This is a genomic window from Polyangiaceae bacterium, from assembly GCA_016715885.1.
Classification (GTDB): domain Bacteria; phylum Myxococcota_A; class Polyangia; order Polyangiales; family Polyangiaceae; genus Polyangium.
This window is the reverse complement of sequence record JADJXL010000001.1, coordinates 115,343-346,028: the sequence shown is the minus strand read 5'-3', so window position 1 is coordinate 346,028 and position 230,686 is coordinate 115,343. Positions and strand designations below refer to the sequence as shown.

The 230,686-nt window shown below is 60.7% G+C and carries 201 protein-coding genes, 2 tRNA genes and 4 pseudogenes (2 of these 207 cut by a window edge); 101 read left to right on the top strand and 106 right to left on the bottom strand.

The features are described 5' to 3' along the window. From galE to IPM54_01555, 3 genes are all read left to right on the top strand, one after another. Nucleotides 1-163 carry the final stretch of a UDP-glucose 4-epimerase GalE gene (gene galE, locus IPM54_01565; protein MBK9258506.1) on the top strand. Its footprint begins 842 nt before the window's first position, so the window shows 163 of its 1,005 coding nt (coding positions 843-1,005); its start codon lies off the left edge, out of view; the stop codon is at nucleotides 161-163. Between the two features lie 256 nt (nucleotides 164-419). Then, nucleotides 420-3,173, top strand: coding sequence for a PAS domain S-box protein (locus tag IPM54_01560; protein MBK9258505.1), 2,754 nt, complete (start codon nucleotides 420-422; stop codon nucleotides 3,171-3,173). A gap of 179 nt (nucleotides 3,174-3,352) precedes the next feature. Further along, nucleotides 3,353-5,842, top strand: a complete 2,490-nt coding sequence (locus tag IPM54_01555) for a PAS domain S-box protein (protein MBK9258504.1) — start codon at nucleotides 3,353-3,355, stop codon at nucleotides 5,840-5,842. 18 nt (nucleotides 5,843-5,860) lie between these two features. Here the strand turns inward: IPM54_01555 and IPM54_01550 are convergent, their stop codons facing one another. The 4 genes from IPM54_01550 to IPM54_01535 all read right to left on the bottom strand — a co-directional run bounded on the left by IPM54_01550 (nucleotide 5,861) and on the right by IPM54_01535 (nucleotide 9,819). After that, nucleotides 5,861-6,451: a hypothetical protein gene (locus IPM54_01550; protein MBK9258503.1), complete on the bottom strand. Its 591-nt coding sequence runs from the start codon at nucleotides 6,449-6,451 to the stop codon at nucleotides 5,861-5,863. Further along, nucleotides 6,448-7,824, bottom strand: a complete 1,377-nt coding sequence (locus IPM54_01545; protein MBK9258502.1) for a hypothetical protein — start codon at nucleotides 7,822-7,824, stop codon at nucleotides 6,448-6,450. The genes IPM54_01550 and IPM54_01545 overlap by 4 nt, the downstream gene beginning before the upstream one ends. A gap of 90 nt (nucleotides 7,825-7,914) precedes the next feature. Continuing rightward, the gene (locus tag IPM54_01540) at nucleotides 7,915-8,631 is read right to left on the bottom strand and encodes a hypothetical protein (protein MBK9258501.1); all 717 of its coding nucleotides are present in this window, start codon (nucleotides 8,629-8,631) and stop codon (nucleotides 7,915-7,917) included. Nucleotides 8,632-8,724: 93 nt separating this feature from the next. Continuing rightward, nucleotides 8,725-9,819, bottom strand: a complete 1,095-nt coding sequence (locus tag IPM54_01535; GenBank protein MBK9258500.1) for a PQQ-dependent sugar dehydrogenase — start codon at nucleotides 9,817-9,819, stop codon at nucleotides 8,725-8,727. Nucleotides 9,820-10,290: 471 nt separating this feature from the next. Between IPM54_01535 and IPM54_01530 the strand changes: the two genes are divergently transcribed. Together IPM54_01530 and IPM54_01525 are read left to right on the top strand one after the other, a co-directional pair. Then, nucleotides 10,291-11,703: a M20/M25/M40 family metallo-hydrolase gene (locus IPM54_01530; GenBank protein MBK9258499.1), complete on the top strand. Its 1,413-nt coding sequence runs from the start codon at nucleotides 10,291-10,293 to the stop codon at nucleotides 11,701-11,703. A gap of 227 nt (nucleotides 11,704-11,930) precedes the next feature. Then, nucleotides 11,931-12,905, top strand: a complete 975-nt coding sequence (locus IPM54_01525) for an STAS domain-containing protein (protein ID MBK9258498.1) — start codon at nucleotides 11,931-11,933, stop codon at nucleotides 12,903-12,905. Between the two features lie 10 nt (nucleotides 12,906-12,915). Here IPM54_01525 and IPM54_01520 read toward each other — a convergent pair whose 3' ends face one another. Next, on the bottom strand, nucleotides 12,916-13,893 hold the full coding sequence (locus IPM54_01520; protein MBK9258497.1) for a hypothetical protein: 978 nt from the start codon (nucleotides 13,891-13,893) through the stop codon (nucleotides 12,916-12,918). A gap of 54 nt (nucleotides 13,894-13,947) precedes the next feature. Between IPM54_01520 and IPM54_01515 the strand changes: the two genes are divergently transcribed. Together IPM54_01515 and IPM54_01510 are read left to right on the top strand one after the other, a co-directional pair. Continuing rightward, complete coding sequence (locus tag IPM54_01515) at nucleotides 13,948-15,003, top strand: DHH family phosphoesterase (protein MBK9258496.1); 1,056 nt, start codon at nucleotides 13,948-13,950, stop codon at nucleotides 15,001-15,003. 110 nt (nucleotides 15,004-15,113) lie between these two features. Then, nucleotides 15,114-15,695, top strand: coding sequence for a hypothetical protein (locus IPM54_01510; protein ID MBK9258495.1), 582 nt, complete (start codon nucleotides 15,114-15,116; stop codon nucleotides 15,693-15,695). 178 nt (nucleotides 15,696-15,873) lie between these two features. Here the strand turns inward: IPM54_01510 and IPM54_01505 are convergent, their stop codons facing one another. Further along, nucleotides 15,874-18,804, bottom strand: coding sequence for a PAS domain S-box protein (locus IPM54_01505; protein ID MBK9258494.1), 2,931 nt, complete (start codon nucleotides 18,802-18,804; stop codon nucleotides 15,874-15,876). Between the two features lie 320 nt (nucleotides 18,805-19,124). On the opposite strand from IPM54_01505, the gene IPM54_01500 reads away from it, so the two are divergent. Further along, nucleotides 19,125-19,340 (top strand): hypothetical protein, encoded by a 216-nt coding sequence (locus IPM54_01500; protein ID MBK9258493.1) that lies wholly within the window; start codon nucleotides 19,125-19,127, stop codon nucleotides 19,338-19,340. Nucleotides 19,341-20,580: 1,240 nt separating this feature from the next. Here IPM54_01500 and IPM54_01495 read toward each other — a convergent pair. Next, the gene (locus IPM54_01495; GenBank protein ID MBK9258492.1) at nucleotides 20,581-20,823 is read right to left on the bottom strand and encodes a hypothetical protein; all 243 of its coding nucleotides are present in this window, start codon (nucleotides 20,821-20,823) and stop codon (nucleotides 20,581-20,583) included. Between IPM54_01495 and IPM54_01490 the strand changes: the two genes are divergently transcribed. From IPM54_01490 to IPM54_01480, 3 genes are read left to right on the top strand one after another with little or no spacing between them, the layout of a single operon-like run. Continuing rightward, the gene (locus tag IPM54_01490) at nucleotides 20,822-22,924 is read left to right on the top strand and encodes a hypothetical protein (GenBank protein MBK9258491.1); all 2,103 of its coding nucleotides are present in this window, start codon (nucleotides 20,822-20,824) and stop codon (nucleotides 22,922-22,924) included. The genes IPM54_01495 and IPM54_01490 overlap by 2 nt on opposite strands. 47 nt (nucleotides 22,925-22,971) lie before the next feature. Then, nucleotides 22,972-23,463, top strand: a complete 492-nt coding sequence (locus IPM54_01485; GenBank protein MBK9258490.1) for a DUF488 domain-containing protein — start codon at nucleotides 22,972-22,974, stop codon at nucleotides 23,461-23,463. Beyond that, complete coding sequence (locus IPM54_01480; GenBank protein MBK9258489.1) at nucleotides 23,429-24,316, top strand: SUMF1/EgtB/PvdO family nonheme iron enzyme; 888 nt, start codon at nucleotides 23,429-23,431, stop codon at nucleotides 24,314-24,316. Before IPM54_01485 ends, IPM54_01480 begins: the two co-directional genes overlap by 35 nt. 4 nt (nucleotides 24,317-24,320) lie before the next feature. Here the strand turns inward: IPM54_01480 and IPM54_01475 are convergent, their stop codons facing one another. Next, complete coding sequence (locus IPM54_01475) at nucleotides 24,321-25,313, bottom strand: hypothetical protein (GenBank protein ID MBK9258488.1); 993 nt, start codon at nucleotides 25,311-25,313, stop codon at nucleotides 24,321-24,323. Nucleotides 25,314-26,370: 1,057 nt separating this feature from the next. On the opposite strand from IPM54_01475, the gene IPM54_01470 reads away from it, so the two are divergent. Further along, nucleotides 26,371-27,918, top strand: a complete 1,548-nt coding sequence (locus IPM54_01470; protein MBK9258487.1) for a peptidoglycan DD-metalloendopeptidase family protein — start codon at nucleotides 26,371-26,373, stop codon at nucleotides 27,916-27,918. 52 nt (nucleotides 27,919-27,970) lie between these two features. Here the strand turns inward: IPM54_01470 and IPM54_01465 are convergent, their stop codons facing one another. The 8 genes from IPM54_01465 to IPM54_01430 form a co-directional block, all read right to left on the bottom strand. Then, nucleotides 27,971-28,795, bottom strand: coding sequence for a TIGR02452 family protein (locus tag IPM54_01465; GenBank protein ID MBK9258486.1), 825 nt, complete (start codon nucleotides 28,793-28,795; stop codon nucleotides 27,971-27,973). Nucleotides 28,796-29,285: 490 nt separating this feature from the next. Next, nucleotides 29,286-29,756, bottom strand: coding sequence for a MarR family transcriptional regulator (locus tag IPM54_01460; protein ID MBK9258485.1), 471 nt, complete (start codon nucleotides 29,754-29,756; stop codon nucleotides 29,286-29,288). Continuing rightward, complete coding sequence (gene otsB / locus IPM54_01455) at nucleotides 29,753-30,511, bottom strand: trehalose-phosphatase (GenBank protein ID MBK9258484.1); 759 nt, start codon at nucleotides 30,509-30,511, stop codon at nucleotides 29,753-29,755. Before otsB ends, IPM54_01460 begins: the two co-directional genes overlap by 4 nt. Before the next feature lie 75 nt (nucleotides 30,512-30,586). Further along, nucleotides 30,587-33,727 (bottom strand): efflux RND transporter permease subunit, encoded by a 3,141-nt coding sequence (locus tag IPM54_01450; GenBank protein MBK9258483.1) that lies wholly within the window; start codon nucleotides 33,725-33,727, stop codon nucleotides 30,587-30,589. 4 nt (nucleotides 33,728-33,731) lie between these two features. Then, nucleotides 33,732-34,976, bottom strand: a complete 1,245-nt coding sequence (locus tag IPM54_01445) for an efflux RND transporter periplasmic adaptor subunit (protein ID MBK9258482.1) — start codon at nucleotides 34,974-34,976, stop codon at nucleotides 33,732-33,734. Further along, nucleotides 34,973-36,223 carry a TolC family protein gene (locus tag IPM54_01440; GenBank protein MBK9258481.1) on the bottom strand — a complete coding sequence of 417 codons (1,251 nt, stop codon included), beginning with the start codon at nucleotides 36,221-36,223 and terminating at the stop codon, nucleotides 34,973-34,975. The genes IPM54_01445 and IPM54_01440 overlap by 4 nt, the downstream gene beginning before the upstream one ends. Nucleotides 36,224-36,672: 449 nt before the next feature. Next, nucleotides 36,673-37,422, bottom strand: coding sequence for a YsnF/AvaK domain-containing protein (locus IPM54_01435; GenBank protein MBK9258480.1), 750 nt, complete (start codon nucleotides 37,420-37,422; stop codon nucleotides 36,673-36,675). A gap of 126 nt (nucleotides 37,423-37,548) precedes the next feature. Next, nucleotides 37,549-39,261: an HAD family hydrolase gene (locus tag IPM54_01430; GenBank protein MBK9258479.1), complete on the bottom strand. Its 1,713-nt coding sequence runs from the start codon at nucleotides 39,259-39,261 to the stop codon at nucleotides 37,549-37,551. Nucleotides 39,262-39,502: 241 nt separating this feature from the next. On the opposite strand from IPM54_01430, the gene IPM54_01425 reads away from it, so the two are divergent. After that, on the top strand, nucleotides 39,503-41,758 hold the full coding sequence (locus tag IPM54_01425; GenBank protein MBK9258478.1) for an NADP-dependent malic enzyme: 2,256 nt from the start codon (nucleotides 39,503-39,505) through the stop codon (nucleotides 41,756-41,758). 22 nt (nucleotides 41,759-41,780) lie between these two features. Here IPM54_01425 and IPM54_01420 read toward each other — a convergent pair whose 3' ends face one another. The 6 genes from IPM54_01420 to IPM54_01395 form a co-directional block, all read right to left on the bottom strand. Further along, nucleotides 41,781-43,571 (bottom strand): AAA family ATPase, encoded by a 1,791-nt coding sequence (locus IPM54_01420; GenBank protein ID MBK9258477.1) that lies wholly within the window; start codon nucleotides 43,569-43,571, stop codon nucleotides 41,781-41,783. A 417-nt stretch (nucleotides 43,572-43,988) separates the two neighbouring features. Beyond that, the gene (locus IPM54_01415) at nucleotides 43,989-44,306 is read right to left on the bottom strand and encodes a hypothetical protein (GenBank protein ID MBK9258476.1); all 318 of its coding nucleotides are present in this window, start codon (nucleotides 44,304-44,306) and stop codon (nucleotides 43,989-43,991) included. Nucleotides 44,307-44,384: 78 nt separating this feature from the next. Beyond that, the gene (locus IPM54_01410) at nucleotides 44,385-44,684 is read right to left on the bottom strand and encodes a redoxin domain-containing protein (protein MBK9258475.1); all 300 of its coding nucleotides are present in this window, start codon (nucleotides 44,682-44,684) and stop codon (nucleotides 44,385-44,387) included. A 39-nt stretch (nucleotides 44,685-44,723) separates the two neighbouring features. After that, a complete protein-coding gene (locus IPM54_01405) occupies nucleotides 44,724-45,152 on the bottom strand; it encodes a redoxin domain-containing protein (protein ID MBK9258474.1) in 429 nt (142 codons plus the stop codon). A gap of 105 nt (nucleotides 45,153-45,257) precedes the next feature. Further along, a complete protein-coding gene (locus IPM54_01400; protein MBK9258473.1) occupies nucleotides 45,258-47,003 on the bottom strand; it encodes a M56 family metallopeptidase in 1,746 nt (581 codons plus the stop codon). Then, on the bottom strand, nucleotides 47,000-47,380 hold the full coding sequence (locus IPM54_01395) for a BlaI/MecI/CopY family transcriptional regulator (GenBank protein MBK9258472.1): 381 nt from the start codon (nucleotides 47,378-47,380) through the stop codon (nucleotides 47,000-47,002). The genes IPM54_01400 and IPM54_01395 overlap by 4 nt, the downstream gene beginning before the upstream one ends. Before the next feature lie 210 nt (nucleotides 47,381-47,590). On the opposite strand from IPM54_01395, the gene IPM54_01390 reads away from it, so the two are divergent. Continuing rightward, on the top strand, nucleotides 47,591-48,187 hold the full coding sequence (locus IPM54_01390; protein MBK9258471.1) for a type 1 glutamine amidotransferase: 597 nt from the start codon (nucleotides 47,591-47,593) through the stop codon (nucleotides 48,185-48,187). Between the two features lie 104 nt (nucleotides 48,188-48,291). Here the strand turns inward: IPM54_01390 and IPM54_01385 are convergent, their stop codons facing one another. The 4 genes from IPM54_01385 to IPM54_01370 all read right to left on the bottom strand — a co-directional run bounded on the left by IPM54_01385 (nucleotide 48,292) and on the right by IPM54_01370 (nucleotide 51,083). Further along, nucleotides 48,292-48,717 (bottom strand): type II toxin-antitoxin system VapC family toxin, encoded by a 426-nt coding sequence (locus tag IPM54_01385; GenBank protein ID MBK9258470.1) that lies wholly within the window; start codon nucleotides 48,715-48,717, stop codon nucleotides 48,292-48,294. Continuing rightward, nucleotides 48,714-48,953, bottom strand: coding sequence for a hypothetical protein (locus IPM54_01380; GenBank protein MBK9258469.1), 240 nt, complete (start codon nucleotides 48,951-48,953; stop codon nucleotides 48,714-48,716). Before IPM54_01380 ends, IPM54_01385 begins: the two co-directional genes overlap by 4 nt. 85 nt (nucleotides 48,954-49,038) lie before the next feature. Further along, nucleotides 49,039-50,262 (bottom strand): NADH:flavin oxidoreductase, encoded by a 1,224-nt coding sequence (locus tag IPM54_01375; GenBank protein ID MBK9258468.1) that lies wholly within the window; start codon nucleotides 50,260-50,262, stop codon nucleotides 49,039-49,041. Beyond that, a complete protein-coding gene (locus IPM54_01370) occupies nucleotides 50,259-51,083 on the bottom strand; it encodes an SDR family NAD(P)-dependent oxidoreductase (GenBank protein ID MBK9258467.1) in 825 nt (274 codons plus the stop codon). Before IPM54_01370 ends, IPM54_01375 begins: the two co-directional genes overlap by 4 nt. Nucleotides 51,084-51,209: 126 nt before the next feature. On the opposite strand from IPM54_01370, the gene IPM54_01365 reads away from it, so the two are divergent. Both IPM54_01365 and IPM54_01360 read left to right on the top strand, forming a co-directional pair. Beyond that, a complete protein-coding gene (locus IPM54_01365; protein ID MBK9258466.1) occupies nucleotides 51,210-51,698 on the top strand; it encodes a YbhB/YbcL family Raf kinase inhibitor-like protein in 489 nt (162 codons plus the stop codon). Between the two features lie 44 nt (nucleotides 51,699-51,742). Further along, the gene (locus IPM54_01360; protein MBK9258465.1) at nucleotides 51,743-52,288 is read left to right on the top strand and encodes a hypothetical protein; all 546 of its coding nucleotides are present in this window, start codon (nucleotides 51,743-51,745) and stop codon (nucleotides 52,286-52,288) included. 7 nt (nucleotides 52,289-52,295) lie between these two features. Here the strand turns inward: IPM54_01360 and IPM54_01355 are convergent, their stop codons facing one another. The 3 genes from IPM54_01355 to IPM54_01345 all read right to left on the bottom strand — a co-directional run bounded on the left by IPM54_01355 (nucleotide 52,296) and on the right by IPM54_01345 (nucleotide 56,634). Next, nucleotides 52,296-54,932 (bottom strand): TonB-dependent receptor, encoded by a 2,637-nt coding sequence (locus IPM54_01355; GenBank protein ID MBK9258464.1) that lies wholly within the window; start codon nucleotides 54,930-54,932, stop codon nucleotides 52,296-52,298. A 152-nt stretch (nucleotides 54,933-55,084) separates the two neighbouring features. Continuing rightward, the gene (locus IPM54_01350; GenBank protein ID MBK9258463.1) at nucleotides 55,085-55,579 is read right to left on the bottom strand and encodes a hypothetical protein; all 495 of its coding nucleotides are present in this window, start codon (nucleotides 55,577-55,579) and stop codon (nucleotides 55,085-55,087) included. A 161-nt stretch (nucleotides 55,580-55,740) separates the two neighbouring features. Further along, the gene (locus IPM54_01345; GenBank protein ID MBK9258462.1) at nucleotides 55,741-56,634 is read right to left on the bottom strand and encodes a hypothetical protein; all 894 of its coding nucleotides are present in this window, start codon (nucleotides 56,632-56,634) and stop codon (nucleotides 55,741-55,743) included. Between the two features lie 632 nt (nucleotides 56,635-57,266). On the opposite strand from IPM54_01345, the gene IPM54_01340 reads away from it, so the two are divergent. Continuing rightward, on the top strand, nucleotides 57,267-58,238 hold the full coding sequence (locus IPM54_01340) for an ATP-binding protein (protein ID MBK9258461.1): 972 nt from the start codon (nucleotides 57,267-57,269) through the stop codon (nucleotides 58,236-58,238). Then, nucleotides 58,235-59,110, top strand: coding sequence for a hypothetical protein (locus tag IPM54_01335; protein ID MBK9258460.1), 876 nt, complete (start codon nucleotides 58,235-58,237; stop codon nucleotides 59,108-59,110). The genes IPM54_01340 and IPM54_01335 overlap by 4 nt, the downstream gene beginning before the upstream one ends. Nucleotides 59,111-59,222: 112 nt before the next feature. On the opposite strand, the gene IPM54_01330 is transcribed toward IPM54_01335, so the two are convergent. From IPM54_01330 to IPM54_01315, 4 genes are all read right to left on the bottom strand, one after another. After that, nucleotides 59,223-60,764, bottom strand: coding sequence for a response regulator (locus tag IPM54_01330; protein MBK9258459.1), 1,542 nt, complete (start codon nucleotides 60,762-60,764; stop codon nucleotides 59,223-59,225). A 142-nt stretch (nucleotides 60,765-60,906) separates the two neighbouring features. Beyond that, entirely contained in the window at nucleotides 60,907-61,752 is an 846-nt protein-coding gene (locus IPM54_01325; GenBank protein ID MBK9258458.1) for a protein-glutamate O-methyltransferase CheR, read from the bottom strand. Further along, entirely contained in the window at nucleotides 61,737-64,814 is a 3,078-nt protein-coding gene (locus IPM54_01320; protein ID MBK9258457.1) for a response regulator, read from the bottom strand. The genes IPM54_01325 and IPM54_01320 overlap by 16 nt, the downstream gene beginning before the upstream one ends. A 177-nt stretch (nucleotides 64,815-64,991) precedes the next feature. Further along, nucleotides 64,992-67,298: a GAF domain-containing protein gene (locus tag IPM54_01315; protein MBK9258456.1), complete on the bottom strand. Its 2,307-nt coding sequence runs from the start codon at nucleotides 67,296-67,298 to the stop codon at nucleotides 64,992-64,994. Between the two features lie 285 nt (nucleotides 67,299-67,583). On the opposite strand from IPM54_01315, the gene IPM54_01310 reads away from it, so the two are divergent. Then, nucleotides 67,584-68,105 (top strand): hypothetical protein, encoded by a 522-nt coding sequence (locus IPM54_01310; protein ID MBK9258455.1) that lies wholly within the window; start codon nucleotides 67,584-67,586, stop codon nucleotides 68,103-68,105. Between the two features lie 34 nt (nucleotides 68,106-68,139). On the opposite strand, the gene IPM54_01305 is transcribed toward IPM54_01310, so the two are convergent. Together IPM54_01305 and IPM54_01300 are read right to left on the bottom strand one after the other, a co-directional pair. Continuing rightward, complete coding sequence (locus IPM54_01305) at nucleotides 68,140-68,592, bottom strand: hypothetical protein (protein ID MBK9258454.1); 453 nt, start codon at nucleotides 68,590-68,592, stop codon at nucleotides 68,140-68,142. Between the two features lie 30 nt (nucleotides 68,593-68,622). Next, nucleotides 68,623-69,003, bottom strand: coding sequence for a hypothetical protein (locus IPM54_01300; protein MBK9258453.1), 381 nt, complete (start codon nucleotides 69,001-69,003; stop codon nucleotides 68,623-68,625). A 64-nt stretch (nucleotides 69,004-69,067) separates the two neighbouring features. Here IPM54_01300 and IPM54_01295 point away from each other — a divergent pair, with 64 nt between their 5' ends. Genes IPM54_01295 through IPM54_01280 form a run of 4 tightly spaced genes read left to right on the top strand, consistent with a single transcriptional unit; the run spans nucleotide 69,068 to nucleotide 71,417 of the window. Next, nucleotides 69,068-70,273, top strand: coding sequence for an AHH domain-containing protein (locus IPM54_01295; GenBank protein ID MBK9258452.1), 1,206 nt, complete (start codon nucleotides 69,068-69,070; stop codon nucleotides 70,271-70,273). Further along, complete coding sequence (locus IPM54_01290; protein ID MBK9258451.1) at nucleotides 70,270-70,818, top strand: hypothetical protein; 549 nt, start codon at nucleotides 70,270-70,272, stop codon at nucleotides 70,816-70,818. The genes IPM54_01295 and IPM54_01290 overlap by 4 nt, the downstream gene beginning before the upstream one ends. Further along, the gene (locus IPM54_01285) at nucleotides 70,803-70,934 is read left to right on the top strand and encodes an HNH endonuclease (GenBank protein MBK9258450.1); all 132 of its coding nucleotides are present in this window, start codon (nucleotides 70,803-70,805) and stop codon (nucleotides 70,932-70,934) included. The genes IPM54_01290 and IPM54_01285 overlap by 16 nt, the downstream gene beginning before the upstream one ends. Nucleotides 70,935-70,946: 12 nt before the next feature. Continuing rightward, on the top strand, nucleotides 70,947-71,417 hold the full coding sequence (locus IPM54_01280; protein ID MBK9258449.1) for an SMI1/KNR4 family protein: 471 nt from the start codon (nucleotides 70,947-70,949) through the stop codon (nucleotides 71,415-71,417). A 200-nt stretch (nucleotides 71,418-71,617) separates the two neighbouring features. Here the strand turns inward: IPM54_01280 and IPM54_01275 are convergent, their stop codons facing one another. Beyond that, nucleotides 71,618-76,495, bottom strand: a complete 4,878-nt coding sequence (locus tag IPM54_01275; protein ID MBK9258448.1) for a hypothetical protein — start codon at nucleotides 76,493-76,495, stop codon at nucleotides 71,618-71,620. On the opposite strand from IPM54_01275, the gene IPM54_01270 reads away from it, so the two are divergent. The 4 genes from IPM54_01270 to IPM54_01255 all read left to right on the top strand — a co-directional run bounded on the left by IPM54_01270 (nucleotide 76,464) and on the right by IPM54_01255 (nucleotide 80,904). After that, nucleotides 76,464-77,669 carry an AHH domain-containing protein gene (locus tag IPM54_01270; GenBank protein ID MBK9258447.1) on the top strand — a complete coding sequence of 402 codons (1,206 nt, stop codon included), beginning with the start codon at nucleotides 76,464-76,466 and terminating at the stop codon, nucleotides 77,667-77,669. The two genes, IPM54_01275 and IPM54_01270, sit on opposite strands and share 32 nt — an antisense overlap. Further along, nucleotides 77,666-78,211 carry a hypothetical protein gene (locus tag IPM54_01265; GenBank protein ID MBK9258446.1) on the top strand — a complete coding sequence of 182 codons (546 nt, stop codon included), beginning with the start codon at nucleotides 77,666-77,668 and terminating at the stop codon, nucleotides 78,209-78,211. Before IPM54_01270 ends, IPM54_01265 begins: the two co-directional genes overlap by 4 nt. A gap of 120 nt (nucleotides 78,212-78,331) precedes the next feature. Continuing rightward, nucleotides 78,332-78,931, top strand: coding sequence for a hypothetical protein (locus IPM54_01260; protein ID MBK9258445.1), 600 nt, complete (start codon nucleotides 78,332-78,334; stop codon nucleotides 78,929-78,931). A gap of 143 nt (nucleotides 78,932-79,074) precedes the next feature. Then, complete coding sequence (locus IPM54_01255) at nucleotides 79,075-80,904, top strand: hypothetical protein (GenBank protein ID MBK9258444.1); 1,830 nt, start codon at nucleotides 79,075-79,077, stop codon at nucleotides 80,902-80,904. Between the two features lie 256 nt (nucleotides 80,905-81,160). On the opposite strand, the gene IPM54_01250 is transcribed toward IPM54_01255, so the two are convergent. Beyond that, on the bottom strand, nucleotides 81,161-81,931 hold the full coding sequence (locus IPM54_01250) for a hypothetical protein (GenBank protein ID MBK9258443.1): 771 nt from the start codon (nucleotides 81,929-81,931) through the stop codon (nucleotides 81,161-81,163). Nucleotides 81,932-81,958: 27 nt separating this feature from the next. Beyond that, on the bottom strand, nucleotides 81,959-82,855 hold the full coding sequence (locus IPM54_01245) for a hypothetical protein (GenBank protein MBK9258442.1): 897 nt from the start codon (nucleotides 82,853-82,855) through the stop codon (nucleotides 81,959-81,961). A gap of 335 nt (nucleotides 82,856-83,190) precedes the next feature. Between IPM54_01245 and IPM54_01240 the strand changes: the two genes are divergently transcribed. The 3 genes from IPM54_01240 (at nucleotide 83,191) to IPM54_01230 (ending at nucleotide 87,210) form a co-directional block, all read left to right on the top strand. Beyond that, nucleotides 83,191-84,474 (top strand): hypothetical protein, encoded by a 1,284-nt coding sequence (locus IPM54_01240; GenBank protein MBK9258441.1) that lies wholly within the window; start codon nucleotides 83,191-83,193, stop codon nucleotides 84,472-84,474. 115 nt (nucleotides 84,475-84,589) lie between these two features. Further along, on the top strand, nucleotides 84,590-85,801 hold the full coding sequence (locus IPM54_01235) for a hypothetical protein (GenBank protein ID MBK9258440.1): 1,212 nt from the start codon (nucleotides 84,590-84,592) through the stop codon (nucleotides 85,799-85,801). Nucleotides 85,802-86,148: 347 nt separating this feature from the next. Continuing rightward, the gene (locus IPM54_01230) at nucleotides 86,149-87,210 is read left to right on the top strand and encodes a mechanosensitive ion channel (protein ID MBK9258439.1); all 1,062 of its coding nucleotides are present in this window, start codon (nucleotides 86,149-86,151) and stop codon (nucleotides 87,208-87,210) included. A gap of 236 nt (nucleotides 87,211-87,446) precedes the next feature. Here the strand turns inward: IPM54_01230 and IPM54_01225 are convergent, their stop codons facing one another. From IPM54_01225 to IPM54_01215, 3 genes are all read right to left on the bottom strand, one after another. Next, nucleotides 87,447-87,959, bottom strand: coding sequence for a hypothetical protein (locus tag IPM54_01225; protein MBK9258438.1), 513 nt, complete (start codon nucleotides 87,957-87,959; stop codon nucleotides 87,447-87,449). Continuing rightward, nucleotides 87,956-88,186, bottom strand: a complete 231-nt coding sequence (locus IPM54_01220) for a hypothetical protein (protein ID MBK9258437.1) — start codon at nucleotides 88,184-88,186, stop codon at nucleotides 87,956-87,958. Before IPM54_01220 ends, IPM54_01225 begins: the two co-directional genes overlap by 4 nt. Before the next feature lie 208 nt (nucleotides 88,187-88,394). Further along, nucleotides 88,395-88,820, bottom strand: coding sequence for a hypothetical protein (locus tag IPM54_01215; protein ID MBK9258436.1), 426 nt, complete (start codon nucleotides 88,818-88,820; stop codon nucleotides 88,395-88,397). Between the two features lie 316 nt (nucleotides 88,821-89,136). On the opposite strand from IPM54_01215, the gene IPM54_01210 reads away from it, so the two are divergent. The 3 genes and pseudogenes from IPM54_01210 to IPM54_01200 all read left to right on the top strand — a co-directional run bounded on the left by IPM54_01210 (nucleotide 89,137) and on the right by IPM54_01200 (nucleotide 90,954). After that, nucleotides 89,137-89,430 (top strand): hypothetical protein, encoded by a 294-nt coding sequence (locus IPM54_01210; GenBank protein ID MBK9258435.1) that lies wholly within the window; start codon nucleotides 89,137-89,139, stop codon nucleotides 89,428-89,430. 82 nt (nucleotides 89,431-89,512) lie between these two features. Further along, complete coding sequence (locus tag IPM54_01205; protein ID MBK9258434.1) at nucleotides 89,513-89,908, top strand: hypothetical protein; 396 nt, start codon at nucleotides 89,513-89,515, stop codon at nucleotides 89,906-89,908. Nucleotides 89,909-90,000: 92 nt separating this feature from the next. Next, nucleotides 90,001-90,954 (top strand): annotated as a pseudogene (locus IPM54_01200) (pirin family protein). Nucleotides 90,955-91,001: 47 nt separating this feature from the next. Here IPM54_01200 and IPM54_01195 read toward each other — a convergent pair. The 5 genes from IPM54_01195 to IPM54_01175 all read right to left on the bottom strand — a co-directional run bounded on the left by IPM54_01195 (nucleotide 91,002) and on the right by IPM54_01175 (nucleotide 93,932). Beyond that, nucleotides 91,002-91,151 carry a hypothetical protein gene (locus tag IPM54_01195; GenBank protein MBK9258433.1) on the bottom strand — a complete coding sequence of 50 codons (150 nt, stop codon included), beginning with the start codon at nucleotides 91,149-91,151 and terminating at the stop codon, nucleotides 91,002-91,004. Beyond that, nucleotides 91,148-91,489, bottom strand: coding sequence for a hypothetical protein (locus tag IPM54_01190; GenBank protein MBK9258432.1), 342 nt, complete (start codon nucleotides 91,487-91,489; stop codon nucleotides 91,148-91,150). Before IPM54_01190 ends, IPM54_01195 begins: the two co-directional genes overlap by 4 nt. A 206-nt stretch (nucleotides 91,490-91,695) precedes the next feature. After that, a complete protein-coding gene (locus IPM54_01185; GenBank protein ID MBK9258431.1) occupies nucleotides 91,696-92,670 on the bottom strand; it encodes a radical SAM protein in 975 nt (324 codons plus the stop codon). Nucleotides 92,671-92,681: 11 nt separating this feature from the next. Then, nucleotides 92,682-93,290 (bottom strand): hypothetical protein, encoded by a 609-nt coding sequence (locus tag IPM54_01180; GenBank protein MBK9258430.1) that lies wholly within the window; start codon nucleotides 93,288-93,290, stop codon nucleotides 92,682-92,684. 12 nt (nucleotides 93,291-93,302) lie between these two features. Then, entirely contained in the window at nucleotides 93,303-93,932 is a 630-nt protein-coding gene (locus IPM54_01175) for a sugar transferase (GenBank protein ID MBK9258429.1), read from the bottom strand. A 1,088-nt stretch (nucleotides 93,933-95,020) separates the two neighbouring features. Between IPM54_01175 and IPM54_01170 the strand changes: the two genes are divergently transcribed. Then, a complete protein-coding gene (locus tag IPM54_01170; protein ID MBK9258428.1) occupies nucleotides 95,021-95,920 on the top strand; it encodes a hypothetical protein in 900 nt (299 codons plus the stop codon). 96 nt (nucleotides 95,921-96,016) lie between these two features. On the opposite strand, the gene IPM54_01165 is transcribed toward IPM54_01170, so the two are convergent. From IPM54_01165 to IPM54_01145, 5 genes are all read right to left on the bottom strand, one after another. Next, the gene (locus tag IPM54_01165) at nucleotides 96,017-96,307 is read right to left on the bottom strand and encodes a helix-turn-helix transcriptional regulator (protein ID MBK9258427.1); all 291 of its coding nucleotides are present in this window, start codon (nucleotides 96,305-96,307) and stop codon (nucleotides 96,017-96,019) included. Nucleotides 96,308-96,314: 7 nt separating this feature from the next. Then, nucleotides 96,315-96,827: a VanZ family protein gene (locus IPM54_01160; protein ID MBK9258426.1), complete on the bottom strand. Its 513-nt coding sequence runs from the start codon at nucleotides 96,825-96,827 to the stop codon at nucleotides 96,315-96,317. A gap of 147 nt (nucleotides 96,828-96,974) precedes the next feature. Next, nucleotides 96,975-97,451, bottom strand: coding sequence for a hypothetical protein (locus IPM54_01155; GenBank protein ID MBK9258425.1), 477 nt, complete (start codon nucleotides 97,449-97,451; stop codon nucleotides 96,975-96,977). 416 nt (nucleotides 97,452-97,867) lie between these two features. After that, a tRNA-Thr gene (locus tag IPM54_01150) sits at nucleotides 97,868-97,942 on the bottom strand. Nucleotides 97,943-98,004: 62 nt separating this feature from the next. Beyond that, nucleotides 98,005-98,724 (bottom strand): TSUP family transporter, encoded by a 720-nt coding sequence (locus IPM54_01145; protein ID MBK9258424.1) that lies wholly within the window; start codon nucleotides 98,722-98,724, stop codon nucleotides 98,005-98,007. A gap of 148 nt (nucleotides 98,725-98,872) precedes the next feature. Here IPM54_01145 and IPM54_01140 point away from each other — a divergent pair, with 148 nt between their 5' ends. Further along, nucleotides 98,873-99,241, top strand: a complete 369-nt coding sequence (locus IPM54_01140; GenBank protein MBK9258423.1) for a hypothetical protein — start codon at nucleotides 98,873-98,875, stop codon at nucleotides 99,239-99,241. Nucleotides 99,242-99,259: 18 nt separating this feature from the next. Here IPM54_01140 and IPM54_01135 read toward each other — a convergent pair whose 3' ends face one another. Continuing rightward, nucleotides 99,260-99,670 (bottom strand): CBS domain-containing protein, encoded by a 411-nt coding sequence (locus IPM54_01135; GenBank protein MBK9258422.1) that lies wholly within the window; start codon nucleotides 99,668-99,670, stop codon nucleotides 99,260-99,262. 250 nt (nucleotides 99,671-99,920) lie between these two features. On the opposite strand from IPM54_01135, the gene IPM54_01130 reads away from it, so the two are divergent. From IPM54_01130 to IPM54_01100, 7 genes are all read left to right on the top strand, one after another. Continuing rightward, nucleotides 99,921-100,961: a radical SAM protein gene (locus tag IPM54_01130; protein ID MBK9258421.1), complete on the top strand. Its 1,041-nt coding sequence runs from the start codon at nucleotides 99,921-99,923 to the stop codon at nucleotides 100,959-100,961. Nucleotides 100,962-100,976: 15 nt separating this feature from the next. After that, nucleotides 100,977-101,834, top strand: coding sequence for a HAMP domain-containing histidine kinase (locus tag IPM54_01125; protein ID MBK9258420.1), 858 nt, complete (start codon nucleotides 100,977-100,979; stop codon nucleotides 101,832-101,834). A gap of 557 nt (nucleotides 101,835-102,391) precedes the next feature. Then, a complete protein-coding gene (locus IPM54_01120; GenBank protein MBK9258419.1) occupies nucleotides 102,392-104,065 on the top strand; it encodes a protein kinase in 1,674 nt (557 codons plus the stop codon). A gap of 34 nt (nucleotides 104,066-104,099) precedes the next feature. Beyond that, nucleotides 104,100-105,038: a hypothetical protein gene (locus IPM54_01115; GenBank protein MBK9258418.1), complete on the top strand. Its 939-nt coding sequence runs from the start codon at nucleotides 104,100-104,102 to the stop codon at nucleotides 105,036-105,038. A 12-nt stretch (nucleotides 105,039-105,050) separates the two neighbouring features. After that, on the top strand, nucleotides 105,051-106,172 hold the full coding sequence (locus IPM54_01110; protein ID MBK9258417.1) for an acyl-CoA dehydrogenase family protein: 1,122 nt from the start codon (nucleotides 105,051-105,053) through the stop codon (nucleotides 106,170-106,172). After that, nucleotides 106,169-106,921, top strand: a complete 753-nt coding sequence (locus tag IPM54_01105; GenBank protein ID MBK9258416.1) for an AgmX/PglI C-terminal domain-containing protein — start codon at nucleotides 106,169-106,171, stop codon at nucleotides 106,919-106,921. Before IPM54_01110 ends, IPM54_01105 begins: the two co-directional genes overlap by 4 nt. Nucleotides 106,922-106,986: 65 nt before the next feature. Next, complete coding sequence (locus tag IPM54_01100) at nucleotides 106,987-107,148, top strand: hypothetical protein (protein MBK9258415.1); 162 nt, start codon at nucleotides 106,987-106,989, stop codon at nucleotides 107,146-107,148. 5 nt (nucleotides 107,149-107,153) lie between these two features. On the opposite strand, the gene IPM54_01095 is transcribed toward IPM54_01100, so the two are convergent. Continuing rightward, complete coding sequence (locus IPM54_01095) at nucleotides 107,154-108,290, bottom strand: acyl-CoA dehydrogenase family protein (protein MBK9258414.1); 1,137 nt, start codon at nucleotides 108,288-108,290, stop codon at nucleotides 107,154-107,156. A gap of 7 nt (nucleotides 108,291-108,297) precedes the next feature. Next, a complete protein-coding gene (locus IPM54_01090) occupies nucleotides 108,298-109,764 on the bottom strand; it encodes a hypothetical protein (protein MBK9258413.1) in 1,467 nt (488 codons plus the stop codon). 150 nt (nucleotides 109,765-109,914) lie between these two features. On the opposite strand from IPM54_01090, the gene IPM54_01085 reads away from it, so the two are divergent. Further along, complete coding sequence (locus tag IPM54_01085; GenBank protein ID MBK9258412.1) at nucleotides 109,915-111,543, top strand: L,D-transpeptidase; 1,629 nt, start codon at nucleotides 109,915-109,917, stop codon at nucleotides 111,541-111,543. Nucleotides 111,544-111,558: 15 nt separating this feature from the next. Here IPM54_01085 and IPM54_01080 read toward each other — a convergent pair whose 3' ends face one another. From IPM54_01080 to IPM54_01065, 4 genes are all read right to left on the bottom strand, one after another. Then, nucleotides 111,559-112,707: a hypothetical protein gene (locus IPM54_01080; GenBank protein ID MBK9258411.1), complete on the bottom strand. Its 1,149-nt coding sequence runs from the start codon at nucleotides 112,705-112,707 to the stop codon at nucleotides 111,559-111,561. Nucleotides 112,708-112,800: 93 nt separating this feature from the next. Beyond that, nucleotides 112,801-114,549, bottom strand: a complete 1,749-nt coding sequence (locus tag IPM54_01075; GenBank protein ID MBK9258410.1) for an amidohydrolase family protein — start codon at nucleotides 114,547-114,549, stop codon at nucleotides 112,801-112,803. A 75-nt stretch (nucleotides 114,550-114,624) separates the two neighbouring features. Next, nucleotides 114,625-115,158, bottom strand: coding sequence for a hypothetical protein (locus tag IPM54_01070; GenBank protein MBK9258409.1), 534 nt, complete (start codon nucleotides 115,156-115,158; stop codon nucleotides 114,625-114,627). Then, nucleotides 115,155-115,913 (bottom strand): hypothetical protein, encoded by a 759-nt coding sequence (locus IPM54_01065; GenBank protein MBK9258408.1) that lies wholly within the window; start codon nucleotides 115,911-115,913, stop codon nucleotides 115,155-115,157. Before IPM54_01065 ends, IPM54_01070 begins: the two co-directional genes overlap by 4 nt. Nucleotides 115,914-115,983: 70 nt before the next feature. On the opposite strand from IPM54_01065, the gene IPM54_01060 reads away from it, so the two are divergent. Then, nucleotides 115,984-116,835: a DUF1295 domain-containing protein gene (locus IPM54_01060; GenBank protein ID MBK9258407.1), complete on the top strand. Its 852-nt coding sequence runs from the start codon at nucleotides 115,984-115,986 to the stop codon at nucleotides 116,833-116,835. A gap of 40 nt (nucleotides 116,836-116,875) precedes the next feature. Beyond that, the gene (locus tag IPM54_01055; GenBank protein ID MBK9258406.1) at nucleotides 116,876-117,826 is read left to right on the top strand and encodes an FHA domain-containing protein; all 951 of its coding nucleotides are present in this window, start codon (nucleotides 116,876-116,878) and stop codon (nucleotides 117,824-117,826) included. A 76-nt stretch (nucleotides 117,827-117,902) separates the two neighbouring features. Here the strand turns inward: IPM54_01055 and IPM54_01050 are convergent, their stop codons facing one another. From IPM54_01050 to IPM54_01040, 3 genes are all read right to left on the bottom strand, one after another. Further along, nucleotides 117,903-119,603: an RNA-directed DNA polymerase gene (locus IPM54_01050; GenBank protein ID MBK9258405.1), complete on the bottom strand. Its 1,701-nt coding sequence runs from the start codon at nucleotides 119,601-119,603 to the stop codon at nucleotides 117,903-117,905. Nucleotides 119,604-119,959: 356 nt separating this feature from the next. After that, a complete protein-coding gene (locus IPM54_01045) occupies nucleotides 119,960-122,071 on the bottom strand; it encodes an SWIM zinc finger family protein (protein ID MBK9258404.1) in 2,112 nt (703 codons plus the stop codon). Continuing rightward, the gene (locus IPM54_01040) at nucleotides 122,068-123,780 is read right to left on the bottom strand and encodes a hypothetical protein (GenBank protein MBK9258403.1); all 1,713 of its coding nucleotides are present in this window, start codon (nucleotides 123,778-123,780) and stop codon (nucleotides 122,068-122,070) included. Before IPM54_01040 ends, IPM54_01045 begins: the two co-directional genes overlap by 4 nt. A gap of 203 nt (nucleotides 123,781-123,983) precedes the next feature. Here IPM54_01040 and IPM54_01035 point away from each other — a divergent pair, with 203 nt between their 5' ends. The 3 genes from IPM54_01035 to IPM54_01025 all read left to right on the top strand — a co-directional run bounded on the left by IPM54_01035 (nucleotide 123,984) and on the right by IPM54_01025 (nucleotide 127,361). Continuing rightward, entirely contained in the window at nucleotides 123,984-125,345 is a 1,362-nt protein-coding gene (locus IPM54_01035; GenBank protein MBK9258402.1) for a hypothetical protein, read from the top strand. A gap of 119 nt (nucleotides 125,346-125,464) precedes the next feature. Next, complete coding sequence (locus tag IPM54_01030; GenBank protein ID MBK9258401.1) at nucleotides 125,465-126,046, top strand: TIGR00730 family Rossman fold protein; 582 nt, start codon at nucleotides 125,465-125,467, stop codon at nucleotides 126,044-126,046. Between the two features lie 31 nt (nucleotides 126,047-126,077). Beyond that, nucleotides 126,078-127,361 carry an AarF/ABC1/UbiB kinase family protein gene (locus IPM54_01025; GenBank protein MBK9258400.1) on the top strand — a complete coding sequence of 428 codons (1,284 nt, stop codon included), beginning with the start codon at nucleotides 126,078-126,080 and terminating at the stop codon, nucleotides 127,359-127,361. A 30-nt stretch (nucleotides 127,362-127,391) separates the two neighbouring features. Here the strand turns inward: IPM54_01025 and IPM54_01020 are convergent, their stop codons facing one another. Continuing rightward, on the bottom strand, nucleotides 127,392-127,676 hold the full coding sequence (locus IPM54_01020; protein MBK9258399.1) for a hypothetical protein: 285 nt from the start codon (nucleotides 127,674-127,676) through the stop codon (nucleotides 127,392-127,394). A gap of 214 nt (nucleotides 127,677-127,890) precedes the next feature. Continuing rightward, on the bottom strand, nucleotides 127,891-128,091 hold the full coding sequence (locus tag IPM54_01015) for a hypothetical protein (protein MBK9258398.1): 201 nt from the start codon (nucleotides 128,089-128,091) through the stop codon (nucleotides 127,891-127,893). Between the two features lie 10 nt (nucleotides 128,092-128,101). Between IPM54_01015 and IPM54_01010 the strand changes: the two genes are divergently transcribed. Both IPM54_01010 and IPM54_01005 read left to right on the top strand, forming a co-directional pair. After that, nucleotides 128,102-128,458, top strand: a complete 357-nt coding sequence (locus tag IPM54_01010; protein MBK9258397.1) for a hypothetical protein — start codon at nucleotides 128,102-128,104, stop codon at nucleotides 128,456-128,458. 12 nt (nucleotides 128,459-128,470) lie between these two features. Then, nucleotides 128,471-129,781: a radical SAM protein gene (locus IPM54_01005; GenBank protein MBK9258396.1), complete on the top strand. Its 1,311-nt coding sequence runs from the start codon at nucleotides 128,471-128,473 to the stop codon at nucleotides 129,779-129,781. Nucleotides 129,782-129,783: 2 nt separating this feature from the next. On the opposite strand, the gene IPM54_01000 is transcribed toward IPM54_01005, so the two are convergent. Continuing rightward, the gene (locus tag IPM54_01000; protein ID MBK9258395.1) at nucleotides 129,784-130,569 is read right to left on the bottom strand and encodes a CPBP family intramembrane metalloprotease; all 786 of its coding nucleotides are present in this window, start codon (nucleotides 130,567-130,569) and stop codon (nucleotides 129,784-129,786) included. Beyond that, on the bottom strand, nucleotides 130,566-131,837 hold the full coding sequence (locus IPM54_00995; protein ID MBK9258394.1) for an alpha/beta fold hydrolase: 1,272 nt from the start codon (nucleotides 131,835-131,837) through the stop codon (nucleotides 130,566-130,568). Before IPM54_00995 ends, IPM54_01000 begins: the two co-directional genes overlap by 4 nt. A gap of 10 nt (nucleotides 131,838-131,847) precedes the next feature. On the opposite strand from IPM54_00995, the gene IPM54_00990 reads away from it, so the two are divergent. From IPM54_00990 to IPM54_00975, 4 genes are all read left to right on the top strand, one after another. After that, nucleotides 131,848-132,804 (top strand): D-2-hydroxyacid dehydrogenase, encoded by a 957-nt coding sequence (locus tag IPM54_00990; protein ID MBK9258393.1) that lies wholly within the window; start codon nucleotides 131,848-131,850, stop codon nucleotides 132,802-132,804. 212 nt (nucleotides 132,805-133,016) lie between these two features. Further along, a complete protein-coding gene (locus IPM54_00985) occupies nucleotides 133,017-133,880 on the top strand; it encodes a hypothetical protein (protein ID MBK9258392.1) in 864 nt (287 codons plus the stop codon). Between the two features lie 130 nt (nucleotides 133,881-134,010). Beyond that, the gene (locus IPM54_00980) at nucleotides 134,011-135,858 is read left to right on the top strand and encodes a VWA domain-containing protein (GenBank protein ID MBK9258391.1); all 1,848 of its coding nucleotides are present in this window, start codon (nucleotides 134,011-134,013) and stop codon (nucleotides 135,856-135,858) included. A 30-nt stretch (nucleotides 135,859-135,888) separates the two neighbouring features. Continuing rightward, a complete protein-coding gene (locus IPM54_00975; protein MBK9258390.1) occupies nucleotides 135,889-136,734 on the top strand; it encodes a hypothetical protein in 846 nt (281 codons plus the stop codon). A gap of 9 nt (nucleotides 136,735-136,743) precedes the next feature. Here the strand turns inward: IPM54_00975 and IPM54_00970 are convergent, their stop codons facing one another. Beyond that, on the bottom strand, nucleotides 136,744-137,946 hold the full coding sequence (locus IPM54_00970) for a pyridoxal phosphate-dependent aminotransferase (GenBank protein MBK9258389.1): 1,203 nt from the start codon (nucleotides 137,944-137,946) through the stop codon (nucleotides 136,744-136,746). Between the two features lie 185 nt (nucleotides 137,947-138,131). On the opposite strand from IPM54_00970, the gene IPM54_00965 reads away from it, so the two are divergent. After that, nucleotides 138,132-139,541 (top strand): ATP-binding protein, encoded by a 1,410-nt coding sequence (locus tag IPM54_00965; protein MBK9258388.1) that lies wholly within the window; start codon nucleotides 138,132-138,134, stop codon nucleotides 139,539-139,541. Between the two features lie 21 nt (nucleotides 139,542-139,562). Here IPM54_00965 and IPM54_00960 read toward each other — a convergent pair whose 3' ends face one another. Genes IPM54_00960 through IPM54_00950 form a run of 3 tightly spaced genes read right to left on the bottom strand, consistent with a single transcriptional unit; the run spans nucleotide 139,563 to nucleotide 142,543 of the window. Further along, nucleotides 139,563-140,951: an ABC transporter permease gene (locus IPM54_00960; GenBank protein ID MBK9258387.1), complete on the bottom strand. Its 1,389-nt coding sequence runs from the start codon at nucleotides 140,949-140,951 to the stop codon at nucleotides 139,563-139,565. Next, a complete protein-coding gene (locus IPM54_00955; GenBank protein ID MBK9258386.1) occupies nucleotides 140,948-141,646 on the bottom strand; it encodes an ABC transporter ATP-binding protein in 699 nt (232 codons plus the stop codon). Before IPM54_00955 ends, IPM54_00960 begins: the two co-directional genes overlap by 4 nt. Before the next feature lie 6 nt (nucleotides 141,647-141,652). Beyond that, nucleotides 141,653-142,543 carry a ferritin-like domain-containing protein gene (locus tag IPM54_00950; GenBank protein ID MBK9258385.1) on the bottom strand — a complete coding sequence of 297 codons (891 nt, stop codon included), beginning with the start codon at nucleotides 142,541-142,543 and terminating at the stop codon, nucleotides 141,653-141,655. 275 nt (nucleotides 142,544-142,818) lie between these two features. Here IPM54_00950 and IPM54_00945 point away from each other — a divergent pair, with 275 nt between their 5' ends. Next, nucleotides 142,819-144,201, top strand: a complete 1,383-nt coding sequence (locus IPM54_00945) for an HAD-IG family 5'-nucleotidase (protein ID MBK9258384.1) — start codon at nucleotides 142,819-142,821, stop codon at nucleotides 144,199-144,201. 4 nt (nucleotides 144,202-144,205) lie between these two features. Here IPM54_00945 and IPM54_00940 read toward each other — a convergent pair whose 3' ends face one another. After that, nucleotides 144,206-144,961 (bottom strand): SUMF1/EgtB/PvdO family nonheme iron enzyme, encoded by a 756-nt coding sequence (locus IPM54_00940; protein MBK9258383.1) that lies wholly within the window; start codon nucleotides 144,959-144,961, stop codon nucleotides 144,206-144,208. A gap of 145 nt (nucleotides 144,962-145,106) precedes the next feature. On the opposite strand from IPM54_00940, the gene IPM54_00935 reads away from it, so the two are divergent. The 3 genes from IPM54_00935 to IPM54_00925 all read left to right on the top strand — a co-directional run bounded on the left by IPM54_00935 (nucleotide 145,107) and on the right by IPM54_00925 (nucleotide 148,762). Beyond that, nucleotides 145,107-146,720 (top strand): ABC transporter substrate-binding protein, encoded by a 1,614-nt coding sequence (locus IPM54_00935; protein MBK9258382.1) that lies wholly within the window; start codon nucleotides 145,107-145,109, stop codon nucleotides 146,718-146,720. A 119-nt stretch (nucleotides 146,721-146,839) separates the two neighbouring features. After that, complete coding sequence (locus IPM54_00930) at nucleotides 146,840-147,385, top strand: hypothetical protein (GenBank protein ID MBK9258381.1); 546 nt, start codon at nucleotides 146,840-146,842, stop codon at nucleotides 147,383-147,385. Between the two features lie 93 nt (nucleotides 147,386-147,478). Then, nucleotides 147,479-148,762 carry a GAF domain-containing protein gene (locus tag IPM54_00925; protein ID MBK9258380.1) on the top strand — a complete coding sequence of 428 codons (1,284 nt, stop codon included), beginning with the start codon at nucleotides 147,479-147,481 and terminating at the stop codon, nucleotides 148,760-148,762. A gap of 9 nt (nucleotides 148,763-148,771) precedes the next feature. Here the strand turns inward: IPM54_00925 and IPM54_00920 are convergent, their stop codons facing one another. The 5 genes from IPM54_00920 to IPM54_00900 all read right to left on the bottom strand — a co-directional run bounded on the left by IPM54_00920 (nucleotide 148,772) and on the right by IPM54_00900 (nucleotide 152,940). Then, on the bottom strand, nucleotides 148,772-149,524 hold the full coding sequence (locus tag IPM54_00920) for a hypothetical protein (protein MBK9258379.1): 753 nt from the start codon (nucleotides 149,522-149,524) through the stop codon (nucleotides 148,772-148,774). A gap of 70 nt (nucleotides 149,525-149,594) precedes the next feature. Beyond that, a complete protein-coding gene (gene ubiG / locus IPM54_00915; GenBank protein MBK9258378.1) occupies nucleotides 149,595-150,344 on the bottom strand; it encodes a 3-demethylubiquinone-9 3-O-methyltransferase in 750 nt (249 codons plus the stop codon). Then, nucleotides 150,310-150,606, bottom strand: a complete 297-nt coding sequence (locus tag IPM54_00910) for a hypothetical protein (protein ID MBK9258377.1) — start codon at nucleotides 150,604-150,606, stop codon at nucleotides 150,310-150,312. The genes ubiG and IPM54_00910 overlap by 35 nt, the downstream gene beginning before the upstream one ends. A 170-nt stretch (nucleotides 150,607-150,776) precedes the next feature. Beyond that, on the bottom strand, nucleotides 150,777-151,895 hold the full coding sequence (locus IPM54_00905; protein ID MBK9258376.1) for a hypothetical protein: 1,119 nt from the start codon (nucleotides 151,893-151,895) through the stop codon (nucleotides 150,777-150,779). Between the two features lie 118 nt (nucleotides 151,896-152,013). Then, on the bottom strand, nucleotides 152,014-152,940 hold the full coding sequence (locus IPM54_00900) for a class II glutamine amidotransferase (protein ID MBK9258375.1): 927 nt from the start codon (nucleotides 152,938-152,940) through the stop codon (nucleotides 152,014-152,016). 200 nt (nucleotides 152,941-153,140) lie between these two features. Between IPM54_00900 and IPM54_00895 the strand changes: the two genes are divergently transcribed. Beyond that, complete coding sequence (locus tag IPM54_00895; protein MBK9258374.1) at nucleotides 153,141-154,697, top strand: hypothetical protein; 1,557 nt, start codon at nucleotides 153,141-153,143, stop codon at nucleotides 154,695-154,697. A 35-nt stretch (nucleotides 154,698-154,732) separates the two neighbouring features. Here IPM54_00895 and IPM54_00890 read toward each other — a convergent pair whose 3' ends face one another. Continuing rightward, nucleotides 154,733-155,572: a prolipoprotein diacylglyceryl transferase gene (locus tag IPM54_00890; GenBank protein MBK9258373.1), complete on the bottom strand. Its 840-nt coding sequence runs from the start codon at nucleotides 155,570-155,572 to the stop codon at nucleotides 154,733-154,735. Between the two features lie 129 nt (nucleotides 155,573-155,701). Here IPM54_00890 and IPM54_00885 point away from each other — a divergent pair, with 129 nt between their 5' ends. From IPM54_00885 to IPM54_00875, 3 genes are all read left to right on the top strand, one after another. Then, nucleotides 155,702-155,998 carry a hypothetical protein gene (locus IPM54_00885; GenBank protein MBK9258372.1) on the top strand — a complete coding sequence of 99 codons (297 nt, stop codon included), beginning with the start codon at nucleotides 155,702-155,704 and terminating at the stop codon, nucleotides 155,996-155,998. Then, entirely contained in the window at nucleotides 155,995-156,780 is a 786-nt protein-coding gene (locus IPM54_00880) for a ferritin-like domain-containing protein (GenBank protein MBK9258371.1), read from the top strand. Before IPM54_00885 ends, IPM54_00880 begins: the two co-directional genes overlap by 4 nt. Before the next feature lie 255 nt (nucleotides 156,781-157,035). Continuing rightward, nucleotides 157,036-157,866, top strand: coding sequence for a hypothetical protein (locus IPM54_00875; protein ID MBK9258370.1), 831 nt, complete (start codon nucleotides 157,036-157,038; stop codon nucleotides 157,864-157,866). Nucleotides 157,867-157,994: 128 nt separating this feature from the next. Here IPM54_00875 and IPM54_00870 read toward each other — a convergent pair whose 3' ends face one another. The 10 genes from IPM54_00870 to IPM54_00825 form a co-directional block, all read right to left on the bottom strand. Next, complete coding sequence (locus IPM54_00870) at nucleotides 157,995-159,566, bottom strand: AAA family ATPase (protein MBK9258369.1); 1,572 nt, start codon at nucleotides 159,564-159,566, stop codon at nucleotides 157,995-157,997. A 429-nt stretch (nucleotides 159,567-159,995) separates the two neighbouring features. Next, nucleotides 159,996-161,090, bottom strand: coding sequence for a hypothetical protein (locus IPM54_00865; GenBank protein ID MBK9258368.1), 1,095 nt, complete (start codon nucleotides 161,088-161,090; stop codon nucleotides 159,996-159,998). A 326-nt stretch (nucleotides 161,091-161,416) separates the two neighbouring features. After that, entirely contained in the window at nucleotides 161,417-162,133 is a 717-nt protein-coding gene (locus IPM54_00860; protein ID MBK9258367.1) for a hypothetical protein, read from the bottom strand. 1 nt (nucleotide 162,134) lies between these two features. Then, complete coding sequence (locus IPM54_00855) at nucleotides 162,135-163,463, bottom strand: hypothetical protein (GenBank protein ID MBK9258366.1); 1,329 nt, start codon at nucleotides 163,461-163,463, stop codon at nucleotides 162,135-162,137. A gap of 295 nt (nucleotides 163,464-163,758) precedes the next feature. After that, nucleotides 163,759-166,878 carry a hypothetical protein gene (locus IPM54_00850; protein ID MBK9258365.1) on the bottom strand — a complete coding sequence of 1,040 codons (3,120 nt, stop codon included), beginning with the start codon at nucleotides 166,876-166,878 and terminating at the stop codon, nucleotides 163,759-163,761. Nucleotides 166,879-167,165: 287 nt separating this feature from the next. Next, complete coding sequence (locus tag IPM54_00845; GenBank protein MBK9258364.1) at nucleotides 167,166-168,134, bottom strand: PD-(D/E)XK nuclease domain-containing protein; 969 nt, start codon at nucleotides 168,132-168,134, stop codon at nucleotides 167,166-167,168. Nucleotides 168,135-168,287: 153 nt separating this feature from the next. Further along, the gene (locus tag IPM54_00840) at nucleotides 168,288-168,800 is read right to left on the bottom strand and encodes a hypothetical protein (protein MBK9258363.1); all 513 of its coding nucleotides are present in this window, start codon (nucleotides 168,798-168,800) and stop codon (nucleotides 168,288-168,290) included. Nucleotides 168,801-168,834: 34 nt separating this feature from the next. Then, nucleotides 168,835-169,779: an ABC transporter permease gene (locus tag IPM54_00835; protein MBK9258362.1), complete on the bottom strand. Its 945-nt coding sequence runs from the start codon at nucleotides 169,777-169,779 to the stop codon at nucleotides 168,835-168,837. After that, nucleotides 169,776-170,621 carry an ABC transporter permease gene (locus IPM54_00830; GenBank protein MBK9258361.1) on the bottom strand — a complete coding sequence of 282 codons (846 nt, stop codon included), beginning with the start codon at nucleotides 170,619-170,621 and terminating at the stop codon, nucleotides 169,776-169,778. Before IPM54_00830 ends, IPM54_00835 begins: the two co-directional genes overlap by 4 nt. Before the next feature lie 178 nt (nucleotides 170,622-170,799). Then, nucleotides 170,800-172,215: a serine/threonine protein kinase gene (locus IPM54_00825; GenBank protein MBK9258360.1), complete on the bottom strand. Its 1,416-nt coding sequence runs from the start codon at nucleotides 172,213-172,215 to the stop codon at nucleotides 170,800-170,802. An 88-nt stretch (nucleotides 172,216-172,303) separates the two neighbouring features. On the opposite strand from IPM54_00825, the gene IPM54_00820 reads away from it, so the two are divergent. Next, a complete protein-coding gene (locus IPM54_00820) occupies nucleotides 172,304-176,164 on the top strand; it encodes a protein kinase (protein ID MBK9258359.1) in 3,861 nt (1,286 codons plus the stop codon). 31 nt (nucleotides 176,165-176,195) lie between these two features. Here the strand turns inward: IPM54_00820 and IPM54_00815 are convergent, their stop codons facing one another. Continuing rightward, nucleotides 176,196-177,173 carry a hypothetical protein gene (locus tag IPM54_00815; GenBank protein ID MBK9258358.1) on the bottom strand — a complete coding sequence of 326 codons (978 nt, stop codon included), beginning with the start codon at nucleotides 177,171-177,173 and terminating at the stop codon, nucleotides 176,196-176,198. Between the two features lie 193 nt (nucleotides 177,174-177,366). Here IPM54_00815 and IPM54_00810 point away from each other — a divergent pair, with 193 nt between their 5' ends. The 10 genes and pseudogenes from IPM54_00810 (at nucleotide 177,367) to IPM54_00765 (ending at nucleotide 186,048) form a co-directional block, all read left to right on the top strand. Continuing rightward, the gene (locus IPM54_00810) at nucleotides 177,367-177,597 is read left to right on the top strand and encodes a PT domain-containing protein (protein MBK9258357.1); all 231 of its coding nucleotides are present in this window, start codon (nucleotides 177,367-177,369) and stop codon (nucleotides 177,595-177,597) included. A 380-nt stretch (nucleotides 177,598-177,977) separates the two neighbouring features. Further along, nucleotides 177,978-178,463: a hypothetical protein gene (locus IPM54_00805; protein MBK9258356.1), complete on the top strand. Its 486-nt coding sequence runs from the start codon at nucleotides 177,978-177,980 to the stop codon at nucleotides 178,461-178,463. A gap of 163 nt (nucleotides 178,464-178,626) precedes the next feature. Further along, nucleotides 178,627-179,829 carry a tRNA pseudouridine(13) synthase TruD gene (locus IPM54_00800; GenBank protein ID MBK9258355.1) on the top strand — a complete coding sequence of 401 codons (1,203 nt, stop codon included), beginning with the start codon at nucleotides 178,627-178,629 and terminating at the stop codon, nucleotides 179,827-179,829. Nucleotides 179,830-179,845: 16 nt separating this feature from the next. Then, complete coding sequence (locus tag IPM54_00795) at nucleotides 179,846-180,661, top strand: MotA/TolQ/ExbB proton channel family protein (protein ID MBK9258354.1); 816 nt, start codon at nucleotides 179,846-179,848, stop codon at nucleotides 180,659-180,661. Further along, nucleotides 180,661-181,110: a biopolymer transporter ExbD gene (locus IPM54_00790; GenBank protein MBK9258353.1), complete on the top strand. Its 450-nt coding sequence runs from the start codon at nucleotides 180,661-180,663 to the stop codon at nucleotides 181,108-181,110. Before IPM54_00795 ends, IPM54_00790 begins: the two co-directional genes overlap by 1 nt. 107 nt (nucleotides 181,111-181,217) lie before the next feature. After that, nucleotides 181,218-182,042 (top strand): energy transducer TonB, encoded by an 825-nt coding sequence (locus IPM54_00785; GenBank protein MBK9258352.1) that lies wholly within the window; start codon nucleotides 181,218-181,220, stop codon nucleotides 182,040-182,042. A gap of 94 nt (nucleotides 182,043-182,136) precedes the next feature. Further along, a pseudogene (locus IPM54_00780) lies at nucleotides 182,137-182,606 on the top strand (cyclic nucleotide-binding domain-containing protein). Nucleotides 182,607-182,692: 86 nt separating this feature from the next. Next, nucleotides 182,693-183,412 carry a hypothetical protein gene (locus IPM54_00775; GenBank protein MBK9258351.1) on the top strand — a complete coding sequence of 240 codons (720 nt, stop codon included), beginning with the start codon at nucleotides 182,693-182,695 and terminating at the stop codon, nucleotides 183,410-183,412. A gap of 126 nt (nucleotides 183,413-183,538) precedes the next feature. Then, complete coding sequence (locus IPM54_00770; GenBank protein MBK9258350.1) at nucleotides 183,539-184,981, top strand: amidophosphoribosyltransferase; 1,443 nt, start codon at nucleotides 183,539-183,541, stop codon at nucleotides 184,979-184,981. Between the two features lie 114 nt (nucleotides 184,982-185,095). Beyond that, nucleotides 185,096-186,048: pseudogene (locus IPM54_00765) on the top strand (hydroxymethylglutaryl-CoA lyase). A 129-nt stretch (nucleotides 186,049-186,177) separates the two neighbouring features. On the opposite strand, the gene IPM54_00760 reads toward IPM54_00765, so the two are convergent. The 7 genes from IPM54_00760 to IPM54_00730 form a co-directional block, all read right to left on the bottom strand. Then, nucleotides 186,178-186,837, bottom strand: a complete 660-nt coding sequence (locus tag IPM54_00760; protein ID MBK9258349.1) for a HipA domain-containing protein — start codon at nucleotides 186,835-186,837, stop codon at nucleotides 186,178-186,180. Continuing rightward, nucleotides 186,809-187,351, bottom strand: coding sequence for a HipA N-terminal domain-containing protein (locus IPM54_00755; GenBank protein MBK9258348.1), 543 nt, complete (start codon nucleotides 187,349-187,351; stop codon nucleotides 186,809-186,811). The genes IPM54_00760 and IPM54_00755 overlap by 29 nt, the downstream gene beginning before the upstream one ends. Nucleotides 187,352-187,367: 16 nt before the next feature. Further along, on the bottom strand, nucleotides 187,368-188,996 hold the full coding sequence (locus tag IPM54_00750; protein MBK9258347.1) for a DUF262 domain-containing protein: 1,629 nt from the start codon (nucleotides 188,994-188,996) through the stop codon (nucleotides 187,368-187,370). Nucleotides 188,997-189,065: 69 nt separating this feature from the next. Then, a complete protein-coding gene (locus tag IPM54_00745; GenBank protein ID MBK9258346.1) occupies nucleotides 189,066-189,680 on the bottom strand; it encodes a hypothetical protein in 615 nt (204 codons plus the stop codon). 91 nt (nucleotides 189,681-189,771) lie between these two features. Further along, complete coding sequence (locus IPM54_00740) at nucleotides 189,772-190,692, bottom strand: hypothetical protein (protein ID MBK9258345.1); 921 nt, start codon at nucleotides 190,690-190,692, stop codon at nucleotides 189,772-189,774. Beyond that, nucleotides 190,692-191,180, bottom strand: coding sequence for a hypothetical protein (locus tag IPM54_00735; protein ID MBK9258344.1), 489 nt, complete (start codon nucleotides 191,178-191,180; stop codon nucleotides 190,692-190,694). The genes IPM54_00740 and IPM54_00735 overlap by 1 nt, the downstream gene beginning before the upstream one ends. Nucleotides 191,181-191,289: 109 nt before the next feature. Continuing rightward, nucleotides 191,290-192,051: a peptidylprolyl isomerase gene (locus IPM54_00730; protein MBK9258343.1), complete on the bottom strand. Its 762-nt coding sequence runs from the start codon at nucleotides 192,049-192,051 to the stop codon at nucleotides 191,290-191,292. Nucleotides 192,052-192,221: 170 nt separating this feature from the next. Between IPM54_00730 and IPM54_00725 the strand changes: the two genes are divergently transcribed. Beyond that, nucleotides 192,222-192,902, top strand: coding sequence for a DUF192 domain-containing protein (locus tag IPM54_00725; protein ID MBK9258342.1), 681 nt, complete (start codon nucleotides 192,222-192,224; stop codon nucleotides 192,900-192,902). On the opposite strand, the gene IPM54_00720 is transcribed toward IPM54_00725, so the two are convergent. Continuing rightward, the gene (locus tag IPM54_00720; GenBank protein ID MBK9258341.1) at nucleotides 192,866-193,342 is read right to left on the bottom strand and encodes a hypothetical protein; all 477 of its coding nucleotides are present in this window, start codon (nucleotides 193,340-193,342) and stop codon (nucleotides 192,866-192,868) included. The two genes, IPM54_00725 and IPM54_00720, sit on opposite strands and share 37 nt — an antisense overlap. 275 nt (nucleotides 193,343-193,617) lie before the next feature. Here IPM54_00720 and IPM54_00715 point away from each other — a divergent pair, with 275 nt between their 5' ends. From IPM54_00715 to IPM54_00705, 3 genes are all read left to right on the top strand, one after another. Then, nucleotides 193,618-193,992, top strand: coding sequence for a hypothetical protein (locus tag IPM54_00715; protein ID MBK9258340.1), 375 nt, complete (start codon nucleotides 193,618-193,620; stop codon nucleotides 193,990-193,992). Between the two features lie 67 nt (nucleotides 193,993-194,059). Next, nucleotides 194,060-195,001, top strand: a complete 942-nt coding sequence (locus IPM54_00710; protein MBK9258339.1) for a 1-acyl-sn-glycerol-3-phosphate acyltransferase — start codon at nucleotides 194,060-194,062, stop codon at nucleotides 194,999-195,001. Nucleotides 195,002-195,067: 66 nt separating this feature from the next. Next, on the top strand, nucleotides 195,068-195,235 hold the full coding sequence (locus tag IPM54_00705) for a hypothetical protein (protein MBK9258338.1): 168 nt from the start codon (nucleotides 195,068-195,070) through the stop codon (nucleotides 195,233-195,235). A gap of 126 nt (nucleotides 195,236-195,361) precedes the next feature. Here the strand turns inward: IPM54_00705 and IPM54_00700 are convergent, their stop codons facing one another. Next, entirely contained in the window at nucleotides 195,362-195,787 is a 426-nt protein-coding gene (locus IPM54_00700) for a hypothetical protein (GenBank protein ID MBK9258337.1), read from the bottom strand. 635 nt (nucleotides 195,788-196,422) lie between these two features. Here IPM54_00700 and IPM54_00695 point away from each other — a divergent pair. The 12 genes from IPM54_00695 to IPM54_00640 all read left to right on the top strand — a co-directional run bounded on the left by IPM54_00695 (nucleotide 196,423) and on the right by IPM54_00640 (nucleotide 207,234). Then, complete coding sequence (locus tag IPM54_00695; GenBank protein MBK9258336.1) at nucleotides 196,423-196,656, top strand: hypothetical protein; 234 nt, start codon at nucleotides 196,423-196,425, stop codon at nucleotides 196,654-196,656. A gap of 219 nt (nucleotides 196,657-196,875) precedes the next feature. Further along, on the top strand, nucleotides 196,876-197,805 hold the full coding sequence (locus IPM54_00690; protein ID MBK9258335.1) for a hypothetical protein: 930 nt from the start codon (nucleotides 196,876-196,878) through the stop codon (nucleotides 197,803-197,805). A gap of 8 nt (nucleotides 197,806-197,813) precedes the next feature. Next, nucleotides 197,814-198,500 carry an ankyrin repeat domain-containing protein gene (locus tag IPM54_00685; GenBank protein ID MBK9258334.1) on the top strand — a complete coding sequence of 229 codons (687 nt, stop codon included), beginning with the start codon at nucleotides 197,814-197,816 and terminating at the stop codon, nucleotides 198,498-198,500. Nucleotides 198,501-198,689: 189 nt separating this feature from the next. Next, the gene (locus tag IPM54_00680) at nucleotides 198,690-199,298 is read left to right on the top strand and encodes a hypothetical protein (GenBank protein MBK9258333.1); all 609 of its coding nucleotides are present in this window, start codon (nucleotides 198,690-198,692) and stop codon (nucleotides 199,296-199,298) included. A 43-nt stretch (nucleotides 199,299-199,341) separates the two neighbouring features. Then, a complete protein-coding gene (locus IPM54_00675) occupies nucleotides 199,342-199,584 on the top strand; it encodes a hypothetical protein (GenBank protein ID MBK9258332.1) in 243 nt (80 codons plus the stop codon). A gap of 275 nt (nucleotides 199,585-199,859) precedes the next feature. Further along, complete coding sequence (locus tag IPM54_00670) at nucleotides 199,860-200,930, top strand: hypothetical protein (protein ID MBK9258331.1); 1,071 nt, start codon at nucleotides 199,860-199,862, stop codon at nucleotides 200,928-200,930. Between the two features lie 8 nt (nucleotides 200,931-200,938). Beyond that, entirely contained in the window at nucleotides 200,939-202,036 is a 1,098-nt protein-coding gene (locus IPM54_00665; GenBank protein ID MBK9258330.1) for a hypothetical protein, read from the top strand. 174 nt (nucleotides 202,037-202,210) lie between these two features. Further along, complete coding sequence (locus tag IPM54_00660) at nucleotides 202,211-202,789, top strand: sigma-70 family RNA polymerase sigma factor (GenBank protein MBK9258329.1); 579 nt, start codon at nucleotides 202,211-202,213, stop codon at nucleotides 202,787-202,789. Between the two features lie 516 nt (nucleotides 202,790-203,305). After that, complete coding sequence (locus IPM54_00655) at nucleotides 203,306-204,229, top strand: hypothetical protein (protein MBK9258328.1); 924 nt, start codon at nucleotides 203,306-203,308, stop codon at nucleotides 204,227-204,229. Nucleotides 204,230-204,237: 8 nt separating this feature from the next. Then, nucleotides 204,238-204,912 (top strand): ankyrin repeat domain-containing protein, encoded by a 675-nt coding sequence (locus IPM54_00650; GenBank protein ID MBK9258327.1) that lies wholly within the window; start codon nucleotides 204,238-204,240, stop codon nucleotides 204,910-204,912. Nucleotides 204,913-205,209: 297 nt separating this feature from the next. Continuing rightward, on the top strand, nucleotides 205,210-205,923 hold the full coding sequence (locus IPM54_00645) for a hypothetical protein (GenBank protein ID MBK9258326.1): 714 nt from the start codon (nucleotides 205,210-205,212) through the stop codon (nucleotides 205,921-205,923). 240 nt (nucleotides 205,924-206,163) lie between these two features. After that, nucleotides 206,164-207,234 (top strand): hypothetical protein, encoded by a 1,071-nt coding sequence (locus tag IPM54_00640; GenBank protein ID MBK9258325.1) that lies wholly within the window; start codon nucleotides 206,164-206,166, stop codon nucleotides 207,232-207,234. Between the two features lie 102 nt (nucleotides 207,235-207,336). Here IPM54_00640 and IPM54_00635 read toward each other — a convergent pair whose 3' ends face one another. Further along, nucleotides 207,337-207,846, bottom strand: a complete 510-nt coding sequence (locus IPM54_00635) for a hypothetical protein (protein MBK9258324.1) — start codon at nucleotides 207,844-207,846, stop codon at nucleotides 207,337-207,339. Nucleotides 207,847-207,864: 18 nt separating this feature from the next. Between IPM54_00635 and IPM54_00630 the strand changes: the two genes are divergently transcribed. The 6 genes and pseudogenes from IPM54_00630 (at nucleotide 207,865) to IPM54_00605 (ending at nucleotide 212,965) form a co-directional block, all read left to right on the top strand. After that, nucleotides 207,865-208,392, top strand: coding sequence for a hypothetical protein (locus tag IPM54_00630; protein ID MBK9258323.1), 528 nt, complete (start codon nucleotides 207,865-207,867; stop codon nucleotides 208,390-208,392). A 46-nt stretch (nucleotides 208,393-208,438) separates the two neighbouring features. Further along, nucleotides 208,439-209,491: a sigma-70 family RNA polymerase sigma factor gene (locus tag IPM54_00625; GenBank protein MBK9258322.1), complete on the top strand. Its 1,053-nt coding sequence runs from the start codon at nucleotides 208,439-208,441 to the stop codon at nucleotides 209,489-209,491. Between the two features lie 291 nt (nucleotides 209,492-209,782). Further along, complete coding sequence (locus IPM54_00620) at nucleotides 209,783-210,433, top strand: hypothetical protein (protein ID MBK9258321.1); 651 nt, start codon at nucleotides 209,783-209,785, stop codon at nucleotides 210,431-210,433. 13 nt (nucleotides 210,434-210,446) lie between these two features. Further along, nucleotides 210,447-210,680: a helix-turn-helix transcriptional regulator gene (locus tag IPM54_00615; protein MBK9258320.1), complete on the top strand. Its 234-nt coding sequence runs from the start codon at nucleotides 210,447-210,449 to the stop codon at nucleotides 210,678-210,680. Nucleotides 210,681-211,148: 468 nt separating this feature from the next. Beyond that, nucleotides 211,149-211,325 (top strand): Rdx family protein, encoded by a 177-nt coding sequence (locus IPM54_00610; GenBank protein ID MBK9258319.1) that lies wholly within the window; start codon nucleotides 211,149-211,151, stop codon nucleotides 211,323-211,325. 58 nt (nucleotides 211,326-211,383) lie between these two features. Then, nucleotides 211,384-212,965 (top strand): annotated as a pseudogene (locus IPM54_00605) (hypothetical protein). Between the two features lie 12 nt (nucleotides 212,966-212,977). Here IPM54_00605 and IPM54_00600 read toward each other — a convergent pair. Continuing rightward, complete coding sequence (locus IPM54_00600) at nucleotides 212,978-213,967, bottom strand: NAD-dependent epimerase/dehydratase family protein (GenBank protein ID MBK9258318.1); 990 nt, start codon at nucleotides 213,965-213,967, stop codon at nucleotides 212,978-212,980. Between the two features lie 141 nt (nucleotides 213,968-214,108). Between IPM54_00600 and IPM54_00595 the strand changes: the two genes are divergently transcribed. Then, nucleotides 214,109-215,041: an acyltransferase family protein gene (locus IPM54_00595; protein ID MBK9258317.1), complete on the top strand. Its 933-nt coding sequence runs from the start codon at nucleotides 214,109-214,111 to the stop codon at nucleotides 215,039-215,041. Between the two features lie 22 nt (nucleotides 215,042-215,063). Here the strand turns inward: IPM54_00595 and IPM54_00590 are convergent, their stop codons facing one another. From IPM54_00590 to IPM54_00575, 4 genes are read right to left on the bottom strand one after another with little or no spacing between them, the layout of a single operon-like run. Continuing rightward, complete coding sequence (locus IPM54_00590; GenBank protein ID MBK9258316.1) at nucleotides 215,064-220,136, bottom strand: hypothetical protein; 5,073 nt, start codon at nucleotides 220,134-220,136, stop codon at nucleotides 215,064-215,066. A 48-nt stretch (nucleotides 220,137-220,184) separates the two neighbouring features. Then, nucleotides 220,185-221,201: a serine/threonine protein kinase gene (locus IPM54_00585; protein ID MBK9258315.1), complete on the bottom strand. Its 1,017-nt coding sequence runs from the start codon at nucleotides 221,199-221,201 to the stop codon at nucleotides 220,185-220,187. A gap of 34 nt (nucleotides 221,202-221,235) precedes the next feature. Next, nucleotides 221,236-221,511, bottom strand: coding sequence for a hypothetical protein (locus IPM54_00580; GenBank protein MBK9258314.1), 276 nt, complete (start codon nucleotides 221,509-221,511; stop codon nucleotides 221,236-221,238). 56 nt (nucleotides 221,512-221,567) lie between these two features. Next, entirely contained in the window at nucleotides 221,568-222,470 is a 903-nt protein-coding gene (locus tag IPM54_00575; GenBank protein MBK9258313.1) for a DUF4190 domain-containing protein, read from the bottom strand. A 163-nt stretch (nucleotides 222,471-222,633) separates the two neighbouring features. Between IPM54_00575 and IPM54_00570 the strand changes: the two genes are divergently transcribed. Next, complete coding sequence (locus IPM54_00570; protein ID MBK9258312.1) at nucleotides 222,634-223,818, top strand: hypothetical protein; 1,185 nt, start codon at nucleotides 222,634-222,636, stop codon at nucleotides 223,816-223,818. A gap of 34 nt (nucleotides 223,819-223,852) precedes the next feature. On the opposite strand, the gene IPM54_00565 is transcribed toward IPM54_00570, so the two are convergent. The 3 genes from IPM54_00565 to IPM54_00555 form a co-directional block, all read right to left on the bottom strand. Further along, nucleotides 223,853-225,190, bottom strand: coding sequence for a hypothetical protein (locus IPM54_00565; protein ID MBK9258311.1), 1,338 nt, complete (start codon nucleotides 225,188-225,190; stop codon nucleotides 223,853-223,855). Between the two features lie 168 nt (nucleotides 225,191-225,358). After that, nucleotides 225,359-225,445 (bottom strand) — tRNA-Leu (locus tag IPM54_00560). A gap of 204 nt (nucleotides 225,446-225,649) precedes the next feature. Further along, complete coding sequence (locus IPM54_00555) at nucleotides 225,650-225,856, bottom strand: hypothetical protein (GenBank protein MBK9258310.1); 207 nt, start codon at nucleotides 225,854-225,856, stop codon at nucleotides 225,650-225,652. A 171-nt stretch (nucleotides 225,857-226,027) separates the two neighbouring features. Between IPM54_00555 and IPM54_00550 the strand changes: the two genes are divergently transcribed. The 3 genes from IPM54_00550 to IPM54_00540 all read left to right on the top strand — a co-directional run bounded on the left by IPM54_00550 (nucleotide 226,028) and on the right by IPM54_00540 (nucleotide 230,070). Next, a complete protein-coding gene (locus tag IPM54_00550) occupies nucleotides 226,028-226,864 on the top strand; it encodes a hypothetical protein (GenBank protein MBK9258309.1) in 837 nt (278 codons plus the stop codon). Between the two features lie 58 nt (nucleotides 226,865-226,922). After that, nucleotides 226,923-227,612: a hypothetical protein gene (locus IPM54_00545; protein MBK9258308.1), complete on the top strand. Its 690-nt coding sequence runs from the start codon at nucleotides 226,923-226,925 to the stop codon at nucleotides 227,610-227,612. Nucleotides 227,613-227,688: 76 nt separating this feature from the next. Continuing rightward, nucleotides 227,689-230,070: an MMPL family transporter gene (locus IPM54_00540; GenBank protein MBK9258307.1), complete on the top strand. Its 2,382-nt coding sequence runs from the start codon at nucleotides 227,689-227,691 to the stop codon at nucleotides 230,068-230,070. A gap of 61 nt (nucleotides 230,071-230,131) precedes the next feature. Here the strand turns inward: IPM54_00540 and IPM54_00535 are convergent, their stop codons facing one another. Beyond that, a protein-coding gene (locus IPM54_00535) for a HAMP domain-containing histidine kinase (GenBank protein MBK9258306.1) crosses the window boundary here: on the bottom strand, nucleotides 230,132-230,686 show its final stretch. It continues 717 nt past the right edge of the window; the window shows 555 of its 1,272 coding nt (coding positions 718-1,272); the start codon falls outside the window, past its right edge; its stop codon occupies nucleotides 230,132-230,134.

Sequence of the window (230,686 nt, the reverse complement as noted above, 5' to 3'; positions counted from 1 at the left end):
TCCGGGCGATCCGGCGGTGCTCGTCGCAAGCTCGGAACGTATTGCTCGCGAGCTCGGGTTTCGCCCGCAATATTCGGATTTGCGTGAAATCGTGGCGTCCGCATGGCAGTGGCTGCGCCGACATCGAGCAGGTCCAGGCCACGTCATCGAAGCCGCCGAGTAAAAATTATCACAATTTTGTGCCGTGTCGGACGATAGGCAGATACGTCCACACTGTTTTTTTGCCATAAACCGTGCAAGAAAAACTGTTGGCTCCGATACGTTCACTTGTGGTCCCATGCTACCGGCCTAGACACTCATCTGGCTCAGCATGTTCTGGCGCTTCTGGTGCCAAGGATAAGTGCAAACGATTTTTCTTGAAAACTTGTACTGCAGCTAGGTATCGTGCAGTCCGGGTAGAATCACGTCAAGGGGACTGCATGAGCTTGGCCAGCAGTGGAGACTGGTTAGCTACGCTGGCAGCACGACTTGCTTGCGACAGCGACACCGATCAGGCCGACGCTTACGCAACGGCACCAGAGCTCGTTGTCAATGCCCTTGGTGGGGGTGCCGCACTCGTGTACTCCCTCGACGATACTGGATGGGTGCTCACCCTCACATCTCAGTACGGTGCACCTTCCGAGCTGCTCGAGCGCATCAGTTCCGTCCCCATTGATTCGGCCAACCTCGCCGCCGTGGTAGCTCGGACGCGGAGGGTTCAGGATGTCGACGGAGCGGCCGAGGACGCGCCGCCCGATGCGCGTGCCGGCCTGGAGCTTGGCTGCGGGCGCTGGGCGATTGCGATTCCATTCGTCTCGGACCATCGGATCGTTGGCGTACTGGTATGCTTTTCTGCCTGGCCCGAAGGCGACCGAGAACGATTGCAGTCCTTGCTGCTAGCGCTCGCCGCCGTGCTCGCAAAAACGCTGGCGCGAGCTCGCCCGACGGAAGCGAATACGTCGACAGCTCGTTCGAGCGTATTCCGAGGCGCGCAAGATGCCATTTTCATTGCCGACGACGACGGTCGCATCGTCGATGTCAATCCGTACGCATGCGAGCTGTTCCGAGCGTCGAAGGACGAGCTATTGTATTGGACGGTATTCGATTTGGCGCTACTTGACATGAAGCCGACGCTCGAGGAGCGATGGCCACATTTTCTCGTAGAAGGCGCGTCCCGGGGCCGAGGGCCATTTCGGCGGGCGGACGGCAGCTCTTTCATGGGCGAATTCGCGGCGCAGGCCCATTTCGTACCCCATAGGCACATGTCCATCGTCCGCGACATCAGCGCGCAAGCAGAGCTCGAACAACGACTCCGACTCAGTGAAACGCGATCGTCTCGCGTCGAGCGAGCAGGCCACATTGGCACGTGGGATTGGACGGTCGATACCGATGATGTTTATTGGTCGGACGAGCTATTTCGACTGTTCGGGCGCGAACCGACGAAGGAGAAGCTGACGTATGCAGACGTCTTGTCGCGGATACAGCCCGATGACCGCGCAGCCATCATTCATGTCATCGACGGAGCGCTTCGCGGGGTCGCCCCTTTTTCGGTCGATTACCGCGTCATTCGCCCCGACGGCCAGGAGCGGACGTTGCACGCCGAGTGCGATGTCAGCCGCGACGAATACGGACGCGTGACGCACGTCTTCGGCGTGGTGCAGGACGTCACCGACAAACGCGCCGCAGAGCGTGCGCTGCAAAAGAGTGAATTGCTCTTCAGGCAGGTCCTGGAGACATTGCCCGTCGGCGTATGGGTTTCCGACGAACATGGCCAGCTCATCATGGGCAATTCCGCAGGAAAACACATTTGGGGCGGCGTGGCGCTCGTGGGTATCGATCGATTCGGCGAAGTCAAGGCATGGTGGGCCGATACCGGCAAGCGAATCCAAATCGATGAATGGGCTCTGACCCGGGCCATACGCAAGGGCGAAACCGTGCTGAACGATTGCCTCGAAATTGAGACATTCGACGGCGAACGCAAATTCGTCTTGAACTCGGCAGCACCCGTGCTCGACCCCGACGGCCGGATCCTCGGCGCTTTTGCCATCAATGAAGACGTGACCACACGCCGAAAGCTGGAACGAGAGCGAGAGCGGCTCGTCGAAGCATTGTCGACGGAGCAACGATGGCTTCAAAGCATCTTCGAGCGATCGCCCGTCGGCATCGTATTCTGCCGGCAAACAAAGGACGAAAAACCCAAGCTCATCGCCAATCATCGCGCGGAGGAATTGCTGAGATTGGATTTTTCGGCGCCCGACGCTCTCGATGTCCTACGACAACGCATGCGTCATCCCGACGGATCGGCATTGCCGGAAAGCGAGCTTTCGCTGGAACGTACGCTACGTGGCGAAACCGTCATCGGTCGAGAATTGCTCATTCACCGGCCCCCGGAGCGAGATCTTTACATTTTGGTCAATGCATCGCCCATCTGCAGCGACAGTGGGCAGTTTGTCGGGGCCATGCTGACCTACGAGGACGTCACTTCGCTCAAACAGCTCGAACGATTGCGCCAAGAATGGACGAGCATCGTCGCCCATGATTTGCGGCAACCGGTCGCAACCATTGCAACCGTGGCAAGCTTGCTCCAGCGATCGTCGAACGATCCCAAGGTCGTCACGCGTGCCGAGCGCATCATCCAAAGCGTGAAACGGCTCGACCGAATGATCGGCGACTTGACGGACGTGTCACAAATGGAGGCCCATCGGATCGAGCTTCTGCCCGTGCCCACGGACATTGCGGCACTGCTTCGGCGCGTGACCGAAGCAAGCGAGCACCACGAACGCATGACGCTGCTCATCCGCGGCGACATTCCGCGGCTGTCCGTGGATCCGCAACGCATGGAACAGATCATCGAAAACCTACTTTCCAATGCGATCAAATATGGCACTCCAGGAACGCCAATTGAAATCACCCTGGAACGCGGCGAAAGCGAAATCCTCATTTCGGTGCGCAATGAAGGCCTGGGAATCGCCCCCGAAGAGCTGCCCACGTTGTTCGAGCGCTTTCAGCGTGGGCACGCGCATGGTGGCCCCATCAAAGGCCTCGGACTTGGACTCTACATCGTACGCGGGCTCGTTGAGGCGCATGGCGGACACATCGACGTGTACAGCACCCCTGGAGAAACGACTACATTTCGATTCACTTTGCCAATGTTGCCCACCGGTGGCGAGCCGACGACATCATCATCCGGCTGACCATCGAGTGCCTCGCATTGCACACAATCCGTTTTTCCCGACTACCGGCGGCCGTTTTTCGTAAAACTTAATTTTATAATTTTGTCGTAATTACCGATTTACACGAAGACCTCGACGGCCATCGAGTTTGCGCATATACCTGTGACCTGCGCTCCGCTGTAGGTCCATGAATGCTCCGAATGCTCACGACTCGTGACGACCGATTGGTTGCAGAAAACGCTGACTTGCGCCGCCGTTTGGCAGAGGCCGAGGCGACGATCGCGGTTCGTGTTCGGCAGCAACAAGCACTTGCCAACATCGGCATGAGCGCGATCCACGAACAGGATCTTCAGACGCTCTTCGACAAGGCTGTGGAGACGCTCGCCAATACGCTCGACGTGCCCCTGTGCAAGGTCCTCGAACTGCTGCCTGGCGACACGAATGTGCTGCTTCGAGCGGGCGTGGGATGGCGTGATGGCCTCCTGGGCGAAGCGACGGTGAGTACTGGGCTGGATTCCCAAGCAGGCTACACATTGTGGGTCGGCGAACCCGTCATCGTCGAAGACTTGCGCACGGAGACGCGGTTTTCGGGGCCGCCGCTTTTGCGCGATCATGGCGTCGTGAGCGGGCTCAGTTGCATCATCGCGGGCTCGAAAACGCGAGCGTGGGGAGTGCTCGGTGCGCACTCGACGTCCCTTCGGCATTTCACGCAAGACGACGTCGCGTTCGTGCAAGGCGTGGCCAACGTGCTCGCAGCAGCCATTCAGCGTCATCAGGGGACGGAGCAACTACGCATCAGCGAGGCTCGTTTTTCCGGGTTGATTCATTCTGCCATGGATGCCGTGATCGCGGTGAACGACGAGCAGCGCATCGAGCTCTTCAATCCGGCGGCCGAGCAGATGTTCGGGTATTCCGTGTGCGAAGCCATTGGCATGCCGCTCTCGCGGCTCATTCCGGAACGTTTTCGGGCGGCGCATCACGAGCACGTCAAACGTTTCAATCGCACAGGGCAAACCCCTCGCAGGATGAGCGCGCTCGGCGAATTGAGTGCACTGCGCAAAAATGGCGAGGAGTTTCCCATCGAAGCATCCATTGCGCGCAGCGAGGTCGCGGGGCAAAAGTTATCGACGGTCGTTTTGCGCGACATCAGCGAGAGAAAAGCTGCGGAAGAGAAATTGCGGGCCAGTGAGAATTTTTATCGTCAAACGCTCGAATCGATCCCCGGCATGACGTTCACCAATACACCCGATGGAATTTGTGATTATGTCGGCGAACAATGGGTCGAATTCTCCGGCGTACCGGCCTCCGAACTGCTCGGGAGCGGCTGGGCGAACATTCTCCACCCCGACGACCGCGAGCGCGTTGTGTCGACATGGCGCGCTGCTGTCGAAACGTTCGACGACGACTATGACGCGGAATACCGAGTCCGGAGGCGAGACGGCGAGTACGAGTGGTTCAAGTTGCGGGCACGTGCCATTCGTGATGAATCTGGACGGATCGCGCGCTGGTTTGGCACGGGTATCAGCATCAATAACCTCAAGAAAGCCGAAGAAGCTCTAAAAGAAGCCGATCAGCGCAAAGATGAATTTTTGGCCATGCTCTCGCACGAGCTCCGCAATCCGCTCGCGCCCATTCTCAATGCTGTTCAAATTCTCCGGTTGCTCGGGCCCAAAGAGCCGAAACTCGAGCGAGCGCGTGACATGATTGAACGGCAGGTGAATCACCTGTCCCGTCTCGTGGACGACTTGCTCGACGTATCGCGCGTTTCGCGAGGCAAGATCAAGCTCCAAAAGACACGCCTCGACCTGGCCGACGTCATACGGCAAGCCGTGGAAACGAGCCGGCCGCTGATCGACGCCCGGCACCACGAGCTGCGCGTGACATTGCCCGGAAAACCCATTTGCGTGGAAGCCGACTTGACTCGACTGGCGCAAGTGGTGAGCAATTTGCTGAACAACGCCGCCAAGTACACCGACGATGGGGGCATCATCGAATTGGCGGCCGAGCAGCATGGAGAGTTCAAGCGCGGGGAGGCTATCATTCGCGTGCGTGACAATGGTCGAGGAATTGAATCCAAAGCACTCGGGAAGCTGTTCGATATGTTCTACCAAGTGGATCGCAATCTAGACCGGTCGGAGGGTGGATTGGGCATTGGTTTGTCGCTCGTGCGGAGCCTCGTCGACATGCACGGCGGTCGCGTCGAAGCTCACAGCGATGGGCGTGGCAAAGGAAGCGAATTCGTCGTGCGACTCCCCGAATTGTGCGACGATTCCCCAAGCGAGGATGCGGACGACGAAGGCGGCAAGGTAAAACCACAGGGTGGGCTGCGGATTCTCGTCGTGGATGACAACTCCGATTCTGCGGAGACCATGGCCATGCTCCTCGAAATCGACGGCCATGAGCTGTTCGTGGCCCACGACGGCAAAAAAGCCGTCGAGGTGGCCTTGGCAGAGCGGCCCGCGGTGGTCTTGCTCGATATCGGTTTGCCCTATCTCAATGGCTACCAAGCCTGCCGCGCCATGCGCGAGGGTGGATTGACGGACGCGCTCGTCGTGGCAATGACCGGATATGGTCAAGACGACGACCGGCGCATGTCGGAAGAAGCCGGCTTTGACGCGCACTTGGTCAAACCCGTGGAGCTTCCGACGGTCCGGGAGCTATTGGCTCACCGGACTCTGCGCACCAAATAAAGTTTGCATCGCAATGGCTCAAAGGGGCGCAAAACGCGCCCACATGACCGGCTCGAATGCAAAGAGCTCGTCCACGTGGTCGCCAACCATGAAAGTGGCAGCGAGCGGCGTGACGCCCAGCGATACGTAGCGCGAAAGCAGAAAACCCACGCCCCATCGAGCCTGCGCGACGAAGGCATTTCGCGATGCGAAAAAGGGCAAATCGAAGGATACGCGCGAATAGGAAAATGTAGCGGACACATCCATTTCAATATACCTGTTCAAGCCGAAAACGATGCGCCCCTGCGCGCCTGCCCCCGCGTGCGTGGAATCGAACGTGCGGACGAATCGACCCTCGGCACCAACCTCGTATCGAAAGCGACGATCGAAGGGCACCCGGTACATCGCCTCCAATCCAAAACTTGCACCATTGGAGATTTCCCACCGCCCCGGCACGAAAAAACCTCCCACCGAAACTCCCAAGCCCAAACGGCGCTTGTTGTATTCGACTTGCTGATCCTCTTTCAACGAGGACCACGGATCCGCAGGCTTTGCTTGAGCAAATGCAACATTTGCTACAAACAGACAAGCACAAGAGAGAAGGGGCACGAGCACGATCGAAGTCTTCACGGCCGCCTCCTCGCACGCAAAAAGAGATACGCCACGGGGGCGAAGAGCCATAATGCCGTGCCCATCGGCGCGGGCAGCGGAGACTTTCCACGGCGCGGGCGCATGCTGCATTGGCTTGCGTGAATCGCCGCGGGCCTCAGGGGCAATGCTGCGCCGACCTCCGCTTTTCGCACCGAATTTTGGGAGAGAGCATCGCAAATCTCGACACACGCTTCGCAAGCGTTGGCAGCCGTTTCGCAATCGCTCGCGCATTCCTGGCAATCGTTGCCCTTGTTGTCGCAATATCTGCAATCATTGCACGCATCGTCGCAGTCCGTCGAGCTGCCCGTGGCGACCTGCGGCTCTCCTTTCTGCAAACAACTATCGATGATCGAAATGCATTCGTCGTTCGTCGCAAAAAGCACGGCATCGTCGCGCGTGCGTACGGGCATGGCCGCGCACGGCGGATAGGCCGATTCGACGCATTCCTTCACGGCGTCCAAACTCAAAAGAGCAATGATGCAAATGGCCGAAGCGTGCGACGTATCGAGGTTGACCCAGCCGCATTCCGCATTGGCATCGCCGAATGATTGATCCGTCGGCACGTGCGAGCACGACGACGTGAAACCGCATTGACACGTGTTTCGAACTTGGGAAGCACAGCTATTCAAATCATCCGGAATGGCATACGGACTGAAATCCACAGAGAGCGGTTTTGACGGCGGCGCTGGGCTCATGTCGCCGGGAACTGCTGGCAATGGCACGACGACGCTTTCGTCTTCGAGCGCCGAGAGCGCGACGAGCCATGATTCGTTCACGTACACTTTGTCGTCCCACGCGATTGCACCCACGGGCAAGCCGCTCATTCGCACGATGCTCTTTGCCTGCGTGCGCGATACGAGCCCTCGTAAGGTTTTTCCCGCCCGACCTCGGATCGCCGCCTCTTCGAATGGCGCTGCCACGGCATTCGCCTTGCCGCGCACATCGAGCGGTCCGGCAAACGCGACATCGGCTTCCGACGGCGCACGCGCATCGAGCTGTGCATGGCCGTCGTTCGTCGACAATTCGCCGAGAATCAGCGCGTCTTCGCCTTCGGCTTCGCGCAGCGCATCTGCTGCTGCAATGAGGTTATCGAAGGTGGGGACATCCGGCAGCTTGAATGCGACCGGTTCCGCGTCCACACGCTCGGCCTCTTCCATCCGCACCGCAAGCGTTCGCCGCGAATCTTCGGGCAGGGTCGCCATCACCTCGGGCGACGCCTGCAGCGCGTCACGGAGCGGCAAAACGTCGTAAGGAGGCAACGACTCCTCGCCGCAGCCCGAGAGGATTCCAAGCAGCATGACGGCCGAAAGCGCTACGTTCTGCTTTTTGCGAGAAATGAACGAAAACACCATGCTGCGCCCGCCCTTTGCACGTGCGTGACCGACGTGTCGCCGGACCATGCAAAGCATACCACGTGCGGCCGGGCGACCGCAACAGCGTCATCAATCCGGGGTCGCGAGCAAAAGCCGCAACAAGAGGTGCACGTTCGAGACGACGAACGTAAAGCGCTCGGGGCCTCGCAAGCCGGTGATCCTCGCGAGCAAAAGGCGCGTTGGCAAATACGCCAGAGCCCACACGAAGAGCGCCATCCCGGCAAAACCGCGCCCCTCGAGACGCCCGAGCATCAAGAAGACCTCGACGCCGGCAAGATACGCGGCGTACACGACGGCCATGACCGCGGTTTGACGAGCAATCCACTCGGCCGCGCGATCCATCCAAAACGCGCGTTTGAATAGCCCCAGAATGACCGTCGCGATGACCGGTACGACGTGCACCACGATGCATCCACCGATCAACCACCCGGGCACGCGCGCGCGCTGCGCAAAAACCAGCGTCGGCACGAGCCACCCGAGCAAGTAAAACAAGATGAAGATGGTATCCGATGCCTTTTGGACGAAGCCCGGCCGTTCGGTGAAGAAGCCGAGTTTGTCCGAACGAATGAGGCCCGTGAGCATCGCGGCTGGGACCATCACCATGTGGAGCACGCCGAGGGCGAACGCCGATTCATTGCGATAGCCGGTCACCAAATCGAAGACCGGGTCGATGCCCAGCACGAGCAGCACCAGCGTCAAGAGCACATCCGCCGCGACACCAAGCCAGGGCGCCGCTTTTCGAGGCTCCGGCGCGTCTCGTTGCGTTTCGAGGGCGTGCGTCGACATGCGCCACGTATACAACCGCGAGCGGCGCGACAAGTCAATCCGTCTGCATGGGAGGTCCCGCGCGTCCCGAAGAATTCGGGCTGCGACCGGGCATCATTCAGGATCGATTCGGTACACCCTACCGTTGTTCGAGCTATCCGTGATGATGTAAAGCTCGCCGCTCGTGTCCTCACCAAACGACGTAATGCCGCCAGGGAGGGACGGGCTGTCGAGATCCGCCGATATCTCTCCCTCTTTGATGATGGTCCCCTTGTCCCATGCCAGCGTGTACACGCGTTTGGTGCAAAAGTCCCCATAAAGATAGGTCCCGACGAGCCCAGGGATTTTCGTGCCACGATAAACGTAGCCCCCGGTTATCGAGCAATCATCCATCGGCGCGCCATTCTTGTGATTGTATTCAGTCACCGGCAACGTCATCCCCGACATGTCGCAGCCCTGCGCCGGCTCGAAACAGTGCTTGCCCTCCATGATGTCCCAGCCGTAGTTCTTGTTCCCATCGGAAGGCGCCTCGATGTTGACTTCCTCCCATTGATTCTGCCCGACATCCGCGATGTAAAGATGATTCGTGCAGCGATCGAAGCTGAAGCGCCACGGATTGCGCAGTCCCCAATCCCACACGTATTGATCGCCGTCGGTGATGTTGCCCGCGGGCGCTTGAGGGTGCTTGTCGACGTCAATGCGAAGGATCTTGCCGAGCTGACTATTTTTGTTTTCAGCGTTGTCGAATGGATCGCCACCGCCACCACCATCCCCCGTGCCAATGTAAAGGTACCCGTCGGACCCGAAGGCGAGCATGCCGCCATTGTGGTTGGTATGGTCCGGATGCGGAACGGTGAGCAGCACCTTGGCTGAACCCGGGTCTGCGACGTCCGGCGTGCCCATGCCGCGCGTATACTCGGCAATCTCGATGGCCCCGTCGGGTTCACGCGTGTAATAAATGTAAAATCGTCCGTTGGCCACGTATTGCGGGTGAAACGCGAGCCCCAAAAGGCCTCGTTCGTTCGCTCCTGCTTCGACCACGCCCGCCGCATCCAAAAATGGCTCGGCAACCAGCGCCCCATCTTTGACGATACGAATTCGACCTGGCTTTTCGAGCACGTAAAGCCGCGTCGTATCCTCGGGTGCCCCCGTGACGAACGTCGGTCGCGCAAGGCCATTCACAACCTCGGTCAGCTTCATCGCCGGCAAATCCGCTGACGTGCCAGGTGCACACGCCATCGGCATGCCGCCACCGCCCGCAGTTCCTCCACCAGCGCCTCCCATACCGCCACCACCGCTGGAGCTCGAACTGCTCGCGCCCCCCTCGCCTCCACCACTGCTGCTCGACGCCGAAGACGAAGACGACGTCCCCGTGGTTGGATCCGAGCTGCACCCTTGCCCAACGACCAGAGCACCGGAAAAACCGGCAATACCAAGGAAAGCCCAACGAATTTTCGAAGTGAACACGTTCATGCACCCATCGTACGCCAAAGACATACGACTGTCCATGGGGCGCATTGCAGACGCAATCTTCATCGCGTGTCCTTTTAATTTGTATATTTTCGCACCATACGCGGGCGGCGTGAACTACGAAAGGTTTGTCATTCTTGAATATCCTCGTGGTGTTCGTCGATAAAATGGGTCGCGGCCCCCGGTCCACTTGGGCTAGGGTGCCGCCTCATGAGAAGCCCTCTCGTCGCGCCACGCAAACGCTCGCCTCTCGCTGCGCTGCTCGCTTGGCCTACGCTGCTGGTCGTTGCCTGCGCTTGCGCATGCGCGCCTCGACACGTCATACCGAATGATGCGGCCAAAGCGCCCGCGATTGCTCTGCAAACGGAGCCCGACGCGGAGAGCGCTACGCCACGACCGCTCAGCGCCGCAGAAACCAAAATCGTATCGTACATCGACGAGCACAACGACGAAGCGATCGCGCTGCTCGAACGGGTCGTGAACATCAATAGCGGTACGTTGAGCTTCGATGGGGTGCGCAAGGTCGGGGAAGTTTTCGCAGAAGAATTTCGTGCAATCGGTTTCGAAACGCGATGGATCCCAATGGACACGGTGAATCGAGCCGGGCATCTCTTCGCCGAACGCAAAGGAACGGCCGGCAAGCGCGTGCTGCTCATCGGGCACCTCGATACGGTGTTCGAGAAGGACAATCCATTTCAACGTTTCGAGCGAATCTCGAAGGACGCGGCGAAGGGCCCTGGGGCGCTCGACATGAAAGGCGGCGACATTGCCATTCTATACGCACTCAAAGCGCTCGGAGCCGCCGGGGTGCTCGATGGAACGCAAATCATCGTGGCTTTCACGGGCGACGAAGAAAGCGCGGGCGATCCGGTCGAGTTGGCGCGTAGGGATCTGGTGGAAGCTGCGCGGCGCAGCGACGCGGCGCTCGAATTCGAGCAAGGCGTTGGCGGCCCGAACAGCGCCACCGTCGCGCGCCGCGGGAGCACGTCGTGGAAACTGCAAGTGCGAGGCAAACCCGGGCACTCGTCGGTCATTTTTTCCAACGACGCGGGCGCCGGAGCCATTTACGAGGCGTCGCGCATCCTGCACACGTTTTATGACGAGCTTCGAGGCGAAAAGTATCTCACGTTCAACGCCGGCCTCATCGTGGGCGGCAACATCGCCGACGAACAGCGCGGGCAAGCGGCTGCATCGGGCAAGTCCAACATCATTGCACAAACGGCATCGGTCACCGGTGATTTGCGCACGCTGACCATGGAGCAGCTCGAGCGGACCAAGGAGCGCATGCGCGCGATTGTCAAGAAAAACTTGCCGCAAACTTCGGCGGAAATCGTATTCGAGGACGGTTACCCTCCCATGGCGCCGACCGAAGGCAACTTCGCGCTGCTCCGCGAGCTTCAGGGCGTGAGCCGCGACCTTGGCTTTGGCCCGGTCGACGTCATCGATCCTGGCAAACGCGGCGCCGCCGACGTATCGTTCGTCGCGCCATTCGTGGCCTCGCTTGCAGGCCTGGGCCCCTCGGGCGACGGCTCGCATGCGCCCGGAGAAACCGTGGACCTCACGTCCCTGCCGCTGGTCACCAAACGCGCCGCGCTTCTGATCCATCGATTGACGCGGCCGTGATGCCCCTCGGTTCGGAACGTGTTCCAGATTTCTGTGGATACGCCTGCAAATTCTAGTAGACACAGGGCCAACCCAAATGTTACGTCTCGGACGGAAGCTCTAGTAGCAGTGAGGCCTTGATGAACCCGAAGATTCATGTCGCCGGACTCGATATCGAGTGGCGAGAGGATGAAGGACTTTGTTTGTGGGCTGGTGCGCCGGTGATGACGGCGTGGATCGAAAGCACGATGGCGGGGTTTTTGTCAACGGTACAGCGGATGGTGGGAACCGAACGCTTTCAGCTCGGGATGCAGCAAGGTGGTCGGGATAGCATCGATGGCGATTGGGGCGTGATATCATCGGCGCCGACGTTCGAGGAGGGATTCGTTGCGCTTTCGAAGATAGCGGCGGCGGCGGGTTGGGGCCGCTGGGAGCTGGTTTCGGTGGACAAGGACGCGCAGGAGGCGCGCGTGCGAGTCTACAACAACTGGGAATCGATTGCGCAACGCGCGCTCGGTGTCACCTGGGGTGCGCCGTTCGTCGCGGGAAAATTGGCAGCGTATTTCCAGCGTCATTTCGGTGTAAAGGCTTGCTGGGCGGAGCAAACGGCGTATTTTACCAAGGGTGATCCGTGTGATGAATTCGTCGTTCGGCCTTCGCCGACCACGGTCGAGGATCGGATCGGCGAACTGTTTCATTCGGAGAACGCAACGAAAACGGACCTCGCCGTGGCGCTCGAACGGGTGCGTCGTGAAGTCGAGGAGCGGGCCAAAGCGGAGCAGGAGCTTCGCGAGAAACTCGAATTGATCGCAAAGCAAGACGAGGCGATCAAGGCGCTGTCGACGCCCATCATCGAAGTATGGGAAGGCGTGCTGACGCTGCCGCTCTTCGGTGTGATGGACAGCCAGCGAGCCGCGGAGACGATGGAGCGGCTGCTTGATAGCATTACGCAAAAAGGCGCGACGCACGCGATCATCGATCTGACGGGTGTGGAAGTCGTCGACACGTCGACGGCGGATCACATTGGCAGACTGGTGAGAGCCGCGGCGCTCATCGGGGCGGAATGCATCATTACGGGGATTCGTCCTGCCGTGGCGCAAACGATGGTTCAAATTGGTATTGATTTGTCGCAAATCGTGACATTGTCGACGCTTCGCGAAGCGCTTCGGCATTGCATGCGCGCGGCGAGTGCAGCGCCGGCGACGACGTCGAAACGGCGATAACGACCAGCCATCAGGCCCGAGCTTCTCGCAATCGACGCCCCGACTTCGGCAATGCCCGAAACGGCTCGTTTGCAATGCCCAAACTCGGAACGAGCTCGATCATCCTCCGCCACTTTTGCGCCGAAAGCTCGAGGAGGGCTCGAGAAATGGCGAGATCCTTTCGTTTGGCTTCCACGACGACCACGACTTCGCGACCTTCCGAAGCGGCTTCGATTTCTTCTAGAAATTCGAGCAGCCCGGCGCCCGTCACCCATTCGGCGTGTGCACCTCGCGGTTTCCCGATTTCTTGCTCGCTGTAATGAAATTCCGGCATTCGATCGCTCGGCCACGTGCAAATCGCTTCACGAAGCTCGACTTCGTAAGGCGCACTTCGTGCATTCGCCTGCCAATGCAATTTGTCGAATACGATGGGAATGTTACCGCCCGTGGCTTCGAGCAAATCGACGACGGTCCAGCTTTTTTCGTCGTTCTCCAGCGCCACGAGCTGCCGCGCCGCCGGCGTGAGCCGCTCGATGTTGTGGGCGAGCCTATTTCCCGCAGCCGGTCGGTCGCCGAATACGCCTCCGCCGTGAATGGTAATCGACCCGCGCGCTCCAATCGAATGCATCACCCAACCCGCGTCATCCATGACTTTCAAGGAATTGTCGACGACGGCTTCATGGGGGCTCGACAAAACGACGAATTGGCTCGGGTGGTTGGATACGTGCATGCCCGAACGTTTGACGATGCGTCGCAACGGCCCCAAGTCGGGGACGATGTTGCGTGCATCTGCGGCAATGTCGAGCAGCGGAAAGATGTCGCTCGACAGGCGGTAGGCCAAGAGCCCGTGCGCCGCGGAATAATCGATGCTCCGGCGAGCATACTCGGCATTGTATTCGTAAATCGGTGGCAAATCGACCAAGCCCTTCTGGTAGCGACCGAGCTGCGCAGCGCGCATGGAGGGGTCGGGCATTCCCAGGGTCAGACAGGCATATCCGAGGCGAATCATCGCCTCAACGTATGTCGGCTCGGACGTGGCGAAAGCGCTGATTACAATTCGGACATGCGAATTTGGGAACAAGCGACAGAGCGAGCTTTGGTGTCGTTACGTGCCGCATTGTCCGAAGGAGCGCCCATTGCGGTGGTTTATCACGCCGATGCCGATGGAACGTCCTCGGCAGCGTTGGCCATGGCGGCCATCGAAAAGCATGGCGGACAAACCTTGCCGCTGACGCCGCGAAAAGGTGAAAATGTGCATGATCCGGCTTTCAGCGCCACCATTGACGAGTCGGGCGCGGGCCTCGTCGTGGTGCTCGACACGGGTTCGCGACGTGGCCGGCTTTTTCGCATTCCAACGATTGTCGTGGATCACCATCGCATCGACACGGACGACGCGCCCGACGTGGAAGCATTCGTGAGCACGTTTGGCCGGGAGCCGCTCATTTCGACGAGCGCGCTCGCTTGGGAGCTCTTTTCGTCGTTCGCGGACATTCGAGAGAGGGCGTGGCTCGGGGCCATTGGTTTGATTGGAGATTTGGGTGACAAGGCAAAAACGCATCCCTTGGTGCAGGACGCTGCGGCTATTCATAAAATGACGCATCTTCGGGACGCAGTGTCGCTCGTCAATGCAGCGGGGCGGTCGAGCACGCACGAGGCAGACGTAGCGCTACGGGCGCTCGTCGAAGCTCGAGGGCCCATCGATATCGTGCGAGGCAATGGCAATGCGGCGAGCAGGCTGCACGAGCTGAAGCAGGAGGTCGCGGAAGCCACGAAACGCGCCATACGGAAGGCTCCACGAATCGTGGGACGGTGGGCCATCATTGAATTTGCCGAGCCGTGTCGTATTCATGGCAGCGTCGCGAGTGCTTGGACGCGCAAGCTGCACGACCGCATCGTGCTCGCAGGCAATCGTGGTTATGTGCCTGGACGCGTGCACTTTTCGGTGCGCTCGCACGAGCCGCTCGATCTGCGCGCCGAGCTGCGAGCGCTTCTGCCGGATGCGGGCCCGGATTTTGCGTCGGGGCACGATCGAGCGACCGGTGGAATCGTGGATGTGGACGTATTCGATGAACTATTGCGCCGCATCGAATCGCGGGCAATGATTGCATCGGCGGCGTAGGCTGCAAATCCCGTACAATTTTCGCCAGGCCATCGACATCCGCGCGTGCCCATCGACCGAGCCATGCTATCCGTCGGCGGCGTCGAGAGAACGTGCGAGGAGGGTATTCGATGCGGCTACGGTTTTCCCGAATTTCGTGGATGCAGGGGCTTGCGGTGACGGCGATCGTGCTTGCGCAGGCGAGCATTGCGGCGGCACTTCCGACTCCTGGCGAAAAAGCAGTGCGCGCTCGGGTGACGGATCCCGATGGCCGAGTGCTCGATTTGCGGTTTCCCCACGAAAAACCGATTCTGATATTGTACGAGGGCAAAACTTCGGAAAAACAGAATCAAGTCCTCAAGGACGAGCTCGAACGGTTGTCTCGGCAGGAAAAGGAATCCCGCAAGGCGATTCGATTTGCAGCCGTCGCCGACGTGGCCAAATACGATTATTGGCCCGTCCGGGGGCTTGCCGAACGCACGATACGTCAAAGAGCCGCCGAAACAGGGTCCGCCATCTATTGCGATTGGGATGGAAGGTTTCGATCTGCATTCGGGATCGATGCGACGAGGAGCACCGTACTTTTCATTGGTGCCGACGGGCGCGTGCAATTCGCAGCGGAGGGTCCGCTTCGAGCCGACGCGCGCGAGCGACTCATTGAAATGCTACGCGAAGCAGCAGGATCCACGAAGCTCGCGAACAACAAAGGTTGATGCGCACGGCTTGGTGAGAGGAAAAAATCGGGGGGGTATGGGGGGGCCCGAGCCTCGCCGTGCTTTTGCGCCAGCAAAAGCACCGGGAGGCGAGCCTCGGGCCCCCCATCGTAAACAAGACTCTCGCGAGCGCGCGTCCCACGCGCGCGAAGCGAGCGTGCCAAGTCCTGCCCTGGTTTCAATACGGCAACGTAAAGTAAAACGTCGTACCCACGCCGGCCTTGGTCTCGACCCATATGCGGCCTCCATGAGCGTCGACGATGCCCTTGGCAATGAAGAGCCCGAGTCCCGTGCCCTTGCGTGCGCTCTGCTCACTCGTCCAATAAGGTTCGAAGATGTGAGCCAATTGTTCGGGGGCAACGCCGGGTCCCTGATCGGTGACGGCAAACAAGACTTCCTTCGCGCTCGCTTCCCCGTCGGCGCTGACGGTAATCGTGCTGCCCGGGCTACTGAATTTAATGGCATTCCCGAGCAAATTCGATAGTACCTGCAGAACCCGCTCGCGATCACACGACACCTGCGTCGAGCGAGGCACGTTGACCGTTCCGTTCAAATGAATGGTGCGTTCCGCAGCGATCGATTGATGCATTTCCACGGCTTCGAGCACCATCGTATCGACCGCGTGCATGTCCCGCTCGAGCGAAAGTTTGCCAACTTGAATGCTCGCCATATCGAGCAGGTCGCCGATCAATCGAGCCATCCGTGACGCGGATCTTTGAATGATTTCCACGCGCTGGCGTGCGCGCGCATCGTTTTGCAGCAAATTCATGAGGAGCGTGGTATTCAAGCTGATGACGTTCAGCGGGTTTCTGAGGTCGTGGGATACGATCGCGAGCACATTTTCCCGCGTACGCACCGCCTGTTGCGCCTGCTCCAACGCTTGCTCGACTTGCTTCCTGGCTCGTTTGGCATCGGTAACGTCTGCGCAAACAGACAGAGTGCCCACGATCTTTCCATGAGCGTCACGTCTTGGGGCTGCCCATAGGCTCAATTCAATGCGACTACCATCACGCCGCAAGCGCGTCACTTCCATCGTCACTGGCTCACCAGCGTGCAGGAGCGTTGCCATGTTGTTTTGAAATTGGCGCGCATATTCCTCTGGAATCGTGGGAGTTGGCCTACCGAGCACATCTTCTTCCGTCCACCCGAACAGGCGCTCGGCGGCCGGATTCCAAAGTTGAACGTTGCCCTTTTCATCCATTGCAATGATGGCAAGTGGCGAGCCTGAAATGAGGGTCTGCAATCTCTCCGTCGTCACGCGCAGGTTGTCGATGAGCTCTTCACGTTGCGCGGCCACGACCTGCAATTGCTCCTCGATGCGCTTGCGGTCCGTGATGTCGATGTTCATCCCGATCCATTCGCGCGTGGTGCCGTCGATATCGGTGACGGGTGCGCCGCGCACGAGCATCCAACGGTATTCGCCCGTGCGTGCGCGAACTCGATATTCCGTTTCGTAGATGACATTCTTCGCATGGGCTCGGTCCCAGGCTTCCATCGTGCGCGCTCGATCCTCGGGATGAACGGCGTCGAGCCAACCCCGACCGCAGTATTGCTCGTCGGATTGCCCCGTGAACGCCTGCCAAGTCGGCGATGGCTCCTCCACGAGACCCTCGGCATTGACGGTCCATACCGCAGAAGACGACGCCGTCACCAGGGATCGGAAACGCTCTTCACTGCGGCGTAGCGACTGCTCCATGTCGCTTCGCGCAATGGCCTGTGCAATCAAGTTTGCCGTGGATTGAAGGGAATGGACGTCATCGGCTGAAAAACTTCGCCGACTGCGCGTATACGCGGCAAGAACCCCATGAGGCGTGCTGCCCTGCCCACGTGCATAAATGATGACACTCATGCCACTTTTCGATTCGTGCTCCGTGTGAAAAGCAGGCACGCTGAATCGAGATTCCGTGTGCAAATCCTCAACGACGACCGGTTCGCCCGTGACGAGCGTGTATCCGCATTGCGAGCTCTTCCCTGCGTCGATCGTAACGCGCCCAACCATACCCGCGTTCCATCCGACCCCGGCGCGCAATTGCAGTGTTTTGCCACCAGGTAAAACCTCGAAAAGACCAACCATGTCCGCTGCAAGCGTCTTTGCAACGAGCTCGAGGGCGTGATTCGTGAGCTGCTCGGCGTCGCCCACTTCCAGCGCGGCAATTCCGAGTTGTGCGATGGCCTCTTGGCGCCGCGCGCGCGTCTCTGCAGCTTCGCGTAGCAGGTGGTGGAAAATGGCGACCGTCGCGCGGTTCACCATTGCGGTAAAAAGACGCTTGTCGTGAGGCGAAAACTCGTGTGCCGTACGAGCCCCCATGATGGCCACGCCGACGACATCCGAACGGTCGACCAGGGGAACGGCATAAAGAACCTGTACCCCCAATTTTCCCGCAATCGGATCCTGCTCGAGCAATTCCGAAGAACCCGTACCCACGAAGAGCGGACTTCGCTCGATCGCCACGGTTCCCGCCAGCGTTTCTTGTAATGCCAACGATAGCCCCACGATGCCGTCCTGCCGAGCCCCCACGGAGGCTCGCACGCGCAAGCAATTTTCTTCTTTGATGAGAATGGCCGCCGCATCGATGACGGGCGTGGTTTCGACGAGTAGATGTAGAAGTCGCCAAAGAAAGTCATCGAGGTCTTTGCTCTCGAATGCCGCCGTCGAGACCCGATCGAGCGCCTGCAAGGCTTGATCGCGCGCTTGCACGTAGCGCTGCACGGATTGGCCAACGGCCTTGTCGATCGCGCGGTTGAGCACGCGTAGCACAGGTAGCTCTTCAGGGGCGGCGGGCTCCTTTTCCCACAGCCGCAAGACGCACTCGCGCAAAACGCCATACTCCGCAACGACCTCGCTCAGGTCGAAGCCCTCGCCAAGACGATGAAGCGCATGCTCCTCGGCACTCTCTGTTGGCATCACCGGGGGCTTGCCCTGCGCAATCGCATCCGCCATGTCGGCGATACGCACGAGCAGGTCCGGGATGTCATCCAAGAGCGCGGGGCGATCGAGCTTCTGCGCGGGCGGCAGCGCACGCACGGCATGTTCCCAGTCGCTCAAAATGGCCGCTTGCCGTTCGCGAATGAAAGCGGAAAGCTGTCGAGATCGTTTCAGCGTGCTCATTCCCTCAGCCGTGGAAGAAGTGGGTACGTTACATATGGATCAGAAGAGCCACCTCGCAACGGCCATAAACCATGCGCCGTACTGACCCATCAGCGGCCCCGGCAGCCGATTTCATCCGCAACGCGTCTCGCGAGGTCATCTGCCAGCTCCGGAAGGCGTTGCAGGGGCTAGCGCGTAGGCGCAGCACTTATCCAAACGGATAACCTCTTTCGCCGGTCATCGAACACTGGTAGAGCATTTCCACCTTCGAGTCGTCGTGGCACACCCATTGCCATCCTTGCGTCATCACACAGCCCAAAGCCTTCAACCAGGAACTTCCCATGCCTGACCTTCGCATCGGCCACTCTTCCACCGACAAACTCGACTTCACCTTCGAGCGCATCGAGGATTCGCTCCGGATCTTCCTCGTCAACGCCGACGAATCAGGCTCGATGGGGGGCCGCACCGATCAAAATGTCAAGGCCTTCGAGGCCGTCGCAAGTGTGCTCGGACGACGATCCGAACGTTGGCTCCTTCACGGGTCCTGGATCCGATAGCTTCGGGAGGTTTCTATCGAGAATCGCAGGTGAGCGGCCTCGGCGACCGGAGTGCGTTCATCGAAAAAGGCGGGACCGCCCAGGCGCTTTCGGATGCAGCCAGGTCATTCAAGAAGCGCGCGTATGCCTTGCCAAGCACCAAGCGCGCGGGTCGACCAATCCTGGTCGCACGCATTGTTCCTCGCTCGCCTCGGCACCCTGCTGAATACGAAAACATCGACGCGAGCTCATCGTGCTCAATTCGTCCGACGGCGGATTTGATGGCGGTGCCAACAGCCCAGGGCCAACGATCGACATCAGCCCATGCGGAGCCTCAATGCGCGCTGCCGCTGTGCTCGCCGCAAACGTGCTCGATGGGCCCATTCGGAAGGCAGCCCTCCGTAGGAGTGGTGACGTTCTTCAAGGGCGGCCCCGAAGGATCGACAATCGCTGCTCTTTTTGCGCTCATGGGTTCGCCCGGTGTGGTGGTCGTCGCGGGCGATGATCGTTATTGTGCTGCGGATAACACCCCTCCAGCAGACCGTGACGCCCGGCGTCTGTGCGGTGACCGTGGAAGTCGAATGCGCGCGAAATGCGCCTTGGATGATGGCATCCCGAGGCAGCAAAGGCGCTGCCGAAAAAGCTGACCATAATCGCGTGGAACCTTCATGCTGCCGGCAGGCGCGTCAATTTCTTTGGTAGTGAGACCTTTGCCGCAACGTCACGGATCGGTCACGAGGGCAAGCCGTCTGGGCCCTGATGCGCGAAGACTTGCGAAGAGCCCGAAACTGGTGCAAACCTCGCGTGAAGCATTGAAGACCCTGACCGTGCCGCCGAAGGGATGCCGGCACGCGGCATGCTCGTTCGCGATGCCGTCGGGGGCCGCATCGTGGTTCGTCTTGGCATTCCGCGGATCGAGCACCCGCGCGCGCAATTGGCGATGTCATCGAGCAAGAGGGGTTTTCGCTGACTCGAGTCGATCGAGTCGTATCAATGACTCCGAACAATGCGCGCCACATGCTGAAGGGCGAATTCGCAACCGTCTTCTGCGAAAGATGGGATCCCCTTCGCTGGAAGGGCGCGAAAAAGATTACGGTTTTTCCCAGGGCACTGCCTGGAACCATTCGGTCTTGCGTTTGCAGCCAGATCGAAGAATGAAAGCGCAGCTCGGGCTGACCCAGGCCTTCCTTCGCAAGCCATGGCGAACCTTTCGAAGCGCATCCGTAAGGCGCAAGAAGCCACAGAAGAAGCCGTGATGGCGTCACGCCACCCCGTACGGCCGATCCTCCCATAGCTCCAGCATCTCCCCGCCCCACCACACCGACACGACCCACGTCCCGACGTAGATGGCCCTCACGGTGCGCCCGTCGGGCAAGACGACTTCGAAGGATTCGTCATAGGGGTTGACGTGAGGGGCAGCACGCGTTTGATGCCGTCGAGGCCGACCGAAGCGACTTGGTACGAGCGGCAACATCATGGCGGGCGGGCAAAACGTGGATCGCATGCCCATCGATCCCGGCCCCATGCTTTCGCTCTCCGCGGTACGCGAGCTCATGTGGGGCGAGCTTGGTCAAATGGCGTCGCCGTATTACTCGGCGGGATCCTGGTACAACGCGGCCATCCCCGTCCACCTCGGCCCGGCGTCCAATGAATCCATCCGGGACCTCGAACGCGCCATTGGCTGGCTTTGCACCGGCACCACCGCATTCGGGCCGCAGATGGCCGAAGCCATTCCCGCAACGCTCGCCGTGCTGCTCGGCGATCCGCAAGGCCTTGCGGGACGCGACGCCCGCGATCGCGATGCCCAGGTGCAAGCGCTCCTTCGGACGAGCGCCCTTTTGCCGAAGTATCGGTCGTACCCGTACGTCGCGGGGACGGCGGTGTTCGACGAAAGCAGCCCGAAGGAGCCCGTCACGGCGGTGTGGGCTCGAAGCGTCGAGCAAGCCGCGGGCGTCGCGTGTTTGCAGAACATGGGGTGCATCACGTCGCTCTTTGCGCGTGCGGTCGCGGCGGATCACGTCGCGCCCGAGTTCGTCGCCGAGGACCTTTTTGCATGGGCGTGCCGAAACATTGCGCGCGGCGTGCTTGGCAGCTCCGGCACGGATGGTCGCGGCGGCGTGGAAGGCGTCCGTCGCCTCGCCGCATTGATGTACCATCTCGTCGAGCTCGACGGCTTCCCGCTTGATGCCGCGGCCGCACACGATGCGCCCGTGGATGCCCCCGTGCTCGAATCGGACGGCCAGCTCGATGCGCAAGCGCTCGCGTGGGTCCTCGGACCGCTCGCCGGACGCATGCAAATGCGCGCACCCGTGCCGATCGCGCGGTTCACCGATCAGCTCAACCAGGAGCTGACCAAGGTGCCGCCGCACGAGGTGATTGCTGTGCTGGACGAGCTTCCCGGCGTGTTTGCGCGCGTCGACACGCTCGAACGGTCGCAGAGCGTGACTCCGGGTACGTCTCAAAAAGTGCCTGGCACCTTTTCGGGATCGCAAGATGTTGGCGTTGACACGTCTGAAAAAGAGGTTGGCACCTTGTCGGGGTCGCCGCGACCGCAGTACACGGCCCGTACGCACGTCGGTTTCGACGACATTGCGGCGCTCGAAGCGTTGAAACCGCAGCGATTCTACACGCTCGCTCCGACGCTCGCGAGCCCGCTTGCGGCGATTCGGCGCATGACCAAGGCTGGCGAGACCTCGTGGATCGCCCCTGCCGATGCGGCGCTTCCCGCGTCGTCACCGAACCCCAGCGCTCTTGCGTGGCTCGAGGCGCACACGGCGCTTTATCCCGTGCGAGCATGGCTGCGCCTTGCCGACGCGGGCATGGTTGGCCAGAAGGCGCTCGCGGCGCTCCGAGAAAGCTCCACGACGCCGACGATCCCGGCGCTGCCTCGCGTGCTACCGCGTCTCGCGTCCATGCTCGGCGGCATGGACAAAGTGATGACATTGCTTCGTCGGTCCTTTGCGTTTGTCGTGGCCAATGCGAATGGCTATGCGGACAATCAATGGGCAACCTCGAAGTTCCGCACGGCCGATGCGGAAGCCATCGACGCGGTGCTTGGCGCGGTGCCTGCGCCCGCGCCGTCGCCGCGCTCGTACACGGCCGCTGACAAGCTCGACATGAGCATCACGGGTGACTGGCCCAAGCTCGATGACATGGGTTACCTCCCCAAGAGCCGCGCCATTGATGGCCGTGGTCAACCCATTTTGAAGCCGGTGCAGCTCGGGCGCGAGGACCTCCAAGGTAACGATCGTCAGGTATGCGAGCGTGCGTGTGCGGCCATGATTGCCGAGCTCGTCGCCAAGGGTGACTTCGTCATTGGCGGTCTTCATCGGTGCAGTCGCCGCGTTTTGGGCGAGTATCCGGTCGACCTGCGAGCATTGCAGGTGGACGAGCGTTACCGAGTCATCGTCGAGGAGCTCGTGCCCATCGCGGCTGGTCGCGTGCGTGGAGATGCGCAGCACCCCAGGTTTTTCCCGGACATCGCGCGCACCCTGCTGCAGCTCGTGCACCTGGGCGGCGACACCCGCCGATTCCGCGGTGAAGAGCCTGAATCGATGCTCGTGGCGGAGGCAGCCGAGGTTCGCGCACGCGGCCCGGCCGCGTAGGCCCCAAAGGGGTTGGCACCTTTTCCCAAAAGCGCCACGACCTCCCCATGCCCCACGCGAAACCCACAGCAACCGTACGCATCAAACGCGCATACGATGCCCCCGAAGCCGCCGATGGCTACCGCGTCCTCGTGGATCGCCTCTGGCCGCGCGGCGTGCGCAAGGACGACCTCGCCATTGACGACTGGTTGAAAGACGTAGCCCCCAGCGACCAGCTCCGCCGATGGTTCGGTCACGACCCCGACCGATGGGACGAGTTCGTTGCCCGCTATGGCGACGAGCTTTGCCAAGAGCCTGCGGCGGGCCTCGTGAACGACATCGCCCAGCGCGCAAAGAGCGGTCCGGTCACGCTCGTGTACGGCGCCAAGGACGAGCTTCACAACCAGGCCGTCGTGCTCCGAGACATCATCAACCAGCGGCTGCAACCCGTCCGCGAGCGAACGTCGCGTTTGCCCGATATTTCCTCACATAGAACGCCTCGATCGCGATACACTCGGTCAACTCATGGCCGCCCCCGACAGCGTCCCGGCGACACATAAGCCCTACCGGCTCGGGTGCACCATTGCGCTGGTGCTCGGCTTGCTCGGCGCCGGCTGCAAAGATGCCGAACGTCAGCCAACGAAAAGCGCGCCCTCCGCGGCGCCCTCGCCCTCCGTCGATGCGCCCACGAAGCCCGCTGCAGCTTCGTCATGCCCTGACGAAATGGCCCCCGTTGCAAACTACTGCGTCGACAAGTACGAAGCGCATCTCGTCCGAGCCGATGCGCCGGACGTCGTGCTCCCTCATTTCGAAACCCCAAAACCCAACGTGAAAATCATGGCCCGCTCGCGCGCGGGAATCACCCCCCAGGGATACGTCAATCGCGCCGACGCAGCGCGCGCGTGCAAGGCTGCCCAAAAACGTCTTTGCTCGGCCAAAGAATGGTACACCGCCTGCATCGGCAGCAGCAAGACTCGATATCCCTACGGCGAAACGGAAATCCCCAATCAATGCAATACCGGCAAGAAGCATTTGATGCAGCACTTGTTCGGCGTCGGCGTCCCGTACACGTACCTCAACCATTACAACAGCCCGCGATTGCACAAGCAGCCCGGGTTTCTAGCAACATCCGGCGAATACGCGACCTGCGTCAACGATTACGGCATTTACGACATGGTCGGCAACCTCCATGAATGGGTCGCCGACGACGTCTCCATGCGCCTGCTCGATGAAGTACCCCTCGAACACGGCCCCAAATTGCTCGGCGCCGACGGCAGTGGAGTCTTCATGGGCGGCTATTTCAGCTCCCAAGGCGAACATGGCAAAGGTTGCACCTATGCGACCGCAACCCACGCGCCCGATTATCACGATTATTCCACAGGGTTTCGCTGCTGCTCGAACATCCCCGAATGAGCGCTCAGCGACATCCCTCGGCATGCTTCCAGTCGAACGTCTCTTCGCGCACTTCCACGCGCTTTTTGCGATCCCCCGCCATCACCAGCTCCATCGTCCTTTCGCGCCGCGCGCGATGCGGCAGGAGCGTCGCCGGTTCTGTCACCACCTCCACCTTGTTCACGATACTCACGTGATCGACTTGCACGTCCGTTGGCATGTCGGACCCTGCGTCTTGCAAAATCGATCGCATCAGCGCCAAAACCCCCGTGCTCGCCGAATTACCCGCCATCGTCGAGCTCAGCGATACGCGATAAAACCCCGGTGTTCCCTTCACCGGACCGTGATTTTCGTACCTGAGGCGCACTGGAATCTCTACCCCGCCAACGTCCATCACGTCGTCGCCTTCGCGTGACGCGGACGCAGCCAGTTCCAGCCCTGTCCATGCACCCACCCAACCATTCCAATAGTCGCCGCTTTTTGCCTGCACCATTTGCAAGATCCTCGGCGAACGCATCATCGTCGCGAGTTTTGCCTTTTTTTGCTTATCCATTCCTTTGCCCATGTGCGCGACCACTCTATCCACCAGTGCCTCCAACCCACGCACGCGAACGTAGTCACCTTCGGGCGAAACCACCATCGTCGGCATCATGGTCGTGAGCGCCAAAGCCGGCGCAAGCTCGGCTTGCATCTTCGGCGTCGTCAAATCCTGCCCGTCCATCTCCAGGAACTCGAAGTCGCCGAGGTCCACGTCGATGTTTCCTTCGGGCCCCGGCTTCGCACTCAACATGTAACGAAGCCGCACAGTGTGCCCCTTCTTCGTCTCGACCTGTTCCACCGGCACGCGGCAAGGCATCTTCCACGCGAACACGAACGAAATGGGTCCCTTGGCGACGTTGTCATCGGACGCCGCAGCGGATTTGTCCGCGGGCGTATCGGGTGACGAACTGCTTGCCGCCGAACCTCCGCATGAAGCGACGAGAAGAGGGAGAACGAAGACGGCGAGGAGCTTTTGCATCGCGGGCACTATGCCAAACCTCGCGGGGCCGCGCGCGGCCCGGCGCCCGGGGCCGCGCGGGGGGGGCGGGGTGGCCCGGGGGGGGGGGCGTTTCCCCCCCGGGGGGGGGGCCCGTGCGCCCCCCCGGGGCGGGGCCGCGGGGCCCCCCGCCCGGGGGCCCCGGGGGCCCCCCCCGCCCGGGGGGGGGCCGGCCCCCGCGGGCGGGGGGCCCCCGGGGCGGCCCCGGGGCCGCCCCCCCGGCCGCGCCCCGCCCGGCCCCCCGGGCCCCCCCGCGCCCCCGCCCCCGGGCGGGCGGCCCGGCCCGGCGGGGGCCCGCCCGCGCCGCGCCCCCCCTGCCCCCCCGCGCCCCCGGGCCCCCCCCCGCCGGGGCGGCCCCGGGGCGGGGGGCGGGGGCCCCGGCCCCCCCGCCCGCGCCCCCGCCCGCGGCGGCCCCCCGCCGCCCCCCCCCCCCGCCCCCCCCCCCCCGCCCCCCCCCCCCCCCCCCCCCCCCCCCCCGGCCGCCGCCCCCCCCGCCGCCCCCCCACCCCCGCGCCCCCCGGGGGCGGCGCGGGGCCGCCCCCCCCCCCCCCCCCCCCCCCCCCCCCCCCCCCCCCCCCCCCCCCCCCCCCCGCCCCCCTCCCCCCCCCCCCCCCCCCCCCCCCCCCCCCGCCCCCCCCCCCCCCCCCCCCCCCAAAACCCCCCCCCCCCCCCCCCCCCCCAAAATCCCCCCCCCCCCCCCCCCCCCCCCCCCCCCCCGCGGGGGGCCGGCGCCCCGCCCGCCCCCGCCCCGCCGGGGGGCCCCGGGCCCGGGGGGCGGGGGGCGCCCCCGGCCCCACCCCCCCCCCCCCCGCCCCCCCCCCCCCCCCCGCCCCCCCCCCCCCCCCCCCCCCCCCCCCCCGGCTCCCGTGCGAAATGAAAAGGCTTCGCGCGGCTGACCGCTGCTCGTCCCCCCTCGTCGCGATAATCGCCCGCTCGGCTTCTCCTTGACAAGACTTCCACGCGTCCTCGGCAACGCATTTTCTCCGTTGACCCCCCGCAGGAACGCCGTAGCGTGGCGGAAAACCGAGGAGGTTTTCATATGCTTCGATTCTACATCGCCAATGGTTCGAGCGGCTCCCGCAAAAAACGAAGCGCCGGTTTCGCCAGCATCTGGGCTCGGCTCGTCATGGCCATCATGGTACTCTTCGTCTCCACCACCGCGGACGCGCTCACCACGCCCATCGCCGGAGCCGTTGCATTCCCGCCCGGCGTCAAGCTGTATCTGCCCTTCCCCGCAGGCAGCCATATCCGACTGCTTTCGGCATACAGCCCATCCGGCGGGTCCAGCCTCCATGCCGATACGAATGCATGCTGCAAAGCCAACGATTATTATGCGCTCGATCTGATTTACGACGACAAGCCCAATGCCGGCAAAGGCGAACCCGTCTCGGCCCCCCTCGCAGGCAAGGTCGTACGCGCCGGTTGGGCAACGGCAGGATGGGCCAACTACGGCTTGCGCGTCATCCTGCAACACGACCTCGGCGATGGACACGTTTATCATAGCCTCTATGCGCACCTCGATTCCATCGACGTGGCCATCGTCGACGGCGCGACGGTCACGCAAGGGCAAATGCTCGGACGGCTCGGGCAATCATGCCAAGGTACGCTTTCGTGCGGGAGTTTTTCCACGCCGCACCTGCATTGGGTCATTCACCGCGACAGCATGGTCGGCGGCAGCGGCACCGGCGGCTCGTACGGTGGCAATGCCGTCGTGCCAGAACCGCTCGATGGCGCAGAAAACCTTGCCAAGAACCAAGTCATTACGTCGACGAACGCCGGCCAAGTCGTCTGCGGCGATGGGTTCTGCACCGGCAACGAGACGAATGCATCCTGCCCGCAAGATTGTCCCGTTTGCGAAAACGTTCCGCCCATGGGTCGCACCATCGACGATACTGATTTGTGCGCAGCCAAAGCCGGCAACCCGCAATACTGGTACGCCGGCAATGGTGGCCATGACGGCTCGCATATCTGGACGCACGCGGTCGATGCCGCGATGCCCGACAATTACGTCATTTGGAAAGCGACCTTCGACGAAGCCGGCGAATACGACGTCGACGTCTATGTGGAGCCTGGTTCCGCAGGAAGCAAACAAGCCAAATACTTCGTCACGCACGCGGGGACGACCACTGAAAAAGTCGTCGACCAAAGCGCATCGGACGGGTGGGTGCCCTTGGGAACCTTCGCGTTCGCTCAGGGAGGCAGTCAAAGCGTGAGATTGAACGATAACACGGGCGAGGCATTTTCATTGAAGCGCGCGCTCGTCTTCGATGCCGTCCGGTTCACTCGCATCGGCGGCGGCAATGCATCGAGCAGCAGCAGCGGCGCTGGCGGCGAAGGCGGCGCAAGCGGCAGCGGTGGCGCGGCAGGCGAAGGCGGCGCAACAGGCAGCGGCGGCTCGAACGGCAGCAGCGGCAACTCCGGCGGCTCGGCAGGCGAAGGCGGCAGCGCGCAGGATCCCGGTTCCACCGACAATGGCGGAAGCTGCAATTGCCGATTCGCCGGGCAACAGAATGACGGCACGACGCCCATGGCAGCATTCATCGGCGCAGCAATCGCAAGCGCCGTGGCGAGGAGAAAGCGCCGGTAGCTTTTCGACCTCGCGCATCCATTCACGTCGCACATCGACGACATGGATCGCGCTACCCAAAGTGTCGCCGAAACGCCACCAAGTTGTCCCCACTCCTGCCGCCATCCGGAATCGCAAAAACCACCTTGTCGAAGCATCCGGCAAACCGAGGCGACGTCAGCCATGGCGCCACGGTGCTCGCTGCGACGTTCGGATCATTCCGGAAAGCCCCGCAGCCCCAAGCTCCCAGCAGCACCGTGCGATGCCCTCGCGCCGCAGCGACCAAAAGCACGTTCCTCCACCGACGCTCGAACGTCTCGCGCAATTTCGATGCACCCTCCTTGTCCTTTTGTTGCATCAGCGCGCCTGCATTCGGTGCCGGAGCCGTCATGACCGACGCGACGAAGGGCTCATCCAGCCATTCCGCCTTGGCGCTCGTCCGAAAGAACGGTACATCGCGCGAATAAATCATGCAATCGGTGTACAGCGCGGACCGCTCGGCCCTATTCGTTTCGTAATATTCGGGCTTCGTCAAGAGCACGTGATAAAGTCCGCTGCACCGACAGACCTCCTCTTCTTGAGCTCGCGCGCCGCCCAAAAATCCACCGCCCGGGTTCTTCGCCGACGCAAAATTCAAAAGCACGACACCGCCAGGCTCTTTCGCGAGCGTTCGAGCGGCGTCCTGCGTCGTTGCATCCACGACATCGACGCGCGGAGCATTGCCCGTCCCAGCTTTGGCCACGAACAAAGCTTCCAGATCTGCGGGCCGAAAGAGCTCCGTTCCCGCTGCGGCCGCTGCCTGCAGCGCGCGAATGTCGACCCACTTGCCGGCGGACGTCGTGTATCCCCCCTGCGCGATGACGTCGAGGATCTGTTGTGCACTATGATGAACGCTCATGATGCGGCCGATTCAAGCGTGACGCGGCGTTTCGCACAAGCAAATACGGTCGGAGATGTGCACGCGCATGCCGGAAAATGGATCCCTGCATGCAGAAACGTGCACGGAAGGCAGTTGGAAACGATTTCGGCATGCAGAAACGTGCACGGAAGGCTGTTGGAGACGATCCCGTCATGCAGAAACGTGCACCGAAGGCCGTTGGAAACGATCCTGTCATGCAGAAACGGTCGCGGAAGACTGTTGGTGACGATTTCGGCATGCAGAAACGTGCACGGAAGGCTGTTGGAGACGATTTCGGCATGCAGAAACGGTCGCGGAGGGCTGTTGGAAACGATTTCGGCATGCAGAAACGGTCGCGGAAGACTGTTGGAAACGATTTCGGCATGCGGGGATGGATAAAAACGCTCGCTCGTGACGATCGCAGCGCGACGGGCGTGTGAAGTATTACGATTTTGTCGAAGCACAGGGTGCAGGCATCAGCCTCGAGCACTCACGCCACCTCCCCCTCCTCCGCCAATAACTCCGCCAATCGATCGAGCACCCGGCGCGTCACCGCAATGTCGTGCGGATCCTCCGTCGCAAGCAATCGATCGACCGTGTGCTCGATGGTCTCCGCCATGGGCTTGTCCAAAGCACGACCCGCCGCGGTCAATCCCAAGATGACCCGACGCTTGTCTCGATGATCCTGCCTGCGATCGAGCAACCCCTTGCGCTCGAGCCTGCCAAGCGACGTGGAAACGGTGCCCGGATCAAGGTGCAACATCGACGCAAGCTGGCCCGACGTCATCCCCGGATACTTGCCCACACAGCGAAGAATGAGCCGCTGCTGCGCCGTGACCCCAAGCGTCGCTTCCATACGCATGGATGCTTTTTCGAGCGCATGGTTGAGACGCCAGACGCCTTGGAGAAAATCGAGCGCCGGAGGCAAAGGAAGCCGTTCGACCTTTTTTTCGTGTGTCACGCCGTTCGCCCCCGCGCTCGCAGCTCGACCAGCTTCTCCAAGAGCAAATCCATCTCCTGTTGATCACGCAAATACCAAGGCGCGGCCGATTTGCGCGAATTGCCCACGCGTATGCAAAGCAATCGGCCCGGCTGGTCGAGCTCGAAGACGTCTTCGTCGGTCACGTCGTCCCCCACGTAGAGCGCAACGTCGGCTCGTTCCTGGTCACGTAATCGAACGAGCGCGTCGCCCTTGTGCGGCGCATTGGCCGGAATGACGTTGATGACGAGCTTGCCGAGCGTCACGCGCGGGGGCGTTTGTAATTGCGCAATGGCGGCGAAGATGACCGCCCGCACGTCCTTCTTGCGCCGCGCTCGACGGTAATGAATGGCCAGCGAATACCGCTTGTTCTCGATGTCCACACCTTGCTCGTGATCGAGCAATGCGTGAAGCACGGGGACCATCGCCGAAACCTCGCGCTCGAACGCGTCCATCGACCCGGCAGGCTCGAGGCCATGGTTGCCGACGATGTGCTTGACGGGAACTCCATCGAGCCTGGCGACGACATCAGCGCAGCTCCGGCCGGAGATGATGGCCGTCGGGTAAAGGTCGACGACTCGTTCGAGGAGCATGCGGGTGCGAGGTCGCATGAAGGCGCGGTCGCGGTCTTCGACGATGGGCGCGAGGGTCCCGTCGAAGTCGAACGCAATGAGTGCCTGCGCCCAGGCGAACTGCGCCAGGACGTCGCAATTGTTCGCCGCAAGTATTCGTTTCATGGGGTGATGCGCCGGTCATAGCAGATGATGCTTGGATTTGTGAGCATTTCGTGGCGAGGGCGCCAACGAACGACGTCAGCGTGCGGCGGAACGCGCTGCGGCGGGGGCAGGATCGGCATCGGCTCGAGATGGATCGGCGGCGCGTCCTTCGAGGCGATCGCCGGCAAGCGCGATGCGCAAGACGCCCGGAAGGACGGCGAGCGTGAGGATGGTGCCGAGGAACATGCCGAAAATGACGGCGGTGGCGAGCGGCCTTTGGACTTCGGCGCCGGCGCTGGTGGCAAGGGCCATGGGCATGAATCCGAAAGCTGCGACGGCTGCGGTGGTGAGCACGGCGCGCACGACGGCAACGGCGCCCGAGGTGACGGCGACATCGAGCGGTTGGCGAGCAAGAAGGCGCGTGCGAACTTCGCTGGCAAGCACGACACCGTTGAGGACGGCGACACCACCGAGGGCAATGAAGCCGACCGCCGCGGACAAACTGAACGGCAATCCGCGCGCAAGAAGGCCGAGCATGCCGCCGATGAGCGAGAGGGGGACCATGACGAAGACGGACAGGGCAAGCCGGACATTTTGGAACATCCAGAGGAGCATGCCGAAGATGATGGCGACGACGACGGGGACGAGGATCGCAAGGCGCGCTTGGGCTCGCTCGAAGTTTTCGAATTGGCCGCCCCATTCGACGCGATAACCGGTCTTCAAGGGAACGTCGCGCGCGAGCACTTCCTTGGCCTCGGCGACCCAGGAAATGAGGTCCCGGCCGCGTAGGTTGACGTCGACGCGGACGGTGCGTTCGCGGTCCTGACGGCGGATGGAGCTTACGCCGTCACCTTCGGTCAGCTTGACGACCTCGCGCAAAGGTACGCTCTTGCCGTTCGAGGTTTCCACGAAGAGCTCGCCGAGCGCGGCGGCCGTGGGCTCGCGCAGGGGGTTGAGCACGCGCAATTCGAATTTGCGTTGGTCTTCGTAGATGTCGCCGACGCGGACGCCCTTGCGTGCGGCCGCGATGACCGTGAATGCGTCTTCGACTTTGACGCCGTACTTGGCCATGCGCGCCCGATCGGCCGTTGCACTGATGACCGGTTGCCCGAGAATGCGTTCGACGCGCACGTCGCCCGAGCCGCGGATGGTCTTCATGCGGTTGCCAATTTGATCGGCGACCGTGGCGAGCTCCTCGACGTCGGTGCCGACGATCTTGATGGACACGTCGGCACGCGAGCCGCTGATCATTTCGTTCGTCCGGTCTTCGATGGGCTGCGACACGGAGACAAAAGTGCCTGGCACCTTGGACTCGATGGCATCCTTGAAGGCGGCCGACAGGTCGTCGAAGTTGTCCGCCGTTTTCCATTCTTTCGGTGGTCGCAACCGTACGAGGATGTCGGTGTTGTCGTTGCCCACCGGATCGATGGCGACTTCGGCGCGGCCGGTCATTCCGAGCGTCGTGACGACCTCGGGGAACTCGTGCAGGACTTTTTCCGCTTTGAAGTCGAGCTCGAGGGCTTGTTCGAGCGAAATGCTCGGTGCACGCCGAATGGTGACGACGGCGTCGCCTTCGAAAATGCGCGGGACGAATTCGGCGCCTGACTTGGCGAAGACCATGCCCGTGACGACGAGCGCGATGGCGGATGCGCCGACGAGGGGCCATCGCCATGCGACGAGGCGCTTGACGTTTCGTTCGTAGTACGCGGTGATCCATTCCATCCACCGCGGGCCGTGGCCGGAAGCGGGCGGGACGAGCGTGACGAGGACGGCCGGGAAAAACACGAGCGAATACACGAGCGCGCCGAAGAGGGCGCACGCCATGGTCAAGGCCATGGGGCGGAACATCTTGCCTTCGATGCCTTCCAAAAAGAGGAGCGGCACGTAGACGAGCATGATGATGGCGACGGCGAATGCGACGGGGCGCGCCACGTTTTGCGCGGCTTCGGCATAGGCGCGAGCGCGCGCGTCGCCCGCGAGCTTTTTGCCGGCAACGACGGCGATGACGGCTTCGAGCATGACGATGGGGCCGTCGACGAGGAATCCGAAGTCGATGGCGCCGAGGGACATGAGGTCACCGGTGACGCCGAAGGCATGCATTCCGAGGAGCGCGATGGTCATGGATGCGGGAATGCCGAGCACGACGGCGAGCGCGCCGCGGAGCGTTCCCAGGAAAAGCGCGAGGACGATGGTGACGACGAGGACGCCTTCGGCGAGGTTTTTCAGGACGGTACCAATGGTGCGCCCGACGAAATCGGCGCGATCGTACACGGTGTCGAGCGTCACGCCGGGGGGAAGCTGTCCACGGATTTCGTCGACACGGGTGCCGACGGCCGACACGACTTCGCGGCTGTTTGCGCCGAGCAGCATCATGACGATGCCGGTGACGGCTTCACGCTCGCCGCCGTGCGTGATGACGCCATAACGAAGCGCCGCACCGATCTCCACGTCGGCCACGTGCTTGACGAGCACCGGCGCACCATCGGCGCCCGCGCGCAGGACGACGTCGGCAATGTCCTGCTCGTTTTGGAGCATGCCTTGGCCTCGCACCGTGAACGACTCCTCACGGCGCTCCAAGTAGCCTCCGCCCACGTTGACGTTTGCCGCGCGCAAGGCTTCGATGACGTCTTGCACGCTCATGTGGTGCGCCTCGAGCCGCGCGCGGTCGACGATGACCTGAAATTGCTTCAGCTCGCCGCCCATCGTGTTCACTTCGATGACGCCGGGGACGCTTCGGAGCTTCGGGACGATTTCCCAATCGAGCAGCGTGCGAAGCTGCATGGGCGAATGTTGTTCGCTGCGAACCACGAATTGGAAGATTTCGCCGAGCCCCGACGAAACCGGACCCAGCTCGGGCGTTTCCGCGGACGCGGGCAATTCGCGCTCTACGGCGCGGACGCGTTCGAGCACCAATTGGCGGGCAAACCAGACGTCGGTTGCGTCGTTGAAGACGACGGTGACCGCGGACAAACCTCCACGCGATACGCTTCGCAGCTCGATGCCACCGGGAACGCCGTTCAGCGCATTCTCGACGGGAATCGTGACCGTTCGCTCGACTTCGACGGCCGAGAGGCCCTTTGCGGACGTGAGTACGGATACCTGAATGGTCGACACGTCCGGCATCGCGTCGATGGGGAGCTTTTTGACGGCGACGGCGCCCGCACCGAAGAGCAGGACGAGCAGGACGAGCATCATCGTCCGCAAGCGAATGGAAGCGAGGACGATTTTCGACAGCATCAGGTCACCTGTAAAGTTCGCTCTTCAAGGCGAAGACGCCGCGGCTGACGACGCGTTGCCCTTCGGAGAGGCCTGATTCGATTCCTTGCAATTGCCCATCATTCGGACCGAGCACGACGGGCGTGGGGACGACGCGATCGTCGACGACGGCAAGGAAGACCATGGGATTGCCATCGATGTAGGTGATGGCGGTCATGGGAACGGTGAGCATGGTGCGAGCCGGTCCCGAAGCGCGCACGGTGGCGGTGACGGATTGGCCTGGTCGCAGGAGGCGTTTTTCGTTGGCGACCGCAACGCGGACCTCGGCCGTGCGAGTGAACTTGTCGACGATTTCGCCTACGTGGGCGATGCGTCCGACGATGGGTTCGTCGTCTTTGCCGGCGCGCGTGATTTCGACGGGGTCGTCTTTGTGAATGGCGTCGAGGTTGCTTTCGAAGACAGCGAGGTCGACCCAGAGGTGGTCGAGGTTTGCCACGCGAAACGCGACGAGGTGATCGTCGACGGATTGGCCGGGGGAGATGTGCCGTTCGACGACGGTTCCTGCGAGAGGTGCGCGCAACATGTACACGCCGAAGGGGCTCGCGGCGCCCCCGGACAATGCGGTGACGCGCTGACGAGCTGCGTGGAGGAGCGCTTTCTGCTCTTTGCGCGTTGCGGTTGCGACTTCGTATTCGCGCGCGGTGGTCAAGTTTCGTTCCGCAAGGTCCCGCTCACGCGATTCATTGATGGCCGCGGCTTTCGCATGCGCATCGGCGACGACGACCTGCGCTTGGGCTTCACCAAGCTCGGCGCTCTCGATTTCCGCGAGCACGTCGTCCTTGGAGACTTTGTCGCCTTCGATTTTATTGAGTTTGCGTACGAGCCCTCGAATGCGCGTGCCGACGGCGGCGACGTGGTTCGGGTCGAAGTCGACGGTGCCCACGAGGCGCAGCTTCGGCACGAGCGGCGCTTGCTTCACTTCTTCGATTTCGATGCCGGCTCGAGCGCGGAAGGATGCCGAAATGACGATGGTCTTGCCTTCGACGCGGGGGATGTCCGGCACGATTGCGGGTGCCCGAGGGGGATCCGGTTTGCCGAACATGATGAATGCACCGGCGACGACGACGAGCACGGCGACCAACCGGAGCGCCCAGCGCATACGGTTGCGCTGGGGTTTTTCCGCAATGGCCGTCGGATTCGAGGTATCGGCATCCGGCGGCGCTTCGTGATTTGCGTCGGGAAGGGTGGGATCGCTCGTCAGGTCTGTCATGGCAATTCTCCGGTAAGCGCGACGATATCGGCGACGATGGACCACTCGCGGGCCACGAGGTCCAGCTTGCGCAGGCGCACCATGGCGAGATCTCGGCGAGCCGTGAGCACTCGAAGCGTGTCGCCCTTGCCGGCTGCTCTCGTTGCGACGGCGGCTTCGACGGCGTCATGCGCGGCGGGGTCGGTGAGCTTGTCGAGGACGTCGAGCGCTTTGCGCACTTCCTCGCGCTCCTTGTCGAGTCCGCGCAGCACGGCACCGAGCACCCTGCGCTGCACGTCCGCTTCGGCGAGCGCGCGCGTTCGTTCTGCATCCGCGCGCGACTGCTCGCCCTGGTTTCGCCGCAGAATGGGGAACGTCCACGACAGGCCACCTCCGAAACGCGCTTCGCCGAGGTCACCGCGTCCGGCCGTCACGATGACGTTGACCGGCGCATGCGACGTGACGGACGCTCGGTCGCGCGCCCGAGCGAAGTAGTCGGCCTCTTGGGCCTTGGCCCGCACGTGCGCCGAGCTGTCCGCGAGCCGTTCGGCCGACGCGGCATCGATACGTTTCGTCGGTGGCGGCGGAAGCACGGCGGTCCCCGTGGGCACGGAGAACAGTCGGCCCGTCACGCGCGCCAAGCTTGCCAAAGCTCGCGCCATATCGGCTCGGCTTTCCTCGAGCAAAATGGTCGTTCGTCCCAGCTCCACGCTGGCCAAGCGTTCGTCTTGCAGCGTGGCATCCCCGCCGGCGAGCCGCGCGGCATACAGTTCGGCCTCCGCGCGCGCGACGCTGACGATGTCTTCGAGCACGCTCACACGCGACGCAGTGACCAATGCCATGCCATAGGCCCGCACCGCATCGCCTGATGCCGCGAACTTTGCCGATTCCACGTTTGCACGCTGCCAAGCGACGAGCGCGTCGACTTCCGCGATGCGCCTTGCACGCTGACCCGACACCTCGATGGGAATCCATAAATTGGCTTGCACCGTCAGGTCTCGCGTCGCGCCCCCGCGCCCGCGATCGGTGAACACTTCGAGGTACGGGTTATCGAATGGGGCAAGCCGAGCGCCCGCGTAGGATGCATTTGCGACGCCCACGTACATCCTGGCGCTCACGACGTCTGGCGCGGCTTCTTTTGCGAGATTCAATACACGTTCGATGTCTGGTAACGGTTCGCCATCGGTCGTCGCCGCCGCTTGGAACGTCTCGTCCTGGTTTGCTGCGAAACTGGGGTTTGCTGCGAGAAAAACGCTCGATGCACCCATGATGACGAGTGCTGTTCGCGTCCACTGATTCCTTCGGCACCCTGTTCGCCCGCATGCAAATGGTTTGATGTCAAAGGAAAACATGGTCTCAACTTACCGATCGATCCACCGATGTCAAGCGTACAGAGTGAAAATGTTGGCTCCTAACGCAATGTTGGGCGAATCGTGCGAAATTTTTGCGGAAAGTACTTGGATATCCAAAATATTTACGTGGGTCACTTGCAGTCTGGACACAAGGCAAGTCAGGGCTCACGCCCAGACCTGTCTAGGGTAGCGATCGGTTTGATGAAAGGGCGTTTCGGGGGGGTTTGGGGGGGCCGAGCCTCGCCGTGTTTTTGTGCGAAGCGCAAAAACACCGGGAGGCGAGCCTCGGCCCCCCCATCGTAAACTAGCCTCGCGAAGCGCGCGTCCCACGCGCGCGAAGCGAGCGTTCAAATCGAGGCCCGGTATCAACCCGTCTTGCGCAGCGGAATTCCCTCCGTCACGTCCGCCGGGCCGCCTTCCACCTCGGCAACCTCGCGCCGCACCGTCGTGCTCACGGGCTGCTGCTCCTCCTCGGTAGCCTTCGAGATGCGAATTTCTTCTCGAACGACGGGCCGCTTTTCGATGTCGACCATTTCCTCGCGAATCGGCATCGTCACCGTTTGTTCTTGGAAGGCGCCTTCACCCAAGGTCGCCTCCACGTGCCCCGTCGCCGGGATCCGCTCCACCGTGACCACCTCGTGCGCGACGGGTACGCTGATCTGCCGCTGCTCGGTCACCACGTGCTTGGTCACGCGTACTTCGCCAATCTGTTCCGTGTGTTTGCTCGTGCGTACCTCTTCCTCGTGCAAAGGTACGCGAATCTCTTCGACCTTGCCCGCCTCGGCGCTGCGCTGCAATGTGGTCGCCTGCTCCAGGGTCTCTCCTTCGTACTGCCCCCCGGTTCGCCCAACGTACGGATGCTCCTCCGGCTCGCCCATCGGCCCGAACGTCCCGCCGCGGACACCGATCTCTTTGCGTGTGCGCGAAAGATGCACTTCATCACCTCGAAGCTCGCGCACGTCTTCGAAGGACAAGATGTAGTCCTTTGGAAAGAAGAATCCTTTTTCCACTTCGAACGAGTCTGCGTGAACGGCCACGACTTTGCCGAGCTTTTCACCATCCGAGCTCCACACGTCGAACCCTGTGAGGATCTGCTCCTTGAATCGGCTTTCCATCGTATCCCCCTCGTGTTGAAATGCTGAGTGCAGTCGCAGAGACTGCACGGTTTTCCGTTGTAGCTCCGCCCCTCGGTGCAATCGCTGCAATCGTCGTACCCGACGAACCCCCGCAATGGTCGTGCTCTACGGCCTGGCTGGCAGCGTGTAGCGAGCCGCAATGGCTTCGGCGATGAGCGCTCGACTCTGGCGCGGTGTGAGCTCCGAGCGCGCGGCCACATCGGCGGCGATCGAGGACAACGCAGGATCCTTGACCGCCTCGGCAAACCAACGCGTGTAGTCGCCTCGGGCAAGATGATAGCGCCACGTAGCGTCGTCGACCCCGTCCGCAATCTCGATGAACGTGATCAAGTTGCGAGCCCGCAAGTTCAACCGTCCGCCCGGACCCCGGAAATAAAAACTCTTTTCGTGCAGATTACCTTCGGCATACTTGCGCAAATGTCGCAAATGCTCGGCACGGCCAGGTACCGGAACCACCCTGCGCGGCGCATGCCCCGCACCTCGATTCCATACGAGCACTTCCCCGGGATGCGGAGGTGTTTCCATTGCCGGAACAGACTCTCCGGTGGCTCGGCAAAACTCGGCGAGGGACGCCTCGGGTATCGGGCCAACGCACACCATGTAATCAATATGCTTCAGAATCGCGGGCGAAATTTCGTCCGCATGGAGCGTCACCAGCACGAGCTCCCCGACTTCCTGCGGAAACGTGAGCGCGATGGGACCCCACGCCGCAGGCCAAACGTGATGCGCCTCGTCAATGAGAATCCAATGAGGTCGGCCCGTGCGGGCACGCATGGATTGCAAACGCGGAAATAACTGCTCGAGAAACGCAGGACGGTCACCAAGCGCGATGGCGAGCATATTGACCGATACGTCGGTATCGGGGTTGTCGAGCACGCGCAGGATTTCATCGACGCTCGGAGCACGCCGAAAGTCACCAAGTTCGATGGCGTCCTCGAATCGCGAATAATCGCCCTCGGGATCAATGGCAATGAATTGGTACGATTGCTCCGCCAGCCGCTCGAGCAGCGCCATCGCAAACGTGGTTTTACCGCTACCCGACGGCCCCACGATGAGAACATTGCCTCCATACGGCGGGATGTACAGCGGGTTTCCGTCGTGCGTATTTCCGAGCAGCGCATGGCGACGCGTCAGGCGCGGTTCGACGTGTCGCAGATCGTCTTTGACGAGCTTGTCGATGAGCTCGGTGACACCGGCGCCATCGTGGCCTTTCGTCACGACGTCCACCACCTCGATGAGCGATGGGGCCGCGTCGGCCACGGCCGCAGAGCATTCGCATAAACCAAGGAAAGCATGATCATTTTCGGCGTTGCCAATACCAACGACTTCGTGCGGGGACATTCCGAGCTCGCGCAATGCGATCTGCAAACCGCTGCCTTTTCCGACCTCGGCAGGAAGCACCATCAATGATTCCTGGTTGTACACCATGCGCAATTCGAGACCGCTTTCCCGAATTGCATCGAGCACCGTGTGATCGTGCGATGCATGGGTTGCAATGATCACGTGCCCCACGGCGAGCGGAGCGACGCCTTTGTCGCGTAGCTCGTTCACGAACCACGCGGGCGGGGTCTCGGCGAGCACGCGTTCTTCGCGACCGACGGGGCGATAAAGGAGGGCGCCGTTTTCGGCAACGATGCGATCGAAAAGCTCGGGCCGAGGAAGAATGGCCAGCAGGTCATTGAGCATGCGACCTGTGACGAGCACGATCTTGCGACCGGTGGCTCGCAGGCGCTCCATGGCTGCAAGCGTTTCCTCGGCAATCGTACCGTGTTTGGCGATCGTACCGTCGTAGTCGCAGGCGAGTGCGAGGTACCGCATTGCACGCACCGTTGTGCGACGCGGGCAGGTCGTCAATCACCAAGGCTTCGACGAGCAGCCTGCTCGGCGTGGTTGGTCGGATAGCATGGCCACACCCAACGCATGGCGACCAGCTCCGACAGGAACGCGCCAGCGTGCTCGACGGCCAGGAAAACGCGGGCTGATTCGGCGTTTGCCACGTTGCCCGTTTTTCTCGAAAGAAGGGATATCCTCGCGGCCGTTTTCGACGTACACTCGCCGCGTGCAAAGAAAACAAGACGCGCTCGCCTACCACAGCAGTGGGCGTCCAGGCAAGATAGAAGTCGTACCCACCAAACCCCTCGTGACGCAGCGTGACCTCACGCTCGCCTATTCGCCCGGCGTGGCCGAACCGTGTTTGGCCATCGCGGACAATCCCGAGCGGGGATGGGATTACACGTCGCGCGGCAATCTCGTCGCCGTCATCTCCAACGGCACCGCCGTGCTCGGACTTGGCAACATCGGACCTCTCGCGGGAAAACCCGTGATGGAAGGCAAAGGATGTTTGTTCAAGAAGTTCGCCGACATCGACGTTTTCGACTTGGAAGTCGATGCGCGCGACCCGAAGAAGCTCATCGAAGTCGTCGCAGCGCTCGAACCGACCTTCGGCGGCATCAACCTCGAAGACATCAAAGCTCCAGAATGTTTCGAGATTGAAGCGGCATTGCGCAAACGGATGAACATTCCGGTCTTCCATGACGATCAACACGGAACGGCCATCATTTCCGGCGCAGGGCTGCTCAATGCCGCCGAAATCATTGGCAAAAAGCTCTCCGACCTGAAGGTCGTCGTATCGGGCGCGGGCGCTTCGGCCATTGCGTGCGCAAACTTCTACGTCGAGCTTGGCGTGCGCCTCGAAAACATCACGATGATCGATTCGGTGGGGGTCATTCACGACGGCCGCAAGGACGACCTCAACGAATACAAAGCTCGGTTTGCCCGCAAAGACGACGGCGCGCGGACGCGAGCCGATGCGCTGAAGGGCGCCGACGTGTTCCTCGGCCTTTCGAAAGCAGGGCTCGTCACGGGCGAAATGCTGAAGACCATGGCCGACAAGCCTATCATCTTTGCGCTGGCGAATCCGGATCCCGAAATATCGTACCCCGAAGCCAAATCGGCGCGGCCGGATGCCATCGTGGCCACGGGAAGGTCGGATTTCCCGAACCAAGTCAACAACGTGCTCGGATTCCCGTTCATTTTCCGCGGAGCCCTCGATGTGCGCGCCAGGGACATCAATGAAACGATGAAGGTCGCGGCGGCCACGGCGCTCGCGAAATTGGCGCACGAACCGGTGCCGGAATCGGTCGCGGAGGCGTATGGGGCCGAATCGTTCCGGTTTGGCCCGGATTACATCATTCCCAAGCCTTTCGATTCGCGCGTGCTCTGGTGGGTCGCTCCCGCCGTGGCCGAAGCAGCGATGAAGTCGGGCGTTGCGCGCGTGAACATCGACCTCGACGAATACCGCGAAAGGCTGCAGCGGCGCATGGGAGGCGCGCATCACACGGTGATGCGCAAAATCGTGCAGCGCGCCAAGACGACCCCGCGGCGCATCGTTTTCCCCGAAGGCGACAGCATCAAAGTGCTGCGCGCGTGCGACATCATCCTCGACGAAGGCATCGCGCAGCCCATCTTGCTCGGCGATCCGGCGCTTTTGCGGACGCGCTGCGAAGAGCTCGACATTGAGCTCGAATCTCGCGGCGCCACGTTCCTCGAACCTGCGCAGGCGCCCACGCTCGCCCATTACGTCAAGGACTTCTACGATGCACGATGCCGCAAGGGCGTCAACATGGCCATGGCGCAGCGGCTCTTGAAGCGTCGTAACTACTTTGGCATGGCCATGGTCAAGCACGGGGATGCCGATGGCTTCGTCGGAGGCTTGACCATGCCATATCCGGAGACCATTCGGCCTGCGCTACAAATCCTTGGCATTCGTCCGGACGTCAAGCGCGCGACGGGGATGTACATGATGATCCTGAAGGACGACGTGAAGTTCTTCGCAGACGCGACGGTGAACATCGATCCGGATGCGGAGACGCTTGCGGATACTGCCATTCAGGTGGCCGATGCGGTGAAGGCTTTCGAGATTCGTCCTCACATTGCGCTGGTGTCGTTTTCGAATTTCGGTTCGGCGCCGCATCCCGCATCGGAAAAGGCGGCGCGCGCGGTCGACATCATTCGCAAAGCGCGCCCGGACTTGGAAGTCGACGGCGAAGTGCAAGCGGATATCGCGCTCGATGCGGAAAAGCTGAAGGAGCTGTTCCCATTCACGCGCCTCACGGATGCGGCCAACGTGCTGATCTTCCCGTCGCTCACGTCAGGCAATGCAGCGTACAAGGTGCTTGCGGCCTTGGGTGGCGCTGTCGCGGTGGGACCGATATTGCTGGGCATCAACAAGCCGGTCACGGTGTTGCCGCGTGACATCTCGGTGGAGATGATCGTGAACATGACGGCGTACACGGTGACCAAAGTGTCGGCGTGACACGCCTCACGCCTCACCCGTGCTAATCACGGGGCGCCGTAAACGGCCACCACTGCACGTCCTTGCAACCCACGAAAACGAGCGTCCCGGCCTTCAGCTCGAGGCCCCGCGTCAGCATCGGCAAGAGCTGCGCGTCCGATGAATACTTGCGAAGCTGCCCTTCTGCCTCGTCGACCGCAGCACGCACGTGTGCCTCGGTCGCGGTCGCTTGCAAATACTTCAGCTCGATGATCCAGGCATACTTGCCATTCGGCAACTGCGGCATCGGGCTCAGGAACAGATCCGTATACCCTTGGGCGAATTCTTTTTCGCTGAGCACGTAAAACATGCCCGTCGGGACGATGGCCCCGATGAGCAACATTTTCATCGACTTTTCATTGTATCGGCGCAGATCTTTCAATCCCAGCACCTTCAGGACATTTTCGCGCAATACGTCGAGCAACGGCCCGATATCGCCCGTTTTTGCCATGGTTCGAAGGGCCACGCTCACCGGCTGGCCCGTCAAGTCGACTCCTTCGAGATCCTGGAGCAGTTGCGCGTAATGCTCCCACCCGAGCTCGCGAATGACTCGGTTGGGCGTTTCGAATCGAACGAGAATGCCTTCCGGTGGATCGGTGCTCAGCGTGAGCATCCCCGTGTAATACATCAGCGATACGAATTGACTCGTCGTCGAAATGGTTTTTCGCCCGAACTGCTCCACGAGGTCGCTCCAGACGTGATTTTCATTGAGGACCGTTTCGAGCACCTGACGCCGTTCCTCCGGAGCTTTCCCTGCCGTGGCCCAAAGAGCGTGGAGCTTTCGGTAGTCGGTGCGAGCATTTGGATCGAGCATCTGCGTGGGGTAGGCCCCGAGGTCCGCCAGATCCCGCAAGAAATGAAGGACGAGATCCGAATTGAAAACGCGCTCCGTGGCCATGGGTGAAAAACGATACCCATCGTAGTACTGCTCGAGCACTTCGAGCAGCTTGGCGCGATCACCGATTCCTTCGACCGCAGACAACTCCGGTCGCGACGCGAGCAGCTCGTCCACGGCTCGTTCCACGTCTGCACGCGTGAATCCAACGAGTGCGTTGAATCGAGCGCGATTCGAGATGTTCGTGACGATGTTGAATCCCGTCATCAAGTCGTCCAGCAATATCGGCGTCGCGCCCGTGACGAATAGGCGCCCGACGGCGCCGCTTCGAGTTCCCACCTTGATGGCTCGATAAAATTCTCGTACGAAGCCCGCCTTGTCGGTGACGGCTGCATAAAGATCCACGTTGCCCGCCGACAACAAATCATTCGCAAACGTGTCGTATTCGTCGATCAAGATGTAAATCTGTTCGCCAAGTCCTGCGGCAATACCGAGCAGATCCGCCAGCATTCCCGTCGCCGACTTGTAAATCATCAATTCGGAATACATCTTGCCCAATTCCGGGAAACGATCGCGATGGCGCAAGCACAACGTTTTTACCGAGCTACGCATCGCGTCGAGGAAGCTTTCTTCGAGGCGTTCCCGCGAGCCGCCGCCGGCGCCCATTTGGGAAAAGTCCAGCGTGAGAATCAGGTACTTGTTCTTTTCCGGCGTGGGATGCTCGTGGACCCACAAGCCCCGGAAGAGCTCATCGAATTCGTTCACCCGGTGCATGCCGTAGTAGTTCTCGAGCAGGCTGACGAGCGACGACTTGCCAAACCGTCGTGGTCGCAGGAAGATGAGGAACTTGTAGCCAAGCTCGTCGTTCTCGAGCTCCGCAAGAAACGGCGTCTTGTCGACGTAGAACATGCCTCGTCTGCGAATGTCGGCGAAGTCGGCGTTGCCGTAGGGGATCTTCATGACGCGGCCCTCTCGTGCTCGAGCGTCGCGACAGTACCATGCGCGCACCGCGAACGCAATCGAATGACACGAGGAAAATCGTTCTATCGGGACGAACCAATCCATTGCCACGCTCTCACTCCTCACCCGCCTCAACCCGGGTCGGGGGGTGAGGTGCGACGGGGAAAGGGCGTCGGGGGGTGAGGCGCGAACTGCGCGCTCACAGGTGCCCTCGTGCGTCACCCGTTGACCTTCTGCGCCTCCGCAGCGGCCCTCGAACATCGCCCAAACCGCGACTGCGCGCGCGCAGTGAAAGCAACCGCATGCACGTTCAGCAACTGCGCACGCGCAGTTGCCGTGGCGCGTGACCTGAACGACACCTGCGCGCGCGCAGTTGACGATTTCTTCGAAAGGATCGCCTACTGGGCACGGTAATTGCTACTTCCGCTCGTGTGGCGGCAGCGCCCCGGCCGGCTCCTTCGGCTCAGCGCGCTGCTCGGCATCCACGTTGACGTTCGGCAGCGGCTGCTGAATGGGCTCGCCCACCGGCGCCCCTGGACCCGACGGCCCACCCAGCTCGATGCCACCACGCCCCGACTCTTCATACGGCCCACCGCCGAACGAACCAGGAGTCCGCTCTTCCGCACCCGGCGGATGCGGTCTGCCCGGCGGGAAAATCCCTTTTGACTGGTCGACCTCGTCAATTCGACCCTTGCCTCCCTCGAGTGGATTCGGCTGCGCTTCCTTTTCCGCCATGGTGCCCTCGTGTGCGTACGATGTGCCTACGTCGGGCGGCCATGCATTCGTAATGCCGCTGGTCGCAGTCGCACGACCTCACCACTTCGCGGCAGCTTCGAGCACGTCTTCCGGGCGAGGAGCAACGCGCAGGTTGTCCGAAAAGACCGCCCAACGAATCACACCTTGACCATCGAGCAAGATTTCCGCCGGACGCGCGATGTCCTGCCCATTGTTTGCCCCCGCGTGCACCAATCCGTAACGCTTGATCACTTGCTCGTCAGCGTCCGAAAGCAATGGGAAAGGCAATGCGAGGTCGCGCTGCGCTTCGGCCAAAACCTCCTTTTCGTCACTGCTGATCGCAACAATTCGAATTCCCTTCGCCTCGAACTCTTTCATCTTGCTCGCCAGACCGGCAAGCTCCGAACGGCAGAAGGGTCACCATACGCCGCGATGAAAGACCAAGAGCACGGGCTGGCCCCGCATCGACGCGAGCGCAACGGATTCACCTTTTGCATCGGCGAGCACGAAATCGGGCGCTACCATGCCCACGGCAAGCTCCTTCGGCGCACCAGGAAGGTCGTAACTCGCGACGTGAACCAGCATGAGAAAGATTGCCGTGGCAAACGTCGCCAAAGCAGCGGTCGCCGTGGCCAGTATGCGCAGCCGCTTTTCACGATACGCTCGAACGGCCAGGAAGATGGCCGCACCCGTCGCGCCAATGGCAACGAGCTCCATCGGCCAAGGATTGTCACGTAATGCTATGGGAATCTTGCCCGAGTACGTGAGCGCGCCATACGGTATGATGCCAAAGGCCAGCGCAACCACGACACTCGCGACAGGACCCCACCAACGGAGTGTTTTCATTGCGCCCGAGTAACACTGGGCGAGCGCGTGGGTCAAGGGGATTGTGAAAGTCTGGATGGCTGCAGCGTGGGACGCATCCAGCGCATTGCCCTGGGGCAAACGATTTCAATCTTCGTCGTCGTCCGCGTCGTCGTCATTCGCGTCGCGCTCCCTTTGCGCGCGACGCCTGGCACGCTCGGCCTCTCGCTGGGCCTGCTTGCGCGCCTTTTCGGCTTCCTTGCGAGCTTGCTTCATCTCCTTTTGCACGGCCTTCATCGTCTTCTGACGAATCTTTGCGCGTAGCTCGCTCATCTGCTCGTGCAGCTCCGCAAGATGCTCGTGCAGCTCTTCCATGTCGACATCGACATCGACATCCACGCGCAAACCATCGAAGTTCGGCATCGGAGGCGGCGGGGGCGGCATGGGCGGCAAAGGCGGCATGACGAACACGTCGAAGTCGTCAGCGTCGAACATGGGCGGAGAAGGCGGCGCTGGCGGTGCATGCGGCGCTGGCGGTGCATGCGGTGCATGCGGTGCACGCGGTGCACGCGGTGCATGCGGCGCTGGAGGATGCGGCGGAGGCGATGCGAAACGCCCACCAAAATGCCGACCCTTGAAGTGCTTGTGTTTCCCGTGCGGATGCCGCTGGGCCTCGCACTGTTCGTCCTGGTCTTCGTCGGCGTCATCGTCGACGTCCGCGTCAGCCGCTCGTCCTGGTAGCGGAGGCGGTGCGGGAGGCGCTGGCGGCACATGCGTCCCAGTTCGAAGCATCGGCGGCGGCTTGGGGGGCTTGTCTTTCGCTTCCGCCACGCCGGTCGCGCATGGAGCAAGCAAGTAGAGCGCAGTCAATACAATCGACGCTATCGGTAAAGCCCACACGGTTCGTTTCGTTCTCATGGACAACCATTCTCCTTTCACGAGCCTCTCCACACGCTGCCGCAGCTCGCTCGTCCCAAGTGCCATTGCAGGCACCATGGAGGGCGGCGCGGACACCATTGCCCAGCGAGCCACTTTTGTTAGGCATTCGGCTAGATCGAGCGGCCTCGCCGTGCGTTCTGCAGCCCAATCGTCCGCCAATTGCTCCGCCGCAGCCGCGAGCTTTCGAGCTGCGACGAAGTTCAGCGGCTGGAAGAAAAATACCCGGACGAACGCGGCGACGAGCAACCGATAAAGCGGATCGCGCCGCACGATGTGCCCAAGCTCGTGCGCCAAGACGCTCTCCTGCGCCTTTACGGATAGCTCCAATGCAACACGCTCGGGCAAGAGGATTTCGGGCCGCCGAAGCCCCAGCGCCATGGGAACCGGCACTTCGTCCGTCGCGCTGATGAGCGGCGCACGCACGACGGGCTTTCGCGCCGCAAGCTCGGCAAGAACGTCGCCAATCGGCTCGCCCTCGAGCCTGCGCCGGTCTTCGATGCGCCTGCGCAGCGACCTCCACGATAGACCAAGCGCGCCAAGCAGAGCGACAGCGCCCATGCCCCACACCGAAAGCGCCGCCGTTTGCCACGGAAAAACACGCGGCGACGTTGCCATTGCGACCGGAAAAAAGGCCGCTGGCTCGCGCGAAATCACCACGGTCCTCGGTTCGCCGCCGCGTTGAATGACGATGGTCGTAATGGGACCAGCCGCCTGTTGGGCATTCGAGGTTTGCTCGTTCAACCGCTCGAGGGACAACGTCCCTGCAACAGGACGCAATGGCAGCGCAGATTGCGCGGTCGCCGTCACGAGGCCCCCGACGAGGGCCACGCGCCAGACGAATTCCTGCCAATGCGGCCGCCCACGCAAGAGGAATCGATCACATAACCACGCGCCTGATAGGAGGAGCGTGCTGTGAATCAAGTACGTGACGAGCCAGCCGAATACGCTCATCATCGCTTCGCCTCCTGCTTTTTCGCGGCGTTTATCATTCGCTCGAGCTCGGAGAGCTCATCCGGGCGAATCTCGTGACGCGCAATCAAGTGCGAAACGAGCGCCACGGGGTTGCCCCCAAAAAGCCGCTCGGTCAAATCCGACACCATGCCGCGCGTGACCTGATCCTCGCTCACCGTCGGCCGATAAATGAATTTCCGGCCCTCCGCACGGTGCTCGACCACCCCCTTGTCCTCCATCTTCTTGAGCATCGTGGCAATGGTGGTCGGCGCCAAACCTCGCTCATCGAGCAATGCCTGGTGCACGTCGGTCACCGTCGCCTCGCCCAGCTCCCAAAGCACTCGCATGATCGCGAGCTGCAAGTCGCCAAGGTGCGTCATCCCCTACGTCCCTCCTCCTTCGTCGTCGTCTCCGCCGCCAAAGAACTACTCGGATAGTACTACCAAGGTAGTTGAAGGAGTGCAAGGAAAAAGTGGAGACAAAACGGGCGGTCGAGTTCGGCGCGGGATGCATGGGACGCAGTGGGGACGCGTACACGAGCATCCTTGCGGTCACGCGTCATGGCTCCAGCCTCCCTCACGGAGGTTGGTATGGCACGTGTTGCATTTCTGATGGATGAGATGTTTGAAGATTCGGAATTTCGAGTACCCTATGATCGCGTGCAAAGCGCTGGGCACGAAGCGGTCATCGTGGGCCTGGAGGCGGGCAAGAGGCTGGTTGGCAAGCGGGGGAAGGAGGAGCTGACGACGGAGCGGGCAGCGGGCGACGTGAGCGCGGACGACTTTGATGCCGTCGTCATTCCGGGCGGTTACTCACCGGATAAATTGCGCACGAACATGGGCGCGGTGCGTCTCGTGCGTGATGCATTCAATCAGGGAAAACCAGTCGCGGCCGTTTGTCACGCGGGGTGGATGCTGGTCGAGGCGGACATTGCGGACGGGCGTACGATGACGTCGTGGCCGTCCATCAAGACGGATTTGTTGAATGCGGGTGCTCGCTGGGTCGATCGGGAGGTGGTCGAGGACGGCAACCTGATTACATCGCGCAATCCGGGTGATCTGCCCGCATTTTCCGATGCGATTTTGCGGCAAGTCGAACGCGGAGTCCCGGCGCGTCTCGAGCCCGCCATGGCGGCTCAACCGACCGCGCAGGAGCGTCCCGAGCCACGGTTGCGACGCGTATCGTGAGAATGCGTCAGGCTCGACCACCCTCGAAGTCGTCGAGCGGTTGTCCTTCCGCAGCGACCTCTCCCGCTCCTCGAGCTAGCGATTTCCGAAAAGCAAGAAGTTCATCATTCGGGTTTGACGACGCGAAACCCCTCGGCAATCGCGGCTTCCAGAAGAACACCATCGGCACACCATAGCTCCACTGGCCCTTCGGCTTGGCGTAACGCCAGCGCCGAGGCAAGTTGAATCGCGTCGTAAGCTCGTAATGGATGACGTGTAACGAGGCTCGACACACGCGCGATCAGCGCAGGACGCATTTCGATCACGGAAAGCCTCGTAAAGTCGTGAGGCAATCGCCCAAGAATGACATCGCGCTGCGAGTCGGTGATTGCACCCAGACGGGCCGCGCGAGCAACGGCCGCTGCAGCTTCCGCAAATGCCACACGCGCCACAGACACCAAATGCGCACGTAATGCCGAACGCACCATCGCGGAACCAGGCTCATCCACATACCGCTTGACCAGCGCGCTCGTATCAAAAAAGCGAATCACTCACGCCCCTCCAAGACCAAATCCGACAGTCGAATTGATTTCGTAGGTACGATCGGTTCAAAGTCCTCGAGCAGTTGTCCCGCTTCCACGGTCTCCACTGTCTCGAGAGCACCAGTTCTCGACGAACCCACAGCACCGAGAAATGTCACAACAACTTCAGCGCCCTCCGTGACTTCCGGGTTCTCCAACAACTCGACGATTCCTCCTCGATAGATCCCCCGTACTGCTTGCATCATCGTCCGCTCCTCCTCGCCAGCCAGTGTACCGCACCGGACACGCGTTGTCATCGTCGATTTTCGCGAATACCATGTACTACCCCCCTCACCGCACCATCCGCAGCGACCTCTCCCGCTCCTCGAGCTGTTCGGGTACCCGCGCGCAACGCACGCCGCCCTCGCGATCCATTTCCGCGACGCAACGATTGCACGGAATGCAACCGCTCTCTTGCGATTGCCCCGCTGCATAGCGCGCAACGAGTCCCGGATCGTGAATCAGCGCGCGCGCCATTGCGGCAAGCTCGAATCCTTCGCGCCGAGCCGTTTCGAGGTGCTCCATTGCCGTAATGCCGCCCAAAAGCACGAGCGGCATGCGTACGGCGCGCCGGATGACGCGGGCGAGCGGCAAAAAATACATGGGCTCGAATGGATGCGCGCGTATGACGGCAGGGCCGAACAATGCGAGCGCCACTTTCTGCGCAATGCTCTTTTCCACTTCGATCATTTGACGAAGCGGACGCTCGCCGCGAAATAAATAAAATGCATCGCGACTGACGAACCCACCGGAGAGCACCAAGGCCGATGCCCCACGCGCTTCGAGCCATTTGGCGACTTCGGCGCTTTCGTCAATCTCGAGGCCGCCTGCGTGGCCGTCGCGAAGATTGACCTTTGCAAGCACGGGCATGGCCGGCGGAAGCGCGTCGCGCACGCGCGTGACGACATCGAGCGGCATTCGGGCGCGATTTTCGAGCGATCCGCCATATTCGTCGTTACGCCGATTGGTGCTGGGACTCAAAAACTGGCTCAGTAAATAGCCATGACCAAGATGCAACTCGACCGCATCGAAGCCTGCTTCGCGGGCAAGGCGCGCGGCTCGCACGAAGTCCAACGTCAGCCGCTCGATGTCCGCACGCGTCATTGCATCGGCAAAAGGCCGGCCACTCAAAGCACCGAGTTTGTTGATAGCACGCGAAGGCCCGATCGGTCGCCGTCGAGACAAATCGTGATTGTTGCAAAAAAAGCCGCAATGCCCGAGCTGAAGCGCCGCCGCCGCGCCTTCATGGTGCACGGCATCCGTGAGCTTGCGCAATTCGGGCACGACGTCGTCGCGCATGTAGAGCTGGTCGCGGAACGTGCGCCCATCGGGCTCGACCGCACAATAGGCCACGGTGGTCATGGCGACGCCGCCTTTGGCGATGTCGCGGTGATGCTTGACGAGCGCCTCGGAGACGCGCCCGCCCGGCGTCATCCCCTCGAAGGTGGCGGCTTTGATGATGCGGTTTCGCAGCCGAAGCCCTGCAAGATCGAACGGTTCGAAAGGTCCACTCATGGGTTTTCCTCGCGCTTGAGCCATGGTGCATGGCGACGCAATGCATCGATCGCCCATTGCGGCGTGAGCATCGCCGTCAACGTCATCGCTTGGCTGAAGAGGCCCGGAATGTGCTCGGCTTGCCCCGCAAACATCGCAGCAAGGCCAGACTCCGCGACGGCATCCGGATCCATCATGACACCAAGCTTTTTGGCGAGGTCCACGGGCACGACGTTCGGATCGTAGAGCGCCGTGGCCGTTGCGCCTGGAGCCAGGCATGTGACGTTGACCCCGTGAACGCCAAGCTCGCTACGTAATGCAGAAGCAAAGCCGCGCAGGTATTTCTTGCTGCTGCCGTAATAGCTTATGCCGGGGAAATCGCGCCATGCGGAGATGCTGGAGACGATGAGCACGTGCCCGCGCCCGCGCGCTCGCATGTCACGACCAAAGAGCGTGCACAAAAGCGATGGTGTGACGACGTGCAGCTCGAGCATGGCGCGAGCGCGTTCGATATCGGCATCGACCGCTTCGCCAAAAAAGAAAAAACCAGCGTTGCTAATGAAAATATCGATTTCGAGCCCGCGAGATCGTACGGTTTCGTAAAGTTCGTCGGCTGCCTTGGGCCGGGCCAGATCGCAAACGATCGTATGCACGACGGCGCCCTTCGCGTGACGAATGTCATCGGCGACTTTGGCAAGATCGGCCGGCCGCTCGCTGACCAGAACGAGCTCGTACCCGAGAGCGCCGAGCCGCTGCGATATGGCTCGACCAATGCCAGAACAAGCTCCGGTGACCAAGGCAGTGCGGAAACGATGATCAGCGCGCGGGAAGTCGGATTGCATGGCTGACTCCTACCATGCCTCCATGATGAACCTCAATCTTTTCCATGACCTCGGCGCTCCGCGTCCAGCCCCGAGCATCGAGCTCGGCTCGACTTTTGCCATGACGGGCTCGTCGAGAGGTGATTCGTGGGATTTACGTTGACATCGCCCAAATTCCAAGACCACACCGAAATTCCCGCCGACTATACGCACGAGGGGCGCGACGTGTCGCCGCCGCTCGATTGGCGCGACGTACCTGCGGGCACGCAAAGCCTTGCGCTCGTGTGCGAGGATCCTGACGCGCCGGATCCAGCTCATCCGCAGCGAACGTGGGTGCACTGGATCCTTTACAACATCCCGCCGGACACGACGAGCCTTCCCGAGAACGCGCATATCGTGCCCGGTTCGCAGGCGGGCACGAACGATTGGCACAAGCTCGGTTATGGCGGCCCCGCGCCTCCGATTGGCCGCCATCGTTACTTTTTCCGGCTGTATGCGCTCGATACGATGCTACCGGACAAACCGGGCCTCACGCGCAGCGACCTCTCCGAGCGAATGCGAGGGCATGTGATTGGCACGGCCGAGCTCATTGGGACATACGAAGCGAAAAAGAAGAAGGCGGGGCGAGCGGCATAGGTATTGGTTGACACGACGGTGCACGCGTGCGAACATGAGGCCGCATGAATGCACCGACCGGGTCGTACGCGCGCGCGAGCCGCGTCATGGTTTGTCTCTCGATTCTGGTGGCAAGTCTATCGCCTCGCTCGGCCTTCGCGCAATCTCGCGACGCCGCGGCCGCAGAAGGCGAAAGCCAGGCGGCAACCGTATCGCCGGATGCCGCCGCTCCGGTCGTGAAAAAAGATGCGGACGCGGATGCGCTGAACACGCAGGGCAAGATTGGCCTCACAATCTTCGCAGTGAGTGGCGCGACGTTCGTGACGGGCGTGATTACAGGAGGGCTCGTGCTCGCCTACGATCGCGTCATCGACGACCATTGCGATCCCATTTCCAACGAATGCGACGACGAGGGCCGCGAGGCTTCGCAAGTGCGGGCAGGCTTGTCCACCGCGAGCACGGTGACATACATCGTGGGTGGCGTGGGAATGGCGCTCGGTTCGGCACTGCTGCTCACGCGGAACCTGGGTAAAGCAAATAAAGCGCCCGTTTCCGCTGGTTTCGTGGTCATGCCAGGTCACGCGTCGGTCATGCTTTCGGGCAGGTTTTGATTGACGTTCAAAACCTGAACGTCGCCGTTCCGAGCACGGTGAGCGGCGCACCCGCTGATATGTGCCTCGCCGGCAATTGTGACGGCAATTCGTTCGTCGCCCAATCCGAAACGAAGACGTATTCCGTGTCCGCATATCGACGGTCGAAAAGATTGAGCACGTCGATCCCGAGCTCGAGCGGGTAACGACGAATGCTCGCGGCTGCATCCACCGTGAACACGGGTTGCGCATACTGCGCATGAGGCAGCGGACGCGACGATACGAACGTCGCGCCATACCCCACTCGCCCAATGAGCGGCTTGCCCCAGAGCTGCGTGAGCGTTCGCTGATAAATGAAGTCGAGGCGCATCAGCACGGCGGGCACGTAAGGAACCGCTTGCCCTTCGATGTACGCCGGCGCCGGATCGTGCGGCGTTGGGGCCGTCGGCGCATCCAGCGTGGCATCCACGAACGTCGTGCTGAACGATGCTTTCAATCCAACGAGCGGCTCGGCTTGCCCTTGCACGACAAAGCCGCGTCGAACGGTCGGGCCAATACGTTCGAATCGCCCTGAAATCGGATCGAAGGCCCAATCGTGCGACAATCGGCTTTCATACGCAATCAGCGTGGCCAATAGACGCCGCGAATCCGAACGGATTTTCGCGCCAATTTCGTAGCTGTGCACCTTTGCAAACGGCGCGTCTTCACCGTCGCCGAGCTGCCGCGCCTGCGGCGTCCGATATCCGTGCCCGTACGCCGCAAAAAGCCGCACGTACGGGCGCGGATCCACTTCCAGCGCGACGCGCGGCCCCCACGCGACGCCGGCCGCCGTACGCTGAAACCCCACCTCGTGCGTCGACTCACGCTGCAATGGTACGAGGTTGCCGAGACGATCCTCCACGTGATAAAGCACGAAATCCGTGCGCAATCCCCCGCGCAAACGCGCACGCGTCGTCACGGAGACGACTCCATCGAGGAAAACACCGGCGCGCAATGTCTTGATGCTGGCGTCCACGCGCCGGTCCCACGTCTGGTTCTGCGGCGTTTCAACGAGGTTCCGGCCTTGGTCGATGGCGTGCACCTCGATGTCGGCTCCGCGCGTGAATTGCAAATCGAGCCACGACAAGAGCCGAAAACGTCGCGTGCGCACGGTGAGGCGCGCGCCTGCACCGACGTCGTCATTCGATGCCTCCACCAAATCACCGCGTCCGGCCCATTCTGGGCGTATGCGCGAACGTTCCGTGTAACCCGTGAAATTCGTGTGGCTGCGATACGTCGCATACGCCCCCCAAAAGCCAATCGATGTCGCCGTGCCGTCGTCCCATGCCTTCTGAATGGACAAGCCAGCTTGCACACGCGCCACCGATGCGGATTGCGCACGAGCAGACGTATCGTCATACGCCCCCAAAAAGTCCACTCGCCCCGAATGAATGTCGTCCCGGCGAAGCACCCCCGCAATGCCCGCTCGAACGCCATGCCCGGAAACGTGCAAGAGTGCCGTGGTTTGCGCGGGCAAATCGAGGCGATATTGCCCAATGAACGCTCCCGACGTGCTCGCTCGAACGCCATTGCCAAAACCCGCCGTCGTCCGCACGGTTGCCGCGCCAAACGTTTCCTCGGCGTGACCCGCAGGAGCGAACACCCCGAGCGTTTGGAGCGTGTCGAATGACCCATACCCGTACGTCGACTGGATTCCTCGATGCGCCACGCCAAAATCGAAATCGACGCTGCCGGCAATCGCAAAGTCGCCCTGATTGGGATCATAAACGCCCTCGAGAACGCGCACGCTCCGCACTGTTTCAGGGATCAACATGTTCAGCGATGCATAACCGTGCCCATGAATGTGGGATGGTTGATTGAGCGGGATCGTGCCGAGCACCGTGAATTGGATGTCTTGACCGTAGTGGGCATCGAATCCGCGTAACGTCATCCGCGGCGCAATCGCCTCTCCTTCGGGACGCATGACGTGCACGCCTGGAGCCGAACGCACGAGATCCGCAGCCGTACCGCGCGGGACTGCTTTGATGATGTCACGATCCAAGCGAAAATCGGACGCGGATCGAACCGCCGGCCGAATATGACCCTGCACCAAACTTTCGATGGGCTTACCGGGCCTGCTCACGGAATGCGGCAATGCGAGTCCCGTTTCGAGATCGACCGGAGGTTCGGCGGGTTCGACAGGCTTGGGTGGTGCGGCGGGCTTTGGACGTTTGGGAGGCTTGGCATTTGCCGCCGGCTTCGCTCTTGGTTTGAGCTTTTGCTGAATTTGCTTCAGCACCGATTCGAGCACCGCATGTTCGTGTCCTCCTCCCGTCGGCTGGCGACCATCGGGAGAAAAATGAAACGGTATGCGAATGCGTGCGCGAATGGGCGTACCCGAGCGCGTGGCTGGAATGAAGCGCCACCGCTTCACCGCATCGACCGCCGCGACATCGAATTCCGCACCACCCGATACGGCAACCGTTGCGTCACCCACCGTGCCGTCTCGTTCGACGGTCACGAGCAGCTCGACCTTCGCGCCGATGCCTTGCGCAAGCTTGTCGGGCGGATAAACCGCGTCGACGTGGTCGACGACCATGGGCAGCGTCAGGCTTGCGCCAGCCACCGCATCCGTGGTAGGTACCTGCCCGAACGCCGTAGGAGCGAGCAGCAGAAGTGCCGCCATAACGAACGCCGTGCACCAAGCCGTTTGTCGATTTCTCAATTATCCCTCCGCAGCATTGTTTTATGCCACGGAATGGATGGACCGACCCAAGCGAAATCGATCGCGGAGGTTATTCAACCCGCATCATTGACTTTTGCATCGATCGCGATGCCCTACCTCCGCGCGTGCCGCAAACGATGCTTGTGCGATGGATAGGGGCCGAGCTTCGTGGTGTCGACGGTGAGCGAAACGACGAGCGAAAAGAAGCGGCGGCGCGTCTCGAGGCTCGGGCCGACGCCGGGCAAAAGCACGCCGATGCGCCTTCCGCCGGCGTCGTGCACGACACGCTTGGCCATGTCGAGCGTCTCGAAGTGGGCCGAGTGAATGTTGCCCCCGGCGAGCTTCTTGATGAGGCCCGCGTATTCGTTGACGAGCGGCGCGATGTCTGCCCGCGCGAATACGATGCTGTCATCCGATGTGGAGCTTCCGGTGAAAAGAAAGTGAACATGGGTGTCGTCACAGCCGGCAACGAGCGTGCACGGCTCGCGCGATGGCCATGGCGGGTCGCCGGAGGCGATGTCGGTGATGATCGTGCACCACTCCTGCTTACGGAGCGGGGATGCTGTGGACCAAAGGCGCTCTTCGATGCGGATGACGTGAACGGGCATGCCTGCGTTTCCGTTGAGGTCGTTTCGTCAAGTATAGCGGTTGGTCGGAGAAGCGCTACTTCGTTCCATTGCATGAGCCCGCCAAGACGCGCTCGCTCGAGACGACCAATGCGCAGATTCGTCGCGAAAATGGCCCGCGTTTCGTGCGCGATCCATGGCCCTCACGGCGGGCTTCCGCAGAGCACTCGACCGCTCGAATTCGTCCCAAGCGCTTGGGCGCACGTCTCGAAATCCAGCATGCAATCCTTTTGCGCTTCACGACGGTCGGCTTTGCTCTTTGCCAAACACGGTCGATATCGCGCTCGGCACCGCGAACAGCTCGTGGCGAAGGCTTCTCCGTATTGCCTCGATTCCGCCATTTGAAGGTTCGTTTCGACCTTCGCACGGCCTTCTTCGGCTTCTCGAGCTTCTCGGGCGCGTCTTTCGGTCGTTTGCGAGGCTGACTCCGCTCGTGTTCCGATGGCAATGGCGAATTCGAGCCGCTCGTTGTTCAACATGGCGCCATTGTTACCGACGCCGCCAAGGGACAGCTTTGCTTTTCCAGCGTTATCGGCGCATACGGTGACCGTGCCCGCGGGCGCGTCGATTTGCAGGTTCTTGCCCCCGACATTGTCGTTCACGGGAGGATTCCCTTCGCCCGACATGAACATGACTGCGCCAGCAGCTTTGAATCCGCTGCTCCACGCAATGCCGACGTCGTAACATCGGTTTGGCTCCACCGCGAATTCATGCTCCACGTTGAAACCGACGTTGCTGATACGCACCGCCGGCGACACGTCGGTTGCGCCCGCCGACTTTGCCTTTTCGGACGCGGTCGCCTCGAGCTCGGCCCATTGCGTATCGGTGTTGGTCTTCGTCTGAGGGCCGGCTTTTTGGCGCGCGACCGTCTCGCAGATCATGGGGTTGGCGCCGCCGTATCGCATGCAGTCTTCATAAGCTGCCGTGTACGGATCTTTGGGGCCTTCCTGCGCTCCGCCGCCTCCGCAAGCAACGACGCTCACGAGCAGTGGGAATGCGAGCAGACTGGTTCTTCCGCGGTAGGCTTTCGACATCATGATGGGCCTCGTACCACGAACCGCAGTGCGGATGGAAGTGGGGTCGTGTGTGCGGGTGGTCGTGCGGAACGTGGGCGAATCCACGTGCGATGCTCGGTCGATCCCCATCACGCACGCCTCATGTGGGACTCGGATGCCACCTGATCCGTGCCGACAGCGGCTTTGGCGAGGAGTGCTGTCGGGGATTTTACCAATCGGTGCGGCCTGGCTGAGGGTCGATGATGGCGATCTCACCAGTTGGTGCGGTTTGGCTGGGGGCCGATGGTGGCAATCTCACCAGTTGATGCAGTTTAGCTGGGGGTCGACGGTGGCAATCTCACCAGTTGGTGCGGATTGGTTGGGGATCGAGGGTGGAAAGCGCAGCGCGGACGTGGAACGCTCGGGGGATTGGAGCGCAAGGGTGCGCGAAGTGTGTGCCGCAGACGATGACACTCGTCACCGTGCGGCGTGGTGTGGGTCAAGGTTCGCGGCGAGTTGCTTTGCGAGGGAAGGTGGTGTAGGGACGAGAAACGACGAAGTTCGGCACGCATACCACCCAGCAAAACGTATTTCCGAGAAACATGATGACGCCACTTCTGGAAACATTGGATTTGATGTCGTTTCGAGCGACTAGCGGGCTGGTTCTGCAGGACATGCGTCCGTTGACGTTGATTTTCGGCGCAAACAACAGCGGCAAGAGTACTGTCCTCGAAGCGGCGGCTTTGGCCCTGCGCGCACCAGATCCGGGGCAGTGGGTGCAAGTCGCGAGGCATCGCGACATGGATATGCCGCTCAGCGACGGCCTATGGTCGCTGTTTCCCGGTGGTGCAGCCATGCGTCTCGAGGACGGGCCTCAGCAGTCGGAAGCGCTGGTTATCGATGCGAAGCTCACCGGTACTGGTCACCGTCGCGTGGAGGCCCGGTGCCTGGCTTCCGAGAGTTGGGACGGTGATCCGACGAGTGAAGCGGTTCTTCGTCTCGAGCTTCGGATTGACGGTAAGGCGGCCCAAACGATGGAATTTCGACGTGGTGCACGCATATCACAGTGGCCGGTAGGCAAAGCCTATAAAGTTTTTACCGTGACACCAGCGACACACCGCTCGACCAAAGCATTGGTTGAACATCTGAGTCGTGTCGTCGATGAAGGGAAAAAGCACGTTGCTGTCGAAGTGCTGCAACTATTCGATACGGATGTGGAGGACATTGATGTCATTGCCTCGCTCGGGCGTGAAGCGGTCCGGGTGACGCACAGGCAACGAGGTGTCGTCGATTTGGCGTCGTTTGGAGACGGGATGCGGCGCGCAACCGCGCTTTCGTTGGCGCTCGTTCGAGCTTCGCGTGGCCTCTTGCTCATCGATGAAATCGAAGCGGGGATCCATCACGCCCTGCATGAAAAGGTATTCGATAAACTTTTCGCTGCAGCTCACGACTTGAATGTGCAAATCTTGGCGACGACGCACAGCCTCGAAGCTATCGATGCCACGTTGACGTGCATCGAAAAGGCCGGACGTGAAGACGGCTTTTGCGCATATTGGCTCACACGAAGCAATGCGACCCCAGAAGCTCGACGTTATGATCACGAAAAGCTCAGCGCATTGCGGGATGGGGGGCTCGACATCCGATGAGCCCATTCGTTTACCTCGTGACGGAAGGCGTCCACGACGTCGCATTCTTGGGAAAACTGCTCGCGGTGGTTTTCGGTGCCAAGCGAATCAAGAAACTCGAAGAGCTCCCCGAACCGTTCCCTCAATGGCTGAAAACGTTCAATTGGCCCCGGAAAACCGGCAAGCATCACGATATAGAACGTTTGGCCGTTCCGGCACCGGAATTCCATCTCCTGTCGTCGAACGAAATTGTCATCATCCGCAATGCTCAGGGCATCACTGAAATCCACAAGACGATACTGCTCGACGATGAGGCATTCGTTCGGCTCCAGCAGCGTCCCACTGCAATCGGCATTTTCCTGGACAGCGATGAACAAGCTCCTGCCGCGCGATTTGCCGACATGACGAGCAAGCTCGCCCAATTGAGTCTTCCCGTGCCTGTCGAGCTTGGTGCGGTGACGTCGACCGCCCCACGTACAGGGGTGTTTTCCTTTCCGGAACCTGGATGCGCAGGCACACTCGAAGACGTGCTTCTACCCCTGGGAAAGACCGCCTACCCCGAGTTGCATGCAGATGCAGTCGCTTTGGTCGATAACTGGAAAAAGAAGGTCATTCTCAATGCCAACGCCGCCGTAGACAACGACGGGAGCAGTTCTTTCGATCCCAATTCTGCAGATTGGAAGGAATTGCGAAAGCCGGCGGGAGCGAAGAAAGCGACGCTGGGCGCCATGACGGCCATCTTGAAGCCGGGAAAAGCCCTGCAAACATCACTGGTGGACAATCGCTGGCTGAGTGCGCCCGCGCGAGGCATCGAGTGCCTCAAACCCTGTATCGATTTCCTCGACCAGCTCTTGATGCCCAATCCGTCCCTGACCCCACCCCATACACCTTGAGCACTTCATCGCCGTAATGGTTGATCACCTTGATCGCAATCAGCCCGCTCGTCGTGTACAGCGTCCGATACCTTTGCAACTCGCTTGATGTACACGAAGAACACGCCCCTCATCAAACGCTTTGCGCCAAAATGCGCTCCAGCACTTCGAACGACGGGGGCTTCGCCACGTGGTCCGAAAACCCCGCCTCGAATGCGCGCTTTTGATCCGTATCCAGCGCATACCCGGTCAGTGCCACGAGACGCATGTCGCGCAATTGCTCGTCTGACTTGAAGCGCCGAGCCACATCGTACCCATCCATGCCCGGAAGCCCGATATCGCAAAAGACGACGTCCGGCTTGAACGAACGCGCCAGCTCCAGCGCCGCCGGGCCGTCGTGCCCCACTTTCACGTCGTGCCCCATGTGCGAAATGGCTTCACACAATAACTCGGCCCCGTCCACGTTGTCCTCCACGATGAGCACCCGGCGGCGACGGCGCTCCTTCCGGTCATGCACATTCGATGAACGAGCCGGAAGAGCAGCCCCGGACAAGGGCAATACAATGATGAATTCGGTTCCGCACCCTGGTCCATCGCTATGCACGGCAGCCGAACCTCCATGCAATTCCGCCAAAGACTTCACGAGCGACAAACCCAGGCCGAGCCCGCCGCGACTGCGATCGAGCGTCCGATCGGCCTGCGCAAAAGGCTGGAAAAGACGCGGCATGATGTCGTCGGATATCCCCACACCACTGTCCCGCACGCGCAAGGTGGCTCGGTCCTCGTCGCGCGAGATACTCACTGAGACGCGTCCCCCCGATGGCGTGAATTTGGCCGCATTGGCCAATAAATTTTCCACGATTTGCGCAATACGTGCCGCATCCGCATGCGCCACGAGCGGCTGGTCCGGGCAATCGAGCGACAACGAAAGACCTGCCTTGACGAATTCCGCCCGATGGTCTTCGACGGCGCGGCGTATGATTTCGCAGAGATCGACCGTGTCCCGCTGGAGCTGCACTTTGCCCCGAATGATGCGACTCACATCGAGCAGATCGTCGACCAGGCGCGACAATTGAATCGTCTGCCGATCCAGTACGCCCAGAGCACGCTGGCCTCGCTCTTTGTTCGGATCGACATGCTTGAGGACGTATAGGCCCCCGCGTATCGCCATGAGCGGGTTGCGCAGCTCGTGGGAAAGAACCGCGAGGAATTCGTCTTTGCGGCGATCCGCATCGCGCAGCCGCTCCTCGGCACGCTCGAGCTCGCGTACGCGCTGTGCAAGCTGCTGCTTGTGCCGATGAAGCTCCAAAAACACTTCGACCTTGCTGCGCAGAATACGAGCATTCAAAGGTTTGGCCAGAAAGTCCACCGCCCCCGCGTCGTACCCCTTGAATTCGCGCGCTTCGTCGTGCACGCCCGCCGTCACGAAGATGATCGGCACCGCCTGCGTGCGCTCCGATCCACGCATGAGCTCCGCCAATTCAAAGCCGTCCATTTCGGGCATCTGCACGTCGATGAGCGCCAGCGCGACCTCGTGCAAAAGCAGCAATTCCAGCGCCTCCGTGCCGGACTGAGCCCTCAGCATGTCGCAATCGGTCTGGCCGAGCATCGTTTCCAGTGCGACCAGGTTCGCTTCTCTGTCATCGACGAGCAGGATTTTCGAACGGGTCGTCATCTCCACCCTCACGCTTCCGCGCCTCCCACGTACCAAGCCGATCGCCACGCGCATTCTAGGGCAATTCGGACACGTGCAACAAGGCAAATCCGTACGTCGCTGCGACATACACCTTGATTATCATTGCAAAAACGCACGGAATTCATGAGCACTTTTGGAATATCCGATCTTCGCGTACAAAATTCGTGAATGCCGATGCGTGGGCGGAGAAGTCGACCGTTTCCCTCATTCCCAGACCCAAGAATCCTTTGTGGCACAAAGAATCTCGGAACAGGCCGAACGCGCGGTCTTGGAGCGGGCGGTCGAAATAAATGAGGACATTTCGGCAAAGAACGAGCTGGACTTCGGCAAAGACGCCGTCGGTGGTCAGGCTATGGTCTGAAAAAACGACGTTGCTTCGGAGCGTCTTGTCGAGAATGGCCGAGCCATACCCGGCGGTATAATAGTCGACGAGCGAGCCGTGTCCGCCGGCGGCGAGATACGCTGCGCTGGATTCGGCGACGCGATCGAGCGGGTAGATGCCCGCCTTGGCCCGTTCCAATGCTTTGGGATTGATGTCGGTGGCATAAATCAACGAACGCTCGAGTAGCCCTTCTTCTCGCAGAAGGATCGCCAATGAATACACTTCTTCCCCCGCGCTGCAGCCTGCGACCCAAATCCTCAAGGACGGGTACGTGCGCAAATAAGGGACCACTTTTTCTCGAAGTGCCAGGAAAAACGATGGATCCCTGAACATTTCGCTGACTTGCACGGTGAGATACGAGAGCAGCTCGCCGAACGCCGCCGGCTCGTAGAGGATTTTTTCTTGCAAGCAGGAAATGGTGCGGCATTCCAGCTTGGTCATGGCCTGATCGAGGCGCCGGGCGAGCGAGGTCGACGAATAGCCACGGAAGTCGTAATAATACCTGAGGTAGATGGCCTCGAGGAGCAGCTTGAGCTCGATGTCGCGAATTTCGCTTTGCACCTGCGCTCCTATTTGGGCATCCATACTCGTACGAGCGATAGCAGTTTGTCGATGTCGAGGGGTTTGGGGATGTAGTCGTTCGCCCCAGCGTCGAGGCATTTTTTCCGATCGTCGGGCATGGCCTGCGCCGTCAATGCAATGATCGGCAGCTTCCTCAGCTCGGGTTGCTTGCGGATCTCTTGCATGGCCGTCAAGCCATCCATTTCGGGCATCATGACATCCATCAGCACGAGGTCCACTTCGGCAGCCGAATTCCCGCCTGCGCCGTCGAGCGCTGCCAGGGCTTCCTTTCCATTGCGGGCAATGTCGACCTTCATGCCCTTGCGCTCGAGCACGCTCGAAAGGGCAAATATATTGCGCACGTCGTCCTCGACGAGGAGCACGCGACGGCCTTCGAGCGCTGCTTCACGGTGCCGAACGGCCTGGAGCATACGGCGTTTTTCCGGATGAAGCTTGGATTCGACTTGGTGCAAGAACAGCGTCACTTCATCGAGCAACCTTTCCGGAGAACGCGCGCCTTTGATGACGATCGAATTGGTATACCGACGCAGCCGCAGCTCTTCGTCGCTCGTCAGGGACCGGCCCGTGTACACGATGACCGGCGGGAACGAAAAAACTTCGCCGCTGGCCATTTTGTCGAGCAGGTCGTAGCCGGACATGTCGGGCAGCGTCAGGTCCAAAACCATGCAATCGAAGCTCGTCTGAGCGAGTTGCCTGAGCGCTTCGGCACCGGTGGCGACCGACGTGATTTCCACGTTATCGGCGCTCAGCAACTGGACGATGCTTTCACGCTGCACGGCCACGTCCTCGATGATCAAAACACGCTTGACTTTCTGGACGAGCTGACGCTCGATGCGCTGGAACGCCTGCATGATCTGGTCGCGCTTGACGGGCTTCAGCGCATAACCGATCGCCCCCATTTCGAGCGCCTGCTGCGTGTAATCCGTGACGGACATGACGTGAACCGGAATGTGCCGGAGCGTGCCGGTGTTCTTCAATCGCTCGAGCAGCGACAAACCCGACTGATCGGGCAGGTGCATGTCGAGCACGATGGCGCTCGGATGGTACGTCTGCGCGAGCGCCAACCCCTCGGCCACATTCTTGCCAATGATGCACTTGAACTTCAGCTCGTGCGCAAGGTCGAGGAGAATGCTTGCAAACCGCTCATCGTCCTCGACGACCAAAATGGTTCTATCGTTCGGGGTGACGTGCGCCCGATCATCGGTCGCGTCGGCCAAACTGGCATCACCATTGAGCAACGCGGGCGAGGATTGCGGGACAGGAAGCGTCACGGGGGCCGGAGCCTGCGTGGGTGCAATCGGCGCAGGCCGCTCGGACGGAGGTTCGGCCGCTTCGGGGACGAAGTGCACGGGCAAGGTCAACGTGAATGCGCTGCCTTGGCCCGGCGAGCTTTCGACGTGAATGTCTCCGCCCAGCCGTCGAGCCAGCTCGCGCGAAATGGTCAATCCCAAGCCCGTCCCACCAAACTTGCGCTGCGTGCCTCCATTCGCCTGGCGGAATGCCTCGAAAATGATGTCTTGCTTGTCCTTGGGAATGCCAATGCCCGTGTCTCGGACGGTGAACGAAATCTTGTCACCATCGAGGCCGCGGACGTGCAAAGACACCTCGCCAAACTCCGTGAACTTCAATGCGTTCGACAACAAATTCCGGAGGATTTGCTGGATTCGAATCGAATCGCTCGTCAGGACGCTCGGTGTTCCCGGTTCGATGATGGTGCGGAAACCAAGACGTTTTTCTTGGGCGATGGGTTGGAGCGTGCGCGTCGACATTTCGACCACGCGAGCCAGCTCGACGGGTTCGGAATGCATTTCCATGCGACCTGCTTCGATTCGCGACAGGTCGAGGATGTCGTCGATCAAGGCCAGCAAGTCGGTGCCCGATGCGTGAATCATTTCCGCGTGCTTGACCTGCAAGGGCGACAGATTGCCTTCGGGGTTTTCAGCGAGGTGCTTGGAGAGAATGAGCGCACTGTTCAATGGCGTGCGAAGCTCGTGGCTCATGTTCGCCAAAAATTCCGACTTGTATCGATTGGCGCGTGCGAGATCGTTGGCCTTTTCGACCAATTCCCCTTGCGCCATCGCGAGCGCGTCGCGTTGGCTTTCGATCGCTGCGGTTTGTTCCTCCAGTTGCGCGTTGGTCTGCTCGAGCTCGGCTTGTTGGGCTTCGAGACGCGATTGCTGGCTCTGGAGCTCCTCGGTCTGTTGCCGCGTTTCGGCCAGAAGCTCTTCTAGGCGCGTTCGGTACTGCAGAGACCGAATGGCGATGCCGATGGAATACGAGCAGGTTTCGAGCAGCTCGACGTCGGCCGGCGAAATATCATTGAAAAAGCCCAGTTCCAGCGCGCCATGAACGGTCCCATCGGCAGCGGCGGGGGCGACGAGGACATGGCGCGGTTTGCTTTTTCCAAGCCCGGAAGTGACGGCGAAGTGATCTTCTGGCACGTCGTGGAATTGGAGCAACCGGTTGTCCTTGGCCGCCTGTCCCACGAGCCCCTCGCCAAGGCGGACGCTGCTCGGTCCATTCGCTTTCTCGGGCAGCGAATAGCCGGCGATGCGGTAGAGCGAGCCACTTGCATTCTCTTCGCGGACATAGAGCGCCCCCATGGGGACGCCGAGGTATTTGCAAAGGCTAGAAAGAATGTTGTCGCCCAGCTCGTCCGGCGTCTGTTCACCTTGCATGCTCGCGGAGAGTTTGGCTTGTCCTTCCCTCACCCAGTCGCGCTCGGCGAGGCTGCGTCTGGCCGCGACGAACGTACGGACGACGAAGGCGACGCCCCAAATGGTGACCAATCCAAAAAGGCGATTGGTGAGGATCACCCAGACAGAAAGCCCCTGCGGCGGAGGCGACAAGGTAAAACCCGTAAGGATGAGGGCGGTGCACCCCGCGGCCACCACGAGCGGAAGGTTCGGTCGCCAGGTGAAGAGGGAAAGGACGACCGGAACGATATAGAAAAACCAGGTGGTAACGCCGAGAGGCGTCGCCAAGTCGGCCACGAAGACAGATGCCGCGGTCAGCAGCATTGCCAGGTGGAGCAGTGGATGTCCTTTATGGTTTTTCCCGATCATTACAGAATGACCTCGCTGTCCACCATGACGGATCCGTTCGCTTGCCATCATCCGGAAAAGCCTGCCGATGTGCGCGCAGCTTACACGATGAAAGGCGTCCGTGCGAGAAGAAAAAGTTCACCGGACAAACCCATCGTGCGCGAGGGTAGGACAGTCGGGTTGGCCGCTATGAAATGGTTACGCTGAAGCACCGATATCGAGAAGCGCAATCGGTACCGTAAAATAAAAAATGCTCCCCTGCCCTGGCGTGCTCTCGGCCCAAATGCGCCCTCCATGCGCTTCGACAATCCCTTTGGCGATGCTCAGGCCAAGGCCCGCTCCACGCCGGCCCGTCGGGCGCGCTTGCCAAAAGCAATCGAAGATCCTCGCCAAATGCTCGGGTGTCATGCCCTGGCCCGTGTCGGCGACCCAAAAGAGGATTTCACTGTCGCGACGCTCGGCGCGGACACGAATGCGGCCACCGGGTGGCGTAAACTTCACCGCATTCCCGAGCAAATTCGCCAGTACCTGAAGAAGTCGGTCCCTATCTCCGAATACGGGCGGAATTCCGTGCTGCGTCGAAGCTTCGACCGCGAGGTGCGCCTCCGATGCGCTGCCGCCAAGCAGCTCGATCGCATCCGCGACGACCGCGTCGGGCTGCACCGCGGTGCGTTCGAGCCCGAGCTTGCCGGCTTCGATGCTCGCGACGTCGACGAGGTCCTGGATCAAATGGTTTGCCCGATTGGCCGCGCCTTGAATTTGCTTGACGGCTTTTTCCACGCGCGACCTGGATTCGTCGGAAACCTGCCTCGCAAGCGCAGCCGCGGTCAGGTCGATCATGGTGAGCGGATTGCGTAGGTCGTGCGCAACAATGGCGAGCACCTCGTCGCGCGCGTGAATGGCGCGCTGCGCGTGACCATAGAGACGCGCGCTCTCCACGGCGAGCGCTGCACGGTGAGCCAATTCCTCCGCAGTCCGAAGGTCTTCCGCGCCATAGCGGCGATCCGCATGGCAGCACAATAACACGAGCGCACCCAGCATGCGCCCGTGCGCTCGAAGGGGCAGGCCCATCATCGACACCGGATTCAATTCGTGCAGGAGCTGCAAATGCAGCTCGTTCTGCGCCATCGAAGCGATCTGTTCGGCCGAAAGCTCCGCGATGAGCACCGGACGCTGCGTCTGTTTCACTGCGTAGGCCAGATGCGGTTTGTCTGGGTCGAGCTGCATATTTTGCAATGCTTCAGCGAGGTTTGCCATTGCGTGATCACGATGCACGGCTCGGAGCCTCCTGATAGGCGCCTCGTCCCAAAGATGGATCACGCAGCAATCCGCCAGATGACGCACACAAAGGTGCGCAAACTTGGTTATCGTTTCTTCGTAATCGAGTGTCGATGCGAGGATCGAACCAGCCTCGGACAAGAACTGTTGCACGTCGCCTCGGCGTCGTTCTGTCGACGCGCGCTCTTCCAAGCGCACACGCAGAATGCTCGCGCCCACGACGTTGGCCACGGACTGCAGAAACGCCGCGTCTTCAGGCGTGAACGAGCGCTTCTGACGCGTATGCGTCGCCAAAATGCCGTACGGCTGCCCCTCGAGCGCGGGCGCTTCAATGACTGTACTCACGCCGCTTGTCACGCCGTGCTCGGTCAGGAGCGAAGGCCCGCTGAACCGAGTCTCCGTTCGCAAATCATCGACGATGACCGGCGTTCGACACAGAAGCGTAAAACCGGCTTGCGATCCGCGTCCTGTCGTGACCGATGCATGGCCCACGAGACCCTCCTTCCAGCCAACTCCCGCCCGAAGAACGAGCTCTTGCTTGTCTTCGGCAAACTCGAGCAGCTTCGCGAAGTCCGTGCCGAGCGTCCGCGTCACCGTCGTGACTGCGTCATCAAAAACGGTCTGAAGATCTTTCGCTTGTAATGCACGAACACCCAATGCCGCAACCTCGGCCTGTTGGCGGGCCCTCGTGTCGAGCGCCCGCAGCGCTTCTTTTTCGACCGTCACATCGCGGACGATCACCCCTATCCCCCGCCGTTTCGTGTCCGGATCGACCACTGGATAAAAATTCACGAGCCAATGTTTCAATCTACCGGGCGCCGCAGGCGTCTCGCCGGAGAGCTCCAGTTCACGCGCAACCGCACCCGGTGTCAAAAGATCTCGCATGAGCGTCTCGATTTGCGGCGCGATATGGGGAACGACCTCCCGGAGCGTTCGGCCGATGTGCTCTTCGATCGGTCGGCCATTGAACGCTGCCAAATGAGCGTTCAAGCGTCGATAGCGCAATTCGTCATCGTGATACCCAAGCCCGATGGGCGCGTTCGCGTACAGCGCATCCAGGATGGCGTGGGCATGCATCAATTTTCGGCTCGTCTCTTCTTCTTCCGCCGTGGCGTTGCTACGATGCAAAATGCTGGATACAACGCGGTTTGCGATTGTTCGGAATCCGAGCTTCTTGGCCTCGATGACTTCGATCAGCCGGTTGACGCCCGCATTACGTGTCCACATCGTGCTTTCCCCAAAATCGTGGCCACGAGAAAGCGCCGCATCCTTGGTCCCAGCCTCCTACCGTGCTCGTCCCCTGCGCCATGTGCATGCCCAGATTCAGCCGGATCATGAGACGCTCGCCTCGAAGAGGTAGCTACGGGTTTCGCTTTGCGGCTCGGCGAGCCAAACAACCGAGCCAGCCATTTCGGCATTCATTGCGCCAGGCGTCTTCGTCGCTTGCCATTCACTCGACGACCACGACGATGACCGTGGACACGACCCGCTCGTTCGTTATATCCTCGTCCGGTGTTCGAACCTCGCATCATCAAGGTCTCGTGTCCCCACTGCGGCGCCGGATTGCGCATCAATCCGCAAGCCGCCGTGGTCACGTGCAGTTATTGTCAGCGAAGCTCGTTCATCCACTTGCCGAACCGCGTGGACCCTCCTGCACCGAGCGGCACGCAGAACTACGGGCACATTCACGTCTCCGCGGCCAAGGCCAAACAAGTCGTCGTGCTCTCCGTCGCGCTTGGGCTCTTGGTTGTCGGCCTCGCCGTGGGTGGCGTCGTGATCGCAATCATGGCCCGTAGCGGCACCGGCAGGCCTCACCGAACGTCCCTACCCGCATCCACTCGCGCAAATCATGGCAATGCAGACGCGTGCGACAAGGCCGTGGCGTGCTGCAAAGCCCTCCTCGGCGCCGTGCCTGGCCAGCCGCAGAACGAGCGCACGTGCGAAGCGCTGCGTGCGCTTACCGATGCCGAATGCAGCAAGCAGCACGAGACGTTCCGAAACTCGGCCAAGCAACTTGGACAGGCTTGTGATTGATGCGGGGTGAATGCAGGGCGGTGCGCGAAGCGTCTCACCCTTCCGTTGGATCCTGTCCGCCGCGTGGACTGCGGCTCATGAAATCGATCAAGACGCGAAATATCGGCTCGAGCTCGGGCGCGTATTTCATTTGCTCCTTGAGCTGACCATTGACTTTGCGGAGCATCTCCCATGCTTCCGCGTCGAAGAGCAAATTGGCTTGCTTCAGGATGCCGAGCACGACCTCCAAATCGACGATGACCTGATCGATTTCCTCGGCGCGCGAGCATGCAGCGGCCAATGTCGTCGCATTGACGTCGGGAGGCAGCGTGAGCTTGCTACCGGCTTTGGCAATCGCATCCGCCGTATGGGCTCCGACGAGACCAATGCCGCGCCGAGCTTTTGGTAATCGGCGAACTTCGTCCGCCGACATCTTGCCGGCCTTTGCGGGCGGCGTGAGCGAATCCGGAATGGTGACGGTGACGTTGCCATACTTGACTTCAGCCATTGTCTAATCTCCTTGCGACACTTCCTGGAATCATCGAGAAAGCGGCGCGCACGGTAGCGCAATCATCATCGGAAGACAAGCATTGTTTGCGTCGGTCGTTTCGATTGCTCCCGTGACCTCGCCGAGGGCACTTTCTGCGAGCTGCGAATGCTCGCGCGAGCGAACGGATCGCTCTGCATGACCAAACGATTCGGTCATGTCGACCAAGCGTCGAGGTCTGGTGGTGCAATGCGGGTGGTTCGAGTGACCGTTTCGAATGCTCCCCGGACCGATGGCAACGGTCTCGTGGTGCACGACGATGGGTCCAGGTGACCGATGGGTTTGCTCGGTGCAAGCGATGGTCAAGGTCGCACTGAGCATTGCATTGGGTCCGGCGAGCGATGCGATGGGTGGTGGTGAGCGACTGGACATGTGTATGCGGCGTCGTGTAGTCTGGCATCTCGACCGCCTTCGATGCTTTGGCGAAAGGATCAGCATGCGAACGATGATCTTGTTTTTGCGCGGCTTCTTGCTTTGGTGGACGTCTCGTTGCACGCACCTGGGCTTGTTGATTCTGGGGATCTTTTGGACAGTATCGACGCCCGCGTGCTCGACGACGCTACCACGAGAACCTCCCGTCAATACGTGCGACACGAGCGGTGGCAAGTCCGGTCAACCATATTGTCTGCCTCCACCGGGGTTCTTTTGCGAACGCAATCCCGTGCCATCGTCAACCGCTTGGAGCGGACGAGGGCACAAGGCATATTTGGGGCAGTTTCAGCTTTTCCCATCGAAACCGGGTTTGGGCATCAATCAACCGACATGCCCGCAGAATGCGACGCGATCGCTTCAAGACTACGAGTGGAAAATTGCGCACAAGATTGCCAAGGATTTTGGTCATCGTGTGGGCGTCGTATTGACGGAATGCGAGAGGATCACGGAGAATCTCGCGCGTATGCCGGACAATCTCATTGCCGGCTACAACTTTGAAGACCCCGACAAGCTCGAAGCGGAATTCATGATATGCGCCAAGGCACTCGACGATATCGAGACGCCTCCGGTGTACGACGATCCATGGCTTGCGGGGGCAGCGTGGCAAGGATTCAACACGGGTTATGGCGAGGGGGCCGACGAGGTTTGGCGTCGGGTGATGTTGATCGAGTTTGCGACGGCCATTGTGGAATCGGCGATCATGGCAGGCCTTCCGCTGCTCGAAGTGGCCGTGACGCGGGGAATTCGGCTTTCTTTGATCGCCCTGCGTCGAATGCCCGTTTTCATTCCAGGCGCAGTGGGTGGGCTCGGTGCAGGGGTTTTTCTCAAGGGTGCGCCACGTGTCGTTGCCAAAGCGGTCGCGACGGGTTCGGCGCGGACACTCGGGCGCAACATGAAACTGGCGCACATGGCCAGGTTGCCCGGCGAGTTTGCCCATCACATCGTCGCGCACGGCGCTGAGAAGGCGAAGGACGCGCTTGCGGTTCTGCAGAACTTTGGTATCAAGGTCGACGATGCGGTCAACGGAGTATTTCTGCCCGGCCACTCGAAATCGCCAAACCCCCTCGGAAAAGCGGTGCACTCGAAGGTGCATACGGACGCGTATTATTTCGCGGTGGAAAAACTGCTAAAGACCGCGAAAACCAAAGGAGATGCGATTCAAACCCTGCGCTTCATTGCAGGACAGCTCGAAAGAGGAATCATGCCATGACCGCTATTTACGACACACTGCCCACAAAAGGGTACGAGATCATCAACACCGTTCATGGCTATGATGATGATCAAGCGCTTTACAATCTTTGTGGCCCGTCGCGGAAGCATGACTGGAAGCCGATCCTCGTACGGCGTTGTCGGCCCTCACGGCGCGAAGCTTTCAAAGCCGCTGACCTGCCTTTTGACTGTGGCGTCTTGATCTTGCGCCGCTCGGCTGTGGATGCGCTGCAAGACATCCTCGATGCGCATGGCGAAGTTCTCCCACTTGCGACGAGCGATGGCGTCGAACTGTTCGTGTTCAACCCGCGATTCGTCATCGATGCGTTCGATAGGGAGCGATCGACCTACGAGCAGGTTCCAGGAACGAGTACCCTCTGGATCCGCAAATATGTCTTCATCGAGCCGGCGATCCGCCGCATCGACATCTTCAAGATGCCCATTGCCGGCGCCAGGGGCAACTTCTTTAGCGATCGCTTCGTCCAGCGCGTCAAAGCGGCCAAGCTGAAGGGGACCGATTTCATCAAGCTGTGGTCATCCGAGTGATCGCTGCGGGCAACTATACCTGGCACCATCATCAAGATGGAAAAACCATGCAGTTGATAGAGCGCAACGTTCACAGGGACTTCTTCCATACTGGCGGCATGGCAACGACACGTTGAGGAAAAAAGCTCATGCACATCAAGGTCAAGAATCCGTACGGGCCGACAACTCGCGAAGAAATTCAGCGATTCGAAGCGCGCTGGAAGGTCAAGCTTCCAGACGACTACAAGCTGTTCTTGCTGGAGTCGAACGGCGGTGCCCCCACCCCTCGAACGTTTCACGTGCCACGATGGGAGCATGAAGGCAGTGCACTGGACTTCTTTTATGGGATTCACGACAGGGAAAACTCGAGCCTTGACGAGGCGTGCGAGGCATACACCGATCGAATACCAGCAGACCTGATCCCAATTGCCGCAGACGCCTTTGGGAACAATGTGTGTATCGGCTGGAAAGGCAAGCGTCGGGGCAAGATCTACTTCTGGGATCACGAGGACGAGCTCGATGAGAATGGCTTGTGCCGTCAGGACTACAGAAACGTGTTCCTTGTAGCGAACCGCCTCCAGGAGTTCCTCGATAAGCTCGAGGAGCTGGAGGACGAATGAAGTAAATGGTCTCGCTCGACTTCTATCCAAGACTGAACCGCGCTTGCACGAGCCCACACTCTCAGCGACAATCCCAATGCGTCATGCGCGACGTCATACGCCTATTCGCCGATTGGAAACCTCACGTCGAAGTCGGACGTGGGAATCTTGTCGTATACCGATGCGAAGCATCCGCATGCGGTCACGAATGCGCCGCGCCATTACCTCGGGCAAACCCTTTCAGACGCCCATACCGTGTCCGCCGCGGGAAACGGGACGACCGGCACCACTGCGAGCGACCCCGGGCAAACTCGCAGGTTCGTGAATGCGCCCGGCCCAACGCCCGCATAGGGCGAGCTCGCGCGCCACGTCAATAAGCGTCCATCGTATCCAATCGTGAGAACGTCGCGCGACGAAGGCAAAAACATCGCGGACGCGACGGTTTTTTGATGCGATGCGAATACGCCGAGAATCTTGCCGCTCGACACCTCCCAAACACGCGCGGTGGTATCCGCCGATGCAGAGACGAGCTCCGCACCGGTGGGCGAAAAAGCGACCGTCGTGATTCGGTCCTCGTGACCGCTGAATACGCGCAAGAGCTGCGTCGAAGCGACGTCGAAAAGCCGTAAACGCCCGTCCGCCGAACCCGTCACGAGCATTTTGTCGTTTGGCGAAAACGCGAGATCCGTCACGCGCTGCTCGTGGCCCGTGAGCATCGCTTTTTCTTGGCCCGTCGCGGTATCCCAAAGCCTCGCGGTGTGCGTCGACGCCGTCGCGACGAGCTTTTCGTCCGATGAAAACGTCACGGCATACACGCGTCCTTCGTGCGCCGGCAGCGTCGCAATGGGAGCGCCCGTGCTCGCGTCCCAAAGCCGCGCCGTCTTGTCCCACGAGGTCGTTGCGACGAACCGCCCGCGCGGGGAAAACGCTATTGCCGTGACGCGCGCTTCGTGTCCGGCGAGCGCCGCCACCACCGCCCCCGATTGCGGATCCCATAACGTCGCCTTGCCGTCCTCCGACGCCGAGCCGAGGCGACGGCCGTCGGGCGAAAATGCGAGCGACGCGATGAACTCCGTATGCCCATTCATCGTTTTCAGCTTTTTCCCATCGCTCGATTCCCAAACCTCGACGACGCCTTTCGCATCGCCCGTCGCGGCAACCGCTCCGTCGGACGTCATCGCGACCGCCGTGATGCGGCTTCGCCCTTCGCCCAGGGGCGCAGTGGTATCCCGACCCAAATCCCAAATACGCGCGGCTCCAGCGATGGGTCCCGTCACGACGCGCCTGCCGTCCGCCGAAACCGCAGCCGTCATGATGTAATGGTCTTTCTCGGCACGCGTACCGATGAGCGGTGCATTTGCAGGATCCCAGATCCGAACCGTCCTATCGGCCGATCCGGTGACGATGCGTTTGCCATTGGGCGTGAATGCAAAAGCCTGAACCTCGTCCTCGTGACCGCGAAATTCCGAAATGAGCACGCCCGTCGCGGCATCCCATAGCCGAAGCACCGCTCCCGCGCTCGTTGCAAGGCGCTTTCCATCGGGCGAAAATGCGATGGAATCAACCGTCGCCGGGTGTTGCAACAAGATGGGCGGATCGGGCGACGCGAGATTGAAAATGCGCACGAATGGATCGGCCACGGCCGTAGCGACGAGCGCACCGTCGGGAGAAAACACGACATCGCGCGCGGCTGCATCGTGGCCACCGAGCGTCGTGACGACTTCGCCCGTTGCTTGCGAAAAGACAAAAACGTCCGCGTCGCTGCCCCCAGCCGCGATGAACTGCGAATCGGGGGAAAACGCCACGCTCCGAAGCGGCCGCGTGGCGCCGAAGAGCGCGCCCACGGCCTTCCCGGTGCTCGTGGAAAAAAGGACAGCCGTCTTGCCCGACGTCACTGCGAGCAACGTATCGTCAGGCGAAAGCGCCACCCGGATGATCGGCGCCTCGGGGTGGAACATTTGCAGACGTGCGCCCGTCGCGGAATCCCATAAAGATACCGTCCCATTCCGCGCGCGCGTCAGCACGAACGTACCGTCGTGCGAAAAGTGCACCTCGACGAGGACGTCGTCGTTCGTCTCGATGGCATGAAGGCCCTCACCTGTCCGCGCATCGAAAATACGTAATGCGCCACGAGCGGCGCGAGGGTCACCCGAGGCCGTCGCTATCAACGCGCCGTCCGGCGAAAACGCGACCGCTTCCACGACGTGGCCGTGATCCGGGAGCGTCGCAAGGCACGCGCCCGTCTCGATGTCCCATATCTTCGCGGTCTTATCGACCGACCCCGTGACGAAACGTTTTCCATCGGGCGATGTTGCGAGGCAAAAAATGGCGTCGGTATGACCCGGTAAAACCCGCGCCGTTTGCCCGGATCGCTCGAGCCGCTCGCGATCGATGACAAAATCCCGATCCGCAGCGCCATTCTGCGAGGATTCGGCCGACCCTGCGGCCTCCGCCGCCGCGCGCAGAAGCGCAAGGGCCTTGTCCGGACGACCCGCAGGTTCCTCGGAGCGAGCTTCCGCCAAGAGCCCGCGCACTTCGGCTCGCGCTCGGGCTCGCGCCATCGCCTCGCGCGCAGCTACCGCGCTACGCCATTGAAAAAACATGAATACACCGAACGCGCTGGTCACGACGAGCGCCGATGCGACGAGCGCGCGGCGAAGGCGTTTTCCACGCTGCTCGTCGGCAACGCTTGCCTCGGCAAACGCGCGCTCGACTCCAGCAAGCGGCTCGGCCGCACGACGCCGCCATAATCGGTATTCTTCGAGCACGTCACCACGCCATAACAATCCCTTCGGCCGATTCCGTCCGTCCCATTCTCGCGCAGCCTGACGCAATGCCTGCGCGAGCCTTTGCCCCTCGACGTCCTCCTCGAGCCAGCCCGATAACACGCGCCAATGCCGAATGAGCGCTTCGTGCACAATCTCGACCCGCGCTTCGCCAGGCCGCTCCGCGTCACTCACCGTCACCAAACGTGCTTGCACGAGCCGTTCGAGCACAGCGCCCGCAATGCCATCGCCGCCCGCCCCCTCGACGAGCTCCGCGCGCGAAACCACAGCACGCGTCCGTTCGCCCGTGACGAGGCGCAAGAACAGCGTCCGACAAACGCGCCGCTCCGCCGGCCCGAGCCCCTCGAGCACCTTGTCCGCGTGCGCCGCGAGCGCGCCTTCGACGCCCCCAATGCCACGATATGCGTCCCAGCCGAGGCGCTTCCACGTTCTATCCCGCACGTCCCACAGTTTGTCGCAGCAAAACGATAACAATGCGAGCGCCGCGGGCTCGGCCGATACCGCGTCGACCATGGTCCAAACCAGCTCGTCGTCTTCGAATACGTAACCGAATGCCTTTGCGGGCGCATACACGGCGCGCGCCAGGGCATCCCGATCGGGCGTCGTGACGACTTCGACGTCGCGGCTGTACAACCCACGTAATGGGGCAATCGTCGCAAGCCGCCCGAAAAAGTCCTCGCGCAAAGAAAGCACGATACGACATGGGCCATCGGGATCGGCCCCCGCGGACGCGAGCGCTTGTGCATAGGCGAGCCGCTGCTTTTCATCTTCGCAAAGCGTGAGCATTTCTTCGGCCTGATCGACGACGATGACGAGCCGCGCGCCTTTTTCGCGTCCAAATTCGGATAACAGCGCGCCCAGCTCTTTGGGGCTCGAACGAAGGCGCGCCAAGAGATCGTCGTGTTTGCAATAATCGTCGAGCGCCGGCGCGAGTTTCGCGGCGAGCGCTTCGAGCGGATGGCCGCCGGGGCGGACGATGATACGTTTCCAATCGGAAAGAAGTGGCAATACGCCTGCACCAAGGAGCGAGCTTTTCCCGCTGCCGCTCGGGCCGGTGACCGTGACGAATCCCGCGCGGCGAATACGATTGGCGAGCGATTCACTTTGCGTCTCGCGTCCAAAAAACAGCCCCGCGTCCTCGGGACCGAAGCTCGACAAACCTCGATATGGGCGGCTCGGCCCTTTGGCATCGCCCTCCGGTCCTTCGGATTCCTCGCCGGCGAGCTGTTTTTCGAGCACTTTCCATACTTCCGCATCACGATGTTCCGCCATGGAAGGAATGGCGACGTACACGGCCCCTTTTTTGGTGCCACCGTCGAGCGTAAAAAACTCGGGCGACGCTTCGGGGCTCGGGGGTCGCACGAGAATGAGCGGATGAAGCGCGAGGAGCGGTTTGCCGTCGGGATCCGCGAGAATGCATTCACCCGCCGAAAGGCGCACCGATGGCCCGAGCTCGATGCGTCGAAATCGACCTCGCGGAGGCGTATCGCCCATGAGGAGCAATGCGCGTTGAGGCTCGCCGTCTTCGCCGGGCGCGAGCGGCGACACGAGGCGCGCTTTTTGCCAAAGCGGATCCAATAATTCGAGCAACCGTGCGAGTTGCGGGACGCGTTTCGCGAGAATCTCCGACAGCGCGGCTTTCGTACCGGTCGCCCCATGCGCAACGGTTTCGGCTTTACGCATCAGCAGCAGCTCGTCGATGAGCTTGACGAATTCGGGTTTGCGCGCATGAACGAGCTTGACGAGATCGGGCAATGGATGCGCGTCGGGTGTTTTGTCGAAGGGCCTCAGCACTTCGCGCACGAGCCCGAACCACTGGCCATCGGTCAATCCGCGGCTCCGCAGGGCTCGATAAAGTCCTTTCACTTCGAGCGAATCGCCTGCGGGCCCCGGGCCGAACTGCACGCGCGCAGCAAGAACGAGCGCGGCCAGGTATCGCGTGATGGCGCGAAAGACCTCGACCACGCGATCTCGCTGTTCGAAAGGGCTATCCGCTGCAACGAGCGCCGCGGTGGCGTCGGCGATGGGCAAAGGGTGCGATGCGAGCACTCGATCGGCGAGGTCTTGAGAGAGGCGTGCGGTCACGGGCGGGAGGATAGACCGAAACGAGGCGGGCTGGGAAGCCTTGTCGATGCTCGTTGAGAGCACGTCGAATGCTCGCGCGCGTTGTTCGATCGTCGCCGTCACGTGCACGAAGGTGTGTGCCACGTGGACATGCGCAAGCGGCGTCGTGTAGTCTGGTATCTCGACCGCCTTCGATGCTTTGGCGAAAGGATCCCGCATGCGAACGATGATGCTTTTCTTGCGCAGCATCTTTCTTTGGTGCGCACTTCGTCGCACGAGCTTCGGCTTGCTGATTTTGGGTCTCTTTTTGGCGATATCGACGCCCGCGTGTTCATCGACGCTACCACGAGAGCCTCCCGTCAATACATGCGACACGCTCGGTGGCAAGTCCGGTGCGCCGTATTGTTTGCCGCCGCCGGGTTTCTTTTGCGAACGCAATCCTGCGAAACCGACAAACCCTCGGAATGGACGAGGGCAAAAGGCTTATTTGGGTCAGTTTCAGCTTCTCCCGTCGAAACAGGGTTTGGGCATCAATCAACCGACATGCCCACAGAATGCGACGCGATCGCTTCAAGACTACGAATGGAAAATTGCGCATAAGATTGCCAAGGATTTTGGTCATCGCGTGGGTGTCGTGTTGACCGAATGCGAGAGGATTACGGAGAATCTCGCGCGTATGCCGGACAATCTCATTGCCGGCTACAACTTTGAGGATCCCGAGAAACTCGAAGCGGAATTTTTGATATGCGCCAAGGCACTCGACGACATCGAGACGCCTCCGGTGTACGACGATCCATGGCTTGCGGGGGCGGCGTGGCGAGGGTTCAACACGGGCTACGGCGAGGGGGCCGACGAGGTTTGGCGTCGGGTGATGTTGATCGAGTTCGCGACGGCCATTGTGGAATCGGCGATCATGGCAGGCCTACCGCTCCTCGAAGTGGCCGTGACGCGCGGAATTCGGCTTTCTTTGATCGCCCTGCGCCGAATGCCCGTTTTCATTCCAGGCGCCGTGGGTGGGCTCGGTGCAGGGGTTTTTCTCAAGGGCGCGCCGCGTGCTGTCGCCAAAGTGGTCGCGACGGGTTCGGCGCGGGCGCTCGGGCGTAACATGAAGCGGGCAGGCATGAAAAGACTGGCTGGCGAGTTTGCCCATCACATCGTCGCGCACGGTGCGGACAAGGCGAAGGACGCACTCAAGATCCTCCAAAAATTTGGTATCGGTGTTGACGATGCGGTCAATGGGGTGTATCTGCCCGGTCATTCCAAATCGCCAAACCCACTTGGAAAGGCGGTGCACTCGAAGGTGCATACGGACGCGTATTATGATGCGGTGAACAACTTGCTAAAGAACGTGAAGACAAAGGGGGATGTTATCCAAAGCCTGCGATTCATTGCGGGCCAGCTCGAGAGAGGAATCATGCCATGACGGCCATTTACGGCACGCTGAACGCCAAGGGATACGAAATCGTGACATGCGAGAGTTATGATGACATTCGGCAGCTCGCCGACCTCGGTGGCACGTCACGGAAGGGCGATTGGACGCCTGCACGGGTAGAGCGAACTCGTCCTTCACGACGGGGCGGCAACAAGCCAGCCGATCTTCCCCAATCGTCTTTTGCATTCATCATGCGTCGCCCGGCGGTGGATGCGCTGCAAGACATCATCGATACGCACGGCGAGGTGCTCCCCCTTGCGACCACCGATAACGTCGAGTTGTTCGTTTTCAACCCCCGATTCGTCATCGATGCATTCGATAGGGAGCGATCGACCTACGAGCAGATTCCGGGAACGAGTACGCTCTGGATTCGCAAATATGTCTTCATCGAGTCTGCGATCCGCGGCATCGACATCTTTCGGATGCCAATTCCCGGCGCGCACAGCCTCTTCTTCAGCGATCGCTTCGTCGAGCGCGTCAAAGCGGCCAAGCTAAAGGGCACGGATTTCATCAAGCTGTGGTCATCCGAGTGATCGCAGCGCCTGCGCTGTTCGATCGCTAGATTGCACCAAACGATTGGTGGTGCGCGATCCTGAAATCTCGTCGATGGTTGCCCTTGCGCTGCCTACCCATTCACGTGTACAAGTCATTCCATGCGTATTCGCTTGAAATGGTTTCCACTCACGAGTGTCTTGGCGTTGGCTATCATCGGCGCAGCTTGCGATCCTGCGCCCATCGATCAAGGGGCGGGAGGTAGCGGAGGAGATGGCGTCTCTTCGAGCGGCACTGGCGGAAGCGGCGGCGCCACTGGCGGAAGCGGCGGCGCCACTGGCGGAAGCGGCGGCGGAGGCGGCGGTTCATGCGATCCGATGAATTTGCCCGCCGAGGGAAGCCCGTGCTCGACCGAAGGGGAATTTTGCAGCCCGGGCTGCGAGGATCCGTGCTCGTTTTGCAACGTGATGCAATGCTCGAACGGGAAATGGACACACCTCGAGGTGTTCCCTGCCCAGTGTCTTTCGTGCGAAGACGTGTGTGTTCCGGTGGTGGCGGCGCAATGCACCGGAGGTCCGCCGGATCAAATGGCGTGCGTCCAAGGCTGCAACCAACAGCAAATGGCTTGCAAGATCGCATTCAACCAGATGCTCGCATGCATTGGCCCATCGCCAACGTTCACATGCGATGCCATGAGTCGACCCACGGTGACGGGTTGCGAAATGCAATTCGACAAGCTCTACGCTTGCATCATGCCGTGATCGACGAGCCTCCAAGATTGTCACACCGCCCGCCATGACGTGCCGCTCGACGCCGAGCTCGGCCGTGTGGTATCCTTTGAACGCGTTGCTTATTCGCTCGGCTTTCGTTCGAGGTGTCGAGCCATTTCCTTAGGGAGGACAACATGCGATTCGGATGGATGATTTCTGCGTGCCTCTTGGCTGCGATGTCGATGGGGTGTGGCGACGGCGCCTCCAGCTCGGGTGGCAACGGTGGTGGCGGCGCCTCGACGAGCTCGAGCGCGGGAGGCTCGGGGGGCACGGGCGCGGGAGGCTCGGGTGCGGGCGGCACGACGCCGCTCGCGTATCCCGAATCGGTGTTGTGCCCGGTCGAGCCGCATGCGGATGCGCGATGCGGTCCTGCTTATCACCCCGACAAGGCGCTCGACGCAGATGCTCTCGCAAAGGCGCTCGATGAAGGTCTCGCGGCGTTTCGCTATCATGGCAAGGGCGGCGCGTGCGTCGGGTGTCATGCGCCCGATGGATACGATTTGGCGCGCGTCGGATACGCCGACGCCGACATTCACCGCCGCGCGCTGGGCCACGTGGACGAAGCTCGCGCGGACATGCTCGTGACGTACGTGCACGCGCTCCGTCAAAAATACCAAATGACGCGGCTCTTGCACCCGGCGCGTTATCGACCCGAGCAGCCGGGATTCGACACGTTCGAGGCGACGACGCCGGGGCTCGAAGTGACCGATCCGAAGGCGCAGGAGGAGCGCGACTTGGCCTTCATGCAATCGCTCACGGATCAACACAAGCTCCTTTGGGCGACGGGCAAAATCGATTCGCTCGCCAAAGCAAAACAAGCATACGACGAGCTCCGTGCGGTCGATTTGGGATCACTTCGGCTGGGAATCCCGTTCGATCATCTATCCGAGGACGGGTGGCACGGCGACGCGCATTTGTCCGTTTTCGAATGGTATCCGGGTATTCCGACGGCGGCGACGGCCGGCAATGAAGATGCGTGGAACAAGCTCATGGATGCCTATCTCGCCAATCCCACCGACAATGCTTTGTGGGCCATGTTCGATGGCATCGATGACCTGACGAAATGCGATGCCGACCTGAGCGCGCAGGGTGATCCCAATTTTTATGGGCGCGCGTGCGAATGGATGCGCCTCAAATACAAATCGCTCCAAGTCGTGCAGCACATGATGCGCCACGAAACGGTGACCTATCCGGATGTTTTCAGCGATATCCCTGGCGGCAATCCCGTGGCGAACTTGGACGTCATGATTCACCGCTATCCGATTTGGGAAGCGGGCGACGTTTTGCGCATTGCGCCGCTGCAGCGTCCGCCCCAAACGGCTTGTTTCACGGGCAACAACCATCCCTGCACGCTGCTTCCGCCAGACATCGACGCGACGATTCACCAGAATCCAAGCTACGAAGAGGCTCGCATCAAGCAAAGCGAGGTTTTCCAGCAGAGCTGGTTCGTGATGTCGTGGGCGCGCGACCCGGCGCTTTTGCACGAGAGCACGAACTTCGCCACGTTCATCGGCGATTACCTTGAATCCGTGATGCTCGCACGGTACGACGCGCACCATGCATTCGTGGTCGCGAAGACCGCAGTGGAGAAATCGGCGGCCATTGCATTTCGCGATGCGGATGGGTTTCGCAATGGCACGGGCAAGATCGCCAGCGTGCGAACGTTCAGTTTCAAGCAATTGCGGAAACAACCTGAGCCAGCCACCGAACAACGATCCGCGTCGCGCGACGTACGACCGGATGTTATCGAATTTCGCGCGAATGTGGATTTACCTCGTCGAAGAGGACCTCGAGCAGAGCAAAGAAATCTACGATCGCGAGGAGGTTCTTCACGCGGTGCGGTACATGCGAACATGGATTGCGGCGCTCGAAGGAGCCGAGGATCCGGCGATCAATGCGGCGGTGCTGTCCATCGAGCAGCTCGCGCCTGCCGCGGTCGAGCTACGAAGCCAGCAAAACCGTGACGAGAATCCGGGGACGGGGCTGCAACCGACGGGGACGTGGGGCGAATTCGCGGCGCCTTATGCAGGGTGAGGTGTTGAAACCGGGCCAGATCCGGACGCTCGCTTCGCGCGCGTGGGACGCGCGCTGCGCGAGGCTTGGTTCACGTTGGGGGGTCCGAGGCTCGCCTCCCGGTGCTTTTGCGCTTCGCACAAAAGCACGGCGAGGCTCGGCCCCCCCAAACCCCCCGACTTTCCGTCGTAACGAACAATCGCCGCTCTAGAAAACGCGCCTTCGCCGGCTCGCAAACGCCGCGAGCGACAACAGCGAAAGCGCCCATGCGACGTTTCCGGCCTGAGGCGCAGCCGCTCGGCATGAGCATCCCGAGCTGTCCGGCAATCCGCCGCCGTCCGTTCCGTCACCACCGTCACCACCATCGCCACCGCTTCCGCCCGTGCCGCCACCGCTTCCGCCAGTGCCGCCACCGCTTCCGCCAGTGCCGCCACCGCTTCCGCCCGTGCCGCCACCGCTTCCGCCAGTGCCGCCACCGCTTCCGCCTGTGCCGCCACTACCGCCGACGCCACCACCGCCAGTGCCGCCAGCATCGCCGCCACTTCCGCCGGTGCCGCCACCGGCGCCGCCCATACCGCCAGTGCCGCCGTCGCCATTGCCGCCGTCGCCATTGCCGCCGCCCGCGTCGTATTCGTATGCGCCGATGTCGATGGGGCCGGAGTGCGGCCGTGGCAACGCACTGCCGCTCGCCATGACGGTATGCTGCGGCGGGAGCCACTCCGGCTTATTGAGCGGATTGGGGAACGGGAAATTGGGCGGGCCCGATGTCATGCCCGCGCCCGCATCGACGAGCGGGCTCTGCGCGCCGATGCGCAGGTCATCGCCACCGACGTCCAAAAATCCGGGGTTGCTGCCGAGGATCGTGCCGCTCCAGGCCTGCGGAATGTTGGTCGTCCCGTTGATTGACCAATTGTTGCTGCCCGCGAACAGCATTTTCCCCGTGGTCCACTTGGCTTCGACCTGCCTGACCATGTTCACGACGCCCCCATCGAATAGAACACGTTGTTATGGGCCTCGACGCTCTCGATCCCGTCGAAGAGCCGGAACACCGCGCTCCCACCTCCCTGCGTGATCACGGTGTTGTTCACGAAGCGATAACGCCCATTCGTATCTCCGGTCCCGTCGCCGCCGAACCGGACGACGGATGCGGTATTCCTCTTGCGCAGCACGTTGCCGACGACGTCGGAGTCTTCGCGGGCCTTGCCGCTCGACACACCTCCCGCAGGATCCGGCCCGATGAGCTCGGAGCTCGTGAATCACGGCGCCCTCGAGCCAATTGTAATAAATCTCGTTTCGCTCTGCGCGCGACTTCACCCCGTGACCACCATTGCCATCGTGCAGGTAACAGTACTGCATCCGGAACACCGACCCGGGGTAATCGTTTTCATTGGTGGACATGTAGATCTGATGGCTTTTCGTGCCGTCGCCACAATGGTGCACTTCGGTGTATTCGAGCAAGAGGGATCCGGAACCCTGATCAGCACCCAAAATGCCCTGCTTGGGGCAATGGTGCACCACCGAGTCGCGCAGAACGATATCGTCCGCGTGATGGAAGAAACAGCGGGACGAACCGCCCGTCAAGTCGAGCCCTTCGAAGATGTAATGGTTCCCTGCGGCCTCGATGGTATTGGTTCCGCCGCTGAGGACGGGGCGCTTTCCATTCACGCGCAATCCGCGAATGGTAATCTTCTGCGCCGCGGTGCCGTGCTTTTTGAAGATGACACCGCCCGGGTAGGTCTGGTTACCCTCCACCTCCACGATATCGCCAGGTGCGAGTTTACTGGCAACCTCACCCAAATTGGAATATGCCTTGCCAGGACCAACTTGGTATGTCGCTCCAAACGCATTGGAGCTCAGCACAAGCAATCCGCAGGCAAGCAATAGGGACGTTACGTTTCGCATGACCCGCTTGTACAACGATTGCCACGGCGACGGAAATGAAAACGTGACGTCGCGAGCTCGTTTTTCGAGCCAGCCTCGCGTCGAAATGCGCCCATTCTCGAAATGAAGCACCGTTTGTTACTCATTTTCAAGATAATCGATCATTCCAAGGAGAATGGATACATGTCGAGGTGTCGGGCACATAATGAATGCGCTCGCCGCGTCGAAACGCGGCCGATTTAGGACAATCCGCCATAAACGAAGCCAAACTCCCAAAACTCGAGCCCTCCGCCCCGATAAAATATCGCTCGCGATTTGCCTTCGACGAGCACATCATGTAAGTAATGCTCCTTATCATGATTCCGAAACTCATCTTACGGTCGAAGTCCGCTTTACCGCGCTCACTCTTGTGCTTACCGATTCCGGCGCTGACGAGCGGGGCTCTTGTTCTATTGGGACTGCCGGGGTGCGATGTGGGCCCGGGACAGCTCGCGCAGTCTTCGCGCGCAGCGTCGGAGGCCAAAACTGCGACCGCGACGCATGCGTTGGTAGGCAAGGACGGTGATTTCACGGTCACGGCGGCGAAAACCATTCTGAATCAGTACAGCGCGATAACGACGAACGTTGCGGCTGGCGCGTCTACAGTGAATGTCTCCAACATCGCGCACTTGACGAGTCCCCACTTCGGACCGCTCGAAGCCGGTGATCTCGTGATGTTGTACCAGGCGCAAGGCGCGTCGATCGACACGACGGACACGAATGCCTACGGCAACGTCACGGACATCAACAATGCAGGCCATTACGAGCTCGTGCGGGTGACCGCGATTGCTGGCAGCACCCTCACGCTCGATGTGTCCTGTGGAGGCGTGAAGCATGCGTATACGGCGGCGGGTCGAGCGCAAGTGGTGCGTGTTCCGCAGCTATCGAGCCTCACGGTGAATAGCAATGCGTCGGTCGTGGGCGGTCCTTGGGATGGGCTGCGAGGTGGTGTGGTCGCATTGCACGTGACGGGAGCGACGACGCTTGTGGGCACCGGCGCAATCGATGCTTCGGGTATTGGTTTTCGCGGCGGGGCGGCGGACACGGCGACGAGCGCGAACGGCATTGCGACGTTTCGCGGCACGGTGGCTGAAGACGGAGCGGAAAGGGCGAGGGAATCGCGGGATTCCAAGCGGCTTACGATGCGCTCAACGGGCGATACGGTCGCGGTGCTCCGGCCAATGGCGGCGGCGGCGGAAATGCGCACAATGCCGGCGGTGGTGGAGGCGCCAATGGCAAGGCGCTCATGGGTTTCACCCAATGGAACGGTGCGGGCAACATGGATCCCAATCCGAATTGGCTCGTGGCGTGGCAGCTCGATCCCGATTACGTCGCCAATGGCAATGCGCTCACGACATCGCTCGGCGCAGGTCGCGGGGGATATACGTATTCGGGCAGCGACGGCGATGCGCTCAGTGAAGGGCCAGGCAATGCTGCATGGGCAGGTGACGGGCGTCATTCGATGGGAGGTTTCGGCGGCAGACCGCTCGACAACGATCCCGCCGCTGGCCGCGTTTTCTTGGGCGGAGGTGGCGGGGCTGGCGACGGCAATGGCGGAGGTGCTGGCGCTGGCGGACGAGGTGGCGGTTTGGTGCTGGTGATATCGGATGCGGTCACGGGCGAAGGCAGCATTCGGGCGAATGGACACAATGGAGCCAATGCGGCCGCCAATGGAAATGCGGCCCCGGTGGCGGCGGCGCAGGCGGTACGATTCTCGTGCAAGCGACGAGCGTCGCCAATACGCTCACGATATCGGCCAATGGTGGCCTCGGCGGCAACCAAAACATCGGCACGGCCGAGGCAGCAGGACCTGGCGGTGGCGGAAGCGGCGGATTCATTGCGGTGTCAGGCGGTTTTGCGACCGCTGCGGTCAATGGTGGCAACCAGGGCATGACGAGCTCGCCATCGCTCGCCGAATTCGTTGCCAATGGCGCGACGGGTGGTGCGCCCGGCGATGCCGGCGCATTGAACGGCATCGTCGCGTGCATCGACACGATGCCGGAAACGACAATCCCCACGACCCCACCGAACCCGACCAGCGATCCGACAGGCGATTTCGTCTTTGCGTCGAGCGCACCGGGGGCGACGTTCGAATGCCGCATGAATGGTGGTGCATGGGAGCCGTGCCCCGCGAATTACACGACGCCGCCCCTGCCGGACGGTTCGCACACGATCGAAGTGCGCGCAATCGATTCGACTGGCGTCGCGGACCCGACGCCAGCATCGTACTCGTGGGTCGTGGACACCTCAGCCGGAGCTGGCGGTGGCGGAGCTGGCGGAATTGGCGGAATTGGCGGAATTGGCGGCGGCGGTGCTGGCGGAGCTGGCGGCGCTGGCGGTGGCGGAGCTGGCGGCGCGGGTGGTGGCGCTGGCGGAATTGGCGGCGGCGGCGCTGGCGGAATTGGCGGCGGCGGTGCTGGCGGCGCTGGCGGTGCGGGTGGCGGCGCTGGCGGTATTGGCGGCGGCGGCGCTGGCGGAATTGGCGGCGGCGGTGCTGGCGGCGCTGGCGGTGCGGGTGGCGGCGCTGGCGGAATTGGCGGCGGCGGTGCTGGCGGAGCTGGCGGCGCTGGCGGTGGCGGAGCTGGCGGCGCGGGTGGTGGCGGCGCTGGCGGCGCGGGTGGCGTCGGTGGCGCTGGCGGCGCGGGTGGCGGCGCTGGCGGCGCTGGCGGAGCTGGCGGCGCTGGCGGAATTGGCGGCGGCGCAGGTGGCGGCGCTGGCGGCGCGGGTGGCGTTGATCCTTCCAGCAGCGCCAGCTCGTCCAGCAGTGCCAGCTCGTCCAGCGGCGCGGGTACCAATACAAACGGTAACACCTCGCAAAGCAGCGATTCTTGTGCAGTGCAACCCGGAACGTCCACCTCGCGATGGGGAGCTCTCCTGGCGCCGCTTGGCGCGCTCCTTCTGCGATTGCGTCGCCGCCGCGTGAAATAGCCCCGCCAAAGCTGCGACTCGACATCACGAATCTGCTCGAGAAACCTGTGCGTCCAAACGCACACCCGTCGAAAAAAATCACGCCCATCACCGGCTTTCCCCGATCACCCCAAATCATGGGTTGACCATCGCGGCGCATCGTGGCATTCGTTTTGAACACAAACGATCTTGTTGGCGTGTAGCCGACACGCCCTAGGCTGGAGGAGCGATGGGAGACAGCTTCTTGCGATGTGTCGGGTTTGGCTTGGGCATGACGCTCGCGACGACGGCGCAGGCAGCCGAGTCGGGTGTGGCCGAGCAAGTCGTGCAGGCGCTGCGAGAGCAGTCGTTCTGGGGCATCTCCCGCGATGCAATGGTTTTGGCTGCTTTCGGCGCCTCTGGCAGGCTGGATCGCTGGCGCGACGATCATGTACGTGCTCGAGAAGATCACGCACAGGACCGAGACGGAGTGGGACGAACAGCTCGCAAAGAGGCTGCGAGCACCCGCGCGCCTCATCGCGGTGGTTTTGTGCGAGCGAGCAGCACTCGTGGCGGTGGAGTTGCCTGCATCGACGGAAGCGGGCGTGGAGCGGGCATTGTCGTCGGCGCTCGTGGTGGGATTGGCGTGGGCGGTAAATCGGTCGCTCGAAGTGCTGACGAACGAATTGGCGCGCCGTTACGAAGCCGCCGTGTCCGATGCGGCTACGGCGCGAGCGGCGCGAACGCGCGTGCTGGTCCTGCGCCGCGTGCTCAGTGTGCTCGTGACGCTCGTGGCAGCGGCGCTCGTGCTGACGCAATTCGAGCTCGCGCGCCAGATTGGCGTATCGCTCTTGGCGTCCGCAGGCATTGCCGGCGTGGTGCTCGGATTCGCCGCGCAGCGATCGATTGCAACGCTCTTGGCAGGACTTCAGATATCCATTGCGCAACCCGTACGCATCGGAGACGTCGTCATCATCGAAGGCGAATGGGGGACCATCGAAGAAATCACGTTGACCTTCGTCGTGGTGCGCGTTTGGGACGAGCGACGTTTGGTGCTTCCCATCGGCCAACTACTCGAAAAACCGTTTCAAAACTGGACTCGAAAGTCGCCCCAATTGATGGGGACCGTCTTCGTGTATGCCGACTACACGGTCCCGATCGATGCATTGCGTGCGGAAGTTCGGCGCGCATGCGAAAGCGATCCTGATTGGGATGGTCGCGTCGCGAGCCTCGTCGTCTTCGATTCGGAGCCCACCGTATTGAAATTGCGCGCGGTGGTGTCGGCCCCGATGCCGATAAATTGTGGGATTTGCGCTGTCGCGTGCGTGAAAAGCTCGTGCAATTCCTTCAATCGCTCGAGGGCGGACGGTATTTACCTCGAGCTCGCCTCGAATCGACCTTTGCAGTCGGCGAAACGAATCACATTGCCGATCCCATTTCGAGGGCGATGACGTCGGCCACGGCGTCTTTGAATGGCTGAACGATACGGTTGATTGCTTCCCGCCGGTCCGGCGAACTGGTTCGCCGCTTCGTTCGTGATCAGATGACAGAGACCACGGCAACCGTATCAGAAACCATTGGTGGCGTTCATGGTGACGCGAGAAGACGAATTCGCATGTCCGGAACCGCACTCGTCATGCGTACACGCCCCGAATGCGCGACCTGGCTCAACAAACAACGCGGGCGCTCAGTGGTATTCCACAATCAGCTCGGGGGGGCTCTTGCCTGCCCGATTCCAATAATTCACGCCGTCGCTCGACAACGGGAAAAGCCCGAGATGCACGCCTGCATTCGGAGCGGCCAGGTTTTTCGGCAAAGACCACGTGATCACTTGCGATTGCGTGACGGCGCCCTTGTCCGGGCCAATCGGGACACCGCCCACTTTCGCAGGAACGCCGTTCGACAAATCCGCCTCGCTGAATGGCTCGACCTGCCAAATCTCGCCCGAATGGGGACCCGGCGCTTTGGATGAATCGGTCACGGTGAGCTTCAGCGTGACGGCGTCGACAATCTTGTTCGTAATCGTGCCATCGATGTCGAAGCGCACGAATGCATAGATGGGCAACATCGTCGTGCTGTCGTTTTCGTCCGTCGACATTTCGCCCATCCCTGTCTCCGCCTCGCAGATGTCCGGATCGAGGACCGTCGGACTGATGCATTCCGCAACGCTCGCAACGACGGTGAGCATCGTCGGGTTCATGGATCCGCTGCTCGACGAGCTTGCTGACGAGCTCGACGCGCTTGCTGACGAGCTCGACGCGCCCCGCCGAAGCCGCCCGAGCCGCTCGTCGGGCCTTCACTACCGCCAGCGCCGCCTGAAAGCAGAGGCGCATAATCATCCCAGGGGTGGTTGCAGCTCATGCAGCAGAGCAGCATGCCGGCTCCGATGGCCGCATGTAGCGCCCACTTGTGCGTAAAAGCTCCCATGATGGTACACCCCGTCGTCGTAGCGAATCACGAAAACCACGACGCAAGTCAAGTCGTGCGAGCGGGACGACGAGAACATTCGAGTGACATTCGCACGGCGGCAGAACTTTCCGACGAGTCGCTTTGCGGATACGCGCGCACATGGCAATCAGCGCCCAGCGGTCACCAATCGGGCCCCCCAGGGATCGACGTCTTGCGGAAAGAGACTCTAGTAGCCCTGACTGTTCACGCCGATGATGTGACCATCTCGAATGAAAAGGCTGTAATCACATACCGCTGCAGCACCGGCCCGGTCATGATTTCCTTGGCCCCTTGATTCATGCGCACCATCGCCGGAAATTCGCCGGGTTCGCCACGACCCACCAGCATCATGCCGCGTTTGGGGCATCGCCGCAATCAGCGACGACGTCCCGAGCATCCGGTGCGCTTCCGCCATTGCAATCGGTGACAGCACACGCTCGGGCGCATAATCGTCGGCGACCACGATACCCGCGAGCTTCATCGTCACGCCATAACGGGGCTCCCTGTCCTGGCGATTCCCAAAAGCTCGGTATCCAGCCCGCCCGTTGGAGTCACCATGTTTGGCTTCTTGAAGAAACCCAAAACCCTCGAAGTCATCTCGGCGACGCTCCACGTCGTTTTTTGCCCGTCGAGGTGCGCTTGGCTTCCGCGACGAGCGCTTTGATCGCCCCTTTGTCGAGTCCTTGTCGCGGCTGGAATTCGAGTGCGCCGTCTTTGACGCGCGCAATCGCGACCCATGCGGATTCACCCTTTGGCCGCGCGAAAGGCTCCTTGCAACGTGCGTTTCGGCAAGGTTCCAAGTCGGGGGCATGATGACAAAACGTGCGCTGGTACTCATAAGTTGAGCGCTCTACCAAAGGCGCGTCGCGAACACAAGCGCGATGGAGGTAGATCCAACCTACAAACCGGGCCGCAAGGAGCTACGAAGCATGTCCACCATCGTGCATTCGCGTCCGCAAGCGCTCGAGCGAGCTTCTGCGATGGCGCACGTGCCGTCGCAAGCGCTCGAGCGAGCTTCTGCGATGGCGCACGTGCCGTCGCAAGCGCTCGAGCGAGCTTCTGCGATGGCGCACGTGCCGTCGCAAGCGCTTGCGTACCGGTGTGCGGATATGCGGATGCCGTCGCAAGCGCTTGATCGAGCTTCTGCGATGACGCATGTGCCGTCGCAAGCGCTTGATCGGGCTTCTGCGATGGTGCGGGTGCCGTCGCAAGCGCTTGCGTAGCGGTCTGCGGATATGCGGGTGGTCTACTCCAGCCCGTGCGTAGGGAGTTGACACATCGCCCTGTAACCGCGACCATGTGTCGATGAACCTTTGCAAGTTCGCAGGTCTGTGGGGCGCGTGCCTCGCGCTCGTCGTGGCGTCAGGATGCTCGGGGAGCCCGCCCGAGGTGCCGAGCAACGTAACCAGCGTTTCTGGACGGCATGATCACGAAGGCAACGAAGTGGAGCTCGTGCTCGACACCGGCGAGCTACTCGCGTGTCTCGAAACCGCGCGTTCGATTCCCATCGGCAAAGCACACAAGTGCGTGATCGGCGACGGCGACTACACGGTTTTCCTCAATGGTCGCGAGACGGTCATCAATATCCATGACTCAACCCAATTCACCATCGATCACCAGGGCTTTTTCTCGAGCAATTGCCTGTACCCGATGCTGTACAAAGCCGCTCACGGCAAAGCACCTGAACCAGGCGGCTGCTGACGCGTCGTACGAGCGCGTCTGTTCAATGGACATCTCGATGCCCTCGATGCCAATCGCTTGATCGACGCAATGTCCCGGTGTATCCTGCGAATATGCTCGTGCTTGCGCGTCGTCGATTCCTCGTCGGAACTGGACTTTGGGCCGCTTCGGCGACACTTGGATGCCGCTCCGCATCGGCTCCTGCGATAACGACCGTCACGCGACGGCCCGTCACGCGCGTGCTCGCAGGCATGCCCACGAAAGACGGCGCCGGCGTCGAGCTTTCGCGCGTTATCGGTCAACCCGCATTACGAAACCTCGATCCCTTCATCATGCTCGACAGGTTCCATTCAAACGAACCTGGCGCATACATTCGAGGCTTTCCGGATCATCCGCATCGCGGATTCGAGACCGTGACGGTGATGCTCGAAGGACGCATGCGGCACAAAGACAGCCGCGGCAATCAAGGATTGATCACGGGCGGCGGGTCGCAATGGATGACGGCCGGTCGAGGCATCATACATTCGGAAATGCCCGAACAAGAGCGAGGGCTCATGTCGGGTTATCAGTTGTGGGTGAATCTGCCAGCCAAAGAAAAAATGTGCCCGCAATATTATCAAGACTTGGCGCCTTCGGCGATTGCGGAATCCGTTTTGGCGACGGCATCCGGACGCGTGCGCGTCATCTCGGGCGACGTCAATGGGCTGCAGGACCCGTGCGTACGCGCCCGACGCAGCCCATCGTCGCGACGGCGGTGCTCGAGGATGATCGCGCGTTCGAGGTGGATACGCCGGCCGAGCACGCGGCATTCGTTTTCGTGGGCAGCGGCGAACTAGACATTGGCGCGGAAAATGCCGAAACGACCGTGGCAACCGGGCGCATCGCGGTGCTCGGGCCGGGCGAGCGAATACGCATGCGCGCACGATTGCGCAGCGAAGTGCTCATCGCCGCGGGCAAACCATTGCGAGAACCGATCGTGCAACGCGGACCGTTCGTCATGAACACCGAAGCCGAGGATCGAACGTGCCTGGGCAGATTACCGCGCCGGGGTACTCGACAAAGGATGAGCAGCGGGCATGTCAGCGGCGGGTGCCTTCGACGATCCCGGAATAAATCAAAATTGCCCTGTGTAATACGTCGCGAGGATCCATACGCCCGCGAGTGGAATGGGAGTCACCCATCGATTGACGCCGATGAGCGTATCCGACAAGACGAAGAGCAGCGCACCGAGGAAAAATGCGAGCGCTGCCGTCTTTTGGATCAACGAAAGCTCGTCCGATCGAGCGGCCGAGCATGGTCGCAATGACGACCACGTACGCAGTGATCGGCCCGCGCAAAAGCTCCGGGTGCGCGGCCGGATCCCACGAGAACCCACCAAATGGCCCCGCCCAATACGAGCGCTGGGAGCTTTGAAAGAACCGTGCCCATCGTGCGCGTGGGCAAACCCATTGCAACCAGATAAAGGACGTGCGCGACGAAAAACGCAGCGAGCCCGCCGATGAAAGTATCATCGATGACCGCATCGCCGACGAGCGAAGCAAAAGACCGAGCCCTACGAACGCGGAAAGTGGTTCTTTGCGATCGCGAAAGCGCGCAGCGCATAACAAAAACAGCGGAATGACTTTGACCACGCGATACGGAATCGTCCCGGGTGCCAAGCTGACGAGGAAGCACGCAGCGATGGTGGCTGCAAAAAATGCGAAAATGAAGAGTGGCGTGCTGCTTCGGTGAAAAGATCGAGTCATGGGTGGAGGGTATCATGAACCCGAGGCGCGAGCGGAAGACAAATATCGACACGCGCTGTCGAATCAGAGCCCTGCCGATATGACCGTGAGGCTCCTTGGTCTCGGCGCAGCATTGGGCTTTGCTTCAACGCACGCTGGCCCTTCAATCGGGAGCGCTGCGAGGCGTTCGCGGAAGGTGATGTGGCGGCGTCTGGTCCATTCGACGAGCGGGGACCAGACGGCGCGCGTGAGCTTCGAGCGGATGAGCAGGTGCCATATTGGATTCGAGCGTTTGTAGAGGTAGCTCATTCCGAGGTACGGCAGGATCGCATTGGCATCCGAAGGACGGCGCTGCCATATCGATGCGTGCGAGAAAAGGCGCTGGTAGAGCCATGCGTAGCCTTGCGCGAGGTCTTCGGGCGTCATGTTTTTGGGCTGAAAAACGACGTGCGCCGTGTCGTAGAGGCTGTAGTCTTTGTGGAGCAGCCGGCCCTCGGCCTCCATTTGTCGAAACAGTGGCGTCCCCGGGTATGGGGTCAGGATATGGAACGTCGCACATTCGAGGCGCGTGTCTTCGATCCATTCGGCGCGCGTGGCGAAGGTATCTCGATGGTCGTGGTCGAAGCCAAGAACAAAACTGCCATTGACTTGAATACCGTTTTCGTGCAGCATTCGGACGCGCCGCGCATAATCCGCGGCGCGCGGCATCTTTTTTCGGGATTCTTTGATGTTGTCGTCGGAGAGCGATTCGAAGCCGATGAATACGCCCGTGCAACCAGAAAGGGCCATGGCTCGGACGAGCGATGGGTCATCCGTCACGTCGAGCGTGACGGCGGCGCTCCATATCTTTTCGAGGGGACGCAGGGCCTCGCAGAGTTTATGGAGATATTTCTTGTTCGAGCCGAGGTTGTTGTCGGTGAAAACGGCATAAGGCTGGCCGTCGTTTCTGATTTCCGCGGCGATTTGCTCGGGATCGCGCATTCGGTACGGCATTCGCAATCCATCGGTGGCCAGGTAGCAGAATCCGCAGCGGTTATGGCAGCCGCGCGTTGCATTCACGCTGGTCGTCGTCAAAAACTCTCACGCGGTAGAATCTCGCGTTTCGGCGGCGGATCGTCGCGGTAGGGTGTATCGAATTGTGCACGGTACACGGGCTGGAGCGAGCCTGCCTCGACGTCGCCGAGAATCTTCGGCCACAATTCGACACCCTCGCCAATGGCCATTGCGTCCGCGTGGGGCGCGACTTCTTCGGGGCAGGACAGCGCGTGCAAGCCTCCGAGCACGACTTTGCACCCGCGGGCTCGATATGCGCGGGCAAGCTCATAAGCGCGCTTGGCGAACGTGAGGTGCACCGTAATGCCAACGACCTCCGGGAGAGGATCCGACGGCGGCGGGCCGAGCAAGAGGTTTTCGTCCCAATAGGCGACGTCCCAACCTGGCGGCGTAGCACCTGCAATGCTCGTGAGGGCGAGTGTCGGTGTGAGGACGTGTTTGCCGAAGCTCGCATTCGGGTCTTTGGGATAAAATGGATTGATGAGGAGGGCGCGTCGAGGTGTTATGGGCCCTGCTCGCCGAATTGCGTCGAGGGGCGGGGCGACGCGCATCGAGCGCGGCACCCACCGCTTTTCGATGGGTGATCGGAATGGTTCTTCAGGGTCAATGCGTCGCGGGACGTTCATCACTCCTCCTTGTCATCGATTCCGTTTGAAATATATCATGGCCGTGCGCCTTCTGACGGCGCGCAGCTTCCATAGCCACCCTCGTGTTCGCTGTTTGCCCACGATGTTCACGACAAACGACGCGGCGATGAGCTGCGTATCGAGCCAAGCCGAGCGCTTCGCTGCATAGAGCTTATCGAACCGCAGCGTCCCGCGCGCGAATTTGGGACCGAAGAGCTGGGCGAGGCCCGTGATACCCGGGTTCACGTCCCAGCGTGAATCGTGTTCTTTTCGGGTCCAGCCGAGGCGTTCGATATCGGCCTGGGTGAGGGGTCGCGGCCCGACCATGCTCATATCGCCGCGGAGCACGTTCAGGAATTGGGCAGTTTCATCGAGCCCTGTTGCGCGGAGCCACGCGCCGACACGTGTTACCTTTCCTTTGCGCATCGTGCGAAACTTGAGGATTGAAAAGCGCCGTCGCCCGCGTCCGACGCGTTCTTGTCGGAAGAGCACTGGGCCTCCGTCGTCGAGCTTGATGAGCGCGGAGGCGATCAGAAAGAATGGTGCGAAGATGTTACAGCCGATGAGCGCGAAGCTGATATCGAAGGCGCGCCGTGCAAGTTCGGTCGGTGCCGTCGAGGGCGAGCGAGGGGAGTTCGGCATGGCGTGGCGTCATTGAAGCACGAAGATGTGGCGATTTAGTGGACGTTTGGCGGAGATGTCGGGGAAGCTCGAGGCGGGATGGTGGGGATTGCGAGGTAGCTCGACATCGACCTATCGTTCACGCGATGCGCGGTAGACGTCGAGCGGCCTTGCCATTGCGGTGCACGACCACGCCGACGCGGTGAATTGGATGCGACATGGTTTTCGGCGAGCGACATGTCGAGGTGGTATCGATACGAAGGCGCCTGTGACAACCGTGCGGGCACGGTGGTCACAGGTCGCGGACGCGGGGCGGGTGGGAGATGTCGACGCAAGGCAACGACTTGGGAAGCGATGGCGGTTGTCGTCGCTGCAAAGTGGTATGACTGTTTGTTTTGCCTCAGCCCGAGTGATCTTCAAATTTATCTTCCATGGGACATCAGGTTGGCGTAAAACGGCAGCTTTTAACGCTGCGTCACAACACACTTCATCCGGGGGAGTTTTCATGACTGTCGTCGTCCTGCAAGTCGTTACGCTCGCCGCACAAGGAACATGTAGATGAAGGCAACCCGTGTCCTGCTTTGTGCCGCCTCTCTCGCAATCGCCATAATTGGTTGCCGGCAGCGCGAAAAACAGAAGAGCCGCTTTGCAGACGTTGATGGCGGCCCTCCGCCCGATCGTGAAGAGTGCAAGGTGCAGGCGCTCGATTGCGCTGATAAGTGCTACAAACGAGATGCGAGTCTCACATGCTGGGGCTGCTGCCGCGATCAAGACACTCTCTGCCTCATGCAGCAGAAGTATTCATTCGGATATTGCGAAACGGCGCCTTAGCATTGAAGACGTATCCTGCGCCGTGCCATCTTCCTCGTGGTCGTGATCATCAGTTGCAGGAAGCGCGAACATGCCCCAGCCCATCGACGACAAGCAGATGTCCTGGGCATGTCCCGCCAGTTGCGTGAGAGATAGGAAAGCGACAAAGCGGTGAATGGGACCTGGTTTCATGCGGCAGCAGTCTAACCGGCAAGATTGCGCAGTAAGACCGCGGCAACCCAACCACGCTTTTCCGGGACCACGGTGGCAAGCCGAGGACACAGTTGGCTGGACGACCCATGGCGTATTTTTTCTTCCACCACCCGCTGGACTCGCGTAAGGGGATCCCAGGTCGGTACGCCTTCTCGGCCATCGCGGCGATCGCGTCCGACCGCACCACAATGGCCAGCGTGCCGATTCGAGCCTGTATCGATGGTTTCGCAGACAACCACGCCGGCCCAAATATCGATCCGTGCCCGTTTGCAAGCCCGCTCCCACTCATTCACTCTTTTTGCAGGATCGACCGTCGCGGCGGCAAATACTACGTACCGGACACCGATCGGATCCTGTCGTTCGTCGTTTCCCCTGGTGACACGATTGTCTACGGGCACCTGAGAACCCGCGATAGCCGCCCGAAGGCACTTTTCGTAGACACGGCTCTCGTCGTCGCATCCGCCCCTTCGCTGCCGACCGAGACCACCGCCAACAATAAGCATGCCATTGTCTGCGACGAGCGCATGGTTCGCGCGCTTGGGTGCACATCGCTGACCTGGCAGCAGTTCATTGTGTCCGACGTCTGGCGCTTCAACCTCGCCGATGCCGACCAGCGCGGGACGCACGCCCACACCCGCATCCCAGGCCACCGAGTAATCATCGGTTCTGCATCGCCGTCGGCTGACGCGGCAGCGGCTCTTGTCGCGCGCACGACCTCTTTTGTGTCGCTTGTTGATGAGACTAGCGCGCGCCCCCAGCCGCCCGATCTGCTCGCCGATGCCCCTCGAGAACTCATCGACAAACTGACGGCCTGGCTCGCTGGGAACGACCGTATGTGCCGCGGAATGAAACCGCCGTCGCCATTGCCCGACGATCTTGGCCTTGCAATCTACGATGCCGCCCGCGCGTCCTCGGGGCGTGGTGGGCGTCATTCCGGCTTCGTCGCGATTCCGCCACTCGTGCGGCCAGCGAACCTGCACGTGTAGCATGCTACAGCACAGGAATCGGCTACGCGTGCTCCCGCCTGTGTTTTGCTTCTTGCATTGGAGTGGCGGTGACGTATAGCTTTCCACGTCAGCCTTTCAGTTCTCCACGATCGGCCGTACCTTGAGCATGACTTTCCGCACGCAATCGGGCCGGTTGCGTATCAGCTCAACAAGGTGCCCGATATCGTCGTTTGCAGTGTCGCAGTTCAAAAGGTCGAGCGAAGCGATTCCGAGTGCCTTTGCGATGGCCCGTAGCACCTTGATATTTGTCGCCAACTGCCCCAGCTTGATCGCCATGACGTGAAACGGGTGCACACACGCCTGCTTTCCGAAATCGCGCAGCGATAGTCCCTGCTCCATACGCAATTTGCGGATCCTCGCGCCCATTCGGGCTTCATGCGCCGAAACTGCAAAACACATCATGAAAGTGATTCCAAACAGGCACGAGCGCACCACGATTCCATCCGATACGGCGATAGATGACAGCACCTATCCAAGTGCACATGGCGCCGAGGACGGCCCCAACGAAAACAAATACGACATCCTCAATATCGATACTGCGGTAGGGAAAACCATAAAATGCCAAACTAATACCGAGCTGCATCAATTCCAAGCCAGCCGCAAACGCAAAGGCAAAAGCAATGACGTGTTTCATCGTTCGATACTTGTCCGACACGACGAATGGCAACCCCAATCCAAATGGAATACCAAGCACCACGTTCCAGAAGACGTCAGCATCACGCCAGTGATAGAGCAAATCCAATAGAAGACGCGGCCTCAAATTGAGCCGTTCGTCCCACCTTTGCACGCTGCTCATCCATTCGATGAGGTCGGCATCGATGGGAAGAGGGCAAATCGCATAATTGCAGACTCCCCAAAGGTAGAAGAAGAATAACGCGACACACACCAGGTACCCAGCTCGAGCGCCCTGCCGCCGCAAACGCACCAACGGCCAAATGAGAAGTAGCGGTTCAATTGGGTGAAACGGTTGATTGGAAATGCACCAACCGTCGCCCGTAAGGAAAAGGATAGAAGGAGGAAGAAATGACGTCACTTATTCCGTTACGAGTATGCCGGAGCCCTGATTGTGCCAGCCGTCGCCATCGCCAGATTCGGCCTCGAACTTGTTGACACGTATCCAGTACTTTCCTGTTTCGATTCGGCCGCACGATTTCGAATATTCAGTTCGCTCATGAAGGGTCGTGCTGGGAGTAACGATCACCGAGCACAACGAGTTCTTCTCATCGCTGTCGGTTCCGTCGTTGCTTTCTTTCACCACTTCGATTTTGATTCGCATTGGCCGCGACGGCGCGCCACGTCGCTTTTCGTGGATCCACAACTTTCCGCTCAGTGTCAGCGTCCCCGCTTCGAGTACGTGAAAACGTTTATTTGTTCGACCGTTTACCAAACGCCACTGCATCGTCCAGTTGAAGGGCGACGATGAACTTGCCTTGGCATTTTCCGACCATGGCCCCGGTGCAATCATTGAAATTGCCACCGCACCTCCAAGCAGCAGACGATTCACCTTCATAGAGCAATCCTTTCCGCCAGACCGCCCGTACTCAACCGACGGTATCACAAACTGGCAACGCATCCATCACGTTAGGTGCAGTCGGAAGCGGGGACGGCAGCGATCTCCTCTCCGATGGAATGAGATTTGAACACCGCAAGCTTTGGGAGGCTTGATTTTTCGGCGCTGCGGCGGGGACCCCGCTGTTTGAGCCGCCGAAGGCGGCGAGTTCGGGGTGCCGCATGTGCCGAAAAATCGAGCCTTCCAAAGCGCAGTTAACGAAGGCCCTATATAAGCCTGCCCGAGCCCGCTCGGTCGTTCACGTTCTGGGTAACAAACGGGCAACAAAATCCGCCCCGGACGCGCTCACGGAACCCGGTGATTCCTACGGTTTCGTATCGTGGACCGCAAGTCCACGGAATCGTTCGCGAATTCCTTGGAGCCACCTTCGAGACTTGAACTCGAGACCTACGGTTTACGAAACCGTTGCTCTACCACTGAGCTAAGGTGGCACTGCCGTTCGGCGGGCGCGGAAGAAACCACGCCTTCCGCCCCTTGTCAACAACTTTTTTCACTACCCCTTCCCCACCCCAAAAACACTCAGCCCCACACACACGAGCAGCGCACCAAGCTCCAATCGCTGCGCACGTACATCGTTCAACACTCGATCCCGCAACGAAAGCCCAATCACGTTGCCCACGATCACACTCACCGTCAGCACCGCCCCCCGAACAAGCGTCTCCTCCGTCATCAACCCGCCCATCCCATACGCAACCACGCGCCCCACATGCAGCGCCACCGCCGCCGCTGCAATCGTCGCCACGAAGCGCTTCCCCGTAAGCCCCGCCGCTAAGAACAGCGGCCCCACCAACAGACCCGCTCCTCCAGCCGCCGCACTGATCGCTCCAATCCCAGCTCCAGCCGGCACCATCGCCCACGCCCGCGGCCGCCACGTGTAAAGCCCAACCGCCCTCCCCAACGCCGCCGCCGTCATCACAAGCATCAGCCAGCGCAACACCACGTCCGGCATCGATGCCACCGCAAGCCCTCCAACAAAACTGCCCGGAACCGCCCCCCACGCAAATCCCTTCGCAATCGAACCATCCACCTCGGAACGAAGCATCCACAAACGATGCAAGTTGCCCACGAGCATCGCCGGCGCCGTCGACGCCAAGGCCACCGCCGGCCCAAGCACCACCGACAAACCCAAAAGAAGCAAAATGCCGCCCCCAAGCCCCGCCATGCTCGTCAACGCACCCGCAAGCACTCCAAAAAGCGGCAACCAACCAAGCACGCCGGAAATCCTCCGGCTTCGTCATAGGGTCGACATTCAACCCGGTCCAGGAAATCACTCGCCCAACACCACTCGACGCCGAGCTCGTCCGCCCAACGTTGAACACGTCCGTCCCATACGGACCGGGACGGCAGCAGGGGGACGAATCATGAATTTGTGGAAAAAGACGCTGCTCGCCGTCGCACTCTGTGCTGGCACCACAGCCACGGCGAACGATGCCCAGGCAAGCGAAACCGTCGTGAACGTGGAAAACGACGTCGCCCATGACACCAGGTTCGATGACGACGATCCTGGATACAACGTCCCGTACGAACTGGATCGACGCGACCGAGGGTGGCGCCGCCACGGCATCCGACGCTGTTATTCGTATTGCGACAACATCCGCGACGAGTGCGTCCGGGACGCGTACCGCCGCGGCTACAACCCCGGACGCCTTCGACGACAGATCACTCGCTGCGAAAGGCGATTCGACCGCTGCTTCGACTACTGCCGCGATTATCGATGGGGCGGCCGCTAGCAGCCTGTCATGGGATGGTCAGTGCACGAGGCGGCTCTTCAAAAGGTCGGAGAATGCAAGCATCGCGTCGATCGTCGTAAACACGCCTACGACCCTGTGGTTTTGCACGACAACCGCCGATCCGTACTTCTGCTCGGCCATCTCCGCAACCACTTCGTCGAGCGGTGCGTCGGGTGAAACCGTGTACAAGTTGGTCGTCATGGCATCTTCGACCGTGACCTTCTCCGCATCGACGTCCTTCAACGTCTCGATGAGATGCAAATCCCGCTGCGTCACGATGCCAGCGAGCTTCTCTCCCTCGACGACCGGCAAGTGCCGAATGTCGTGCGCACGCATCACCTTGTGCGCCTCGGCAATCGTATCCGTCCGGCCGATGCAAATCGGAACCGTCGTCATGTACTTCTGAATCTTCGGGATCGCCTTGGACATCGTCAGTGCTCCTCGAGAGCGCGCGAGCTGTTTCGCAACGCGCCGCTCGGAATCCGAACGGCACTCGCCGCCAAGCAGGCAGCGTGCCAGCACGAGCAGACGCTACGTTTGCCCCGTTTTTGTGCAGTGCACCCGCGCGCGCTCGCCGACGCCCACGCAAGCGGTGCACCCGCACGCGAGATTTGCAGCTCCGCCCCGTCGCCGTCGTTGACGCACGGTCACGCGTCAACGACCATGTTCCCAAGCATTCGTGTCCGACGGTTCTTGCGCCACCGAGCCCTCCATCGCCGAGCGTCTCTCGTCACGAGATGAACGCATTCACATCTCGATCGGCGCCATCTGCAACAACAACTGCGTCTTCTGCATGGAGGAAGACCGCGACGGACGCTACGTCAACAACTCCGCGATGACGGTCGAGCGCGTCCGCTGGATCCTCGAGCAAAGCCGCGGAGCTGCCGAAGTTTGCTTCACCTCGGGCGAACCCACGACGCGCCCCGAATTGCCAGACCTCGTGGGCATGGCCAAGTCCTACGGCTACTCGAAAATCAGCATCATGACGAACGGCAGACGCCTGTCGCATCTGCCCTACGCAGCGCGCCTCGCGAAAGCCGGCATGAACCGCTTTTACGTTTCGATCCACGGCCACACGAAGAAGCTTCACGAGGGGCTCACGCGCACGCCGGATAGCTTCGAACAGACCGTGGCTGGCCTGCAGTCGATCGCGCAGCTCAAGCGGTTCGGCATCGAGCTGCACACGTCGACGGTGCTCACGGACCGGAACACGCCGCACATGCTCGACATTTATCGATTCTTGCGAGGTCTTGGTGTCGATCAAGTCGTGTTCAACGTGATGCAAGCGAACGGCCGCGCCAATACGTACTTCGAGCAGATTTTCCCGAAATACACGGAAATTGCCGCGGCATTTCGCAGGTTTGTCGCCGACGTCGGGGAAGAACGGCCGAGCGCATTTCTCGTGGACATCCCCCTTTGCACGACCGAAGGCATCCCCGACTTCAACCGCGGCTACGTCGAACGGTACAAACACTTCGACTTGGGAACGCAAACGCCGCTCGAAGCATCACAACGGCCAGACCGAGCGCAAGATGGCAAGGGGCGCGGACTCGTGCTCGTCACGAGGCAGGATCTCGACGATGCGGAACGTGACAAACGCGATGCGTGCAGCACCTGCAAGTACGACGCTCAGTGCGAAGGCGTTTGGCGCAACTACCTCAAGCGCAACGGATGGGACGAATTCGTGCCCGTCGCGCAGTCGCGCTCGGCCGCTCCGTGATAGGCTCGATTACGCATGACCGACGGCATGAGTCATCCGAAAGGTCCAAGCGATTCGCCACATCCGGCGGCGCACTTCATGACGTCGCGAAAAAGTGATTCGTCACCGCCGACGGATCCCGACGAGCTCATCAAGTACCTCGAAGGCGAACTCGAGAAAACGCGGACGCAACTGCTTGCCGCCGACAGGCTCGCAACGCTCGGCACGATGGCCGCCAGCATCGGTCACGAGCTCAACAACGTCGTCGCGATTCTTGCGCACACGGTCACGTTCGTCCGGACGCACGCTGCCCAGGGCAAACCCCCCGAGCCACAGGATCTGGCGATGCTCGATCGCGGCGTCGCGCACTTGGCCCAGCACGCTCGCAACCTCTTGCACCTTGGCACGCCCGCGCAGGACCGGCCGGAGATCTTCGATGTGATGGCGGTCGTGAACGACGTGGTCACGATGCTGCACGTGTCGGGTCGGACGAAACGCGTGAACATCATGACGCATGCGCCACCCGAGCCGATACGCGTCACGATGAGCCGCACGAAGCTCGAGGAAATCTTCGTCAACCTCATCACGAACGCCGCGGATGCGCTCGTGGACCAGCCTCCCGAAGGGCGCATCATTCACGTCGAGGTGCGAGCGGATCACGAACGTGGTCGAGCTCGATGCAGCATCGAAGACGCAGGCTGCGGGATGCCGCCCGAGGTGCTCGATCGCGTATTCGAGACGTTTTTCACGACGAAAGCGCCTGGAAAAGGCACTGGCCTTGGCCTTTGGGTCGTCAAAACGCTGCTCGACGCCGTCGATGGAACCATCGAAATCGAGAGCGAAGTTGGCAAAGGAACTGCGGTTCGCTTCGATATTCCGTTGTGTTCGAAGTGAGCCACGCGTCGGGTCAAAGAGGCCGTCACAAAACGCGAGCCGCGTCGCTCACCGCACCCTCGCGCGGGGTTAAAGAGACCGTCTCATAACTCGAGCCGTGCTCGCTCACCGTACGCACGCGCGGGGTTTCAGAGGCTGTCTCAAAACTCGAGCCGTAGTGTGTCACCGAACGCCCGCGCGGGATTGAAATCCCGCGCTACACATTCAAAAGTCCCTCACTACCGTTCGGGACTGGCCTTGTGGAGTTTCGGATCATCATCGAGAATCCTCGACGATTTCGCATAGATTGCAGCCCTCACCATGCAGCCATGACGTCAGTCCGAGCGCGGTAGCGCGAGGACTTCTTGTCGTGTAGCGCGGGGTTTCAACCCCGCGCGGGGCTGGGCGAGGATACGCGTTCCGAGTTTTGAGACAGCCTCTTCAACCCCGCGCGGGGCTGGGGCGAGGATACGCGTTCCGAGTTTTGACACAGCCTCTTTGGCCCCGCGCGGGGCTCCGATGTGGCTGGCTTGTTCGAGCTTTGTCCAAATTGTTCGGCAAACTAGAACACTCTTGCCGTGCGGCGGCATGACGCGCAATCTTGCCTCCACATCGTGTCTTCGGCCGCATCTCCCCAGGGCTCTTCGGCATCTGTCGTCGCGGCAGGTGCCCTTCTTGCGAACAAATACCGCGTCGAGCGAGTGCTCGGACAGGGCGGTATGGGTTATGTCGTCGAAGCTCGGCACATCACGCTCGACGAGCGCGTGGCGCTGAAGTTTTTGCTTCCCGAATACGCGAAACAGCCCGAAGCAGCGGCGCGGTTTCTCCGTGAAGCGCGCGCGGCGGTGAAGATCAAAAGCGAACACGTTGCCCGCGTATCGGATGTCGGCACGCTCGAAAACGGCGCGCCGTACATGGTGATGGAGTTTCTCGACGGCGCGGACCTCGCACATACCCTCGAAAACAAGGGCGTTCTATCGATCGAGGATGCCATCGATTACATCCTCCAAGCATGCGAAGCGATCGCCGAAGCGCACAGCTACGGCATCGTGCATCGCGATTTGAAACCGGCAAACCTTTTTCTCGCCAAACGCCCCGACGGCTCACCGCTCGTCAAAGTCCTCGATTTCGGCATCTCCAAGGTCGTCGGCGGCGGCGATCACGCGCTCACCCGCACGTCCGCCGCGATGGGCTCGGCGCTCTACATGTCGCCCGAACAGATGCAGGAGACCCGCGGCGTCGATCAACGCACCGACATTTATTCGATGGGCATCGCGCTCTTCGAGCTGCTCGCGGGACAACAACCGTTTTACGCAGAAACGTTGCCGCAGCTTTGCGCCGAAGTCCTCACGGGGACGCCTTCGCCGATGTCGGCTTTTCGGTCGGATGTTCCGCCCGCGCTCGCCGCGGTCATCGAGCGAGCGTACGAACGCGACAAAAACAAGCGTTACCAGTCCATTTCCGAGTTTGCCGTGGCCATGGCGCCGTTTGCCCCGGAACGTTCGCGCGCCACCATCGAACGTCTCGCCCGCATGGGCGGTCTTCCTTTGCCGCCGCCCATGCGAAGCGAAATGTCGTCGTCGCCGGCCATGCGTGTCCCCGTCGCGACGGCGCCCATCGTCATCACGGCGACGACGTCTCCAGGCCCCGTCACCAGCGCCGCCGCCATGGCGGTGACTGCCGCGACCGACGAGCTTCCGCGGACGGCAATGGTCGAATCCATGCCGCCCATCCCGGACCTCGCGCCCGCATCGATGCGCATCGAGCCTGGTTCGTATCGGGCCCCCATCAGCACGAATGCCGCCACCGCGTTTGCGAACGCAACGAAACCCGGCACGCGCCCCTCGACGAGCAGCCGATCGCTGCTCATCGGAGCCCTTGCCATCGGCGCCGTCGTCGCAGGGTCGGCCATCTTCGTCGTGTCCTACTTGCGCACCCAAGCAACCGTCACGGACGACGCGCGCGTCGCAGGACCATCCGCAACGCCGTCCGTCGTCGTCGCACCCATTCCCAGTGCGGTCGTGCCCGTCGCCACTGCATCAGCTACGACAGACGCAAGCGCATCGGCGACCGTCGCTCCTGACAAACCGCCGGATGCGTCCGAAGTCCCCGATGCCGGACCTGCGGGCGCGAGCACGGGATTGCTCGGAGCGCCACTCAAGACGTTTGGAACGGTAAAACCACCCACCACGTCGAAGACTTCGCCTCCGACCAAAACGAAGAACCCCAAGGATTACTTCGACGAGCGTTAGTTCGTTAGCTTCCGGTCAATTCGTCCCAAGGCCCATGATGAACCGCTTATTTCCCTGCATTTGTGCTGCATCCATCTTCGCCTGGTCAACCGCGTCGCTTGCGCAGTCCAACGCTGCCATCGCCGAAACCGCGTTTCAGCGAGGCAAGGAGCTCATGGCGGAGGGCAAACCCGCCGAGGCTTGTCCCAAGTTCGAGGAAAGCCACAGGCTCGATCCATCCGTCGGCGCGCTGCTGAACCTCGGACGGTGTTACGAGCAGCTCGGCCGCACGGCATCCGCGTGGGTGCGCTTCAAGGAAGGCGCAACGCTGGCCCGTACGCTGGGACAAACCGAACGCGAATCGGTGGCGCGCGACTTGGCCGCAGCCCTCGAGCCGAAGCTTTCGCGCGTACGCATCGAGGCAACGACGCGCGTGCAAGGCATGCGCGTCACACGCAACGGCGACGACGTCGGCCTCGCGCTGCTCGGAGATCCGCTTCCGGTGGATCCGGGCGAGCTCACGGTCGAAGTGACGGCCCCGGGTTACGTTCCGTGGTCGAAGAAGATTGAAATCGGCAAAGAAGCCGACTTGAAGACAGTCCTGATCCCCGAGCTCGAGGCCGATCCCAAATCCCCCTTGCAGCCCTCGAAAGGACTGCGCACGGCGGCGTTCGTCGTGGGGGGCGTAGGCGTCGCGGCGCTCGGCGCCGGCGCCGTTTTGGGAGGCCTTGCTATCCGAGACAGGGGCGAAGCGGATCCTTTGTGTCCCAACAAATCGTGCAACTCCGAGGGATTCGCGCACATCGAAGACGCCAAGAACAAGGCGCTTTTTTCCAGCATTTCTATTGGCGTCGGTGCCGCCGCTCTCGGAGCAGGTGTCGTCATGTTCATCATGTCTCGTCCCGCTGCTCCCAAGGATTCCGCGCAACGCGCGTGGATCATCCCGACGTTTGGTCCGCAGGGTGGTGGCGCCACGGCCATCCTTTCGTTCTAGAAACATCCCCACATGAACTTCGACATCACGGAAGACCAACTACGCACGCAGCAGGTTGCGCGCGATTTCGCCGCACACGTTCTCGCGCCCCGCGCAACCGACGTCGACCAAAACGCTCGAATCGAAGCTGAAAGCATCGGGCAGCTTGGCGATGCCGGATGGCTCGGCATGACCATCCCCGAAGCGTTTGGTGGCTCTGGCGGTGACTTCGTCGCGCTTGCGCTCGCCATCGAGGAGTTTGCCGCGGCATGTGCAAACTCGGCGGGGTTCGTCGCAGCGAACGTCGCCCTCGCGTGTCGCCCGCTTCTCGCATACGGCAGCGACACGCAAAAGCGCGAGCTGCTCACACCTTTGGCTCGCGGTAAAACCACGCTGGCGTTTGCCCCCGCCGATCCGGACAACCTTGGCGCGGGCGTCGTGCATGCTGAACGCCAGCACGACGGATCGTTCGTGCTGCGCGGCGAAACGAGCCCGGTTACGCTGTTTGGACAGCCTGATCACGTGCTCGTGTTTGCTCGTACTGCGGATGAACGCGTGACGGCGTTTGTCGTTCCGTACGGTGCCGCGAATCTGCACGTCACGGTTTTACCGGGGCACTTGGGCAAACGCGCCGCGCGTCTCGGGGTGCTCCGTTTCGACGGCGTGCAGTTGCCGGCAAGCGCCGCCGTCGGGCAGCAAGGTGATGGGCTTTCGATCGCACGCTCGGCGCTCGATGACGCGAGGATCGCCGCAGCGGCCGAAGCCTTGGGGATTGCTCGAGCGGCCTATGAAAAGGCTGCGCTTCACGTCAAGCAGGAATCGCCCAAGACGCCGGCGCCTGGACTTCTTGGCGTGCAGGTGATGCTGGCCGACATGTGTGTGGAGGTCGAAGCAGCACGCCTGCTCACGCTTCGAGCAGCTCGGCAAGCGGACGCGGGAACGACTTCCGGTTCCGAGCGGTCCATGGCAAAGCTGTTTGCGTCCGAGATGTCCACGCGCGTGGCGCACAAGGCGATGCAGATTCTTGGCGCTCGCAACGTGGCCACCACACCGAGCCTCGAACGACACTTTCGAGACGCTCGCATGGCTGAGCTTTCGGACGATCCCCCCGAGGTGCAGCGAGCGATCATTGCGGCAGCGATGTTGAAGGCATGAAAGACAGGAGCGGCGAGACAGTGATTCGAGTGGTTTGTCGTGGCGGCATCGCAGCAGCCGCTATCGTCGTATTCGCCGGATGTGGCGGCGAAACGGTGAACAATCGGGAGACGAAGACGGGAAACGACGCCGCATCGACGGAATCGACGGGCAAGAACGTTTCGTTCGATGCCGACGTCGGGGCGCTCGATCAGGCGAAGGTCAACGCGACGCTGAACCGCACGTCGGACAAGCTCACGGCATGTTTCAACGATGGTTTGCGTCGCATTCCGTTTCTCGGCGGCAACATCAAGTTCGCGCTGCGCATCAACCAAGAGGGCGTTGCGACGGTCGCGTACTTGAAGGAATCGACGCTTGGCGATCGAGCGACCGAAGCGTGCATGCTCGATGCGCTTCGCAAGGCGAAGTGGCCGGCTCCCGTGGGTGGTCGCGAAGGCTTGGCCGAGGGTGGATTTGGGTTCGATCCGAGCCCTGACGAGCGTCCGGCGGTCGATCTGGAAGCCGACAAGCTCGGCAAGGAACTGCCCAAGGCCAAGGAAGCGATTGCGAAGTGTCGTTCGAGCGCCAGCGCGGGTGCGGTCACGACGACGCTGTACGTTGGAACCGACGGCAAACCGATGGCCGTTGGCATTGCGTCGGAAGATGCGAAAGCCGAAAACGCCGCGACGTGCATCGTTGACGCACTGAGCGCCATGACGTTCGCATCACCTGGAAGTTACGCCGCCAAAGTAACGATCACTGCGGACTGAGTTGCTCGTCGCCGTAACGAGCTTCCGAGCGGGCATCGATGCGCGTGCCGAGCTAGACTCGCCCGGTGTGGAAAATCATTCGTGAGGTCCTCGCCCTCATCTGGAAGCTCATTCGTACGCTGCTGAAGAATCGGCTTCGGGCCATCATCAAGCGTCTACTGCTCTTCATGCTTCTCGCGGCGGGCTTCGTCGCTCTCGTCGTGTTTGTCCTGACGCGCGTTTTCTAAGCGCGTCACCTCGTCGCATTCCTCGCGATCACCAGCCGCTGCACTTCGCTCGTGCCTTCGTAGATCGTCGTCACGCGCACGTCGCGCAGGTGCCGCTCGACGCCGTATTCCCGCACGTAGCCGTATCCGCCGTGTAGCTGCAGCGCTTTCTGACAAACCCGGTTCGCCGTTTCGCTCGCGTAGAGCTTCGCCATCGCAGCTTCTGCGGAGAACGGCTTCTTGCTCTCCTTCAGCCATGCCGCTCGCAGCGCCAAGAGCCGCGCCGCATCGAGCTCCGTGCGGCAATCCGCAAGCGTCCATTGAAGCGCCTGGAATTCCCCGATGGGCTTGCCGAATTGCTTGCGCTGCTTCGCGTATTCGGTCGCCCTATCGAGCGCCGCGGTCGCTATCCCGATCGCTTGCGACGCGATCCCGATGCGCCCTCCATCGAGCGCCATCATCGCGATCCGAAACCCTTCGCCTTCATTCCCGAGCAGCGCATCTTCGGGCACGACACAATCGTCGAACGTCAGCGGCACCGTGTTCGATGCGCGCAGCCCGAGTTTGTCCTCGGGTTTGCCCGGAATGAGCCCCGGCGTCCCGCCTTCGACCAGAAAGGCCGACAAACCGCGCGTCCCTGGTCCCCCCGTGCGCGCCCAGACCACGTACACGCCTGCATACGACCCGCTCGTGATCCACTGCTTCTGCCCGCGAATCACCCACCCTTTCGACGTTCGCTCCGCCGTCGTGCGCATCGAACCAGGATCACTTCCCGCTTCGGGTTCACTCAGCGCAAACGATCCGGCGGGATATTCACCCGAGCACAGCCGCGGATTGTACGTCGCCCGTTGCGCTTCCGATCCAAACCTCGCGATGACCTCGCCCACCATGTTCGTCACGGCCATCAGCACTGCCGTCGACGCACATGCTCGCGCAATTTCCATCATCGCCAGCGCATACGAAACGGGCCCCGCTTCCGCCCCTCCGAGCGACGCCGGAACGTTCACGCCCATCAGCCCCAGATCCGCCAAGCCTTGCAGGATTTCTCGTGGATAACGTTCCGTGCGGTCCAGTTCCGAAGCTACGGGAGCAATGACACGTTCGGCAAAGTCGCGCGCCGTCCGCGCGACGAGCGCTTGAGTTTCGTTGGGCTCGATGTCCATCGAAGCGTTACTCGCACTTCTGTGTGAAATCGCAAGCGTCGCCGCCTTTGGCGGTCACGACGATGTTGTATTGCGTGCACGTTCCGGTGACGCCGAGCTTGCGACGAACCCGCACGAAGTACTTGGATGAATTGTTGTTGCAATGAACGGGTTGCGTCCCATCGTTGGCACAAGGCACCTCCCCGGACAAACCATCGGGACCCCGACCATCGACACACCAATCGTACGACGTGATCTCCGTCGAGCTGCCCGATGGCGTATCGGTGCAAGCATCGCCTTTGATCACATCCATCACGAACTCGTCGTTCGGCATCGGCGCCGCGAAGTCGATGCTCAGGTGGTACGAGTTCGTCGTCAGCTCGTCCGTGTCCACCGTGTCGAACGTCCACACGTCGACGTCGTTCTCGGACGACAGCGTGCCCGACAGCGTGACGCTGCTGCCGGCCGTATCGCTCACCATGCCCGCAGGAGTCGCGTTTGCGCACAAGTCGTTCAGCTCGCCCGCCTCGATCGGACAAGCGCAACCATCCTTCACAGGACCGGGCGGATACTGCGCCCAGCCCGCTTCGCACTCGCCAACTTCGCAGACGCCCGCCGCCGAACAACCGTAACTCGCGTGCGGCGGCTTTGGCCCCTCGCCGCTGCAAAGCACGTTCGGATCACCCTCGTCGATCGCGCCGTCGCAGTTATCGTCCTTCGCATTGCACGCTTCGGGTGCAGGCGTTTGCGCCGTGCATCCTTCGAACTTGCCCTTGTCTCCGACGCACACCTCCTTGCCCACACACTCGCCATGCTGATTGATGATGGCGCACGACTTCTCCACACCATCGCGTTTGTCGTTGCACGGACAGGAAAACGGCAGGTTTGGCGCGCAGAACTTGTACGGTTGACCCGCTGGAGGAGTCATGGGTCCAGCATCTCCCGCATCCGCTCCGGCATCGCCACCATCGGCGCCGCCGTCCATTTCAGGCGGTTCTGGCTCGTCCTTCGGCGGATAGTTTGCCGCTTCGACGCAGGTAAAACCGTTGGGACATTCGCCCGTCGTCGTGCAATCGCGCGCGCAGAACTTGTCGCCCGCCGGCGCGGTCAAACACGCATCCGATGGATTCAAACACTGAAGCACCGTCGTACAGGGCCGGCATTGGCTACCAAGGTCCGGGACGCACAGCGGATCGCCGTTCGTGATCGCGCAGTACGTTCCTTGCGGGCACGCAGGAGGACACGGCGTCGTGCAGTACTTCCCCGCGCCGACTTTGGTGCACGTCGCACCATCCACGCACGACGCATCATCGACGCATGTGCCGCCGATTTGTCCGGGCGGAATACCTTCGCCAGATCCTCCCGATCCCCCAGCTCCGCCCGTTCCCGTATCCGGAGGCGGCAACGACGAGCCTTCCGCACACGCCATGAACAGAGCTCCGACGAACCCTCCGAAAAGAACAGCACGACCATGAGATCGAAGGTTGAAGCCCATCGAATGCTCCCTCGCGATGCGCAAGTGGTCCGTCGAGCAGGATTGCGCCCCTGCCCTCGTCCCGCGTTCAAGCCACGTTTCGAGGCTAAATGTTTTGCACACCCGGCGTCAAACGCGTAACTCAATCATTGGTCCGTCACTCGTCCGCCCATGGTCCGCGCTGCTTCCCTTCGACGCCCGACGCCTCCCTCGAGCATTCGCTACGCGATGCTCACGTGCGCGCTCGTGAGCTGCACCGAAGCGCGCAGTACGCAAACGGTAACGACCAACCCGGACGAAAACGAAAAGCCGGCGCTCGCTGCCGCACCCGCCCCAACGCCAGAAGCCGCAAAAACCGACGCCTCGGCCACCATCCCAGCCGCCGCTTCCGCAAAGCCCCCTGCACCCGCCCCGGAAGGGCCCGCTGAGCCACGCATTTGGGCCAAGGCGCGCTTCGCGTGGATACATGCCGACCCGGCGCCGTCACGAGCGTGGATCGGCTACCTCGCGCCAGGAACGTCCGTGCGCCTCAAAGACGGCAACGTCAAAGCCGCACGCACCTTCGGCGGGCGAGATTGCAACGCCTGGTATGCCATCGAACCGCGCGGCTACGTGTGCGCAGGCTCGACGGCAACGATCGATGAAAACGATCCTGCTGTAAAAATATTGCGACGCGACGCCGCCGATACCTCTTCGCCCTGGCCATATTTATACGGCGAGTCACAAGGGACGCCCCGCTATCAACAGCTTCCGACGCGAGCGGAGCAGCGTCGTACCGAACCGGACCTCGAAAAGCACGAAGCGCTCGTGGAAAAAGCGCGAGCGGCGAGCACCGACGACGAGGTTCGCGCCATATCGAAACACTTCGTGGGAATGGACTTTTCCAAGTCGGGCAAAGAGCCGCCCGAATTATTCAATTTCAGCCCGTTATTACGAGAACAACGCAAATTCGTTTATGGTGGTTCGACCATTGCGTACGTTCGCGAATTCGATTTCGAGGGCCGCACGTTCTTGCTCACGTGGGATCAGGCCATCGTGCCCAAGGACCGAGTAAAACCCTATACGAAATCGATGTTTCACGGTCTCGTCCTTGGCAAGGATGCCCAATTGCCGCTCGCTTTTTTTCGCGAAAAGCCTCGTCCGAAATACAAGCGCGGAGACGACGGAAAACTCGTGCAAACCGATCAAACGTGGCCTCGTCACGGATGGGTCGAGCTTACCGGGCAGCGCCTCGAGCAGGACGGGAAGAAGTTCGTCGAAACGAAGGAAGCCGGGGTTTACGCATTGGTGGACGATGCGCAGGTCATCGAGCAGGTAACGAAGGCTCCATGGCTTGGCCAGAAAAACCCCGAATTGCAAAAGTGGGTCGATATCCGCGTGCTCGAAGGGACGCTCGTGGCCTACGAAGGACTACGTCCGGTGTATGCGACGATGATATCGCCGGGTCGAGGGGGCGTTCCTTACGAAGGCATCGATCCCATCAAGACGGCATCGACGCCGACAGGTATTTTCCGGGTCGACGGCAAGTTTCGCACGGCGACGATGGTATCGAGCAGCGACGATAACTTGGTGCATGCCGAAGTAAATTATGTGATGAATTTCCACGGGCCGCATGCATTGCATGGAGCGTATTGGCACGACGGCTGGGGTGAAAAGAAGAGCGGCGGCTGCGTGAATTTGGCGCCTATTGACGCGAAATGGGTCTTCGATTGGACGGATCCGCCGGTTCCCGAAGGATGGCATGGACTACGCGCCATCAAGGAATTCGGTCGGAGCACGATCGTGCGGGTACGAAGGTAGCGGCGAGCGCCCGAATCAGGGAACGCAAGGATTCGCTGGCGGCGGAACGGGCGGGACGACGGCGCCGAGCTGAGCTTTTTTCATCGTGAAGCCGAGACCGATCGAAATGCCATCGCATACCTTCGTCGGATCCTGCGATCCGTCGACCATGATATCCGATGCTTGCCACAATTGATTGATGATGCTCTGCAGCGTGGGACTGTTCGGGTCGCAAAAACTCGAATCGAATGCCGCAGCCACTTTTTTGACTTCGTCGGCGAGATCCTCGGTGCGAATGATGCCTCCGATGTGGCCTTTCGTCGCGATCTGGTTGTTGAGCTCCAAGTCCATCTTCAGCCGCGCTTGACGGACGGGAAGAACCATCCTGAACCCGGCAGTCTTCACGATGAGGTCGAATTGCGAAGGAGGACCGGCTTGAACGAAACCCATTTCGATGCGCGTATTCGCAAAGCTGCATTTCGCCGATGTGGGTACGTTGGGATTCACCAACGACGAGGCATCGATGGGCCACACGTCGTTTCCATCGAAAGACGGTACATACCCGAGATTGCCGCCCAAGAAAAAAGCACTCGACGTCGAACATGGACCTTCGCCCACGTCGTCGATCGACAACAAATACGTATACTCGCCCATCGTTATCGGCTTGTTGTTGTCGGAGCTGAACTCTGAGGCAAGCCCGAGGAAAATCGGCAAGATATTTTTCCCGAATGAGTTGTCGATGCCATTGTGTCCGTCGGGATAGGTCTGCGCGGGTGACCCTACCGCACCAGGTTTGCACAGGTCCGTGGAATCCTTCGTCGAAAAACGCCCATCGATGTCGAACCCGAATGATTTCCAGCCGTTGGCCGGATTCGGCGTTCCGTCCGCATCCGTATCCCCCCAGAATATCTCGTCAATCGCCAATACCGTGCCATTACCAGAATTGCACGCGGGCAACACGACGCCCCCGCCCATTCCACCTGCACCGCCCGAACCTCCCGTGCCGCCAAATCCACCCGCCCCGGCGCTGCCACCCGTGCTGCTAGAGCTTCCGGCCGAACCACCAGCACCTCCCGCACCACCTTGATTGCCAGTAACAACCGTCGATCCGCAGCCGGTAAGGACGGCCAGCGCGACCACTGCACCACCCAAACAAACATTTCGTAACGAGCCAAAGTCAAGCATGATTTTTTCTCCTGTAGCGCAGTCGAGCAAGCGCCACGGGAAAACTTTACGGCAGATGCCGCAAACCCGCAACAAAGATTACTCAGGAGCGCGTCAATTCAGGGCGCCAGCGCGAAGAAACGAGCCATATCCGCGCTGCTGCCCCAATTCAGGCACGACGTCGCCACCTCGAAAAGCCACTTTCCCACGGATGAGCACGGATTCAACGGCGCTGCCTCGATTGACCATGCGTTTCACGCCACCAAACGCCTGCATCGGCGCCTCGTGGTATTCGCCGAGCCGATCATCCAATCGCACAGGATCGATGACCACCACGTCGGCACGTTTTCCCGGCGCGAGCACCCCCGCATCCACGCCAAACCATTGCCCCAGCTCGCCCGTCAACCGCCAAACGGCTTTTTCAATAGGCATCACCGAAGCTCCTCGCGCTTCGGCGTCCCGCACGAGCTTGAGCAAGCGCAGCGGAAAATTATAAAATGCCATGTTACGAATGTGCGCGCCAGAATCGGCAAAACCAATCAATGTCGACTCTTCGGCTACGAGCTTTTCCACGACTTCGGGACGATGATTCCCGATCAGCGTGCGCCAGCGCAATCGCGAACCATGCTTGACGACCAAATCCAAAAACACATCGCCCGGATTCGCCCCTCGCGCCCGAGCTACATCCCCGACACTGCGACCCACGACGCTCGGATCCGGGCAATCGACGATCCACGCATCGTCGAAATCACGATGCCACACGCGCGGCCCGAATTTCTTTTCGACATCACGACGAAACTTCCGTCGATATTCCGGATCGCGAAACAATTCATTGCGCAAGTCCTGGGTCGTCAAATGAAGCGCAGCCTCCCCTGCCGGAAATTCTTCAAAAACGACGAATTCCATTCCATCGGCATACGTTTCGAACGGCATCGGCAACGTTTGCCACCGGAAATCGGCGTTCGTCGCTCGATTGAGAAACCGCGTCGCGGGCCCCAGCACCGACGCTATCCACGGATCCACCTTCACATCCATCAACGTGATGAGCGTCGTCTTCAATGGCTTGCGACCAAAAACTCCCATGCTTTCCATGAGATACGCGAGCAAATTATATTTCGTCACCAAGTTCGGCGCGCCTTGATGAATCCGCCCGCGCCGGCGCAATACTTTGTTGAGCCTCGTGTATTCGCTCCAGGGCGCATAAACGGACGGAAGCGACTTGGACCGAGCGCGATGGCCGTCGAGTTTGTCCCAGGGATTGGTCATGCTGGACAAACCAAGCAGTCCCTCGTCGAGCGCCTCCTCGAGGAAAAGCTCCATCTTTTGCAATTCGTCCTCGGTCGGTTTGACCTTGGGATCCACCGCACGATCGAGCCCCAGCACCGCGACGCGCAAATCGGAATGGCCGAGAAACGATGCAACGTTCGGTCCCAGCGGATGACGGTCCAGAAACGCGGCGTACTCACGAGCATTGTGCCAATTTTTGCGCTCTTTCAAAAGAGGCAATACATATTCACGCGGAACCGATTCGACTCGAGTGAACAAATCCGAACAATCTTCCGCTTCCGATAACACCATGCTAATCGAGCAACTGCCGATCATTACGGTTGTCACCCCATGCCTCACGGATTCACCGAGCGCCGGAGCGGCCAAGACTTCCGCATCGTAATGCGTGTGCATGTCGACAAAGCCCGGCGTGACCCAACGCTCCGCCGCATCAATGACCTCTGGACAGTCGCGCTCGTCGAGCGACTCGGCGCTCGCGGTCACCAATTTGCCGTCACGAATGCCAAGGTGCCGAATGGTTGCAGGTGCACCCGTGCCATCGAAAAACAAGCCATTTTTGATGATGACGTCGAACATCGCGGTGGCTCCTCGTTTTGGCTGCTCGAATGTAACGGAAATCCGATAGCTTTGCTAGTGCAATCACGTGTCACGTCATGCGCCCGTCGATCTTGGCTCCGCCTTCGAGCGCACGGTTCGCACGCGCGTGATGACTTCCTCGACGATTTGTTTGGGCGTCCACCCTTCGGCAATCCACTTGCTCGGAATCGAGTACACCTTTTCGCCCTCGCGGATGTACACCGATGCTTCGTTCATTTCCACGGCATCAATGCGATCGTACGGCACGGTGACGACGGGCGTCCGAAAAATCGGCGCTGACGGGAAGGTCATTTCTTTGCGGCCGAGGTCGACTTGGAAGTTTTTGATTTGCGATATTCGCCATGCGCCAAAGGCGCCCAAGCTCGCCATGCCTGCGGAGAGCAGCCCCATGACGGCGTAAAACCAATCTGCGCCCTCGCGTTCCATGTGGATGACGCCATTGAGAATGAGGCCGCGATCGTTGTTATTTGCTTTGACGAAAAAGAACGCCGCGCATGCGCCGAAGAGGACGAGCGCCGGAATCGTTTCCCTGTACGGACGACGTAAAGGGATGACCGCAATTTTTGATCGTTTTACCTTCTCGCTCATCGTCCCGCTACTCCTCGCATGCCGCCCCCCGCCTCGACGACTCGCCTTACGAGTTCGTCCGCATCCATTCCCGCTTGGTGTTCCGTGAGCACGAACGCATCGCCATCGACAGTCGCACCTATCCAGGGCAACGCGTGCATGTCTCTGCGCCTTCTCGCCGCTTCGCTTACCAGAAAAATGACCGCGCGTCCATCCAAGTTGGCGACGGCGGAAGCCGCCAAAATGTCAGCGACCGCAACGGTGACTCGCTCCCCATTCGCTTCGATGTCGAGCCCCGCCCCAGAAAGCTCCAGCAATTTCACCGGCTCTCCATGACGAACATCGGCGTACTTGGCCAGATCGTGCTGCAGCGCAATCGCGACGCCAATGGCTCCCACACCACCCAATGCAAACCCCATGTAGCTGAGGCTCGGCAAAGGAGCACCCAAGAGCAATCCCCAGATCACGGCAGCGACGAGCACCGCCGTCGCCAGTATGCGAAGGCCAATGCCAAAACGAATTCGCTTGATCGTGCCGCTTTCTTCAACGGAAACCCCTATCGCCATGAGCCCCAGCGCGACGACCGCAAGTCCCGGCGGCGCCTTCAGAAACTCCACGAACCCTTTTAATCCACGAGGCGCCGCCGCGGCCAGACCGAAACAAACGAGCGCCATGGAAAAAGCACGCGCACGAAAACCGAGGAAGTGTCGAATCACGAGGTCCACCACGATAGCACGACTCGGCGCGCGTCGATAGGGCGCACTCGCTGTGGACATGTCTCGCCGATTTCATTACGTTGGATGTGGCGATCGCAACGCCAAACGTGTACTCATCACTCGGACGTCCATGCAATCATCCGCGTTCCTCACCTTCCTGTCCGGCGCCGGCCTCTTCGAATACCTTGGCCTGCATTTCGCCATCTCGCTGGTCGTATCGGCCGCCGGTTTCTATCGCATCTACTACTTCGTCAGCCTCGGCTACGCCTTTTCGATAGCCTTGATGGCGCTCGTGACCCCTTGGCTTTTCCGGAGCACGCTCGACCTTTGGACTGCACTGCAATGCACCGGGCTGCTCGCGTACGGCATGCGCCTTGGCTCGTTTCTCATCCGGCGCGAACGAAGTCCCGCGTACCAAAAGGAAATGGTCGAGGTCATCAAGCGGGGCGAACACATCAAGGGATTCGTCAAACTGATGATTTGGCTCAGCGTCGCGCTTCTTTACGTGCTCATGTTTTCGCCCGCGCTCTTCGCATTACTTCACCATCGGGACGTGCCCGGATCGAGTCCCCTCGTTTCGCAATTCTCGGGTCTGTTCATCATGGCGTGCGGCCTCTTCATCGAATCATGGGCGGATCACCAGAAATCAGCGTACAAGGCGCAAAGGCCCGATCGCTTTTGCGACGTCGGTCTTTATCGCGTAGTTCGTTGTCCGAATTATCTGGGGGAGGTCATTTTCTGGGTAGGAGCGTGGACCGCAGGGATCAGCGCCTACACGCACGTATTGCATTGGGGCATGAGCCTCACGGGGCTCGTCTGCATCGTTCTGGTCATGCTCGGATCCACTCGGCGACTCGAAATGAAGCAAGACGAACGTTACGGATCGAACCCGGAATACCAACGATATACGCGCTCGGTCCCAGTGCTTTTCCCCTTTGTGCCCGTATATTCGTTCAAGAACCTGAAGGTGTACCTGGGTTGAGTGACTTCCGCCGACGTCACGAGCATTGCGAGGTTTTAGAATGAATGACGTGTCCCCTTGGTGGTTTCTCGTGGCGGCAGCCGCAATGGCCGCGTATTGGGTCGTGCAAGTGTTCGGCGCGGCCATCAATACCAAGCTGTTTGCGCAAGTCTTGCAAAAGATCCTCCGCGAAAAGAACGTCGTGCGCGCCATCAAGTTGTGCACCGCCGCAAGCAATGCTCCGGTCGGGGTGGCGACGAAGGAAGCTCTGATCGCGAGCGTATCGAGCGAAGAGGACGAAATCCGACCCGTTGGTTATCGAGGCAATCGCCCCGTGCCGATGGACCGCGTTCGCGCACGAATTCGAGCTCGTTATGACGAAGCGTTTACGAAAACGGCAGCACCGCTGCTGAAAGCCATTCTGCTCGCATTGCCGTCATTCTTTTTATGCCCAACTGCGCTTCTTTTGACGCTGTCGCATTCGGCGCTCGATTGGAGAATCATCGGAGCGTCCGGCGCGGGATTTCTGTTCTTGATTTATGTAGGCTTTACGCATTGGCAGATCATGTCGTCGCGAAATACTGGTTTCGACCTGCTTTGGCCCTCTTTTGAATTCGTGTACGAAAATCGCAAATCGCTCGTGAGCGAAACCATACCGCCACCGCCGCCGCCGGAGGCGCCCCCATTGGCGACGAAAAATGCGCGCCTCACGCTCGAAGTGCTCGAACCGGGAAAACCTTTACGAAGCCTGACGCTCGATGGGCCGGTGATCAAGATCGGGACATTTGCTTCAGCGCAGGTTCAGCTTTCCGCGGAAGGTGTGTCACGCATGCATGCGGTCGTCGAAATGGCCGACGACGGCGCGACCATCATCGATTTGGGCGCGACGAGGCCGACGTGCGTCAATGGGGAAAAGGTGGCGAAAAGGGCGCTTTCAAATGGCGACGTGATTGGAATTGGCGATGCGGAGTTGGTGGTGAGGCTGGAGGCGGGGGGCGAAACTCGGGCTTGAGCGCATCTCGATATTGGAATCGAGGTCGTAGCTCGAATTTTTCCGGCGCTTGCGGGGCCCCGTTATGCGCAACTTGCTACCGCCCGCCCGCCTCCATGTACGCCTTCGCAAGCTGCATCGCGCGGTCTGGGTCCACCATGTTCAAATACGCAATCTTGCCCTTCAAGTACGACTCGAAATGCGGCCGCTTTTCCTTGTTCTGCGCTTCGAGCCCCGTCTTCTTCGCTTGATGCAATATCGCCCGGAGCCGCCGCACTTCCTCCCGCGGCATCGACAACTTGTCATTGACGACGATCCCCGTCACCTCCTGCCGCCCACCCGCGTGCTGCAATCGCCCCTTCTTCGGATTGATCGCAAACCCCTCCTCTTGCACGATGTGCCGAATGCGCGCCAGCAGCATCCCCAAGTCCTTGCGACCCTTCTTGCCCCCTTCGATCTCCTGCATTTCCGCTGAAAACGTCAAATCGTCCGCATAACGCGTGTACGTCCAGCCCATCTTCCGCGTCATCCCCAAAAGACGCCGATCCAACTTACGCGACACCAAATTCGATATCGCAGGACTCGTGCACGCCCCCTGCGGCAACCCTCGATCACCCACCGCCACCCAATACAACGTTCCGTCGTACGTCACCTTACGCCGCGGCGGCTCCGTGCAAAGCAATGCGAAAATCGTCGCCACCGCCGGCGAATACCCGAGCGACTCGAAGAGTCCTCGTACCCGGCCAAACCCAATCGTCGGAAAGAAGTCCGATAAATCCAAATTGATGACGATCCCCTGCCCCACGTGCTCTTTGGCGTTCGTCACGGTTGAACGACCCTTGACGAATCCATGCGCCGGATTTTCCGTCGGCAATTTTTGGAGGATATTATTAAAAATCCATTCTTGGGCTTTCGCGAGGTTCTCGTGCGGCGCCGACAAAAGCCGCGTACCTCCCGAGCGCTTTGGAACCTCGAAATAAACGTAATGCGGCCTCGTCACCGCATCGTTGTGATGGCAAAGCCAACGCAATTTTCCAATGGGCAGGCCCAGCGTTTTGGCCACTTCCGCGGGCGTCGACAGAATGGGCAAACCGTTTTTCTGAAGCGCCTCGACGTTCGCCCGCCTATCGGCCAATTTCCCGGAGACACCTCGTCCCAAGAAAATGATGTCCTCGGCTTTTCGCCGCGCCACGTCCGCCGCGCGCTTCTTCTTGCGCTCCGCCGCGAGCCGCTTCTTTTCGGCTTTCTTCGCCGCTTTTTCCTTCTTCAGCTCGGCAATGGCTTCATCCGCACGCTTGCGCGCCACGGTGCTCGCCAAATTCGCCGCCTCGTGATGCTTCAGCCACAAATCACCAACGCGGTGAATCTCTTCAATCTGCTCTTCCGACAAGAGCCCGCGCAGAATGAGGCCCCGATCAATGAGCGCCGTCCGCTCGTCACTCTGCGGCGGAATCGTATCGACACGACCAATCCACGCCGTTCGAAACGGATCGATCTTGAGCGCACGCTTGCGTAACTCGTCCGCCGATAGCCCCAGAATCCCCGACGCATCGTACGGATCCTTCGGCTTGTCCTTCTTCGGCTTTGCCGCAGCCGTCTTCGCAGGCGTCGATGCCGTGAACGTGCTCACGGCCCCTACAGCACTCGATGCGCTCGCGGTTTTTCCCGACGCACTCGTGGACGTCGTCGCCGGCGTCGAAGCAGGCTTCGCGGCAGGCGCCGGATCGTCCTTTTTCGGCTCACCCTCGCCAGGTTTTCCAGGGCCAATGAATGTCTTGACTTTGTCCCAGAACCCCACGGCAGTCCCTCGTCAGGAAATGGATTTCATCCTTTGAACATCAATCGGTTTGTCGTTTGAAACGCTCACGTCCAGCCCTCCAAGGAAGCCGTTGCACCCGACATCTCTCCTAGGACCGCACTCGATCACGCAGGTACCCGTGCCCTAGGCAGCGTTCAGACCCTCGGGTCTGCTGAGTGAACGCAGCCTAGGGCATGGGGTACCCAAAGAACATCGAGGGTGGGGACGCATGTGGGAACGAACTCCGCCACGGCGGAACGCCGCAGCATGATGGGCTCGAGTGCAACGACCTCCTTGCAAGGCTGGACGAGCAAGCGTCAAACGACATCGACGACCGAATGAAACCGACCAAGACATTACAACGACTTCCGAGCCAAGAGCCAGGCCAAACAAAGCACCGCCGCGCGATCGGCTCGGAATCGATTCGCGATGCGACCAAGTTCTGCAACGACGTCCGGTGCCAAAGCCAACCGCTCCTCCACCGTATCCGCCACTGAACGCGTCGATAACAATTTTGCCATGGGACCATCGGCGAGCGACAGCGCACTCGTCCACGAACGCGCCGCTTGAATGCGCGGCATGCCCAAATCCCAAGCTTCTTCGATGATGCGCGAAACCGTCGTGTTTTTCCGCGCCGCCACTTTGCGCAATTCCTCGACGATTGGCTTCGGCATCGAAAACGGCTCGCCCGACGACCAACGCGACGCAGCCTTCGGAGGCTCGGGCGGCGCTGCCGGCGCTGCAGGCTCCGGCGCGGTTCGTCCTTCTACAACGATGCGGAGCGCAAGTAAGTGTCGACATGGTCCCGCGCGCAAGCCGCTCTTGTGGAAAAACGAGCACGTGCACTTGGCTTTCTTGATGACGAGATCCGCATCGAAAATAGCCTCGCAACTCGTGCCCACCACTTTCGCCGCAACGAGACGCCGTGCCTGCGGCAGCATTTCGTTGCGCGAAATCACAACGCCTGTAGGCATTTGCGGAATCTTCCGCCCCTCGACGAGCTCCGGATGCTCCGGCCCGAGCAACGCTTCGCCAAGCACGTCCGGCATCACCTGCCGATACCGATACACCTGATCGGCATGATCGAAGATGAGCTGCCCTTGCTTGGCCAATCGGTGCAGCGCCGGAACGAGGTTCTCGTCGGACAAACCCGTCGCAGATGCAATCGTCGAAAGGTCCGCGCGCTGCTCCTTCTGCAAAAACTGATCGACGAGACCCATCGTGCGCACGTCCGGAACGCGCGTACCCGCAAGCAGGTCGAGCCCCACGCCGCTCGTCCAATCGTTGGTGGTCCAACCAGATAGTGCCAGGACCAACCTCATGTCGCCCATGTGCGCGATCCACACGCTGGGCAAACCCGATCCGAGCAGCCGCACTTCGATACGCTCGGCCAGCGGCAAAACACGCGCCAGCGAGAACAATCGACGACGACCCCACACCTTGATTTCTTCGGTCGGACTCACAGTTCGTCGCGGCGCCGATCGATACGGACCTCCTCCACCCGACGAGCTTCCAAGCTCGAGTCCCCCGTCGTACACGGGCCCCTTCGATTCGATCTCGATGCCCCACGGGTCGAGGATGATCTTCGGCGCCTTGCCGGGCGTCAGGACAAACCGAATGCTCCGCGGCCCGGTCTTCTCTCGATGACGCTTCAAATACGCCAAAATCGAGTACACGACCTCGACGGGCAGATCCACGCGGCGACTGGGCAAACACGTCGCTGCTTGAATCTGTCCAAACCCGCGAAGCCACGACGGCGGCAGATCGATCTTCTCCTCACGGTAGTCCGGAAGCCCCTCGACCTTCACGTCGAAGCCTGTCGGGTCCACTGACAAACGCGTCTTGCGATAGCTGCGCAGCGTTTGAAAATGCTCGTACAGCGCGAGCGAGTAGTCGACGTTCGTCGTGCCGAGCCCCGCTTCTTGCGAACCGACGAACGAATCTCGGTCCACGGACAAACACCCGTAACTCGACTCGTCCTTGGAAAAACACTCGAAGAAGACGACGTCCGGTGCAACCGTCACGACCGGATCGCACGGGACGAGATGCCGGAACATTTCGGGATCGTTTCGCGCGAGCTCGTTGGCCCAGCGCACACGCGCATCCCAGTAGATACGGTGCATCTTGCGAAAGTCGCTCTCGAGGTTCGGCGGGATCGGCTCCTTGGCAAGCTTGGCGAGCTCTTGCTTCTTGGCCTGGTCGAACATGTCGGCCCGCAGCTTCGCTTCGCGCTCGGCCTCCGCCTTCTTCCACGCCTCGTACGCCGTCTTGTCCTTCTTCTTGAAGCGCAAGTCGCCAACGACGACATCGTGCAGCGCGCTCACCGCTTCACGAAAACGGATCGCGTCACGCAGCTCGGCATCGAAGAACGTCTTGGGACGCGCCAAGTTCGGGGAAAACTTGACGAGCAAACCTTGCGCGGCGCCGAGTACGGAGCTCTTGCCGAGGTACTTCAGGTCGACGTTCATGGCGCCTCCTCGGCAAACAAAGACAGTTCAGGGATCTTGCGTCCCATCGCGCTGCGCAGCGCCGGCGCGCGAAACGCGGCCCGCGATACGGCTGCGAGCGCCGCACGTCGTTCGGGAGGACGAACACTTCGCAAGGCGTACGAAAAGAGCGCGAGCAGAGGTTCGGCTTCGGCGGGATGTTCGACGATACGCGCGGAGATCTGCGCGAGCGCCGTGCGCTTGTGCTTCGCACCTCGATGCACCGCCAGGATCGTGGACGCCCAGATGCGTTGGAGCGCAGTTTGTCCGAGGGCCTTCTCGCGCTCTGCGAGGTGTTTCAGCAGGAAAAACCTTACGTCGTCGTAGGGATTTTCCGCGAGCGATGCCCACAGCGTCGGATCGTCCTTGAACCGCACATCGCGCTCGAAAAGGGCCATGCCTTCGCGCCGCACGTCTTCGTACCGCGCATCGATGATGTCCCGCACGTGCTCCATGCGCGCATCTTTCGATGCTTCGAGCACCGATGCGATCCACTTTGCTGCAGCTTCGCGCACGCGTGGTGCACGCGCCAGCGCAAGACGCAGGACCGATGCAAGCGCCAGTTTGCCCTCGATCTTCTTGCTCTTGGCCCAATCGAAGCCGAGCTCGGCGACGGGCGAGACCGGCGAAACCGCCAGATCGACGCACTGATCGAGCGTGAGACGGGACGGAGCGACGTGTTTACGAATCGCTTCGCAGAGGAAAAAGAGCGCTGCTTGGTTGTCGATCGAGAGCAGGTCGAGCCAGTCCGCGATGGACAAAGTCGCGATGCCTTCCGCGGTCCTCAGAAGCTCGCTGCCGAACGTTTGCACTTCTTCGTGCGGGCTCGCCAAAAGCGGCCTCAGCCTTGCGACGTTCAGCCGATCGAGATCCTGCTTGTACGTGTCGCGCAAGAGGTTCATCGCGAAGACGCGCACGGTGCGGCTCTTCGCTGTCGTCACGAGCTGAAACACGCTTTCGAACACGTTTTGCCAAGCGCGCGGATGAAGCGGCGCGGGTTCCAGCTCGCCGAGCGAATAGCCGCTCGCGACGCGAATGCCGTACGGATCGCGCTTCAGCACCGGCGAGCCGTAGTAGCAGACGTGCACGAGGCCCCACGAATCGAGAAGACGCTCGGGTTTGTCCAAGCAGTCATCGCGATAAAGAACGAGTGCCTTGCGAACGGCAACGCCGTACCGAATGGGGTCCTTGCGCCCGATGTCGCGGAAGTATCGGAGAGCGCGGCGCTGCAAGTAGCGCCTCGTGGCTTTGGAAAAATGCGGCGACGATTCGTTGCGACGACCGTAACGGCGCGGATACCGTTTGTCCCCTTCGAGCACTTTCTTCTTGATGGTTTGCCGTTTCGACCAGTCGTACCTTTCGACTTCGACGAGACGCCTCTGCACCATGCGATCAAAAGCGACCATGAAGTGTGCAATGGCTTCGTCGTCGTGCGCTTTTTCAGCGAGCTTATAGAGCGCCTTGACGAGCGGTCTATGATGCGGTTTGTCGCAGCCGTCGTCGATGTACAGCAGCAGCGCGCGGCGCGCGAACGGCCGGCTGTCGCGGTACCAACGCTCGGCCATCGATTTGAGCTTCTTGCCGGCTTGAAGCGACAGAACCTCGTCGACGAAGCGGTCGTCCCCCGCCTCGAAATACTCGTCGACGAGCAGGTTCGACGAAGTTGTGGGTTTCGTCCGCGCTTTCGACATGCGACGCGGGCACGATACGCAAGAGCATCTCGTCGCGTCAAGCGCTGCGAGCGCCGCGAGCTCGAGCCATCCTCATGTCAGCCAGAACGCGTGCGCTGCACTGCGCAATTTCAATGCAGCTTAGATTCTCGCGTCGTCCTCGAATCGATCCCCCGGCGTACGGCCCCATTGAGAATCGATTGGATGTCGCCTATCGTCGGCGCATGATGCCTTCTCGAACCTTCTTGTGCGCCATTTCAATGTCCCTCGTTGCCGTCGTCGGTTGTGGCGACGATGCCCAAACGACCACTTCGACGAGCAGCTCGTCCGGATCGAGCAGTGGTGATGGCGGCACGGGCGGTAGTGGAGGAAACGCCGGCGGAATGGGCGGCGCTGGCGGCGGCACTGGCGGAATGGGTGGCGCCGGCGGCGGCGGTGGCGGAATGGCTGGGTCTGGCGGCGGCACTGGCGGAATGGGCGGCGCTGGTGGCGGCGGCGCTGGCGGAATGGGTGGCGGAGGTGGTGCCGGAGGCGGCGGTCAGATGTGTAGCCCCGAAGGCCCCTTTGATGGAGCGCCGGTTACCGCGCCCGACAATACGTGGACGTGGGTGCCCGTACCCGAGGCGAAATGCCGCACGGGGAGCGCGACGGGATTTGGTATTCGCATCAATCCGAATTCGACGAAGCTCGTGATTTATCTCCAAGGAGGCGGCGCATGCTTCAACGGTTTGACGTGTACGGCAAACCCCGGATCGTACGGCAGTGGCAACTTCGGCAATGGACCTTCAGGCGGCCTTTTCAGCACATCGAACAATGAAAATCCCCTCAAGGATTGGAGTTTTGTTTATGTCCCCTATTGCACGGGTGACGTGCATGCGGGCAATGCGACGGGCGTCGACGTGCCTGGTGGACTTGCTCCGAAAAACCAATCGTTCGTCGGGTACGCCAACATCGGCCATTACTTGAAGCGCATCATTCCCACCTTCAAGAATGTCACGCAAGTCTTGCTCACGGGCGAGAGTGCCGGTGGTTTCGGCGCATTCTACAATTACGACCGCGTCGCGCAGGCGTTCTGTCCGACGCCGGTATCGCTCATCGACGATTCGGGCCCGCCCATGACCGACACGTACATGACGCCATGCCTCCAGGAACGCTGGCGCACGCTCTACAATTTGAATGCCACGCTTCCGGCCGGTTGCGCCGATTGCGCATTGCCGAACGGCGGTGGCCTCGTCAATGCGTGGAAGCATCTTGCGCTGAAATACCCGACAGCCCATTTGGGCGTGGTTTCGTCGACCCGCGACAACACCATTCGACAATTCTACGGGTTTGGCGCGAACAACTGTGCAAACATCGACGGGTTTGCAGGATCGCTTTCCGAAGCTCAATACACCGCAGGTCTGGCGGAAATCCGCGACATGTTCTTGCAGCCGTCGCCCGCGTGGAGCTCGTACTATATCAACGCTACGACGCACACGTATTTGGGCGGCAATGGCTACTACAACACCACCGTCGGCGGCACTGCGCTCACCACGTGGACCGCAGGCATCGTCGATGGCGCGGCTGCTGCGCACATCGGGCCGTGATCTAGCATCCCTCCCAAGCGGCTCGAGGCCGCGTCATCGTGCCCGAGGTCGGTTGACTGCACTTTTCGGTTGCCGGTCCCCGAACCTTGGTTGATTCTCCCGCCATGACCATCCAGCGTTTGCCATTCCGTCGCATCGCCGTCTACTGCGGTTCGAGCGGTGGAGTGGGCACCCACTATCTCGATGCAGCACGTGAAGCAGGTGCGTACTTGGCCGAGCGCAACATCGAGGTCGTGTACGGCGGCGGGCGTGTCGGCATGATGGGCGCGGTCGCCGGCGGCGCTCTTTCCGCGGGCGGCAAGGTTTACGGGGTCATTCCCGAGAAGCTCAAAACGCGGGAAATCGCGCATGACGGGCTCACCGAGCTTTTCGTCGTCGATGGCATGCACGCACGAAAAACGATGATGGCCAGCATGTCCGATGCGTTCATCGCGTTGCCCGGCGGCTGGGGGACACTCGAAGAAATCTTCGAAGTCGTCACGTGGACGCAGCTCAACTATCACAAAAAGCCCGTGGGTCTGCTCAACGTGCGAGGGTACTACAACTTTCTCGTCTCATTTCTCGATCATGCCTCGACCGAGGGTTTCATCCGCCCTATACATAGGCCGCTTTTGTCGAGCGCCGATTCGCTCGAACAATTGCTCGACCGGATGGCGAAAACGATCATACCCGACATTGGCCGCTGGATTGACAAGCCCTGAACCTTTTTGACCTCGAACGATCGAGCTTGGCATGACGAACGAACGAAAGATTCCCGAAGGACGCTTGGGCAGGTTCGTGCGCCTCGCGAGCGTGGGTGCTCGCACGGGCGTGAGCCTCCTCCGAAGTTCGTCACCTGCGGACGTTGCGGCGGAAAAAGCTGCCGAAATGCTGGGCACGTTGCGAGGGCTCGCGGCCAAAGCGGGTCAAATGGCGAGCTACGTGGACGGGATGATTCCGGAAGCGCAACGCGACGCGTATGAAACGGCGATGAAATCGCTGCGCGCAGCGGCTCCGACGTCGTCTCCGGCGGCCATTCGCAACATCGTGGAGGAAGAGCTGAAAGCGCCCATCGACAGACTCTTCGTCGAATGGGACGACAAACCTTTTGCAAGTGCATCGATTGGACAAGTGCACCGAGCGCGGCTCGAAGATGGACGCGAAGTCGCCGTGAAAGTGCAGCATCCCGGCATTGCGAATGCGGTGGAAAGTGACCTGCAGAATGCCGATGTCATGGGCGGCATGGTATCGGTTTTGGGCCCGAAAGAGCTCGATCCGAAAGCGGTTTTGGCGGAGCTTCGTGCTCGTTTCACCGAAGAGCTCGATTACGAGCTGGAGGCGCGTAGGCAGCGTAAGTTCATCGAGCTTCACCGGGGTGATCCGGCCATACGTATTCCCGACGTCATTGACGATCGCAGTGCCAGACGCGTATTGACGACGACACTCGCGCGCGGTCAAACTTTGGAAGAGGCGAGCCTGGCGGACGAAAAGACGCGCAAATACTTTGCGGAGACGATGTGGCGTTTCGTGTTCAAAGGAAACCTCGTCGGGGGCATGTTCAACGCCGATCCGCATCCTGGTAATTACATTTTTCAGGATGGGCAGGTGGTATTTCTCGACTTTGGCTGCGTGCAGCCCATCGAGGACGACAGGCTCGAGCTTGCGCGGAACATTCACCGTGCGGCGATGAAGAAGGACGAACATGAATTTCGCGAGGCAGCCAAACTGATTTTGAACACGCGTGGCGGGGTATACGAAAAAATGGCCACGGATTATTCACGACGCTGCTTCGAGCCGCTTTTCAATTCGCCTTACCGGATTACGCGCAGTTACGTGGTGACGCTGGTGGAAGGCGTGAAAAACATGAAAGAAGCCGTCCTTTCCAAGGAAAACGGCAACTTCGTGCAATTGCCTCCGGGGATGTTGTTCATCAATCGGCTGCAATTCGGCTTCTATTCGGTGCTCGCGCGGCTCGACGTGGAAGTCGATTACGCGGCCATCGAGAAACGGTTTTTCCAGGAAGCCGGGTTGCTTTAGAAACGCGTGACGGAGAGCCCGCCCGTCGTGTTACCGTCCGAAACCACCACGCTGTTGCAAGAGCTCGTTCTCGAGCTTGACGATCTTGTTGTAGACGCCGATCGTCAATAGCGTCGGCGCCCATTGGCCTACGAAGTTGGCAAGCTCGAGACGTCGGGAAAAACCAATTCGTCGTTGCGGCTGCGCCGATGCCGCAAGACCGGCCGAAAGCACGATCGAGCCGAACGCGAGCAGCAAATACGTTATCGACGGCAATCGTGAAGTCTGCCGCTCGATGAGCTGGGTCGCTTTGCCTTCTTGCTTGCTCGGCGCCATTCCCTGTGTCGAAACGTCGAACGACTGGTTCATGGTGTGTCCTCCTGGGCCAACCCTGGGCCCGCGACTGCGGGTGCCTTGCGACGATCACGCCAAGGGCAAATCCGTGCACCAGAGAAGCAGCAGACCGACCTCGAGCATGCGACCATCACGAATTTTCAGAAAATGGACCAGCTCCATCAACACATATTGACAACCGCCTCACGCTCCGCTGTCATCGCCTCACGGCCGAAGCGGAAGGAAGTACATCGATGAACGCCATGGTCCTGTGCCCCGCCTGCAAACGCCATGTTTTTGCCGGCGAAATCGCATGCCCCTTCTGCGGTATCGGATTTTCGCACGCCGCACACCCTTCGGCCCCAGCCGCATCGCCCGAGCTTTCGCGCGCGCAAAGGTACGTCGTCGGAGCAGCCATCGCCGCCTCGATGGCCACCGCAAGTTGCAGCTCGCCCACCGTCGTGCACAACCCAGACGAGCTCGGAAACGTCACCGTCGACGTCAACGACACTCAGACCGATCGCAATTCGAAAGAATCGCTCGAGGTCGCGCGTGATCCCGGCGGCAACGACGACAATGCGCTCGCCGAGGAAGAAGCGAGGCGGGCCGAAGCAGAACGACGCCGGCGCGAAGAAGAACAACGACGCTTGCAGCTTCAAGAGCAGCAGGAGTGGGAAGAACAGAATCGCTGGCGACACCGCGGTGGTGGGCAGTGCGTCAATGGCGTTTGCCCACCCTACGGTTGCGTTTTTCCCGACGAAGCCTGCGACATCGTACGCGTTTGAACGGGTTTGTCCGTGTCAATCGTGAGCCGAGACAAACCCGACCTGGGGCCGAACATGACCGATCGGCAGGCCCTGCTCGATAGTCCGCGTCCGCGCAGTTTGCCCATCTTGCCCCCAAAAGAGCGCACGAGAAGCCAAGCGCGCGGGCATCACGAGCCTCTCGCCGAAGAAACGCGCGAAGTCGATACGGCATGTCGCCCCATTTATGCCGTGTGGGAATTGACGCTCGCTTGCGATCTTGCGTGCAGACATTGCGGTTCGCGAGCAGGCGGCGCACGTCCGGACGAGCTCGATACGGCCGAAGCGTGTGAGCTCGTGCGAGAAATGGCCGAGCTTGGCGTGCGCGAAGTCGCGCTCATCGGGGGCGAAGTGTATTTGCACGACGGCTGGCTCGACGTCGTGCGCGAAATACGTCGCAATCAAATGCAATGCACGGTGGTGACGGGAGGACGCGGGATCACGCCCGAGCGAGCGCGGGAGGCGAAAGAAGCGGGCGTGCAAAGCATGGCGGTTTCAATCGACGGAGATGAAGCAACGCACGATCGATTGCGCGGTTTGTCCGGGTCGTATGAGGCTGCGCGAAGTGCGCTTGTGAATGCGAGGCGGGCGGGCATGCAAGTCGCCGTGAACACGCAAATCAATCGGCTCAGCATGCCCGATTTGCCGCACATTTTCGATGTGCTCGTCGAAAGCGGTGCCCATGGCTGGCAGTTGCAGCTCACGGTACCCGTGGGTCGCGCAGCGGACGAACCCGACATCATTTTGCAGCCGTATGATTTGCTGGAGCTTTTTCCCATGCTCGCTTCATTGAAAGAACGCTGCAATGAAGCACGCATCAAATTGATGCCGGGAAACAATATCGGTTATTACGGCCCGTTCGAACACATTTTGCGCAATTTTACCACAGAAAAACATGCCGAATCCTGCAGCGCAGGACGCTCCACGCTGGGAATCGAATCGAATGGCGACATCAAAGGGTGCCCTTCACTTCCAACGGAATCGTGGGTCGGCGGCAACATTCGCAAATATAAATTGCGCGACATCTGGGAGCGCTCGTCCGCGCTGCGGCACATGCGAGATCGCGGCCCCGAAGAACGCTGGGGATATTGCAAAACCTGTTATTATGGGTCGGTTTGTCGTGGCGGATGCACGTGGATGGCCACAGCTCTATTCGGCAAACCCGGCAACAATCCGTATTGTCATCATCGAGCGCTCGAAATGCATCGCGTGGGCAAACGCGAACGTGTCACGCGCATTCAAGAAGCCGAAGGGTTGCCATTCGATCGCGGCGCATGGGCGCTCGACGTCGAAGACGCGCGTTGATACTAACCCCGCAAGAGCGGCGTCATCACGTGCAGCACGATATCTGCCGTAAAATGCAGCACGATCGCGTGCTCGAGCCCATGCCGCACATAAACGATACCCGCCAGAATGCCGCCGATCGCATTGAGCAGCAAAGTTCGCACAATGACAATCGGTAGCGGTGGCCATAATGTAAATGCTGTCGGCAAATGCCCGGCGCCAAACAAGAGCGTCGCGAAAACCACGCCAAACGTCAGCGCGATCGTTCGCCCTCGCCCCTCGAAACCAATACCTTTCGCCAGCGCCCAAGCCGCTATCGATGCCACCCCGAGGCGCAAGAGCACTTCCTCGGCAATGCCTCCGTAAAAGCTCGCGAGCAGTCCTTGAAAGGGTGTCGGCTGCGGCAATGCCCCACGAAGCGGCGTTGGCATGCGCGATGCAAAAATCATATCCAGTAAGACGATGACCAGACCGCCCAGCGCGCCAAGCAAAGCCGCCCACGCAAACGTCTTGGGAATCGGCGGGCGTTTGCCGAAAAACCATGCTTCGACGAGCGGACTGCCAATGCCGAGTTTCCGGCCGGCCGCCGTTCCTGCCCACGCCAGGAAAAACGCAAGGAATCCCGTCTGCACAACCGTTGCGAGCACCAAAACCGGCAAAGGGGGACGGTTTGGGATGTCGATGCCTTCGAAAAGGGCCATGAGATAAGGCATGAGCAGCAGCGTCGCGATCATCGACAAAACTGTCCATACCGCCGCAATTCGCCAAGCAGGCGGAGCAGGTTTCAATGCTCCCGAATCGTCACTCATTGCGCAATCTCCTCGGCCCATTTCAAAAACGTTTCCACCACGCGCTCGTCCCACTGTCCTTTGCGTGGACTCGCGTAACTCTCTTCGATGCTCGCGTGACGACGCATGTCGTGTCCCACCGCGGAAAGCTCGACGAATTGCACGCGCGCGGCATCAACCTCGGCAACTGCATCCGCCAATGCGCGCCCTTCATCCGGACCACAGGCCCAGTCGTATTCGCCATGCATCACGAGCACATTTGTACGCACGGTTTTCCAAAGGGCAACGAGGTCCATGCGTTCGAGCTCTTGAAAAAACGACGCATGCCGGCCAAACATCGTTTCGCCATGGCAACCACTACCTACCATCCACCCGAGGTGCGGCCTCGTCGCAAATACCTGAAAGGGCAAATGCCCGCCGCGACAAACCTCGGTATGCATTTCAGCCCAATCAGCGACGTATTCCTCGAGCTCCTCGCCCGACATTCCTGCAAGTTGCCTTTGCCTGCGAGTTGCTCGCACGATACAATCGACCCACCGCAGAGCAGACGTCCCGAATACGGCAATCCCCGCGAGGTTCGCACCTTCACCGGCGAGCACCGGGGCAATCATTCCACCCACGCTATGGCCAAACAAAATCACATTCTTGATGATGGGCTCATGGGCGAGAAAATCCAACGCGGCACGGTATGCGGCAATCTCGGCGAAAAAATTTGTATTTTGAATGGACGGGCCTTCGCTGTCTCCCGCGCCGCTACGCTCCACGCGCAGCGTCGCCAAACCTGACGCGGAAAACCCTTCGATGAGTTTTCGTAATGGTTCGTCGGGGTCCGTCGATAGCTCGCACGATTGCGTACCGAGCCCTTGCAAATACAGTACAGCGGTAAACGGTGGTTTGGCCCCGATCGGCGTCGTCAATAGAAGTCGTTGTCGATGCTCGAATACCGTAATGTGTTCCAGATGCACGTCCGCATTCGCCACGCGTTCGATGGGTAGCGGCGACGCTTCACCAACGAGCGTACGCTTTTCGCCGGCGCGATCGACGACGAAACGCAGCGGCTTTCCGGCTTCGAGCGTCCGAACATGATGCGCAAGCTCGCGCGGGTCTGACACTTCATGGTCGTTCACCTGCACGAGCCGATCGCCTGGACAAACGCCCGCGCGCGCCGCAGCCCCTTCGGGCGTGACGCGCAAAACCTCGATTCCACCTCGGCCATCATCCGAGCTGCGCCGTGCACGTAGCTCGAATCCTAAAAAAGCCCTACGAGGAAGTCCCGACGACTGATACATTGGCCCGAGTATGACACGTCGAGCAGAGCTCATCCATATTCATATTCGTTCCGACGAACAGGCGCGAGCGGAACTGACAACCCTCCTTGCTCCCGCCGGGCGGAAGTTAGAGTTCGTCGACGAGGCGAACATCGCGGCTGTTTTGCCGGATGTGGAAGTGTTGCTTTGTGGATATGCGCCTCGAATCGACTGGTCGGCTGCGGTGCGCCTTCGATTGCTGCACTTCATGGGAGCTGGCGTCGATTACCTTTGGCCCGCAAAGGGTCTCGATCCGCGCGTCGTCATTGCCAATGCGCGGAGCATCCATGCGATGGAAATGCGTGATCACACACTCGCGATGATGCTCGCTTTCGAGCGGGAATTGCCACGGGCAATCGAAGAGCAAGCCGCGCGACGCTGGGAGCCTTTCGTTGCAGGCTCGGTCGCAGGAAAAACCTTGGTGATCATGGGACTTGGTGAAGTAGGCCTTCCCATTGCAAAAGCAAGCCAAGCTCTGGGAATGCGGGTGATTGGCATGAGAAACCGCCACTTACCCACATCGAACGTGGACGAGCTCGTACATGCGGATGATCTTCGGAAAGTTTTGCCGCTCGCCGACTATTTGGTGATTGCAGCACCACTCACGTCGCGCACGCGGGGCATGCTGGGTGCGACCGAGCTTTCTTTGCTTCCGCCGCACGCGGTCGTCGTGGTCATTTCGCGCGGAGGCATCGTGGATGAAATGGCGCTGGTAGATGCACTGCACAATGGCCGTATTCGAGGCGCAGCGCTCGACGTATTTGAAACGGAGCCGCTGCCGGCGTCGAGCCCACTTTGGACGACGCCGAATCTCGTCATCACGCCGCACATGTCGGGTTTCGTGCCGAGATACCTCGAACGCGTCGTGTCGTTGTTTTTGACGAACCTCGAACGATTCGAGCGTGGGGAGGAAATTCTCACGCCCGTGGATCGCGAGCGCGAGTACTGAAAACGCCTCCGGCCACGACCCAATCCTCTTATCCATCATCCCAAAATTTCGACCCACGCTTCTGGTGGAGAGTGCATAGACGACGTCTTTGCGCCCTTGCGTCTTTGCCTCTTTGCGTTGAATTCTTCTTCCCAAACGCTCCGTGTTGCGATAACGTTTTGCACAGCGGCCCAGGAACCGCTTCGATTCCGTACGATTTGGAGCTCGTGGTCATGCGAAACGTCGTTCTCCTTCTTGCGATCGTTGCCCTTGGGGCATGCAACAAACCGGATGCTGATCAATCCAAGCCTGCTGCGAAGCCGGCACCGGAGACAACTGCATCGGCAGCCAAGCCTCTTGCAACGGAGACGGCACCCACACCCGCCGCTCCTCCGCCGCCGACGAGTCTTCCTGCGCGCCCCGGTCGATCTCTGGCGCCGACACTTGCTGAATGGAATGCGCAGCAGAAAGAGGTGACGGTCAAGGGGTCGTCGGCATTGAATTGCGAAACGAAAATCGTGCGTGAATACCTGCGCGTGAGCTGCCGTGGGAAAAACGATTCAGGCGGCACGCCTACGAGTATCGTGATTCAAAAAGGCGGCCATGGCGAGGCAATCACGTACGTTGGCCCGGGAATCACGAGCCTCGTCGTGCCGTTCGTCGAGGGGATCGACTTTGCCGCCGATTTTTCTTGGACCGACAAGAGCCACAAATTGGTCGTATCGTGGCCCAGGGGCAACAAGCAACCGGCCGTCGTCGGCGTATTCGAGGGAGCAAAATCGCCCATCGACGGGACCAGCGATGCGGCGCTCGCAGAAAAGCTCTGCAATTGTCATCGAAAAGTCACCAAGGAAAATTCGTGTGAAAGCATGATTGGCGGTCCGAACGTGGATTGCGACCGCACCTACGGCAACGACTGCGAAACGCTGCTCGAGTGCTCGCGCGGGGAACCTGGGGCATGGCCGAGGTGTCAGCCAGGCTGGGTCAATGCGGGCATTGGATTTTGTTTTCAGCAATGCGGCGACGGAAAAGCCGCTTGCCCTGCGAATCACACGTGCGAGGACATCGGCAACGGCAACGTGTGCGTGGCGAACTGAGCTCGCGACGGAAAGGGCTTCATCGCAGCGGGAAGACCCAATGTAAACGAGGCTCGAACGACGAATGGATCGATCTCGAAAGTGACACGTCAAAGACCGGCCGCATCGCCATCGAGGAGCAGAAGAGGACATGTTACGCACTTGGAAAACTGATCATTCGCTCGCCATCTTGACTCTCTGCGCGACGAGTGCGTTTGCACCGGGTTGCATGAAAGGATCGGCTCCGAGCGAAAAAGCTCAGGAAGCACCTGCCGCATCTGCGGCTACCGCGCCAGCCGACAAGGAAAAGGAAAAAGCTTTCGCTGCCAGTCCACCACCTCCAGGCATGCTGGAAGTAAAGCCCGCGCCTCCCAAAATGAACATTGCGGGTGGCGGTGGAACGCGGAGCGGCGAAGCCGGCGCAAAAAAGGGTGACTCCGGGTGGATGGCTGGCAATTCCACGATAGCGCCTCCCGCGCCAGCCGAAACGATAGCGCCCATCGATCCCAACGGCCGGTTTGCCACGACATACCGTCCGGGTGGTGGACACCTTGCAGCATTCGAAGCGAACGTTGCTCGAGGAATCATTCCGATGGCCGAACGGGAGCTCGTTTCGGACGTGGGAGCGCGATACGTGACGGCATTCGAGGTGCCGAAGGGCAAAGCATTGGGCGTCAAAGCGGACCTCGAACGGAGCAAGCTTCCCCCGTCGGGCAGCCCGTTTCACGTTCGCGTCACGTTGAAATCGTCACCGGACAAACCCAAAGAACGGCCCCATCTATCGGTGCATTTGGTGCTGGACGTGAGCGGATCGATGCAGGGCGAATCGATCAAGCAAGCTCGCACGGCCGCCCAAGCGCTCGTGGACAAACTCGCCCCGACCGACGACTTTTCCCTCGTGACGTTTTCGAGCGACGCGGACGTGCGCATTCCGGACGGTCCGGTCGGTTCCCGTCGAGACTCCATCAAGAGAACCATTGCGGAAATCAAAGAAGGCGGCGGAACGAACATCAGCAAAGGGCTCGAATTGGGTTATCAACAGGCGCAAACGAAGAGCATTCCGGCGGATGCGGTGCGAGTCGTTTTGCTCTTGTCCGATGGTCGCGCCAATGCAGGAATTCTTTCCTCCGAAGGCATGTCCAAACTGGCGCTCGATGCATTTCAAAATGGCATTCAAACGAGCACGTTTGGGTTGGGAGCCGAATACGACGGCGCGCTCATGAGCACCATCGCGGAAGATGGCGCGGGCGGCTATTATTACTTGCGCGATGCGGATCAAATCGCCCCGGCGCTCACGACGGAAATGGACAAACGCCTCGATCCCGCAGCAACGGCGGTCGAATTGCGAATTCGGCTCAAGAAGGGTTTCGATTTGCTGAAAGTGTACGGTTCGCGGCGGCTTTCCGCAGCCGAGGCGCAACGCGTACGAGCGCAGGAGGTTGCGGCCGACAAGCAAGCCGAACAGCGGGACAACATCAAGCAAGACCGCAAGGACGACCTCGAAGGGGGAATGCGGTTTTTCATTCCGGCATTTGCTGCCAATGACAGTCATGCCCTGCTTTTTCAGCTTCGAGCTGCCGCGGGCGTCGGAAAAGCGCCGCTTGCATTGGTGGAGCTGAAGTACAAGGACCGCATTACCAAGAAAAACGTGACGGAAGAGTTCCCCATTGAAGTCGCGTGGGCCGATTCGGATGCGGCGAGCGGCGCGACGATCGATGCATCGGTTGCCAAAACGGTGCAAGGGTTTGCCGCAGGCGAGGCCTTGGCGCTCGCCGCGACGCGCGTGGCCCAAGGCGACCGGCAAGGCGCGATCACGGTGCTCACGGAGCGCGAGACCATTTTGCGCGAAGCTGCCAAGACGCTGGAAGAGCCGCTCTTCTTGAACGACGCCGACCGTCTCGCGCGCATGCGCACGCATGCAGGCACGAACACGGGCATGGGCGATCCGCTGCTCTTCGCCATGCTGCTCGAAACGGCGAGCCGATCCCACTTGCGATAAACTGCGACAAACCCCGATCACCGAACGCGCATGTCTGCACCCATCATCATCAAGGTACCTCTCGACAAACCCGCCATTGCGATCGACGTGCCGCAAGGAACGGAGATCGTACTCACCGGCTCGTATACGTCGCGGCACGACGGCTCGGTGATTGATGCGGCCACGACGACTTGGCCCGCGGGCTCGCCTGGAGGAGCATCCGTCGACGCAATTGGTCTCATTGACCTCGAAAGCGGCGGATTTCACATGACGTCGCGCGATGTCGCCAAACACGAAGTACGCGCGATTGCGACCGACAAAGGGGGAGAATCATGCGCAGCTGCGGGCGTTTCCGCCCCGTGTCTGGTCGTCAACAAGCGCATTGCATTGCAAAAGCGGCTGATGGGTTGGGATGATTTTCGAAGTACGCTCGACGGCGTAGGCATCGAAGTCGCCCTGCCTGCACCCGTCGCGCCGCCGATCGTACCGCCGAAAGCGATGCCTTTTTTGGAGGTGGGCGCCGCCATTGTGATCGGTGGCATTCTTGCCATGGGCGCATGGCGCTGGAAAAAGGGGAAAGACGCGTCGCCCGAAGGCCAATTGCTCGCACTGTCGCGCAAGGTCAAAACGCAGCTCGATCGCGCCGATCAAGTGGTCGCCGCACCGCTGAAGCCCACGGTCGATGCTGCAATGAAGGCCATTCGCGAAAAGCGCGTGGATGCTTCGTCGAAAGAAGGAAAACGCGTTGCCGAGGCATTACGACGCGTCAATGAAAGACTCGAGGCAACGATGCGCGAAGAGCAAGCGGCGAAAGAACAGGAAGCCGCGGACGAGCTCGTGCGTGAAATGGAAAGCGCGCTCGAAGCAGCCGACGAAATGAAGCGCGCGCATCCTTGAAAATGGGCATCAGCCGTGCGCGACGGTCGCCACGACGGATTCGATTGCAGCGGCGAACCGAGCCTGCTCGGGCAAAAGGCTCACCACGAGAAACCCTTCGCGATCCATTTCAAAAAAATATCCCGGGTGCACGATGACGCCATGGTCACGCACGAGTAATTCGACCCAGGCGTCTTCATCCCGCGTCCGAGCGACCTCCAGAATGGCGTACCAGCCGCCGTCCGTGGGTAAACGTCGAACGGCCGCATGCGAACCGGCGTTTGTTATGGCCTTGTCGAGCGCTGCCAAGTTGTCGGCGACGCGCGTGCGTACCGCGGCTTGAATGCCGTGACGAGCGGCCAGCAATTCGGGAAGTGCGAGCTGCGCTGGAGTCGATACGGAAAGGTACGTATCCGCAACGACTTCGAGACGCGCGATGGCTTCTTGCACGAGCGCATCCGGGCCACATACCAATGTAAACCCGACTTTGCACTGGGGCAGAAGCAGACTTTTGGATAGGCCGGCCATGACGAACGTGAGCGCATTTCGTTCGGTTGAAAAACTCGGCAATCGATTGTCGGGCAGAGCTCCGTGTGCATACTCGGCAAAAACCTCGTCCACGACGAGCGCAAGGCCGTGTTTCGCAGCGAGCGTCGATAACATGACCGCTTCGTCTCGGCGCACGAAGGACCCCGTGGGATTGTTCGGATGTACCAGAACGATGGCACGTGCGCGCCCTTCGGCTTTTACGATGGCTCCCTCGAGCGCATCGAAATCAATGCGCCAGGCCTCTTCGCGCACGAGAGGATAGCGGTCGACTTCGACGTTTTCGAGCCGCGCGAGATAATCGAAGAGCGGATAGGAAGGCGCAGGTATCAGCACGCGATCGCCATGTTCGCAGAGAAGCTTGAAGATCCACGCGTACGCCTCGCTCGTGCTCGCGCTCAGCACGACTCGGTCAGGATCGGCGGGAAGACCGCGTTCAGCGAAATAACGCGCCACGGCTTCGCGAGCAACCGGATGGCCAAGCGCATGCGGCTCGTAGGCACTGCCACGCGGATGCCCGAAAAGTGCAATGAGGTGGTCGGTATTGACGATGTTGCAGCGAGTAGGATTCGATTCGGTGAGGTCGACGAGGGGCCGGCCGGAACGGCGAGCGTCGCGGATGAGGGTAGCGAGGGGGTTCTCGGAGCGGTCCCACGCGGTGCGGCGGGAGAAGCGGAGGGGGGTCATGCGAGGTGCGAGCTTGCTGCTAACGGCGCCCAAATGCAAGAAATTCGCAGGTTGGTACGGTGCATCTGCAACTAGTCAATCTTAAACTTGACAAGTTGCAACTTGACAAGTTACGACTTGGCTAGTTTAGACTTGACAAGTTTCCCACAGGCGACTATCGTGTGCGATGAACGAGGACGGTCTCCGTGAACCCTCAGCCTATCTCCAACTTCATCGGCCGCGACGCCGAATTCAGAATGCTCGAGGCGGAACACGACGCCCAACGCAGCTCCTTCGTCCCCATCTACGGTCGACGCCGCGTCGGCAAAAGTGAGCTCATCCTACGGTTTCTGACCAAGCGCAAAGGCATCTACTTTTTGGGCAAGCGGGCACCCGCGGCCATGCAGATCCGTGAATTCCTCGAGGAATCAGCCGCCGTCCTAGGTGAACCCCTCCTCGCTTCCCTTTCCACCGATAGCTGGAAAGTCGCGATCAACGCCGTGGTATCACAATGGCGATCCACAGAAAAACTGGTGCTGTGCTTCGACGAATTTCAGTGGATCGTGGAACAAAGCCCGGAATTACCCAGCGTCTTGCAGGAATTCTGGGACTTGCACTGGAAACGGTCGCCCAAGGTCATGCTCATTCTCTGCGGCTCTTACGTAGGCTTCATGGAGCGCGAGGTTCTGGGTAAGAAAAGCCCACTTTTTGGACGCCGAACCGCACAAATCAAACTCCGCCCCTTCGATTATCGAGAAGCTGCGCTCTTTCATCCGGGCTACTCGCTCATCGATCGAGCCAAAACCTACTTCATTTGTGGCGGCATTCCCCTTTACCTCCGTAGCTTCTCTCCACGTCGATCCGTAGAATCCAACATTGCCGAGGCCATCCTGACCGAATTTGCACCATTGCGTTACGAACCAGATTTTCTTCTACGTGAAGAGCTGCGCGAGGTTTCCAGCTACTATTCCATCCTGGTCGCGATGGCACTCGGCGCGCACACGGCCTCCGAACTCGCTCTCCGCACTGGTATTGATGACCGGGCCCTCCAATACTACTTCAAACACTTGCTCGAACTGGGCTACATCGCGCGTCGGTATCCTCTCACCGGAAAAGCTCCCGTTGCACGACACGTCCATTACGAGCTCGACGACCCACTCCTTCGTTTCTGGTTCCGGTTCGTTTACCCGAATACGAGCTTCATTGCGCAAATGGGTCCAAATCGCACCCTCACCGATAGAATCCGCCCCGCGCTCGATGCATACTTCGGACACTCGTTCGAACGCCTTTGTCGCGAAGCATTGCCAGTCATCTACAATCGCGAAGGGGTTTCCTCATCGTTCGACGTCGGACAATATTGGGACAAAAACGTTCAAATCGACATCGTCGGTCTGCGCGATGATGGAATCACCGATCTGGGTGAATGCAAATGGGGCAAAACCCCCAGTGCATCCGCCCTCATTGCCGAGCTGCAAAGCAAGGTCGGCCGTTATCCAAACCAGCGTGGAGCAACCATAAGTCGACGCATTTTCGTACGTGAACGTCCACGTGCCGAACACGATAGCGTCATCTGGCACGATCTCGAAGATCTCTATGCAGATCCCAAGTCTTCCTAGCGTTCGCAGCCAATCGTCGCGTCAACTACCCGAAAGCGCTTTCGCCGGATCCACTTTCGACGCAGCTCGCGCGGGCCCTATGGCTCCAAGCACCGAAAACAGCAACGAAAACCCCAATCCGACGAGCCAAAGCCACCACGGAAACGCAAAAAATGTCGACGGCTTGAACGGGAAATCCGGGAGCTTCTCCGCAGCCAATACATCCGCCACGAATGCCAAAATGCGCGCGACGACGAGCCCCACCGCTCCCGCGGAAATACCAACCACGGCCGCAAGGGAAATCGTCCACGCAGCTATCTCGCCAGATGCCGCACCAACCGCCCGATAAAGCGCAATCTCCGAACGACGCTCGAGCACGAGTGCTCGAAACGTTTGTGCAATGCTCGCTGCACTCACGATCAGAATCACGCCCGCAACGAGCGATAGCAACGCCATGACGCCCGAAATGAGCACGCTCACGTCACGCGCTCGCGAATCTTTCGGCGTGAGTCCAATACGCGCCGCCGCAGTAACCACCGGCGCAACGTCCGCCCCAGACCCGACCTCGACCACGACGCTCGAATAACGCTCGGCTGCGCGGTCTCCGCCATATTCACGATTCCAACGTTTGACCACGCCAATCGGAAACGTGAGCCCCAAATCGACGGCGCTCGGCGAAATGCCCACGATCTTCGCTTTGACCGTGCGCGGCGCCCCCTGCTTCGCTCGCCCAAGAAGGCTCTCGCCAAGCCGCATGTTGAACGTCACGCTCTGCGCACGCGAAACCAGCGTTTGCCCAACGGCCGGAAAACCATGCGCCGGCGCAATCGTCTTGTCGAAAATCTCCACCAGATACCGACTGACAATCGCAGGCACCGGTGCCGAGCAACGTCCTGACGTAGCACCGCTCGGCAGTTCACAATACTTGTCCGGCCCGCATGCAGCGTCGTCCTTGCACGTGGGACCGGCAGCATCCATCGGGTCGGCAAACACATCGGTCCGCACGTCCGTCGCCGCGAGCATCGGTTCGATGCCGTCACCCGGCAGCTCGCTCGAACCAACGTCGTGCCCGAGCAGCTCGCGCCCGCCACGCGCGCTTGCAGGAAACGCGAGCGACAACTTCGGGAGCACGTGCTTCACGCCAGGCGCGGCCGCGATCGTTTCGATGTCCTTCGGCGAGATGCCAGGCACTTCGCCCGCGCCCAAGAGCAAGCCCAAGAGACCTGGATCTCGCGCCTTTGGAGGTTCGAGCTCGACGCGATGAATCGGAAACACATCGCCCAGAAGCACGGTGCGCACGCCGAGCCCGAGTGCCAGGAAAAACACCAGCGTGGCCGATCCAGCCGCGATGCCAAACGCACTCGATGCAAGCGCCCCGCGTGATCGAACGAGGTCCCGCCGAACGAGTCGCACGAGCGCAGACAGCTTCATGAATTCTCCAGCGTTGCGACACGCCCGTCTTGCAACCGAACGATGCGGCTCGCAACGCGCGCAAGACGTTCCTCGTGCGTCACGGCAACGATCGTCAAGCCATCTTGCCGATAGAGCTCCTCGAACAGAGCAATCGTCTGCGCACCGGTTTCTGCATCCAGGTTCCCCGTAGGTTCGTCGCAGAGCAAAAGTTTGGGCTTACGCAAGAGTGCCCGCGCAATCGCGACGCGTTGTCGCTGGCCTCCAGACAATTCCGCAGGCGTGTCCATGGTTCGATCAGACAAACCAAGTCGTTCGAGCAGCTCCTTCGCTCGCCGAACGTCCAGCGCTTCGTCCGCTTCGGGATCGAAGAGCGCCGGGGTCGTGACGTTCTCGAGCACCGTGAGGTGCGAGAGCAGGTGAAAGTGTTGAAAGACAAACCCGATGTGTTTGCCTCGGAGACGCGCAAGGCGCGTGTCGCTCATCGTGCCGACGCCGATGTCGTCGCCCCAGAGAAAAACCTTGCCCTGGTAGGCACGATCGAGTCCGCCGATGATCGAGAGGAGCGTGCTCTTGCCCGAGCCACTCGGCCCGAGCACCGCGACGAACTCGCCGCTGTTCACCATGAAGTCGACGTCGGAGAGCGCGTGGCGCGTGCCTTTGCCGGCATCATGTACGCGCGTGACGTGCTCTGCACGGATGGCCGGAACATCCATTGGTGGTCAAAGTGCTTCCACGGCGACGCGATGGCGATCGACTGCCGCTTCGGCCGCTTGCACGCCGATGCCGATGATGTCTTCGCCGCGATGCAGCTCGTCCTCGGACAAACCGAACAAACGCAGTAAAAATGCCGGCGGACGCAGATCCAAATCGCTCTCCTTCAGGAAGAGCCGCGCGAGATGTTCCGCGTACGCGCGCGACAACACTTCGAACGGGATGTGATCGAACGCTTCTGCACGTCGTCTGCTTGCGTAGGCGGATAGCCAGAGCGCGACGTAGAGCAAGTTGAAGATGGCGCGCAGTCGCAAGCGCGAAGTGTTTGGCTGACGTGCGAGAGCTTCGCGCAAGAAGTGAACGTTGAGCGGTACGTGAAACGACTCGTCACGCGTGAGGACAGTGAGGATGTGCCGAACAGCGGGATGTTTGGCGCGACGAAGCGCGAGGCGGTAGGTGGTCGATCCGATCGTCTCGAACATGAGGTTCGTCAAGACAATCGTCTCGATACGTTTGGCCTTGGCGTAAAGGTGAAAAAACGTGCCCGTTACGCGGCCCATGGGACGCACGGTGCCGCCGAGGTAGTCGAGAAATTCCGTGAGTAGCTCGCGGTGCCAGCCTTCTTCGTTCCCGTAGAGGCGAAGACACTCGGCAAGCTCGGGATCCCATGCAGCAACTTGTTCGGCGAGCTCGTGGGCTTGACGAAGACCGGATTCCTCGGAGCGATAGGCGGCGTTGAAAAATGCGATCGCTGCTTGTCGTTCTGCCTCCGACGCCCATACGATCGGCTCCGAGAGGTCGAGCTTTTCCTCGTACATCCGCTCGGCACGTTTTTGCAGCATGCGGAGCCACCAGGACGTAGGTCGCCGCAACGGACCGCTCTCCGTATTCTTCGCCATCGTTACCTCGAACGCGTTGGGGGCGGAAGATAGCGCATTTGGCCGTGCTGGACACGCCTTTGACGGCAACGAAGGATGGCGCGGAAGACGCGGCGATCTTTTGCACGCGAGATGCGTCGTCGCGACGCGCGGGGCTTTCGCGGATGGGCTAGCATGACCATGGCTCTCCCGTGACGTTCGAACAGCTCACTCTTCCGTTCGAGGGACATCTCACGCCGGCTGCACCCGCGCGCATCCCGCGCACGCGCCGTGTGTTCGTGAACCGCAACCTGAAGATGGCAGGCATCGATTGGGTTGGGTTCGACATGGACTACACGCTGGCGATCTACAACCAGGCCGAGATGGACAACTTGTCCATCGCCGCCACGATCCCCAAGCTTGTCAGGCGCGGATATCCCGACGAAATTCTTCGCGAAATCCGCTGGCCCATCGACTTTCCAATCCGCGGTCTGCTCATCGACAAGCGCTACGGCAACGTCCTGAAAATGGACCGCTTCAAGGTGGTCCACAAAGGCTTCCACGGCCTGCGCGAGCTCGGCAAAGACGAACTGCGATCGCTCTACCACCAGAAAAGGCTCAAGCCGAACACCGGCCGCTACCACTTCATCGACACGCTTTACGCCCTGAGTGAAGCGACGCTCTACGCCGGCATCGTCGACGCCTTCGACGCTCGCTCCATCGAGCTCGATTACGCGCGCCTGTTTGCCGACATCCGCGAAAGCATCGACGAAGCGCACCGCGACGGCTCGATCCTCGACGTCGTTTCGAGCGACCTGCCGCGTTTCGTGGAACGCGATCCGCTTCTTGCATCGACGCTACACAAATTTCGATCGGCCGGAAAAAAGCTGTTTCTCCTAACGAACTCGCGCTGGCCCTACACCGAACAGATGATGACGTACCTGCTCGGCAACGCGATGCCCGAGTACCCGAGCTTCCGGCACTACTTCGACCTCGTCATCGTCGCAGCACAGAAGCCTGCGTTTTTCGAAGAGCGACGGCCGCTGTTTCAACGCGACGGCGAAACGATCAGGCCCGCCTCCGCGCCGCTCGAACGAGGAGCGATCTACGAGGGTGGAAACTTGCACGATCTCGAAGCGGCTCTCGGTGTGTCCGGCGATCGCATCCTCTACGTCGGTGATCACATCTACGGCGATATTTTGAGGTCAAAGAAAGAGTCGGCTTGGCGCACGGCCATGATCATCCAAGAGATGGAGGCCGAAGTGCTTGCACACGAAGCGTGTCGTGAGCAGCATCAAGAGAGCGCCGAGCTCGAACAACGCCGCGAGGAGCTCGAGGACCAACTGCGGTACTACCAGCAGCGTTTCAAGGATCTGACGCGGAAGATCGAAGACGAGTCGGGCAAGAACGGCGTGTCGGCACACGACATCGAACGGTCGCGGACGAAGCGAGCGGTGGAGCGCATCCGGGGGCTTTTGCGGGCCGTGGATGCCGATTCGTCGAAGCTGGAGCGGGAGATCGACTTGCAGTTTCACCCGTTCTGGGGGTCGCTCATGAAGGAGTCGATCGAGCCGAGCAGCTTTGGTGATCAGGTGGAGGAGTACGCGTGCATTTACACGTCACGCGTGTCGAACATGCTGTCGTATTCGCCGCTTCAGTATTACCGAAGCCCGCGGGATTTGATGCCGCACGAATTGTAGAGGGTCACTTGCAGCAGCGAAAACCCGTCGAATAGTCGTGGTAGCGGCCGTTGTGGGCGGTGGTTTTGTACTCGCAGCCATCGCCATTTTGGTGCACGTCCAGGTAATACCCACCGCGGAACGTGCCGGATTTCGACGCGGTCCATTCGTGCAGATTGCCCACCATGTCGTAGACGCCGTAGCTCGATCGGCACTTCTTGTGCGCGCCGCTCTTGGCGACGGTGCCTTTCATCTTGTTGAGCTGCGGATTGTTCATGTTCTCGAACGAATAGGCGTCTTTGGACGGCGCTGCGCCGCCTAAACCATAGAGCGCGTTGAATGACGACACGCCCTTGTCGTTGCAGCGCCCCGCGACGTGCTGTTCGCCATAGGGATACGTCGTGGGCTTTTTGCCGCGACAGGCGCCGATCCATTCATCGTCGGTGCACAAGCGTTTGCCCGCGTTCGCGCATGCTTCGGCGGCCTGATCGCGGCTGATGTAGCCTTGAGGCACTTTGCCTTTTTTGCTCACGGCTCGAACGCGCAAGCCATCGACGGGCACGTAGGGCGAATGTGAACGCGTCTTGTTTTTGCCAATGATTTCGACGGTATGCGCCTCGTACCGATCGATGCAGTACTTGCCGCCGATGTTCGCCATGTCCGCGGGACAACCTCGCCCCTTGGCCGAAGCATTCGACGGCACCGGGAGCGTCACCGCGAGCAGAGCGACGCTCGCGAGCACCATCATCACCGGAGAAGGCCATCGGTTTCGGGTGTTCATGCGGACACTCGACCTATCTTTTCGATAGCGCATGCTCGGCCAGGGAGCAAATATCCTGCGGACCGAGCTTCGACCGTTGACACGCAGCTTCGACGTGCTGCCATGGAAAACAATGCTGACGAGCAGAACCTCCCGTCGTGATTTCTTGGCGACACTGGCCGCCTCGGGCTCGGCTGCGCTCGTGGGCTGCACCTCGGAAAGCCTCCCGCTTCCGCCGCCTTTGGTCGAAAAAGATGCCGCGCCAAGGCGCGGGGGAACGCTGCGGTTTTCGCTTGGTGAAGACGTCAAGACGCTCGATCCCGCTCGAACGATCGATCAGGTTTCGTTGATCGTTGGCAACCTCATGCACGACACGCTCCTCGATTTCGCGCCCTCGAATGCGCCAAACCCGACAGCTTTGGTCCCTTCGCTCGCGTCGTCGTGGTCGGTATCCGAGGATGGGAAAACGCTGCAATTCGAATTGCGTGAGGGTGTGCGTTTTTCCGATGGGCAGCCGGTGCTCGCGGAGGATTACGCGTACGGCTTCGACCGGCTCTTGGCGCCTGAAACGGCGTCTCCAGCGGCGCAGTTTTTCCGGGGCATCGACGGTGCGACGGCTCGGGTCGAAGGACACGCGAAAGAAGTTCGAGGCATTCGCGTTCTCGGGCCGCGAACGCTCGAAATACACCTCGAACGTCCGGATCCATCCTTTCCGCTGCTCTTGGCGCTCGTGGGTTCGACCCCGCAAAAGCGCAGCCATGTCGAACGCGTCGGGCAAGGGATTTCCGAGCGGCCGCTGGGCACCGGGCCCTTTGTATTGCGAGAATTTCGTCCAGCGCAAGAAGTGGTGCTGGACCGAAACCCGTTTTACTGGAACGGCGATCGCCCGTACCTCGATTCGATTCGATTGCGTCTCAACCTGCCGCGAGAAACGATGCTGTTCGCATTCCTGCATGGTGAGCTCGACATTTTGGATGGCCGAATATGCAGTGATGCCATTTTGCTTGCTCGAGAACCAGCTTGGGCTCCCTTTACCGAGCGAATGCCGCTTCCGGGAACGACGGCCGACGCGATGAACACGCGGCGAAAACCATTCGATGACAAGCGCGTGCGGCAAGCATTCAATTATGCCATCAGCAAGACGGATACCGAACGATTGTCGAATGGGCGAGCCATACCCGCCAATGGATACTTGCCCCCCACCGTTCCAGGTCACGATGCGAGCAGGCCCGTGTGGCCGCACGATCCCGCGAAAGCGCGGAAGTTGCTGACCGAAGCCGGGTACGCTCGCGGCCTCGAAGTGACGTTCACGACCCTGCGCGACGAAATGGCGCAAAAGATCGCCTTGTCGATGCAAGCCGACCTGGCCAAAGTCGGCGTGCGCATGAACATCGAAACGCTCACGTTCCCGGCCTACATCAATGCCGTGATGCAGGGTCACATGGAATTTGCGTTTTCCTCGTGGACGATGGACGTCCCCGATCCGTGGGACTTTCTCGAAGTGAAATTCCACAGCCGAATGATCGACGCAGGAACGAACGATTCACGGTACGCAAATCCCGAAGTCGATCGATTACTCGATGCTGCACGCACGGAGCGAAACGTCGAAAAGAGGCTCTCGATGTATCGCCAAGCGGAAAACATCATCGTGGATGATTGCCCGCACGTATGGCATTACTTTCTCGCATCGCTCGACGTGCGAAAACCACACGTGCGCGGGCCAATCCGACATCCTGCGCGGGATATTTTCTTACGCGATACCTACCTCGTCGGTGCGTGAATCACCCCGCCGCATGCTTCGCATGACCAATCGCGCAAAACGCTTGTCGTTCGAGCACCTGCAACGCTAAGATGGACGTTACGAGACGGCCCAATGTACCTGGCCGTCGAAGGAGTGACATGCGCTACGTCGCGATCTTGGGAATTCTTTGTCTTGGAACTGTTGGAACACTTGGTGGCTGCAGCGATGGAACCGATGGGTCCTCGGGCGCTGCTGGAAATGGAACGTCGAGCTCCTCGTCGAGCAGCGGAATGGGAGGCGAAGGCGGCGGCGCTGGAGGCGGCGCTGGAATGGGCGGAGCTGGCGGCAGTGGCGGTGGCGGAATGAGCATCAAGGTGAACGGATGCGATTCCGCAACGGCACAAGATGAAACTGCAAATGCGACCGTGAAGATCATGGTTGGAGCTGGCGGCTTTACGTTCAGCCCGGCATGCATTCGCGTAAAGAAGGGTACGGCCGTCACGTTCGAGGGCGATTTCGCCGCTCATCCCATCGTCGGCGGTACGACCACCGCAGGCGCACCGCCAGAGCCCGATCCGACAAGCCCAATCAAACAAACCATGGCCGGGTCGTCCGTCACCTTCACCATGGATTCCGCAGGCACGTACCCGTATTATTGCGAATATCACCTGCCAACCATGGCGGGCGCCGTTTTCGTCGAGTAGCCCCTATCCGCTCAGCCACACGAGTGCTCGCTGCAGTCCGGACGTTTCTTCGATACAATCGAGAAGCGCCGTGTTAGGGTACTGCTCCATATCATGAAGGTGAAGAAACTCGAGCGAGCGTACCAGGCCTTCATCCGCTGCCATAACGTTGTCTCCTCTGCCACGAGCGAGGCTCAGCTCCTGAGCGATGTATGCCACGTCGCGGTTCATGATCTGGGGTTCAAGCTCGCGTGGGTGGGGCTTACTTCGCCCGTGGACAAAATCGTTCGACCGGTCGCTCAGGCCGGTTATGAGGCAGGATATCTCGCGTCGATCCGCATCACGTGGGCGGACGATGCCCACGGGCAAGGGCCCACGGGCCGCGCAATTCGCGAGCGGCGGCCGCACATCGCTCGCGATATCGCAACGGACGACCGCTTCGCTCCATGGCGTACCGACGCGCTCGCTCGCGGGTATGCATCTTCCGCGGCGCTACCGCTGCTCGACGGCCCGCGCTGCTTGGGGGCGCTCAACCTGTATGCGGCAGAGCCAAACGCCTTCGACGACGATGAAATCGCGCTGCTCGAGGAAATGGCGCTCGATTTGGTGCTCGGACAAACTCGGCTGCGCGCCGCATCTTGGGCGTCGATCGACATCGGCCGAGCCGAAGCGATATGCACCGCCGTTGCCTCGATCGCCCATGATCTCAACAACTTGCTCCAGGTAACCTCCATCTCCATCGAGCTGGCATCCAGCGCCAACGCGCAAACGTATCGCGACGAGAGCTTTCGCGACGCCGCGGAATCCACGGCCGCAGCCACAGCGCTCGTACGCCAGCTCATGTCCCTGTCGAGGCGCGGCATCGAGCACCAGCAGCACACATGCGTAGACGAAATCGTCCAAAGCTCGGTGACCTTGCTCGCACGGCTTGCGCCGAATGCAAAGCTCGAGCTCGAGACGATGGCGGGCACCGCGCGCGTCCATGTCGCGTCGCTCGATCTGCTCCGCATCTTGATCAATTTGGTGGTCAATGCAGGTCAAGCCATGAAGCACGGTGGGCGCGTGCGCATCCGCACGGAGGTTTGTCGGGTGGGCGCCAGCGAAGTTCGGTGTTTGGATCGATGGCTTCCCGCAGGTACCTACGTTTGCCTGTCGGTCGCCGATACTGGCGAGGGCATTGCACCGGAGCACCTGCCCCGCATTTTCGATACTTTTTTCACGACCAAGGGTGAGCGTGGAACGGGCCTTGGATTGCCCGTGGTATTGGGGTTTGCCCGGGCGGGCGGCGGGGATGTCGCGGTGGATTCGCAGGTGGGATCGGGCGCGCGCTTCAGAATTTATTTGCCCATCGTTACCATGCAAGCCGAGCGGCAACTTCAATCGATGGCGATGGTCTGACGGGAAATCTCAACAATCCGGGCATTGCTTCTCGGTACATCCGAGCAGCACCTGGAGCGTCTGCGCACCATCACCGAAGCTCGAATAACATTGCTGCTGGCAAACCAGATCCAGACTCCCGCAACCACCGAGACAATTGTAAAGCCCAAGGCACGGTGCAAATGCCAAACACGCATCAAGCTCGTCGCCGCACGTTTCGACCATGCATTCACTGCATGGCTCGAGCGGCTGGGTCCCCGGGCATTCCACGGGGCAATTGTGTCCTCCGCAGCTCGAAAGCGCATACAAATCCGATGCGCCGGTCGGATACATCGAGTAGCACTGCTGCTCACACACCTCGTCGCCATTGCAACCATTCACGCAACCATTGAGCTGGAAGCAATGGGGGTTGTTGTAACAAGCGCAGTAAATATCCGCGCATTGCAGCGAAAGACATTCGGTGCATTCGTCACCGAAACCCGGACAGATGACGCCGCCGCTCGAAGACGAGCTACTGCTGCTCGTCATACCGCCCGAGCTACTGCTGCTCGTCATACCGCTCGAGCTGCTGCTCGTCATACCGCTCGAGCTGCTGCTGCTCGTCATGCCGCCCGAGCTACTCGTGATGCCTCCCGAGCTGCCGGTCGAGCCTGCACCAACGCCCGAACCTGCTCCACCTGCCCCGCCCGAGCCTACGCTGTCGCGTATTTCGACACGCGCCCCGCAACTGGCCACGAGCACGACCGCTACCCCGACAAACCCCCAACAAGCAAGCCTGCGCATTGCACTAGGATCGCCGAATCTCGCGCGCGACGCAAGGCTCATCCACCTCGCAGCTCGTGTTCCCGCACGTTCACGGCGAGGCAACGCAGGAGCCGCAGTAGGACACGAGCGTGGACGACGTCTCCGTGAACTGAAATGCCGGCGACACGACGCCCGTTCGGAGCAGATCGAAAAGCGCACGATTGATGACGGGGCGCAGACCATGAAACTCGGGTTTGGCAAAACCAGCGTCGCGCAACATTCGGCGAAGCTCCGACGGGCGTATGAAAAGATCGATCGTATGCAGCTTTGGCGGCGTATTCTTCACGAACCACTCGAGAGCCTTGATGACGACGATATGCGAAAGAGGATTGCGATTGAAGGTATGAAATAGAAAAACCCCGCCGGGACGGAGAACGCGTTTGACCTCGGAGATGATTCCCTTCGGCGATGTCACGTGCTCCAGAAAGTCGAAGGCGACGACGGCATCGAAAGCTCGGTCGGCAAATGGAAGCGCATACGCGTCGCCCCACTGGTAATCGGGCGGGTTGTCTCGCGGTGCGTGCGCGCACGCCACGGCCAATGCATCTTTCGAAAAGTCCACACCCGTTACGCGAAATCCGTGACTTGCCAATACGTTCGATACGAGCCCCGCACCGCAACCAACGTCGAGGACGGTCGATACGGCCTTTTGCGTCAAGAGCGGGATTGCCCATGCCAGCTTCGCTAGACTTTCCTGCCTCAAGAGAGCAACGGGCGAATCCCACGCGTCGTACCAGTCATTGGCCAACGTATCGAAATAGGCGTTATTGACGTGTTTTCGGTCCTCGATGGCGCTCATGAGATCCCTCCCCGAAGTTCCAATAGATGATTTGAAACATTATGCACCCGAGCAAAACGACCCATGTCCAGACGAGACCCGTCGTTTGCCCCGTCTTTGCCAATTCCCACGCCAAGTAGAGCGTCACCGGATGAATCAAAAAAAGCGCTGCGTGTACCGTCGCTTCCAGCCCATCGATTCGATGGACGTGTACCCATTCATCCTTGAGGACGACGACCGAGCTCAGGAGCGCGAGGAGGAAATACACGGAAGGCGACGCCATCGCCCCCTTCCATGCAACGAATCCGATTGGAATTGCGAAAAATACGGCATCGATTGGATGCCCAATCCTTTCCCATCGCGGCAGACCTCGACGTCGGTGCAGCACGCCATCATCGTACGCCAAAAGGAGCGCGTGGATGCCCAGGCATATCCCGAATTTCAAGGCGGGCGTCACGGACCCGCCTCCGTTTGTCGCAGCACGGCCCCTGCCAGCGTGAGCCCAGGGCCAAAAGCCAAGCACAAGACATGCGGGGACGCTGTTCGAGCTTTCGCGGTTTGCGGCTGTTCGAGAATATTTTTCCAAAGCAATGGCAGCGTCGCGCTCGAAACGTTACCGTGTTCGTACAATGTTTTCCGCGAATGGGTCGCTTGGGATTCGTCCAGGTTCAGGGATTGCATCACATGATCGATGATGCTCGGTCCGCCCGGATGAATCGCGGCAATCATCCGCGGCACTTCGGACGCCGGCAGACCCGCGCGTTCGAGCAAGTCGTTCACGAAGGGGCGCAAGCAATCGCGCAGCTTCAATGGAACCGCGCGAGACAGTGACATTTGAAAAGACCGAGGACCAAGGTTCCAGGTCATGTCGTCGATGCTATCCGGAGCAATGCGTTCGAGCGTCGTGAGCAGCTCCAAAGACGGCCGACCTCGAGGCGGCGCCAGCGTGGCTTCGTATTTGACGACGGCGTCGGCAAATAGGCTTTGAATGACCCATTGCTCGGGGCATGCGGCTTCTTCATTCAAATGAAGCGTGCAAAATTCCGTATGAGCAATCGCGATCGATGCATTCCGTTCGACGGCCAAAAGGCCCTGCGCCGTTCTCAATGCGGGAATCGACGCATAACAGCCCATGTGATACACGTGTTGCACGACAGGAGGCGTCAAGGATGGATTTTCGCCAAGACGTCGACTCACCCATGATTCGGCAATGCTCGGCGCGGAATATCCCGTACACGTGACATGAAGGAGATGCGTCGGAAATGACGTCAACGCATCGGCGGACAACACGGATTCGAGGGCGATTGCCATCTGCTGCCGATAAATGGACATACGCTGCCCGATGTCCCGATGCTTTGCGACCTGGGGCGGCTTTCCGTCCATCCATTCCGGGAGAAACGTGCGCCGCTGGGAAACGCTGGACGGAGAGCACGCAAATCGCGCAATTCTTCTTTGGGCAACCTCGATGTTCGTGCCTGAATGCTTCGCGTATTGCAATGACAGCCATTCGAGCGTCTTTTCTTGAGCAATACACGCCCCGCCGCTCGCACTTCGGAATGCGTGCAGGTACATGGTCCACCCCTCGGACGCATCATGTAATGCTATGGCATCGTCTTGTCGACGTTGGAGAACCGCCCGCGTCCGGCTTCGAGAGTACCTGGCACGCGTGGAAGCACCGGCGAGAAGGGTATCACTCGATGGCGAGCGGTACGACTTCGATCATGGGTTGCGCGCTGCTTCGACGCAGGTACACGAGATGCTGGAGCGGCACGGAGGTCCACGTCGATTGGTCACGTGTGAGCGGCTCCGATGCGACGATGCACGAAGTGGCTTCTTCACGAGCATGATCCATGCGCCATTCGCCGTCATAAAACCCGTATGATTTGCCCGTCGTGTACCAGATGCGCAGGAGTTTCTCGTCCGGTGGATGGTAATCGTCCCCGAGACCTTCGTAATTGCCGAGTCCGAAGGTATAGCAGACGGCGACGAGATCGTTGCCATCCGAGAGAAAAAGGTTCATGGGTGAAAAGGTGCGAATACGCATTTTACGACGCGTCTCGGCAATGATTTTCAGCGCTTTGATGACGCCCGTGCATATGTCTTGTGCGCCTAGGTCGGCGTGCGGGTCGTCGAGCTGCGAGAGCAAGAGCGCATAGAACCACTCGCTGTCGGTCGTGCCGCGGACGACGCGCGCGAGATCGGGCTTCATGTGCGGCAAGAGCGCGAATTTCATTTCGTCGAAATGGGCCAATTGACCATTGTGGGCCAGGGCCAGGCGGGTATTGTCGAACAAGAACGGATGCAGGTTTTGTTCGCTGATGATGGATCGCACGTGATAAGGAACGCCACGCAAATGACCGAGCAAGCAGGTGGCGCGTACTTTTGCGGCAAGGGCCTGCAGGTTCCTATCGTAAATGGGCAGTTGCGTGCTGCGGTAAACGAAAGGCAAGTCGGGGCGTTCGCTTTGGGCATCCCAGGCGAGAAACCCCGAACCGGCGAGGTTCAAGCGATTCAGAAGGGCTGCTTGGTGGGTTTGATTGACGAAGGAGACGTCGGGCTTGTAGAGCAAATCCTCCATCAGGATTGGCTCGCCGAGATAGGCAAGGACGCGACACATGGGGCGCTTGTTTCGCAGACTTGCGGCTCGGGTGCAAGGGCGTTGTGACGGGCGCGTTCAAAATCTACGTCGCAATGGCTCTCCCGCCCGTCCTTCCGATGTTGACATCCCCATCACGATCGTGTCTCTTACGGTTTCGCCGCCTACGCGGCTGAATGCGAGGCCCATTCTTTCTCGCGGTTCTTGGACTGGAGCACATCATGAAATACGCCAAGGTTCTTACGTGCGCAATTGCAGTTCTTTCCATGTCGACGGCGTCGTGTTTGGATTTATCGACGCAATCGACGGGCGGCACATCGAGCGGCACGGGCGGTACGGGCGGGGACGGTGTCGGCGGCACGGGCGGCACGGGCGGGGCCGGCGGAGCAGGCGGAGCCGGTGGAGGAAGTGGTGGAACGGCAGGTGGTGGAGGGTCCGTCGAGGCGTGTGTCGGATGCAGCTTTGGCCGACGATACGGCGACGACGAGGAGCAGGGCACCGCGGCATTCGCGGTGGGCGACGATGGAAGCGTATTCATTTCCGGGTCGTACAATGGCTCGATGTTTTTGGGTCCGAACGTCGGCGTCGTGGATGGCAATGGCACCGAAAAGCAAGCATTCCTCGCAAAACTCGATCGCACCGGCAATCCACAATGGATCGTCAATCCAAGTGCATCCGCGAATGTCGGCGGCGAGGGCTCCGGGGTTGCCGTAGCGAATGGAATCGTGGCCTGGGGCGGCAGCGTCGGCAATGACCCCGTTTTGCGCGACATGTTCGTCGAAACCAGGAACCTCGCCGGCGATTCGACCATCGTTGCAAAAACGAAGCTCGGTTCGCAATGGCACGATGACCTCACTGGCATTGCATTATCGAGCGACGGGAAAACCGTGTACGTCGCAGGCGTGCTTCATGGTTCGGCTTTGATCTACACCGGATGCCCACAGCTTGGTGGTTATGATGCTGGCGGCAATCCCAATCTCGTGGTCTTCGCGCTCGATGCAATGACGTTGAGCTGCAAGTGGGGCAAGACCTGGACTGGAGGCAATCACAATCCCGGCACCATTCGCATTGCCGTGGCCGCCGATGGTCATCCCGTCGTCACGGGCGGATACTCGAGCGGTACGCTTTCGGGTACGGGATTGCCCACGCCGAGTGGCGCATTCCTGCTGAAGCTCGATGCGGCCAATGGCAATTTGCTGGGCGCCAAGGGATTTGCGAACGCTTTGCCGCTTGCGATGACGGTCGATGCGTCGACGAATCGCATCGTGATTACGGGCGGCGTGACGGGTGCGCTCACATTTGCCGGAGAACCGTACCCCGCGCCCATTGCGCCGGATACGACGCACATCATGGTTCTAGCTTATGATGGGGCACTCGAAGAAAAATGGGCGCAGGTGCTGGCCGGACCGACCGATCAATATTGCCAAGGGTTATCGACCGATGGAGCGGGGCGTCTTTACGTGGGTTGCATTCACACGGGCAGTCTTACCCTTCCCAATGGTCCAAGCGTCGATTGTACACCAAACACGATATGCGGACTCCTCGTGACGCTCGCGAGCACCGATGGCACCGTGATCGGCGACAAGTCGGGGCTATTTGGCGCAGGCCAGCCCATCGAGCCCGGATGCTTGTTTTTGACGGCTGCATCATCGAAAGCGCTCGTGCTGGGCGCGACGTGGACCGTGCCGATGACGCTGCTCGATGGCACACCGCTCAATCCGATTGGAGGGAGTAAGGATTACGACGTGCTGGTGAGCAAAGTCGAACCGCTGCCGTGAATGCGCGTGCGGTCACGATGTCGCGCCGCCGCGCATCACTGCGGGCGCGTCCCCTCAATCGTGTCATGCGCACGTTCACGCTCCAATTTCCACGCAATCACCCACCCGAGCACCGCAATGCTGATCCATTGCGGGAGCGACAACGCGCCCAGCATCGGTCGTTCATCACCTCGATAAAAGTCGACACCCAATCGCCCAATCGCATACGTCGCAGCGACCGCCGCAAGCACCATTCCTCGACGCTGCTCCCGCCGCTCCACCCAAAGCCCCACCAATATCATCGCAAGCCCCACGGCCGCTTCGTAAAGCTGCGCCGGATGCACGGCGAGCGAATGCTCGGCCGAAGCAGCTATCCAGCCGCGATCCAAATGCGCAAAAAACGCCGCCGTCTTTTGTGGATAACGAATGGCCCAAGGAAGCGCGCTCGTAAAGCCGAAATCACAACCAGCGACAAAACAACCAGCCCGGCCAAACAGAACGAGCAGCCCCAACGTAGGCGCCAATCGATCGAGTGCATCGGCCACGTCGAGCTTGTACAGTCGCGTGACCCATGCGTGAGCCCCAACGAGCCCGAAGAGTGCGCCATACGCCATCACTCCCAGACCCAATAGCTGCTTCAAATCAAACCCCGATGCAACCCACGCCGGAATTCGCAAAACGAGCCCCAACGTCAATGCTCCAATGGCGGCCCCCGGAAGCGCAAGCAGCAATGAAACACGGAGCCTTCGATCAACTTGACGCGTGCGCCACATGAACCACGCAATCATGCATGCGACCGCGAGGCATTGAAAAAGCGCCCAGGCCGGAACCCGATGCGCATGTATCGATTCAATCCACGTGCTTACGCCAGCACGCGAGCTCGAAGCAAACGCCATGTCTCGGCGACATTGCACGAGACGTGCCCTTTAGACGTGCCCTTTGGCGCGGAGCCCAAGCAGCCGTTGGCACAAGCGTTGCTGAAGGCAAATGGCAACCGCGCAACGATACGCGGTCAGGAGGAATGCATGGAATCGAATCGTGAAGCAGCTCGGCGCAAGGGTTTGAGAATGGCAGCACAACTGGCCGCAATCGGAGGTCTCGTGGCAGCGAGTGCAGCGGCAGGTACGAGCCAAGCGCAAGCGGCACCGGGGGCAACCGAATCGCAAGCCGCAGGCGAATCGCAAGCAACCGCGGCCGAAGAATTGGGCGAAGCCTTGCGCATTCGGAGTTTGCCGGCGATGGGTTGTTTCCCGCGATGGGGCCCGCCGGCGCCCCCCGCGATGCGTCCGGAATTGTTCGAGCAGGTGGCGGAGGCCGTATGATCACGCTCGATTTGCATCGCGAAGTTCGCAAAAACCCGCTCGTGATCGAGGGGCTCGATGCCATCCCCGACGAAGAGCGAGCCGTGGCTCTGTCGCATTGGCGCTCGCGAATGGCGAGCGAATACGCTTCGGCGCGCGTATTTGCCGGACTCGTGCCGCAATTGATGCGCGCGGGGCTGGCGCACGGGCACATCGCGCGCGTATCGGCGATGGTGGGCCAGGAGCTCGATCATGGATTGCTTTGCGCGCGTGTCGTCGCTGCGCTCGGCGCCGATCCGCAAGAAGCGTCTCCCGAGCTCGTCGACATACCTGCGCACGAGGACGCATCGCCCGTCGAAGCGGTCTTGCGCAACGTGATCAGCGTGGGCTGTTGCAGTGAAACGGTCGCCGTGGCGCTCGTTTCGACCGAACGCGCACAAGCGACTGCGCCTGCATTGAAGGAGGTACTCGAGCGGATTCTGTCCGACGAGGCGAAACACTCGCGTTTTGGCTGGCGTCTCGTTGCGGAGCTCGCCCCGAGGCTCGATGCGAAAATGCGCGAGCGACTCACGGCGTATCTCGTGGCGGCTTTCGAGCACCAGATCGCATTTCACGGGGCGTTCTTGCGATGGCCCGCGCAGACGGATCGGGCCGTTGCCATCGGAGCGGCCGATGGCCCATTGAATTGGAGCATCTTCGTGGACACGATGCTGGAAGTGGTCGTGCCGGGCCTCGAGCGACATGGGCTGGGAGCTCGCCGCGCTTGGGACGCCGCGACGGCACGCGTCGGAACGACGAATTGACCAGGTTGGCTCAGTCGAGCCATTGGTTCATTCGAGCCGATGGCTCGATCGAGCCGTTCTACCCGTCGATGGGCCCCCGTCGAATTGTCGCCTCAACGCACACACCGAACCTGGTTTGTAGCCATAACTGAATTGTGGAACGTCACGCCGACGCGGCTGAAGTCGACATACCACGCGAGCTATTGGGCGGCGGCCCTCCTCGGAGGCCTCGCCGAGGTGTGGCGTTCGTGTTGCACAACGAATAGGATCTCCGTCATGCGCACGTTCACACTTCTCTTCATCTCCGCGTTGGTGTTCGCGACTGCTTCGACAGCCTTCGGCCAAGGGGTTTGCACATGCGAATTTACATCTGGCGATCCCCTGGGCTATTCGAAAAACCCGGTTCCAACGAACGTCAAGCTCTTCGTGGCCGCCGGTATGGATCGTTCGATACCGTCATTGTCCAAAGTCGTCGATGGGGTATCTGAACCGGTCCCCTTTCATTTCGAGGATGCACCCGAAGGCACAGGTGACGGGTGGCTGGTTCCCGACGCGCCGCTCGAACCCATGACCTCGTACGAATACACATACAGATGGAAGGACTATCCTACTCGAATGACGACGGGCGCCGGCGAAGACACCACGGCTCCCACGTTTACGACGGCGGAAATCGTACCCAGAGGGCTGATCGGCGAATGCATTCCACATATCTCGGCGATTCTATTGAAGGAGGGAGCATCCGACGACGTGGCCGAGCCATTTTCGTTGACTTGGCGTGCGACCATCAAATCCCCAGCGAAGACCATTTATTTCCCACCGTTGGCCTGGGGTTACATCGGACGAATGAACAAGGGCGAATGGGCCGAAGACTCGTGTTTGAACAATTTTCTAGAAGCAGAATTGGGCAAGCAATACGAAGCGACGCTCGTCGCGTTCGATTGGGCGGGCAATGTTTCGAGAGAAGTGTCGACGTCATTCGAATTTGCCGACAGCGAAAGCAGTGATTGTGGTTGTCGTATGGCGGATAGCTCGAAGTCGATCGAAATGCGTGCATTCTTCTTGGGAGCGCTGGCGCTCTTGGCATATCGGCGGCGAAGGCGACCGTGAGCTCGCCGGGTGCGTTTTTGGCTTGCAGGCGCATGCGTGCGCGCCGGCATGCGCGAGGTTTCGAGCTTGGGCCTCATTTCCCCGCAAATAGGATTGGAAGGTCCGCGAGCCCTTCGCGCGGCACCGCGTCACGCCCACATCACGCGCACGCGGCGTCCTTTTTTCGTGACGGTGTCTTCGTATTGGACTTTCTTTTTGGCGAGCCTTCCACGCGCGTCGAAAATGACCAGCGTTCCGCTTTTCATGCCAAGGCTCCCCAAGTATTCGTCCATTTGTGCCAATCCTTTTTTGAGCGGATTGGCTTCGCCTTTGCGCCACACTTTTATCTCGACCGCCCGGCGTTGTTCGGCCCGCGTGCCGTCCTTTTTCTTGTATGGATAACGCAAAAGCAAATCGATACGTTTTCTTCCGATGCCATATTCGCGGTCGATGTACCCGCCGCCATTGACGATGCGTTGCATGAACGCCATGAGCACCAATTGCGGACCCGCTTCGGGATAAGGCATGCGCGTCGCCAATACTTCGCCATTCTCTCGCCAGAATTTTGCGAATGCACGCATCATCTTGCGGAATGCAAGGCGCCCGTCGGGCAGGATGAATGCATGAGGCGACTCGACCATTCGATCTTCGACCCGGTCGCCCAGGACCCGAATGATCACCTCCTTGTAGATGGGGTTCGCGATGCGAAGCGGGCGCTTGTTCACCAGACCCAAATCCGCCACGTACGCCGCGTCGTCGCTGTACGTTTCGTCGTCTGGGATTTCTTGGCCAAGCACCAGCGGCTCAATGATCCGGCGCACGCGCGGCTCCATGAGCTTGGCCACGAGCGAATCCAGGTGCGTGGCTCGTGCGAGGATCAATCGCTCCTTCGCTTCCTCGACATGAGCCGCCGTGATGGCTTCGCTTGGTGGTATGGCCATCTCCTCGACGATTTCTCGCCCGAGCGCGTTGACCAGCCAAGGCTGACCGCCCGTCACCTCGAACGCACGAGCAAGCGCCTCGGGAGTGAAAACTTGTCCCGTCTCGGCCGTGTGTTGCCCGTAAAGCTCGGCGACTTCTTCGAAAACGAGATTGCCAAGCCGCATGGACGTGAGCTTCACGTTGAACGGGCTCGACGTGCCAAGACGCGACGGATCTCCTCCGCTTGCCGCCTTGTAGTCGCGCACGTCGCGCAGACCGCAGAGAGCGATCGAGGCGGGGAATCGATCCGGCCGCTCGGGATACCCCGCTCGAAGCTGCCGCAAGACGCTGATCAAGCTCTGTCCGCGCAGTGCGTCGATCTCGTCGAAGAAAAGCACGAGCGGCCGCGGGCATACCTTGGCCCAAGCGGCGAGCGCCGCGCGCACGAGACCTGCGTCGGAAGCGTCGGGCCATGGCGGCGGCTGCAACTCAGGAGCCAAGGCGGAATCGGCGTTGAGCCGGATCTCGTCGAGTAGTACGCGCTGGGCTTGCTCGTAGTCGTCCCCGGGGGCTTCGCCCGCTTCGCACGAGAAATGCAGCGCCGCGTATTTCCCTTCGGCCGTGAGCTTTTTCGCGAGCGCACGCAGCGTCGTCGTCTTGCCCGTCTGCCTGGGTGCATGCACGACGAAATAGCCGAACTGATCGATGACCTTGGGCGCATCCGGCAGACGCTCGGCAGCCGGAATCATGTAGTGCATCTCCGGCTTGCACGGCCCCGCGGTGTTGAAAAAGCGCTTCATCTCCGAAGACTAAGCCGCAGCAGCGCAGGGAAGTCAAGCCGTCTGCAAAACGACTCGTCCCGGCTCGACCGGCCGTCCCCCTTGTGTGCTCGGAAGCTTTTTCGGTCGCCCAGTTGCTCATCCGATCGCCATCGAAAGGGCAACTCGGCGCCCAGTTGCGATACCCTTGTGTGCTCGGAAGCTTTTTCGGTCGCCCAGTTGCTCATCCGATCGCCATCGAAAGGGCAACTCGGCGCCCAGTTGCGATACCCTTGTGTGTTCGGAAGCATTTTCGGCCGCCCAGTTGCTCATCCGATCGCCATCGAAAGGGCAACTCGGCGCCCAGTTGCGACACCCTTGTGTGCTCGGAAGCCTTTTCGGTCGCCCAGTTGCTCATCCGATCGCCATCGAAAGGGCAACTCGGCGCCCAGTCGGCAATCCGACGCCGTGTCAAGGGCCTTCCGGCCCAGCCTTGGCTTCGATGCACGGGATACACAAACGCAATTGGAACCGTTCCAACAGGGCGAGCGCTGCGCGATAACGCCGCCGCGCTCCTTCGGCATCGCCGCGCGTCGCCAATACGTCGCCGGCGACTTCCATGCTGCGCGCTTGCTTTGCGGGATAAGGCATCGCCGCAAAAAGATCCAATGCTTCATCCGCGAGCACGCGCGCATCGGGCACGGTGGATGCGGCCGGCAATGCGCGCGCCAAGTCCAGCAATTGCTCGGCTTTCAGGCGCGGCGAATCGCTCGATTCGAGCGTCTCGCGCAGCGCCGTGACACGCGCTTCGACATCTGCAATCGGCATGCCCGCGAGGACCGCGGCCACAATGCCCCAACGTCGAGCGGACGCCGATTCGTTCAAGCGTTCTTCTTGCTGCGCAGCCGTTTCTGCCAATGCGAGCGTGGTCAGGGCCTCCTCGTAGCGTCCCGCTCGAATGAGGTGCTGCCCATGCACACGCGCCGCTTCGGGCACCATTTCGGGACACGACGCCTGCGCGCGTTCGAGCGCGGTTTGGGACAATGCGAGCGCCTCGGCAGGCGCACGTAATGCGACCAATTCACTGCGCCGAAGCGGAAAGAAAATGGTGTACCACGGCGGATCGGTGCCAAACGCAGCACGCGACAACGCTTCGGCATCGTCGAGCTCCGTGATGGCGCGGTCCAATTCATCGGCGGAAAGCCATCCTGCTTCGTGCAGGTCGACAAGGCTCTCCACGAGGCTGACGTGCGCGTCGTAATGCGCGCGATCGGCCCCTGCGTCGAGCGCATCCTTGGCAAGCGCGCGTAATGCTTCCAGTCCTTCTTCGACGTCGCCGGTGGCAATGGCGACGTGCGCCAGTTGAAGGCGTGCGAAAGCGGTACTCATGCGATCCGCGCCGGATTGCAGCATCGAGGTAAAGATGCGCCGAGCCGCGTCCATTTCACCACGCAGAAAGAACGCTTCCCCAAGCGTTTCGTGAGCCCACAGAGGACTTGCGCCGGCCTGGGTGAACATCTCCGCAGCCTCGCGTGCTACGAGCTCGGCGGATTCGAAGCGTCCCATGGTATTCGCGAGCTCGCCGTGCACGCGGAGATCGATGGCGCGGTTAAATGGCGCGCCCGCCGATACCGCTTCGGTTTGCTGCAGGTAGCTGTTTGCCGCACGGACGTTTCCACATCGACGGTGCCACTCCGCCAAACTCAGAAGCACTTGCCCAACGTCGAATCCACGGAATTCGTCCGCTATGGCGAGGGCGCGACGTAGGCTGGGGAGATCACGGCCATAAGGACCCAGCAGAATGGCCAGCAAATGAAACGCCCATGCTTTCCTTCTTGGTGACCGGTCCCGTCGAGATGCGCTAGGCCACGCGTCGAGGCAGTGAGACGGCCTCAGCGTAGCGACCCTTGCGCGGCAAACGCCGCCGCAAGCTCGTAACACAAGTGGGCGTACCGCCAAACGAATTCGTCGTCTTGCAGCCATTCATCCGTGAAGAGCCCCAAGGCTGAACGGAGCAGACGCTCGGCTTGGTTGATATCACCGCGCGCGCGTACTTCAAACGCCAATTTCGCCGTCGCCTCCACCTGTTCCCGTACCACACGTGTATACCGTTCGCGCGCCTCAATCAACTCGGCCGGCTCTTCTCCAGGTGCAAGCGGTGGTGCCGCCATTTCCCCCATCAAATACGCCACGATATCTCGAAATGCATACGCATCCCGCCCCTGCGCGCGAAGCGCCGCCAGTCCATCCGGCCCTTCGATGAACAGCAACTTCGACGCTCCTTCACGCAACTTTTCCCGGTGCAGGTTGAGCGCATTCAAGACCGGGCCACCCGCTTGCGGAATCACCACGCACACGATTTCCCGCGGCGGCTTGCTCTTCGCCTCCACGAGCCACGCATGCATTGCCGCCGCATCCGCAGGCTCGAACGGGTCCGGAATCACCCACGTACGGCCATGCGTACGCAGATGCTCCAATGCCGGCACACGCAACGATGCCGGGCACACGATGAATGCCGTGACCGTGCGTCCGCCCCGCAATGCAAAAGCAATCTTGTCGAGCTCCGCGGTATCACGCAAAAGGAGCCGCGTTGGCTCGACCGAGCTCACGTCACGCCCGCCCTTCGAGCATCGACCACAAGAGCGGATTCACCTCGAACCATACCCGACCGTTGTTGCATTCGATGACCCGCCCCTCGTCGAGATACCGCCGATCCTCACCGCGCGACAAATCATTGGTCCGATGCACATGCGAAAGTGCGGCAAAGTCGGGACTGTAAAGCCCCGGCGCTTCCCGACGACGCGCATCGGTAATGGCAGCCATCATCGTGCGCTTGTCGACGACGCCAACCTTGTGAAAGTCCGCAATGAGGATGGCTTCGCGCAGCAGATGAAAAAATTCACGGAGCACACCACCCGAATAAATCGAAGCCAAACGAATGGCATCGTCTTCGACGAGCGACGGCGTGACGCGCGAATGGACGAGCGTTTGGAAAAAAGGAAAATGGTCGGGGAAATAGGCTTCTTCGGGGTCGAACGTATGCGGAGCCTTGTTCAGCGTTCGAATCGGATACAAATATTCGAGCTGCTGGCGCAAATTGGATTGTGTGGATCCAAAATACACGCCGCTCGGCACCGTGAACAAGACACGCAGCGGCATCGTGAGCAGTCCGGGCAGATTGCGCTCGAAAATGTCCTTCTGGTTATCGGCACGCGCGACCTTGTCGAGGTCGTCCACGAGCAGGAGCAAGCTTCGACCCTGCCCTTGCTGGGATAGCTTGTTTTCGATGTCGTTGACGAGAGCCCCAATCAAATCCCGAAGCAAGCTCTGCTGCGTCTCGCCGATTTCTCGCAGTTGCTTGCGCCGCCCTTCGCTCAGCGTGAGCTCTTCCTTGAGCTTGAACAAGACGAGGTCGAATTCGACCCCGATTTTGCCGTCCTTGGCTTGGATGCCAGTCGGCCCATAAATGGCGCTTTCGAGCTGTTCGAAGACCGTTCTCCACCGCGGTTTCTTGTCGCCGCTCGTGACTTGCTTGTCGAGCAATCCTTTTTTATTGGCCCATTCGTAGAGCGCCATTGCGATACGGAATTGCACTTGGGCTGCGTCGATGGTGTCCCATTCTTCGCTTTCGAGCCGCATCAAGACGACTTCGAACGCGCGCGTGATGCGTTCGTCCACGGCGAGCTTGTTGATTTGGGTGCTCTTGCCGCTGCCCACGTGTCCGGACAGAAAGACTTTGGTAAGACCACTTCCGCTGAGCAACCGCCGTCGCAGATGCATCATCGGTTCGAGCGCGCTCAGGGCGGATCCATCGGGCTGAGGGAGCTCGGTGTAAAACCGCTCGTCGGTCGGCCCACTGCCTCCACCCGCGAATTGCAGTGGGCGCGGATCGAAGATGTCGTAGGCATCGTTGAGGTTGTTTACGCGGGGACTGCCCATCGGGGCGACGACGATACACGAACCTTTCCTGCTGGGCAAGTCTGGAGCAAACACGCCTAGCTTGCGTCAACGCCCCCATCACACGCCACCCCCCACGCGTGTCCCGTACCCCGGCGCTTCCCGCAGCCCGCCGGTCAGCCCTGACGCCACCTTTGCGACGCTTTTCGCCAGCCGTGTCGAGCGGGCCGTGCGATCCGCGCATCATCGCGCTTGGCAATGCCGTTTCCCCGTATACAGGATCGTCAGCGGGCTCTCCTATGGATATAGCATCGACCCGAGCGCGATCGGCACGCATTCAGGGCACGTACTCGTCCGCCCCGATGTCGTAGCTCATTTCTTGGGGCCGCGAGTCTCCGTCGAAATCGAATGCCGGGGCGCCTGTTGCCGTCCCCGCATTGCGACACGGTGACGTCGGCAAAATGTGGAACGTCGCATCGAGCTGCGGATCGGCATTGATGTTGCCGCCCGATCCCATTAGAGCATTGATGCCCGCGAGCAAGAGCGGCGTCGACCCCTCGTCGAAGTAAAGGGTTCCACCGTTCGGCGCCCAGAGATCGTTGTTCTCGAAGAATTGCAAGTCGCTCTGCGCATTGGCTTCGTAGACGGCGAAGCCATTGGCAAAGTCAGCGGTTCCCGCATTGACGAAAATATTGTTGCGCACGCTCGCCGAGGTTGCACCATTAACGAATAACCCTCGTTTGATGTCGCAACCGCTGCACGTGCTGAACTGAATCGTATTGTTGTGCATGATTGGCGAAGCGCCATCGAAGCGTACGACATCGACCGGGCCAATACATGGCTGTTCGCGGAAAATGTTGTTGGTCAGGAGCGAGCTCGAATTGATAAAGTAGGCCGCGGACAGTTTTGTGTAATTGCTCTTTGTTCCTTTCGCACACGCGGGACCCATGATGTCGTTGCCGTCGAACGTCGGATTGCTACCGGACACGTAGACGCCGATCCCCACCCCATTGATGCTGGGTATCGTTCCCGGCACAATGGTATTTCCTGAAAACGTGCCGCATCCACCGGACGCACACGCTACGCCGTATGCATTCGAGCAGGTCTGACCCGCACTCCCGATAATTGTTGAGTTTGTCACGTTGCACAGCGAATTGTCGCCACATGCCACTGCCGTGCAAGAGTTGTCAAATTCACCACCATACACCGTACCGCCCGAAATGATCGGTGCACACTGAGCGCCTCTCGAGTACACGCCATAAGTATAACCCAGGTTGGTCATCCCGCCATGAATGTCCACACCGGTCAATGTCGGCGAACCATTGCAGTTGTCGAACATCGCGCCAATCGCGAAGCCACTACCATTCGATGAACCAGCAGTAATACTCGTATTCGTCGTGAAGAATCCGGCGACATTGCCCGTCACCTGCAGCCCATTAACGCTCTTGGCTGACGTACCTCCCGAAATCGAGCCTCCCGTGATGGTCGTTGCACCGCAATCATGACAGGATAGGCCAATGGATGAATCTGCGTAGCCGTTTGCCTTCATCGTGACATTGGTGAACGTGCCCGAAGCCCCGTACAAGCTTACCGCAATCTGTATCGTGGTCGCGCCGAAGGCCGCCGCCGCCCCGTACGTGCCACCCGTAACTGTGAGAGGCGCCGTCCCACCATTGTTGACAAAGACGCTCAATCCGGTCGACTGGTCCGCGAATCCGCCCTTGGCCGTCACATCCAGCAAGGAAGGCGAGGAATTCTTCACTGCGATGGCCGCCGAATATGTAGTCCCCGATAGAGGCATCACAGAGGGGCCCAGGACGGTCATGCCGTCGAGCGCCGTGAGTGAGGTAATGCCAGCGGGGAAAGTGACAGTCGTACCTGAAATGTAATTCATTGGCGGCGTGGGGCCTTGAATGGTCGTGACGTACGTGGCAATGTCCCGAGACCAATCGGCACAATTGTAGCCGCCAATGACGCTGATCCCTTCGACCATCGTCACGTTTTCTTCATAAACGCTCGGACCTGGCGCAGCAGTGTCGCATATGCACACGTCCGCGCCGCCACCCATGAGCGCCGCATTTGCAATTGCCGCCGTAATCGTCGACAATGGTAACGCTTGCGTACCTGGATTGCCCGGCGCGCCCACGCCCGCCGGTCCCACGAACGTCCCAAGACAAGACAATGCGCCATTGATGCATGTCGCTTGCGTCGTGCATGCACCGAGCGATGGACCGCAGGGCATACCACCGCCGGGATTGCCGTCGTCGATGAGACCATTGCAATCGTTGTCGATGCCATCACAGACTTCCGGCGAGCTGCTGGCATCCGGCACGCATTCGACCGCGCCGCTCGTGCAGGTCGTCGTCCCCGATGCACATACACCAGGCTGCCCGGTATTGCACGACGTACCGCCGCCGGGATTGCCGTCGTCGATGAGACCATTACAATCGTTGTCCACGCCATCGCACGCTTCGGGTGAAGGTGTCGTATTGGAATTGCAAATGACTTGGCCACTCTGACAAGCCGTCGTTCCCGCTGCGCACACACCTGGTTGCCCCGTCGTGCACGCCGTGCCGCCGCCGGGATTGCCGTCGTCAATCGCGCCATTGCAATCGTTGTCGACGCCATCGCACGCTTCGGGTGAAGGTGTCGTATTGGAATTGCAAACGACTTGGCCACTCTGACAAGCCGTCGTTCCCGCTGCGCACGCACCTGGCTGCCCCGTCGTGCACACCATACCGCCGCCGGGATTGCCGTCGTCAATTGCTCCATTGCAATCGTTGTCGACGCCATCGCACGCTTCGGGTGAAGGTGTCGTATTGGAATTGCAAATGACTTGGCCACTCTGACAAGCCGTCGTTCCCGCTGCGCACGCACCTGGTTGCCCCGTCGTGCACACCATACCGCCGCCGGGATTGCCGTCGTCGATGAGACCATTGCAATCGTTGTCGAGCCCGTCGCAGACTTCGTCTTTCGCCGTAACTTCCCCAATACACGCGCCAAACATCCCATTGACACATGTCTGTGCCCCCGCCTGGCACAGGCCGACACCTAGCGTCGCGGGTTCGCCCGTAAAACAAGGCTGCATTTGGCCATCCGTGCATGGCCCAGCTCCCCCGGCACCGCCTTGTCCCCCGGCACCACCCACGCCCCCTTGGCCACCTACGCCGCCTTGCCCGCCAGCACCCGCTTGCCCCCCGGCGCCCGCTTGCCCCCCGGCGCCACCTACGCCCCCTTGCCCACCAGCACCTGCTTGTCCCCCAGCACCTGCTTGTCCCCCGGCACCCGCTTGTCCCCCGGCACCTGCTTGCCCAGCTTGGCCCCCTTCGCCCGCTGATTGACCACCTTGACCCTGCCCTTGGCCAAAGGTAACGACGGGCCCACACGCAGTGCTGGCGGCAGCGGAAAAAACGAACGCGATTGACGCAAGACCACAACGGAGAGCATCCAACTTCATAATAGGCTCCTTCCATACCATCAGGAAGAACAGATCAAGACGCGGAGCGGCGTTGGGTGCAGGCCATCCAATAAATGTTCAGCAAAATTTTTGCGATGGCTCGGTGGTGACGATTCTTTCGCCGGTACAGCGCGCTCCGAACCTTCCGGGGTTGGGGGAAATGATGCTGGCGCTCGAAAGCGGCTTCGTTGCGATGCGAGAAAATGCTGTGCAGGCGCTTTCGTCAATCTTTTCGAACTGCCGGCTGCATATCGCCCTGAACGAGTCTGCGCCCAAATGACCCCATGCTACGCATTTTCGGTCGCGAGCGGGCGCCATTCGACTTCTTTTCCACCGATGAAAACCAGAGTCCCTGCGCGCAGTTGCATTCCTTTGGCGAACATGGGGACGAGGTGCTGATCTGCCAAATAGCGGCGCAATTGTGCCTCTGCGTCGGCCACGGTCGCGTCGAGCTTCCCTTTGTCGGCGGCTGTCAGATATTTCAATTCGAGCATCCAGGCGAATTTGGCATTCCGCACGTTGGGCATGGGGCTCAGGAAGAGATCGTTGTAACCCTGAGCGAATTCTTTTTCGCTGAGCACGTGAAAAATGCCGGACATGAGAATGGTCCCCATGAGCAGCATTTTCATCGATCGTTCGTTGTATTGGCGCAAGTCCTTCAATCCGAGCACAGAGAGGACATTTTTGCGAAACACCTCGATGAATGGGGCGATGTCTCCTTCGCGTGCCATGGCGCGTAATCCCACGCCGACGGGGTGATCGGTGAGGCTCAGGCCTTCCAGGTCTTCGAGCAAGCGGGTGTAATGTTCCCACGCGAGCTCTCGAATGACGCGATTGGGCGGCTCGAAGCGGTATTCTTTGACGTCCGGAGGCTCGGGGCTCAAGGTGAGCATTCCGGTATAATACATGAGGGACACGAACTGGCTGGTGGTGGAGGCCGTGCTCACACCAAAGTGTTCGACGAGCTCGCTCCAGACATGGCCTTCGTCGAGCACCTTTTCGAGTACGGCGCGACGTTCCTGGGCGGCAGGCCCCGTGGCCATCCACAATTGATGGAGCTTTCTGTAATCGGTACGAGCGTTGGGATCGAGCATGTCGGTGGGCATTTTACCGCGGCTCGTCAGACGTTGAAAGAAATACAGCACCATGCTCGAATTGAAGACACGCTCCTCGGCGTCCTCGGAAAAACGATACCCGTTATAGAATCGTTTTCTGCGGATATTTGCGAAGTCTGCGTTTCCGTACGGGATTTTCATGTCACTTCGCCTTTCGCGCCAATCGGGGCGACGCTAGCACGAATGCTCGCAGCACGCGAGCTGTCGTGAGCGCGAGGCATCTCGTTCCTCATGGGCATGCGTGGGGGCCAAACGCCCCCATTGATTCGAAGATCCGCGCCGAGCGCACGCAATTCACGTCGAAAATGCCGCTCGAATCGCCGCCAGCGCAGCTTGAGGCGTCACGGCAATCCCTTCATTCGCCACGCCTCGGAGCGCCATGAGCGTCTCGCCAAGAACGGTCAAGCCATTCGTATAGAGCGAATATCCATTGTAGCCGCCAACGAGCAGCAGTGTTTGACACATATCATTGACGCTGAGCCCCTCGACGAGCCCCCAATAAAAGTGAATGGCGAGAAAGTACGTATTCGATTGCGACGCAAGAAGCGCAATGACTACGCGCTCGCGGTCTTTCCCGCTGATGCCGGTGGTCGGCGGGGCCTTCGGATTGCCGTGAACGTAGACCGACTGGACGAATGCATCGAATGCTCTTGCTCCCCCAGGGTACATGCCATCGTAGTGGGCTTGCGAGTCATTCGCGAGGCACGCGGTGTCGGCTGCATAACCCTCCCGAAGGAGCCTGATTTCCTCCGGCGTCAAGATACTTTCCAGCTCCCCCATGGGCGGAGCACCTTTCTTCCTCGGCATGACGACCTCCTACCTATGCAAATGACGAGCAGCTTCACCTCGGGCGCACGCGCGGGTCGATGATCGCATGCACGATGTCCGCAATGAGATTCGCGAGCACGACCGCAATGGCCGTCACGAGCACGACACCCAATACGACGGGCAAGTCGAGCTCGAGGACCCCCATCACGGCTTCGTGACCAAGACCGGGCCAACCGAAAACATATTCCGTAATCGCAGCTCCACCCAAAAGCACGCCAAGGTCCACGCCCGCAATGGCAATGATGGGCCCCACGGCAAGCGGCAATGCGTGATTCACGAGCGCTCGAGCATCGGATGCGCCTTTGGCAAGAGCCACGCGCACGTGCGGCGCAGCAAGCGAACGCGATAACTCGCCCTGGAGCAGTCGCGCATACGTGGCAATGCCCCCAAGGGCCAAAGTAAAGGCAGGCAAGATCAAGTGCTCGAAACGATCGACGCCGAATTCGCCCGCGCCGCTCGCAGGCAAAAGCCCCAGACGATACGAAAACAGAATGGCTAGCAGCGGTCCCAAGACAAACGGCGGGACGCCTTGAAGAATCCACGTCGCGACCATGGCGACGCGATCGAAATGCTTGCGCCGACTCCGCGTACCAATCATCGCAAGGGGCGCCGCAATGCATAACATCAGCCCGAGCGCCGTGAACGCAAGCAGCGCCGTGGGACCGATTCGCTCCGCCAAAATCTTCGATACCGGACGGCCCGAGCGAAAGGACATTCCAAAATCGAGCTTGGCCAGGCGCCCAACGTGACAGCCATATTGTGTAAGAAATGGCTTGTCCAAACAAAGCTGCACACGCACGCGCTCAATCGTGGCCACATCGGCGTGCGGACCCACGGCCGCGCGCGCCGGATCGGCAGGGAGCACGTACGCCAATGCAAAAACGGCCGATACGACGATCCATACGACGATGACCGCTCCAGCCATGCGGCCAAGCAAAAAACGGAGCCACGTTTTCACGAGGAAGACTCCGTTCGCAAAACGTCTCGAAGTCCCTCACCAAGGAGACCAAATCCAAGCGACAAGAGAATGAGCGCTGCGCCAGGACCGAGCGTGATCCAAGGAGCCGTCCGCAAATGAGCTTGCCCTTCGGCGAGCATTCGACCCCACGCAGGTAGCGGAGCAGGCGCGCCCAAGCCAAGAAACGATAACGTGGATTCTGCGACGATCATCTGCGGAACGGCCAATGCCGCAAGAACGATGATTTGCCCGACCAGGCCCGGAAATACGTGACGCCACGCAATACGCATGGATTTCGCACCCAGCGCGCGAGCCGCCTCGACATACGCCTCCTGCCGAAGAACGCGCACGCGCGCTCGCACGACACGCGTTATGCTCGGCCAACCCACGAATCCAAGCACGACAATGGCAGGCACAATGCCCGCCGCTCGACCTCGAAGCGCCGCCGCCGCAGCAACGCCAAGCAATAGAAGCGGAAACGACAACACCGCATCGGTGAGGCGCATGAGCAGCGTGTCTGTGCGCCCTCCAACGAACCCAGCAACGAATCCAACGAGAACGCCCACACCAACAGCCAATGCAGTGCCACTTCCAGCCACGAGCAGCGTAAGCGACACTCCATGCGCCAAACGCGACGCAATGCAGCGACCGAGAGAATCCGTGCCAAGGGGATACTCGAGCGACGGGGGCCGAGGCATGCCGGCAATGTCGAGCCCACCGGCGACGTCCTTCACGAGGGGCGCGTGAGCATCGAGCATCGTAATGAGGATTGCAGCAAATGACAACGCGCCGAGCAAGAGCCCGCCCAACCACGCGCGACGTTTGCCATCTTGCGTTTTCATCCGCCCTGCTCAGTTCTCGTGGTCGAAAATCACCGTCGTCTGCAAAGAATGCGGCTCTCGGGCGCGACACTTCGCGCTCGGAGGGTTTTACGAGGCGACGATACCACAAGAAGAGGTGAGGAGTGCAAGTGGCGCGTTGGTCATGAACGACAACGGCGCGTGCGTGGATGTAAGGCGGTCAACCCAAGATGCGTGGGCCTTCACGCTTCAAACCTTGGATGGCGGTGAGCCCCGGGCGAGACGCGGTGACCGTGGTGATTTCGGCGCGAACGCCCGCGAGCACGTCCGGCGTGACCTCGACGCACCCAAATGCTCCTTTGGTCGCCCAAACTTCTGGAGAAAGCAGGTCGCCGCCGACGAGCTGGAGCGCTCCTTCGACGAGCAACGTCACGACGGGTGCTGCGTGAACCACGGCACGTAGCGTACCATTCGGTTTGGTCGGCTCGACAATGGCGAGCGCCGTTTCCATGGCGCGGGTGCGCGCATCGCGTTCGGCCATGTGCGAACCTGGCAGGCCAATGACGCCGAGCACCCATCGCTCGTCGTCGTCCTCCAATGCAACTTCGAACCCTGCAGCGGTCAATTTGGCGCGCACGTCATCGAGCGCCGCGCGCACATTCGAAACGGCTGGGTCGACTGCAACGTACACGCCCACGGCGCGCGAACGGCCCGAACGCAGGGCGCTCGGATCGGAACCAGCCGTCGTCACGGCCTCGCGCAGGTCTGCAATCAAGTCTTCGACGCAGCAATAACGTTGAAATGGTTTTTTCGCCAAACACCGCTGAACGACTTCACTGACACTTTCGGGAACGTTACCGACGTCCGAGGGCTTCGGTGGACGCGCACTGATATGCAATGCTTCGACCTCGACCGACGTGGGTGCTTGAAATGGCAATCGGCCCGTGAGCATTGCAAAGAGCATCACACCGAGCGCATAAACGTCCGTCTCGGGACCAACGCGTTGTCCGAGGATTTGTTCTGGCGCCATGTGACTCGGCGTTCCAATGCGAGCTCCCACCGCGGTCAATCCCGAATCTTGTTCGAGGAGCTTTGCGACACCGAAATCGAGCAATTTGACACGTGCGTCGGGGCCATCTGCGCCGAGGACCATGACGTTGGCGCCCTTCAAATCGCGATGGACGATGCCCGCGGCATGCACGACGGACAGCGCATCACAAAGCTTTTCCATGATCGAAAGCGCTCGCGCCGGTGATATTGCGCCTTCGGATGACAATAGGCCCTCGAGCGTACAGCCTTCGAGCCATTCCATGACGACGTAGGGACGACCATCGGCCGTATTGCCGACATCTATCATTTCCACGATACGCGGATGCTTCAAGCTTCGAACGAGCTCGACTTCCTGCTGGAACCTTCGCAGGGTCGTCGGGGACGTAGCGAGCGTGCGATGAAGGAGCTTGATCGCAACGGTTTCACCGGACGGACCTGTTGCCCGATAAACAGTGCCAAACCCGCCACGAGAACATAGTGAGCTGATGACGTACTGCCCGACCTTTTCTCCAGGTCCAAGCTCCGCCGTAGCAAGGTCCACCGTGGCGTTGATTGCGACGGTATTCGCCAGCGCTATGTCGTCCATGAGTTCACCCACGCAGCACTCTTTCGTGGAGATGCTTTACCAAGCAACCCGAGGCGAAGATACTACATGCGCCGGCGAGGTGCGATAGGTGGAAGTCGTCGACGATCGTTACGAAGTTCGAGCGCATATTGCGTCCGGGGGGATGGGCGTGGTCGATCAAGCGCTCGATCGTGCGACCGGGGAACTGGTGGCGCTGAAGCGCCTTCACGTGACGAGCGGCGACGTGGTCAACCGGTTTCTGCGGGAAGCGCAGATTCTTGCCGGCTTGTCGCATGCAGGGATCGTACGGCATGTCGGCCACGGGCAAACCCCGAGCGGCGAACCGTACCTCGCGATGGAATGGCTCGATGGCGAAGACCTCGGTGAACGCCTCGCACGCGGGCCGCTCGCGCCTCACGAAGCGGTGGCTCTCGCGTCGAACGTCGCCGATGCGCTCGCAGCGGCGCACGCACGCGGGATCGTGCACAGGGACATCAAGCCGAACAACGTGTACTTGCAGCACGGGCAGCCGAGTCATCCGCGGCTCGTGGACTTCGGCGTTGCACGCGTTGCGAACGAAGCGACGCACCTGACGCAAGCTGGCGTGATCATCGGAACACCGGCGTACATGGCGCCCGAACAGATCCGCGGAGCGCCGGTGGATCAGCGCATCGACATCTTCGCTTTGGGCTGCGTGCTGTTCGAGTGCCTCGTGGGTCACCCGCCGTGGACCGGCAACAGCTCCGTCGCGATCATGGCGAAGATCCTGTTCGAGGAGCCTCCGAAGCTCGGGGCGATCCTGCCCGAGCTGCCGGATGCGCTGTCGAGCTTGCTCGGTCGCATGCTGGAGAAGGACCGCAACCACCGGCCTTCGGATGCGGGGTTTGTCGCAGCGGAACTGCGCTCGATGTCGCTCGAACCGAGTCGTGGTGAACGAGGTCCCGCGCTGAGCCGGCCGCCGGCATCGCTGACGGCGCTGGAAAACCGCCTCGTGTGCGTGGTTCTCGCGGAGAGCAGCCCGCGGCTGAGCCTTGCTGCGGATCAAGCGACGATGGCGGCAACGTCAGCCGGGCCGTCGGGGCTCGTGCGCATCGCAGCCGAGTACGCGGCGCGTATCGAAGTGCTTATCGATGGGTCGATCGCGGCGGTGATCACGGGAGGTGGCGAAGCGACGGACTTGGCGGCACGCGCGGCGAAGTGCGCGTTGGCGCTGCGCGCCGAGCTGGGTCCTGGGCGCATCACGCTTGCGACGGGACGAGCGGTCGTGACGGATGCGTTGCCGACGGGGGAAGCGATTGAAAATGCGGCCGTGTTGCTGTCGCTCGAAGGCGATGCGCATGGAGGAATTCGTATCGACGAAGCGACGAAGGCGCTGCTCGAGCTGCGGTTTCGCATCGAGCGTGACGGTGACTCTGCGGTGCTCGTGGGCGAACGCGGAGCGCTCGACGAGGCGCGGCTGCTCCTGGGCAAACCGACGCCGTGTGTCGGACGCGATGCGGAGCTCGATGCGCTCGAAGCGGATTTCACGACGTGCGTGCGCGATTCGTCGGGGCGCGCGTATGTGGTGACGGGGCCGGCAGGTTCGGGCAAGTCGCGTGTGCGTCACGAGCTGCTTTCGCGGATTACGGGGCGGGCGGAGGTGTGGATCGCGCGAGGTGATCCGATTCGGCAGGGTTCGCCGCTTGCGATGTTGGCGCAGGCGATTCGTCATGCGAGCGGCGTGCGTGAAGGCGACACGCTCGATGCAGCGCGTGAAAAGTTGCTGATGCGCGTCATGCGTGACTGTGCGTTGCTCGAGGCGCGCAGAATTGCTGAATTCCTTGGGGAAATTTGCGGTCTTCAGTTCCCGGACGAACGAAGCTTGCAGCTCAAAGCAGCGCGCCAGAACCCGATGCTCATGGCGGACCAGATGCGTCGTGCGTTCGAGGATCTTTTGTTATCGGTGACGCGAGAGCACCCGGTGATGTTGGTGCTCGAAGATCTTCAGTGGGGCGATCTTCCGACGGTGCAGTTCGTCGACGCTGCGCTTCGCAACGCGCAGGGTCGGCGATTTTTTGTTTTTGCAACGGGGCGTCTCGAGGTATTTCGTACGTTCCCGGACCTTTGGTCCGAGCGACAAACGACGCGCATTGCGCTCGAGCCACTGTCGGCGGCCGCGAGTGAGACGCTCATCCGAGCAGTCCTGGGCGCGGACGTGCCTACGGATACCGTGAAACGGATCGTGGAGCTTGCCGAGGGGAATGCGTTTTCGCTCGAGGAATTGATTCGGTCGGTTGCGGAAGGACAAACTGGGGAGCTTCCGCGCAGCGTGCTCGCGATGGCGCAGGCTCGATTGGAGTCGTTGCCGGAGCATTTGCGGCTCGGGCTTCGAGCGGCGAGCGTTTTTGGTGAGACGTTTTGGAAAGGGGGCATCGCGGCGCTCTTGGGTGACTACGCCGGGGACCTCGATGCGACGCTGGATGGGCTGGTGGAGCGCGAGATCATCGTTCGTCAAGGTGATTCGAGGTTTTCACGACAGGGGGAATCGGAGTTCGTGTTTCGGCATTCGCTTTTGCGTGAAGCGGCGTATGGGATGCTAACGGACGATGATCGGTCGCTCGGGCATCGATTGGCGGCGCAATGGTTGCAGGACGCGGGCGAGCGTGACGCGGTTGCATTGGCGCAGCATTATGATTTGGGTGGCGAGCCTGCGCGAGCGGCGGAGGCGTATGCGCGCGCGGCCGAGCAGGCGCTCGAGGCGAACGATTTGGACGGCGTGCTGATGCGAACGGAGCGTGCTGCGAAATGCGGATCGAAGGGGGAGGCGCTGGCGTTTTTGCGATTGCTCGAGGCGACGGCGTATCATTGGCGAGCGGAATATGAAAAAGGCGAGCGCGCGGCGCTCGATGCATTGCAAGGGCTGAGGCCGTTGGGAGCGGCGTGGTATCGCGCGGCGGAGGAAGTGGCGGAGACGGTATGGCCACTGGGAAAGATTGGGCCGCTCGTGGCGCTGGGGGATGCGCTGTATCCGCCACCGGGCAAGGGAGGAGCGACGAGCGCGTTCGCGACGGCGGCGGCGACGGTATCGATGCAATTGTTCTTGGCGGGAAAGTACGAAGCGGCGCAAACAATTTTGCTGCGGATGGAGGCTGCGGAAAAGAGGTTCGGAGATCCGGGACCGCTCGTAAGGGCAAGGTGTCATTTTGCGCGTGCGACGAGGGCGATGATTGGCGGGGACTTGGGGTCGGTCCTTGATTCCGCGGACGCAGCAGTCGCGGGTTTCGACGAAGCCGGCGATCATCGAAACGCCGCCTTGATGCGAACAAATCTGGGGTACGCGTACATGGAAATCGGGGCATACCGTGACGCGGAAGAAACGCTGAGGATCGCCTGCATTGCGGCCGAACGAATTGACTTGACCCCGGTGGTTGCGGCAGCAAAGCAAAATATCGGTTGGGCACTCGCTCGAATGGGGCGTATGGAGCAGGCGCGTCGCGTATTGAGCGAGTGTATTGCTCTTTATGAAAAAATACGGGATTACCGAATGGAGGGACTATCGCGAACGTACCTTGCGTTGATTCTCTTGCGGGAGGATCACGAAGTTGCCGAGGAGCAGGCGAGGCGTGCGGTGGCGCTCGTCGATACGATTCCAACAACGCGTGCGTATGCATTGGCTGCATTGTCAACGGTCTTGCTCGCGCGTACGCAGAAGATCGAGGCGCTCCAAACAGCCATCGAATCTGTCCATTTACTTCAATCACTCGGCAACATCGATGAGGGTGAAGCCTTGGTTCGCTTGGCGCATGCGAAAGCGCTCATTGCGAATGGGCGTCCAGCAGAAGCGGCTGAGATGATTGGAAAGGCGCGCGACGGCTTGCTCATGCGCGCAGCGAAAATCACGAAACCGGAATGGCATGAAGGGCTGTTACGTCACGTGCCCGAGAATGCGGAGATCCTAGAGCTGGCCGGGCAATTGCTACCCGCGCAATGACTCGATGGGAAGGAGCGAAAGCTGCTCCATTTTACCAGTCCGCGGGCGGATTCCAAAAAACTTCGGCCAGGTGTGCGTAGGAGTTGATGGGGTCGACCTCGGAGCAATAGAGGATGTTTTCGACCAGCGCACCAGACGCTCGCCCTTGGGTCGACTGGTCCGAATAACAGACCGGTTTGGCCTTGATCCAGCGCTGCGTGGGGGCCCACTTGCCATAGAACACGGTGCCCTGCTCGAACGTCCACAATCCTTCGAGCGTCGCGCTGTTGAACTCGGGATCGTGGGCCAAAATCTGTTGCCCACCATGCGACCAGCGCAAGTCCACCTGGTAACTGCCGTCGGTGGTGATGAGCGCGGTCATTGCGTCGACGAGGGTCGCGCGAGAGGGTATTTCGTAGTACGTACCGGTATTGTCCGAATCTTGATCCGTGTAGTCGGTGTCGTTGCACGGAACCGGGCCGCTCGAACCGCTGCAATCCGGATAGGCGGGCCCATTGAATCCCGCACCTTGCCACAGCTTGTGCGGGTCGTCTTGGCATTCGTAGGTTCCGTCGGCGCGCTCTACGCAGGGATCGGGAACGAGTGTAGCCTCGATACGCTGCGTCCCATTGGGCGTGGAGACGTCCGAATAATTGTACCATTCGACGATACGGCCCTTGCCGCCGGTATTCGTATTCGCCCGATAGACACCTTTGAGCACGAGCGATCGCATACAACATTCGTTGCCACCCGGCCCGCTTCCCTCCACCGGACAGGCCGGATAACCGGGAATTTTGGCTTCGACACAGGTGTCCGCCATAACACGCTTGCGAGGAATCAGCCAGGACCCATTCCAAATGTACCGCGTGTCGACGGCTGTGCGCGTGACATACCGAGTCAAACAGAGCTCTGCCGCTGAATTGACACAAACGCCGTCCCAATACGTCGACCCGCAATACGGATCGTCCGCAATGACGGCTGCGGCGCAAGCGCTGTCGTTCGTGTTGAGCGGATCCCCGACCTCGGTCACCGCGTGCGATCCACGGTGATTGTCACCGACCGAGATCGCCGCAGAGACGCAGGTACTATTCCATGTCGTCGAGCAACACGTCGGGAATTTCGCGCAAACTTTGGCAACCGTTTCCGAGCACGCGGACGACAGCGGTCCCCCTGTTTGGGAGCTGGGATGGGCGCACGAGCCATTGTCTGCATATTGAAAGCCCGTGCCGCTGAAATTCCAGCCGTTCGACCAACCGTTCGACCAGCCATTCGACCAACCATTCGACCAACCATTCGACCAGCCGTTCGACCAGCCGTTCGACCAGCCATTCGACCAACCATTCGACCAGCCGTTCGACCAGCCGTTCGACCAGCCGTTCGACCAGCCATTCGACCAGCCGTTGCACCATGCGGTGTTCGAATCGAGAGAATCGCAAGCTTCTATGATCTGTTGACTCGCCGATGCAATGTCTTCCTCACCCTCGTCGAACTCATCGACTCCATCATCCCCCATGTTCGTACAACCCATCGCCGAAAAAGCAGCGAAGGCCACGAATATCAAGTGCACCCGCATAGATTTACCTCGTGTGTTGCGTCCCTGTCCGGAACGAGAATAAACCGAGATATCACGGAAGCCCTGAACAATCCATCAGCAGTTGAAAAATCGTTACGCCCCAATCAGCCCTTGCGCATTGTCGTTTCAACCGACATCACGTTCCGCCCCAAATGGCTATGAAGTCGCAAACCTCGGCAAAAACCAAGCTCCAACGGAGATGACAAGCACACGATTCCAAGCCTGGCGTATGATGAACGCCCCCGTCAGCAGGTGATGTGCATGTCTGGACATGAAAAGGCAGTCGTCGGCGTGATCGGCAGTGTCGTCATACTGCTCTTCATCTTGCTTTTTTGGCCGCAAAATGCTCAGCCGCCAAAGGAATCCACGACACTGCCCGATTCGACATCGGCCCCGCAAGCAGACAATCGAACCAGCACGCCGCCACCACCTCGCCCACCGCCGAAATCACGCGCAGAACCCGCATCATCGATGGTCGCTGCCGAACCTTCAGCGCCGCCGCCAGATCCTATGAATTCGGAAGAACCTCCGCCGCTCACCGGCCTCATCCTCACGTTTCCAAGGGAATTGTCCGAGGGCGAGATCGACGAAGAGCTTGTAAAGTGCAAAGCCGAAGTCGTGCGGCGAAGAGGCCACTTCGTGAAGGTCGTGCCCACGCGCAAATCGTCCTATGAATCCATCAGGCAATGCTTCAAGTACGGCGCCGTCACCGTACAAGAAGAACGCGGAGGACCACCGCGTCCTTGATTGAATCCGGGTCGAGAATGGCTCGTGTGGGGCCCAGCGGGCGGCGCCCCCCCCCCCCCCGTCATTCAAGAATGACGAACCCCCCTATTTCATTTCGCAAACCTCGTCGAGCTCGCCCGCCCCCTTTACGCAACGCCATTTTCATGCTCCATGGCCGTCTGTCATGACGAGCGCCCCGACGAACCTACCCGTAGCAACCATTCGCACCACGCCCGAAGACTTCGTCGTCGAAGAAATCCCCGCGTACCCCGCCAGCGGAAAAGGCGAACACCTCTTCATCACGCTGCGAAAAAAAGGACGCACCACCCTCGACGTCGTCCGCGAACTGGCACGCGCGTTCGGCGCCGACCAACGCGGCGTCGGGTTTGCCGGCATGAAAGATAGACACGCCGTCACCACCCAAACCGTCTCGATCCCCGTCCCCATCGCCGTTCCGGTCGAACCCATCCTCGCCACATTGTCGCTCACAGGCGTAGAGATTTTGGACGCACGGCGTCATGACAACAAGCTCAAGCCCGGACACCTCGACGGCAATCGGTTTCACCTCAAACTTCGCGGTTTGTCTCTCGAGGACGCGCAACGTGTACGCGACAAACTCGAAGAAACCGCGCGCCAAGGTGCACCCAATTCATTTGGCCCCCAACGATTCGGTCGCGATGGGACAAACCCGGCCCGAGCGCTCGCGTGGCTCGCAGGCAAAGAACGCGGCCCGCGCGATCGTCATGAACAACGCCTGCTCTTCTCGGCCCTCCAATCGATGCTCTTCAACCAAGTGCTCGATCGACGCATCGCAGACGGCACGTGGACGACGGTCCTGCCCGGAGACCTCGCGAAAAAGCACGATTCGGGTGGACTCTTTTTGGTCCCAAACGAAGGCCCCGAGCTCGACGATGCGCGGGCACGTGCTGCAACACTGGCCATATCGGCCACAGGTCCGATGTTCGGCGCAAAAATGCGCTGGCCCGAAGGACTCGTGCGCGACCTCGAACTCGAAGTGCTGACCGCCGTCCTGCCCGACACGAAGCGACTCGACGACTTTCGGGCACATGGTGAGGGAACTCGCCGATCACTTCGAATGGAGGTTGCCGAGTTCAAAGCGAGTGATCCCGATGCATCGGGCATGCTCGCGGTTTCTTTTGTGCTACCGAAGGGGGGCTACGCCACGACCGTCCTCGCGACGGCATGCCGCCTTGCCGATGCGACGTCGCAACCTGGGCATGTTTCCGACGATGACGGCGGGTCAGAAAAATTCCGATCAAACCTCCTGAGTCAGGCAATACAACCAAGCGCGCGATACGCCTTGCGTCAGCGCGCTCTCGGCGAAAGTCCAGAACAACGAGCCCGGGTGGAAAAAGCCCGAGATTGAAAGGCACAACCGGAAGATGAATCTCATCGAGTGGCTGCAGCGCATCATGGTTGGCTTTGGCGCGGCCTGGGTCATGTGGCTCATGATCGGGCTGTCGGTGATCAGCGTCGCGATCATCCTCGAACGCGCCTGGTTTTTCTGGACCTTGCGGGATGACGTCGTGGTTCTTCATCGGGATCTACGCACTGCCTTGCGGGACTCGGTCGAAGCGGCGATGAAGCGCATGGAGGCATCGCCGTCGGCGGAAGCAGCGGTCGTGAAGGCGGGTCTCATGGAGGCCGATCGCGGGCCGAAAGCTGCGGAAGAAGCGATGGCCGGAGCGCTCGCGCTTCAACGCATGAAGCTCGAAAGGCGCCTCGCGTACCTCGGAACGCTGGGCAACAACGCGCCGTTCATCGGTCTGTTCGGAACGGTCATCGGCGTCGTCGGTGCATTCGATGCGCTCGGCAAGGCCGCGGAAAAACCCATGGCGCAAGCCGCATCGGCCGCGATGGCGCCGCAAGCGGTCATGTCGAGCATCGCCGAAGCGCTCGTCGCAACGGCCGTCGGTCTCGCGGTCGCCATCCCGGCGGTCGCGTTCAACAACCTCTTCCAGCGCATGATCAAGTCGACGCTAGCCAACACCGAAGCGCTGACGCGCGTGCTCCTGTCGCACTTGCACGGCGAAGAGCATGGCGATCACGACGAAGAAGAGGCGGCTCCCGCGCCGGTCGTGAAGAAGGCCGAAGCGAAGCCTGCTGCGGCTGCTGCCGCAACGAAGGGCAAGAAGGCCGAAACGAAGAAGGACGAGTCGGATTCGAAAGCGGATTCGAACGGCGCGGAGGCTGACTGATGGCGATGTCGAGTCAGAGCAATGACGACGCGATGGTCGAGGGGATCAACGTCACGCCGCTCGTCGACATCACCCTCGTCTTGCTGATCATCTTCATGGTGACGGCGAAGATCATCGTGTCGCAGGCCATGCCGCTCGACCTGCCCAAGGCAGCATCCGGCAAAGAAGTGCAGATGGTGTTCAGCGTGGAGCTTCGAGCGAACGGCGATCTCGTCGCCGATGGCAAGAAGCTCCCAAATGCAGACGCCCTTTTGCCGCTCGCGAAAGAAGCGCAAGCGAAGACACCCGATCTGCGCGCCGTGATTCGTGCTGAATCCTTGGTGCAACACGGTAGAGTGATGCAGTCGCTCGACGTGCTGAAGCGAGCAGGCGTATCGAAGATCGCGTTTGGCGTGACGCCCACAGCCGAAGGCGAAGGCGCTCCCGCACCAGCACCGGCAACACCATGAGCTGAGGAGTCAGGCCGATGGCGATTGCGAACAACGGGGGAACGGCTGTGCATCCTGAAGCATCACGAGCGCGTTCTGCCGGCGAGGATCGTGATCCGCTCGCGCCGATCTTCGCGCTCGGAAACCGCGCCGCGAGGACCGGAACGATCATCGGCCTGGCGCTCGCGCTCGCGACGCACGGGTACGCATCCGGCCGCGCGATGACGGCACTGTTCGACATGCAGCGGGCCATTCGCGAGATGCGTCAAGGGCTGCATGACTTCTTCTGGACGGAATACGACGTCGAGGTTCCTCCGGAGCAAAAGGTCGAAGACAAGAAGGAAGAACCTCCGCCCGAGCCCGAGCCCGAACCGGAACCGGCGCCGAAAATAGACAAACCCGCGCCGAAGGAAGAGGATCCGTACGAGGACAAAACGCCGCCGCCGCCGCCGTCGCAAGCTGCGAAGGTACTGACGGCGAAGGAAGACCCGGACGAACCCGTCGACATGACCGGTCAAGGGTTTGTCACGGGCGATGGGACGGGGCCGGGCTTCGGCATGGTGAGCGCCGAAGGCACGGGGAAAGCGCCGACGTACAACAAAGGCGCGAACCTCGATGGCAAAGAAGGCGGCACGGGCACCAAAATGCCGCCGCCGCCTCCTGCGCCGGATTTGTCGAAACCTCCGTCGCTCATGGGCAGCACGTCGTGGGATTGCCCGTTTCCTCCCGAAGCGGATGCCGAGCAAATCGATCAAGCCGTCGCGTCGGTCATCGTGACAGTCCGTCCAGATGGAACGGTGCAATCGGTGAAAGTCGTCGAAGACCCAGGTTACGGGTTCGGGCGCGCGGCGCGCCTCTGTGCGCTGGCGCGAAGGTTCAAAGCGGGCCTCGACAAAACCGGGCAACCGACGACCAGCGTAACGCCTCCCATCCGCGTTCGTTTCACGCGCTGAAGTTCGCTTCGGCCGCAGCAAACTTTCTTTTTCCTCGCACTCTCCGCTATCCTCGCAGCTCGCACCGAAAGCCTGGTGCGCGTCGAGAACGTACGTGGACGTCGCGGAACGCATCGAAAAACTCAGCAAGGTCCCTCTGTTCCAGGGCCTCACGAAGCAGGCGCTCGAGCTCATTTCGCGCGTTGCCAGCGAAGAGTCGCACGCGCTTGGAACCAAGATCTTCCAGCACGGCGATCCAGGGACAAACTCTACATCATCCTCGAAGGCAAAGTCCGCATCAGCCGCGACGTGCCCGGGATGGGCGAAGAAGCGCTCGCGGTGCTCGGCCCCGGATCGGTCTTCGGCGAGATGAGCCTGCTCGATGAAGCTCCGCGTTCCGCCGATGCGCGCGTGCACGAACGTTGCCGCCTGCTCACCGTGCCCAAGGACGCGTTCGAGGATTTGCTGTTTCTCCACAAAGATCTCGCTTACGAGGTTCTATGGAGCGTCATTCGCATGCTCACGCATAGGCTTCGCGAGACCAACGACAAGCTCACGTTCCTCACGGTCACCGGCAAGTTCTGATTCGGTCGCTCGTGGAAAGCTCAACGAGCTACTTCCGTCCGCATCGGCGATTCGTGTAATGTCGTGTCGAAGTACGAGGAGACCGCATGGTTCGCATCTACAAACACGTTACCTTGACTCTTGCTCTGATCGTTGCCGGCGCTATCGGCGCGTGCGGCGGCTCGTCGACGCCCAACCCGGACACGGCCGCCGACAAGAAGGACGATCAGACGGCGACCACCGGTGGAACCGACGCCGCCAAACCGGACGGCGCGGGCACGGACGCCGCCAAACCCGACGGCGCCAAACCCGATGCGACGGCCGAAAAGCAGCCCGATGCTCCGCCTGCGGCCAAGGGCAAACCGTCGACGCCCATTCGCGAAAGCAAGATGCTCGCGGACGTCAAGAAGATCGGCCTCGACATCAACAAGCTCCCCGAGTTCGACAAGATGCCGCTCGCGCAAAAGAAGAAGCTCATGCCGCTCTTCCAGAAGGCCATGGGCTACGGCGATTGCTGGGGCTGTCACGTCAAAGACGACTACAAGGCCGAGACGCGGCACCTCAAGATCACCCGCGGCATGTGGAAGCACTTCGTCGTCGCAGTGCGCGATGAAAAGGGCGGCGCCGTCTTCTGTGACACCTGCCATGACGGCAACGAGAAGAACCTCGACCGCAGCGATCGCAAGGCCGTGGAAAAGTTCATGGAGGACGAGTACGAGCACAAGCTCACGCGCGCCGACAAGAAGGACATGGAGTGCTCCACGTGTCACAGCGACACGATGGAAATGAAGATCATCGAGAAGGTCTGGGGCATCGCCGCAAAGTGATTCGCCTCTGCCCCTGACGAACCGTCGACCTCCGCATTTCCACTAGCCTCGCGCATCTCATCGCAAAACGCGCCTTTCTCCGCGCGGGCCGTGGCCGCTCTCGCCTTTCGTACTACAAGACGCCCCATGTGCGGCGTGTTCGGCATCTACGGCCATCCCGAGGCAGCAAACATCACCTACCTCGGCCTGCATGCACTGCAGCATCGAGGTCAAGAATCGGCAGGCATCGTCGCCAGTGACGGCAATCGCCTCACCGCGCACCGAGCGATGGGCCTCGTGCAGGCCAGCTTCTCCCCACCGGATTTGTCGAACCTGAAAGGCGACCGCGCGATCGGGCACGTCCGCTATTCCACGGCTGGCGGTTCGCACATCCGCAACGCGCAGCCGCTCGCCGTCGACTACGCGCACGGCTCGATCGCCGTCGCGCACAACGGCAACCTCACCAACCACGAGATCCTCCGCGAACGCCTCGAAGACCGCGGGTCGATCTTTCAAAGCGCCAGCGACACCGAAGTCATCGTCCACCTCATCGCCTCGAGCTCCGCGGACACCACGGAAAGCCGTATCGCCGAAGCGCTCGCGCAAGTCGAAGGTGCCTACTCGATCCTGTTTCTGAGCGCGCACGAGATGATCGCCGTCCGCGATCCCATGGGCTTTCGCCCGCTCTGCGTCGGCCGCTTGGAACACGCCGGCGGCGTCGCCACGGTCGTCGCCAGCGAGCCCACCTCGTTCGACCTCATCGGTGCAACCTACGTCCGCGACGTCGCCCCCGGCGAAGTCCTCGTGGTTGGTCCAAATGGAACCCGTTCGGTTTTTCCTTTCGAACGCAAGCCCCGCAAGCTGTGCATCTTCGAGCATGTCTACTTCGCGCGTCCCGACTCGCGCATCGAAGGCGCAAACGTGTACGACGTACGCAAAGCGCTCGGACGCAGGCTCGCCGAAGAGCAGCCCATCCCGGACGCGCACGACACGAGTGACGTCGTCGTCATTCCGGTCCCCGATTCGGGTTTGCCCGCGGCCATCGGCTTCGCTCAACAGGCAGGCGTCGCCTTCGACATGGGCCTCATCCGCAGCCACTACGTAGGCCGAACGTTCATCGAGCCTCAGCAGTCGATCCGGCACTTCGGCGTACGCCTCAAGCTCTCGCCGAACCGCGCCGTCATCAAAGACAAGCGCGTCGTCATCGTCGACGACTCGATCGTGCGTGGAACGACGAGCCGCAAGATCGTCAAGATGGTCCGCGATGCCGGCGCCCGCGAAGTGCACCTACGCATCTCCAGTCCCCCCACGCGATGGCCTTGTTATTACGGCATCGACACGCCGACACGTGCCGAGCTCATCGCGGCCACGCACAGCATCGACGAGATCTGCAAGTACGTCACGGCCGATTCACTCGGGTATCTTTCCATCGAGGGCCTCGTTTCCTCCGTGCGAGGCATCGAACAGGCCGCGCAAGCCGATGCCGACGTCCCTCAAGGCAGCTATTGCCTTGCGTGCTTCAGCGGGGCGTACCCAATTCCGTTCGTGACGGGCCAGAAGTCGCGGCATTTGCGGGTCGTTCCGGGATGACGTAAGGCTATTGGCCCAGGTTGAACATTTGGGGCTTCGGGTCACCTTCGGTGCCCTTCGCCCCAAACCCCAGCCGTTGACGCCGCGTCGGCTTGCCGAACAATGGACACGGACATGACGGATCGCTCTTCGCGTACGACTGCAACCGACCTGTTCGCTCATTCGTCAGATCGCGTGTCGATCTATGAAGTGAGCCCGCGCGATGGTTTGCAGAACGAACCGAACGTCGTGCCCATCGACGCGAAAAAGCAGCTCATCTCGGCGCTCGTTGCGTCGGGCCTTCAGCGCATCGAGATCACCAGTTTCGTCTCGCCCAAGTGGGTCCCGCAGCTCGCCGATGCCGAAGAGCTTGCTTCGACCATGCGAGCGCCCGAGGGCGTCACCTTCAGCGCTTTGTGTCCGAACGCCAAGGGCCTCGAACGAGCGCTCGCGACGGGGCTTCCGGAAATCGCGGTCTTCATGAGTGCGAGCGAGACGCACAACATGAAGAACATCAACAAGACGATCGACCGGACGCTGGGTGTGTTTTCGGAGATCATCCCGCCGGCGCGTGAAGCGGGCGTGCGCGTGCGCGCCTACGTGTCGACGATGTGGGGTTGTCCGTACGAAGGGCCCGTGTCGCCGGAGGTTTCGGTGAACATTGCGCGTCGTCTCGTGGACCTCGGCTGTTACCAGATCGCGCTGAGTGACACGATCGGCACGGGTACGCCTAGACAAACCCAGGACATATTGCGTCGAGCATTCGATGTGATGGACATCGATCAGATATCGCTGCACATGCACGACACGCGCGGCACGGCGCTGGCGAACATTTTGGTGGGGCTCGAGATGGGGGTGCGTCATTTCGACGCGTCGGTGGGTGGACTTGGGGATGTCCTTACGCGCCGGGCGCCGCGGGCAACGTGGCGACGGAGGACTTGGTGTTCATGCTGCAAGGGATGGGCATCGAGACGGGCGTGGACTTGGAGAAGCTCATCGAGGCGGGGAACGTTGCCGAGCGTGCGCTGGGGCGGCCGCTACCGGGCAAGGTGCACAAGGCGGGGCCATTTCGGTTGCGGAAGGTTTGAGCGAGGAGTTTATCCTCAAAGGGGCTGGCACCTTTTTCCTGCAGCGGAGCATATGCCGCATGCGCAACGAATCAATCCGCATGGGCCGTTGACGGAAACCACCGGGTGCACGACTGTGGTCCTTTCTCGTTATCGTCCGAGAGGAACGCGTGCAAGGTGTTTGGAGATCTTTTCACGCTCGCCTGTGGTATACCCGAAGTCGGCTGCATGTTCCTGCCAGGAAGCCCGCACGGCGTACGCGTAATGAATTGCCCATCGCTTGATTTCGTCCTGAGAACCATCGACTGCGCGTGCAAAGAGGTTGAATGACTCCGCATCAACGTCTTCGTACCGTCGCGATTGGCCGATATCCAACGCAAGACAATCGTCGAGTTTGGAATAAAGTACCGTCGAGACCAGATCGTACGCTGGTGATAAACGTGGGTTGCGTCGATCAGGATAGATGAGACTCCAGTTTTTCAGGTGCGCGTCCCCATTCCCTGCGAGGACGCAGAAGACGATTCTCTCACAGAGTTTGCGCACATCGGCACCGCATAGTTTCGACAGCGCCGCGATGTGCTCGTATCGCATGGAATATTGGCCGTCGGGACCGTGGCCGGGCGGCCGATCCAAAATCTGACCAAAGTCCTCCATATGAATACGTTCGTCATTGAGGCGGCGATCAAACCGTTGGATGAGGAAGACCGTTCCGTCTCCCGTGGGAATGCCTGCAGGCAGATCGAGAAATTCGGTGACGTTCCCGAGACGGATGGGCGGAACGTCAATGCCGACATTCTTGGCCCAAGCCATTGTTGCATATTCGATGCAGGTAACTCATCGAATTCCGGATTGTGAAACTTGGCAATCCATTTCCAGCTCCGCCTTCGACAGGAATGACGATTCCTCGCTCACCTTCATGCACGGAGAGCTTCAACTGGGCCCCGGCAAGTGCAGAAAAGCGCAATCGGCCGTCTCCAGATGGCGTGGTTTGGACCAATGGTTTTCTTTGTCGATGGGGTCGATTCGTTCCCGGCATCAGAATGACCGCGCCGGGTAGATCTTCGCCGATGTGCCGCAGAATTTCGAAGTCGTCCTCGGGCTCGACCCCCGCCTCACGCGCAATCATGCGTAAGAGTGGCCCTTGCGGTAGCAGATGGGCAAACCAACATGGAAGGCCAGACGTGACGATATCGTCAGGAATGCGATCCTCGAAGATTTGGCCCAGAACAGGGCGATTGGGCACTTCGAGCCAATTTTCATCGAATGGAAATGGTATTCTTCGTCTTCGAGCCGTTCCAAGATGCCGACGCGCGTTTTTCCCAATAAGACATCAAGAACATTCATGCGGACTTCGCCAATATGTCGACGTGGCGCACGATCGCGGCCACGGATGGCCTCGTATTATCGAACGAACCGACCTTGAGATTGAAAAATTGGGCCATGCGCGACGACAACTCTTGCGAGCGGTATTGAGTGAACTCCTTCCAATCGCGACGTCGCAATGCATCGACCGCCATGTCGTCGAGAACATGACTCTTGCGAACTTCAACGCTAGCGTCAGCGAGGTATTTTACATGCCGTTTCGTTACCAGCGCAACGTGCAGCGCAAGCACGCCGTGTTGACTGCCACTGACATCAATGATGAGTTTCCCGAGCTCGTGTTCATTCAAGAAGTCTTGCAAAGCCGATTGACTGAGAGGCTCGCCCGTAAGCGGGTCGCAAGGCCGAAAATGGTACAGCGCGAGTGCAAATAGTCTCGACCTGGCCGCTCGTCCATCCCAATTGCATTTTTCACAAAAATCCATGAGCTGCACGACAAAGTCGCCCATGAATTGGCGCTGTGGCGTGGTTGCCAACAGACGTTCAATGGAAGTATAGGGGGCCGCCCCAATGGTAGCGAGCAACTCGCGCAACCGTGCGTGATTCGCTTCGGCGTGCTGACCGCCGAGTGCTCCACGCCAAACCCACCATGAAAGCTGACGTCGGGCTCGTGGTTCGGGATCGGCGTGGATGGCAAAGAAACGAGCAAGAATCAGAAGAGGAAGTTTGTACGGCAACATCTTGACGTGCGGGATGCCTACATCGTCAATGAGAAAAGAGATAGCGCGACGCAATGCTTCTTCAGCCCGGCGTAACGAGGGCAGCTCGGCCATGTCGTCACGAAATGTGGTTCCAGGATCGAGTCCCTCGACGGCTTTGTAACAATCGAGAAACCAATCCGGGTTCAATAAACCAAATCCCGTCGAGTCAGCAAGGCGAGCAATGGTCGTTTTGACCGAATCAGCTTTCTGCCGACCAGGGAGTGCGTCGAAAACCTCGTTTTCGCGCAGTTGCATCCCCCTCGTATTGGTTCGGTTGAAAATCACCCGCAATGCCTCCTGCGAGGCTCGCTCCACAATGTAAACCGGAATCGAAAACCCTTCGATGCGGTCGTTCAATTCGAATGCCCGATCGACCAACTCGGGCAATTCGTGTTGCAATGGCCACTCATGCACCCATTTCATGGTTGCCTTGCGATTACCCGCAATATTGAGCGGTATCCACGTGAGCGGGGGTGTTGTGGTGGTCACGCGGACAAACCGCTCCATTTCCAAATCGAACCATACGGCAAAGAGCCCATTACGAGGAGTCTTGTCCGGGTGAAGAATGGCTGCAGCGAGACTCGTGATTCTCTGCTGCCCATCGACAACGAAGAGCGCGTCACTCATCGCTGGGGCATCGATCCCGACCGGACCGAAATGTAACGTTTGGGCGTCCGCCTTGTCTCGAGAAAAAAGAAGCGTTCCGACCGGAATACCGCGGTAGATGCTGTCGAAGAAATCAAGGACGTTTTGCGACTTCCAGCGCAGGGGACGCTGGAATTCGGGGACGCGAATCTTACCGTCACGCACCGCAAGGAGTATTTCCCCCACAGTGAAAGAACGCGCTTCAGGTCGACGCTCGAGTCGGATGGCCCCTTCGCTACCCATGACGAACACGTATCTCGCTTCTGCTTGGCATGCAAGAGCTTCGTAGGCGTCCTAGATGGTGAAAAGCGGCTACGGCACGATGCATCCGAGCCGCGTGAACCACACGTGTTGTTCGTTATCGCGGTCGTCTCGGAACAGAATCCCCACATTGCCGTCGGGACCAAACGCCGCAATCGGGTAAATGCTGTCACGCTTGGCAAACGTAATGCGTCGCTCCTGGCTTATCGGATCGAGCTTCTGGTCGAGCATCAACGTGTAGAGCTCGTAGCCGTCATTTTGATCGCGATCGTCGGAATACACGAGCAGCGCCCGATCCCCGAGCGGCTTTATCGTTGGATAACGCGATCGGAATTGCCCCGGTTGCGTCAATGGCTTCGGCGGAACGAGGATCGTGCCGTTTTCATCGAGCACCGCGCCGTAAATCGCCTTGGGATTCGCGCTCCTGTCGAACCACACCACGATGTACCTATCCTGATTCCACGCAATCGTGGGATACACCGCCTGGGTCTGGCCATCCGTGAGCGCCAATGGCTGACCTCGCGGCGTCAGGTCCGGATTGAAAAGCTGAACGCTGACGAAACGTTGCGAAGGATCGCCAAGCGACCAGGCCACACCAATCGTCGTCAGGCCCGCCGCCGCTTGCGGCCCTTCGTTCGGCACCGAAAACGCCTGCGTCAACTTCATGTTCGAACCTTGCGGGGCACCGTCGAGCGATATTCGCTGGCCGTAAATATCAAAAATCCCCTCGCGCTCGTCCTGCCATATGGCAATGAATTCAGTGCCGGTCCACGAGCGTCACGTTGATGGAAAACCCGACCGCATCGGTCAAACGTTGATCCGCGAGAACCTTGTTTCCATTTTCATCGAGCAGCGTGAAGTAAACCTCGTAATCACCTGTGCGGCGATCTTGCCAAGCAACACCATAACGATCCCCTACCCATACGACCGGACCACCCGCATTGTCGCCATTTTGAAAGACGATCGGACCTTCCGGACCGAGCGGATCACCCGTGGGCGCAAGCATCGATAGCCGCATCGCAAAACCATCGATCGTACCCGTGTACACCGCCGCATACGACGAACCGCTCCACGCGAGTCCCCCAGGGCCCGCCGGCGCAATGTCCCCGGACAAACGCACCGGATTGTTCAATAGCGGTACGTACGTCGCCCCGTCGTCGATCACGCCATTGCAATCATTGTCGACCCCGTCACAGACCTCGGTCGCACCCGGATACGCAAGCTCGCTCTTGTCGTCGCAATCGTCACCACACGATCCCGGCGCGCCAGGCAAAAACCCCGCAAGCGGCCCCCGAAAGCCGTCGTCGTCGTTGTCCCTCGTCAAAAACTCGTGCTTGCACTCCGCCGTCTTCGGCTCGCACTTGTCCTCCGTGCACGGATCACCATCGTCGCAATCGACCGGCTCGAGCTCGATGCAAAGACCTCCATTCCGAGGCGCACCCGCATCGGCACCGGCCGCGAGATCACAATAGACCGGCGTGCACAAGTTCTTCGCCCCAGGGCAATCGCTGTCCACGAAACACGGCGGCTGAGGCGGCCCCCACGTGAGCTGCGTACGCCCACCACATCCGGACGTGATGCCGCCCCAAAGCGTCGCGAAACCGCCCACCAAAGCGAGCGACACGAGCGCAAGGCCGCGCCCACCTCGCACCGAAGCTCGATGTTTTCTCGCTCGCATCACAAGCACCCGCCAAACCCTTCGACGTCGATGGGTTCGCAAACCAGCCCGGATGGACAGTTGTCGTTGCCTTGGAGCGGACAGAGCTGAACGCACTGATTGCCCGATCCCGTCACGACACAGACAAACCCCGCGGCGCAGTCGAATGCGCCGTTGCACGCATCACCTTGCACACCAAACCCAGCCGGTGCACAGAACGCTCCGTAAATTTCTTGGCCGCAAGGTTCGTCCGGGTACGAAACGTAGATGTAGCAAGCCTCCCCGAACGAACATCCGCTGGTCGCTTGATTGCTGGGGTTGCATTGGAAGTCCTCGATGGGAGGAGGATTGTCCGGACAACCAGGATCGATGTACTCGTCGAACGCGTCCTTGCCCGCGTCCCAGATCGGCCCCGTGCTCGAACTGCTCGTCCCCTCCCCTCCTTCGCCTCCGCCGCCATCTGCGCGATTGACGATTTCCACGCTACCGCTGCATCCAAAAAGCCCCATGGCAAACGGCGTGAGCACGCCGATGATTGCCGCAACCAAGCAAAGCTTCGCATGCATGAGCCGCATCCTAGCCTATTTTTACAGCGTGCCGTTACGCTGGGTGAGGGATTTACTTGCGCGTGATGGTCACCTTCTTGATGACCGGTGGGGTCTCGGGCCTGTCGCGCACGACCGCGACGCTCGCGATCTTGTGAATCGTCTCCACAGGGCCGCATTCGCCGAAGATCGTGTAGCCGCCGTCGAGGTGAAACGCGGCATCATCCATGATGAAAAACTGGGCGCTGTTGGTGTTTGGGCCTCGGTTCGCCATGCAAAGCAGCCCCGCTCGATCGTGATTGGCGTCCTCCCAAACCTCGTCCGGAATCACGTAACCAGCTTCGCCCGATCCGTTCTTCTTCGCATCTCCACCTTGGATCATGAATCCCTTGATGATGCGGTGAAACACCGTGTCGTCGTACGCCGGCTTCTTCTCCCACTTGCCCTCGGGCGTTTTCCACGGACGGATGCCTCGAGCGAGCCCGACGAAGTTCGCGACCGTGATCGGCGCCTTGTCGTCGAAGAGCTTGCACTCGATGTTCCCCATGTCCGTTTCGATCGTCGCGGTGATCGTTTTGCCCGCGGGCAAACCCTTCGTCGCGTCGGCGAGCGTCCACTTGCCCTTGACCGGATCGTCCTCGCTCGGTTTGACCTCGGCGACGGGTTTGGCCGAGACCTTCTTCTTCGCGGGCTTGGGGAGCGAAACAGTCGGCGCGGCCGTCTTTGCGGGCTTTGCCTGGCCCTGCCCGTTCCCCGCAACTTGAACGTTTTGCGCCTGAAACCTCGGCTCCGCGACGGGTTCGGGCGGTGCCGAGTCGCATGCGCTCGCGAGCATGAGGGCAAGGGTGGATCCAAAAAGTGCGGTGGCGGAGTGAAGTGAACGTTTGCAGTGCATCTCGGGTGCCTTTCACTTGCGTGACGAACGGCGCGGGTCAAGCACGACTTTGTCGTGCTAGGTAGAGAACACACCGTCCGCGGCGTTTTGCGTGAGGTCCTCCCAAAGCCATGACGACTTTCCGACTTGCAGCATTCGTGCTCGTTTCGAGCATGTTCGGGTGTGAGCCGCGCATCGAAGAACCCGTGCCTCCGTCCCGAGACGCTCGCCCCAACATCCCGCCCTCACCGCAGCCAACTGCCGACGCGACCACCAAAAAGCCGGCCGAATCGGGGCGATGCGTGTTCCCAACGCCGGACAAACCCAAACGAACACTCGCGCACCCAGGCCCCGATCCGAAGTGCCCCGCGGACCCGGAAGTGCCGCCGAATTTGCGCACAGGGAAGGTGGTTTTCCCCGGCGCCAAAGACAAACCTGCGATCGTTTCCGTGGAGATTGCCGAACGCCCGCGCGACCGAGCTCGCGGGCTCATGTTCCGCACGAACATGCCCGAAGATCGCGGCATGATCTTCACCTTCAACGAAGCACCCGAGGTGCATCAGTTCTGGATGCGCAACACCTGCATCCCGCTCGACATGCTCTTCGTCGATCGCGACGGCGTCATCGTGGGCATCGAAGAAAACGTTCCGACGATGAACGATTCGACCTACGCCGTGCCGTGTCCATCATCGTACGTCATCGAGGTCAACGCGGGGTATTGTCGCAGGCACGGTATCGTTGCAGGTCAAAGATTGAGCTCGAAGGCATCTGACCATCACATGCAAGCTTCCGCGCCTTCGCACTTGACGTAACAATCCTGGCAGATGACGCACGAGGCGTAGACGTCGAAGATCGGCACGCCGGTCGGATAGGAATCTTCACAGCCGGTTGTGCAAACCGTGTCACCGTCCGGGCAGTCGGCGATGCATCCGGCGAAGTCGACGCACGCCGAGTTGGCAACACAATTCTGAAAGACATCCACGCAAAGCCCATCGGCCGACTCGCGCGAGCACGTGACGCACGCGGCGCAGTCCGCCGAGGTCGTGTCGCACACCGTAGGCCCGCCGGATCCCGAAGAGCTCGATGAACCGCTGCCGGAGCTACTCGAAGAGCTCGATGCGGCATTGGCCCAGCCATCGTCGCCGCCGTCGCCGCCACCGCCACCCTGCTTCGTCGACCCCTCGGCGCATGCGAACAGAGCAAGCGCGGCAGAAACATTTGCAACGATGATCATGGAACGAATGCGCTTCATGGAGCCTCCTCGAGGTGCAAAGACGCAAACCGACAGCCCATGATCGCATGAACGACGCCACGACGGAGCATCGTCGACATGCACGATCGTGCACCGATCCATCGCTCATCGCAGCATCGCGGAGCGCTCATCAAGGGCACAGCATGTCCTGGCAGCTCTTCGCGCAGTCCGCGCAATAGACGCAACCGACGTAGTTCCAGTACGTAGCAGCCGCATCTTCGTGCATTCCCCAGCACGCATCCCAGCAGTTGAAATCCCCTTTGGGACACAGATGCATGCATTCATTGATCGCCGTGCAGCTCGCAGAAAGCTTACACGCCTCGGATTCGGCCTTGCATTTCCCAACGTCGGACGCCGTCGAGCACGATTCGCACGCCGTGCAATCCGCGCTGATCGTGTCGCATGAACCCGCACCGCCCGACGACCCGGTTGACCCGGACGAACCTCCACCGCTGCTCGACGAGCTCACCGAGCTGCTCGACGAGCTCACCGCACCGCCCGAAGAGCTCACCGCACCGCTTCCTCCAGCACCTCCACCGCCGTTTGTCGTGGTCAGCTCGATGCAGCCCGAAGCCATGAGCGCGGTGGCCGAGCAGCAAAGCGTCGTGGCGAAGCGGTGCAAATTCATGTTCCCTCCTCCAGTCGAGTAAGCGCTTCATGATCGCATGGATCGAACCGTGACGTATGGCAGCAGAACCCGCGCGCGAAACGAGCCTGATGACAAGCCTTCGTCCGGTTCGGTATACGGATCGAGTGGGGTCTTTCGTCGTTCCGCACGAGCCGGTTCCATCCCTCGACACCGTGAAGGACGGTTTCGACGCGCTCGTCGAGAAAGCTCGCGCGCGCGTTCGTCCGGACGACCTCGATGCGCGTGATCCCGCGTTCATCGCGCGCGTGATGCCGCTGCTCGGCGTGCTCTACGATCACTACTTCCGCACGGAGACCGAGTTCGTCGAGCCGTTCGTCGAAGGCCCCGCGCTCGTGGTGGCAAACCACAACGCCATGACCGGCACGCCGGACATGTTCTGCCACATGCTCGCGTTTTGGCGCACCTACTCGCCCGCGCGACGCTCCTACGGCCTCATGCACGACCTGCCCTTCGGTTTGCCCGGAGCAGGCCCCGTGCTGAACGCGATGGGCGCCATCAAGGCATCGCCCATCAACGCTGCGCGCGCGCTCGATCAAGGCGCCGCCGTGCTCGTCTTCCCAGGCGGAGACCTCGATGCGTGCAGACCCTTCTCACGACGCTACGAAATTGAATTCGGCAAGCGTCGAGGGTTTGTCCGAACGGCGCTACGACATGGCGTCCCCATCGTGCCCATCGTGAGCGCTGGGGCGCATCATTCGCTGTACGTCATGACCGATGGCCGAAAGATCGCCGAGGCGCTTGGCTTGCCCGACATCATGCGATGGAACGTCGCCCCCATCGGCCTCGCGCTGCCCTGGGGCCTCTTTGCGCTCGCACCCCTGCCCCACTTGCCTCCGCCCGTGAAAATTCACACCCGCATTCTCGCGCCCATCCGGCCGGGCTTGCCAGCTTCGGCCGCCGACGACCCGGACGCCGTCGAACACGTCTTCACGCTCGTGCGGGACACGATGCAAGGCGCCATGGACGAGCTGAAACGGCTCGGCCGCCATGGCCTCTTTCCAAAGCCATGACCTGGCGGCGTTCCAAAGCCATGAAGAGGTGACGTCTTCAAGCTGCTGGCGAAATCTGACGAAAGCGTGACGAAAGCACTGTACATGTGCATGAATAAGGTTTTGCAGCCCAAACGAATGCCGCGTGCGGACGACGGGCACGAGGCGCGAGGGGCATTTCGTTTTCGCCGCATCAAGTGCCGTCGCGGCGAACGCATGAGATACGATCGGCGTGTCGAAATGAGTTTGGTGTAACGCGCCGGCGCTTCTCGTTGCCACGGGGCCTGCTGGGGGCGCACGAAAGGGCGTTTTGGTCGACGGGCCACACGAATACGCCGCCAAGTATGTAGTGGGGGATGATGGATGAACCGAAATGAAGGTTCAGGCGTTTTCGGTGTTGGGCGTGACGGGGGTCGGGGCTGTGCGCTCGTTGGATATCGCCGAAAATTGCGCATGGGCCTCGGGGTCGTTTCGGGTCAAATAGCGCCCTACGTGGAAAAGCTCGGTATACGCACGGTGCCATTGCGTGTACGCACGACGTCGCAAATCCCTCGGCGAGCCTTTGATGTCTTCACTGCCGCCATCGACCAATAACAGAAGGGCGGTCGCGTCTTCGTCGGCTTTGGCAAGGTATTCGATGGTAATGGGCGTTTTACCTTGTACACTGTCCCAGTTGTCACGAAAAAGGGCGACGAGGCGAAGGGTATCATCCGCGTCGTCGCGGATACCTCGCCCGCGCCGAATATCGGCGAGGATCTCGGTGGCTTTCGCGTTGTTTTTGAATGCGGGAGCGGCCCACGCGGACAATTCGATATCGTGTTCGCGGACTTGGCCGACGAGCGCCTTGCGTTGGGCTTTCTGCTCACCCGACCAGGATTCTCGACCTCGAGCTCGGCGGCGTAATAAACGAGCATATGGGATTCGAGCGAATCGAAGTCCGCTTTGCGCTCGGCCGCTCGGGCCGGAGAAAGCTCGTCGGCGAGGTTTGGCACGAGGGGACTGAATGCTTTGAGCAATGGAGGCGTGAGCTGGAAGGCGCGTTCTCGGCCAATGCGAGGCCGAATGAGGATTCGGTTGGCAATGCAAGGAGCGTCGGTTTTGCTGCCTCGTAGAGCGCGTGCATCTTCTGCGGTTCGGGGATCATGCGAGTTTCCTTGGGGTGCAATGACGAGGAAATGAGGACCGACGCGAATGTGCAACGCTTGTATTCGAGATGTCAACGGGAATGTGTACGGCATGTGGTGCGCACGAGCATGTTGGGAATGCGCGAAGAGCCAACGATGGTTGGATCTGGCTCGTGCGGATGTCACTTTGGTCGAACGGTGGCACAACATGGCTCAATCGGGTTGCGCTTTCGAGTGAGCGTTCGCTCGAATGGGTTCGTGCGGATGTCGATCCGAGCGATCGGTCGCTCGATGTGGCTCGTGCGGATGCTGGTTTGATTGAGCGTTGGTTCGACGTGGTTTCGGACGGATGTCGAATCGAGCGATCGTTCGCTCGATGTGGTTCGCGCGGATGACGATTCGAGTGAACGTTCGCTCGGATGGCGTCGTGCGGATGTCGATCCGGGCGATCGGTGGCACAAGGTGGCATCTTCGGATGTCGAGCGGAGGGATCGGTGGCGCGAAGCGTGTCGGTTGGGACTTCGCGCGAAACGAGAGGCGGGTCTGCGTTGATTTTCCCTTGCTATGCCTACGCGGTTGTGCACGCGGGCGGTGCAGCGCTACGAGTGCGCGTGAAGGTTGGTCGAGGCGGACTCTTGGTGAGCAAACGTAAGTGTGGCGCGTACTCAGACAGGCGGCTGATGTGCGTATCTGCATACGCACAAGCCGACGCCAGATGGTTGTACGAGGAACATATGCGGGTTTCACCTTGACCACGGAGGACTGCATCGGGTGCTATCGCGCACCATGGTTCCCACCATCAATAGACTTGCATTGTCCTTAAGCTTTACCGTGTGCTTGGGTTTTGCGTTCGTGCCTCAGGGATGCGGGGGCGTTCAGCATCCTGTTACGGACATTCCCGAGCACGTTGCAGCGCCGATCAAAGGCTGCGCTTTCGAGCACACGCATCACGTCCGAGATGCGGACCATATCGTCAAGTATGACGTGACGCTCGATAGCAACGGCGAGGTTGACTCCATTGCGCTCATGGATTCCACCGTCGGCGATGAAGAGCTGGAGCAATGCATCGCTGCCTCGATCCGTTCGCTGACCGAGAACGATCTTCTGCGCCCTCGCTCGGAGAATTTCGATCGCGAGCTTGCACAGCCGGAATCGCGCATGCTGCTGGGCACTCCGGCAGTACCGCTTGCGGTTTGCGTTGCGTCGCCACCTTGCTTGCTCACGCTGACCGTCCTCATGGGTGCTGTCGCGCTCAACGTGCAGCTCATGGTGCACACGGCGACCGCGATAACGACGGGCTGGCCGATGGCGACGGCCAAACCCACCGCGACGACGACGGCTCCGCCGATCCCGATCGCCCTACCGCGAAAGTATCCGAACCAGACGTGTGAGGAGGCGGAGCGCATTCGCCTGAATGACGAGATGCACAAGGTTTGCGACAAAGGGTTCGCCGCGACATGCGGGGGGCGTAAGATCAATGAGGATAAATTGCCGAAGATTCCGTGCTCGGTGGTCAAGCTCAGCCTGCTGCAACGGCGTGCTTGCCTGGCCGCACGATGGCTGGTTCAGGACAAGTGCTTCGGCGGCAAACCAGACACTGAGCACAAGGACAAGATAGACCAAACTCAGAACGGAATCGATCACTGCGAAGCCCTGGAATTGATCAATTGCGCCAAAGACCATCCGATGGCAGGAAAGTAAGGAGATCCATGTCTAACGCACTTCTCGAGGCCATTCGATCACGCGACGTCGATCGCCTGGCGACGCTCCTCGCCGCCGGCGCGGATCCGAATGAAGCTGGCAAATCTCGCTACAGTGGTCGAGATGTCCCCCCATTGCACGCGGCGATTTGGGAGCTCGAAGGATCTGGCGAGGACGACCCTGACGGGCCGGAGCCTCCAGGTCCGATCGACTCCGTCGTGCTGCTCCTGCGGTATGGCGCCAAAGTCAAGGGTTGGGACGTGGACAAAGAAGGGGATCCGCTCTTAATCGCCGTGTTCAATAACCACATCGAAGCCGTGCGGCTCCTGCTGGCCGCGGGCGCAGATTCCAACGTCTGCGATGACGAGGGCGATTCGCCGCTTCGCATCTGCGCGGAGAAAGGCTATCTGGAGATGGCGCGGCTCCTCCTCCTCTGCGGGGCCACCAAGACCATCCACGCGGGAGCAGGGCCGACTGGCATGAATGCACTGGGGTTCGCTGCAACCAGGCTCCATGTCGACATGGTGCGGCTCCTCCTCGCTCATGGCGCAGATCCCCTGATCGAGGACGGTGACGATATGACAACGTTCAGGCGACTCGGGCTCACGGTCAAGTTTGGTCGCGTCCCCGAGGATCCCGCCGCCCAGGAGCGCCTTCGGGAGATTCGCAAGCTGCTCGGCGAGCCGTTTGCGTAGCGCTTCGGCGGCCAAATCGTCGACGCTATCTGACAAGCTCATAATCGTTTCTGCGGGCGTGCAAGGCGCGGTTTTGCAACATGGTCGGGTGATGCCGCCGGTGTGTCTCTGGCATCTATGTGCTTGACGGACAAGCTCACCCATTGTTGAAATGGGCCGATGAAGTCTACCGCTTATCCACTTATTACCATGAGCGCTGGCTCACTGCACAAGGCCGTCGCGACCGCAGTTTGTATGTTACTTGCCGGGATGATTTTTAGCTGCGGCGCTGGTCCTGCCGACGATTCGACCCGGCGCTATGCAGAGGTCGTCGTAGCGCCCGATTGGAAACCGATCGACGGCGACAAGCCGACCATGGCGAGGCTTGGCCAAGAGGCCATGGACGCAATTGGATACGAGGAGATCATCCATCGCGCGGAGAAGGCAGGCTGGGTAAAAACGGTGCGCGTTGAACAAGCGCCATCGCGCGCCCGCAAGGTGCTCATCGCCGACGGAGCCACAGCCGTAGCTGGAGACCACTTGGTCGAGCTCTTCACCAGATATGCGTTCACGGCGGGCGTGACATCGCAAGCGGACTCACCCGTCCCCGGCCCAGCGGATGCCGTGGCGGTGGGGATTTTGGTGATCGGGCTCATCCACGTGGGTATTCTGAAGACCGAGGAGATCCTTGCGGCCCAGCAAGCTCAGGCTGCCACTGCAGCAGACGCCACTGTGGGCGCCGCTGCGGCTGCCTCGCAGGAGGCTGAGAGGGCGCGCTGTCGTAAGGTGAATGAAGTAACCTATTCCATAGGTGCATGAGGCAATGCCGTGAAGCAGCAGGTTGCTGGAAAGGGATATAGTCATGAACAAAGAACTAGCTCGACAGTTGGCGTACCTTTATCAACAGTCTTCGGGCCTACTCGTGCACACGATCTGGTTGATGGAGCAACATGGCACGGAAGCACAACTTCAAGAGCACAGGAAGGCGGTCGCGCAGGTTCTTAGCGAACTCGGGGCAGAGCTTCTCTATCCCATTTACCGTGAATTTCCTGACCTGGAGCCACCGTCTTCGACGCCCAGCGCCGATCTCGAGGGCGAGTCCTGAGGCGCTTGAAATTCAAAAAGGCTGACTGGGAATAGGGATATTCCCATGGCCGTGTTCCAGCGCGCCCAAAAACCTCATTGCCAAACCGAATCCGCTCGTTCACATTCCCGCTGCTTGCCCAAGCGCGGCCTTAGGCCATCAAGGCGTCGGTACGGATTCACTCGCGTACCGGCGCCTTGGTTTTCAACTTGCCCAGCTCATCGACCCCGGCGAAGACGCCGCCCAGAAGCCACTTGACGACAGGTTTGGAGAGCGCGTACGATGCGTTTGTCGCCATGGTTCGTCGCACCCTTTCTCTGTTTTTCGCGGTCATCGTTTCGGCGGTCGCGCTGCGCGCAGAAGCAACGCCCGCAAAACGGATCGCCGTGCGCCTCGACTACCAAGCTCCCGAGCCGTCGCACTTTTGCCCGTCGTCGGATGAGCTTGGGTTCATGCTCGCGGCGGAGTTTGGCTACGCCGCCGTTCGCGATGATGCGCGAGGCGTATTGACCGTCCACGTGCGCGTCGTCGACGACAAGTATCAAGCCGAGCTGTCTGCGCCAAACCCTTCGGGCACTGGCGAAAATTGGCGCTGGAACACGGACAAACAGGCTACGTGTCGCGAGCTTGCTTATGACGTGGCGACGACTGTCGGCATCGCCTTCGGCCCGCGTGCCTGGGCCAACGGAGAACCGCCCGAGACGCTCGCGGCACCACCACCCGTCATCGACGTGAGACCGTCCGCGGTTTTACGCGAACGACCAAGGCTCGTTGCCAAATACGTGTCAACGGTGTCTCGGACAAACAGGGAAACGACGGGGACGACGGCAGGGGCGAACGCGGATACGCCGATGCAAATGGAGGCGGCGATTGGACCCGCTGTAACGCTTTATGGGCTGCCGAGTGTGGCCATTGGGGGCAGTGGATTGCTCGCCCTGCGTTGGACGCGATTTGCGCTTGGATTGGATATGCGCGGCGCGGTGATGCCAATGGCCGGCTTCGGGACGCCACAACTCGATGCGCGCGCCTTCCTATTCACCGCATCTTTGCTGCCTTGTGCCGCGACGCGCTTCATTGACGTTTGCGGTTCACTGAATGCGTCGATCATTGGGCTCGACGCACCGCCGCCTATTGTTGTGAGTGCATCAGATGGTTTCTCCTTGGGCGTGGGCGCTCGTCTTGTCGGCCGGTATCCGCTCTCGTCACGATTCACGTTATTTGGTTCCGCTGATATCAGCGGCCAGCTTCGATCGATCACAATCGCTGGTCCGATTCTTGACGATCCAGCACAGGTGGCAACCTATTGGAGATCTACTTATCTTCGCCTTGCCCTCGGCGTCGGAATTGCAGTTGGCGTTTTCGAATGAGGATGAACATGGAGTCAAAGACACGAACGTCGTCAATGAAGTTTACAGTCGTCGCCGCCACCATTATGACGGTAATGGTCGTGGTTCCGGCTTGCGGTGAAGGAAGAATCGAAGTCATCGTGCCGGATGCCGGCTCCGATGCTGGCGATAAAGGAGGGGGAGGAGGTATCGGCGGTGCTGGCGGCGCGAGCAGCAACAACGCATGCACGCCCGCGTGTGATGGCGAATGCGCTCCGCTTCCGCCGCCAGGTTTTTCCCACCCATTCTTGTTTGCACAGGGCTCGCAACCGATCGCGTGCCCAGACTCGGCAAACCTGACCGAAACCACGAGATTCGCCGAGCTGGTCATTCCTCCAGCGCAATGTGCCGAATGCACATGCGCGCCGTCCACGGGTGAATGCACGCAGCCAACGACCATCACGGCGCACGCCGCTGATTGCAACCATACCGAAGGAGCGATCGCAACGCCGACCAATCCTCCGGCATCGTGGAATGGCGCATGCGCTGCGGACAATGCCTTGGCCGGGGGCATCACCTGCGCTGGCAAAGCTTGCGTGCAATCGATCACGGTCGGACCCATGGGCAAAGCAAAGGAGGCATGCAGTGCGCATGCGTCATCGACCGTGGGTGAATTCATTCCGTCACCGTCTTGGAAAACCTACGCGACGGCGTGTCAAGGAATGGCCCGTGGGACATGCGATGCTGCTCTTTGCGTTCCTGGACGGACGGCGGAATTTCAGCTTTGCGTCGAACGGGAGGGCATCCACGATTGCCCGAGCGACGGCTACACGAAGCAATTCGTCGTGTACGATGGATTCAAAGACGACCGCGCATGCGAACCATGTTCGTGCGGTGCGCCCGAAGGAAGCTTTTGTCAGGCGTGGTTGACCGTATATGCCAATGGCGCGTGTACATCGCCGGTCGTTGCGGGCAATGTGTGGTCCGGAGGAAATACATGCCTCGACGTGACGCCACCCGGTGCCGCCGTGGGCTCGAAGCTCGCGCTCGAACCGACATACAATGCGGGCACGTGCAAACCGAGTGGTGGCACGCTATCGGGCGAAGTTGCCCTGACGAGCTCGCACACGGTGTGCTGTGTGGCTTGACCATTGGTGTAACGTTGGCTTTTCCTTTGATTCGAGGTAGGTCATCATGATGCCCCAGAAAGACACATCCGACGAGCTCATGGCTGCACTTCTGAAGCATCGTCCACGGCTCGATCGATGGCTTGACATTTCGGCATCGATGATGCGGAACGGCCGGATATCATTCAGCGAGCATTGGAAAAGGTCTGGCTAGCATCGCGCGAAAAAAAGCTTTCCAATGACGTCGGTGGTCTTTTGCATACCACGGCCAAGAATCTTGCCATCGACCGACATCGCGAGCTGGGTACGCGCATGGAGTACATGCCGCTTCTTGTCGTGGATGGCACTGCAACGCCAACCCCCGAGGACGAGCTTCACAAGCAACGTTTTTGGATGGCTGTAAAGGAAGCTATCGACGCGTTGAGCAAACGATCCGCGGACGTGTTGCACGCGAGGTTTTTTGACGAATTGAGCATGCAGGAGCTGGCGTGCAGTTTGAACATGTCCCCCGCGTCCGCGTACCGCGCGGTCGATGCAGCGCTCGATGAGCTTGCACGGGAGCTGAAACGCCGAGGCATCACGGGCCCGCTATGCATTCCGATGCTCGACAGTGCTCTCGTGGAGCGCGCAGATGCAGCGCCGGCAAGCGACAAGCATGGCGCACGGGACGTTTGGACTGCACCTGCATTGGCGTCATCGTCGAAGCAGTCCCGCCTTTGGCCCGACATATCCAAATTCGTCATCGGCGCCGTCGTGGGCGGAGCGCTCGTGTAATTGTTTCTGTCGAAAGAGCGGACTCCGCCGCCCGTCGCTCGCATTCCGCGGTACGAGGTGACCATTGCACCCGCAGCGCATAGCGAACCTACGGCGCCCATAGCTCCTTCCACAATCGTTTGTCCGGAATTCATAGCTCCGATGCCGCCTCCAGCACGAGGAAAACAGCAGGGGCCTCCCGCGCACCCGGAACCCAACGCAAAGCCGAGACTTCTTGCGCAGATCTGCAAAAAGGCCCTCGACGCGCACGACTGCGAGCGGAACGAGGTGTGGGGCAGCATTGGTTTTCGCTTGCTATGCCGACGCGGTCGTGCATGCGGGCGGTGCAGCGCCACGGGTGCGTGTGAAGGTTGGTCACAACGGACCCTTGGTGATCAAGCGGAAGTGCGGCAGGAAGTTGGATTCGTGGTTGATCTGCGTATCAGCGTACGCACAAGCAGACGCCGGATGGTTGTACAAGGAACGCATGCGGGTTTCACCTTGACCAAGGAGCACCGCATCGGGTGCTATCGCACCATGGCTCCCACCATCAAAAGACTTTCATTGTCGTTGGGCTTTGCTGTGGGATTGGGTTTTGCGCTCGTGCCGCAAGGATGCGGGGGAGCTCATCCTGTCGCGGACATTCCCGAGCACGTTGCAGCGCCGATCAAAGGCTGCGTTGTAGAGCACACGCATCACGTCAGAGATGCGGACCATATCGTCAAGTATGACGTGGCGCTCGATAGCAACGGCGAGGTTGACTCCATTGCGCTCATGGATTCCACCGTCGGCGATGAAGAGCTCGAGCAATGCATAGCTGCCTCGATCCGTTCGCTCACGCAGTACGATCTTCTGCGCCCTCGCTCGGAGAATTTCGATCGGGAGCTTGCACAGCCGGAATCGCGCACGCTGCTGGGTACTCCGGCAGTACCGCTTGCGGTTTGCGTTGCGTCGCCACCTTGTTTGCTCGCGCTGGGTTTGGTCGTGGCTGGTTCCGTGTACACCGTGCAGGTCATGGTGCACACGGCGACCACGGCCAAAGCCACCGCGATAACGACGGGCTGGCCGATGGCGACGGCCAAACCCACGACGACGACGACGTCGCCGCCGATCGCCCTACCGCGAAAGTACCCGAACCAGACGTGTGAGGACGCGGAGCTGGATCGCCTGGAAGGAGAGAAGAACAAGATTTGCAATCTCAAGGTGGGGTTCGCTGTCGACTGCCCCAAGGACATCAGCAAGCCAAAGTTCGATAAAATTCCTTGCTCGAAGGTTTTGCTCAGCCTCCAGCAACGACATGCCTGCCTGGCGGCGCGATGGGCCGTTCAGGACAAGTGCTTTGGTGGCAAGCCAGACGCTAGGCACAAACCACCGATTGATCAAACGCAGCAAGGGATCGACCACTGCGAAGCCCTGAAATTGAAAGTTTGCGCCAATGGCCACCCCATGGCAGGAAAATAAGGAGATCCATGTCTGACGCACTTCTCGAGGCCATTCAGACCCGCGATGTCGATCGCGTGGCGGCGCTTCTTGCCGCCGGCGCGGATCCGAACGAACCTGGCAAGTCTCGCTATGGCTCGGGCGGAGTTCTCCCCCCATTGCATGCTGCAATTGCCGAACTCGAAGCCTTCGGCGAGGACGAGCCTGGTGGACCGATCGATGCCGTTACCTTGCTCCTGCGCCATGGCGCCAGGGTCAACGGATGGGACGTGAACAAAGAAGGGGATCCGCTCCTTGACGCCGTGGTGATGAAGCACATCGAAGCGGCCCGGCTCCTGCTGGCTGCAGGCGCGGATCCCAACGTGAGCGATAACGAAGGCACCTCGCCGCTTCGTTTCTGCGCGCTGAACGGCCTGCTCGAGATGGCCAGGCTCCTCCTCAATTGTGGTGCGGGCAAGACCATCCACGAGGCGGGAGGTTCCGCGGGCATGAATGCGCTGGGGACGGCCGCGTACTGGCTCGATGTCGAGATGGTGAAGCTGCTGCTCGCTCACGGAGCAGATCCGCACATCGAGGACAACGATTCGGATACGGTGTTCGATCGTCTCCGATGGAAGGAGCAGCTTATGGATCAGCCCGAGGATCCCGCCGACCAGGACCGTCTTCGGGAGATTCGCAAGCTGCTCGGCGAGCCGTCTGCGTAGCGCTACGGCGGCCAAATCGTCGACGCTATCTGACAAGCTCATAATCGTTTCTGCGGGCGTGCAAGGCGCGGTTTTGCAACATGGTCGGGTGATGCCGCCGGTGTGTCTCAACTGCCTGAATGTCCTGGTGATCAACGTGCAGTCGCAGGGGGTTGTCCTCCCCGGTCTACCGTTTCGCCTCAAAAGTCAAGCCCCTCCGCGCGTGCCCGTGCTATTGGACGCGCCCATTCTGGACGATGGTCTGGTGGGTGATCCGGGCGTCCCTGGGTCCACCACCCCCAACCCATAGGGAATGCGATGGAGAACGATCCCCGCCTGCGACGCCCCTCGAACCCCAAAGGATCCCCCAGGAGCTGGTCCCTCAAGAAATCCGAGGCCAAGGCACTCCTCGCCGAAGGACAGTGGACGTTGGATCCCGAACATTGTGATGGTGTTGGGGATGCATATGTGTCGGCTCGTGGCGAACTGTTGCTGTTCAGTAACCACGGCCGGAGCATTCTCTATGAATCGAGAAAAGCGATCGTGGACGCTCTTGCCGAGTCCGCCAAACAGCCTCCGCCGCAACACGTGTTGGAAGGCTTGCTCCTGCAAGGGCCGCATTTCATCGAAGCCGTTCCGGGATTGGTCGACGAATTGGCCAAGCAATTGAAATTGCCCCGCGAAGCGCTCGACAATACCCCCGAAAGCCTGGACGTGGTGGAAGAAGCGCTGAAGAAACGCATACGACCGCGGAGCCGCATACTGGAAATTCCCAATTTGTTCGCCGCAATCGTGGCGTATACGGGCGAAGTCGCCAGGCACGTAACCGGCGGCCATTGGCACTTGAATGAAGTGCACGGCGGCATTTGGGAGCCGTACGTCATGTACGACGACGATTCCGATTACGTGAATCCTTTCCTCGAACCGTACAAGAGCATCGCGGAACGTAGACGCGGCGGGCTGCTGCTGCGGGTGCTGATTCCCGTTCCGGGCCATCAGGGCTTGAAATTCAAAAAGGCTGACTGGGAATAGGGATATTCCCATGGCCGTGTTCCAGCGCGCCCAAAAACCTCATTGCCAAACCGAATCCGCTCGTTCACATTCCCGCTGCTTGCCCAAGCGCGGCCTTAGGCCATCAAGGCGTCGGTACGGATTCACTCGCGTACCGGCGCCTTGGTTTTCAACTTGCCCAGCTCATCGACCCCGGCGAAGGCGCTGTCCAGAAGCCACTTGACGACAGGTTTGGAGAGCGCGTACGATGCGTTTGTCGCCATGGTTCGTCGCACCCTTTCTCTGTTTTTCGCGGTCATCGTTTCGGCGGTCGCGCTGCGCGCAGAAGCAACGCCAGCAAAACGGATCGCCGTGCGCCTCGACTACCAAGCTCCCGAGCCGTCGCACTTTTGCCCGTCGTCGGATGAGCTTGGGTTCATGCTCGCGGCGGAGTTTGGCTACGCCGTCGTTCGCGATGATGCGCGAGGCGTATTGACCGTCCACGTGCGCGTCGTCGACGACAAGTATCAAGCCGAGCTGTCTGCGCCAAACCCTTCGGGCACTGGCGAAAATTGGCGCTGGAACACGGACAAACAGGCTACGTGTCGCGAGCTTGCTTATGACGTGGCGACGACTGTCGGCATCGCCTTCGGCCCGCGTGCCTGGGCCAACGGAGAACCGCCCGAGACGCTCGCGGCACCACCACCCGTCATCGACGTGCATTCGTCCGCGGTTTTACGCGAACGACCAAGGCTCGTTGCCAAATACGTGTCAACGGTGTCTCGGACAAACAGGGAAACGACGGGGACGACGGCAGGGGCGAACGCGGATACGCCGATGCAAATGGAGGCGGCGCTGGGTCCCGCTGTAACGCTCTATGGGCTGCCGAGTGTAGCCATTGGCGGCAGTGGATTGCTCGCGCTGCGCTGGACGCGATTTGCCATTGGCTTGGACATACGCGGCGTCATTACACCGATGAAAGGCATCGGAGAGCGCGAGGTGCCTGGACGAACGCAACTGTGGACGTTCTCGCTTCTGCCATGTGGAAGCGCGCGGGTACTTGATATTTGTGGCATCGCAAGTCTCAGCACCATGCGATTCGAGCTTGATGACACGCAAGCGATTCGTGAGGCGGATGGTTTTTCAGCAGGCTTTGGTGCGCGTATCTCACCGCGGTGGAAACTCTCGGATACGTTTACCCTTGCTGGCTATGCCGATCTGACGGGTGAGCTTCGCGCCATCAGCATTGGCATGACGCAAAGTGCACAACCTGGCGGGCCTGCGCCGGATTGGATTTCGCCACAAGTGCGCGCCTCGCTAGGCGTCATCGTCACGACCGCAGTGGTCAAGTGAAGCCTTATGTAGTGGGAGCACATCTCGTGCAGAAGGGAATGCCATGACAATTCGGGTTTTATTGGTAAGCACCGCAGTCGTGACGCTCGCGTTTGGCTGTGGTCAAGCACGGAACACGTATGATCCTCCCGATACCGGAGGAGCCGCAAGTGACGCGGGCGACGCCGGCACGGACGCCGATGAAACCGGCGGCAGCGGCGGCACCGGTGGAACCGGTGGCGCTGGCGGCAGTGGTGGATCGGCCAGCAGCAATGCGTGCGCGCCCGCGTGTGATGGCGAATGCGCTCCGCTTCCGCCGCCAGGTTTTTCCCACCCATTCTTGTTTGCACAGGGCTCGCAACCGATCGCGTGCCCAGACTCGGCAAACCTGACCGAAACCACGAGATTCGCCGAGCTCGTCATTCCTCCAGCGCAATGTGCCGAATGCACATGCGCGCCGTCCACGGGTGAATGCACGCAGCCAACGACCATCACGGCGCACGCCGCTGATTGCAACCATACCGAAGGAGCGATCGCAACGCCGACCAATCCTCCGGCATCGTGGAATGGCGCATGCGCTGCGGACAATGCCTTGGCCGGGGCATCACCTGCGCTGGCAAAGCTTGCGTGCAATCGATCACGGTCGGACCCATGGGCAAAGCAAAGGAGGCATGCAGTGCGCATGCGTCATCGACCGTGGGTGAATTCATTCCGTCACCGTCTTGGAAAACCTACGCGACGGCGTGTCAAGGAATGGCCCACGGGACATGCGATGCTGCTCTTTGCGTTCCTGGACGGACGGCGGAATTTCAGCTTTGCGTCGAACGGGAGGGCATCCACGATTGCCCGAGCGACGGCTACACGAAGCAATTCGTCGTGTACGATGGATTCAAAGACGACCGCGCATGCGAACCATGTTCGTGCGGTGCGCCCGAAGGAAGCTTTTGTCAGGCGTGGCTGACCGTGTTTGCCAATGGCGCGTGTACATCGCCGGTCGTTGCGGGCAATGTGTGGTCCGGAGGAAATACATGCCTCGACGTGACGCCGCCCGGTGCCGCCGTGGGCTCGAAGCTCGCGCTCGAACCGACATACAATGCGGGCACATGCAAACCGAGTGGTGGCACGCTATCGGGCGAAGTTGCCCTGACGAGCTCGCACACGGTGTGCTGTGTGGCTTGACCATTGGTGTAACGTTGGCTTTTCCTTTGATTCGAGGTAGGTCATCATGATGCCCCAGAAAGACACATCCGACGAGCTCATGGCTGCACTTCTGAAGCATCGTCCACGGCTCGATCGATGGCTTCGACATTTCGGCATCGATGATGCGGAACGGCCGGATATCATTCAGCGAGCATTGGAAAAGGTCTGGCTAGCATCGCGCGAAAAGAAGCTTTCCAACGACGTTGGTGGTCTTTTGCATACCACGGCCAAGAATCTTGCCATCGACCGACATCGCGAGCTGGGTACGCGCATGGAGTACATGCCGCTTCTTGTCGTCGATGGCACTGCAACGCCAACCCCGGAGGACGAGCTTAACAAGGAACGTTTTTGGATGGCTGTAAAGGAAGCTATCGACGCGTTGAGCAAACGATCCGCGGACGTGTTGCACGCGAGGTTTTTTGACGAATTGAGCATGCAGGAGCTGGCGTGCAGTTTGAACATGTCCCCCGCGTCCGCGTACCGCGCGGTCGATGCAGCGCTCGATGAGCTTGCACGGGAGCTGAAACGCCGAGGCATCACGGGCCCGCTATGCATTCCCATGCTCGACAGTGCTCTCGTGGAGCGCGCAGATGCAGCGCCGGCAAGCGACAAGCATGGCGCACGGGACGTTTGGACTGCACCTGCATTGGCGTCATCGTCGAAGCAGTCCCGCCTTTGGCCCGACATATCCAAATTCGTCATCGGCGCCGTCGTGGGCGGAGCGCTCGTGTATTTGTTTCTGTCGAAAGAGCGGACTCCGCCGCCCGTCGCTCGCATTCCGCGGTACGAGGTGACCATTGCACCCGCAGCGCATAGCGAACCGAGGATAGATCCCATAACACCTGCGACAATCGTTTGTCCCGAATTCATGGCTCCAATGCCGCCTCCAGCACGAGGAAAACACCAGGGGCCTCCCGCGCACCCGGAACCCAACGCAAAGCCGAGACTTCTTGCGCAAATCTGCAAAAAGGCCCTCGACGCGCACGACTGTGAGACCGCAAGACGAATCTGTCCGGAAGTTCCGGGTTCGTTCGGAACGCTGCTTGCGCAACAGAACCGGTGCAGCCCTGCGGACTGAGGTCGAGCGCGTACGATTTTCTGAGAAGATGCGTTGCCTCGTCCGTAGTACGCGCTGAAACTCAATAACATACCATCCTGGCTCGAGAGCCATTCGTTGCCATTGTTGATTGGCGAATGATTCGCAGAGGTGCGCGTCTTGGTGCGCGCTCGTCTGGGGACCGTCCGCTACGTCGAGCATTCGCGCGGATGTGGTTCGTTTGTCGCGGCAATCATCGTCGTGCGAGGTCTGTCCTTCAATGCTCGCTTGGGCAAGCGAGTGGGCGGTCCCCTTTTGTCGTGAGGAGCGATCATGAAGTCGGCAAGAGCGCGCATTGCATTGGAAGTGGCGGATGACGAGCGCACGGTCGTTACCGCGGTTCAGGAAAACTCGCCGACATCGTTCATTCGTAGTCGCCGATCTCGGGCCGAGTGGTTGGTCGACGTAATGCTTGCCATTCCACGTGCGATTGTGCGCGTTTTTGACCGTATGCGCCTGGACGCAGGTGCATGGCTCGATCCACCGAGCTTATGTGGAATGCTGCCACCACCGCCGGCATCGCGCACGGGAGCGGGTGCGCTCAATCGAGAGCAATTTGGCGAGCTTGTTTTACACAATTTGTTTCGATTGTCGCCACGTTATGCGGCGGCTGCCGTACAGGTCGCAAAGGTGGCTGCGATCGTTTCCAAGTACCCGAAGAGCGAACGAATTGCTGTATTCGTACACTTCACCTTGTCACGTATCGCTTCGATCGAAAGCAATCCTATCCCCGTTTCATGGCTGCGAACACGAATGAGCGACGTCGGGCGAAGCGAGCTCAACCGCGCTCTCGAAGAGCTCGAGGACGACGGCTTCGTTCGGCTTCTGTCTGTGGACACGGACGATGCCAAAGTGGTTATCGACGGGATATCCGATGTCGTTCGCGGTCGCTTGACGCACGTCGAGCTTATTCGCCCACTTTGATTGGAGGTGGCAGATGCCCGTACGCAATCAGCCGACTGTATTGACAGCAAAGGTGGGCGCACGCATTCGCGAGCTGCGTTTGCAGCGCAATATGTCGCTGGCTGACGTCAAGGTTGCAGTTGGCGTAACTCCGGGCCATCTGTCTGGCGTCGAGCATGGGCGGGTGAACGTGACGCTCGAATGTCTCGGGCGCATTGCAAAAGCGCTTGGTGTCGAGATATGCGAACTGGTGTCGTTTACGGTTTGACGTGAGGCAGTTCTGGGGGCATAGGCGCGAACTTGAGCGCAAATCACTTATAGAATTTTACGCAAAGAGGCAAAGGCGCGGGGTCGCCAGCGAGCTGAAATTGCGGCATCGTGCCTTTGCGATAAATCCAGCCGAGTCAATGTTTCGAGTCTCGAGAGTTCCTGTACGCCCGATGGCCCCCTTTCCCTAACGTGGAAGACGGCGCTGAGGGGGAAGTGACGCCCGTTCATCATTGAAAATTCTCCTCTGCGAAAACTCCGCTCTGCGCGACGCGAAGCGTCGGCGAGAGGGTTCGGGGGGTCGGAGGTCAAGAGCCTCTGTGACATGGACGTTACGACACAGGGCGTGCGCACGGCGCGCCATCCATGCCTTGCACGCGCCATGACGAGGCGGCATTCTCCACCCGAGGAGGCGCCAGTGCAGGTCGAAATCAAGTACTGTCACGTCTGAAATTACAAACCTCGCGCCGTGAGTCTCGCGGCCAAGATCCAAGATGCCTTCGATGTGCCGACGAAATTGACCATTGGTAAGCCGGGGCAGTTCGATGTCGTCGTCGATGGCAAACTCGTGTTCTCCAAACAAAACGAAGGACGGTTTCCCGAACATCAAGAAGTGCTCGACGCGATGAGCCGCGTTACGCGTTGACGACGCCGGCGCGTTGATGTCCGATGAGCACATCATGAACGCACCGGTCGGCGCTCGTTTGCTCTCGCGACACTCGCTTGCTCTTTTCGCTCTTGCTGGGTCGACGTTTCTTTTGGGCTGTACAGACCCGGACGTATTCGTGCCGAACCCGGAATTCAGCGGTCCTTCGGGGGTCATCGAGGGGACGCTGACGTACGCCGGGCCTCCTCCCTGCACAGAAAACGGACGGATCGTCGGTGCCGCCGTGTTGCTCGCGTTCAACACGAAGTTGTTGCCGCCGCCGAGTGGTTTGGGAACGAGCGCTGCGAGCATCGATGCCGTGCCTGGCGAGCTGCTCTTCTCGAGCATCCGCGACAAACTCGTGTTCGCCCCCAACGGCGAAAAGCGATGCCCGGATGCGTCGGCGCCGCCGGTGTCCGCGAGCGCCACGTGGGCCATCGCGCCCTTGCCTGCGGGCACGTATCAGATCCGCGGGTTCTACGATTGGGATGGCGACTTCGATCCTGCCTTCAGCATATCCAATTTGCCCTCCAAGGTGACGTTGGCGGAGGCGCGATCTCCAACGCGGCCGAAGTGCTCACGTCGGGCGCTGCTGCGAAGTTCACGGAGATCGACGTGGGCGCGCGTGATGCCGCATCGGGACAGCTCGTCATGCCTCCGACGGGCTGGCGCGTGCAAGGCATCGGCGTGACGTTTGCCCTGCCTTTGGCGCTCGAGCGACCGGTGTTTCATCCATCCGCGGTGGCAGACGAAATCGCGGGCAACACGGATCCGCGCAACGTCGTGATTCCCGCGGATTTCCAGTTCGCTACGTTTCCACCAAGTGACAAAGGGTTCATCCGGATCACGTACACGGCGGGCGTGGCCGCGGAGGAAACGGCGCTCGCAGCGAAAGAGCCTTTCTTCATGCCCGTGGAGGATCCGCCGGCGAGCATTTACATGACGGTGGAAGACGCCAATCGCGACGGCGTCGTCGACGACAAGGACAGCGTGCCCGAGTCGCCTCTGGTGCCGTCGCTCTACCCGACGTCGGTGTTTTCGAAGCTTTTACCAGGGGTGAAGATCGGCGGACAGACGCAGCCTCGCGTGATCATTCAGGGGCTGACGCTCTTCAAGAATTTGCTGCTCACGTCGACGAAACGTCCCACGCCCGATCCGATGGATCCGACGAAATACGTCGTGTTTCAATCGTTCGAGCCTGAAGTGACGGTGGCGCTTCGTCCGGCGGCGCTGTGCATCGATCCTGTCGATACGTCGAAGAAGGGCGTGCTGGTGTTGAGCCACAAAACAGCGGCGAGCGGCGATCCGATCTTAGCTGATGAGGACGCGGTGAAGCAGAGCCTCCTGCGGCAGTTCGGACGGCAGTTCGACATCGTGTACGGGTGTCTGCCCCAAGGAAACTACGCGATGAACCTGGTGTACCCCACGGACAAGCATGGACGTTGCCGAACGAGGCTGGGGTTTGTGCGGGTCCCGAGCGGGATGAAGTGATGAGTGCAGATGGCAAGGAGTGCCTCGCAGCGGGCAACAGCAAGAGGGATCGCTTGGCGTCGCAGGATGCGTGGGTGGTCGTTGGACCACCAAAGGATGCGGCGTACTGCAAGGCAAACCCGACGCCGAAGGCGTGTTTGGCCGAGTAGTCGCGGACAAACTCAACTGCCAAGCTTCGTAGCTCGCACCGCTTCATCGATGCCGTGCGAGGGCGCGTAGCCCATTTCGATGCGCGCGCGTGCGTCGTCGACCATGCACACGTAGCGGATATGGTCGAGCTCGGGCGCTGGAAAGGACGTCGCACGATAACGCCAGAGCTGTTTGACGAGGGTTGCAGCGAGCATGTGAGGGATGGCGACGTGGCGATGACCGGTCTTCGCGATGATGCGCGACAGGGGCAAGGGGGGCGGGCCGGCGATGTTGTAGATGCCGCGTACTCCTGGCTGAAGCGCCTTGACGATGGCGCTCACGACGTCGTCTTGGTGGACGACTTGAATCATGGGGTCGAAGCCAAGAAGCGATGGAATGACCGGGAGACGCAGGTAATTCGAAGGCGCGTTGCGTACGGCTCCAAGGATGTGCACGGGGCGAAGCACGACGGTTTCGGTTGCGGGGTGCTTCCAAAAAAATGATTGAGCGAGCATGTCGACGTCGATGAGGTCGTGGATGTCGCTGAAGTTCGCTCCACCGAGCAGCGGTGCTTTCTCGGTGAGAAACTGCGGATTGTCCGGGCGCGGGCCGTAGACGTTGGCGCTCGAGAGCACGACCAATTTGGGCACGCGATATTGCTCGACGTACTCGAGAAGCCTTTGCAAACCCGCAACGTTCCACGTGTGGTGTTCGGTCTGACTGGCGCGGGGGTCGTGCATGACGCCGAGGTGCACGACGGCGCCGAGGCGCACGTGGCGAAAGATTTCCTGTGTTTTTTTGCGACGAATGTCGATTTGATGGTGAACGATGCCGTCGGGTTTGTCCTCGAACGGCCGGCGATCGATCCCGACCACGGTGCGCCCTTGGTGCAGGATTCGCGCGAGCCTTCGGCCGAGTCGTCCGCAGATTCCCGTGACGAGAATTGGCAGAGCGGCACTCGAGCCGTCCTCGTTCGGTTCGCGCGGCGAGCACGGAGCGGTTCGCGCGTCGGCCTGTGCCATGGTCTCCCCCATTCAGCAAAAAACGGTGCAACGATTGACGGTGCTTCGTCAAGTGCCCTGCGCGACCTCTTCGATTGAAAGGGTCGAACGCACAGCAATCGTTCGCATAAACGCCTGACGCTCTGCTACGATGGGTTCGTTATGCTGAACCATGCAGCGCGCGCGCTAAAGCGTTTGGAAGCATTCGCAACTCGTGAGGCCCTTCCCCTGGCTCGCACGACGGCTGATATCGCCCGCACTGAAATCGATGAATTCACGCTTCGCCTGTTAGGACCGGATTTCGATGATCGGTTGCGCCGCGTGCCCATACCGATGGCAAACGAAGGGGTCGATCCGTTCGGGCTCGATCCGCAATGGGCCAAATATGCCGCGGGCATAGGAGCGTTTTTCCATCGTTTTTACTTTCGAACGATTGTCACAGGTATCGATAAAATTCCGTCATCACGAGTTCTCTTGGTTTCAAACCATTCGGGACAGATTCCGCTCGATGGATACATGATTGCCGCGTCGATGTTCTTCGATGGAGATCCGCCTCGAATCGTGCGCAGCATGGTGGAGAAGTGGACGCAAACGATGCCATTTTTTTCGACTTTGTTTTCGCGCTTGGGCCAGGTGGTGGGGGTGCCCGAGAATGCTCGAAAACTCTTGGAGCTAGGAGAAGCGCTTTTGGTATTCCCCGAGGGTGTACGGGGCATATCGAAGAGTTTTGCTCATCGATATCAATTGGAGGATTTTGGACTTGGGTTCATGCGCCTGGCGCTCGAAACGAATACGCCCATCGTCCCGGTGGCCGTCATTGGAGCGGAAGAACAATACGTTTCGCTGGGAAACATGGATCGCGTGGCGAAAATGCTGAATATGCCCAGTTTCCCACTCTTGCCGCAAGTGCTCGTCCCGGGCGGACAGCTTCCATTGCCGACGCGGTATCGAATCGAGTTTGGCGCTCCGATGCGATTCGAGGGCGATTACGACGATGACGATGCCATCATTGCGGACAAAGTGCAGCGCGTACGCTGGGCCATTCAATCCATGCTGCACCAGGGATTGAAGGAGCGTCGGTCGATTTTCTGGTGAGAATTGGTGGCGTGGGTGCGGCTCACTCGTCTTCGAGCAAGTCGGCGTCGAGCTCGGTAGCGGCCGGTTGAGCCGGTTGTTGCGCTTGGTCCGGCTGCGCTTGCTGCTGTTGCTGCTGCTGCGCGTAATACGCGGCATAAGCGGCCTGCTGAGCTTCGTAGGCGCGCTGCGCTTCGAGGTAAGCCGCATGCTGCGCCGCATAGACGGCCTGCGGATCGTTGGGATCGACAGGGGTGGCCGCATACGCCTGCTGCGCATACGGGTCGTACGCCGCCACGGCTTGCGCTTGCTGCTGCTGAGCATACTGCGCATAAGCAGCCGGATCGTAGGCCGGTTGTTGCGCATACGCCTGCTGATCGGCATACGCGGGCGCCGCGGGCGTTTGGTCGTACGCAACAGCGTGGTCGGCCTGCACGTACGCTGGCGCCGCTGCAACCATGGGCGGCGCTGCCACCGCGCTTGGTTGCACATACGCAGGCGGGGCCGCAGGCGTGGCGTCCGCATCCAACACAGGAGCCGGCGCCGGCGCGGGAGCAACTGCGGCAGGTTGCGGAGCGGCTGCGACGGGGGCGGGAGGCGGCGTCGACACGACCGGCGCAGGAGGCGGTGCTTTCTTGAGCTTGCCCGTCTTCGCTCGCTCGAGACCCGTCGTCGCTTCTTGGTCACCAGCCTTCATGCGAAGCACACGTCGCCACGCATCGGCAGCTTCACGCGCATCGCCAATCTCTTCCTCCCAGAGCCTCGCAACTTTGCGCGCAAGCTCCGCACGCGCGGAAGGATCACGACCACGAAGAATCTGATCCTCGTAGAGCTGGATCATGCCGCGATGATCGCCGAGCTCCGTGAGCAAGTTCGACAGCTCCTGCATCACGTCGTGATCCGACGGCGACAAGTCGTGCAGCTTCTTGAAGTCGACCGCTGCGCCCTTCTTGTCGTTCAGCGCATCGCGACGCAGGCGCGCTCGACGCTGAATGAGCTTGCGAACGAGCGGCCCGTCGAAGACCTCTTCGAGCGCACGCGAGAGCGTCGCTTCGACGCGAGGAAGCGCGTTGAGCTCGCGGCCAAGGCCCTCGAGCGCGTCGAGCGAAGCATCGTCGACGTGCGTGATGAGCGCATCACCGAACCACTTGAAGGCGCGCTCCGAATCACCAAGGTTCCGATGAGCGATGGTCGCCGCGCGCCGGAGCAGAGCGCTCTTGGTGCGTCCACCGTCGCGTGATCCTTGACCACCGCCAGCGAGCGCTTCAGCCAAGATCGTTCGCAGCGTCGTCGTGCCCGCTTGCGCGTCACCAGCCGTCGCAACTTGTTCGAGCGCGTTGATGGTGTCGTCTTGCACGCCACCGCTGAGCGCCAGCTCGAAGAAGCCGCGCGCACGCTCGACGACTCCTCGCTCGGCCGCAACTTGCGCCGCTCGAGCAAGCGCCTGGAGACGATCCGCGGGCAAGCGACATCGTGCCACTTGGCGCTCGTAGATCTCGATCACTTGCGCTGGCGCAGGTGCAAGCGCTGCGAGGCGTGCAAGCAGCGGATCGACATCGCCTGGTGGAACGCTCGTGAGTGCGCCCTCGCCGTGCTGAATCGCTTCTTGCGGTGCAACACCAGCGGCGATTTGCACCTCCGCTTGACGCACCATCTCGGTGGCTCGAGCAGCGCCGGCAAGATCCTTCACGAGCAAATCGTGAGCTACGCCGAGCGCATCGAGGTCCTTGAGCTCGATGGCGATCTGCTCGAGTTTTTCTGCAAGCGCTCGATCGGCTCCGCGTGATCGCGCGAGCTCCGTCGCGACGCGCGCCGCGTCGGCGTTTCGTCCCACTTCGACAAACCTATCGAAGGCTCCTCGCAACGCTTCGTTTCGCGCGTGCCCGGTGCCCGACTCGTTCCACGCAACGAGCTTCGTTGCGACAATCCCCTTCCAACCGAGCTTGTCACCGAGCTCCACGTACGCACGACGGCAAGGTTCGTCGCCCGTGTCGGCAATGCGATCGAGTGCGGCGAGCGCTTCGTCACCACGATTCAGTCTTTCGTGGAGGATGTCGGCCAATCGTCGCGTCATGCGCGACGCTTCTTCTTCGTCGCCTTCGACCTCGATCAGCAGTTGCAGGAAGTGCGCAACGCGAGGCCAATCTTCGACGTCGCCGCAGAGTTTTTCGAGGCGCGCGATGGCGTCGAAGTCTTCCGGATCGGCAGCATGGACGATCTCGAGGGCACGGATTGCACCACGCGCATCATCGAGGCGCGTTTCGTAAATCTGCGCGAGGCGCTGCGCGATCTCGATCTTCGCTTCCCCCTCGGCAACGACGATTTCACGTTCGAGCGCCGCAGCAGCACCCGCAAAATTCATGCGGCGCTCTTCAAGGCTGGCGATGGCCCCGAGAGCTTGGCGACTGCCCGGAGCGAGCGTCTTCAGAATGCTCTCGTATCGCTCGATCGCCCCATCGAAGTCCTCCATGGACTCCGCAAGAAGACTCGCTTCACGCAACGCGATGCGAAGCTTGTCCTCGGGCGACTGCGAGATGGCACCAAGACGCCTGAGCAATTCGACACATTCTTGGTAGTCCCCGCGTTCGCTTGCGTCCTCCACGAGAAGCGTGAGCGCTCCGGCGTCGTCGCCATCGCTGAGCACGAGGAGCAGGCTTTCGCGCGCACCCTCGCGATCCCCGAGCGCTCGTTGCACTTCCGCAGCCGCGCGTCGCGTGGCTGTGCGACGTGTGCGGTCGTTGAGTTTTTCGGCGCGTGAGAGGAAGAGCTGCACGAGGTCCGACATGCGGTTGGCAGCGCGGTATTGAGCTTCGAGCGTCTCGAAGTATTTGTCGTTCGTCGGATCGATTTCGGCGGCGCGTTCGAGGCGAAGGATCGCCATGGATGCATCGCCTGCCGTGAGCAGAAGATCGGCAGCTTGTGCGAGCAGCGACGCTTGCGCCTTGCCATCCGCGAGCTCTGCGCGTTGCTCGACGGCGTTCGCAGCGTCGCTCATGCGACCTGCCGTAACGTACGCTTTTTCCGCCGCTTCCCACGTCTTTGCTTGCCCAAGAAGCTCCGCAGCCTCGGCAAACGCGTCACCTGCGGCGCTCGCATCGTTCGACGCAAGACGCAGCTCACCGAGCTTCTGCAAGAGAGACGCGCGCGCGTTTTTCTCGGTGAACCCTGCGAGGTTGTCCGTGATCGCTTGCGCTGCGAGATCCGCACGTTCGCCCTTTTCGAAGAGCTTTACGGCGGTGTTGAGAGCCGTTTCGTCGTCGGCGTTGAGCGACACGATGCGCGTCCACGCTTCCGCTGCTGCAACGAGATCCTTGCGCTTGGTTTCGTGCAGGCCCGCGAGCTTCTTTTCGATGGCGATTTTCTGCTCCGGATCAGGAGCGCTCATCGCGTCTTGTTCGAGAAGCAAGGCGAGGTCGTCCCACTTGGAAGACTTCTCGAGAAGTCGTCGCAACTGGTCACGAGCTTGATCGTCACCTCGATCGATTTGGCAGATTTGCTTCCACGCCGAGATCGCCGTTTCGACGTCGCGAAGCTGCGATTCGCACATCCCTGCGATGTCGCGCAGTTGCGCTTTGCGCGTTTCGGGCGACACCGATTGCACACGCGATGCTGCAAGAAGAACGTCACGCAGATCCGCAAACATGCGCTTCTGTCGCAAGTGCTCTTCGACCCAAGACAACGCTTCGGGGTGGGCCGGATCGATCTTGAGCGCTTCGCGATACTTCGCGTAAGCCTGCGGTTTTCGCCCCTTTTGCGCTTCGGCAGACGCTTCTTCGAGAAGCTGACTCACGTCGCCCACGGGCGCGGGAGGTTGCGACGGCGCAGCAGCAGGTTGCGGAGCTACGGCGGCGGGCACCGGCGTTGCCGCTGCTGGTGCAGGCGCCGCTGCCGCAGGTTGAGCAGGCGCAGCAGGTTGCGGAGCAGGTGCGGCTTGTGCGGGCGCCGAGGGTTGCGAGCCTGCGGCGGCGGGTGCGGGTTGCGCAGCGGGAGCAGCTTGCGCCGGCTGGCCTGGCGGAGGAGGCGGCTGCGCGTTGCCAACTTTCAGCCGCGCAACGTTCGCCATGAAGCCATTCGGATTCGCTTGGAGGTACGCCGCATATTGCGGTCCAAGCTCGGACGAGCGACCCAGCAGCGCCCCAAAGTGATCGGCGAGCTGCATGGCGCGATCGTGTCCCGGAGACGCGCCAAGCGCGGACATCGAGTAGGACAAACCGTACTCACCGTCGTACATTTCGGCGAGCTGCACGAAAATCGCAGCCGTTTCGTCACGCTCGGGTTGCGGGACGTTCTCGCCCGCGTTGATTCGTTCGAGCACGCTCACGCCGAGCTCTTGCGAGAGCGCAACGTCGGCCGGTCGCAGTGCGCGTGCGCTCCGCAAAGCTTGCGTGGAACCTGGAAGGTCACCGGCGAGTTTGCGGATTTCCGATTCGTCTCGGTAGAGCGCGAGCTTTCGTTCGGGATCGTCTGCGATGGCTTGTTCCATCGCGAAAAACGGAATCGCTTGAGCAAACTGGTTCTGTGCTTTGTAGATCTCTCGCGCTGCATAGATTGCGTACACGTTGCGCGGATCGAGCTCCGCGACGCGGCGCCAATTGTCTGCTGCACGTTCGGGACGAGCTAGCTGCGGCTCGCTCCACATACGTCCAAGGTCTTCATGCAGCTTCAACAAAACCGCGCGAACTTCGGGCTTCGCCGCTTGTGGCGCGAGCGCGGTGGTTTGTCGCTCGTAGAGCTGCACGAGGGACATGGCATCGCCTTTTTCGCGAAACATCTGCGAAAGGCGCTCTGCAGAACGTCCCATCGGATCCCGATCGACTGCGAGCAACAACGTTCGCACGGTGTTGCTCATGTCGCCCATCGCCTGCTGCCAGACGTTGGCCGCTTCCGAAAGCCAATGCGCGCCGTACGCAGGATCCGGCGTCTGCGTACCGACGCGTTCGAGCACCATGGCGTAGGTGCGCGGATCTTGCTGGCCCGCACGATGTGCATAGGCAAGCGCCTCCTGATCGTGAGGGTTCGCGATGAGGCGCTGGACGACCATTTCGAGTTCGCGAGGATCCATCGTTATCAGGGCGCGAACGTACACCTGTCCTTTGGCGCCGTACAGCGGCGTCATGCGATTGTCGCAACGTCCTCATTCGATGTCGGGACGACCGACCGCGCCCTAATCCAGAACACCTGCCCCCAGCGCCGCCATGAGCTCCGCCGCGGTCCTCGATCGATCGTCGGGACGCTTCGCCAATGCGCGCACCACGACATCCGATAACCACTGCGGAATGCCCGCATCCGGCGCCACCACGCCCATGGGCAGCGGCACTTCATGCATATGACGCGCCATGACGCGCGCCGCATCGCCATCCGTAAACGGCGGCCTGCCCGTCAACATCTGGTAGAGAAGCAACCCAACCGAGTAAAGATCGCTACGTCCATCGAGCACTTCGCCGCGAGCTTGCTCGGGAGACATGTACCGTGGCGTACCAATCGCGGCGAACGTCTCCCCGTCCGGAAAAACCTCGCGAGCAAAAACGGCAAGACCAAAGTCGACGACCTTGCCAACTTCGTCGCCACCGTTCACGCGCGCGATGAACACGTTGGCCGGCGTGATGTCGCGATGAACGATGCCCTTGTCGTGCGCTTCCGCGAGCGATCCGAGCGCGTGTGTTGCCCAGCGAATGGCTTCGGCAACGGGCAGTCGTCCGACGCGATCGAGCCGCTTGCCGAGCGGTTCGCCCTCGAGCATCTCCATCGCGAGAAAGCGAGACGGTCCCGGAGCGGACAAGTCGTCACCGACTGCGAGTTCGAACTCGCCGACATCGAGAAGTCGAACGGTGTTGGGCGAGCTGAGCATCGACAAGACGCGCGCTTCGCACTCGAAACGAGCACGAGCTCGCGTCCCATGCGCCCAGTCGGCGCGCAAGATCTTCAGCGCAACGAACCTCTGCTCGCGCGTGTCGAACGAACGGTACACGGTGCCCGTGGCACCTCGTCCAATCTTGCCGAACACGACGTAGCGATCGACGACGGTCATGCCGAGAAGCGGATCGCCATCGGCGTCGGCGAGCACCGATGCTGCAACGAGTGCAAACCCGTCGCGGGGACAGTGAACGACGGGGGATGTTTGCTCGGCAGCACGACGACGACAGCGCGGACAAATGAGACCGGTCAGTGACTTGGTGCCCACGTGTGCCTCCCCCGTTCCGCTCGCACGAAACGACCTACCTGAGCTTGCAACTGTAGTCGCCGACCATGATGGCCGCACGGCGACAAACGACATCCACGGTGCGCTTCGGAGTCTGCATCCCGAAGGTTTGTCCGAACGGAGTGCGCTCGATTCGCGTCACCTGAGCACGACAACTCGGCCCTTGCTCGCCGCACGCAACGGCGGCTGCCATCCTCTCGACCTCGGAGTTGTCGGAGAACACGTTGTACGCCGAAGCAACGCTGAAGATTACGCAGAGAAGAAAGATCGTCATTTGCCCAGCGCGCTTCATGAGCCGCACTCTAGCAGAGACGCTCGAGCGATCGTGCGGAGATCTAAGGCTGACAACTAGAGCTGAATGCGGTTGTCGGACACGGGTTGCCAGGATCGCTTCCGAGTTGCGTATTTTCCACGCACGAACGCCCCCAAAACCGGCGCCATGTTCGACGCAACGTCGGGTCCCCATTCGCCACCATCGATGCCATCACGCGGATACAAGTCGGGCGCGAGCAGGTAAAACCCCGGCAGTTTGTCCGTTGGAATCTTCAAGCTCGGAAGATCTTCGTCGAACACTTCGACGTCGATCCGCACGAGACGGACATGCGACAAAGCCGTTTGCATGAGCGGATCGCTGAGCGCTTCGGTGAAACGCTGACACGGTTCGCACCCGGGCCGCGTCGTCATCACGACGGTCACATCACCCACGCGCCACGCTTCCGCACGCTCCTTGGCAAGCTCGGTCGACAGCGACGACACCAACGAACCGATGTCGACGACCGTGACCGCTCCTTCACGACGAACCGTCGTGACTTTCGAGATGGGTGGCAAAGGCTCGTCGCTCTTGCTGTCGGAAACGCTTGGGTTTGTCGGGACTGCCGCGGTGTTTGCCGACTGCTCTGATTCGACCGCCGCATCGTCTCGACTCGTACGCAGTCCTCGCTCGAGCGAAATGGCGACATACGCCATCACCGCCGCCCAAACGAAGGTGAATACGAGACCCAGGCACATGCCGAAGAGCGCCAAGTGCCGTCGACGCGGTGACGTGACTTCGAGCGGCTCGTGGCGCGCCGCCCAGCCAAACACGATCGCTGCAACCGATCCCACCGGTCCACCCAGGAGCGGCGCAACGATCGCTGTGACGATCAAGGGCGATGATGAGGTCGTGAAACGACGCAACCACTTACGTCGATTCGGAATGTTCATCACATCGCCGGCGTTTTCTCCGCCCCGGCCCCCACCCGCAGGCTCCATCGCCGCTCTCCGAGTGATGACATCCCCCACCCCGAAAGCTTAGCTCTTTATCACCAAGGAAGCTCACAATTCATGGGCAACGGAACGGCGGACGTTCCGGACGTAGGCCATGACGACGAACGACCCACTTGGGGTGAACGCATGGTAGGAGGATGGAACCTGCATGAACGATTCGGCCCGCTCCGTCGTCATCGTGGAAGCTCCAGCGGTTCGGCTGCTGCGCGCAACCGTCGGCGACTGGCCGCCGCTGCAACGTCCCATCGAGATCACGGTCGAGCCGCGCCGCACCGTGCTGTTTGGCAAGGGCGGAGCGAATGCGTCGCTCGTGCTTCAAGGAATCGTCGAAGGCGCTCGTATGGCGCTGCATGCCCTGAGCGACCCGGACAAACCCAGGCACTTTCGTTGCGAGCTGGTGAGCGATCTCGGCGAGCGGTTTTCGTACGGGTACGACAGGCGCTTTCAGGGGTTCGATGATGACGACGACGATCCGTTCCCACCGTCGGTGCGATGGGAAGAACGAGCGGCGCGTACCGACGAAGTCAGTGTCGATCTATGGACCGTGCGCGATCGGCGCGTGACGTTTCGCGACGGCACGCGCGTGTCGCTTCCATCGGGCACCGGCGCCCTTGCGCTTGCCAGCGAGCCGGCCGATCACGTGCCGGTCGATGTGCGGCGCATTCGCACCTACCTCGAGAACATCCGCTGGCTCGGAGCCACGCTTCCGCGTCCCGCAGATGCCTTGCGTCAAGACGTGATCCTCAGTGGACGCTCGGGCGTGCTGTGGACTTCGCGCGGACTCGATCCGCGTCTCGTGTCGCTTGCCGCAACGTTGACGATTTGGTTCGAAACATTTCCCGATCGTTTCGCGCAAGTTGCAGCGCTGCTTCAGCGGCTCGGCGGCCGGGGCGAGCTGCATGTTCGGATCCGTGAAGACGCCTCGAGTCGCGGAGCGGATGTCGGGCCGCAGCATCAAGCATCCATCTCGTTCGACGGCGTCGACTTCGGACGGCTACCAGATGCCGTTCTCCGGCGGCTCGAGCTCGTCGTCGCGCTGGTCGATCCAAGCCCTACGACGGTGTTCATCGAAGACCCGGAAGCGATCGCCGTGCCCGGCATGATCGGACGCATGCTCGAAACGATCGATGCTTGTGCAGGTCAGCGGCAACTCGTGCTTGCAACGAAGACGTCTCACGTCGTGAACTGGGCGGCGCCGGAAGAAGTGCGCATCGTGGAAGGCGCTCGCGATCGCGCAAGCTCGGTACGAGCGCTCGATGAAACCGAGCGCTCGCGAGCAACGGCGCACGTGCAAGGTGGCGGAACGTTGTCTTCGTACGTCGGCTTGGCGTAGTGTCCTGGTACCGGGAAGCTTGGTCCCGGCTCGGTCAAGGAATACAGGCAGCTTCGACGGTCCGGAGCAGCGCGCGTTTCGTCCCCACGCCTTGCGTCATCGGCTCGGTCCACATGAAGCCAACGCGCGATCCCACGGCAACGGCAGCCGGCGCATCTTTCGCAGGACCCGCGTCGGTCAGTCGAATGCCCTTGGCCGACGGCGATCCGTTTGGACCGAGTTTGACCGCGAGAACTTGATTCGATGCCGTGCCGTCTTGACCCGTGAACACCGCAAGCGCGCCATCACCGAACGATACGAGCGCGGGCGTCTTTCCATAGCCGACCACCCACATCTCGGGGCCAGGCCGCGCATCCTGATCGAGCGCTCGTGCAAGGAGCTTGTCGCCTTCCGACCACATGGCCAAGGCGCCCTTGGGCGTCGCGGTGAGCACCACGCGACCACGCCCGGCAGCAGCTTCCGCAAGCGTCACGGCTTCACCGAGCTCCCTGCCTTTCAGATCGAATCGCGACGCGACGATCTGATCGCCCTCTTCATGCCACGCGAGCGTGTAACCGCGTTCGTCCGCGATGACCGCCGGCCAGCGCGGCTTCTTCGCATGGTGCGTTGCGCCCAAAGCTTGCACGGACGGTGCGCCTGGTTCGACCGGCGCAAACAAGAACATCCCGAATTGCGTTTTGTCCGCACCAAACGGCGCCACCGCGATGATCGATCCTCCAGGCGCCGCTGCGAGCGATACGTGCTCGGCATCGGCACTGCCCACCGCACGCAAGTGTTCGATCGTAGGAAGCGGCGCCGTCTCCCACTTCGGCTTGGCGTACGCGAGCCCTTCGGAATCGAACCACACGAGCGTCCAACCTGACCCGCTCGAGAAAAGACGTGGCACGAGCTCGCTCGACGTTCCGATGCCTCGCGCCCGAGCAATCTGCTTTGCATCGAGCGAAAACCCGGCGAACGCGAGCTGCGCATCGGGCCTCGAAGGCGACAACTTGATGAGCCATGCCGCAGCGATCGAACCATCGCTTCCCGCCAACGCGACTTCACCACGCTGCAGGTAGTCGGCAACTTGACCCGTCTGCGCCTTGCAAGCATCCGTCGAAGCGGCCGCATCGAAGCCCGAAACGCCTGTTCCCTGCGGTTCGACAGGCGCAGGCGCTGCCGCCGCGGATGCCGATGCGCTCGCACTCGAATTTGCCGCCACAGACGCAGCAGCCGATGCGCTTGCCGCCGCACTCGGATTCGACTTCGCATTCACTGCGCTCGATGCCGACGCGGGCGGACGAGCATCGCCGCTCGTGGCTTTCTTGTTGCCGTCGCACCCCAACGTCCCGACGCCAAGTGCGAAGCCGACCGCAGCGAACGTCGCGAGCACGACGCACGGGGAGCGTCCATCTCTGTTCACCCCCGAGCCACCTGACGTGCCGTACGACATTGTTTTCCGTCCTCGTCAGTGCCAGTCGCACGAACTTCGAGAAACAAGAGCGGCACCAACACTGGACACGGCCCCGAACCTGTCTCCTACCTGTTTGTCCGAACTGCTTGGTGCGAGGAAAAGGACTTGAACCTTCACGGGAGTTACCCCACTGGAACCTGAATCCAGCGCGTCTGCCAATTCCGCCATCCTCGCGCAAAGACCTTCAAACGAGGTCTTTGGGAGCATCACTGCTCGACATAAGTTGTCAACGGGAGCGTATGGATAGACCGGGCAAGGCCCCTCATGCAAGGGCGAAATGCGCAAGAGGCGCGCCCGCCCGAAATGACGTCCCCGCCAAACGCGCTTTCCCCGCAAATGCCGCGAATTTCGCGGTCACCCCAGCTCCACAGCCGACGCTCAAAAAAATCGCTCGACCACCATCGGCGCAGCATGCGCTCGACGAAGTAGGCTCGGACAAACTCGCCACGCGCTCGAACGCAACTCGTTGATGATCAAACGATTCTCGATGCCCACGTAGCCGCCTACCGCGTTTGTCCAGACCGACCACGCCGGACCCCAATCACCAAGCGCAGCGCCCTTCGCGGTGCAAACGTGCCTTCGCACAAGTCCTCCCATCCGTCGCGAATCCCGCGGTTTTTCGTGCAAGGACCAACGTACACGGACGCACTCGCGCACACATACAACCACCAAACGTTGCTTTTCCACGTGTGCAAGCAATTTGCGATGCATACGTTTGAGCCTCACTCGTCCAAAGCGCGTTCAGGAGGTCTCTCAGTGCGAATTCACGATTTCCGCTTCCTTGCTGCCGCCACTGCCATCACCGGTGTCCTGGGCCTTGCCGCAACACAGGCGGGAGCCGGAGAAGGCACTGTCGGAGTTCTCGTTCTCAAGGAGCACGGCGTCGGAAGCGCGGCACAAGCGCAACCGTATGTCGAGAAGTTCGTCGCGATGGCCGCCAAACAAAACGGCTGGTCGGGCGCCAAGGGCCAGTATCACACCACGCGCAAAAACGCCGACGCCTTCATCTCCGCCGAAAAGCCCCACTTCGGAATCCTGTCGCTCGCCGCGTTCCTCGACTACCGCAACAAACACGGCGTCGACGTCATCGGGCAAGCGCAAGTCGCGCGGGCCGGCGGCCAGCAGTACCACGTCGTCAGCAAATCCGCTTCGGATCTCGGCGGTTGCAAGGGTCAATCGCTCGCCAGCGATCACATCGACGATCCCAAGTTCATCGAAAAAGTCGTCGCCAAAGGCGCCTTCAAGCTCGGTGACTTCACCCTCGTCAAGACCACTCGTCCCATCCAAACCATCAAGAAGGTCGTCACAGACGATGCCAAGTGCGCGCTCATCGACGACGCGCAACTCGCCGAGCTCGGCAGGCTCGAAGGCGGCTCGGCCATCAAGTCGGTGTGGGCCAGCGACAAACTCCCGCCCATGGTCGTCGTCGCGTTCCCATCCGCTCCCACCGCCGAAAAGAAAGGCTTCCAGTCAAGCCTCGGCAAACTCTGCGAAGGCGACGGCAAAGCCGCTTGCACCGAAGTTGGCATCCTTTCGCTCAAAGCCGCAAGCGCCTCGGATTACGCGAGCGTCACCACCGCGTACGACAAGTAGCGACCGTTCATCGGCGCCAGGTGTCTTTTTTCTGGCCCGAAAGTGATATTCCTCCCCCGTGACCCGCTGGTCGGTACTGTTTTTCCTGGCTGCCGCATGTGCGTCCGCCGCATGCCTTGGCACCTCCAGCGGCTCGTCCACCGCGGGCATCAGCCCAGCGCTCTCAGCCGCAGCCGAAAAACACGACGCACTCGCCGTCGCCGATGCACTCGAAGACCTCATCGCGAGCGGCGGTGACCGCGCCGAAGATCGGCAATACGCGTACAACGTGGTCAAAGCAAAACCCGTCGACACGGCCGCGTACACGTACGCACGTGCCGTCGTCACGGGACGCCTCGTGCAGCAGCGCGGCCTGCTCGGAGCGGATCTCGTGGGCGAAGTCGAGCACTACGCACGCCGCAGTCGCGAGCTCGATCCGAACTTCCGCACCGGTGCTGCAACACGCATGCTCGGCACGCTTTACGTGATCGCGCCACCCGCACTGCTACGTCATGGCGATTCGGAAACGGGCCTCGAGCTGCTCGAGACGCTCGTTCAAGCGCACCCCGAAATCATCCAAAATCACTTGCGCGTTGCCGAAGCGTACATCGCTCTCGGAGATCCCGATCCAGCCACGCCGCATCTGTGCCGCAGCGTCGCTGAACAAACCAAGTTACGCGGCGACGAGCGCGTGCTTTTGATGCAACTGGTGAAGGACGCTGGCAACCCGAAGTGCCCGCCGCCCGGCGCCAAACCCCCCGAAGAGTAAGCGTCCAAGACCCGGTCATCCGCGTGCCGATTTCGATGCGCGGGCAGCGCGCGCGCGTTCGTGATAGCAGCGTGCCGTGGCAACTCCGTCGAAGAATTCTTCTCGCGAAGACACAAGCGCATCCCAAACACACGACGCTCCGGCATGGCTGCAACGTTTCTTCGCCGCCGTCATCGCCAAGCGCTTTCTCATCCTCGCTTTCTACGCGCTCGTACTACCGCCCGCAGGCTATTTCGCCGCGCGCGTGCAGCAGGACAACGCGATCGATCGCATCATTTCGACGAGCAACGCCGATCTCCTGAAGACGCGCGAGTTCGAAAAAGTGTTCGGATCGAGCGAGTTCGCGGTGCTCTTCGCCGAAGCCGACGATCCGTACGCGCCGGCTGTTCTCGAGCGAATCGACAACCTCGAAAAAGCCATCGCGAAGGTGCCACGCGTCGAACCAAACTCGATCGTGAGCGTGTATCGACGCGCCAAAGGCGGCTTCGAACCCACGCCGGAAACAGCCGAAGCGCTGCGCAAGTTCGCCACGGGAACGACGCTGCTCCGTGAACAAGGTCTCGTCGGCGACGGATTCCTCTCGATTGGTCTCGTGCTCGACGTGCACACGAGCGAACAGCGACACGAAACGCTCGGAGAAATCAAACGCGTCGTCGCAGAAGCAGGCGGGGACAAACCTCCGCTGAAGGCGCTTCGTGAAGTGGGTCAACCCTTCGTCAACTTGTACTTGGACGAGGACACGCAAAAGTCGGCTCCACGGTACTTCGCCCTCTTCATGGCGTTTGTCGTGGTACTCAACCTGGCCCTCTACAAGTCCGTCCGAACGCTCATCGCCTTCCTGATCACGCTCGGCGCCTGCGTGGCCTTGTCGATGGGCTACATCGGCATCACTGGAGGCATCCTCACAATCGTCTCGCCCATGGTGCCGATGACCATTCTGGTCACGGCTACCGCGACGCTCGTGTACCTGCACTCGCGTTACGTCGATCGCCCAGCCGACCGAAGTGCCGACGACCACCTCGTTTTCTCCCTGGCCAACAAGTGGCTGGCGTGCACGGCGTCGATCTTTGCAACAGCGGTGGGATTCGCGGCGCTCAAAGTGTCGCCCATCGAACCGATTGAGCAAATGGGCATCTGGGTCGCGGTGGGCCTCGCATTTAGCTACATCACAATTTTTACACTGTTCCCGGTCCTCGAAAAAGTTCTGAAAACGCCGACGGGTGTCGAGCAAAAAGTGGCTGCGGCGTGGTTCGTGCGGCTCACGGCGGTGATTCCGCGCTGGAGCTACAAATACCGATGGCCGCTCGTGGCAGGTTCGCTGCTTTTGTCGGCGGCTGGTGCGGTCGCGCTCCTTGGGTTGCCGGGCGTCGTCAAGCCCATGAAGATCCTCGTCGACCCGGTCGAATACATCAATCCGAATAGCACGCTTTATCAGAACACGCGGCGCATCGAGCAGAAGCTTCCGGGGTTATCGCTCACGGAAGTGTGGCTCAAAGGCGGAATTGGGAGCGTGTCGGAGCCCGAAGCGCTGGTCGGCTTTCAGGAATTTCACGAAGCATTGGCGAAGGAACCGCAAGTCGGCACGGTGCTGGGACCGACGACGATCGTGCGACTGATGCAATACCTCGGCGGCGAGGGCGACGAATTCCCGACCGATCCAGAAAAACTCGATGCATTGGCAGGCGATTTGGAAGGCCTGGCTCCGACCGATCCGCTGATCCAAAAATTCATTCAAAAGAATGGACTTGGGCAGACGCATTTCACGATTCTTTCGCGGGCATCCGAGCCGGAGCAATTCGAGCAGCTCGCAGCGGTGGTGAAAAAGCATTGGGATGCCGCTGCCGCAAAGCACAAGGCGCTTTCCAAGTTCGAGATGAACATCGTGGGCATGGCGCCACTTCAGGTCAAAGTGTCGCTGAGCTTCGTGCCGACGCTGATGGAGAGCTTTTGGCTCACGGTGGCCATCATTTTCGCGACGTTCCTGATCGTGTTCCGCAGTGGAGCGGCGCGAATCATGGCGATGATTCCGTCACTCTTCGCGATTCTCGTGATGTTCGGCGTAATGCGACTCACGGGAATGACGCTGAACGTGGCGACGATTTTGATTGCGTCGACGGTGCTCGGGACGAGCGAAAACGATCAGATACATTTCTTCTACCACTTCCAGGAAGGGCGAAAGCAAGGCACGGTCGAGCAGGCTTTGCAACACACGCTTTTCGTGTCGGGCCGGGCGATCTTTTTCGCGACGCTGATCAATGCGGGAGGGTTCGTGGCTTTCGGCATGGCCGATTTGCCGCCCATACGTCAGTTTGGTCTCTTGTCGGCGCTGGCTTTCGTGCTGTCGATGATTGCGGATTTCACAGCATTGCCTGCGGCGCTTTGGCTGGTATTCCGTGCCAAACCCGACGAGGTGCAGCCCGAAAAGCAGGAGGAAACGCCGCCAGCCGCTGCGGCGTGAACGACAGGGCGCGAGCCGCTCCCTGAAGAGCCCCTCGAACCTACACGACCCCGCTCGACAATCATGACGATGCGGGAATCGAAAACCCAATTCGCGCTCCGCCCTCTTTGCGATTTTCCGCTCGTGCGCGTCCGCCATGCGCTTCGGCGATACGTGAAACGAGCGACAAGCCGAGTCCGAGCGACCCTTGCTCGCGCGCTTTTTCATCGGGCCGTCGATAAAAAGGTTCGAATATGCGAGTTTCCTCGCCGGGCGCCAAACCTCGACCGGCATCTTCGACATCGAATGCAACTTCGTCACGCGCGCAGGTCACACGCAATCGAACGACGCCACCGCCGTGCTTTTTTGCATTGTCGAGCAAATTCGCAAGCGCCCGCGCCAAAAGCGTCGGATCGGCCAAGCATTCGCGCCTTTCACCGTCCACCACGAGTTTGTCCTGGCCAAGCCCCGCGCGTTCGAGCGCTCGACGTGCCGCATCCACGGAATCGATGCTCTCTTTGGCAAGCGCCGTGAAATCCAGGCGGCTCGACGCAAGCAAGTCGCCGACCAGCGCATCCATTTCGACGACTTCCCGATCGAGATCATCGAGCTGCTTTTCGATATCGACTCCATCGCG

Bases quoted from the DNA above. Each gene is read 5' to 3' on its own strand.
- IPM54_01560 (MBK9258505.1), top strand. From the start codon at position 420: ATGAGCTTGGCCAGCAGTGGAGACTGGTTAGCTACGCTGGCAGCACGA.
- IPM54_01555 (MBK9258504.1), top strand. From the start codon at position 3,353: ATGCTCACGACTCGTGACGACCGATTGGTTGCAGAAAACGCTGACTTG.
- IPM54_01545 (MBK9258502.1), bottom strand. From the start codon at position 7,824: ATGGTGTTTTCGTTCATTTCTCGCAAAAAGCAGAACGTAGCGCTTTCG.
- IPM54_01540 (MBK9258501.1), bottom strand. From the start codon at position 8,631: ATGTCGACGCACGCCCTCGAAACGCAACGAGACGCGCCGGAGCCTCGA.
- IPM54_01530 (MBK9258499.1), top strand. From the start codon at position 10,291: ATGAGAAGCCCTCTCGTCGCGCCACGCAAACGCTCGCCTCTCGCTGCG.
- IPM54_01525 (MBK9258498.1), top strand. From the start codon at position 11,931: ATGGCGGGGTTTTTGTCAACGGTACAGCGGATGGTGGGAACCGAACGC.
- IPM54_01520 (MBK9258497.1), bottom strand. From the start codon at position 13,893: ATGATTCGCCTCGGATATGCCTGTCTGACCCTGGGAATGCCCGACCCC.
- IPM54_01515 (MBK9258496.1), top strand. From the start codon at position 13,948: ATGCGAATTTGGGAACAAGCGACAGAGCGAGCTTTGGTGTCGTTACGT.
- IPM54_01510 (MBK9258495.1), top strand. From the start codon at position 15,114: ATGCGGCTACGGTTTTCCCGAATTTCGTGGATGCAGGGGCTTGCGGTG.
- IPM54_01505 (MBK9258494.1), bottom strand. From the start codon at position 18,804: ATGAGCACGCTGAAACGATCTCGACAGCTTTCCGCTTTCATTCGCGAA.
- IPM54_01500 (MBK9258493.1), top strand. From the start codon at position 19,125: ATGCCTGACCTTCGCATCGGCCACTCTTCCACCGACAAACTCGACTTC.
- IPM54_01490 (MBK9258491.1), top strand. From the start codon at position 20,822: ATGCCCATCGATCCCGGCCCCATGCTTTCGCTCTCCGCGGTACGCGAG.
- IPM54_01495 (MBK9258492.1), bottom strand. From the start codon at position 20,823: ATGCGATCCACGTTTTGCCCGCCCGCCATGATGTTGCCGCTCGTACCA.
- IPM54_01485 (MBK9258490.1), top strand. From the start codon at position 22,972: ATGCCCCACGCGAAACCCACAGCAACCGTACGCATCAAACGCGCATAC.
- IPM54_01480 (MBK9258489.1), top strand. From the start codon at position 23,429: ATGGCCGCCCCCGACAGCGTCCCGGCGACACATAAGCCCTACCGGCTC.
- IPM54_01475 (MBK9258488.1), bottom strand. From the start codon at position 25,313: ATGCAAAAGCTCCTCGCCGTCTTCGTTCTCCCTCTTCTCGTCGCTTCA.
- IPM54_01470 (MBK9258487.1), top strand. From the start codon at position 26,371: ATGCTTCGATTCTACATCGCCAATGGTTCGAGCGGCTCCCGCAAAAAA.
- IPM54_01465 (MBK9258486.1), bottom strand. From the start codon at position 28,795: ATGAGCGTTCATCATAGTGCACAACAGATCCTCGACGTCATCGCGCAG.
- otsB (MBK9258484.1), bottom strand. From the start codon at position 30,511: ATGAAACGAATACTTGCGGCGAACAATTGCGACGTCCTGGCGCAGTTC.
- IPM54_01450 (MBK9258483.1), bottom strand. From the start codon at position 33,727: ATGCTGTCGAAAATCGTCCTCGCTTCCATTCGCTTGCGGACGATGATG.
- IPM54_01445 (MBK9258482.1), bottom strand. From the start codon at position 34,976: ATGACAGACCTGACGAGCGATCCCACCCTTCCCGACGCAAATCACGAA.
- IPM54_01440 (MBK9258481.1), bottom strand. From the start codon at position 36,223: ATGGGTGCATCGAGCGTTTTTCTCGCAGCAAACCCCAGTTTCGCAGCA.
- IPM54_01435 (MBK9258480.1), bottom strand. From the start codon at position 37,422: ATGGAAAGCCGATTCAAGGAGCAGATCCTCACAGGGTTCGACGTGTGG.
- IPM54_01430 (MBK9258479.1), bottom strand. From the start codon at position 39,261: ATGCGGTACCTCGCACTCGCCTGCGACTACGACGGTACGATCGCCAAA.
- IPM54_01420 (MBK9258477.1), bottom strand. From the start codon at position 43,571: ATGAAGATCCCCTACGGCAACGCCGACTTCGCCGACATTCGCAGACGA.
- IPM54_01415 (MBK9258476.1), bottom strand. From the start codon at position 44,306: ATGGCGGAAAAGGAAGCGCAGCCGAATCCACTCGAGGGAGGCAAGGGT.
- IPM54_01410 (MBK9258475.1), bottom strand. From the start codon at position 44,684: ATGAAAGAGTTCGAGGCGAAGGGAATTCGAATTGTTGCGATCAGCAGT.
- IPM54_01405 (MBK9258474.1), bottom strand. From the start codon at position 45,152: ATGAAAACACTCCGTTGGTGGGGTCCTGTCGCGAGTGTCGTGGTTGCG.
- IPM54_01400 (MBK9258473.1), bottom strand. From the start codon at position 47,003: ATGATGAGCGTATTCGGCTGGCTCGTCACGTACTTGATTCACAGCACG.
- IPM54_01395 (MBK9258472.1), bottom strand. From the start codon at position 47,380: ATGACGCACCTTGGCGACTTGCAGCTCGCGATCATGCGAGTGCTTTGG.
- IPM54_01390 (MBK9258471.1), top strand. From the start codon at position 47,591: ATGGCACGTGTTGCATTTCTGATGGATGAGATGTTTGAAGATTCGGAA.
- IPM54_01380 (MBK9258469.1), bottom strand. From the start codon at position 48,953: ATGATGCAAGCAGTACGGGGGATCTATCGAGGAGGAATCGTCGAGTTG.
- IPM54_01375 (MBK9258468.1), bottom strand. From the start codon at position 50,262: ATGAGTGGACCTTTCGAACCGTTCGATCTTGCAGGGCTTCGGCTGCGA.
- IPM54_01370 (MBK9258467.1), bottom strand. From the start codon at position 51,083: ATGCAATCCGACTTCCCGCGCGCTGATCATCGTTTCCGCACTGCCTTG.
- IPM54_01360 (MBK9258465.1), top strand. From the start codon at position 51,743: ATGAATGCACCGACCGGGTCGTACGCGCGCGCGAGCCGCGTCATGGTT.
- IPM54_01355 (MBK9258464.1), bottom strand. From the start codon at position 54,932: ATGGCGGCACTTCTGCTGCTCGCTCCTACGGCGTTCGGGCAGGTACCT.
- IPM54_01350 (MBK9258463.1), bottom strand. From the start codon at position 55,579: ATGCCCGTTCACGTCATCCGCATCGAAGAGCGCCTTTGGTCCACAGCA.
- IPM54_01345 (MBK9258462.1), bottom strand. From the start codon at position 56,634: ATGATGTCGAAAGCCTACCGCGGAAGAACCAGTCTGCTCGCATTCCCA.
- IPM54_01340 (MBK9258461.1), top strand. From the start codon at position 57,267: ATGCGTCCGTTGACGTTGATTTTCGGCGCAAACAACAGCGGCAAGAGT.
- IPM54_01335 (MBK9258460.1), top strand. From the start codon at position 58,235: ATGAGCCCATTCGTTTACCTCGTGACGGAAGGCGTCCACGACGTCGCA.
- IPM54_01330 (MBK9258459.1), bottom strand. From the start codon at position 60,764: ATGACGACCCGTTCGAAAATCCTGCTCGTCGATGACAGAGAAGCGAAC.
- IPM54_01325 (MBK9258458.1), bottom strand. From the start codon at position 61,752: ATGGATGCCCAAATAGGAGCGCAGGTGCAAAGCGAAATTCGCGACATC.
- IPM54_01320 (MBK9258457.1), bottom strand. From the start codon at position 64,814: ATGATCGGGAAAAACCATAAAGGACATCCACTGCTCCACCTGGCAATG.
- IPM54_01315 (MBK9258456.1), bottom strand. From the start codon at position 67,298: ATGTGGACACGTAATGCGGGCGTCAACCGGCTGATCGAAGTCATCGAG.
- IPM54_01305 (MBK9258454.1), bottom strand. From the start codon at position 68,592: ATGGCTGAAGTCAAGTATGGCAACGTCACCGTCACCATTCCGGATTCG.
- IPM54_01300 (MBK9258453.1), bottom strand. From the start codon at position 69,003: ATGTCCAGTCGCTCACCACCACCCATCGCATCGCTCGCCGGACCCAAT.
- IPM54_01295 (MBK9258452.1), top strand. From the start codon at position 69,068: ATGCGAACGATGATCTTGTTTTTGCGCGGCTTCTTGCTTTGGTGGACG.
- IPM54_01290 (MBK9258451.1), top strand. From the start codon at position 70,270: ATGACCGCTATTTACGACACACTGCCCACAAAAGGGTACGAGATCATC.
- IPM54_01280 (MBK9258449.1), top strand. From the start codon at position 70,947: ATGCACATCAAGGTCAAGAATCCGTACGGGCCGACAACTCGCGAAGAA.
- IPM54_01270 (MBK9258447.1), top strand. From the start codon at position 76,464: ATGCGAACGATGATGCTTTTCTTGCGCAGCATCTTTCTTTGGTGCGCA.
- IPM54_01275 (MBK9258448.1), bottom strand. From the start codon at position 76,495: ATGCTGCGCAAGAAAAGCATCATCGTTCGCATGCGGGATCCTTTCGCC.
- IPM54_01265 (MBK9258446.1), top strand. From the start codon at position 77,666: ATGACGGCCATTTACGGCACGCTGAACGCCAAGGGATACGAAATCGTG.
- IPM54_01260 (MBK9258445.1), top strand. From the start codon at position 78,332: ATGCGTATTCGCTTGAAATGGTTTCCACTCACGAGTGTCTTGGCGTTG.
- IPM54_01255 (MBK9258444.1), top strand. From the start codon at position 79,075: ATGCGATTCGGATGGATGATTTCTGCGTGCCTCTTGGCTGCGATGTCG.
- IPM54_01245 (MBK9258442.1), bottom strand. From the start codon at position 82,855: ATGCGAAACGTAACGTCCCTATTGCTTGCCTGCGGATTGCTTGTGCTG.
- IPM54_01240 (MBK9258441.1), top strand. From the start codon at position 83,191: ATGATTCCGAAACTCATCTTACGGTCGAAGTCCGCTTTACCGCGCTCA.
- IPM54_01230 (MBK9258439.1), top strand. From the start codon at position 86,149: ATGCAATGGTTTTGGCTGCTTTCGGCGCCTCTGGCAGGCTGGATCGCT.
- IPM54_01225 (MBK9258438.1), bottom strand. From the start codon at position 87,959: ATGAACCCGACGATGCTCACCGTCGTTGCGAGCGTTGCGGAATGCATC.
- IPM54_01220 (MBK9258437.1), bottom strand. From the start codon at position 88,186: ATGGGAGCTTTTACGCACAAGTGGGCGCTACATGCGGCCATCGGAGCC.
- IPM54_01210 (MBK9258435.1), top strand. From the start codon at position 89,137: ATGTCCACCATCGTGCATTCGCGTCCGCAAGCGCTCGAGCGAGCTTCT.
- IPM54_01205 (MBK9258434.1), top strand. From the start codon at position 89,513: ATGAACCTTTGCAAGTTCGCAGGTCTGTGGGGCGCGTGCCTCGCGCTC.
- IPM54_01190 (MBK9258432.1), bottom strand. From the start codon at position 91,489: ATGCGCTGCGCGCTTTCGCGATCGCAAAGAACCACTTTCCGCGTTCGT.
- IPM54_01180 (MBK9258430.1), bottom strand. From the start codon at position 93,290: ATGAACGTCCCGCGACGCATTGACCCTGAAGAACCATTCCGATCACCC.
- IPM54_01175 (MBK9258429.1), bottom strand. From the start codon at position 93,932: ATGCCGAACTCCCCTCGCTCGCCCTCGACGGCACCGACCGAACTTGCA.
- IPM54_01170 (MBK9258428.1), top strand. From the start codon at position 95,021: ATGGCGTATTTTTTCTTCCACCACCCGCTGGACTCGCGTAAGGGGATC.
- IPM54_01165 (MBK9258427.1), bottom strand. From the start codon at position 96,307: ATGGGCGCGAGGATCCGCAAATTGCGTATGGAGCAGGGACTATCGCTG.
- IPM54_01155 (MBK9258425.1), bottom strand. From the start codon at position 97,451: ATGAAGGTGAATCGTCTGCTGCTTGGAGGTGCGGTGGCAATTTCAATG.
- IPM54_01140 (MBK9258423.1), top strand. From the start codon at position 98,873: ATGAATTTGTGGAAAAAGACGCTGCTCGCCGTCGCACTCTGTGCTGGC.
- IPM54_01135 (MBK9258422.1), bottom strand. From the start codon at position 99,670: ATGTCCAAGGCGATCCCGAAGATTCAGAAGTACATGACGACGGTTCCG.
- IPM54_01125 (MBK9258420.1), top strand. From the start codon at position 100,977: ATGACCGACGGCATGAGTCATCCGAAAGGTCCAAGCGATTCGCCACAT.
- IPM54_01115 (MBK9258418.1), top strand. From the start codon at position 104,100: ATGATGAACCGCTTATTTCCCTGCATTTGTGCTGCATCCATCTTCGCC.
- IPM54_01110 (MBK9258417.1), top strand. From the start codon at position 105,051: ATGAACTTCGACATCACGGAAGACCAACTACGCACGCAGCAGGTTGCG.
- IPM54_01105 (MBK9258416.1), top strand. From the start codon at position 106,169: ATGAAAGACAGGAGCGGCGAGACAGTGATTCGAGTGGTTTGTCGTGGC.
- IPM54_01095 (MBK9258414.1), bottom strand. From the start codon at position 108,290: ATGGACATCGAGCCCAACGAAACTCAAGCGCTCGTCGCGCGGACGGCG.
- IPM54_01090 (MBK9258413.1), bottom strand. From the start codon at position 109,764: ATGGGCTTCAACCTTCGATCTCATGGTCGTGCTGTTCTTTTCGGAGGG.
- IPM54_01085 (MBK9258412.1), top strand. From the start codon at position 109,915: ATGGTCCGCGCTGCTTCCCTTCGACGCCCGACGCCTCCCTCGAGCATT.
- IPM54_01080 (MBK9258411.1), bottom strand. From the start codon at position 112,707: ATGCTTGACTTTGGCTCGTTACGAAATGTTTGTTTGGGTGGTGCAGTG.
- IPM54_01075 (MBK9258410.1), bottom strand. From the start codon at position 114,549: ATGTTCGACGTCATCATCAAAAATGGCTTGTTTTTCGATGGCACGGGT.
- IPM54_01070 (MBK9258409.1), bottom strand. From the start codon at position 115,158: ATGAGCGAGAAGGTAAAACGATCAAAAATTGCGGTCATCCCTTTACGT.
- IPM54_01065 (MBK9258408.1), bottom strand. From the start codon at position 115,913: ATGTCCACAGCGAGTGCGCCCTATCGACGCGCGCCGAGTCGTGCTATC.
- IPM54_01060 (MBK9258407.1), top strand. From the start codon at position 115,984: ATGCAATCATCCGCGTTCCTCACCTTCCTGTCCGGCGCCGGCCTCTTC.
- IPM54_01055 (MBK9258406.1), top strand. From the start codon at position 116,876: ATGAATGACGTGTCCCCTTGGTGGTTTCTCGTGGCGGCAGCCGCAATG.
- IPM54_01045 (MBK9258404.1), bottom strand. From the start codon at position 122,071: ATGAACGTCGACCTGAAGTACCTCGGCAAGAGCTCCGTACTCGGCGCC.
- IPM54_01040 (MBK9258403.1), bottom strand. From the start codon at position 123,780: ATGTCGAAAGCGCGGACGAAACCCACAACTTCGTCGAACCTGCTCGTC.
- IPM54_01035 (MBK9258402.1), top strand. From the start codon at position 123,984: ATGATGCCTTCTCGAACCTTCTTGTGCGCCATTTCAATGTCCCTCGTT.
- IPM54_01025 (MBK9258400.1), top strand. From the start codon at position 126,078: ATGACGAACGAACGAAAGATTCCCGAAGGACGCTTGGGCAGGTTCGTG.
- IPM54_01020 (MBK9258399.1), bottom strand. From the start codon at position 127,676: ATGGCGCCGAGCAAGCAAGAAGGCAAAGCGACCCAGCTCATCGAGCGG.
- IPM54_01015 (MBK9258398.1), bottom strand. From the start codon at position 128,091: ATGGCTGCTCCGACGACGTACCTTTGCGCGCGCGAAAGCTCGGGCGAT.
- IPM54_01010 (MBK9258397.1), top strand. From the start codon at position 128,102: ATGGCCACCGCAAGTTGCAGCTCGCCCACCGTCGTGCACAACCCAGAC.
- IPM54_01000 (MBK9258395.1), bottom strand. From the start codon at position 130,569: ATGAGTGACGATTCGGGAGCATTGAAACCTGCTCCGCCTGCTTGGCGA.
- IPM54_00995 (MBK9258394.1), bottom strand. From the start codon at position 131,837: ATGTATCAGTCGTCGGGACTTCCTCGTAGGGCTTTTTTAGGATTCGAG.
- IPM54_00990 (MBK9258393.1), top strand. From the start codon at position 131,848: ATGACACGTCGAGCAGAGCTCATCCATATTCATATTCGTTCCGACGAA.
- IPM54_00985 (MBK9258392.1), top strand. From the start codon at position 133,017: ATGCGAAACGTCGTTCTCCTTCTTGCGATCGTTGCCCTTGGGGCATGC.
- IPM54_00980 (MBK9258391.1), top strand. From the start codon at position 134,011: ATGTTACGCACTTGGAAAACTGATCATTCGCTCGCCATCTTGACTCTC.
- IPM54_00975 (MBK9258390.1), top strand. From the start codon at position 135,889: ATGTCTGCACCCATCATCATCAAGGTACCTCTCGACAAACCCGCCATT.
- IPM54_00970 (MBK9258389.1), bottom strand. From the start codon at position 137,946: ATGACCCCCCTCCGCTTCTCCCGCCGCACCGCGTGGGACCGCTCCGAG.
- IPM54_00960 (MBK9258387.1), bottom strand. From the start codon at position 140,951: ATGAAGCTGTCTGCGCTCGTGCGACTCGTTCGGCGGGACCTCGTTCGA.
- IPM54_00955 (MBK9258386.1), bottom strand. From the start codon at position 141,646: ATGGATGTTCCGGCCATCCGTGCAGAGCACGTCACGCGCGTACATGAT.
- IPM54_00950 (MBK9258385.1), bottom strand. From the start codon at position 142,543: ATGGCGAAGAATACGGAGAGCGGTCCGTTGCGGCGACCTACGTCCTGG.
- IPM54_00945 (MBK9258384.1), top strand. From the start codon at position 142,819: ATGGCAGGCATCGATTGGGTTGGGTTCGACATGGACTACACGCTGGCG.
- IPM54_00940 (MBK9258383.1), bottom strand. From the start codon at position 144,961: ATGAACACCCGAAACCGATGGCCTTCTCCGGTGATGATGGTGCTCGCG.
- IPM54_00930 (MBK9258381.1), top strand. From the start codon at position 146,840: ATGCGCTACGTCGCGATCTTGGGAATTCTTTGTCTTGGAACTGTTGGA.
- IPM54_00925 (MBK9258380.1), top strand. From the start codon at position 147,479: ATGAAGGTGAAGAAACTCGAGCGAGCGTACCAGGCCTTCATCCGCTGC.
- IPM54_00920 (MBK9258379.1), bottom strand. From the start codon at position 149,524: ATGCGCAGGCTTGCTTGTTGGGGGTTTGTCGGGGTAGCGGTCGTGCTC.
- ubiG (MBK9258378.1), bottom strand. From the start codon at position 150,344: ATGAGCGCCATCGAGGACCGAAAACACGTCAATAACGCCTATTTCGAT.
- IPM54_00910 (MBK9258377.1), bottom strand. From the start codon at position 150,606: ATGGCGTCGCCTTCCGTGTATTTCCTCCTCGCGCTCCTGAGCTCGGTC.
- IPM54_00905 (MBK9258376.1), bottom strand. From the start codon at position 151,895: ATGTACCTGCACGCATTCCGAAGTGCGAGCGGCGGGGCGTGTATTGCT.
- IPM54_00900 (MBK9258375.1), bottom strand. From the start codon at position 152,940: ATGTGTCGCGTCCTTGCCTATCTCGGCGAGCCAATCCTGATGGAGGAT.
- IPM54_00895 (MBK9258374.1), top strand. From the start codon at position 153,141: ATGAAATACGCCAAGGTTCTTACGTGCGCAATTGCAGTTCTTTCCATG.
- IPM54_00890 (MBK9258373.1), bottom strand. From the start codon at position 155,572: ATGGCGTTTGCTTCGAGCTCGCGTGCTGGCGTAAGCACGTGGATTGAA.
- IPM54_00885 (MBK9258372.1), top strand. From the start codon at position 155,702: ATGGAATCGAATCGTGAAGCAGCTCGGCGCAAGGGTTTGAGAATGGCA.
- IPM54_00880 (MBK9258371.1), top strand. From the start codon at position 155,995: ATGATCACGCTCGATTTGCATCGCGAAGTTCGCAAAAACCCGCTCGTG.
- IPM54_00875 (MBK9258370.1), top strand. From the start codon at position 157,036: ATGCGCACGTTCACACTTCTCTTCATCTCCGCGTTGGTGTTCGCGACT.
- IPM54_00870 (MBK9258369.1), bottom strand. From the start codon at position 159,566: ATGAAGCGCTTTTTCAACACCGCGGGGCCGTGCAAGCCGGAGATGCAC.
- IPM54_00865 (MBK9258368.1), bottom strand. From the start codon at position 161,090: ATGGGACGCTTCGAATCCGCCGAGCTCGTAGCACGCGAGGCTGCGGAG.
- IPM54_00855 (MBK9258366.1), bottom strand. From the start codon at position 163,463: ATGGGCAGTCCCCGCGTAAACAACCTCAACGATGCCTACGACATCTTC.
- IPM54_00850 (MBK9258365.1), bottom strand. From the start codon at position 166,878: ATGAAGTTGGATGCTCTCCGTTGTGGTCTTGCGTCAATCGCGTTCGTT.
- IPM54_00845 (MBK9258364.1), bottom strand. From the start codon at position 168,134: ATGAAAATCCCGTACGGAAACGCAGACTTCGCAAATATCCGCAGAAAA.
- IPM54_00840 (MBK9258363.1), bottom strand. From the start codon at position 168,800: ATGCCGAGGAAGAAAGGTGCTCCGCCCATGGGGGAGCTGGAAAGTATC.
- IPM54_00830 (MBK9258361.1), bottom strand. From the start codon at position 170,621: ATGAAAACGCAAGATGGCAAACGTCGCGCGTGGTTGGGCGGGCTCTTG.
- IPM54_00825 (MBK9258360.1), bottom strand. From the start codon at position 172,215: ATGGACGACATAGCGCTGGCGAATACCGTCGCAATCAACGCCACGGTG.
- IPM54_00805 (MBK9258356.1), top strand. From the start codon at position 177,978: ATGTCTGGACATGAAAAGGCAGTCGTCGGCGTGATCGGCAGTGTCGTC.
- IPM54_00800 (MBK9258355.1), top strand. From the start codon at position 178,627: ATGACGAGCGCCCCGACGAACCTACCCGTAGCAACCATTCGCACCACG.
- IPM54_00795 (MBK9258354.1), top strand. From the start codon at position 179,846: ATGAATCTCATCGAGTGGCTGCAGCGCATCATGGTTGGCTTTGGCGCG.
- IPM54_00790 (MBK9258353.1), top strand. From the start codon at position 180,661: ATGGCGATGTCGAGTCAGAGCAATGACGACGCGATGGTCGAGGGGATC.
- IPM54_00775 (MBK9258351.1), top strand. From the start codon at position 182,693: ATGGTTCGCATCTACAAACACGTTACCTTGACTCTTGCTCTGATCGTT.
- IPM54_00770 (MBK9258350.1), top strand. From the start codon at position 183,539: ATGTGCGGCGTGTTCGGCATCTACGGCCATCCCGAGGCAGCAAACATC.
- IPM54_00760 (MBK9258349.1), bottom strand. From the start codon at position 186,837: ATGGCTTGGGCCAAGAATGTCGGCATTGACGTTCCGCCCATCCGTCTC.
- IPM54_00750 (MBK9258347.1), bottom strand. From the start codon at position 188,996: ATGGGTAGCGAAGGGGCCATCCGACTCGAGCGTCGACCTGAAGCGCGT.
- IPM54_00745 (MBK9258346.1), bottom strand. From the start codon at position 189,680: ATGAAGTTGACGCAGGCGTTTTCGGTGCCGAACGAAGGGCCGCAAGCG.
- IPM54_00740 (MBK9258345.1), bottom strand. From the start codon at position 190,692: ATGCGAGCGAGAAAACATCGAGCTTCGGTGCGAGGTGGGCGCGGCCTT.
- IPM54_00735 (MBK9258344.1), bottom strand. From the start codon at position 191,180: ATGGGGCTTTTTGGATGCAGCGGTAGCGTGGAAATCGTCAATCGCGCA.
- IPM54_00730 (MBK9258343.1), bottom strand. From the start codon at position 192,051: ATGCTCGCGAGCGCATGCGACTCGGCACCGCCCGAACCCGTCGCGGAG.
- IPM54_00725 (MBK9258342.1), top strand. From the start codon at position 192,222: ATGACGACTTTCCGACTTGCAGCATTCGTGCTCGTTTCGAGCATGTTC.
- IPM54_00720 (MBK9258341.1), bottom strand. From the start codon at position 193,342: ATGAAGCGCATTCGTTCCATGATCATCGTTGCAAATGTTTCTGCCGCG.
- IPM54_00715 (MBK9258340.1), top strand. From the start codon at position 193,618: ATGCATTCATTGATCGCCGTGCAGCTCGCAGAAAGCTTACACGCCTCG.
- IPM54_00710 (MBK9258339.1), top strand. From the start codon at position 194,060: ATGACAAGCCTTCGTCCGGTTCGGTATACGGATCGAGTGGGGTCTTTC.
- IPM54_00685 (MBK9258334.1), top strand. From the start codon at position 197,814: ATGTCTAACGCACTTCTCGAGGCCATTCGATCACGCGACGTCGATCGC.
- IPM54_00680 (MBK9258333.1), top strand. From the start codon at position 198,690: ATGAGCGCTGGCTCACTGCACAAGGCCGTCGCGACCGCAGTTTGTATG.
- IPM54_00675 (MBK9258332.1), top strand. From the start codon at position 199,342: ATGAACAAAGAACTAGCTCGACAGTTGGCGTACCTTTATCAACAGTCT.
- IPM54_00670 (MBK9258331.1), top strand. From the start codon at position 199,860: ATGGTTCGTCGCACCCTTTCTCTGTTTTTCGCGGTCATCGTTTCGGCG.
- IPM54_00665 (MBK9258330.1), top strand. From the start codon at position 200,939: ATGGAGTCAAAGACACGAACGTCGTCAATGAAGTTTACAGTCGTCGCC.
- IPM54_00655 (MBK9258328.1), top strand. From the start codon at position 203,306: ATGGCTCCCACCATCAAAAGACTTTCATTGTCGTTGGGCTTTGCTGTG.
- IPM54_00650 (MBK9258327.1), top strand. From the start codon at position 204,238: ATGTCTGACGCACTTCTCGAGGCCATTCAGACCCGCGATGTCGATCGC.
- IPM54_00645 (MBK9258326.1), top strand. From the start codon at position 205,210: ATGGAGAACGATCCCCGCCTGCGACGCCCCTCGAACCCCAAAGGATCC.
- IPM54_00640 (MBK9258325.1), top strand. From the start codon at position 206,164: ATGGTTCGTCGCACCCTTTCTCTGTTTTTCGCGGTCATCGTTTCGGCG.
- IPM54_00630 (MBK9258323.1), top strand. From the start codon at position 207,865: ATGGGCAAAGCAAAGGAGGCATGCAGTGCGCATGCGTCATCGACCGTG.
- IPM54_00625 (MBK9258322.1), top strand. From the start codon at position 208,439: ATGATGCCCCAGAAAGACACATCCGACGAGCTCATGGCTGCACTTCTG.
- IPM54_00620 (MBK9258321.1), top strand. From the start codon at position 209,783: ATGAAGTCGGCAAGAGCGCGCATTGCATTGGAAGTGGCGGATGACGAG.
- IPM54_00615 (MBK9258320.1), top strand. From the start codon at position 210,447: ATGCCCGTACGCAATCAGCCGACTGTATTGACAGCAAAGGTGGGCGCA.
- IPM54_00600 (MBK9258318.1), bottom strand. From the start codon at position 213,967: ATGGCACAGGCCGACGCGCGAACCGCTCCGTGCTCGCCGCGCGAACCG.
- IPM54_00595 (MBK9258317.1), top strand. From the start codon at position 214,109: ATGCTGAACCATGCAGCGCGCGCGCTAAAGCGTTTGGAAGCATTCGCA.
- IPM54_00590 (MBK9258316.1), bottom strand. From the start codon at position 220,136: ATGACGCCGCTGTACGGCGCCAAAGGACAGGTGTACGTTCGCGCCCTG.
- IPM54_00580 (MBK9258314.1), bottom strand. From the start codon at position 221,511: ATGAAGCGCGCTGGGCAAATGACGATCTTTCTTCTCTGCGTAATCTTC.
- IPM54_00575 (MBK9258313.1), bottom strand. From the start codon at position 222,470: ATGGAGCCTGCGGGTGGGGGCCGGGGCGGAGAAAACGCCGGCGATGTG.
- IPM54_00570 (MBK9258312.1), top strand. From the start codon at position 222,634: ATGAACGATTCGGCCCGCTCCGTCGTCATCGTGGAAGCTCCAGCGGTT.